Source organism: Mesorhizobium sp. ISC15, assembly GCF_037162615.1.
Taxonomy (GTDB): domain Bacteria; phylum Pseudomonadota; class Alphaproteobacteria; order Rhizobiales; family Rhizobiaceae; genus Mesorhizobium; species Mesorhizobium mediterraneum.
On record NZ_JAVSPX010000001.1, the window covers coordinates 2,288,294 to 2,516,933 of the forward strand.

At 62.5% G+C, this 228,640-nt stretch carries 207 protein-coding genes, 3 pseudogenes and 1 riboswitch (1 of these 211 only partly in view); of the genes and pseudogenes, 89 read left to right on the forward strand and 121 right to left on the reverse strand.

Annotation, left to right across the window (positions count from 1 at the left end):
- Positions 1-23: 23 nt before the first annotated feature.
- From RPG13_RS11085 to RPG13_RS11115, 7 genes are all read right to left on the reverse strand, one after another.
- Complete coding sequence (locus RPG13_RS11085) at positions 24-1,205, reverse strand: ABC transporter permease (protein ID WP_292622180.1); 1,182 nt, start codon at positions 1,203-1,205, stop codon at positions 24-26.
- Positions 1,202-2,200, reverse strand: coding sequence for an ABC transporter permease (locus tag RPG13_RS11090; protein ID WP_337125026.1), 999 nt, complete (start codon positions 2,198-2,200; stop codon positions 1,202-1,204). The genes RPG13_RS11085 and RPG13_RS11090 overlap by 4 nt, the downstream gene beginning before the upstream one ends.
- Before the next feature lie 2 nt (positions 2,201-2,202).
- Complete coding sequence (locus RPG13_RS11095; protein WP_292713288.1) at positions 2,203-4,101, reverse strand: ABC transporter substrate-binding protein; 1,899 nt, start codon at positions 4,099-4,101, stop codon at positions 2,203-2,205.
- Positions 4,098-5,993, reverse strand: coding sequence for an ABC transporter ATP-binding protein (locus tag RPG13_RS11100; RefSeq protein ID WP_127289326.1), 1,896 nt, complete (start codon positions 5,991-5,993; stop codon positions 4,098-4,100). Before RPG13_RS11100 ends, RPG13_RS11095 begins: the two co-directional genes overlap by 4 nt.
- 163 nt (positions 5,994-6,156) lie before the next feature.
- On the reverse strand, positions 6,157-7,497 hold the full coding sequence (locus tag RPG13_RS11105) for an adenylate/guanylate cyclase domain-containing protein (RefSeq protein ID WP_095483620.1): 1,341 nt from the start codon (positions 7,495-7,497) through the stop codon (positions 6,157-6,159).
- Between the two features lie 97 nt (positions 7,498-7,594).
- Positions 7,595-8,938 carry a nucleotide sugar dehydrogenase gene (locus RPG13_RS11110; RefSeq protein WP_292501966.1) on the reverse strand — a complete coding sequence of 448 codons (1,344 nt, stop codon included), beginning with the start codon at positions 8,936-8,938 and terminating at the stop codon, positions 7,595-7,597.
- Positions 8,939-9,052: 114 nt separating this feature from the next.
- Positions 9,053-10,213 (reverse strand): DUF3095 domain-containing protein, encoded by a 1,161-nt coding sequence (locus RPG13_RS11115; protein ID WP_127289797.1) that lies wholly within the window; start codon positions 10,211-10,213, stop codon positions 9,053-9,055.
- A gap of 92 nt (positions 10,214-10,305) precedes the next feature.
- On the opposite strand from RPG13_RS11115, the gene RPG13_RS11120 reads away from it, so the two are divergent.
- Both RPG13_RS11120 and RPG13_RS11125 read left to right on the forward strand, forming a co-directional pair.
- Positions 10,306-11,394 (forward strand): glycosyltransferase family 4 protein, encoded by a 1,089-nt coding sequence (locus RPG13_RS11120; protein ID WP_127289330.1) that lies wholly within the window; start codon positions 10,306-10,308, stop codon positions 11,392-11,394.
- Positions 11,391-12,167, forward strand: coding sequence for a polysaccharide deacetylase family protein (locus RPG13_RS11125; protein ID WP_127289332.1), 777 nt, complete (start codon positions 11,391-11,393; stop codon positions 12,165-12,167). Before RPG13_RS11120 ends, RPG13_RS11125 begins: the two co-directional genes overlap by 4 nt.
- 114 nt (positions 12,168-12,281) lie before the next feature.
- Here the strand turns inward: RPG13_RS11125 and RPG13_RS11130 are convergent, their stop codons facing one another.
- From RPG13_RS11130 to RPG13_RS11145, 4 genes are all read right to left on the reverse strand, one after another.
- Positions 12,282-13,136: an MBL fold metallo-hydrolase gene (locus tag RPG13_RS11130; RefSeq protein ID WP_095483623.1), complete on the reverse strand. Its 855-nt coding sequence runs from the start codon at positions 13,134-13,136 to the stop codon at positions 12,282-12,284.
- Positions 13,137-13,257: 121 nt separating this feature from the next.
- On the reverse strand, positions 13,258-13,707 hold the full coding sequence (locus RPG13_RS11135) for a cyclic nucleotide-binding domain-containing protein (protein WP_095483624.1): 450 nt from the start codon (positions 13,705-13,707) through the stop codon (positions 13,258-13,260).
- A gap of 191 nt (positions 13,708-13,898) precedes the next feature.
- Entirely contained in the window at positions 13,899-16,613 is a 2,715-nt protein-coding gene (locus tag RPG13_RS11140) for an ABC transporter transmembrane domain-containing protein (RefSeq protein WP_095483625.1), read from the reverse strand.
- Between the two features lie 17 nt (positions 16,614-16,630).
- On the reverse strand, positions 16,631-16,996 hold the full coding sequence (locus RPG13_RS11145) for a hypothetical protein (RefSeq protein ID WP_126103587.1): 366 nt from the start codon (positions 16,994-16,996) through the stop codon (positions 16,631-16,633).
- Between the two features lie 82 nt (positions 16,997-17,078).
- On the opposite strand from RPG13_RS11145, the gene RPG13_RS11150 reads away from it, so the two are divergent.
- The gene (locus RPG13_RS11150; protein WP_292713293.1) at positions 17,079-17,750 is read left to right on the forward strand and encodes a class I SAM-dependent methyltransferase; all 672 of its coding nucleotides are present in this window, start codon (positions 17,079-17,081) and stop codon (positions 17,748-17,750) included.
- Positions 17,751-17,839: 89 nt separating this feature from the next.
- Here RPG13_RS11150 and RPG13_RS11155 read toward each other — a convergent pair whose 3' ends face one another.
- From RPG13_RS11155 to RPG13_RS11180, 6 genes are all read right to left on the reverse strand, one after another.
- On the reverse strand, positions 17,840-19,036 hold the full coding sequence (locus RPG13_RS11155; RefSeq protein WP_095483627.1) for a glycosyltransferase family protein: 1,197 nt from the start codon (positions 19,034-19,036) through the stop codon (positions 17,840-17,842).
- Positions 19,033-20,277 (reverse strand): glycosyltransferase, encoded by a 1,245-nt coding sequence (locus tag RPG13_RS11160; protein WP_337125027.1) that lies wholly within the window; start codon positions 20,275-20,277, stop codon positions 19,033-19,035. Before RPG13_RS11160 ends, RPG13_RS11155 begins: the two co-directional genes overlap by 4 nt.
- A gap of 1 nt (position 20,278) precedes the next feature.
- A complete protein-coding gene (locus RPG13_RS11165) occupies positions 20,279-21,493 on the reverse strand; it encodes a glycosyltransferase family protein (RefSeq protein ID WP_095483629.1) in 1,215 nt (404 codons plus the stop codon).
- Between the two features lie 1,209 nt (positions 21,494-22,702).
- On the reverse strand, positions 22,703-23,236 hold the full coding sequence (locus RPG13_RS11170; protein WP_245458102.1) for a DUF2147 domain-containing protein: 534 nt from the start codon (positions 23,234-23,236) through the stop codon (positions 22,703-22,705).
- On the reverse strand, positions 23,233-24,327 hold the full coding sequence (locus RPG13_RS11175) for an alkene reductase (RefSeq protein ID WP_127289342.1): 1,095 nt from the start codon (positions 24,325-24,327) through the stop codon (positions 23,233-23,235). Before RPG13_RS11175 ends, RPG13_RS11170 begins: the two co-directional genes overlap by 4 nt.
- Before the next feature lie 62 nt (positions 24,328-24,389).
- The gene (locus tag RPG13_RS11180; RefSeq protein ID WP_126103585.1) at positions 24,390-25,178 is read right to left on the reverse strand and encodes an SDR family NAD(P)-dependent oxidoreductase; all 789 of its coding nucleotides are present in this window, start codon (positions 25,176-25,178) and stop codon (positions 24,390-24,392) included.
- A 111-nt stretch (positions 25,179-25,289) separates the two neighbouring features.
- Here RPG13_RS11180 and RPG13_RS11185 point away from each other — a divergent pair, with 111 nt between their 5' ends.
- The gene (locus RPG13_RS11185; protein ID WP_126103584.1) at positions 25,290-25,856 is read left to right on the forward strand and encodes a TetR/AcrR family transcriptional regulator; all 567 of its coding nucleotides are present in this window, start codon (positions 25,290-25,292) and stop codon (positions 25,854-25,856) included.
- A gap of 59 nt (positions 25,857-25,915) precedes the next feature.
- Here RPG13_RS11185 and RPG13_RS11190 read toward each other — a convergent pair whose 3' ends face one another.
- Positions 25,916-26,569 carry an iron-containing alcohol dehydrogenase gene (locus RPG13_RS11190; protein WP_126103583.1) on the reverse strand — a complete coding sequence of 218 codons (654 nt, stop codon included), beginning with the start codon at positions 26,567-26,569 and terminating at the stop codon, positions 25,916-25,918.
- Positions 26,570-26,649: 80 nt separating this feature from the next.
- Entirely contained in the window at positions 26,650-27,891 is a 1,242-nt protein-coding gene (locus RPG13_RS11195; protein WP_095483635.1) for an ROK family transcriptional regulator, read from the reverse strand.
- A 223-nt stretch (positions 27,892-28,114) separates the two neighbouring features.
- Between RPG13_RS11195 and RPG13_RS11200 the strand changes: the two genes are divergently transcribed.
- The 5 genes from RPG13_RS11200 to RPG13_RS11220 all read left to right on the forward strand — a co-directional run bounded on the left by RPG13_RS11200 (position 28,115) and on the right by RPG13_RS11220 (position 33,039).
- Positions 28,115-28,291: a hypothetical protein gene (locus RPG13_RS11200; protein ID WP_206437535.1), complete on the forward strand. Its 177-nt coding sequence runs from the start codon at positions 28,115-28,117 to the stop codon at positions 28,289-28,291.
- Positions 28,288-29,883: an FGGY-family carbohydrate kinase gene (locus tag RPG13_RS11205; protein ID WP_337125028.1), complete on the forward strand. Its 1,596-nt coding sequence runs from the start codon at positions 28,288-28,290 to the stop codon at positions 29,881-29,883. The genes RPG13_RS11200 and RPG13_RS11205 overlap by 4 nt, the downstream gene beginning before the upstream one ends.
- 198 nt (positions 29,884-30,081) lie before the next feature.
- Positions 30,082-31,098, forward strand: a complete 1,017-nt coding sequence (locus tag RPG13_RS11210; RefSeq protein ID WP_292622211.1) for a substrate-binding domain-containing protein — start codon at positions 30,082-30,084, stop codon at positions 31,096-31,098.
- A 133-nt stretch (positions 31,099-31,231) separates the two neighbouring features.
- Positions 31,232-32,218, forward strand: a complete 987-nt coding sequence (locus RPG13_RS11215; RefSeq protein ID WP_095483639.1) for an ABC transporter permease — start codon at positions 31,232-31,234, stop codon at positions 32,216-32,218.
- Entirely contained in the window at positions 32,218-33,039 is an 822-nt protein-coding gene (locus RPG13_RS11220; RefSeq protein ID WP_095483640.1) for an ATP-binding cassette domain-containing protein, read from the forward strand. The genes RPG13_RS11215 and RPG13_RS11220 overlap by 1 nt, the downstream gene beginning before the upstream one ends.
- Before the next feature lie 17 nt (positions 33,040-33,056).
- On the opposite strand, the gene RPG13_RS11225 is transcribed toward RPG13_RS11220, so the two are convergent.
- The 6 genes from RPG13_RS11225 to RPG13_RS11250 form a co-directional block, all read right to left on the reverse strand.
- Entirely contained in the window at positions 33,057-33,785 is a 729-nt protein-coding gene (locus tag RPG13_RS11225) for an SDR family oxidoreductase (protein WP_337125029.1), read from the reverse strand.
- Between the two features lie 53 nt (positions 33,786-33,838).
- On the reverse strand, positions 33,839-34,969 hold the full coding sequence (locus RPG13_RS11230) for an ABC transporter ATP-binding protein (RefSeq protein WP_127289350.1): 1,131 nt from the start codon (positions 34,967-34,969) through the stop codon (positions 33,839-33,841).
- Between the two features lie 4 nt (positions 34,970-34,973).
- The gene (locus RPG13_RS11235) at positions 34,974-35,774 is read right to left on the reverse strand and encodes a carbohydrate ABC transporter permease (protein ID WP_292685704.1); all 801 of its coding nucleotides are present in this window, start codon (positions 35,772-35,774) and stop codon (positions 34,974-34,976) included.
- A 32-nt stretch (positions 35,775-35,806) separates the two neighbouring features.
- Positions 35,807-36,745 carry a carbohydrate ABC transporter permease gene (locus RPG13_RS11240; protein ID WP_095483991.1) on the reverse strand — a complete coding sequence of 313 codons (939 nt, stop codon included), beginning with the start codon at positions 36,743-36,745 and terminating at the stop codon, positions 35,807-35,809.
- 62 nt (positions 36,746-36,807) lie between these two features.
- Positions 36,808-38,091 carry an ABC transporter substrate-binding protein gene (locus RPG13_RS11245; RefSeq protein WP_128241291.1) on the reverse strand — a complete coding sequence of 428 codons (1,284 nt, stop codon included), beginning with the start codon at positions 38,089-38,091 and terminating at the stop codon, positions 36,808-36,810.
- 126 nt (positions 38,092-38,217) lie between these two features.
- Positions 38,218-39,234 carry a hypothetical protein gene (locus RPG13_RS11250; protein ID WP_337125030.1) on the reverse strand — a complete coding sequence of 339 codons (1,017 nt, stop codon included), beginning with the start codon at positions 39,232-39,234 and terminating at the stop codon, positions 38,218-38,220.
- A gap of 399 nt (positions 39,235-39,633) precedes the next feature.
- Between RPG13_RS11250 and RPG13_RS11255 the strand changes: the two genes are divergently transcribed.
- The 3 genes from RPG13_RS11255 to RPG13_RS11265 all read left to right on the forward strand — a co-directional run bounded on the left by RPG13_RS11255 (position 39,634) and on the right by RPG13_RS11265 (position 42,583).
- Positions 39,634-40,902, forward strand: a complete 1,269-nt coding sequence (locus tag RPG13_RS11255) for an ADP-dependent glucokinase/phosphofructokinase (RefSeq protein WP_337125031.1) — start codon at positions 39,634-39,636, stop codon at positions 40,900-40,902.
- 12 nt (positions 40,903-40,914) lie between these two features.
- Complete coding sequence (locus tag RPG13_RS11260; protein WP_095483647.1) at positions 40,915-41,688, forward strand: SDR family NAD(P)-dependent oxidoreductase; 774 nt, start codon at positions 40,915-40,917, stop codon at positions 41,686-41,688.
- 61 nt (positions 41,689-41,749) lie between these two features.
- Positions 41,750-42,583, forward strand: a complete 834-nt coding sequence (locus tag RPG13_RS11265) for a DeoR/GlpR family DNA-binding transcription regulator (protein ID WP_095483648.1) — start codon at positions 41,750-41,752, stop codon at positions 42,581-42,583.
- 341 nt (positions 42,584-42,924) lie between these two features.
- Here RPG13_RS11265 and RPG13_RS11270 read toward each other — a convergent pair whose 3' ends face one another.
- From RPG13_RS11270 to RPG13_RS11285, 4 genes are all read right to left on the reverse strand, one after another.
- Complete coding sequence (locus RPG13_RS11270; RefSeq protein ID WP_126103572.1) at positions 42,925-43,983, reverse strand: thioesterase domain-containing protein; 1,059 nt, start codon at positions 43,981-43,983, stop codon at positions 42,925-42,927.
- Between the two features lie 185 nt (positions 43,984-44,168).
- Positions 44,169-45,863 (reverse strand): AMP-binding protein, encoded by a 1,695-nt coding sequence (locus tag RPG13_RS11275; protein WP_337125032.1) that lies wholly within the window; start codon positions 45,861-45,863, stop codon positions 44,169-44,171.
- Positions 45,856-52,179: an amino acid adenylation domain-containing protein gene (locus RPG13_RS11280; protein ID WP_337125033.1), complete on the reverse strand. Its 6,324-nt coding sequence runs from the start codon at positions 52,177-52,179 to the stop codon at positions 45,856-45,858. Before RPG13_RS11280 ends, RPG13_RS11275 begins: the two co-directional genes overlap by 8 nt.
- Before the next feature lie 80 nt (positions 52,180-52,259).
- Complete coding sequence (locus RPG13_RS11285; RefSeq protein ID WP_337125034.1) at positions 52,260-52,961, reverse strand: 4'-phosphopantetheinyl transferase family protein; 702 nt, start codon at positions 52,959-52,961, stop codon at positions 52,260-52,262.
- Between the two features lie 391 nt (positions 52,962-53,352).
- Between RPG13_RS11285 and RPG13_RS11295 the strand changes: the two genes are divergently transcribed.
- The 9 genes from RPG13_RS11295 (at position 53,353) to RPG13_RS11335 (ending at position 65,165) form a co-directional block, all read left to right on the forward strand.
- A complete protein-coding gene (locus tag RPG13_RS11295) occupies positions 53,353-54,333 on the forward strand; it encodes a helix-turn-helix domain-containing protein (protein ID WP_337125035.1) in 981 nt (326 codons plus the stop codon).
- A 103-nt stretch (positions 54,334-54,436) separates the two neighbouring features.
- Positions 54,437-56,464 (forward strand): hydantoinase/oxoprolinase family protein, encoded by a 2,028-nt coding sequence (locus RPG13_RS11300; protein WP_095483654.1) that lies wholly within the window; start codon positions 54,437-54,439, stop codon positions 56,462-56,464.
- 3 nt (positions 56,465-56,467) lie between these two features.
- Complete coding sequence (locus RPG13_RS11305; protein WP_337125036.1) at positions 56,468-58,435, forward strand: hydantoinase B/oxoprolinase family protein; 1,968 nt, start codon at positions 56,468-56,470, stop codon at positions 58,433-58,435.
- Positions 58,436-58,591: 156 nt separating this feature from the next.
- Positions 58,592-59,443, forward strand: coding sequence for an FAD binding domain-containing protein (locus RPG13_RS11310; protein WP_126103567.1), 852 nt, complete (start codon positions 58,592-58,594; stop codon positions 59,441-59,443).
- Entirely contained in the window at positions 59,440-59,937 is a 498-nt protein-coding gene (locus RPG13_RS11315) for a (2Fe-2S)-binding protein (protein ID WP_126103566.1), read from the forward strand. Before RPG13_RS11310 ends, RPG13_RS11315 begins: the two co-directional genes overlap by 4 nt.
- Positions 59,930-62,278, forward strand: a complete 2,349-nt coding sequence (locus RPG13_RS11320; RefSeq protein ID WP_337125037.1) for a xanthine dehydrogenase family protein molybdopterin-binding subunit — start codon at positions 59,930-59,932, stop codon at positions 62,276-62,278. The genes RPG13_RS11315 and RPG13_RS11320 overlap by 8 nt, the downstream gene beginning before the upstream one ends.
- A 12-nt stretch (positions 62,279-62,290) precedes the next feature.
- Entirely contained in the window at positions 62,291-63,022 is a 732-nt protein-coding gene (locus tag RPG13_RS11325) for a LamB/YcsF family protein (protein WP_128241279.1), read from the forward strand.
- A 95-nt stretch (positions 63,023-63,117) separates the two neighbouring features.
- The gene (locus tag RPG13_RS11330; protein WP_292501997.1) at positions 63,118-64,500 is read left to right on the forward strand and encodes an aspartate aminotransferase family protein; all 1,383 of its coding nucleotides are present in this window, start codon (positions 63,118-63,120) and stop codon (positions 64,498-64,500) included.
- Positions 64,497-65,165 (forward strand): nuclear transport factor 2 family protein, encoded by a 669-nt coding sequence (locus tag RPG13_RS11335; protein ID WP_128284594.1) that lies wholly within the window; start codon positions 64,497-64,499, stop codon positions 65,163-65,165. The genes RPG13_RS11330 and RPG13_RS11335 overlap by 4 nt, the downstream gene beginning before the upstream one ends.
- Positions 65,166-65,320: 155 nt before the next feature.
- Here the strand turns inward: RPG13_RS11335 and RPG13_RS11340 are convergent, their stop codons facing one another.
- From RPG13_RS11340 to pxpA, 10 genes are all read right to left on the reverse strand, one after another.
- Complete coding sequence (locus RPG13_RS11340; RefSeq protein WP_126103561.1) at positions 65,321-66,514, reverse strand: ABC transporter substrate-binding protein; 1,194 nt, start codon at positions 66,512-66,514, stop codon at positions 65,321-65,323.
- Between the two features lie 43 nt (positions 66,515-66,557).
- Complete coding sequence (locus RPG13_RS11345) at positions 66,558-67,649, reverse strand: branched-chain amino acid ABC transporter permease (protein WP_127203905.1); 1,092 nt, start codon at positions 67,647-67,649, stop codon at positions 66,558-66,560.
- Positions 67,650-67,653: 4 nt separating this feature from the next.
- Complete coding sequence (locus RPG13_RS11350; RefSeq protein WP_095483664.1) at positions 67,654-68,559, reverse strand: branched-chain amino acid ABC transporter permease; 906 nt, start codon at positions 68,557-68,559, stop codon at positions 67,654-67,656.
- 1 nt (position 68,560) lies between these two features.
- Positions 68,561-69,295, reverse strand: coding sequence for an ABC transporter ATP-binding protein (locus tag RPG13_RS11355; protein ID WP_027036290.1), 735 nt, complete (start codon positions 69,293-69,295; stop codon positions 68,561-68,563).
- Positions 69,292-70,044 carry an ABC transporter ATP-binding protein gene (locus RPG13_RS11360; protein ID WP_095483665.1) on the reverse strand — a complete coding sequence of 251 codons (753 nt, stop codon included), beginning with the start codon at positions 70,042-70,044 and terminating at the stop codon, positions 69,292-69,294. The genes RPG13_RS11355 and RPG13_RS11360 overlap by 4 nt, the downstream gene beginning before the upstream one ends.
- A 249-nt stretch (positions 70,045-70,293) precedes the next feature.
- Positions 70,294-71,265 carry a biotin-dependent carboxyltransferase family protein gene (locus tag RPG13_RS11365; RefSeq protein ID WP_128284592.1) on the reverse strand — a complete coding sequence of 324 codons (972 nt, stop codon included), beginning with the start codon at positions 71,263-71,265 and terminating at the stop codon, positions 70,294-70,296.
- Entirely contained in the window at positions 71,255-72,130 is an 876-nt protein-coding gene (locus RPG13_RS11370) for a 5-oxoprolinase subunit B family protein (protein WP_095483667.1), read from the reverse strand. The genes RPG13_RS11365 and RPG13_RS11370 overlap by 11 nt, the downstream gene beginning before the upstream one ends.
- A gap of 9 nt (positions 72,131-72,139) precedes the next feature.
- Positions 72,140-73,504, reverse strand: coding sequence for an acetyl-CoA carboxylase biotin carboxylase subunit (locus RPG13_RS11375; RefSeq protein WP_128284591.1), 1,365 nt, complete (start codon positions 73,502-73,504; stop codon positions 72,140-72,142).
- Positions 73,504-73,737, reverse strand: a complete 234-nt coding sequence (locus RPG13_RS11380) for an acetyl-CoA carboxylase (protein WP_013533152.1) — start codon at positions 73,735-73,737, stop codon at positions 73,504-73,506. The genes RPG13_RS11375 and RPG13_RS11380 overlap by 1 nt, the downstream gene beginning before the upstream one ends.
- 66 nt (positions 73,738-73,803) lie before the next feature.
- A complete protein-coding gene (gene pxpA, locus RPG13_RS11385; RefSeq protein ID WP_127203926.1) occupies positions 73,804-74,526 on the reverse strand; it encodes a 5-oxoprolinase subunit PxpA in 723 nt (240 codons plus the stop codon).
- Between the two features lie 135 nt (positions 74,527-74,661).
- Between pxpA and RPG13_RS11390 the strand changes: the two genes are divergently transcribed.
- Complete coding sequence (locus tag RPG13_RS11390; RefSeq protein ID WP_337125038.1) at positions 74,662-75,567, forward strand: LysR family transcriptional regulator; 906 nt, start codon at positions 74,662-74,664, stop codon at positions 75,565-75,567.
- A 152-nt stretch (positions 75,568-75,719) separates the two neighbouring features.
- Here the strand turns inward: RPG13_RS11390 and RPG13_RS11395 are convergent.
- Positions 75,720-76,079, reverse strand: a pseudogene (locus tag RPG13_RS11395) (type II toxin-antitoxin system VapC family toxin); the annotation flags it as partial.
- Between the two features lie 61 nt (positions 76,080-76,140).
- Entirely contained in the window at positions 76,141-76,902 is a 762-nt protein-coding gene (locus RPG13_RS11400) for an IclR family transcriptional regulator domain-containing protein (RefSeq protein WP_337125039.1), read from the reverse strand.
- A gap of 133 nt (positions 76,903-77,035) precedes the next feature.
- On the opposite strand from RPG13_RS11400, the gene RPG13_RS11405 reads away from it, so the two are divergent.
- Genes RPG13_RS11405 through RPG13_RS11415 form a run of 3 tightly spaced genes read left to right on the forward strand, consistent with a single transcriptional unit; the run spans position 77,036 to position 78,729 of the window.
- Positions 77,036-77,767, forward strand: a complete 732-nt coding sequence (locus tag RPG13_RS11405; RefSeq protein ID WP_337125040.1) for a 3-oxoacid CoA-transferase subunit A — start codon at positions 77,036-77,038, stop codon at positions 77,765-77,767.
- Position 77,768: 1 nt separating this feature from the next.
- Entirely contained in the window at positions 77,769-78,440 is a 672-nt protein-coding gene (locus RPG13_RS11410; protein WP_126103554.1) for a 3-oxoacid CoA-transferase subunit B, read from the forward strand.
- Position 78,441: 1 nt separating this feature from the next.
- A complete protein-coding gene (locus RPG13_RS11415; RefSeq protein ID WP_337125041.1) occupies positions 78,442-78,729 on the forward strand; it encodes a hypothetical protein in 288 nt (95 codons plus the stop codon).
- Between the two features lie 17 nt (positions 78,730-78,746).
- Here RPG13_RS11415 and RPG13_RS11420 read toward each other — a convergent pair whose 3' ends face one another.
- The 7 genes from RPG13_RS11420 to RPG13_RS11450 form a co-directional block, all read right to left on the reverse strand.
- A complete protein-coding gene (locus tag RPG13_RS11420; protein WP_337125042.1) occupies positions 78,747-79,796 on the reverse strand; it encodes a 3-carboxy-cis,cis-muconate cycloisomerase in 1,050 nt (349 codons plus the stop codon).
- Positions 79,793-80,407: a protocatechuate 3,4-dioxygenase subunit alpha gene (pcaG, locus tag RPG13_RS11425; protein ID WP_292219227.1), complete on the reverse strand. Its 615-nt coding sequence runs from the start codon at positions 80,405-80,407 to the stop codon at positions 79,793-79,795. The genes RPG13_RS11420 and pcaG overlap by 4 nt, the downstream gene beginning before the upstream one ends.
- Positions 80,407-81,165 carry a protocatechuate 3,4-dioxygenase subunit beta gene (pcaH, locus tag RPG13_RS11430; protein ID WP_292713631.1) on the reverse strand — a complete coding sequence of 253 codons (759 nt, stop codon included), beginning with the start codon at positions 81,163-81,165 and terminating at the stop codon, positions 80,407-80,409. Before pcaH ends, pcaG begins: the two co-directional genes overlap by 1 nt.
- A complete protein-coding gene (gene pcaC, locus RPG13_RS11435; RefSeq protein WP_128241269.1) occupies positions 81,162-81,566 on the reverse strand; it encodes a 4-carboxymuconolactone decarboxylase in 405 nt (134 codons plus the stop codon). Before pcaC ends, pcaH begins: the two co-directional genes overlap by 4 nt.
- Entirely contained in the window at positions 81,563-82,363 is an 801-nt protein-coding gene (gene pcaD, locus RPG13_RS11440) for a 3-oxoadipate enol-lactonase (RefSeq protein ID WP_128241326.1), read from the reverse strand. The genes pcaC and pcaD overlap by 4 nt, the downstream gene beginning before the upstream one ends.
- Before the next feature lie 5 nt (positions 82,364-82,368).
- On the reverse strand, positions 82,369-84,261 hold the full coding sequence (locus RPG13_RS11445) for a bifunctional sugar phosphate isomerase/epimerase/4-hydroxyphenylpyruvate dioxygenase family protein (protein ID WP_128241268.1): 1,893 nt from the start codon (positions 84,259-84,261) through the stop codon (positions 82,369-82,371).
- 84 nt (positions 84,262-84,345) lie between these two features.
- Entirely contained in the window at positions 84,346-85,032 is a 687-nt protein-coding gene (locus tag RPG13_RS11450) for a TetR/AcrR family transcriptional regulator (RefSeq protein WP_128241267.1), read from the reverse strand.
- A 177-nt stretch (positions 85,033-85,209) separates the two neighbouring features.
- On the opposite strand from RPG13_RS11450, the gene RPG13_RS11455 reads away from it, so the two are divergent.
- From RPG13_RS11455 to RPG13_RS11490, 8 genes are all read left to right on the forward strand, one after another.
- On the forward strand, positions 85,210-86,118 hold the full coding sequence (locus tag RPG13_RS11455) for a shikimate dehydrogenase (protein WP_128241266.1): 909 nt from the start codon (positions 85,210-85,212) through the stop codon (positions 86,116-86,118).
- 48 nt (positions 86,119-86,166) lie between these two features.
- Positions 86,167-87,153, forward strand: a complete 987-nt coding sequence (gene dctP / locus RPG13_RS11460; protein ID WP_128241265.1) for a TRAP transporter substrate-binding protein DctP — start codon at positions 86,167-86,169, stop codon at positions 87,151-87,153.
- Between the two features lie 79 nt (positions 87,154-87,232).
- Positions 87,233-87,751 (forward strand): TRAP transporter small permease, encoded by a 519-nt coding sequence (locus RPG13_RS11465; protein ID WP_128241264.1) that lies wholly within the window; start codon positions 87,233-87,235, stop codon positions 87,749-87,751.
- On the forward strand, positions 87,748-89,049 hold the full coding sequence (locus RPG13_RS11470; protein ID WP_337125043.1) for a TRAP transporter large permease: 1,302 nt from the start codon (positions 87,748-87,750) through the stop codon (positions 89,047-89,049). The genes RPG13_RS11465 and RPG13_RS11470 overlap by 4 nt, the downstream gene beginning before the upstream one ends.
- 4 nt (positions 89,050-89,053) lie before the next feature.
- Positions 89,054-89,488, forward strand: coding sequence for a type II 3-dehydroquinate dehydratase (locus RPG13_RS11475; protein ID WP_337125044.1), 435 nt, complete (start codon positions 89,054-89,056; stop codon positions 89,486-89,488).
- A 173-nt stretch (positions 89,489-89,661) separates the two neighbouring features.
- A complete protein-coding gene (locus tag RPG13_RS11480; protein ID WP_158302519.1) occupies positions 89,662-90,417 on the forward strand; it encodes a cyclase family protein in 756 nt (251 codons plus the stop codon).
- 72 nt (positions 90,418-90,489) lie between these two features.
- Positions 90,490-90,837, forward strand: a complete 348-nt coding sequence (locus tag RPG13_RS11485; protein WP_128241262.1) for a hypothetical protein — start codon at positions 90,490-90,492, stop codon at positions 90,835-90,837.
- 92 nt (positions 90,838-90,929) lie between these two features.
- Positions 90,930-92,276, forward strand: coding sequence for an NAD(P)/FAD-dependent oxidoreductase (locus tag RPG13_RS11490; RefSeq protein ID WP_337125045.1), 1,347 nt, complete (start codon positions 90,930-90,932; stop codon positions 92,274-92,276).
- 71 nt (positions 92,277-92,347) lie between these two features.
- Here the strand turns inward: RPG13_RS11490 and RPG13_RS11495 are convergent, their stop codons facing one another.
- From RPG13_RS11495 to RPG13_RS11530, 8 genes and pseudogenes are all read right to left on the reverse strand, one after another.
- Positions 92,348-93,859: an amidohydrolase family protein gene (locus RPG13_RS11495; protein WP_095483688.1), complete on the reverse strand. Its 1,512-nt coding sequence runs from the start codon at positions 93,857-93,859 to the stop codon at positions 92,348-92,350.
- Positions 93,860-94,121: 262 nt separating this feature from the next.
- Positions 94,122-94,808 (reverse strand): annotated as a pseudogene (locus RPG13_RS11500) (ABC transporter permease); the annotation flags it as partial.
- Positions 94,793-95,839 carry an ABC transporter permease gene (locus RPG13_RS11505; protein WP_337125046.1) on the reverse strand — a complete coding sequence of 349 codons (1,047 nt, stop codon included), beginning with the start codon at positions 95,837-95,839 and terminating at the stop codon, positions 94,793-94,795. The pseudogene RPG13_RS11500 and the gene RPG13_RS11505, both read right to left, overlap by 16 nt.
- Positions 95,836-97,398: an ABC transporter ATP-binding protein gene (locus tag RPG13_RS11510; protein WP_128241258.1), complete on the reverse strand. Its 1,563-nt coding sequence runs from the start codon at positions 97,396-97,398 to the stop codon at positions 95,836-95,838. The genes RPG13_RS11505 and RPG13_RS11510 overlap by 4 nt, the downstream gene beginning before the upstream one ends.
- Positions 97,399-97,420: 22 nt before the next feature.
- A complete protein-coding gene (locus tag RPG13_RS11515) occupies positions 97,421-98,491 on the reverse strand; it encodes a BMP family ABC transporter substrate-binding protein (RefSeq protein WP_095483692.1) in 1,071 nt (356 codons plus the stop codon).
- A gap of 106 nt (positions 98,492-98,597) precedes the next feature.
- Positions 98,598-98,918 (reverse strand): NIPSNAP family protein, encoded by a 321-nt coding sequence (locus RPG13_RS11520; protein ID WP_128241257.1) that lies wholly within the window; start codon positions 98,916-98,918, stop codon positions 98,598-98,600.
- Positions 98,915-100,546, reverse strand: a complete 1,632-nt coding sequence (locus RPG13_RS11525; RefSeq protein WP_337125047.1) for a GMC family oxidoreductase — start codon at positions 100,544-100,546, stop codon at positions 98,915-98,917. Before RPG13_RS11525 ends, RPG13_RS11520 begins: the two co-directional genes overlap by 4 nt.
- Before the next feature lie 2 nt (positions 100,547-100,548).
- Positions 100,549-101,400 carry a uracil-DNA glycosylase gene (locus RPG13_RS11530; protein ID WP_245493038.1) on the reverse strand — a complete coding sequence of 284 codons (852 nt, stop codon included), beginning with the start codon at positions 101,398-101,400 and terminating at the stop codon, positions 100,549-100,551.
- Between the two features lie 225 nt (positions 101,401-101,625).
- Between RPG13_RS11530 and RPG13_RS11535 the strand changes: the two genes are divergently transcribed.
- A complete protein-coding gene (locus RPG13_RS11535; RefSeq protein WP_095483696.1) occupies positions 101,626-102,303 on the forward strand; it encodes a TetR family transcriptional regulator C-terminal domain-containing protein in 678 nt (225 codons plus the stop codon).
- Positions 102,304-102,377: 74 nt separating this feature from the next.
- On the opposite strand, the gene RPG13_RS11540 is transcribed toward RPG13_RS11535, so the two are convergent.
- On the reverse strand, positions 102,378-103,274 hold the full coding sequence (locus RPG13_RS11540) for an arginase family protein (RefSeq protein WP_337125048.1): 897 nt from the start codon (positions 103,272-103,274) through the stop codon (positions 102,378-102,380).
- A 383-nt stretch (positions 103,275-103,657) separates the two neighbouring features.
- A complete protein-coding gene (locus RPG13_RS11545) occupies positions 103,658-104,596 on the reverse strand; it encodes a LysR family transcriptional regulator (protein WP_337125049.1) in 939 nt (312 codons plus the stop codon).
- 83 nt (positions 104,597-104,679) lie between these two features.
- On the opposite strand from RPG13_RS11545, the gene RPG13_RS11550 reads away from it, so the two are divergent.
- Positions 104,680-105,159, forward strand: coding sequence for a cupin domain-containing protein (locus tag RPG13_RS11550; RefSeq protein WP_164897808.1), 480 nt, complete (start codon positions 104,680-104,682; stop codon positions 105,157-105,159).
- Between the two features lie 29 nt (positions 105,160-105,188).
- On the opposite strand, the gene RPG13_RS11555 is transcribed toward RPG13_RS11550, so the two are convergent.
- The 8 genes from RPG13_RS11555 to RPG13_RS11590 form a co-directional block, all read right to left on the reverse strand.
- The gene (locus RPG13_RS11555; RefSeq protein ID WP_337125050.1) at positions 105,189-106,265 is read right to left on the reverse strand and encodes an ABC transporter ATP-binding protein; all 1,077 of its coding nucleotides are present in this window, start codon (positions 106,263-106,265) and stop codon (positions 105,189-105,191) included.
- Positions 106,262-107,062 (reverse strand): ABC transporter permease, encoded by an 801-nt coding sequence (locus RPG13_RS11560; RefSeq protein WP_095483699.1) that lies wholly within the window; start codon positions 107,060-107,062, stop codon positions 106,262-106,264. Before RPG13_RS11560 ends, RPG13_RS11555 begins: the two co-directional genes overlap by 4 nt.
- Before the next feature lies 1 nt (position 107,063).
- The gene (locus RPG13_RS11565; protein ID WP_095483700.1) at positions 107,064-107,924 is read right to left on the reverse strand and encodes an ABC transporter permease; all 861 of its coding nucleotides are present in this window, start codon (positions 107,922-107,924) and stop codon (positions 107,064-107,066) included.
- Positions 107,925-107,993: 69 nt separating this feature from the next.
- Positions 107,994-108,998 carry an ABC transporter substrate-binding protein gene (locus RPG13_RS11570; protein ID WP_095483701.1) on the reverse strand — a complete coding sequence of 335 codons (1,005 nt, stop codon included), beginning with the start codon at positions 108,996-108,998 and terminating at the stop codon, positions 107,994-107,996.
- Between the two features lie 68 nt (positions 108,999-109,066).
- Positions 109,067-110,542, reverse strand: coding sequence for an aldehyde dehydrogenase (locus RPG13_RS11575; RefSeq protein ID WP_095483702.1), 1,476 nt, complete (start codon positions 110,540-110,542; stop codon positions 109,067-109,069).
- A complete protein-coding gene (locus RPG13_RS11580; RefSeq protein WP_127289420.1) occupies positions 110,539-111,591 on the reverse strand; it encodes an LLM class flavin-dependent oxidoreductase in 1,053 nt (350 codons plus the stop codon). Before RPG13_RS11580 ends, RPG13_RS11575 begins: the two co-directional genes overlap by 4 nt.
- A complete protein-coding gene (locus RPG13_RS11585; RefSeq protein ID WP_337125051.1) occupies positions 111,588-113,396 on the reverse strand; it encodes an alpha/beta fold hydrolase in 1,809 nt (602 codons plus the stop codon). Before RPG13_RS11585 ends, RPG13_RS11580 begins: the two co-directional genes overlap by 4 nt.
- Positions 113,389-113,976, reverse strand: a complete 588-nt coding sequence (locus tag RPG13_RS11590; protein ID WP_337125052.1) for an amino acid synthesis family protein — start codon at positions 113,974-113,976, stop codon at positions 113,389-113,391. The genes RPG13_RS11585 and RPG13_RS11590 overlap by 8 nt, the downstream gene beginning before the upstream one ends.
- Before the next feature lie 147 nt (positions 113,977-114,123).
- Between RPG13_RS11590 and RPG13_RS11595 the strand changes: the two genes are divergently transcribed.
- The 7 genes from RPG13_RS11595 (at position 114,124) to RPG13_RS11625 (ending at position 121,167) form a co-directional block, all read left to right on the forward strand.
- Positions 114,124-114,795: a GntR family transcriptional regulator gene (locus RPG13_RS11595; protein ID WP_095483705.1), complete on the forward strand. Its 672-nt coding sequence runs from the start codon at positions 114,124-114,126 to the stop codon at positions 114,793-114,795.
- Between the two features lie 248 nt (positions 114,796-115,043).
- The gene (locus RPG13_RS11600) at positions 115,044-115,631 is read left to right on the forward strand and encodes a sulfocyanin-like copper-binding protein (protein WP_245461590.1); all 588 of its coding nucleotides are present in this window, start codon (positions 115,044-115,046) and stop codon (positions 115,629-115,631) included.
- A 264-nt stretch (positions 115,632-115,895) separates the two neighbouring features.
- Entirely contained in the window at positions 115,896-116,702 is an 807-nt protein-coding gene (locus RPG13_RS11605) for an SDR family oxidoreductase (protein ID WP_095483997.1), read from the forward strand.
- A gap of 10 nt (positions 116,703-116,712) precedes the next feature.
- The gene (locus tag RPG13_RS11610; protein WP_128241247.1) at positions 116,713-117,660 is read left to right on the forward strand and encodes a 3-hydroxyacyl-CoA dehydrogenase; all 948 of its coding nucleotides are present in this window, start codon (positions 116,713-116,715) and stop codon (positions 117,658-117,660) included.
- A complete protein-coding gene (locus RPG13_RS11615; RefSeq protein ID WP_292219307.1) occupies positions 117,657-118,619 on the forward strand; it encodes a 3-keto-5-aminohexanoate cleavage protein in 963 nt (320 codons plus the stop codon). Before RPG13_RS11610 ends, RPG13_RS11615 begins: the two co-directional genes overlap by 4 nt.
- A 267-nt stretch (positions 118,620-118,886) precedes the next feature.
- Positions 118,887-120,098 carry an acyl-CoA dehydrogenase family protein gene (locus RPG13_RS11620; RefSeq protein WP_337125053.1) on the forward strand — a complete coding sequence of 404 codons (1,212 nt, stop codon included), beginning with the start codon at positions 118,887-118,889 and terminating at the stop codon, positions 120,096-120,098.
- A gap of 31 nt (positions 120,099-120,129) precedes the next feature.
- A complete protein-coding gene (locus tag RPG13_RS11625) occupies positions 120,130-121,167 on the forward strand; it encodes a phosphotransferase family protein (RefSeq protein ID WP_337125054.1) in 1,038 nt (345 codons plus the stop codon).
- 27 nt (positions 121,168-121,194) lie between these two features.
- Here the strand turns inward: RPG13_RS11625 and RPG13_RS11630 are convergent, their stop codons facing one another.
- The 6 genes from RPG13_RS11630 to RPG13_RS11655 form a co-directional block, all read right to left on the reverse strand.
- Positions 121,195-121,692, reverse strand: a complete 498-nt coding sequence (locus tag RPG13_RS11630; RefSeq protein WP_337125055.1) for a sarcosine oxidase subunit gamma family protein — start codon at positions 121,690-121,692, stop codon at positions 121,195-121,197.
- Positions 121,685-124,639: a sarcosine oxidase subunit alpha family protein gene (locus tag RPG13_RS11635; protein ID WP_337125056.1), complete on the reverse strand. Its 2,955-nt coding sequence runs from the start codon at positions 124,637-124,639 to the stop codon at positions 121,685-121,687. The genes RPG13_RS11630 and RPG13_RS11635 overlap by 8 nt, the downstream gene beginning before the upstream one ends.
- Positions 124,636-124,947, reverse strand: a complete 312-nt coding sequence (locus RPG13_RS11640; protein WP_292713584.1) for a sarcosine oxidase subunit delta — start codon at positions 124,945-124,947, stop codon at positions 124,636-124,638. The genes RPG13_RS11635 and RPG13_RS11640 overlap by 4 nt, the downstream gene beginning before the upstream one ends.
- 13 nt (positions 124,948-124,960) lie before the next feature.
- Positions 124,961-126,217, reverse strand: coding sequence for a sarcosine oxidase subunit beta family protein (locus RPG13_RS11645; RefSeq protein WP_337125057.1), 1,257 nt, complete (start codon positions 126,215-126,217; stop codon positions 124,961-124,963).
- A gap of 10 nt (positions 126,218-126,227) precedes the next feature.
- On the reverse strand, positions 126,228-127,376 hold the full coding sequence (locus RPG13_RS11650; protein ID WP_337125058.1) for a M24 family metallopeptidase: 1,149 nt from the start codon (positions 127,374-127,376) through the stop codon (positions 126,228-126,230).
- 75 nt (positions 127,377-127,451) lie between these two features.
- A complete protein-coding gene (locus RPG13_RS11655; protein ID WP_337125059.1) occupies positions 127,452-128,684 on the reverse strand; it encodes a M24 family metallopeptidase in 1,233 nt (410 codons plus the stop codon).
- A 199-nt stretch (positions 128,685-128,883) separates the two neighbouring features.
- On the opposite strand from RPG13_RS11655, the gene ehuB reads away from it, so the two are divergent.
- From ehuB to RPG13_RS11680, 5 genes are read left to right on the forward strand one after another with little or no spacing between them, the layout of a single operon-like run.
- Positions 128,884-129,753 carry an ectoine/hydroxyectoine ABC transporter substrate-binding protein EhuB gene (gene ehuB, locus RPG13_RS11660; RefSeq protein WP_095483716.1) on the forward strand — a complete coding sequence of 290 codons (870 nt, stop codon included), beginning with the start codon at positions 128,884-128,886 and terminating at the stop codon, positions 129,751-129,753.
- Between the two features lie 53 nt (positions 129,754-129,806).
- Entirely contained in the window at positions 129,807-130,535 is a 729-nt protein-coding gene (gene ehuC, locus RPG13_RS11665) for an ectoine/hydroxyectoine ABC transporter permease subunit EhuC (RefSeq protein ID WP_095483717.1), read from the forward strand.
- Positions 130,532-131,191 (forward strand): ectoine/hydroxyectoine ABC transporter permease subunit EhuD, encoded by a 660-nt coding sequence (ehuD, locus tag RPG13_RS11670; protein ID WP_095483718.1) that lies wholly within the window; start codon positions 130,532-130,534, stop codon positions 131,189-131,191. The genes ehuC and ehuD overlap by 4 nt, the downstream gene beginning before the upstream one ends.
- A complete protein-coding gene (gene ehuA / locus RPG13_RS11675; protein ID WP_095483719.1) occupies positions 131,188-131,967 on the forward strand; it encodes an ectoine/hydroxyectoine ABC transporter ATP-binding protein EhuA in 780 nt (259 codons plus the stop codon). The genes ehuD and ehuA overlap by 4 nt, the downstream gene beginning before the upstream one ends.
- Positions 131,964-132,686: a GntR family transcriptional regulator gene (locus RPG13_RS11680; RefSeq protein WP_337125060.1), complete on the forward strand. Its 723-nt coding sequence runs from the start codon at positions 131,964-131,966 to the stop codon at positions 132,684-132,686. The genes ehuA and RPG13_RS11680 overlap by 4 nt, the downstream gene beginning before the upstream one ends.
- 152 nt (positions 132,687-132,838) lie before the next feature.
- Here RPG13_RS11680 and RPG13_RS11685 read toward each other — a convergent pair whose 3' ends face one another.
- Together RPG13_RS11685 and RPG13_RS11690 are read right to left on the reverse strand one after the other, a co-directional pair.
- Positions 132,839-133,144, reverse strand: a complete 306-nt coding sequence (locus tag RPG13_RS11685) for a hypothetical protein (protein ID WP_245458099.1) — start codon at positions 133,142-133,144, stop codon at positions 132,839-132,841.
- 7 nt (positions 133,145-133,151) lie between these two features.
- The gene (locus RPG13_RS11690; RefSeq protein WP_095483722.1) at positions 133,152-133,922 is read right to left on the reverse strand and encodes a DUF899 domain-containing protein; all 771 of its coding nucleotides are present in this window, start codon (positions 133,920-133,922) and stop codon (positions 133,152-133,154) included.
- A gap of 124 nt (positions 133,923-134,046) precedes the next feature.
- On the opposite strand from RPG13_RS11690, the gene RPG13_RS11695 reads away from it, so the two are divergent.
- From RPG13_RS11695 to RPG13_RS11745, 11 genes are all read left to right on the forward strand, one after another.
- Complete coding sequence (locus RPG13_RS11695; RefSeq protein WP_095483723.1) at positions 134,047-135,267, forward strand: helix-turn-helix domain-containing protein; 1,221 nt, start codon at positions 134,047-134,049, stop codon at positions 135,265-135,267.
- 9 nt (positions 135,268-135,276) lie between these two features.
- Positions 135,277-135,924 (forward strand): Vgb family protein, encoded by a 648-nt coding sequence (locus RPG13_RS11700; protein WP_292622319.1) that lies wholly within the window; start codon positions 135,277-135,279, stop codon positions 135,922-135,924.
- Positions 135,925-136,301: 377 nt separating this feature from the next.
- Complete coding sequence (locus RPG13_RS11705) at positions 136,302-137,018, forward strand: GntR family transcriptional regulator (RefSeq protein ID WP_185928186.1); 717 nt, start codon at positions 136,302-136,304, stop codon at positions 137,016-137,018.
- Positions 137,018-138,112: an LLM class flavin-dependent oxidoreductase gene (locus tag RPG13_RS11710; protein ID WP_029355082.1), complete on the forward strand. Its 1,095-nt coding sequence runs from the start codon at positions 137,018-137,020 to the stop codon at positions 138,110-138,112. Before RPG13_RS11705 ends, RPG13_RS11710 begins: the two co-directional genes overlap by 1 nt.
- Positions 138,112-138,657, forward strand: a complete 546-nt coding sequence (locus tag RPG13_RS11715) for a flavin reductase family protein (protein ID WP_337125061.1) — start codon at positions 138,112-138,114, stop codon at positions 138,655-138,657. The genes RPG13_RS11710 and RPG13_RS11715 overlap by 1 nt, the downstream gene beginning before the upstream one ends.
- A gap of 95 nt (positions 138,658-138,752) precedes the next feature.
- A complete protein-coding gene (dctP, locus tag RPG13_RS11720) occupies positions 138,753-139,730 on the forward strand; it encodes a TRAP transporter substrate-binding protein DctP (RefSeq protein WP_292647369.1) in 978 nt (325 codons plus the stop codon).
- A gap of 59 nt (positions 139,731-139,789) precedes the next feature.
- On the forward strand, positions 139,790-140,302 hold the full coding sequence (locus RPG13_RS11725; protein ID WP_095483728.1) for a TRAP transporter small permease: 513 nt from the start codon (positions 139,790-139,792) through the stop codon (positions 140,300-140,302).
- A 3-nt stretch (positions 140,303-140,305) separates the two neighbouring features.
- Complete coding sequence (locus tag RPG13_RS11730; protein ID WP_337125062.1) at positions 140,306-141,616, forward strand: TRAP transporter large permease; 1,311 nt, start codon at positions 140,306-140,308, stop codon at positions 141,614-141,616.
- A gap of 26 nt (positions 141,617-141,642) precedes the next feature.
- Positions 141,643-142,362, forward strand: coding sequence for a hypothetical protein (locus RPG13_RS11735; protein ID WP_164897433.1), 720 nt, complete (start codon positions 141,643-141,645; stop codon positions 142,360-142,362).
- Between the two features lie 44 nt (positions 142,363-142,406).
- Positions 142,407-143,162 carry an HpcH/HpaI aldolase family protein gene (locus RPG13_RS11740; protein ID WP_128284234.1) on the forward strand — a complete coding sequence of 252 codons (756 nt, stop codon included), beginning with the start codon at positions 142,407-142,409 and terminating at the stop codon, positions 143,160-143,162.
- A gap of 15 nt (positions 143,163-143,177) precedes the next feature.
- Positions 143,178-144,134: a C-terminal binding protein gene (locus RPG13_RS11745; protein ID WP_337125063.1), complete on the forward strand. Its 957-nt coding sequence runs from the start codon at positions 143,178-143,180 to the stop codon at positions 144,132-144,134.
- A 21-nt stretch (positions 144,135-144,155) separates the two neighbouring features.
- On the opposite strand, the gene RPG13_RS11750 is transcribed toward RPG13_RS11745, so the two are convergent.
- The 8 genes from RPG13_RS11750 to RPG13_RS11785 all read right to left on the reverse strand — a co-directional run bounded on the left by RPG13_RS11750 (position 144,156) and on the right by RPG13_RS11785 (position 151,464).
- Positions 144,156-144,614, reverse strand: coding sequence for a MaoC/PaaZ C-terminal domain-containing protein (locus RPG13_RS11750; RefSeq protein WP_128284236.1), 459 nt, complete (start codon positions 144,612-144,614; stop codon positions 144,156-144,158).
- Position 144,615: 1 nt separating this feature from the next.
- Complete coding sequence (locus RPG13_RS11755; protein ID WP_337125064.1) at positions 144,616-145,692, reverse strand: Gfo/Idh/MocA family protein; 1,077 nt, start codon at positions 145,690-145,692, stop codon at positions 144,616-144,618.
- A complete protein-coding gene (locus tag RPG13_RS11760; protein ID WP_337125065.1) occupies positions 145,685-146,014 on the reverse strand; it encodes an L-rhamnose mutarotase in 330 nt (109 codons plus the stop codon). The genes RPG13_RS11755 and RPG13_RS11760 overlap by 8 nt, the downstream gene beginning before the upstream one ends.
- A 10-nt stretch (positions 146,015-146,024) precedes the next feature.
- A complete protein-coding gene (locus tag RPG13_RS11765; RefSeq protein WP_337125066.1) occupies positions 146,025-147,137 on the reverse strand; it encodes a mandelate racemase/muconate lactonizing enzyme family protein in 1,113 nt (370 codons plus the stop codon).
- Positions 147,138-147,141: 4 nt separating this feature from the next.
- Positions 147,142-148,239, reverse strand: a complete 1,098-nt coding sequence (locus tag RPG13_RS11770) for an ABC transporter ATP-binding protein (RefSeq protein WP_337125067.1) — start codon at positions 148,237-148,239, stop codon at positions 147,142-147,144.
- Between the two features lies 1 nt (position 148,240).
- Entirely contained in the window at positions 148,241-149,107 is an 867-nt protein-coding gene (locus tag RPG13_RS11775; protein WP_337125068.1) for a carbohydrate ABC transporter permease, read from the reverse strand.
- A 2-nt stretch (positions 149,108-149,109) separates the two neighbouring features.
- Entirely contained in the window at positions 149,110-150,006 is an 897-nt protein-coding gene (locus tag RPG13_RS11780) for a carbohydrate ABC transporter permease (protein WP_126103503.1), read from the reverse strand.
- Positions 150,007-150,144: 138 nt separating this feature from the next.
- Complete coding sequence (locus tag RPG13_RS11785; protein WP_095483740.1) at positions 150,145-151,464, reverse strand: sugar ABC transporter substrate-binding protein; 1,320 nt, start codon at positions 151,462-151,464, stop codon at positions 150,145-150,147.
- 163 nt (positions 151,465-151,627) lie between these two features.
- On the opposite strand from RPG13_RS11785, the gene RPG13_RS11790 reads away from it, so the two are divergent.
- Complete coding sequence (locus RPG13_RS11790) at positions 151,628-152,413, forward strand: IclR family transcriptional regulator (RefSeq protein ID WP_127289479.1); 786 nt, start codon at positions 151,628-151,630, stop codon at positions 152,411-152,413.
- Positions 152,414-152,480: 67 nt separating this feature from the next.
- Positions 152,481-153,317 (forward strand): amidohydrolase family protein, encoded by an 837-nt coding sequence (locus RPG13_RS11795; RefSeq protein ID WP_292647343.1) that lies wholly within the window; start codon positions 152,481-152,483, stop codon positions 153,315-153,317.
- 21 nt (positions 153,318-153,338) lie between these two features.
- Here RPG13_RS11795 and RPG13_RS11800 read toward each other — a convergent pair whose 3' ends face one another.
- The 8 genes from RPG13_RS11800 to RPG13_RS11835 are packed head-to-tail and all read right to left on the reverse strand — an operon-like array spanning position 153,339 to position 160,863.
- Complete coding sequence (locus RPG13_RS11800) at positions 153,339-154,304, reverse strand: ABC transporter permease (RefSeq protein ID WP_127289483.1); 966 nt, start codon at positions 154,302-154,304, stop codon at positions 153,339-153,341.
- A 5-nt stretch (positions 154,305-154,309) separates the two neighbouring features.
- Positions 154,310-155,260, reverse strand: a complete 951-nt coding sequence (locus tag RPG13_RS11805; protein ID WP_337125069.1) for an ABC transporter permease — start codon at positions 155,258-155,260, stop codon at positions 154,310-154,312.
- Positions 155,257-155,988, reverse strand: coding sequence for an ATP-binding cassette domain-containing protein (locus RPG13_RS11810; protein WP_337125070.1), 732 nt, complete (start codon positions 155,986-155,988; stop codon positions 155,257-155,259). Before RPG13_RS11810 ends, RPG13_RS11805 begins: the two co-directional genes overlap by 4 nt.
- Positions 155,981-156,718: an ATP-binding cassette domain-containing protein gene (locus RPG13_RS11815; protein ID WP_095484000.1), complete on the reverse strand. Its 738-nt coding sequence runs from the start codon at positions 156,716-156,718 to the stop codon at positions 155,981-155,983. The genes RPG13_RS11810 and RPG13_RS11815 overlap by 8 nt, the downstream gene beginning before the upstream one ends.
- 58 nt (positions 156,719-156,776) lie before the next feature.
- On the reverse strand, positions 156,777-157,964 hold the full coding sequence (locus RPG13_RS11820) for an ABC transporter substrate-binding protein (protein WP_292219395.1): 1,188 nt from the start codon (positions 157,962-157,964) through the stop codon (positions 156,777-156,779).
- A 20-nt stretch (positions 157,965-157,984) separates the two neighbouring features.
- Positions 157,985-159,151 carry an extracellular solute-binding protein gene (locus RPG13_RS11825; protein ID WP_337125071.1) on the reverse strand — a complete coding sequence of 389 codons (1,167 nt, stop codon included), beginning with the start codon at positions 159,149-159,151 and terminating at the stop codon, positions 157,985-157,987.
- Positions 159,148-160,308: a CaiB/BaiF CoA transferase family protein gene (locus RPG13_RS11830; RefSeq protein WP_127289493.1), complete on the reverse strand. Its 1,161-nt coding sequence runs from the start codon at positions 160,306-160,308 to the stop codon at positions 159,148-159,150. The genes RPG13_RS11825 and RPG13_RS11830 overlap by 4 nt, the downstream gene beginning before the upstream one ends.
- A gap of 3 nt (positions 160,309-160,311) precedes the next feature.
- Entirely contained in the window at positions 160,312-160,863 is a 552-nt protein-coding gene (locus tag RPG13_RS11835; RefSeq protein ID WP_337125072.1) for a MaoC family dehydratase, read from the reverse strand.
- Between the two features lie 191 nt (positions 160,864-161,054).
- Here RPG13_RS11835 and RPG13_RS11840 point away from each other — a divergent pair, with 191 nt between their 5' ends.
- The 13 genes from RPG13_RS11840 to RPG13_RS11900 all read left to right on the forward strand — a co-directional run bounded on the left by RPG13_RS11840 (position 161,055) and on the right by RPG13_RS11900 (position 176,274).
- Entirely contained in the window at positions 161,055-162,152 is a 1,098-nt protein-coding gene (locus tag RPG13_RS11840; protein ID WP_337125073.1) for a lactonase family protein, read from the forward strand.
- Between the two features lie 101 nt (positions 162,153-162,253).
- A complete protein-coding gene (locus tag RPG13_RS11845; RefSeq protein ID WP_337125074.1) occupies positions 162,254-163,771 on the forward strand; it encodes a S10 family peptidase in 1,518 nt (505 codons plus the stop codon).
- Positions 163,772-164,093: 322 nt separating this feature from the next.
- Complete coding sequence (locus RPG13_RS11850) at positions 164,094-165,122, forward strand: proline racemase family protein (protein WP_095483750.1); 1,029 nt, start codon at positions 164,094-164,096, stop codon at positions 165,120-165,122.
- Between the two features lie 76 nt (positions 165,123-165,198).
- Positions 165,199-165,783 (forward strand): DUF1349 domain-containing protein, encoded by a 585-nt coding sequence (locus tag RPG13_RS11855; protein WP_337125075.1) that lies wholly within the window; start codon positions 165,199-165,201, stop codon positions 165,781-165,783.
- Positions 165,776-166,858, forward strand: a complete 1,083-nt coding sequence (locus tag RPG13_RS11860; RefSeq protein ID WP_126103492.1) for a Gfo/Idh/MocA family protein — start codon at positions 165,776-165,778, stop codon at positions 166,856-166,858. The genes RPG13_RS11855 and RPG13_RS11860 overlap by 8 nt, the downstream gene beginning before the upstream one ends.
- Before the next feature lie 109 nt (positions 166,859-166,967).
- Positions 166,968-167,879: a dihydrodipicolinate synthase family protein gene (locus RPG13_RS11865; protein WP_292713534.1), complete on the forward strand. Its 912-nt coding sequence runs from the start codon at positions 166,968-166,970 to the stop codon at positions 167,877-167,879.
- 93 nt (positions 167,880-167,972) lie between these two features.
- On the forward strand, positions 167,973-169,472 hold the full coding sequence (locus tag RPG13_RS11870; protein WP_292647326.1) for an aldehyde dehydrogenase family protein: 1,500 nt from the start codon (positions 167,973-167,975) through the stop codon (positions 169,470-169,472).
- 53 nt (positions 169,473-169,525) lie between these two features.
- On the forward strand, positions 169,526-171,163 hold the full coding sequence (locus RPG13_RS11875; protein ID WP_126103489.1) for a choline dehydrogenase: 1,638 nt from the start codon (positions 169,526-169,528) through the stop codon (positions 171,161-171,163).
- 78 nt (positions 171,164-171,241) lie between these two features.
- Positions 171,242-171,922 (forward strand): GntR family transcriptional regulator, encoded by a 681-nt coding sequence (locus RPG13_RS11880; protein WP_095483756.1) that lies wholly within the window; start codon positions 171,242-171,244, stop codon positions 171,920-171,922.
- A 243-nt stretch (positions 171,923-172,165) separates the two neighbouring features.
- Complete coding sequence (locus RPG13_RS11885) at positions 172,166-173,320, forward strand: ABC transporter substrate-binding protein (protein ID WP_127203617.1); 1,155 nt, start codon at positions 172,166-172,168, stop codon at positions 173,318-173,320.
- Positions 173,321-173,463: 143 nt separating this feature from the next.
- Positions 173,464-174,384, forward strand: a complete 921-nt coding sequence (locus RPG13_RS11890; protein WP_245465519.1) for an ABC transporter permease — start codon at positions 173,464-173,466, stop codon at positions 174,382-174,384.
- A 3-nt stretch (positions 174,385-174,387) separates the two neighbouring features.
- Positions 174,388-175,176 carry an ABC transporter permease gene (locus RPG13_RS11895; protein ID WP_292502101.1) on the forward strand — a complete coding sequence of 263 codons (789 nt, stop codon included), beginning with the start codon at positions 174,388-174,390 and terminating at the stop codon, positions 175,174-175,176.
- A 12-nt stretch (positions 175,177-175,188) separates the two neighbouring features.
- The gene (locus RPG13_RS11900) at positions 175,189-176,274 is read left to right on the forward strand and encodes an ABC transporter ATP-binding protein (protein WP_292713528.1); all 1,086 of its coding nucleotides are present in this window, start codon (positions 175,189-175,191) and stop codon (positions 176,272-176,274) included.
- Positions 176,275-176,372: 98 nt separating this feature from the next.
- Here RPG13_RS11900 and RPG13_RS11905 read toward each other — a convergent pair whose 3' ends face one another.
- The 7 genes from RPG13_RS11905 to RPG13_RS11935 form a co-directional block, all read right to left on the reverse strand.
- The gene (locus RPG13_RS11905; RefSeq protein ID WP_126103484.1) at positions 176,373-176,603 is read right to left on the reverse strand and encodes an AbrB/MazE/SpoVT family DNA-binding domain-containing protein; all 231 of its coding nucleotides are present in this window, start codon (positions 176,601-176,603) and stop codon (positions 176,373-176,375) included.
- Between the two features lie 69 nt (positions 176,604-176,672).
- On the reverse strand, positions 176,673-177,605 hold the full coding sequence (locus RPG13_RS11910) for a nucleoside hydrolase (RefSeq protein ID WP_292219448.1): 933 nt from the start codon (positions 177,603-177,605) through the stop codon (positions 176,673-176,675).
- 11 nt (positions 177,606-177,616) lie between these two features.
- The gene (locus RPG13_RS11915) at positions 177,617-178,630 is read right to left on the reverse strand and encodes a nucleoside hydrolase (RefSeq protein ID WP_126103482.1); all 1,014 of its coding nucleotides are present in this window, start codon (positions 178,628-178,630) and stop codon (positions 177,617-177,619) included.
- Between the two features lie 11 nt (positions 178,631-178,641).
- Complete coding sequence (locus RPG13_RS11920; RefSeq protein ID WP_292713527.1) at positions 178,642-179,628, reverse strand: ABC transporter permease; 987 nt, start codon at positions 179,626-179,628, stop codon at positions 178,642-178,644.
- Entirely contained in the window at positions 179,616-180,656 is a 1,041-nt protein-coding gene (locus RPG13_RS11925) for an ABC transporter permease (protein ID WP_126107229.1), read from the reverse strand. Before RPG13_RS11925 ends, RPG13_RS11920 begins: the two co-directional genes overlap by 13 nt.
- A 16-nt stretch (positions 180,657-180,672) precedes the next feature.
- A complete protein-coding gene (locus RPG13_RS11930) occupies positions 180,673-182,199 on the reverse strand; it encodes an ABC transporter ATP-binding protein (protein WP_337127008.1) in 1,527 nt (508 codons plus the stop codon).
- Between the two features lie 177 nt (positions 182,200-182,376).
- Positions 182,377-183,381, reverse strand: a complete 1,005-nt coding sequence (locus RPG13_RS11935) for a BMP family lipoprotein (RefSeq protein WP_126103479.1) — start codon at positions 183,379-183,381, stop codon at positions 182,377-182,379.
- Positions 183,382-183,634: 253 nt separating this feature from the next.
- On the opposite strand from RPG13_RS11935, the gene RPG13_RS11940 reads away from it, so the two are divergent.
- Complete coding sequence (locus tag RPG13_RS11940; protein WP_337125076.1) at positions 183,635-184,219, forward strand: amino acid synthesis family protein; 585 nt, start codon at positions 183,635-183,637, stop codon at positions 184,217-184,219.
- On the forward strand, positions 184,216-184,800 hold the full coding sequence (locus tag RPG13_RS11945) for an amino acid synthesis family protein (protein ID WP_337125077.1): 585 nt from the start codon (positions 184,216-184,218) through the stop codon (positions 184,798-184,800). Before RPG13_RS11940 ends, RPG13_RS11945 begins: the two co-directional genes overlap by 4 nt.
- A 6-nt stretch (positions 184,801-184,806) precedes the next feature.
- Here RPG13_RS11945 and RPG13_RS11950 read toward each other — a convergent pair whose 3' ends face one another.
- From RPG13_RS11950 to RPG13_RS11960, 3 genes are read right to left on the reverse strand one after another with little or no spacing between them, the layout of a single operon-like run.
- Positions 184,807-185,994 (reverse strand): amidohydrolase family protein, encoded by a 1,188-nt coding sequence (locus tag RPG13_RS11950; RefSeq protein WP_337127009.1) that lies wholly within the window; start codon positions 185,992-185,994, stop codon positions 184,807-184,809.
- A 41-nt stretch (positions 185,995-186,035) separates the two neighbouring features.
- Positions 186,036-186,587: a MarR family winged helix-turn-helix transcriptional regulator gene (locus tag RPG13_RS11955; protein WP_126103476.1), complete on the reverse strand. Its 552-nt coding sequence runs from the start codon at positions 186,585-186,587 to the stop codon at positions 186,036-186,038.
- A gap of 48 nt (positions 186,588-186,635) precedes the next feature.
- A complete protein-coding gene (locus RPG13_RS11960) occupies positions 186,636-187,280 on the reverse strand; it encodes a cysteine hydrolase family protein (protein WP_095484006.1) in 645 nt (214 codons plus the stop codon).
- Between the two features lie 233 nt (positions 187,281-187,513).
- Here RPG13_RS11960 and RPG13_RS11965 point away from each other — a divergent pair, with 233 nt between their 5' ends.
- Both RPG13_RS11965 and RPG13_RS11970 read left to right on the forward strand, forming a co-directional pair.
- On the forward strand, positions 187,514-188,368 hold the full coding sequence (locus RPG13_RS11965; protein WP_126103475.1) for an NAD-dependent epimerase/dehydratase family protein: 855 nt from the start codon (positions 187,514-187,516) through the stop codon (positions 188,366-188,368).
- On the forward strand, positions 188,365-189,171 hold the full coding sequence (locus RPG13_RS11970) for an SDR family NAD(P)-dependent oxidoreductase (protein WP_126103474.1): 807 nt from the start codon (positions 188,365-188,367) through the stop codon (positions 189,169-189,171). The genes RPG13_RS11965 and RPG13_RS11970 overlap by 4 nt, the downstream gene beginning before the upstream one ends.
- Here the strand turns inward: RPG13_RS11970 and RPG13_RS11975 are convergent.
- From RPG13_RS11975 to RPG13_RS11995, 5 genes are all read right to left on the reverse strand, one after another.
- Positions 189,164-190,252, reverse strand: coding sequence for a Gfo/Idh/MocA family protein (locus RPG13_RS11975; RefSeq protein WP_337125078.1), 1,089 nt, complete (start codon positions 190,250-190,252; stop codon positions 189,164-189,166). The two genes, RPG13_RS11970 and RPG13_RS11975, sit on opposite strands and share 8 nt — an antisense overlap.
- 1 nt (position 190,253) lies before the next feature.
- On the reverse strand, positions 190,254-191,153 hold the full coding sequence (locus tag RPG13_RS11980; RefSeq protein ID WP_095483770.1) for a carbohydrate ABC transporter permease: 900 nt from the start codon (positions 191,151-191,153) through the stop codon (positions 190,254-190,256).
- Positions 191,153-192,082: a carbohydrate ABC transporter permease gene (locus RPG13_RS11985; RefSeq protein WP_095483771.1), complete on the reverse strand. Its 930-nt coding sequence runs from the start codon at positions 192,080-192,082 to the stop codon at positions 191,153-191,155. Before RPG13_RS11985 ends, RPG13_RS11980 begins: the two co-directional genes overlap by 1 nt.
- Positions 192,079-193,017 (reverse strand): sugar phosphate isomerase/epimerase family protein, encoded by a 939-nt coding sequence (locus RPG13_RS11990; protein ID WP_337125079.1) that lies wholly within the window; start codon positions 193,015-193,017, stop codon positions 192,079-192,081. Before RPG13_RS11990 ends, RPG13_RS11985 begins: the two co-directional genes overlap by 4 nt.
- Before the next feature lie 97 nt (positions 193,018-193,114).
- The gene (locus RPG13_RS11995) at positions 193,115-194,461 is read right to left on the reverse strand and encodes an ABC transporter substrate-binding protein (RefSeq protein ID WP_337125080.1); all 1,347 of its coding nucleotides are present in this window, start codon (positions 194,459-194,461) and stop codon (positions 193,115-193,117) included.
- 503 nt (positions 194,462-194,964) lie between these two features.
- Between RPG13_RS11995 and RPG13_RS12000 the strand changes: the two genes are divergently transcribed.
- The gene (locus RPG13_RS12000) at positions 194,965-195,984 is read left to right on the forward strand and encodes an isopenicillin N synthase family dioxygenase (protein WP_337125081.1); all 1,020 of its coding nucleotides are present in this window, start codon (positions 194,965-194,967) and stop codon (positions 195,982-195,984) included.
- Between the two features lie 360 nt (positions 195,985-196,344).
- Positions 196,345-196,980 (forward strand): LysE/ArgO family amino acid transporter, encoded by a 636-nt coding sequence (locus RPG13_RS12005; RefSeq protein ID WP_337125082.1) that lies wholly within the window; start codon positions 196,345-196,347, stop codon positions 196,978-196,980.
- Positions 196,981-197,097: 117 nt separating this feature from the next.
- Here RPG13_RS12005 and RPG13_RS12010 read toward each other — a convergent pair whose 3' ends face one another.
- The 15 genes and pseudogenes from RPG13_RS12010 to RPG13_RS12080 all read right to left on the reverse strand — a co-directional run bounded on the left by RPG13_RS12010 (position 197,098) and on the right by RPG13_RS12080 (position 216,724).
- A complete protein-coding gene (locus RPG13_RS12010; RefSeq protein WP_337125083.1) occupies positions 197,098-200,334 on the reverse strand; it encodes a hypothetical protein in 3,237 nt (1,078 codons plus the stop codon).
- Between the two features lie 147 nt (positions 200,335-200,481).
- Entirely contained in the window at positions 200,482-203,712 is a 3,231-nt protein-coding gene (locus tag RPG13_RS12015) for a hypothetical protein (protein ID WP_337125084.1), read from the reverse strand.
- Positions 203,713-203,882: 170 nt separating this feature from the next.
- Complete coding sequence (locus RPG13_RS12020; protein WP_337125085.1) at positions 203,883-204,596, reverse strand: phosphoadenylyl-sulfate reductase; 714 nt, start codon at positions 204,594-204,596, stop codon at positions 203,883-203,885.
- Between the two features lie 45 nt (positions 204,597-204,641).
- Positions 204,642-204,998 carry a di-heme oxidoredictase family protein gene (locus tag RPG13_RS12025; RefSeq protein WP_337127010.1) on the reverse strand — a complete coding sequence of 119 codons (357 nt, stop codon included), beginning with the start codon at positions 204,996-204,998 and terminating at the stop codon, positions 204,642-204,644.
- Between the two features lie 179 nt (positions 204,999-205,177).
- Positions 205,178-206,065 (reverse strand): annotated as a pseudogene (locus RPG13_RS12030) (YeiH family protein); the annotation flags it as partial.
- Positions 206,062-206,532, reverse strand: a complete 471-nt coding sequence (locus tag RPG13_RS12035) for a di-heme oxidoredictase family protein (protein ID WP_337125086.1) — start codon at positions 206,530-206,532, stop codon at positions 206,062-206,064. The pseudogene RPG13_RS12030 and the gene RPG13_RS12035, both read right to left, overlap by 4 nt.
- 5 nt (positions 206,533-206,537) lie before the next feature.
- A complete protein-coding gene (locus tag RPG13_RS12040) occupies positions 206,538-208,220 on the reverse strand; it encodes a hypothetical protein (protein WP_337125087.1) in 1,683 nt (560 codons plus the stop codon).
- 185 nt (positions 208,221-208,405) lie between these two features.
- Positions 208,406-210,235: an allophanate hydrolase gene (atzF, locus tag RPG13_RS12045; RefSeq protein ID WP_337125088.1), complete on the reverse strand. Its 1,830-nt coding sequence runs from the start codon at positions 210,233-210,235 to the stop codon at positions 208,406-208,408.
- Positions 210,232-210,582, reverse strand: coding sequence for a cupin domain-containing protein (locus RPG13_RS12050; protein ID WP_127203632.1), 351 nt, complete (start codon positions 210,580-210,582; stop codon positions 210,232-210,234). Before RPG13_RS12050 ends, atzF begins: the two co-directional genes overlap by 4 nt.
- Positions 210,575-211,243, reverse strand: coding sequence for a cysteine hydrolase family protein (locus RPG13_RS12055; RefSeq protein ID WP_095483779.1), 669 nt, complete (start codon positions 211,241-211,243; stop codon positions 210,575-210,577). Before RPG13_RS12055 ends, RPG13_RS12050 begins: the two co-directional genes overlap by 8 nt.
- Positions 211,243-212,769, reverse strand: coding sequence for an ABC transporter ATP-binding protein (locus tag RPG13_RS12060; RefSeq protein ID WP_128241200.1), 1,527 nt, complete (start codon positions 212,767-212,769; stop codon positions 211,243-211,245). Before RPG13_RS12060 ends, RPG13_RS12055 begins: the two co-directional genes overlap by 1 nt.
- Positions 212,770-212,778: 9 nt before the next feature.
- Entirely contained in the window at positions 212,779-213,480 is a 702-nt protein-coding gene (gene biuH, locus RPG13_RS12065) for a biuret amidohydrolase (protein WP_095483781.1), read from the reverse strand.
- Between the two features lie 25 nt (positions 213,481-213,505).
- Positions 213,506-214,432 carry an ABC transporter permease gene (locus tag RPG13_RS12070; protein ID WP_095483782.1) on the reverse strand — a complete coding sequence of 309 codons (927 nt, stop codon included), beginning with the start codon at positions 214,430-214,432 and terminating at the stop codon, positions 213,506-213,508.
- Positions 214,432-215,538, reverse strand: a complete 1,107-nt coding sequence (locus RPG13_RS12075; RefSeq protein ID WP_337127011.1) for an ABC transporter permease — start codon at positions 215,536-215,538, stop codon at positions 214,432-214,434. The genes RPG13_RS12070 and RPG13_RS12075 overlap by 1 nt, the downstream gene beginning before the upstream one ends.
- A 58-nt stretch (positions 215,539-215,596) precedes the next feature.
- Positions 215,597-216,724, reverse strand: coding sequence for a BMP family ABC transporter substrate-binding protein (locus RPG13_RS12080; RefSeq protein ID WP_095483784.1), 1,128 nt, complete (start codon positions 216,722-216,724; stop codon positions 215,597-215,599).
- Between the two features lie 300 nt (positions 216,725-217,024).
- Here RPG13_RS12080 and RPG13_RS12085 point away from each other — a divergent pair, with 300 nt between their 5' ends.
- The 8 genes from RPG13_RS12085 to RPG13_RS12120 all read left to right on the forward strand — a co-directional run bounded on the left by RPG13_RS12085 (position 217,025) and on the right by RPG13_RS12120 (position 225,191).
- On the forward strand, positions 217,025-217,717 hold the full coding sequence (locus RPG13_RS12085; protein ID WP_185928188.1) for a GntR family transcriptional regulator: 693 nt from the start codon (positions 217,025-217,027) through the stop codon (positions 217,715-217,717).
- A 132-nt stretch (positions 217,718-217,849) separates the two neighbouring features.
- Positions 217,850-219,604, forward strand: coding sequence for an adenylate/guanylate cyclase domain-containing protein (locus RPG13_RS12090; protein WP_337125089.1), 1,755 nt, complete (start codon positions 217,850-217,852; stop codon positions 219,602-219,604).
- Positions 219,605-219,811: 207 nt separating this feature from the next.
- Positions 219,812-219,926, forward strand: a riboswitch (guanidine-I (ykkC/yxkD leader).
- A 100-nt stretch (positions 219,927-220,026) separates the two neighbouring features.
- Positions 220,027-221,091 (forward strand): putative urea ABC transporter substrate-binding protein, encoded by a 1,065-nt coding sequence (locus RPG13_RS12095; RefSeq protein WP_337125090.1) that lies wholly within the window; start codon positions 220,027-220,029, stop codon positions 221,089-221,091.
- Positions 221,092-221,154: 63 nt separating this feature from the next.
- Positions 221,155-222,006, forward strand: coding sequence for an ABC transporter permease (locus tag RPG13_RS12100; RefSeq protein ID WP_442921387.1), 852 nt, complete (start codon positions 221,155-221,157; stop codon positions 222,004-222,006).
- Entirely contained in the window at positions 222,003-222,812 is an 810-nt protein-coding gene (locus RPG13_RS12105) for an ATP-binding cassette domain-containing protein (RefSeq protein ID WP_292623244.1), read from the forward strand. The genes RPG13_RS12100 and RPG13_RS12105 overlap by 4 nt, the downstream gene beginning before the upstream one ends.
- 12 nt (positions 222,813-222,824) lie before the next feature.
- Positions 222,825-224,033, forward strand: a complete 1,209-nt coding sequence (locus RPG13_RS12110) for an agmatinase family protein (protein ID WP_127289529.1) — start codon at positions 222,825-222,827, stop codon at positions 224,031-224,033.
- A 2-nt stretch (positions 224,034-224,035) separates the two neighbouring features.
- On the forward strand, positions 224,036-224,551 hold the full coding sequence (locus RPG13_RS12115; RefSeq protein WP_337125092.1) for a hypothetical protein: 516 nt from the start codon (positions 224,036-224,038) through the stop codon (positions 224,549-224,551).
- A 37-nt stretch (positions 224,552-224,588) separates the two neighbouring features.
- Complete coding sequence (locus tag RPG13_RS12120; RefSeq protein ID WP_337125093.1) at positions 224,589-225,191, forward strand: HupE/UreJ family protein; 603 nt, start codon at positions 224,589-224,591, stop codon at positions 225,189-225,191.
- Between the two features lie 184 nt (positions 225,192-225,375).
- Here RPG13_RS12120 and RPG13_RS12125 read toward each other — a convergent pair whose 3' ends face one another.
- Entirely contained in the window at positions 225,376-226,089 is a 714-nt protein-coding gene (locus tag RPG13_RS12125) for a GntR family transcriptional regulator (RefSeq protein ID WP_292716770.1), read from the reverse strand.
- 261 nt (positions 226,090-226,350) lie between these two features.
- Here RPG13_RS12125 and RPG13_RS12130 point away from each other — a divergent pair, with 261 nt between their 5' ends.
- Both RPG13_RS12130 and RPG13_RS12135 read left to right on the forward strand, forming a co-directional pair.
- Positions 226,351-227,439, forward strand: a complete 1,089-nt coding sequence (locus RPG13_RS12130) for an ABC transporter ATP-binding protein (protein ID WP_337125094.1) — start codon at positions 226,351-226,353, stop codon at positions 227,437-227,439.
- Positions 227,440-227,472: 33 nt separating this feature from the next.
- Positions 227,473-228,640: the 5' portion of an ABC transporter substrate-binding protein gene (locus RPG13_RS12135; protein ID WP_126103449.1), read on the forward strand. 122 nt of this gene lie beyond the right edge of the window; the window shows 1,168 of its 1,290 coding nt (coding positions 1-1,168); it begins with the start codon at positions 227,473-227,475; the stop codon falls past the right edge of the window.

Genomic DNA, 228,640 nt, shown 5'->3' on the forward strand with positions numbered 1-228,640 from the left:
GGCCGCGCGGCGGAACAGCGATCTCACTTGTAGGGATCCGCGGCGTCCCGCAAGCCGTCGCCGAGGAAGTTGAACGCCATGATGACGAGAATGACGGGGAGCATCGGCAAAAGCAGCCATGGATAGAAAGCGATGACGCTGACGCTGCGCGCCTCGGTGAGCAGGATGCCCCAGCTGGTTATCGGGGCCCTCAGGCCGAGCCCGAGGAAGCTCAGCGCCGTCTCGCCCAGGATCATGCCGGGTATGGAGATCGTCGCCGTCGCGATCAGATGCGACATGAAGCCGGGAATGAGATGCCGCCCGATAATGCGGCTGCTCCTGGCGCCCATCAATTGGGCGGCCAGAACGTAATCCTCCTCGCGCAAGGCTAAGAGCTTTGAACGCACGGCCCGCGCCAGTCCGGTCCAGTCGAGCAGCCCGAGGATGACGGTGATGCCGAAATAGATCAGGATCGGACTCCAGGTTATCGGCATGATCGCCGCCAGAGCCAGCCATAGCGGAATGCTGGGGATCGATTGCAGAACTTCGATTATCCGTTGAACGATGAGGTCGAAGATACCGCCGTGATAGCCGGCCAGTCCGCCGATGACAATGCCGAGCAGGAAGCTGAAACTGATGCCGACGAGGCCGATTGTCAGTGAAATGCGTGCGCCATAGATGATGCGCGAGAGCACGTCGCGCCCCAGCCTGTCAGTGCCGGCCAGAAAGAGCTGGCCGTTTTCGGCAGGGCAGACAAAATGCCTGTCACCTTCGATCAAGCCCCAGAACTGATAACTGTCGCCCTTGCAGAAGAAACGGATCCGCTGAACATCATCCTTTTTCTCGATGTAGTTCCGCTTGAGCGTGTCCATATCCAGCGTCATCTGGCGGCCATAGACGAACGGACCGACGAACTGGCCGTCGTGGAACAGGTGCACCCGCTGCGGCGGCGAATAGATGTAGTCCATGTTGCGCGTGTGCAGATTGTAAGGCGCCAGGAATTCGCAAATCAGTATCCCGAAATAAAGCACGGCCAGGAATATGCCGGATATAACGGCAATCCGGTGCTCCCGGAATTTCCACCACATCAGCCGCAACTGCGACGCCTGAAAGACCTTCGACTGCTCCGGCGTCATCGCCTCGACCGACTGCAGGTCAAAGGGCGCGCTGGAAACGTAGTGTTGCAGCGGAGCACCCGGAGCGGGCAGGGGCGAATGCGTGCTCATTTGGTGCTACCGCCCTGCAAACGAATTCGTGGATCAAGCAGCGCCAGCGCCAGGTCGGAAATCAGGACACCGATGACCGTCAGGAAGGCGAGGAACATGAGGAACGACCCTGCCAGATACATGTCCTGGCTTTGCAGCGCCTTGATCAGCATCGGCCCGGTCGTTTCCAAAGACAGCACGATCGCCGTGATTTCGGCGCCGGAGATGATGGCCGGGAGGATAGAGCCGATGTCGGAAATGAAGAAATTGAGCGCCATGCGCAGCGGATATTTGACCAGCGCCTTGAACGGATGAAGTCCTTTGGCGCGCGCGGTCACGACATATTGCTTGTGTAGCTCGTCGAGAAGATTGGCGCGCAGCCGCCGGATCATGCTTGCCGTGCCTCCGGTGCCGATGATCAAGACCGGAATCCAGAGATGGGCGAGGATCGACTTCGCCTTGGCCCAGCTCATCGGCTCGCCGAGATATTGCTGGTCCATGAGATGGCCGATGGATGTGCCGAACCAGATGTTGGCGAAATACATCAGGATCAGCGCCAGCATGAAGTTCGGAATCGCAAGGCCGAGAAGGCCGAAGAAAGTCAGGCCGTAGTCGCCCCAGCTGTATTGATGCGTGGCGGAGTACATGCCGATCGGAAAGGCGATGAGCCAGGTGAAGATGATCGTGACGAAGGAAACCAGCACCGTGAGCCACATTCGGTCCCCGACGACATCGCGAACCGGCAGCTCATATTCGAAGGAATAGCCGAAATCGCCGTGTAGCATCCCGCCGACCCAGTAGAAGTAGCGAATGAGCGGTGGCTGGTCGAAACCATATTCCTCGCGCATCATCTCGATGCGGTCGGAATCCACCGCTTCGCCCTGAGCCCGAAGCTCGGCAACATAGCTGTCGAAATAGTCGCCTGGTGGAAGTTCGATGATCGTGAACACCAGTGCCGATATGACCAGCAGCGTTGGAACCATCACGGCGATGCGCCAGACAAAATATCGAAACACGCTCAGGAGTCTCCAAGCCAGAATGTATCCGGCATGTAGACACCGAAATAGGCGGTCGGGTCGTAGCCGTAGAGCGCCTTGTCAGGCAGATTGCGCAGCCGCGAGGACGCCAGAACCGGCTGATGCGTTCCGTTCACGGTGCCGATGGAAAACACCTGATCGGTGTAGATCGACAGCATCGAGTTCCAGATTTCGGCGCGCTCCGTGGCTTCGGTAGATGCGTTCCAGCGCTTGAGTAAAGCCATCAACTCGACCACAGGCGGAAGATCGGGCGCCTCACCGACCTTGCCATGAGACAAGTAGTGGGCACCCCAGAGCGGCCATTGCAGCTGGTCGTCGATGGTGGGGGCCAGCTGGTACGGGTTCATGTCGGCGGTCGGCACGCCATTGTCGATGCCCGACCACATCGACATCATGACCTGGCCGCCAAGCGCGCGGCTGCGGAAGATATCGCGCTGCGAAGTCCGGATGAACAGGGCGATGCCGATCTTGCGCCAGTGATCGGTGATGAGTTCGAGCGCGTCGGTTTCCAGCGTGCTTTCGCCGGCCGTTTCCACTATGATCTGCGCAGGGCGTCCATCGGGAAGTATCCGCAGGCCGTCATCGTCACGCGTCTGAAGCCCGACCTCGTCGAGCAGGGCGTTGGCCTGGTCTGGATCATGGGCGACCCAGGCTTTCGCGAATTCCGGCCGGTAGAGCGGGCTCTCCGGCAGGACCGTATCGGCACTTTCCTGTGCCAATCCGTAGAACACAGCCATATTGATCTCGCGCCTGTCCACAGCGAGCGAAAGGGCACGGCGCACGCGCACGTCACGAAAAAGGCCACGCCACACCTGGTCGGAACAATTCAGATTGGGCAGCAGCGCCAGCCGCGAACCCTGTGTGCGTTTCCAGAGATGCATCTTCACCGGGTAGCGCTTCTCCGCGTCCTTCAGGAAGGAGTAATCGCTGAAGTCAATTCCCATGCATTGCAGGTCGCTCTCGCCCGCACCGGTCTTGGCCGAGATGATCGCCGACGAGCTGACATTCATGACGATCCGGTCAACATAGGGCAGTTGCCGGCCATTCTCGTCCATTCGATGAAAGAACGGGTTGCGCTCGAAGACGAATTGCTCGGCCGGCGGTTTGGTCCGGTTCTGCCAGGGATCGAGCGTCGGCAGTTCCGGGTTCTCCGGGCGATACTGCCGCGACATGCGGATATGCAGGAGCGTCCATTTCTTGGCCCGGTTCTCCTTCATCAGGCCGGCGAGCCGGAATGGATCCTGGTATTTCTTGTGGAACTGCTTGAGATAGGCGGCCGGCAGAACAAGCGATAGCGGCGAAGCAGCAGCGAGCTTGGGCAGGAAGTCGGGATTGGGCGCATCCCAACTATAGCGGACCGTCAACGGATCGACGATCTCGAAGCGTGGCGGCCTGCCGTCCGCCAGGAGGGTCGGGGCAAGCCCGCCCTGCGAAAGCTCATCGTTCAGCCAGACATCTTCCCAGCAATAACGAAAATCCTCCGGCGTCAGCAGGCTACCGTCAGACCATTTATGCCCTTCCCGAATCTTGAAAGTGAAGACGCGATCATCCGCTACGTCGAAACTTTCGAGAATGTCGGGTTGCAAGTTAAGCTTTTCGTCATAGCCGACCAGGCGAGCATATCCGTAGATCGTCATCATCCGAATATCTTTCTGGCTGCCGATGATCGTGCGCAGCGTGCCGCCATACTGGCCGGGCTGCCGGCCCATCGCGGCGAGGTTCAACGCGCGCGGGCTCTTGGGCAAGCGTTCGGCGAGTGCCGGCAGCGCCTTGGCCTTCAGCCGCGGCTGAAGAAATTCCGGCTCCAGATCGCCGGCGTGCGACGTGCCCGGCAGAAATGCCGAAGCCATGAGTCCAAGGACGGTGCGCCGGCTGATCAATGGCGTAACTCGCTGACATCGGCCGTACGCCGGGCCAGCACGAGGTGGCCGCCGCCAAGGTCGAGCGGCGACAGCATACCCTCGTCGCCTTCGTCGCGGAATTGCGGTCCCCATGCGCTGGTGTCGGAAGCGCCGCCGAGCTGCAGCGTCTTGAAATCCATCGGCCTGTCGAGATCGGGGAAAGGTACTGCAGCTACTAGTGAGCGCGTGTAGGGGTGGACCGGTTTCCTAAGCAGAATTTCGCGCGGCGCGAGCTCGACGATACGCCCGCCGCACATCACCGCGATGCGGTCTGCCATGTAGTCCACCACCGCCAGGTTGTGGGATATGAACAGGTAGGTCAGGCCCAGTTCCGTCTGCAGGTCCTTCAGAAGGTTCAGGATTTGCGCCTGGACAGAGACATCGAGTGCCGAAACCGGCTCGTCGCAGATCAGGAGTTCAGGCCCCAGCGCCAACGCGCGCGCGATGCCGATACGCTGACGCTGCCCGCCGGAGAAACTGTGCGGATAACGCTTGATGAAGCGCGGATCGAGCCCGATTGCCTGCATCAGGCTCTTGACCGTGGCGAGTCGGGACGCGGCATTGCCACGTTGATGGATTTCCAGCGGCTCGCTCAAGATGTTCTCCACCGTCATGCGAGGTGAAAGCGACGAAACCGGATCCTGGAAGACCATCTGGATTTTCGCGCGCAGCATGCGCAGGGCGTCTCCCTCGGCTTCCAAGACGTCGATCGGACCATCGCGGCCGTTGAAGATCACAGAGCCGCCGCTAGGGGTGACAGCCCGCATGAGGATCTTGCTGACGGTGGTTTTGCCGCAGCCGCTTTCGCCGACAAGACCCAGGCACTCACCCCGCCTGATATCGAAGCTCACGCCGTCCACGGCGCGAACAGAGGCTTGATGATCTCCGCCGAACCATCCGGACTTGCGGATGGTGAAGGTCTTTGTCAGATCCCTGACCGACAGCAGGATGTCGTCCGGCCCCTTCGATGCCGGCGCCGTCTGCTTGCCGAGCAGGTTCCCGACATTCACCGGCACCTCGCGGAGCGCCTTTAGCCTTTCGCCAGGCTTCAGGTCGAAATGCGGAACGGCTGCCATCAGGCCCTTCAGGTAAGGGTGGCCTGGCCGGCGGAATATCGCCTCCACAGGTCCCGCTTCCATGATCTCGCCATGGTACATGACCACCACCTCGTCGGCGACATTGGCGACCACGCCAAGGTCGTGCGTGATCAGCAGCATCGCCATGTTCAGCTTCGTCTGAAGCTCGCGCAGCAATTGCAGGATTTGCGCCTGGATGGTGACGTCCAACGCCGTCGTCGGCTCGTCGGCGATCAACAGGGCGGGCCGGCAGATAAGCGCCATGGCGATCATGGCGCGTTGACGCAATCCTCCCGAAAGTTCAAAGGGATACATGTCATAGGCGCGCTTGGGGTTGGGAAAACCGACAAGGCCGAGCATTTTCTCGGTCCGCGCCTTGCGCTCCACCCGAGCCATGGGCGTATGAATCTGCAGGGATTCGCTGACCTGATTGCCGATCGTGTGCAGCGGCGACAGTGATGTCATCGGCTCCTGAAAGATCTTGCCGATGCGGCTGCCTCTCAACGCCCGGATTTCGGGTCCGTCACGCGGCATCTGCAGGATATCCTGCGTCGTGCCGGGCTTTTCAGGATCGGAAAACAGGATACGGCCGCGAACATGGGCTGTGTTCGGCAAAATGCCCATCACTGCCTGGCTGAGAACCGATTTTCCGGAACCGGACTCGCCCACAAGCGCGGTAACCTTGCCGGGCAGGACGCGAAGATTTGCACGCCTGACGGCATGCAAGGGTCCCCCGATAATGGCAAAAGAGATGCCAACATCCTCGATCCGCAGCAGATCAACACCCGAATTCATTCTCACACCAGCCCCACTCTGGCGGCCTGCCAGGCGGCAGGCCCAAAAAGCGAGACTAGCGTATTGCCAGCCTAGAGCAACTTGGATTCGAAACGGTCGCCAGTTCCCTGGCGGAACCGGCGACCGGACTGCATACCAAGGCGTTCGGATCAGATCGTGGCGGTTACTGGAGCTTCCTCGGGTCGGCCGCCGACAGCCGCGCGGCATCGCGATGAAGCAGCATGACCTGCTCGGCGTCCGATATTCGGTCGTAAATCGGCTCCAGCGCACCGTCTTCATCGAGCGCGAGAGCACCCGACAAATCGGGTGAAAGCACCGTCAGCTTCTGCTTGATGCCCGCCAGTTCCTCCTTGCCGAGCGTCAGCCAGCTGTTGGCGCCGCAATAGCTGGCGAAGTCTTTGCTGGCGAGAACGCTGTGCGGATGTTTCTTGGTCAGGGTCTGGAGGCGCTGGACCTCGTTTACAGCCGAGCCGAAGACAGAGAATGTGAGCCGGTCTGTAAGCCCGACGTTGCCGAACATCACATTGCCGACATGCAGGCCGATACCAAACTTTATGTCGCCTAACCCCTGCTCCTTTCTGCGCAGATTGAGATCCATTATGCGCGCGCTGGCCTTGTGCGCTGCCGCAAGAGCAGCCTGGCAAGCGATCTCGGACTGCGAGCGATGCCTTTCGCAAGGGTAGACGGCAATGAAGCCATCACCTATGAAACTCATGATCTGCCCTCCGCTGCGATTGAAAGGTGCGGCAACGGCGTCGAAAAACTGGTTCAGCGTATCGATATAGATCTCGCGGCCGGAGGTTTCGGCAAGCCTTGACGACCCGCGCATATCGGCCATGACCAGTGCGGCCCGGATGGTATCGCCCTCGCCGCGCTTGATCTGGCCGTCCAGCACGCGCCTGCCGGCGTCGCCGCCGAGATAAGTGGTCATCATGTTGTCGGCGAGCTTGGTGAGCACCGCCATCTTGGTTGCGATGGCGAGATGGTTCTGGATGCGCAGCAGCGCCGAAATCATGCTGTCGCTGAAGCCTGCAGCACTGTCGGTGGACCAAGACCCCAGCATGCCCTGACTGGTATTGCCGCTGAAGGGATGCACGAAAGCCATGTAATCGGTGACGCCCATAAGCCTGAGGTCATCGAAAACAGGAAATTCCGACGACACTGACGGGTCGAGCCGGCGCCGCAGATGGTCGAGCTTGTTGCTGAGCAGATGATAGTATGGGCTGGTCAGGAATCTGTCAGAATGAACGCCGTCCTCCTTGCGGAAGCCTTCCACTTCCAGGCCCTGGCCGCGGAGCCAGGTGAAGCCAAGCGCGTCATAAAGCGGATGAAGCATCGAAAAGCTCAAATGCACCCGCTTCAAAGGCAGGCCGGCAGCAGCCAGCCGTTCACAAAAGCCCTTTACCAATGTTTCCAGGTCGTCGCCCGCCAGCGCCGATTGGGTCAGCCAATCGGCAACCTTATCCATGAGAATGGCAGAAATTTCTGCTTGCGCTGTGCTCATGCTATCTCCGAACTCTTGGGCCTCATGTGGCGAGGCTGCCGGCGGGATGCAATCACGATCCTGACAGCGGGCAAAAAATTCGCCGGCTCGGACGCCATCAGGCCTTCACCACCGTCTCTCGGGCTAGCCCGAGGCGGCCAAAAACATTGCGTGTGTCGATGATCAGAGGAGCGTGATCAGCGATCGCCTGATAGTCGATCGCGTCGTGGTCGGTTGCAACGACGACAGCGTCGAAATCCTTCAAGGCCACCTCGGTCAAGTCGACCGAGCGACGCCCCTTGATCGCCATATGCTCCCGTGTGGTCGGGATTTCGGTAACATGCGGATCGTGGAATTCCGCCTTGCCGCCCCATTCCTCGATGAGTTCAATGAGCCGCAATGAGGGGCTTTCGCGGATGTCGGGCACATTCTTCTTATAGGCGAGCCCGATGATGAGAATGCGCGAGCGGCTGAGCGCCTTGCCGTGGCGCCGGTCCAGCGCCTTCGCCAGTTCATCGACGACATGACGCGGCATAGCCGTGTTGATCTCTGCGGCCAGCTCGATGAAGCGGGTCGGCAGTTCGTATTCGCGCGCCTTCCACGTCAGGTAGAAGGGATCGATCGGAACGCAGTGCCCGCCAAGTCCAGGGCCAGGATAGAAAGGCATGTAGCCGAAGGGCTTGGTCTTTGCCGCCTCGATCACCTCCCAGATGTCGATGCCCATCGCACCGAGCACGACCTTCAACTCGTTGACGAGGGCTATGTTGACCGAGCGGAAGATGTTTTCCGTCAGCTTGACCGCCTCGGCGGTCGCCGTGGTGGAAACCGGAACGACGGTCTTGACCACGCCCTGGTAGAAAGCCTGCACGAGCGTCGCCGCTTCAATGCCGTCACCTGCCACGACCTTGGGGATCGTCGCGACTTCAAAGCTGCGGTTGCCGGGATCCTCGCGCTCGGGCGAGAAGCCGAGGAAGAAGTCTATCTTCGACTGCAAGCCGGTCTTTTCCAGTATGGGCTTGATCACGTCGTCGGTGGTGCCAGGATAGGTGGTCGATTCCAGCACGATCAGCTGGCCGAGACGTAAATGCTTCGCGATGGTGCCTGCCGTGTTCCGGACAAAGGAGAGGTCCGGCTCTCGGTGTTTCGTCAGCGGTGTCGGAACGCAGATGATGATGACATCGCAGACGGCCAGTTCGGCAAAATCCGCAGTGGCGCGGAACCGTCCGATCGCCACCTCGCTGGCAAGGGCTGTGGACGTCACCGCCTCAATATAGGACTGGCCGTTGTTCAGGCTCTCGACCTTCTGGGCTTCGACGTCGAAGCCGGAAACCGGGAATCCGGCGCGTGCGATCGCAACCGCCAGCGGCAACCCGACATAGCCCAGTCCGATCACGCCGACTTGCGCGGCACGCGTCGAAATCCGGTTCAGAAGACGGTCATATGTCGATCGTGAGGCGTCCAAAAATCTGCTTCCCGTCAATTCGGACAGGCTGTCCGCGCCCATGGCGAGGCGCACCATGGTCCCAAGAACCATTGCCGAGGCATATTGCGGAAAATCGGTTTCCGCAAGCCGTCATCAGACCGGCACCTTCGCCTTCAGGCTTGCGGCAGCAATCGCATAGCCGCCGGCGGCGCCATCGATGAAATGAACGTGATCGCGCTGCAGCGGCGATGCGACGAGGCATGTCATCAAGGCCGATTTCTGGCGGTGCAGGCCATAGTTGCAGATGCCCGCCTCTTCCGCCTGTTTAAGCCGGTTCTCGATCCGTTGCATCACATCCGCGTCAACGTCGATGGTCATCTTCAAGCCGTCGTCGAACTTCCGGAAATCCGAATTGCTGGCCACGTCGCGTTTGTAGATCTTCGGATCGAAACTGCCGATCGTCCAGCCATATCTATCCGTAACAGCCGTAAGCGTCATCAGGAACACTACCCACAGCTTCGATAGCCACCGCCATCCTGCGGGTGCCATGGCCCGCGCCTCGATATCGAGGCCGGCGGGCAGAAAACTGTAGCTCGGCCCGTTCACCGGCACCGGGTGGCCATCGCGTTCCTGCCTGCCGGCAAGGGCGATGATGTCGGAAGCCAGAAACTGAAAACCGCGCAGGTCGCGCAACGCCCCCGGTACGGCTATGATCGAGACGATTTCGCCATGCCGGGCTTCGATCGGGTTCCAGCGGCAGGAGAGGCCGGTCAGATCCGGCCGCGCGCCGGCCGGCGCAGGATCGATGCGGTAGCGCCCGGCTTTCATCTCGGCTTCCGCCCAACTGCCGCCACCTCCGGCGAACATGGCATAGAAGACCGCTTCGGAGGCCTGGAACCTCGCCACGCGAACGTCGAGGCCTTGCGCTCTTATATCCTTTATCGGCACGATTGCGGCACGCAAGGTCAGATCCAGTTCGTCCGCCACCCATCTCTGGACAGCCGCCAGCGCGTTGCGGACGATCTCCAGCGCCGAGCCAGGAAACGCCACGAGCGCGCCGTCGCCGCCGAAGACAAAGGGAAGATCTTGCCTACCCAGCGCATTGAGCAGCGCCGAAATGACGCTGGCACCGGCCATATTGACGGTTTTATAGCGCCCCGCCTCGATCGCCTTGGTCGAGCCGACGATGTCTGCGGTGGCCAGCGCCCAGCCATCGGGGAGAGGCCGATAGTTATCGATATCGGCAACGCTTTCGAACCTTGCGAAGACCGGCAAAGAAGCGACAAACGGGTCGGACGCGGCAGCTGTTTCCATGAGCATCAGATAGCACATTCCAGTGCTTGAAGGTGAAGTCGATCATGGTTCGAAATTGACTTGCGCAGGCTTTCCGATGATAGGGTCCGGCGATGCGAATTGCTTTCTACGCGCCGCTGAAGTCACCCAATCATCCCGTTGCCTCCGGCGACCGCCAGATGGCACGGATGCTGGTCAAGGCGCTGGAGCATGGTGGGCATAGCGTCGAACTGGCATCCGAATTGCGCTTGTATCTACGCGAACCGGAGTCGAAGAGTTTCGATGCGCTCAAGACCGAGGCCCGAGAGGAGACCGCGCGGCTGACCAAGCTTTGGGATCGTGACGGCAAGCCCGATCTCTGGTTCTCCTATCATCTCTATTACAAGGCGCCCGACCTGATCGGGCCCGAGCTGGCGTCGGCCTTTGCTATCCCCTATGTGACAGCGGAAGCCTCCTATTCGAGGCGGCGCAACACCGGCTTGTGGGCCGATACGCAAGCGTTGGTGGCGCGAGCCGTCGAACAGGCAGCGCTGAACATTTGCTTCACGCAAAGGGATCGTCAGGGACTGACAGATGCGATTCCCGACGCCGCTCTCGGCATGCTTTCGCCCTTCATCGACACATCGGTATTCCGGGAACTGCAGGCACGGGGTTGTCCGACGCGCCTCGTTACCGTCGCCATGATGCGCCCGGGCGACAAAGTCGAAAGCTATCGCATGCTGGCGCAGGCGCTCGGTCCGATCGGCCACCTGCCCTGGACCATGTCGGTCGTCGGGGATGGCCCTGCCCGTGACGAGGTCAAAGCGCAATTCGCCGGCTTGCCCGCCGACCGTATCGAATGGCTTGGCGCGATTGAGCCAGCCGCCGTGCCGGATGTCCTCTACCGTGGGGGAGTTTACGTCTGGCCGGGTTATGGCGAGGCCTATGGCGTTGCCTATCTTGAAGCGCAGGCCGCCGGCCTTCCGGTGGTGGCTCAGGACATCGCCGGCGTGCCGGAGGTCGTGCGGGATGGCCAGACCGGGTTTCTCACCCCGCCGGGCGATGTGGCGGCGTTCGCTTCTGCCATTGAAAGGCTTCTGGCCGGCAACGACGAAAGAACCATCATGGCCGCGGAAGCCAGGCGTTTCATCCTCGAAGAACGTTCCCTCGGTGTTGCAGCGGCGCGCCTGGCCAAACTTCTTGCGAAGATCCCGGTTTCATGACATCCGATCAGGTCTGGCAGCCCTTGGTGGAAGAACTGGCGTGCCTGCAACGGGCGGACCGTAAGGCAGAGTTCTGGCTGCGCGACGACGACGCCGTGGATCCGACGCCTGCGCTTGATCGGCTGCTCGACCTTACCGGTAAATTCGCGGTTCCGGTCACTCTGGCCGTCATTCCGGCCCTGACTGATGAGAAGCTTGTCGTCCGGCTTGGCGAGGCGCCGCATGCCACGGTCGCCATCCATGGCTGGGCGCACCGAAATCATGCGCCCGAGCACCAGAAAAAGCAGGAACTCGGCGCGCATCGGCCACGCGAGGCGGTGCTCGATGATCTGGCTCGCGGGCTGACGCACGTAACCGAACTGCACCGCGCACGTGCCGTTCCGATGCTGGTGCCACCTTGGAACAGGATCGACGCCGGCTTGGTATCCGACCTTGGATCGATAGGATTTTCGGCATTGTCGGTCTATGGGCCGCCGAGGCCGGCTTCACTTGCAGTCATCAACAGCAATGTCGACATCATGGATTGGCATGGCACGCGCGGCTGCCGCGATCATGGCCTATTGGTTCAGGCTATCATCGCGCAATTGCAGCATGCAATCGACGGCGGCGAACCGGTCGGCCTGCTCACCCACCATCTCGTGCATGATGAATCGGCCTGGCTCTTCCTCGAACGGCTGTTCACAGTCACCGCACAGACTGAAGCCTGCGCATGGCTTCCGATCAGGACATTGATCGGGCGCAGCGCTGCTAGAGCAATTCCAGGAAAAGTGTGAGCGGTTTTCCCGGGAAAAGCGCGTAGCGCTTTCCCTTGGGAATTGCGTCAAAACAAAGAGATAGAGCGGTTCGCCGTTTCTGTGAAACGGTGAACCGCTCTAGAGGAAAATAGCTCAGCGCTTTTTGCGCAATGAGACTGGAAATTTGAGCGTCTGGCCATCCCGCGCGGCAAAAGCGCCGGTAAACCTGTCTTTGGCCAGTTTCTCGATCTCGTCCAGGTCCTCGTCGGTTCGCGTCGGATCGTGGTGAAACAGCGCAAGCCCCCGCGCACCGGCCGCCTCACAGAGCTTGACGCCCTGTTGCCATGTCGAGTGCCCGTAACCGCGGCGGCGTTCCATTTCCTCCTCGGTGTAGGTGCAATCGTAAATGACGAGGTCGGCATCTTCGATCAGGGCGAGCACCGCCTGATCGAGCTTGTCCGGCTCGTGCTCAGTGTCTGTGATCACCGCCACGACGCGGCCGCCCCATTCGACCCGGTAGCCTATGCAGCCGCCCGGATGGATAAGACTGCCGGTTCGGACCACCACCCCTTCGCGCGGCCGAAGCACGTCTCCGGATACGAAATCGCGATAGTCGAGGCTTGCCTTGCAGATCTCCAGTTTCACCGGAAACCACGGCGGCCGCATGAACTCATCGACCATCTGCCGGGTCGTCATGTGTCCTGCAAGATGCCCGGACCAAAGCGTAACCTTGGCGCTCCGGTCATAGATCGGCGCAAAAGACGGCAACCCGATGATGTGATCGTAATGGCAATGGGTGAAAAGCAGGTCGAAATCGGTCACGGCCGACGCCTGAAGCGCCCCGCCGGCAGGCCGTAGGCCAGAGCCCGCGTCGAACAGAAGCGTATGCTTACCGCATCGCATCTCAATGCAGATTGTGTTGCCGCCATAGCGAGAGAATTCTGGCCCTGATACCGAAATGCTGCCGCGCACACCCCAAAACCTGACCAGGAAAACGTCGTCGTCCATGCTACCCCTTCGCCCATCTTAGCCAAACAACTGCTGCTATGCGAGACAGGCTTTCTCCGGGCGACCCTCTCAGCAAGAGGACAATGCCATCACGACGGCGAGGATCGAGCGCACGTCTTGGTTATTTGGCGCTTCGTGCGTCGATCAGATCCGCGGTCGTATGGCTTAGGCGATCGGCAAGAACCCGCAATATCTCGATGGTCATTTCCGGGAACTCCCTCATAAGCCTCAGGAAATGATCCTTACGGATTCTCAAGACTTCCAGCGGACTTGCCGCTCTGACGGTGGCAGTGCGGGAGCTGTTGCACAATATGGCGATCTCGCCAACAATCGAATTTGACTCCAGTTCGGCAACTTTTATCGGTCCGCTGTCGGAATCGACCAGAATATCCGCCCTGCCTGAAAGGATGACATAGGCGGCGTCTCCCTCGTCGCCCTGCCGGAAAAGGATCTGGCCGGCGCTGTAGCTCACACGATCGGATGTGAACGCAAGCAGCTTGAGCTTTGTCGGCTCGATGGCAGCGAACAAGGGAACGCGTTGCAGCATTCCAACTTCATCCTTGAGCAGCATTGTCGCAAACCTTCCCAATTCGCGTTTGCCAGACTAGACCAACGGACGCCCAGATGGAATCAATTCTGTTTCCGGGATGGCGAGACGAACCACGCGAATGGTAGCGAGCCCGGATCAGGTGCAAACCTCAATCCCTTGACCTTGCAACAAGTTCCCACCGGCAGAATGATCCCATCGGAATGTCCAAAGCTCTATGACAGCAGTTCCTTGAAGATACCGTTCCCTGCCAAAAGTGTCTCGTGTGTTCCGTCTTCCACCAAACGACCCGAGTCGAAGACGACAACGCGATCGAACATCATCGCCATTGCCGGATTCGTCACGACCCACACAATTGCCGGCGAATGGCCGTCGCGTCTGGCTTCCTCGAGCACGTTTCGCAGCACCTTATCCTGCATGCGCTGGTCGAGCGCCGACAGCGGCCGGTTGAGAATGAGAAAATCGGGACGCTTGATCAGGGCCCGGGCAACATCGAGCTTCTGTCGCTGTCCACCGGTCAGCCGCCTGCCACCGGAGCCGACGTTGAAGTCCAGGCCGACATCCAGAAGTTCGTCATAAAGCCCCAGTTCGTCAAGGATGTCATAGACGATAGACCGTATACGGTCCGGCGCGTCGGGATGGTTGGTGCCCACACGCCCGAACAGGACATTGTCCATGACGGTAGCCGCGGCAATGTATTTGGCAGGATCATATCGTTCGACTGCATTTTGCAGCTCGGGCGGCAGGTTTTCATAGAACTGGTTGCGTGCAGCGACGATCTTGCTCATGAGCTCGTCGCTCAGCAGGCCGAAGCGGTGCCGGGGCTCGATATAGTTAAAGCTCAAGGTGATGATCATGGCGCGGTCGTTCTCCGAAACCGCCTCGTAGGGACGGTTTTTGAGCCGTTGCAGCAAGCTTTCGTAGGCGGGTATCTCCTCGGCGCTCATGAAGGCGAGCTGCTGGAAGAACTGGTGATCGGGCGGCAGGTCGGCGAACAGCTCGATCGCCTGTTCGGCGATCTCCATGCCCATTTCGTAGAACGTGCGGTCGAGGCCGGCTTGCTTCAGCACAGAAGCAAAATAGGGATTGGCCGCCAGAGCCCTGTCGGCCAGTTCGGGGCCGGCGGCAGCGCCGAAGAGCAGGTTTTGGCCGATCGTTGCTTCCTTGTTGTACGCGCCCGGTTCGAAAGGAGCCACCAGTCCGCTCAGCCCTTCGTGTTCCAGCCGGGTTCGCAGCGCCGCACGCAGTTCGACGATCCGCCTGGCAAGCTCCGTGTGACGCGTGAGGTCGGCCGAAGAGCGCAAGCCAAGATCCAGAATGTCGCGCGACAGAACAACCGCGTCGAGCACCCGGCGCACGGCTTCAAAGAGGTCGTGCGGGCCGGTAGCGCCAGCGGAAGCATAGTTGATCCAGTCGCTGTGGATATCAAGCTCCGGATTGCCCGACCGACGCGCCTCGTCGATGTTCCAGCGGCGCTGGTCTGCCGCAGCACCCTCATAAGTCACCGATGTCAGCGGCGCGTGCTTCAACCCGTAGAGCAGGTTATCGCGGAGGCTTGCCTGGAACAGGAAAACATCCGACGAGGCATAGGACATGCGCCGGCCGGTCACTGCTTCGGGGAGTTCAAGCAGGTCGTCGGCGCCCGAAGCGACCCTTCCGCTGTCCGGCCGATTCAGCCGCGCGAAGGCTTCTGCAAGCGCCTCCGCTCCACCTGTTGTGGTGCTGACCAGCGCCACCGTCTCACCCGGCCTGACCTGGAGGGAGATACGATCGAGGAGCATTGCACCGCCATCGTCTGCCATGGACAGATTGATGGCCGACAGGGGGTTGGTCATCGGAGCGGGATCGTCGATCGCCAATGCCCCGATTGTCGGCGCAATGAGACCCTCGGCGGTAAACTGTTCAACGACCTGCTGATATTTGACCTGGACATCCTGCCGCGCCTGATCCCAATCGATCAGTTCCTTCATCGGTCCGGGCAGGTCCTTGTAGGCGCCGATCACGGCCACGAGCTGGCCGACGTCCAACCGCCCCTGGATGACCAGGTACCCGCCGATCATGTAGAACAAAAAGGGCGTGACCTGCGCGAGAAAATTGTTGAGGAACTTCACCATGAATTTCCATTGGTAAAGATCGAAGCGGATCTTAAAGATGAGCCCGAGCCGGGCAGCTATGTCGGCGCGCTCGTAGTTTGATGTATCGTGGACGTGAACCGCGCCGATGCCGTCGACGATTTCGCCAACCCGGCCCGAAAGCGCGCGCGCCGTCAACTGCCGCTCGCGCCCGAGCACGATCAGCCGCCGCCGCATTCGCGGGATAAGCACGATCTGGATCCCCACGATCACAGCCGCTATCATTCCGAGCCAGACGTTCTGAACCATGATGAACAGCATGGCCGTCAGCGCCTGGCCGCCGAGCAGCACCGGCTGCACGAAGGCATCGCCGATGAAGCCGCCCAGCGGCTCCACCTCGTCCTTCACCATGGTCGCCACTTCGGCGGATTTCACCCGCTTGAAGTAAACCGGCGGAAACCGCAGCACACGATCGACCAGATCGAAACGGATACGCCGCAGCATGCGTTCGCCGAGGCGGCCCTTGTAGGTGTTGATGTAGAGTTTGAACAGGCCGTTGATGATGACTAGCAAGAGAAACACAACGCTCAGGGCAAACAGCGTCTCCTTGCGGTCGAGCTGAAAACCGGAGAAGAACTGGACCTCTCCAATGAACGGCAAGTTATAGTGTAGCCTCATGAATGGCTGGGTCGCGCCCGGTTGCTCGAAGCCGCCACCTTGGATCGGGCCGTTGACGATCAGTTTCGGCAGGTCGAAGGACATGAAATACGGGATCATCGAAAGCACGACGATCATCAATATCCAGAGTTGCTGCTTCTTGGTGTGCGTCCAGATATAGCGGGCTAGGCTGGGTTCCATATGCGGCTGTGGACCCTTCAGTTGGAAAGATGCAGGATGTAAAAGCACCTGCTGGCGAATAGCATATCGGCGATTTCTTCGTCGCCAGCGGCAAGCTCGAAGCTGCAGTGCACGGAGATTGTCCTGCGCTCAACGATGGACGGAACCTGCGAGGCGGCGCGATCCAGTTCCGGCGCATGGTCGATGACAACGACGTGGGAATTGGCGATCAGCGAAGACTGCAGCTGGCCGAACGGTTCGCGGCTTCCGTAGGGTTTTGGCGAATAGCCGAGCGGCACGAGGCCCCGGCTGCGCGGCTGGTGCTGCCAGATGGACGCCGCTGCTCCGGACAGATGCAACAGGCTCTCTCCGGCACCGGGCAATGGCGAAGCAGCTTGCAGCATAATCACATCCGCGAATCAACAGCCTTGCGCGAGGCAAGATTGCGTTGTGTCGCCCGAAATCCCAACATACAAGGCGAATATGATGGATGTCACGCAACCACGCAATGCCGGCTTGGACTGGCACGAGCAAGCCTTGGACCTCACGCGCGGAATTGCCGCCTATGTCAACTGCCCTCTCGTGGCAGGGCTGGCGCGCGTCGTGACCAAGCATCCGAAGGCCGATATCGCCAACGCCTTCAACCACAAGCAGGTCGCCTGCAAGATGTGGGCGCTCGATAGGCTGTTCGAAAGCTGCGGCGGGCGGTTCGAGCGCATATGGGTTCTGGGTGGATGGTACGGCATATTGCCGGCAATGCTTTTCAACGACGCCCGCTTCGACATCGCGGCGGTCGATAGCATCGACATCGATCCCGAAGTCGCGCCGGTCGCCCGGACCCTCAACCGGGAAGCCGGCGACCGGTTCCGGGCGCTGACGGCAGATATGTACGCACTCGACTATGCGGCCGGGCGGCCCGACCTGACGGTCAATACGAGCTGCGAACACATAGCCGATCTGCGCGCCTGGCTTGCTCTGCTTCCGCGGGGCATGAATGTACTGCTACAATCGAACGATTATTTCAGCGAGCCAACGCACATCAACTGCGTGGCCTCACTTGCAGCCTTCGAAGCAATGGCGGCGCTACGGGAGGTGCGGTTCTCCGGCGAACTACCGACAAAAAATTATACGCGCTTCATGCTGATTGGAACTGTTTAATGCATTTCGCCCGCGTAGCGGTTTTGGGACAACGACGTGGATAAAAACAAGGACTTGAAGCGCGTCGCACGAACCTCGCCAGACGCGCGTTAGAATCCATCGTCTGTTTGATCATATACTTTTCCGAAACCGGGCCTCACTTTAAGGGACCAGGTTCGATACCGCTCACGCAGGATTTGCGCCGAGTGACGCGCGCCTTCCAGATCGAGACGATGCGCGGATGGCGTCGGTCCCACAAGCGCCTGTTCGATCGCTTGCGCCAAACCTTCAGGCGTCAGGTCATTTTCCATCAGCACCGTTGCAAGACCGAGTTCTTCGAGCATCAGGGCGCGAACCGTCTGTTCGGTTTCCCCGCCGGCTGCAAATGGAACGAGCAGGGAGCGACAACCCGCGCGCAGGACATCGCAGACCGTGTTGTAACCCGCCTGCGAGGCTGACAGGCGGGCGCCGGTCAGCAGGCTGGCGAAATCCTCGCGGAACCGGAAGATGGACAGGCCCGGCGTGGCATCGTGTGCGATCGCGTCAAACTCGTCTTTCGGCAGGTTTGGGCCGGTGATCAAACACCATTTCCAACCGTTGTTAGCATTCCGCGCCGCTGCGATGGTGGAGCTGACAAGGCTCTTTCCGGCAGCCCCGCCGCCAACCGACACCAGAACGTCGAAGCGCTCGGAGGTCGCGGGCGCTGGCGGCGCGGCAACGAGCCCTGTGTAGGTGACCTCGGTCCTGATCGCCCCAGCCAGTGGAAATGTCTTGTCGATGGTTGCGAAAGCCGGATCGCCGTGGACCATGACAAGGTCGAAATGCCTGTTGATGAGATCGACCGTTTCCTCGTTTCGGCCCGGCTTGACGCGCTCCTGAAGGATATCACGGACGGACGTCGCCAGCAGCGGTCTGGGCGATGTCGCGTCGATGGCCTCGATCAGCGGCAAGAGTTCGAAACGCATCTGCCGGCGTCCAAATGGAAACGCCTCGACAATGACAATATCAGGCCTGCAATCCCGGAATGCCTGCAGCAGCAGCTCCGAACGCCATTTCTTGAAATCATCATCGATGGGTTTGCCCTGCAGGTCGACGAGTCCGGAAAATCCTTCATCACCGGAGGTGACAGGTGGCAGGGTTACAGATTTTACACCCCGTCCCGGAAACCCCGCGATCGGCGCCCCGCCGGTCACGACGGTTACGTCAAACCCGTCATCGACCAGAGCCGCCGCAATGCGGCTGGCGCGCGCGAGATGGCCGATGCCGAGCAGGTGCTGGACATAGAAGAAAGCGCGCAGCCGCTTCATTCGGCGGCCCGCCACTCCCGCTCGAACAGTTCCTTGAGCTGTCCAATGCTTGCCATATGATCGAAATTGCCGCGCACGCGCCGCTCCGCGGCCTCGCCGAGGCGGGCGCGCAGCACGGGATCACGGATCAGGCGCTCCAGCGCCTGTGCCAGGGCAATTGGGTTTTCCGTCGGAACCAGCAGCCCGGTTTCATCCGGCGATAAGAGCTCCGGCACGCCGGAAATATCGGTCGACACGCAGGCAAGCCTCTGGCTGGCCGCCTCCACCAGAACATTCGGCAGACCGTCCCGGTCGCCATTTGCGGTGATCCTGCAGGCCAGGGCGAAGATGTCGGCGCCTCGGTAGTGCTCAAGCACCTCCTCCTGCGCAAGCGCGCCTTTCCAAGAGACGCGACCATCCAGTCCGAGCTTTTGCGCCAGCGCCTTGAGCCGTTCCAGTTCCTCGCCACCGCCGATATGCTCGAAACGCCACGCCAAATCACCAGACAAGAGGGCGAGGGCCTCCAGCAAGGTATCGTAACCTTTCTTTTCAACGGCGCGCCCGACACTCAAAACGATAACCGGTTCGTCCGGCGCCGAGCCATCATGCTGTTTTCGCGCCTCGCCGAAACTGCCGAAGCGATCAAGGTCGAGCCCATGATAGCTCAGATGCACAGAGGAGCTGCCGTTAGCGAGTTTTTTCAGACGGTCGAAGCCGGTTTTCGTGCAAGTGACTGTCCAGCGCGCCGAGGAAAGCTTGCCGGCCAGATCCCAGTCCGCCGAAGTCCAGATGTCCTTGGCATGGGCCGAGCAGCTCCAGGGCAGTCCACGAAGCTGGCTGGCATAGCGCGTCACCGATGCCGGCGTATGCGCGAAATGTGCATGCAGCCAGCCCGCGCCTTCCGGCCATTCGGCCGCCAGCACGAGCGCTTGCCCGAAGCGGCGCGCGCGATTGCGCGTAAAGTCGCGGGGGATATCGCTAGCCAGCGATCCGAGCGCGCGCCAGAAGCCCGGCCACAGCATACAGGCAAACAGCGAGCGAACCACGCGCAGCGGCTCTTCATGCAGATATTCCGGCAGATAGTGGACGAGCGCTTTGATCTCGTCATGCACGGGGTGGCGTTTTGAGTCGGTCGGCCGCCTGAGCGCGACGAGTATCAGGTCGAACCCCGCACGCTCCAGACCGAGCAGTTCCTGCGCGATGAAGGTTTCCGACAGCCGTGGATAGCCCTTCAGAACCACGACGATCTTGCGATGTTGCAACTCAGTTCATGCCTTCAATGACCGAAAGGTGATGGCCGGCCCGCCGGTCGAGCAGTTCCGCGACGATTTCGGAAATATGAGGCAGCCCTTCCAGCGTCAGATGCGGATTGCTCTGCGATGGGCGGGGCCGCTCCGGCAGCACCTTCAGTGCATTGGCAAACCGCTGGGAATCCTCGGCTTCTTCCGGCAAAAGCATCTCGATAAGGCCGAGTTCGGCTGCGCGCCGTGCGCGGATCAGTTGTTCCTCGCGGGGCGTGACGCGCGGCACGATCAGCGCCGGCTTGTCGAAAGATAGTATCTCGCAATAGGTGTTGTAACCGCCCATCGCCACTACCGCCTTGGCGCCGGCAATCAGGTCTTCCATGCGGTTGTCGAACTCGATCATCTTGATGTAGGGGATCTTGCACCCCTTCTTGAGCAGCTTGTTGCGCTTGCGCGCCGGCATGTAAGGCCCAAGCACGATCAGCGCCCTATGCTGCAATTGCGGATCCTGGTGATAGGCATCGATGACGTCGTGGATCAGGTCGGCGCCGTCACCGCCGCCACCGGTGGTAACGAGGATATAGTCGCCCTCGGGCCGGTGGCCGGGCAACTCGTTCCGCTGCAGGCTCCGTTGCAGGAACCCGACGAACCTCATCTTTGCCCTGATAGCCGGCGGCACATCCAAGCCAGTCAACGGATCGTAGAAATCCGGCGGACCATAGGCCCAGACCTTGTCGTAGAACAGGCCTATCTTGCGCATCACATCTTTGCGTGCCCACTCCGCTTCGAGCAGATGCGGCGCGTCCATCACCTCGCGCAGGCCAAGCACGAGCGTGGTGCCCCGCGTCTTGAGGTAGGACAGAGTGTCCTCAATCTCACCGCGCAGGCCGAGCGGTTCCTTGTCGACGATGAAGATATCCGGCCGGAAGGTCTCGGCGGTGTGGCGGATGATCGACTGGCGCATCCTTAGCGTCTCATGCAGATCGATATCCTTTTCCAGCGAGGTGTATTCGCCGTTGCGCAACTTGATGACGCTGGGGATCTTCACGAAGTCGACACGGGCGCGGTAGTCGAAGGCGCCAGCGATAGTCGCACCCGAAATGATAAGCACCTGAAGTCCGCGGAAATCCTCGACCAGCGAATGCGCGATTGTCCGGCAGCGCTGCAAGTGGCCGAGCCCGAACGTGTCGTGGCTGTACATGAGAATTCGAGCGTTTTGTACGTGATGGGTCATTGCTGAACGTCTTCTAGAATTCTCGCCTTGAGGACCGTAGGCGACCCCGCTTCGAAACCATCCTCGCGGGTCATCCACCGACCTGTTTGAAACATGAGGCCGCAATTTTCAATTTGTACTACCCAGGAGGTCCAAGGATGCCGCTCTTTTTGATCGTGTCTTCAAGCTGATCGTCGTCCGCTATACGACGTTCGACAATGTCGTCCAAGCTCATTAATCACCTCAAAGTTCGGGCTATTCAAGCCGCCGCGTGACAGCGCCTCGCGGCCGAAAGTGGCGCAAGCTATCACCAACTCGAAGGTATTCTGTGGAATGCCTGTTGGATAGGCTTTCTGATTGCCTGAGCCCGAAACTAGATGGAATGGCGAATATCGCCTCGGCAGGAGCGGGCCTAGATTCCGTATTATTGTCTTGGGGATGGATCGAAGGGAAACCCGGTGTCCCAAAGTTCGGCAGAAGCCATCCCTCTTGATTCCAATAAGCCCCGGTCTCTCCGAACTCCATTGGTTTCGGAGCGGTGAAGACGAATTCCGCTATCCTGCCAATATACCTAATTGCTTGATCGGCATACGAAACGACAAGGTCGCCGGGCGTCGCACGGCGCATATTGTTGTAGAACTCACTTCGCGCGCCATTGCTCTCGGTCTTGGGGGACCAAAGGTGCTGCCCATCAATCTCTTGATGGGCGGTCTGATTATGAATCACCCACCAGAACTGAGCCATCTATCACCCAGGCTAGCCGGAAATTCGGCAGGAATCGAGTGGATGCCAGCGCTCACAGCACACCGCCTGCAGTAGGATCTGTGCAACACCGGTTGCTTGTCGATCGCGATGGCTTCTGGCTAATGCCTTAGCTGGGGCGGTGACGGTGCTTTTCGAGACGGCTTGGGCGCTGCGTCGAACGCCGAAAGGTGCAAAAAAATCGGCCGATTGGCCCCGATAGTTGGCGAAATCTCAAAATATCTTTTTGTGGCGATTTTCCCTTTAAAATCAAGAGCGTAATTTTTTGTCAATGAGTTATATGCTGTTTGAACAATCGAATGGGAATGAGGGAGCGCGAATCTGGAATCCAGAAGATTGAGCTGGCCGCGTCGATCTCGATCAGTACATTGTCAGTCCGCACTGCTGGCTCCGGCATCTCGCTAAGCCGTTTTTCCTTTCTAAGAGGTTTTCTCTGGATCGAGCACTTTCCCTGTCGATCTCGGCCGCTTATTCCTGGCGCTGCCAAATCTGCGAACGACCCAGCAATGACACGCCTATGTAGCCGCGCACGTTTAGCTTCTTGCCGCCATCGGTCACGTAGATCTTGCTGCTATAGGTTTTGCCATTATCCGGATCGAGGATTTGGCCGCCGGTAAATCCGGCGCCATCCTTTTTCAGGCCGGACAGGATCACCAGGCCGACGACGGGCGCATTCTTGAGCGCGCCTTCGCACTTCGTACAGGTCGGGCTTTCGTTCGGGGCTAGGAAGACTTTCTCGATCTTGCCCTGCAAGCTCACATTCGCTTCCGTGATGCGGATCAGCGCCCTTGGTTTGCCGCTGACGTCGTCGACGTTCCTCCACAAACCGACTGGCGAGGCATTGTCCGCCCTCGCTGCCGAGGACGCGAGCGCGGCGACCACGGTGAGCGCGATAACGGCAGATTGTTTCAGAATACGCATTGCGATGTTCTCCGAGAGGATAAGGTGCTGCCGTCGAGTTGGGATGGCTGCCGCGCAGGCGCGGCGCTCCGATGGGCTCATGGGTGGCTTGAGGCGGCGATCGCGGGATAGTCGGTATAGCCGGCGGAGCCGCCGCCATAGAGCGTCGCCGGGTTGAACTCCGCCAGCGGCGCGCGCGTCCTCAGCCGTTCCACAAGGTCAGGATTGGCGATGAACGGGCGCCCGAAGGCGAACAGGTCCGCCTTGCCGTCGGCGAGCTGCGACGCAGCGAGGTCAAGGTCATAGCCGTTGTTGGCGATATAGGTGTTGTTGAAGCGCCGGCGGAGCGACCCGAAGTCGAACGGCGCGACATCGCGCGGTCCGCCCGTGGCGCCCTCGACGACATGGATGTAGACGATGCCCAAGGCGTCGAGTTGATCGACGATATAGTCGAACTGCGCCTGGGGGGCGCCGCTCGAGACGCCGTTGGCGGGCGAGATGGGCGAAATCCGGATGCCGGTACGCTCAGCGCCGATCTCCTCGACCACCGCAGCCGTAACGTCCAGCATCAGCCGGGCGCGGTTCTCGACCGATCCGCCATAAGCATCCGTGCGGACATTGGCGCCGTCCTTGGCGAATTGGTCCAGCAGATAGCCGTTGGCGCCGTGAATCTCGACGCCATCGAAGCCGGCCTCAATGGCGTTCGCGGCTGCTTGCCGGAAATCGTTGACGATCCCCGCAAGCTCGTCGAGCGCCAGCGCTCGGGGCTCCGAAACCTCGACGAAGCCGTTGTTCACGAACGTCTTGGTCGCGGCCCGGATCGCCGAGGGCGCGACGGGCGCGGCGCCATGCTCCTGAAGGTCGACGTGCGAGACGCGGCCGACATGCCAGAGCTGCAGGAAGATCCGGCCACCCTTGGTGTGCACGGCGTCGGTGACCTTGCGCCAGCCGTCGATCTGCGCCTGGGAGTAGATGCCGGGCGTGTCCTGGTAGCCCTGTCCCTGCTGCGAGATCTGCGTAGCCTCGGAAATCAGCAGGCCGGCCGACGCGCGCTGGCCGTAATACTCCGCGGCGAGATCGCCTGGAACGAAGCCTGGGCCAGCGCGATTGCGCGTCAGGGGCGCCATGACGATACGATTGGAGAGGGTCAGCGAGCCGAGAGTATAGGGCTCAAACAGCGTTTTGCTTGTCATAGGTCACCTTTGTTTTGTCCCCGCCGCGGCGGGGTCGTTTATCGAAGTGGCTGCGTTGGTGCTCAGGCGACCGTGCGGTACCGCTCGGCGGGATGTTCGTTCCGATAGTTCGGAAGCATGGCCTGGCGCGCGGCCTGAAGCGCGTCCCACTGCCCGGCATCGGGAAGCGGCGGAATAGTCACCGGTTCGCGGCGGTCGAAGCCGACCAGCGCCGCATCAACCAGATCGCCCACCTCCATCACGTTGGAAAGCGTGTTGATGTCGGCGCCGACGTGGTCCCAGATCTCCGTTCGCGTCGTGGCGGGAAGCACGGCTTGGACGTAGACACCCTTCGGCGCGAGCTCGAGGCTGAGCCCCTGCGACAGAAACAGCACGAAGGCTTTGGTTGCGCCGTAGACCGTCATGCCGAACTCCGGCGCCAGGCCGACCACGGAGCCGATGTTGACGATCGCTCCTTCGCCGGCCTTCGCAAGACGCGGGGCCATGGCGCTGGCAAGTCGCAAAAGTGCGGTCGTGTTGAGCGCAACGAGCCGCGCGACGTCGTCGGTGCCCTGCTCGATGAAGCTTCCGCCGATGGCCGTTCCGGCATTGTTGACGAGGATCCCGATGCGGGCGTCATCGCGCAGCCTCGTCTCCACCGTTGCAAGCTCGGTAGGCAGCGTAAGATCAGCCTGGATGATGTCGATCGCCACGCCATTTTCCTGACGCAGACGGGTCCCCAGAGCCTCCATTCGTGCCATGTCACGGGCAACCAGCACGAGGTCGTGCCCGCGGCGCGCGAAGCGCTCGGCATAGGCGGCTCCGATGCCGGTGGAGGCGCCGGTAATGAGGACTGACGGGATGGTGGTCATGGCATTGCTCTTTTCTCTGATGGAACCTATATTCATGACGATCATCATGATTGAAGTTAAATATGATAGCCATCATGTAAATGTCAACAGGGGTCCGGCGGAGAATTTGAAATGAAGGTCAGTCGAGAACAGATGGCGGAGAACCGTCGCCGAATTCTGGATGTCGCCAGCCGGCTGTTTCGCGACAAGGGGTTCGATGCAGTCAGCGTGGCGGAGGTGATGAAAGCCGCCGGGCTCACCCATGGCGGCTTCTATGGCCATTTCAGTTCGAAGGACGACCTGATCGCGCAGACCCTTGCCCATGTCCTCGCCCTGGACGCAGGTGGAGAGGGCGATCTTCGCGCATATGTCGATGCCTATCTTTCGCCCCGTCATCGCGATAATGCCGCCGGTGGTTGCCCAACGGCGGGCCTTGTTGCGGCCATCCGCCATCAGACCCCGGCTGCACGCTCGGCCATGACCGAAGGCCTTCGCTCGCAGATCGACCGTATCGGCAAGGCGCTCCCGGAGTTTGATGCGGCAGACAGACGCCGCGTGGCGATCGGAAGCTGGGCGGCGATGGTAGGAGCAGTGATTATCGCTCGGGCGATCGACGATCCCACGCTTTCGGATGAGGTGCTGGAACAGACACGTGCCTGGATCAATGCCGGGCTTGGTCAACAGTTTGCCTCTGCATGAAGCCGGGAGCCCTTAGTGTCGCCGCCACGGCCTGGCAGGCATAGCGAGCGACACGGACCTCACGAATGGGGCCTTCCATCCGCACTCCAAAAGACAGCGCTGGTTCTACGCGCCGCAGCCGGCAAGGCCGGCACCGACGCGCCGAGCAGGCCCACAGGTCGATCAGAGCGCGCTTCGAGAGATCGACAGAATGTCCTGGCTCCCGAGCGGCCGGGGTTGTTGTCGATCAGGCGCTTTATGGCAAAGGCCTCCTCGGCCCAGATCGGCAAATCTTGCCCCTGTGCGCCATGGCGCGACAGACGCATTTCGATGCCGAGCGCCTGGCAATAGTCCATGGCGCTCGTCAGAATGTCGTTGGCACGCGCACCGGCGCCGAGGCCCAGCATAGAGGCGACGCCAGCAGTCTTGTCTGGGCAGGCAGACGCGTTGAAGGCCAGCACGTGCGGGAAGATGATGGCGTTGGCCAGCCCATGGGGAAGCTTGAGCCGCGTGCCCAGAGGATAGGCCAAAGCATGGCCACCGGCGGTATTGACCGGCCCAAGCACACCCCACCGTAGTAAGAGGTCAGCATCATCCCGGCCCGCGCTTCGGTATCCGCCCCGTCGGCGACGGCGCGCCAGGTAGCGGCCCACCAGGTCGATGCCGAGGCGGGCATAGCCGTCGATCAGCGGATGAGCCTTGATATTGGTGTAGGTGCTGTCGTCATGCGGCAAGAAATGTGGGCGAGATGACTGTGCGCCAAGGAGTTCAGAAGGATCTTGTCGCGATGATCATGGGTGTCACTGAAACAGCGTCATCCAGAAATCATGCTGCTTTGTGAAAGTGGATTGGCGCGGTCGATGGAAAGTCGATCGATGAGTTCCTCCACTTTCCCGAGGCTGAAGATATCCTCAAGCGCCAAATAAGCAGCGCCAAAAAGCGCACTGTCCTTCTGCGGATTGGCAAGTACGATCTGCAACTCGCGCGTGGCAAGTGGAAGGCATCGCTGGTAGACAAGCTCGCGGATACCCGACAGCAGAAACTCTCCACCCTTGGCGAGTGTGCCGCCCACCACGATCAGGCTTGGGTTGAGAATACTGACGACATCGGAGGCGACTTCCCCGATCACCCGCCCAGCGCTGCGCAGCAGCATCAGGGCTTCCGGCTTCTGCATTTCGACAAGCGATATGACATCACGGGCGTTCTCCGCCTGGAAGCCTTTGCTCGAGAGGTCCCGGGCAATCGCCCAGCCACCGGCGCGGGCTTCGACACAACCGAGCTTGCCACAGCGGCACAAAGGCGCGTTCTCGGAATTGAACTGGATATGGCCGATGTCGCCGGCCGCGCCCTGAGCGCCACGAAAGATCCTGCCGCCTGCGATAATGCCGCTGCCGATACCCGTTCCCGCTTTGATGAAGAACATGTCATCCACATGCGGGAAATTCTGGCGATGCTCGTGGATCGCCATCAGGTTAACGTCATTTTCGACATAGATTGGCACATCGAAGCGACGGCGCAGCCAGCCTATGATGTCGAATTCATCCCACCCGTGAAGGACCGAAGGACCGACGACGCGACCGCGTTTGAAATCGACCGGCGTGGGCATGCTGAGGCTGACTCCAAAAAGGGAGCCGTGGCTGGTTCGGGCCTTCGCTGCCAGGACGTCGAACCCATCGGCAATCTGCTCAAGGGAAGCCGCCGGTCCGTCCGACGCGTTGAACGGTATTGTACTTTGCGAGACAATCGCGGGTTCGAGGTCCATGGCGGCGAGATGGATGTAGGCTTCGCCAATATTGGCGACGAGAAAGAAACCCGCCCGTTCATTGATCCCAAGCACGCGCGTCGGCCTCCCGCCACTCGGCATGGTGCGCGCCGTCTCGCGGATCAGGCCCGAGTCAATCAGCGCATTCAGGCGCTGGGTGACAGTCACTCGCGACAATCCCGACGCGTCGAGCAACGCCGACCGAGACGTGGCAGCACCGGTAGCAATAAGCGAGAGAATTTCACCGCTGTTCGCAAGGGCGGGATGCTCCGCCGTACCATTTGTCCTGGCCATTCCGCTCTTCCCTGTTTGCCCGAGATTTAGCCACAAACCCAAGGGAGATAAAGGCTTGTCCGCAAGAAAGCCTTGTATATTTTGAATAAAAATATACAATACTACGTTGACTTATAGACATATCTATGGCTAAGAGGACGCCTTCTGGGAGAACCAACAAACTTGCGTGGCTGACCCGCGCTGTTCCGACGTTTCTACGTCACTCGATCAAACGGGCCCTCACATGTTGTCAGCGCAGAAGGACTTCGCCCACCCGGATCTCCTGGCGAACGCCATTCGCGCGCTGTCAGTGGATGCAGTCGAGAACGCCACCAATCCCGTCTGGCCTGACCGTGATCGCGTCGTGCTCAGCAATGGCCACGGCTCGATGCTGCTCCAGGCAGTCGAGCAGGCGAGATGACCGCAACCTACGTCATCGGACTGGACTACGGCACCGGGTCAGCCCGCGGCGTTCTGCTTGACGCCGCAACCGGCGAGCAGATCGGCAGCCACACGCATGCCTATCGCCATGACGTCATGACGCAAAGCCTTCTTGACGGCACGCCCTTGCAGCGGTCATGGGCGTTGCAGAACGCCGCCGACTATCTCGATGCGGCGGAAGAAATTCTAGGTGTGTTGGGGCGCGGACGGGTCATCGAGTCGATCGGGCTGGGCTTCTCGGCAAGCTCCCCGATGCCGACCACCACCGAGGGCACAGCCCTCTCCGAACTTCATCCTGGCGAGCCCCATGCCTATGTAAAACTGTGGAAGCATCGCGCCGGGCAGCCCTACGCGGACGCGATCAACCGTGTCGGCGGATCCTTCCTGCGCAATTTCGGCGGCAAGCTTTCCGGGGAATGGCTGCTTCCAAAGGCCGCCCAGATCGCGGGCGAAGCACCGCACATATGGAGCGCGGCCGGCCGGTTTATCGAGTCCGGCGATTGGCTTGTCTGGCAGCTGACCGGCCGCGAAGTGCGAAGTCTGGGATTTGCAGCCTACAAGGCCCAGTATTCCGAGACTGAAGGCTATCCGCAGGGCATCGTGCCCGGCCTGTCCGAAAAGCTCTCGGTGCCGCACCGTATTGGCACGCCGGCTGGAAGCCTGTCTGAGGCATGGCGGGCGCGCACCGGAGTCGGCGGTCGCGCGATCGTCGCGGTGGCGGTCATTGATTCACACGTCGTGCTGCCCGCGGTTGGGGCCGTGTCGTCCGGCTGTCTCGTCGGTGCGCTCGGGACTTCGGCTGTCTATCTCTTGTTGAACGAACAGTTCCGTCCTTTGCCGCCCGGCATTGAAGGCGTGGCCAAGGATGGATCGGTTCGTGATCTCTGGTGCTACGAGGCCGGGCAGGCCGGGTTCGGCGACACGCTCGCCTGGTTCGTGAAGGCCTTTCCGCGTGGTGCCGACGAAGCAGAAAGTTTCCGTGTCTACAATCGCGAGGCGGCCGGGCTCGAACCCGGCGCTAACCATCTCGTAGCGCTCGACTGGTGGAACGGCAACCGCGTGCCGCTCGCGGATTCAGACCTCAGCGGCATGCTTGTCGGCCTCACCACCGAGACCACGGGCGTCGGCATCTACCGCGCACTGATCGAGTCACTGTGTTTTGGCGCTCGCACGGTGGTCGACCTCTTCGAGGCCGGCGATTTTGCTATCAACCGCGTGATCCTGACGAGCGGGCTGGCTCAGAACAATCCATTGCTGGTGCAGATCATGGCCGACGTGCTGGGGCGTGTCGTAGAGGTTCCAAGCATTGCCCATGCAACGGCCGTCGGCGCGGCGGTCCATGGTGCGGTCGCGGCCGAACTGGTGAACGGTTTCGCCGAGGGCACGGCCCGGTTCGGCGCGCGCACCTTCACGCCCTATCGGCCCCGTCGCGAAAGCGCGGCCGCCTACCGGTCTCTCTACAAGAATTATCGGCAGCTCAGCGACAGCCAGGCCGTGCGCAAGGCCATGCACGATCTGAACAGGGCGGCGTCTCTCGACCGGCCGGCGGAAGAAACGAAATCGGTGGCCTGAAAGGACGATTGCCACCCGTCGATTTCTGTTGCGGAATCGCATCCTCGTCATGCAGAGCGCGCCCTGAGGCGCGGCTAACACCTACAATAATGTATAAAAACATACATAATTATGGATATAATGTTTGACGGTATGCAAAACGTATGCGTTACTCAGTGGGCCTTTGGGAGAAGGGTTCAACAACTCGGGAGGAGTTTCATGTCCACTTTGCCTATGTCGACCGGCACCAAATCCGGAACCGTCGTGAGATCAACCGTTGCGGGCCTTGTGTTCTTCGGGACTGCCTTTGCAGTGACCGCCCATGCCTCGGCCGAGGAAGTCATTGTTGGCCTCGTCACCAAGACGGAGGTCAACCCGTTCTTTGTAAAAATGCGTCAGGCTGCCGAAGAGGCGGCCAAGGCCAAGGGCGTCAAGTTGATCGCCCGCGCCGGCAAGTTCGACGGCGACAATGAAGGCCAGGTCACTGCGATCGAGGATCTGATCAGCGCGGGCGCCAAAGGCATATTGGTGACGCCGAACAATTCGACCGGCATGCTGGGTGTCATCAAGAAGGCGCGCGATGCAGGGGTCCTCGTGATCGCGCTCGATACCGCGACCGAGCCGGCCGATGCCGTCGACGCGACGTTTGCCACGGACAATTTCGAGGCCGGCGTGGAGCAGGGCGCCTATGCCCGCAAGGCGCTCGGCGACAAGAAGCCGGTGCTTGCCATGCTCGATGGAACGCCTGGCGGCACGGTCGATACGTTCCGGCACAATGGATATCTGAAGGGCTTCGGGCTCGCCGAAGGTGATCCGGCTATTGCCGGCTCGGCCATTACCAACGGTGCGCAGGACAAGGGCCAGGTCGGCATGGAAAACCTGCTCTCGAAGAATGGCGAGATCAATGCCGTCTACACCATCAACGAGCCAGCCGCCGCCGGCGCCTACGCGGCGTTGAAATCCTTCGGCAAAGAGGCCGATGTCATGCTGACCTCGATCGACGGCGGCTGTGCCGGCGTTCGCGACGTCAAAGCCGGCAAGATCGCCGCGACCGTCATGCAGTTCCCCTACAAGATGGCGGCCATGGGTGTCGATGCGGTCGTGGACTATGCGACCAACGGCAAGAAGCCGAGTGGGTTCGTCAATACGGGGTCGTTCCTGATCACCGACAAGCCGGTTGAAGGGATTGACTCCAAGGATACCGAATGGGGCCTCAAGAACTGCTGGGGCGACTGATTTCTGAATCCTCCCGGCGGGACCATGCTGGACAGGCCGTCGATAAGGCGGTGTATCTGTATCGGCATGGTCCCGTTCGTTTCCGGCCCAACCCTTGAGGTCGGGAAACGTGGCGACCGTTCCAGAGGGCACTATGAATTCGGCATCAGCACTCTCTTTCGGCAGGATGTCTAAGATTGCCGCGAGGTTCGTCGGCACGCCATCGGTTGGTCCACTGCTTGTACTGCTCGCTTTCGGCCTGATCTTTTCCCTGACCAATCCGCGTTTTCTCGCCACACAAAACCTGTCGATCATTCTCCAGCAGACGGTGATCATCGGTACCTTGGCCATTGGCCAAACCTTGATCATCCTGACGGCCGGCATCGACCTCGCAGTGGGGGCGATATGCGTATTGGGCACCATCCTTGCCGGAAAACTGGCCAACAGCGGCTATGATCCGATTGCGGCCATGGGCTTGGCCGTTCTCGCCTGCTCGGCGGCCGGTGTCGCGGCTGGAAGCCTGATCAGCGGTCTGCGCCTGCCGCCCTTCATCGTGACGCTCGGTATATTGGGCATCATCACCGCCGCGCTCAGGCTGATTTCGGCGGGCGGGGCATTTCCGGTCACCGACGAATTTCTCGGCTGGACGGGAAACACCGTCCGCCTGAACGGCTTCATCGTCACCTACGGCGTCATCATCATGCTCCTCCTCTATGGAATGGTCTGGTTCCTTCTCAACCAGACCCAATGGGGGCGACATGTCTACGCGGTCGGCAACAATCCGGAAGCCGCCAGGCTTGTCGGCATACCGGTCGGCCGACTTCTCCTCTCGGTCTACGTCCTTGCGGCGTTCATTTATGGGATCGCGGCCTGGCTGGCGCTCGGCCGGATCCCCAACGCCGACCCCAATGCATTGCAGACCGCCAATCTCGATTCCATCACCGCCGTCGTCATCGGCGGCACCAGCCTGTTCGGTGGCCGGGGCGGATTGATCGGCACACTGATAGGCGCGCTGATCGTCGGCGTCCTGCGCAACGGGCTGACGCTCGCCGGCATTGATCCGCTCTGGCAGGATCTGGTCACAGGCATTCTCGTGATCGTGGCGGTCGCGCTAGATCAATTGACCAGAGGGAGGCGGTGATGACGCCTGTCGAGCCGAGAGAGCCGGTGGCGACCGCTCCAGTTGGCGTCGTCCTCGAAGCGCGCAACGTGATCAAACGCTACGGGCACATCACCGCTCTCGACGGTGTCGATTTCGAACTGCGCTCCGGCGAAATCCTGGCGGTCGTCGGCGACAACGGCGCTGGAAAGAGCTCGCTGATCAAGGCGCTGACCGGAGCGATCGTCCCTGACAACGGCGACATCCTGCTGGACGGCCAACCCGTCCACTTCAAGGGTCCGCTGGACGCACGCAAGCTGGGCATCGAGACGGTCTACCAGGATCTCGCCGTTGCGGCCGCGCTCGATATCGCCAGCAATCTGTTTCTGGGTCGGGAACGCCGCCGCCCCGGATTCCTCGGCAATGTCCTGCGCATGCTCGACAAGAAGGGCATGCGAGCAGAGGCAGAACGCAGCATGGCGGAACTGAAATTCCGCCTGCCGTCGATCGGCAGCGCCGTGGAAGCGCTGTCAGGCGGTCAGCGTCAGGGCGTCGCTGTTGCCAGAGCGGCACTATTCGCCAAGAAGCTTGCGATCATGGATGAGCCCACAGCAGCACTCGGCGTGCGGGAAACTGGCCAGGTTCTCGACCTGATCCAGGCAATCCGGCAGCGTGGACTGCCGGTAGTCCTGATCAGCCACAACATGCCGAACGTCTTCGAAATCGCCGACCGCATCCACATCATGCGGCTCGGCAAACGTGCGGCCGTGGTCAGTCCGAAAACCCACACCATGGCCGATGTCGTCGCCATCATGACCGGCGCGGCGAAGTTCGAAGAACCGGCAGCATCAGCTTCTCGGTAGGACCGCCGTCATAGGCCTCATCGGCAGGTATAGCCGCCATCGATGGGTAGCGACACGCCGGTGATCATCGAGGCCGTATCGCTGAGCAGGAACACGATCGGGCCGGCGATTTCGTCCTCTGTTGCCCACCGGCCGAGCGGCATCTGCTTCAGGAACGGTTCGGCGACATGCGGCTGGCTCCAGTGGCCGGATGAGATTGGTGTCATGACGACCGTTGGATTAACGCTATTGACCCGAATTCCGTATTTGCCCAACTCCAAGGCCGAACAGCGCGTGATGTTTTCGAGCGCCGCCTTTGAAGAGCCGTAGGAAATGTGCCCCTCGAGCGCGATGAGCGCTGCCTGGCTGGAGACGTTGACGATCGCGCCGCCCTTGCCGATGCGCACCATTTGCTGCGTTGCATATTTGGTGACCAACAACGCGCCACGCGCATTGATGGTGATGGCCTTGTCGAAAATCGCGATGTCGGTGTCCATGGGCGTTGCGATCTCGCCGCCGAAGCCGCCGCAATTGACCACTCCCCAGAGTTCGAGGCCTTCCAGGGCAGTTCGGATATCGTCTTCCGAGGCAAGGTCGAAGGTCACAGTGCGGCAGCCCGTCTCCTTTGCGATCGCAACGAGCGCTTCGCGGGAGCGTCCGGCCGCGATGACGTTGGCGTTTGCACGCACCAGGTGCCGCACGGTGGCGCCACCGATACCGCCGCTGCCCCCCGTCACCAGAATCTTTCTACCCTGAAAATCCGTCATGATTTCCTCCTAGCCCCTGTTTGAAGTCTTGCGCTGGTGCCGCGGCAGCCCGATCAGTTGACACGCTCCTTGAGCAGGACGCGTTCCGCATGCGCGGCGGCCGCATTGGAAATTCTGTCTCCGGCCTCGTTGAAAAGGTGGCAGACGTCAGCCGGCAGCGTGATTGCGATGCGTTCGCCCGCCCGCACGATCCGGCCTCGGCTGTCACGAATGATCAGGCTTTCCTCGCGTTCATTGGCATGTATGAATGTGTCGCTGCCAAGCAGTTCGACCATGGAAGCCTGCACGACATGGGCATCGGCCTGTCCGTGGCCCGCAAGCACGACATGTTCCGGCCGAATGCCCAGCGTAACGCGATCGCCGGGCTCGACATGCCGCTCGACCGGAATGTCTAGTACCGATCCCCAGGAAAGAGCCACGGTCACGACCATCTCGCGAATGGCAGCAACCTTGCCGTTCAGGAAATTCATCGCCGGCGAACCAATGAATCCGGCAACGAACAAATTGGCTGGCCGATGGTAAAGCTCGAGCGGTGTGCCGACCTGTTCGATGCGCCCGCCATTCATCACCACGATGCGGTCGGCAAGCGTCATGGCTTCCACCTGGTCGTGCGTGACGTAGACCATGGTGGATGCCAGTTCAGCCTTCAGCCGCGCGATCTCCACCCGCATGCCGACACGCAATGCCGCGTCGAGATTGGAAAGTGGCTCGTCGAGCAGGAAGAGTTTCGGCTTGCGTGTCATGGCGCGGCCGATCGCGACACGCTGGCGCTGTCCGCCGGAAAGCTCTCGTGGCTTGCGCTTAAGATAGGAACCGAGCCGCAGTTTCTCGGCAGCACGCCTTACGCGTTCAACGATTTCGGCGGCGGGCGTCCGTGCGATCTTCAGGCCGAAACCGATGTTGCGGCCGACATCCATGTGCGGATAGAGCGCGTAGGACTGGAACACCATGGCCACGCCTCTTGCCGGTGGCTCGGCACCGCTCATATCCGCGCCATCGATCAGGATACGGCCGGAGCTGATCGGCTCCAGCCCGGCGATGATCCGAAGCAGTGTGGACTTGCCGCAGCCCGACGGTCCCACCAGGACGCAGAACTCGCCGTCCTCGATTGTCAGCGACAGTTCCGGAATGACGGTCGTATTGCCGAAGGCCTTGGTGACTTTGTCGATCGAAAGCGTTGCCATGGGTCTAGCCTTTGACCGCACCGGCGAGCAGGCCCCGCACGAAGGCGCGCTGCACCAGCACATAAAGGAGGATGAGGGGAAGTGCGATGAGCGTAAGGATTGCGAAGAGGGCGCCGGGATTGGCCATATAGAGGCCGGAGTACTGCATGGGCACGATGGTGAGCGTCTTCATCTCGCTCTTAGTGAGAACGATGAGGGCGAGGAAGAACTCGTTCCACGTCACGATGAACTGCCAGATCGTGACGAAGACCAGGGCCGGCCGCACCAGCGGCAAGGCCACGTGCCAATAGGTTTGCCAGGCGTTGCAGCCATCTACCCGCGCCGCCTCGAAGAGTTCACGCGGGGCATCTTCCATGAAGGACTTGAGGATGACCATGGCAAACGGCACGCCGAGCGCCGCGTAGGGCAGGATGAGTCCGATATAGGTGTTCACCCAGCCGAAATTCTGAAGGAGGATGGCGAGCGGCAGGACCATGGAGGCGAGCGGAACCATCAAGGTCGTGAGCAGCGTAGTGTAGAGGAAGATCGAGCCCTTCAGCCTCAGGATTGCGCAGGCGAAGGCGAACAGCGAGGAGACCGCGACCACGATCACCACTGTCGCAACCGTGATGATCAGGCTGTTCAGAAAAATGGCCCCCAGCGGATTGTCGCGAATGACGGTGACGAAGTTGTCGAAGGTCACCGGCCAGGTGAAGAGCTCTGCGTCGAAGGCCTGAGCCGGGGTGCGCAGCCCGATCGACAGCATGTAGATCTGGGGCACCATCCAGAAGCCGAGCACGATGAAGAGGACGGCATGGATGAGCATGCCGCGGATTCGGAGGCGGCTGAGGGGCATCATCACGGATGCTGCCTTGCCGCGGGCGTCAGGCGGGCGCCCAGCGCTGCGATCTGGATCAGCGAGAGGGTGAGCGCGATGACCAGCACGATGACGGAGAGCGCGGCCCCGCTGCCTGTGTCGCCCAGCACGAAGCTCTGCTTGAAGATGAATGTGCCGAAGACCTCGCTGGCCCGGTTCGGTCCGCCGCCGGTCATCAGGTGCACGATGGGGAAGGTCTGCAATGTGCCGATAACGCCCAGGAGCAGCAGGGATTTCGTTGCAGGGGCAAGCATCGGCACGATCACATGCACGGCAAGCCGCCAGCCCTTCGCTCCGTCTATGCGGGCGGCATCGAGCACTTCGCTGGGCAGGTTGGCGATGCCGGCGATGTACATGAGCATCGAGAAGCCGGTCCATTGCCAGATGTTGACGATGATCAGCGCATAGATCGCCGTCTCCGGGTCGCCGATCGGTGACGTCGCCATGACGATGCCGACGCGCTTCAAATACTCCTGGGCAATGCCATAGTAGGGCGCGTAAATTTGCACCCAAACCAGGCTGATGACCGAAACCGAGGTCACCACGGGCAGGAAGAACATGGTGCGAAAGAAGCCGCGAAGGGCGTGGGTATGGCGCTCGATGAAATAGGCGAGCAGCCCGCCAATCAGCATCTGCACCGGTATGGTGATGACGCCCCACAGAAACATGTTGCGCACCACGGTCCAGAAGGTCGGATCGCCGAGAACCGTCCTGTAGTTGGCAAGTCCGGCAAAGACCGCTCCGGCGCTTGTGCCGACATAGAGGCTCTGCCCGGCGACCCAGAGAATCGGATAGGCGATGAAGACGACAAACAGAAGCGTCGCCGGAAGCACGAAAAGATAGAGCCGCGAAGCTCTGGATGCCGATCGCCGCCCGACCTTCGCGATGGTGGATCCGGCTCGCATAGCTTCTGTGCTCATGATGCTTGCCATTTCAGAATGAAAGCGACCGGGCGCGTCTGCGCCCGGTCGTTCGTCCCAGGTTACTTTGCAGCAAGTGCCTTCTCGGTCGCCGCCTGCACGGTGGCGAGCGCTGCTTCCGGCTCGATGCTGCCAGCCGCGACGCCGGCAAGCGCATTGTCGAGCGCCTCGGCAACTGCCGGCGAGGCAAAGCGCTGGTTTTCCGCCTTGGGCAGGTCTGCCATGAAGCGGGCCGACATCTCCTTCACGTGATCGGTAATGTCGCCCTTCGGCGAATAGCCCTCGAACGCCGGGAGGTCGTTGAGGTCATTCAACGCCTCCTGAAGGCCAACGCCGTTGGTGAGTTCGGCAAGAAAAGTCCAGGCTTCGGGGTTCTTGCCACCATTCTTGGTCAGGCCGTAGCCGATGTCGATGCCGCCGACGGGCGGGCTCGCTGGATTGCCGTCCTTGACAGGAGGCAGATAAAAAAAGTCGAAGCCGTCCATGTTCTGGACAAACTCGGACAGTGGGGGAGGGAACTTGCTTTCCTGCATCCACCAGGAGCCGAGCGCCATCATGCCGACCCTGCCCTGTGCAAAGAGCTGAGCGCCCGTCGGATAGGCATGCGCCCCAAGCGCTCCCTGTTGGAAGATGCCGTCGTCGAAAAGGCCTTTCCAGACCTTCATCGCCTCGACGAGTTCCGGTGCTGTCCAGGGCGTTTCGCCCGCCTGGGCCTTGTCGACGATGCCCGGCGAGAACTGGTTGGCGAGCATGAGGAAAACGTTCTCATTCTGCCAGCCGTCGGCCGCGCCCTGGAACATCGGAATATAGCCGTTGTCGGTCAGCGCCTTGGCCGCAGCTTTCAACTCGTCATAGGTCTTTGGTGCCGAAAGATTGAGCTTTTCGAAGACCTTGCGGTTGTACCAGATGCACAGAACCTGGGATTCCTGGGGGATGATGTAATAATTTTCGTCGCCCTTCGGATTGCCCATCAGCATCTGCTTGCGGTTGACCGGGAAGATCTTTTCCGCCCACTTGTCGCCCCACTGCTTGGCGGCGCGCTCGTTCACCGCTTCAAGATTTTCGCGATATTGTTGGGTGAGCGATCCCGGCTGCAGGCCGATCACGTCAGGCAGGCTCCCGGACGCCGCCGCCGCCTTCAGGGCGGTGATGTATTCGGGCGAATAGTTGTAATAGGTATATTTCACCTTGACGTCCGGATGTGCCTTCTCGAAGGCGGCGATGGACTTGTTCATCGTGCTCTGCACGAACCAGGACCAGACAGTCACCTCTTTCTGCTCGGCATTCGCCGACGCAGAAAGAGCGGCGGCGAGGATCGTCGTCGCAAGAAACAGCATCTTCCTCATAGTATTCCTCCCTTTTTCTACCACGTAGTGAGCGTCGCGAGCCTCCTACTCGCGGGCGCAATGACCCATTGGAGGTCGCTTTCCTAACCGACAGCGTTTTGCATGCGCCGCTCACCAGTTCCGGCGTCAGGCGGCCTTGGCGGCTGCGACCGTCAACACGTCTTCCGTGATCACCCGGTCGTCCGCGAGCGGGCGGTTTGGCGTCAGGCCGAGCTTCTGCAGGTCGCCGTGATAGGCGCGCACGGCTTCCTCCGGGCCAATTGTGCCGTCAGCAACCGCCCGCATCAAAACGATGAGGTGAAGCGGCGCCTCTGCGAGGTTGATCTTGCGGCCGAAGAGCGCCAGGCGAGCGCCATAGCGCTGCGACTGGGCGACGAGCTCGAACGTGTCGCGGGTGGTGCCAGCCCCGCCGCCGAGCACGCCGACGATCAACTCGGAATCGAAATTGGCGAGTTCTTCCATCGCCTTCGGCCCGTTATACGGTGTCTTCAGGAACAGCGGACGCTCGGCCTTCGGCACGCTCGCCAATGACTTGATGATGTTGTCGTTGACGAATTCGCCGATTTGCTCGCTGCTGAGACCGATATCGACGCTTGGATTGAAGACCTCGTAGAAATATTTGAAGTTGGTCCGAGCCGCCTCGGCGCGGAACTCGGCAAAGGCATTCAACGTGCGGATGTCGAGTTCGACATCGTTGCTGAAGGAAACTGAATAGAGAGCAAGGTCCGTGCCGCGCGTCGGATAGTTGGCGATAGCGCGCGAAAGATTGGCATCGCGGAATGGCGCCGACGGCTTCTGGGTATAGACGCCGTGACGCACGGCGCCCCAGCACATCGTTTCCAGATTGCCGCGGATCGCCGGTTTCATCTCACTGCCGAAGAAAGCGCCACGCTCGTCGAGAAGATCAAGGTTGGACTGCGACACCAGCATGATGTCGACGATGTCCTGTTTGATGATCTCCTCGATCTGGGCGATGAACTCCTGGCGGCTACGGCGGCGCGGCGGCCTGACCGAATAGTCGAAGCCTGTAGCGGTCACGCCGGCGCCAACGTCGCTGTCCTTGGCATCGGCAATGACGAAATCGGTCGGCTTGTAGCGGCCGGCGCGAATGTTTGCCAGCTTCCTGTCGAGTCTCGTGACCATAGTTGTTCCTCGGTGGACATTTTGGGCGGCTCTGTTGCAGCGCTCTTGCTTCGCCGTTCCAACGTCATAGGCTGATATTTCTCACAATCTGTCAATAGCTACCTAAATCTTTCTAATTTGCGTGATGAGGGCACGTGGCGGCGCGCCAATCTCATTCATCTGCCATAAGTTAGGATTTGCCTAGAATTAACACATTGTTTTCATTATAAAATATTCAGGAGCCCCAACGAATGGCGCACTCTGAGCATTTGCACGAATTGCGTGCTGCGATGCCCCATGAGCCGGCTCCGCAACGCCATTTCTGCGCAATTCCGGCGCGAAACTACAGAATTGCATTGACGCTGTGGAAGATAATGATAGCAATTGGCAGTGTCGGCAGAGGTGAAGAGGAGCGCGGCCGTGAGTGATGGTTTCGTCGCATCGTGCGCAGAACGCTATCGCGCCCTGATCGATCCGCGGTCCGGTTCGCTTGGCGCGGATGCCCTTGCGTCGGCGGGCCTGTTCCTGTGCGGCATCAGCGCATGCATCGATGCGCGGGTCGAGATGCACGACATGCAGCCGCTTCTGGGCGCACCGAACGGCAGCCCTGCGGCGCAACTCGCCGATCTTCTTCTTTCGCGTGCCGCGCGCGGGGTGGGCGGCGAGGTGCGGTTCGACTGGCCGGAAGGCCCGGCGTGGCTGCGCGAGCGCTTGCCGCTGCGCTATGCACTGGGCGGAACCGGTCCTCAGGCGGCTTGGGTGCTAGGGCAACTTGGGGTCCGCTCCCTGGTCGCCATCGAGGATCGTCACGCGGCAATGCTGCGGTTGGTACCGGCCGGCGTTCTGCTGGCGGAAAGCGGGGCGCTCAAGACGGCGGCTGCTTTGTCGCCAACTGGTCCGCACATTCCGGAAATCTTCATCTTCGAATTCACCGCCGGCCGCGCGATCGGTGCCGTCGTGCCGACCCGCTCCTCACGTGTCATCGTCCGCTTCTGCGACCGCGGAATTCAGCATGACGAGGATTTCGAGACCATGTCGCGCCGGCTGGCACCGTCAGCCGCAGCCGGGCTCCTTTCCGGGCTGAACGATGAGGCGGTGGAGAATGTCGGCGCCGCCAGCCGGCACGTCTTCGCTCTCAGCCGCGACTGGAAGGCAGCCGGCCTCAAGACGATCCATTTCGAGCTGGCGGGCTATGCCACGCTGCAGGCAGTCGAGGAGCTTTTTTCCCATGCCCGCGGTGCGATCACCTCGCTCGGAATGAGCCATTCCGAACTGCTCGCCATGAGCCCGTCCGCCCACCATCCCATGGAGGCTCTTGTGGCGCTAGGCGAGCGTCTCGATCTCGAGCGGGTGTGCGTGCATGCCGATACATGGGCCGCCGCCGCAACCTTGAACGATCCAAAGGAAGAGGAACGCGCACTAATGGCAGGCTGCGCTATCGCCAGCGCCAGGGCGGCGAATGGAGAACCCGCACGAACCATCGCGATCGCACCGACGGCCGAATTCCATCCACTTCCTTTCGAAACGCCCGTCCGCAAGGGACGCTGGACCTTCGTTGCCTGCGCTTCTCCCTACTTGGAGAAGCCAGTGACGACGCTCGGCCTGGGTGACAGCTTCACCGCAGGCTGTCTGCTCATCCTCGGACAACACCGCCACGCCGACGCCGGTCCCGCACTCCAACGCGCCTGAAGGACAAATTCCATGTTTCTCGAACGGTTCCGACTTGACGGTAAAACTGCCTTCATCACCGGCGGCGGCCGCGGCATCGGTCTGTCGACGGCCGAAGCGCTCGCGGAGGCTGGCGCACGGGTTACCATATCGGACATGGATCCTCAGGTGTTGGAGGCGGGGCGTGACGAGCTAAAGCGGAAGGGCCACCAGGTCGAAGCGGTACAGCTCGACGTAACCGATTCCAAGGCCGTTGCCGCAGCCGCTCGATCTGCCAATGAGCGTCACGGCGCGGTCGATATCCTGATCGCCAATGCGGGGATCGCCTGGCCCGACACAGGCGGGGAGGATATGAGCGACGACGTATGGCTGAAGGTGATCGACGTCGACCTGAATGGCGCCTATTGGTCATGCCGGGAATTCGCAAGACCCATGCTCGAACGTGGCCGTGGCGCGATCGTCACGCTGGGTTCCATGTCCGGATTGATTTCCAACAAGCCGCAGCGTCAGGTGCACTACAACACCGCAAAGGCCGCCGTTCACCACATGACGCGCAGCCTTGCCGGAGAATGGGCCGAGCGCGGCGTGAGGATAAACTGTGTCGCGCCGACCTATGTCGATACTGTCATGTCGCGCGGCGGCTTCACTGACAACAAGCTGATGCCGGTGTGGATGGAGATGACGCCGATGAAGCGCGTTGCGCGCCCCGACGAGATTGCCGCTTCCATCCTCTTCCTTGCCTCGGATGCTGCGAGCGCTATGACCGGCGCGGTTGTGGTTGTGGATTGCGGCTATACGATTTGGTAGAGATTGAACGATCTGGCCTGAAATCCGTCGACCTCGCCGTCGGCTACCGAGCGGGTGAAGCATGGACTCTCCAAGCAGACGCGTCGAGATGCTTCCCGCCAAGCGGCGGGCTCTCATCCTGGAGCACCTGCGGGTCAGCGGGGCGGCCAGCATCCAGGAGCTCGCCGACACGATTGGCGGATCGCAATCAACGGTAAGGCGCGATCTCGAACACCTGGTGGAAAAGGGGTATCTCGAACGCACCCACGGTGGCGCACATTTGCTGCAGCCGATGCGCGCCACCTTCGAACGCGAGATGACCGTCAATGCGGAACTGCAGCACGCCGAGAAGGTAGCGATCGGGCGCGAGGCCGCGCAGCGGCTGAGTGCTCGCGACAGCGTCATCTTCGACAGTTCCTCGACCGTCATGGAGGTGGTGCGCGCCGCCGCCGAGCGGGATTTGCCGCTGACCGTGGTGACGAACAGTCTCCAGATCGCCGATTTCGCGGCCGACATCAAATCCTGGCGCATCATCCTGCCAGGCGGCACTGTCCGTCCTGGCTATCGGCACCTTGCCGGTGAGCCGGGCGAGAGTTTCATCAGAACGCTTCATGCCGACCTCTGCATGACCGGCGCTTCGGCCGTCACGGGCACGCTGCTGACGGAAACCTCGCTCGAGGTGGCGTCGCTCAAGCGCGCCATGATCTCTTCCGCCCGCAAGACGATCCTGCTCGTCGACAGCTCGAAGTTCACCGCACCTGGTTTCTGCACGCTTTCGGATATTTCCGAAATCGACGAGGTGATCACCGACGAGGGCATTTCCCAGGACGCACTTTCGTCCTTGCGCTCCGCTGAGCGAAAAGTGACGGTGGTTAGCGCCAGCTCTTTGCCGGCTTCAGGGCGTTCCAAATTGTGATGGCCTGACGACGGGACGCTCGGTTGATTCGAGTGCATCCGACGCGGCAAAGTGAGCGTTAGCGGTCGCGACCTGTTCGCTGCAGGCAGGAATTTCGTTGTCCCGTAGAGTGCGCCTCGCCGCGCGCAGGCGTAAGTTGCATGTCGATTGGCACATTGAAACGACGCGGGAAATTCGCCGCGCTTCTCCATCTCGTAGTTGTTGAGGCTTGAAATGGCGCTGGTCGGTTTCCACACCGTCGCCGGGCAGCTGCAGCCCGTCTCGCGGACCTTCGAATCCTTCCATCCTTTCATCGGGAAGGCTTGTCATCGGGAAGGCTTGGGCGCTGATCCCCCGCGATGCTATGGCGAGGCGGGTTCGCGCATCACGGCAACATCTCTGGCCGCCAGGAATGCGATGATCTCGTCGTCGATCGCCTGCATGTTGGCTTCGCGAAACTTGTCGTGCGTGCCCGGGACGACAACGGTTTTTATCCTGGTTTTTTCAGACGCCCAGCCCCTGTATTGCTCCACCGTTGCGGCGCTCCATTCCGAACTGGCGAGAACCAGGATATCGCAGGGGTAAGACGAAGGCGAGAATCCGGCAGCGGCGCGGACGAGGGCGCTCTTGAATGCTTTCTGCCGGGTGTGACGCCCGATGCGCGTTTGTCCCAGCCCAGCGGCATTCAAGCCGTCGCGAAGCAGGCGCCAATAGACGACCTTGCGCGTGATCTGGCGCCGCCTGCTGGCGGTCATGCGGTCGTCCGGTATCGGCTTCAGCCAGGCCGAGCCGAGCGGCGGCGGATCGATGAGCAGCAGCGCAGGCCGCTCGCCAGTCACTTCATAGGTGAGGCGCCCGACCTCGATCGCAAGCAAACCGCCAAGGCAGATGCCGCCGATTATATGTGGGTGTCGGCCTGTCACTGAGGTCAGGCCTTCAAAATAGTTGGCGCTTATCTCGTCCAGATTGGAATACGGTGTTTCGCCGGGCTCAAGACCCATGCCGCGCACGGCCATCACCGCGTATTTCTCCTTGAGGCGCTTTCCGAAGCGATTGGCAAACAGCGCCGATCCCGAAATGCCGTGGATCATTGCGATCGGCTCATGGCCGGAACCGCCGGATACCGGCACAATGAGTTGCCGTGCGGGGTGGGTTGGCGTCAAGGACGCGACCAGCCTGCCAAATTCACGCGGCGTCGGCGCCGCCAGCAGGACCGAAGTCTGGAGCTTGATGCCGAACCGGTTTTGGACGGCAAGAACGAGAGTTTCGGCGGTCAGCGAATCGCCCCCGAGATCGAAGAAACTATCGTCGATGTCCGCGGTCGGAATTTGCAGTTCCGTGGCGAAGATGCCGGCAATAACATGCGCGGGACCGTCGCTCGGTATCGCACGGATAGGCTGGATAATTGGCCGCACGTTCATCGGCAAGCCCCCCTTGATCGATGATCGTCCGCCTTTTGGGAAGCGTGGCGGTACATCGAATGCTTGCGTGCTTTTAACTCACAGCCTGTGCGGCTAACAAGGACTCATCGCAGCGACCAAGCGGGCGCTGTTCCTTTGATCGAGAGACGCAGCAGGTATGCCGATCCTGAATGGTCGCTCGCCTTTCACCGAATACCAGCCCAGGCAAAAAGCCCTTTCCATCTCTTGATCAGTTTTGCAGTTGGCCCGTTCACTTTCCTGTCGGACGATTGCGCGGTCTGGCCGTTGTTGGCGGGGCCACTAGGTGCCTGCAAATATTGCTGCAGAAGCAGCCTGTCTATCTTGCCGGTTGGCGTCAGCGGCAACGACTCGATCGCGTGGATTCGGCCCGGAATTTTCCACTGTGGGAGGATCGACCTCAAGCTGGCCCTTAATGCGTCAGTCTGAAACAAGGCTCCCTGTTTTATCACGACGAAGGCGGCAAGGGAGTGCGCATCCTGGCGAAGTTCGGTGATGACCGCGACTTCATTCACCACTGGAAGCAGCAGGAAAGCCTGCTCGATTTCCCGCGTTTCAACGCGATACCCGCGAATCTTGACCTGGTCGTCGCGCCGTCCGAGGAATTCAAGACCGTTGCTCGATAAACGCCCGATATCGCCGGTGTGAAACACACGCTGATCGGGAAAATTGAGGTCGGTGCCGAAATGCTTTGCCGTTTCGGACGCCTGCCGCCAATAACCGTCTGCCAGGAAAGCGCTGCGGACGACGAGTTCGCCGACGCCTCCCTGTTCGACCGGCTGGCCATCTTCATCGACGACCAGGAGAGACTTGTCCGCGACTGGTCGCGGCGCCGGTACCGTGCCTAGCGCGAGCAACTCGCCCGGAGCTACCGAAGCCACCGCGATGTGACCGGCTTCGGTGGAAGAGAAGCGATGGCGCAAGGCACAGGACGTCGCGAAGTGATGGCGCCATTGCTCGACGTCCGAGGCAACGACCGTTTGACCCGCCAGCGCCACCAAGCGTACCGATGGATGCAGGCCCGAGCCCGCGAGCATCGACAGATACTTGCGAAACAACATCACCGGAGGGTGCAGTAAGGTTACGCGACGCTTATCAATCCACGCCCCGAGACCACCGAGACCACCCGATGCAGCATCGTAGAGTTCCAGCGTGGCTCCGTTGAGAAGCGCGCCGAAGACGTCCGCCTCCGATGAGGCGAAACTGCAATATGTCAGGAGGGACTGCCGGTCTGTGGAGTTCACCCCGTCATACCGGGCACAAAGCCAGGCCCGATGCAGCACGGTGCGATGGCTTTTCACGACCCCCTTCGGCCGCCCGGTGCTTCCAGAGGTGTAGAAGATTGCGGCCGGGTCACCCGGGTCCATCGGAATATGCAACGCATCAGCCGAATAACGCGCGTCGATGTCCTCAAGCAGGAGAACCCGCCTGTGGTCATCGACAAGGTCATGCGCGGCAGGCGCGTGAGACGCATCGGTAAGCAGCAGATCCGGCGCCGCATCGCTGAGTATGTCGCGCTGTGCTGCAAGCGGCATACCAGGATGGACGCAAAGGAATGCCTTTGCCGCCTTGAGCGTCGCCAGCGCGCAGATCACCATGTCCGGCGAATGGTCGACAAGATAGGCGACGCATCCGCGCCCGGGCTGCGTGTGCTCGAGGATTGCCCAGGCCAGCTGATTGGAACGTCGTTCAACGTCGTCGTATGTCCATCGATGCCGGTCGCCGCCAATCGCCACGTGCGAGCCATACCTGCGGACCACTGTGCCGAAACGCGCCGGGATGGTCTGCTCCAGCTCGGCCCGGTCGAACGCCATCATGCGACCATTCAGATCGGGCGCGGGATCGTGCAAGTGTTCAGCCATGGCCCTCTGCAAGCTGGTTTTCGGTCACGGCACTCAGTTCGGCGTCGAGCTTTGCCTTCCGTCCATAGGCGACGAGAGCCCTGTAAGTTGATGAGCGCAACCGCACACCTTCCCTCAGGCTCTCCTCGCGGGCGCGCAATTCCATTTCGCCGGGGATCAGGATTTCGGTGGCGCCTTCGGCACGTTCGCCGTTCCTGGTCTGCTCGATCAGGCGGTCGACGCGCTCGGTGAATTCCGACGCCGGCATGAATCGCTGTGGATCCAGCGCCATGAAGAAATGGCCGTAGTCGGGCGCCTGGGCGCTCTCGCGCAATCTGTCCTGATGGTGATCGCTGCCAAAACCCGCGCCGCTGAGCACGCCCGCAAGCACCTCCATCACCAGGGCCAGGCCATATCCCTTGTGTCCGCCGATCGGCACGCCAAGCCCTGCGGCGAGATCGCCGAGGTCGGTCGAAGGACGCCCAGACCGGTCGAGAATCCAGCCCGGCGGCAACGGACTGCCTTCCGCCACGGACAGGCCGATCTTGCCGCGAGGCGCGACGCTCATGGCGACGTCGAGAAGGATAGGGAAATGTCGCCCTGCCGGAATGCCGACACCGAGCGGATTGTTGCCGAATGTCGGCGTGACCCCGCCCGTCGGTGCCAGGATCAGCGGTCCGTTGGTCGTGCAGAGCCCAATGAGACCGTTCTTCGCTGCCTGCCAGACATAGTGGCCGGCGGCGCCGAAATGGTTGGAGCGGCGGACGCCGACAATTCCAACGCCGTGCCTGCCCGCCTTTTGAATGGCGAGGTCCATCGCCACCGTGCTGACCCACTGGCCCGGGCCGTTGTCGCCATCGATCCGCGCGATGGTGGCGGTCTCGTGCTCGATCCGTATTTGAGGATCGGCGTTGATCTTGCCCGAGGCAATTTGCACGGCATAACGCGGAATGCTGACCATGTCGTGCGTCGGCTGTCCGCGCAGGCTCGCCTCGAGTTGGACTTCCGCGACGATTTCCGCACCCTTGAGGCTCAATCCAGCCCGTGTCAGCGCTTCGCGACCGTAGGCGCGAAGGCTTTCAATCGTCACCAGAATTTTCCCGCCATTTCCGCTCGATGCCGGTGCAGCCGCGACGGTTGGCCCGATGTCATGCCGCGCCCGGGCGACTGCGCGAGCCAGATCGGTGATCGTCTGATGCTGATAGAGCTGACGCAGATCGACGTGCAGACCGGCCCTGCTGGCTTCGACAACAACATTGATGCTCAGGATGGAATTGCCGCCTAGGTCGAAGAAGTTGTCGTGTAGCCCAACCTCATCGAGCCGCAACACCTTTTTCCAGACCCCCGTCAGGATCGTCTCGTCGTCGGTTGGCGCGACCACGCGCAGATCGACCCGGCTGGAGGGATGCGTCACGACAGTTGATCGAGCCGTCTGCGCCTCCTTGGTGAGCAGTGCCCGTCGGTCGACTTTTCCGTTCGACGTGCGAGGCAAGCGCTGCAGCATGACGATGCGTTGCGGCAGCATGTATTCCGGGAGCTGCTGCTTCAGAAATTCGCGCAGGCGCCCGGACAGAGCAGGCACTTGCGCATCATGCTGCTCATTGGCCGCAACGAAGGCCACCAGACATTTGCGATCGCCGATATTATCGTCTGTGGCAGCATCCTCCACCACGCCGACGACACATTCGCGCACGTCCGGGTGTGTGTGAATCGCAGCCTCGATCTCGCCCAGTTCGATACGGAAACCGCGAATCTTCACCTGTTCGTCGGCGCGGCCGAGAATTTCGATCGTCCCGTCAGGCCGGTATCGGGCCAGATCGCCGGTTCGATGGAGCCGCGCGCCGTCATGCGGGCTGAACGGATTTCGGACGAAGTTCTTCGCCGTATGCTCCGGATGATTGATGTAGCCGGCTCCTATACCGCCGCCGCCGACATACAAGTGACCGCCGATGCCAACCGGCACCGGGCGGCGGGACGTGTCCAGCACATAGGCCTGCGTATTGGCAATCGGCCGACCGATCGGGACGACCTTCGCCGCGCCGCCCTCGGCCGGGACGGGATAGATCATCACGATCCCTGTCGTCTCGGTCTGGCCGAACATATTGATGAATCTTGTCCCGGGTCTGCAGAGGTGCCGCCATTTTTCTATCAAGGCGCTGGGCAAGGGCTCGCTGGCTGAAAGCACGAGCCGTAGCTGATTGTCGAGCAAGCTTGCCCGCACGGGTTGATCGAGCGACATCAAGACCTGCAGGCAGCCGGCCGAGAATGATGGAACAAGGTCCAGCACTGATACGCGCTGGTGGCGTACCATCTCGAACAGCAAATGCGGATCGCGGAGTTCCTCGGCCGAAGCAACGGCCACGGCCGCACCGCAGGAGAGCGGAACGGCAAACTGCCGTATCGAGGAGGAGAACGAGAACGAAGCCGTGTGCAGGTAGATGTCGTCCGGACGGATTGCGACAGCGCGGACCATCGCCTGCGCGTAGTGGCCGACATTGGGCTGCGTGATCATCGCGCCCTTGGGTTCACCGGTCGAGCCAGACGTGTAGATCACATAGGCAAGTGCATTCGGCGCGGAGAGGACGCCGGGATTGCGCGGATTCTCCTGCGCCACGCCGGCTTGGCAGGCGTCCAGGCAGATCGTCCGGCCCGGCTCTGGATGATCGCTCGCCATCTGGAACGCGGCGGGGAACTTTGCCAGCAGCGATGTCTCGGTGATGAGCAAGTCCACGCAGGCATCACGCAGCATGAAGGCAATGCGTTCGGATGGATGTTCGGGATCGAGGGGCAGAAACGCACCGCCGGCCTTCCACACTCCTAGCAGCACCGCCAGCATCTCGGCGGATCTGGGCAGGCAGATCGCGGTCAGTGTCTCGCGGGCAACGCCGCGGCTGCGAAAATACCGCGCGAACCGGCTGGCTCGCTCGTTGAGCTCCCGATAAGTGAACTGCCGGTCCCCGCCCAGCACGGCTGTGGCATCAGGTGTTCGCTCGACCTGCGCCTCGAACAGCTGGACATAATCCTGCCCCAGCAATTCGCTGGCTTCGGTGTGGTTCCAGTCGATTTCGATCTGGCGGCGGTCGACCTCAGGTAACAGGGACAGTTCCGACAGTCTTTGCCCGGGATCGCTTCCTATGCTTTCGAGCAAGGTCTGGAAATGCCGAGCCAGCCGGTCGATCGTGGCCGGCTCGTACAGATCAGCGTTGAATTGCCAAGTCGCGGACATCCCTTCCGGGGTTTCCGACAGGTACAGAGTGAGGTCGAACTTCGCCGTCACCTTGTCGATACGCACAGGTTGCGCTGAGAGACCTTGCGCGAGATCGAAGCAAGGTCCCGCCACGTGATCAGTTGCCGACTGAGCGGGCAAGATCGAGCCTGGCAACCCTGGGATGTTCTGAAACGCGAACATGACTTGGAACAACGGCGCGTGGCCGGGATCGCGCGGGATATTCAACTGTTCAACGATGCGCTCGAGGGGGACATCCTGGTGGGCGTAGGCGTCAAGCGCCGTCGACCGGACGCGGCCGAGCAATTCCAGGAATGACGGGTCGCCCGCAAGCGGCGTTCGCAACACCAGCGTGTTGGCGAAGAACCCGATCAGCGGCTCCAACTCCTTGCTCGGGCGGTTTGCGATCGGCACGCCGACGGCGCAATCGTCTTGCCCGTTGTAGCGGTGGAGCAATGTCTTGAAGGCCGCCAGAAACGTCATGAACACGGTCGCGTTATGGTTTTGACCCAGCGCCTTAAGTTGATCCGTCGTTTGACGGTTGATCAGGGCCTGTATGGTGCCGCCGCGATAGGATTGAATGGCCGGGCGAGGGCGGTCCGTCGGAAGCGTGAAGGCCGGCGGCATCTCGTTGAGCTGCCGGATCCAGTAACCGGTCTGGCGCTCGAATTCGCCGGCCTCGACGCCGTGCTGCTGCCAGGCTGCGAAGTCGCCGTACTGAAGCGGCAAGTCGTCGAGCGGCGACGCCCTGTCGTCATGAAATGCTTCGTACAGTTGCCTCAACTCGGTGTAGAGGACGCCGATCGACCAGCCGTCGGAAACGATGTGGTGCATCGTCAGAAGCAGGACGTGCTCGTCGGATGTCAGCCGGATCAGCTTGGCGCGAAACAGGGGACCTTGCGCCAGGTCGAACGGTTCGCCAGCGTCCTGGCTGGCGAGGTGCTTTGCCTCGGCGGTTCGTGCGTCCGCCTTGTGGCCGGACAGATCAATCATCACCAGCCTGGTTTCCTGAAATTCGGAAACCACTTGCACTGGTCCGCCCTCGCGCATGTGAAAGGTCGTGCGCAGGATGTCGTGACGTCGGCGAATTTCGTCGAGGCACAGCGCCAATGCACGGTCGTCGAGCGGTCCTGTCAGCCGGAGCGAGGCCGACATATTGTAGGCGCCGCCGGCACCCATTCGATCGAGAAAATAGACGCGCTGTTGTGCGGAGGAGAGCCGTGCGAGCGTGCCCTCTTGGCGCCGGGGGATGTGTTTCGTGGCCTGCGTAGAAGTCGTCGATCCTTGCTCCAGTCGCGCTCTGCCATCCGCTACGAGATCGGCCATCTGCTCGCCGATGCGCTCCGAAAGTCGCGCAGTGGTCGGGCGTTCAAACATGCAATCGATCGGCAACGTAACCTGGAATATCTCCTGCAACCTGGCGAGAACCTGCATGGCGATAAGTGAATGACCGCCCAGGTCGAGGAAATCGTCATGAATGCCGGGCGGTTCGATTCCCAGAACTTCGGCAAAAACCGCCGCCACCCGGCGCTCAGTGGCGGTTCGGGCAATCACTTTGCCAGTCTGTGGCGGATCGCGTTGAGCGCCCTGTTGTTGCGGATCGAGCGTCAGGGCCAGATGTTTGCGATTGACCTTTCCGCTGGAATCGGCGTGGATCTCATCCACCACAACGATCCACTGCGGCACCTTCGAGCGTGCCAGCCGCTCGGCGACAAAGCCGCGGATCTGCTGAACCTGCGTAAATTGTTTCTGCCCCGCCTTGAGCACGACCGCTGCGGCGACCGTCTCGCCGAGCACCGGGTGGGGAACGCCGAAAACAACCGCCTGTCCGATCGCGGCATGCTGGAGCAGGATCTGCTCCACCAGCCGCGGCGAGATCTTTTCGCCGCCGTGATTGATGATATCCTTCAGGCGGCCGGTGACGAACAGATAACCTTCGGCATCGAGGTGGCCTATGTCGCCTGTCCGCAGCCAGCCATCGATGAAAGCGGCTTGGTTGTCAGTGCGATCATCATAATCGTGCATGACATTTGGGCCGCGAATGACCACCTCGCCACTCCCGCCGGGCGGCAACAGACGTCCGGCTTCATCCATAATGGCAATTTCTGGACCGGCAGCCTTGCCCACGGAGCCTGGCTTGCGTTCGAACGGCGGAAGGCGATTGCTCGCAATCTGCGGCGCCGCCTCGGTCATCCCGTAGGCTTCGACAAACGGTACGCCGAACGCGCTTTCGGTATCCGCGATCAGCTGTGGCGGCATTGGCGCCGAAGCCGAGCGAATGAAGCGCAATCCGCTCTGGCGCGGGTCTTCGCGGCAGAGACGGATCTGATCGAGGATCGTGCGATGCACGGCCGGGGAAGCCGTATACCAGGTCGGCTTGAGGTCGCTGAGACAGCTAAAGAAGCGGTCGGCGGAAAAGCCCTCCACGCTGATATAAGAGCCTCCGCATACCAGCGATGACAAAAGGCTGCTGATGCCATGGATATGAAACAGGGGCATCATGCCCAAGCACCGGTCGGTGTGCCGGAGATCCACCGCCGCGCAAATGTTGCGCGCCGAAACGCAAAGGTTTCGATGTGTCAGCGGTACCAGCTTGGGCCGCGCAGACGTGCCCGATGTGAACAAGAGCAGTGCGGCATCGCCAGGCGCAGCCAACGGCTGGTCACCGCGATGCCCTCGACCAGCAGCTGTCAGCGAGAAGGTCCCGGCCGCCGCATCGGGCTGCGAAACGAGTTGCAGGATCCGGATGTTCAGAGACGCCGCCAAGGCGAGCAACGGCGATTCCCAGCCGTGCGGCACGATCAGGACTTGGGCACCTAGCGCGCTGAGCTGCGCTTCAAGCTCAGACGCGGGCCATGCCGGGTTCAGCGGAGCGCATGCCGCATTGGCTGCCACCGCCACGATCGCAACCGCTGCTTCCGCTCCTTCGGGCAGGATGAGCGCGACGCGGCCCGTTGGCCCGACAGCCTCCAGCGCCAGCTTTTCGCCGACATAGTGGATATGGCGCCCCAGCCCTTCATAGGTGAGGGGCGGGCGTCCCGCGGCCAGAACGGCCACCGATTGCGGATTGTGTCCGGCATGCCGGTCCACGTGGCCACGTATAGTGTCCATCAGATACCGCTCCGGGATCGAGGTTGATTAGGAATAGAGCCCATGCCGGGTTCACTGAGTGCTGGCTGGCTGCGTGGCTGTCAATGCGCAGAGACGTCAAAACACGAGAACAAGGTTCCATCGCTGTTGCCGAAGCGGCCTTCAAAGCAGCCATTGTCGGCCGCCGCCAGGCGGCTTGGTCGAATGACCATGGCTTTGGCGTTCTCCACATCCAGTTCGACACGAACATCATGAAACGTCAAAAAGCGCCGGTTGAGCGGGAAATGCATTTTGTAGAAGGCTTCCTTTATCACGAACAGAAGCTTTGGCAGGTCGTAGCCTAGGCGCCCTTCGATCACGTCCCGCTCTTTCAATTCCGAAGCAAGCGACACCAGTTTTGTCAGTTCGTCGGAAAGCGGAGAATCTTCCTCGATGTCGATTCCGATGCCGAGGCAATCGGCGGACAATCCGACGGCGACAGCGCACAGGCTTCGGGTATGAGAGATTGAACCGACAATACCTGTCGGCCAGACCGGCGCCCGATCGTGTCCAATCGGGATGACGCTTTCAGGAATGCCCAGGCCCCGCAATGCCTGCCTTGCGTAAATGCGTCCGGCGCGAAACTCACGACGTCGCGCCGGCACGACATTGCCCAGAGACAGTTCTTCTTCGAGCAGCCAATCTCGATCTGCTGGTTTGAAATCGCCGCCCTCGATGACGATGCCATCCGCAACCAATTGTCGAATGGCTGCTATCAGGCGGGCTGGCGAAGAGTCGTCGCGGACTTTCGGTTCACCAGGCAATACCACTCCTTCACCGATCCAAACTGCTGCTGTCTTGCGTTGTAACAGAACGTCGACGAACCGGGCAACGCCAGGTTGCCCAGGGCACCCGTTTAGCGGGGCCCGCCAAGGTGCGCGTCATCGTAGTGGATCGGTTATGACGCAATCGGCCTGTCGATGCTTTTCATCGCCCACGATCTTCGCGTGGCGTCGGTAATCGCCAGCCGCGTTGTCGTCATGCAAGGTGGAAAGATCGTGGCCGGGATGCTGCTCTCCACGCGAACCTGCCGAAAGCGAACCAACTGCCAAACGACCACATAAGTTTATTCGTTTTTGACCAATACGCGCCGGCGAATTCCTGTAATCTTCAGAAAAACACCGGGACAACCGGGCCAAACAGAAAGGTCGGGGAATGAAATACGTCGTCGATACGATCGGCGGTCCCGCAGGCGGTGATGCCTGGCAAGCCGCTGTTACCGAAGCCTATTTTCCGCTCGACACCGAGTATCGGAACCGTCGTGAATTTTCAGGCACGCTGGAAACCTTCTCTCTCGGGCTCGTCAGCGTGTCTAAAATGCGCTGCGATGCTGTAAGCTATCGTCGCCATCGCCGCCACTTCCTCAACGAGCGTGACGCCAGCCTGCTCGTCACCATCCCGGAGATGTCGGAGGTGAATTTCTCGCAAGGATCGAGGACCGTCAATTGCGGTCCGGGGGGCTTCCTCCTTGAGAGGGGAGATGCGCCTTACGAATTCTGGCACGGCAAGCCAAACGCGCTGTGGGTCCTGAAGGTGCCGTCATCGAGCGTTCGGGCACGGATCGGATCTGCCGAACGGCTCAGTGCACTCAGTTTTGACGCTACCCAAGGCATCGCCGCGCTCTTTCTCGACACGGTGCGAACCACGATCGGCCATGTCGATGAGATCACTGAAGTCGCTCGTGAGATGATGGGCAGGCACATCCTGGAAATGCTGTGCCTGTCGATCGTGAGTGACGATCGCGTGCTGGACAGCAGCATCTCGTCGATCCGGGCCGGCCATTTGCATCGCGCCGAGCAGTATATTCGCGACAACCTGAAGAATTCCGGCCTCGGCCCGCAGGCTGTGGCTGATGCCTGCGGCATCTCCCTGCGTTACCTGCAGGTTCTGTTTCAAGACAGCAACCAGTCGATCAACGGCTTCATCCGCGACGCCCGGCTTGAGCTTTGCGCCGAGGAGCTGATGTCGGTGACCAACATCAGCAGCGTTGCCGAGATCGCTTACCGCTGGGGCTTCGCCGACCAGTCTCAGTTCTGCAAGCACTACCGGACGCGGTTCGGCTGCGCACCGACGGATACCCGTCGCGAAGCAGCGAGCCGGGCGGGTCGCGCTTCGACCTTGAGAGAGCGGCACTAGACCCGACGAAGTCCGGGCCAATTCCACCTTTTACTGCGACGTCACCCCGGCAAGGGGCGATGGGGCCGGGCTTTGCCCGCAAAGACCCTACGAAGGAACTGTCATGAGCCGAATAAGAGTTGCCGTCGATGTCGGAGGGACCTTCACCGACATCTGTATCATGGATGAAGACAGCGGCGCGATCCGCATCGAGAAGACCGCCTCCACGCCTGACGATCCCATGCAGGCCATCATGAATGGCGTGGAGCAGGGCCGCATCGATCTTTCCGAGGTGACGATGTTCTCTCATGGCACGACGGTTGCCACCAATGCGCTGATCACCCGCCGCCTGCCACGCACCGCAATGGTCTGCACCGAGGGTTTCCGTGACGTTGTCGAGATCCGTCGCGCCAACAAGGAAGACCTCTGGGACACCTACAAGGATGTCGCCAAGCCCTATATCCCGCGCCGCGACCGGCTGACAGTCCGGGAACGGGTCAGTGCCGAGGGCACGATCCTGGAAGCGCTGGACGAAGAGGCTGCGCGCCGCGTCGCGGAAATTCTCGTGAAACGGCAGGTCAAGTCCATAGCCGTCTGCTTCATGAACTCCTATGTCAACGGCGCCAATGAGCGCCGCATGCGTGAGATCCTGAAGGAGGCCATGCCGGATCTGCCGGTCTCGATCTCCTCGGAAGTGATGCCGGAAATCTTCGAGCACGAGCGTTTTTCCACCACCATGGCGAACGCCGTCTGCGCCCCGGTCGTCGTCGACTACGTGTCGCGTCTCGGAGAAAAGCTTGCCGCGGCCGGATACAAGCGAGATCTCCTGTTGCTGCACAGCGGTGGCGGGGTCATGACACCCGCAAGCGTCAGGGATTTCTCAGCTCGGCTCGCAGGATCGGGCATCGCTGCCGGCGCGATCGCAAGCCGCTTCATCGGAAATCTCTGTGGCTTCCCGAACTCGATCGGCTTCGACATGGGCGGCACCAGCACCGACGTCTCGCTCGCATGGAACGGGGAGTCGCGCATCACAAAAGACTGGTACATCGAATTCGGATATCCGATCCGCTTCCCCTCCATCGAGGTGCTGACCATCGGTGCAGGCGGCGGGTCGTTGGCATGGCAGGACGAAGGCGGCAGCTTGCGCAACGGACCGCAGTCTGCCGGCGCTTTTCCAGGTCCGGCCTGCTACAAGAATGGCAACCGCACTGCCACCAACACCGACGCCAATGTCGTGCTCGGCCGTCTCGGCACCAGCCTTGCGGGCGGCAAGATCACGCTCGACCCCGCCTTGGCCGCCCAGGCGGTGCAGGAGACGGTGGCGGCACCCTTCGGCATGGAAATCCACAAAGCGGCCGAGGCGATCATCGCCGTTGCCAACGCCAATATGGGCAATGCCGTCCGGCTTCTCTCCATCAGCCGAGGCTATGACCCGCGCGACTTTGCGCTCGTCGCATTCGGCGGTGCAGGCGCCTTGCACGGAGCGGCCGTGGCGAAGGAGCTTTCGATTCCAACCGTGATTGTGCCGCCCAATCCCGGCGTCACCTCCGCGCTCGGTTGCCTTCTCGTCGACGTGCAGCACGATTTCTCCGAAAGCTTCATGGCCGATGCTTCGACTGTCTCGCCTGCCGAGATGCAGACAGCCTTTGTTCTAATGGAAGAACAGGCCGTTGAGCGTCTGACCCATGAGGGCGTGGCGCGGGAAGACATGGCGCTGCAGCGCACGGTCGAGATGATGTACCAGGGACAGTGGCGCTCGCTTGCGGTGTCAGCGCCGGCGCGGATCGAGAGCATCTGCTCGCTGATCGAGGCATTCCACAACGAGCACGAACGCGAGTTCAACTACCGCCGCGAAGAGGCGCCGGTGTCGATCTTCCGCATCGCGGTCAAGGCGATCGGCATCGTCCCGAAAGCCGAGATACCGCGGCATGAAGTCTTGCCGCATAAGCCACAGCCGGTCGGCCGCCGCAGCGTCTGGTTCGACGGCGCATCTCATGACGCGGCCGTGTATGAGCGTGAGCAACTCAGCGCCGGCGCTGCCTTCACGGGGCCCGCCATTGTCGAACAGTTCGATTCCACCACCGTGGTTCCGCCGGGAATGAGCGCGACCGTCGATGGCTTCCTGAACATTCTCATCGTGACGAAAGGCTGAGACATGACAAAGCTGATTGAAACGAGCCCTGGCCTCGATCCGGTAACGTTCGAGGTGCTGAAGAACTCCTTCATCACCACTGTCGACCAGATGGCCGAACAGATGCTTCGCACCTGCTATTCCTTCGTCATCTACAACCGAGACTTTTCGAACGCCCTGCACGACGCCGATGGCAACTCTGTCGCCCAGGGCAACTACGACATCGCGGTCCATGTCGGCACGCTGCACAACACGTGCAAGGAGGTGATCCGAGTCTTCGAAGGCGATATGGCACCCGGCGACGTCTACGCAATCAACGATCCCTATGCCGGCGGTACGCATTTCAGCGATGTTCGGCTCGTCCGGCCGATCTTCGACGAAGACAAACTGATCGGCTTCTCCCAGTCGAACGGACACTGGTCGGATCTTGGAGGCTCGGTGCCGGGTTCCTTCGACGTCACCGCCCGAGACATGTTCCGCGAAGGCCTGCGGATCACGCCGTTGCGCCTTTTCCAGCGCGGCCGCTTCTGCTCCGACGTTGCCAACATGATTGCGGCCAACACGCGCGATCCGGCATCGATCATTGGCGACATCCATTCCCAGGCGCAGGCGACGCAGGCTGCCGAACGCGAGCTGTTGCGGCTGGTCAAGAAGTACGGGCGCGGCCAGGTCATGCGCGGTATGGAGGAGGTTCAGGACTACGTCGAACGTGCCGTGCGAAAGCGTCTCGCGGAGCTGCCCGACGGCACCTGGGAGACGGTCGACTACATCGACCGGGATCTCGGTGCCGGCGAAGGCATGATCCCGATCCGCATCAAGATGACGATCAAGGGCGACACGATCCACTACGATTTTACGGGAAGCCATTCGACCATTGCCTCGATGTACAATTCCGCGCCGGGCGCGACCTTCTCGGCCGTGGTCGCCGGTATGAAGACCTTCTTCCCGGATCTTCCACTCAACAGCGGGTTTTACCGGATGATCGAGGTGACCGCGCCGAAGAACAGCGTCGTCAGCGCGGAATGGCCGGTGGCAGTAACCGGGTTCCTGATGCCGTTCGAAAAGATCATGAACGCGATCTTCGAGATGTGGTCGAAGATCATGCCCGAACGCGCTATCGCCTGCGCCTTCAACCTCGAATATCTGCTGGCCGGGGGACGGGACGCGCGCAAACCCGAAAAGCCGATCTTCATGTTCTACGAATGGCTGCCCGGCGGCTGGGGCGGGCGCAACGGCAAGGATGGTGCAGATGTCACCACCGCCTGCTTCGGAACCGGGCTGATGTCGCAACCCAACGAAGGCAACGAGCGGGTGAACCCGACTCGGACGGTCGAGTTCCAGATCAAGCAGGATTCAGCCGGGCCTGGCAAATGGCGGGGCGGCGTCGGCGTGCAGAAGACCTCGTTGTTGCTTGAGGCTGAAAATGCCGTCATGTCCTATATTTGCGACCGCGAGCGCGCTGTCGTCTGGGGTGTCGAAGGAGGCCTGCCGTCGATGCCACACGGCTTGACCATGAAGCGCGCGGGAGAAGAGACCGAGATCTGGCTCGGCTCCGTGTTCTCCGATTACTCCGTCCACACAGGCGACCAGTTCGCTCGTCCGACGGCCGGCGGCGGCGGTTTCGGCGATCCACTGGAGCGCGAGCCCCGCAAGGTGATGGAGGACGTGATCGACGACTACGTTTCTCTGGAGCGCGCCAAGATTGACTACGGCGTGGTGATCCGCGAAATCGACCGCGACCTGTGCCAGTACGAAATCGACGATATGGCTACCGAAGCCTGCCGTGCCGACATCCGGGCGAAACGGAAGGACTGGGCACGCATGGATCCTGAGGAGGTCGCGCGCAAATACCGCTCCGGCGAGATCGATACGCTCGATGCGGTTCGGCACTATGCCGTGATCCTCGATTGGGAGACTGGCGAACTCCTTCCCAAAACCACCGCCCAGTTCCGTGAGAGCTTTGAGAAACGGACGGTCAGTCACTGGGCCTGAGCGCTAGAGAGCGCGCCCCAAACCTTGCGGGCGCTCGCAGGGAGTTATCTGTTTTTTAGATACCATTTCAAGGAATTACTATTTCACAGGAGCCTAAAGCTGGAGCAACAATGTTGCAACGCTGCGAAAGTCGGCTGCTTCCGAGGGGTATGACAGATGGCAACAAGCGTGGGACGATTGTTCACCGCAGCCAGCACTATTGAAGAGGCAATGGCCGCACGCCGGCAAGGTGCGGCGGTGCTTGCCGGCGGCACCTGGATGATGCGTGATCCACGGCGTGGGGTCGACCTTCCCGAGGCGGTGGTCGCACTCCACCGAATACCGGCCTTGTCCAAGGTCGAAATCGGCTCGGACCATGTCGTGATCGGTGCGGCTGTTACCCACGCAGTCCTTGGTCGCGAGTTGCACGGGGCAGCGGGTTTCGAAGGTTTGGTTGCCGCGGCGGAGGGTGCGGCCAATCCCGGCATCCGAAGGGTCGCCACCGTGGGCGGCAACCTTTGTGCCCTCGACTTTGCCGCCGCCGATCTCGCCCCTGCGCTTCTCGTCTGTGAGGCGACGGTGGAACTGGAGACGTTCGAAGGCCCAAAACTCCTCGGTATTTCGGATTTCCTCAAAGACAGGCATACGTTGCTGGCCGAAGCGATTGTGACGAAAATTCATCTGCGCCGCGACCTGGTCGCAAGTGCTCATATCCGCCTGCCGCTTCGGAAAGCTGGCGACTATCCGGTCGCCATCGTCTCCCTCGGGGTGGACAAGGACAAACGATGTCGCATCGCCGTCGGCTCGGTGGAGCCGGTAGCGCGGCGCTGGACGGCGCTCGAACAGGCCATGAGGGCAGGCCCGGCCTCCGCGCTCGATCCGGAACGCGCCGCCGAGCTTGCACTGGAGCACAATGATTTTCAGGGCCGCGACGGCAAGGAAGCGGAGGGTTGGTACCGGCGCCAGGTTCTTCCGTCGCTGGTCAAGCGCGGTGTTGCCGCACTTCTCAAGACCGGGGGCGTGGCATGACCGTGAGATTCCAGCTGAATGGCGAGGACTGCCGCTTTGATGGCGATCCGATGACGCCGCTCGTCGACATCTTGCGGCAGGAACGATTCCTGACGGGGACCAAGGCCGTGTGCCGCGAAGGCTTTTGCGGCGCGTGCACGGTGCATGTCGACGACGAAGCGGTGCCGTCCTGCCTGAAGCCGGTTGGACTCGTCCATGGATGCGCGGTGACGACCATCGAGGGAATGAGTTCTGGAAACCAGGCGCTGCACCCGCTCCAGGTCAATTTCGAGGCGGCCGATGCCGTGCAATGCGGCATGTGTTTTCCGGGAATGGTCATGAGCCTTTCGGCGTTCGTGCGTGACAATCCGCATGCGAGCCGTCCCGAAATCAAGGCGGCGATGGTCGGCAACATCTGCCGCTGCACAGGATATGAGCGGATCGTCGACGCCGTGGCCGAATGCCTCGACCAAGCGCGGAAGGCTGGCCAGTTGGTGGGAGGCACCCATGTCTGAGCTGTCCGCCACGGTGATGAATCTTCCCCGCCGCGATGCGCAGGACAAGCTGCGCGGGCGGACGAAATACACCAACGACCGGATTCGCCCCGACATGTTGCATGCCGTGCTGCTGCGGTCGACCGTTCCCGCGGGGCGTATCCGCAAGCTCGACGTTTCGGCGGCACTGCGCTGTCCTGGCGTGCGCGCGGTGGCGACCGGCGCCGATGCGCCGGGACTCTACGGCATCGGCATTGCCGATCATCCGCTCTTGGCGATCGACACGATCCGCTATCACGGCGAGCCAATCGCCGTCATCGCCGCCGAGACGGAGGAGCAGGCGCGGGCGGCACTTGCCGCCATCATGCTCGAGGTCGAGCCGCTGGCACCGGTGTTCACCATGGCCGAAGCGCTCCAGCCCGCCGCCCGCCTCGTCCACGAGGGCTGGCGCGGCTATGAGGTGATCACGGAGGGCGGTGCACGTGCCGGCAACATCGCATGGGAGGCAAAATCCAGCCGCGGTGACGTCGATGCGGCCTTCGCCCGTCCCGATATACGCATTGTCGAGAGCAGCTTCACCGTCGGTCGGCAGAGCCATGTGCCCTTCGAACCGCGCGTTGCCATCGGCTCCTGGGAGGACGGCCGTGCTCACATCCAGACCTCGACGCAGGTGCCTTGGACCGTGCGCAACGTCACCGGAAGGGTCATGCAGCTTTCACCCGGGCGTGTGCGGGTCACTGTACCCCCTGTCGGTGGCGGGTTCGGCCTGAAGTTCGATGCGTCCATCGAGCCTATCACGGCACTTCTGGCGCGGATGACCGGGCGCACGGTGGTCCTGGAAAACACCCGGCAGGAAGAGATGGCAACCTGCCTCTGCCGCGAGAATGCGGAAATCCGCATTCGGTCCGCTGTCACCGCCGAAGGATACATCGCCGGGCGCGAAGCGGTCGTGCTGATGGATTGCGGCGCGTATGGCGGTGAGCAGGTCTTCCTGACGACGATGACGGCGCACACGCTGGGCGGCAATTACAGGGTTGGCGCAACGCGGCTCGTCAGCCGCGCCGTATACACCAACACACCACCCAACGGTGCTTTCCGAGCTTGCAACGGCGTCTACAACACATTCGCGTTGGAGCGACACACCGACGAAATCTGCGGTGCGCTAGGCTTCGACCCAATGGAGTTCCGGAAGAAAAATGTCCTGGGAGATGGTGATCTCGGTGCCACGGGCCAGGTTTTCGAGGCCGACGTGCTGGGTCCGATGCTCGATCGTATGGAGGCGTTGCGTGCCAGTACCGGCACATCCGAAGCGAAGGCCGACGGCAGGCTCTATGGAATTGCGACCACGGTCGGCACATGGTTCGTGTTTGTCGGACCCTCGGCGGCAACGGTGAACTTGAACGCCGACGGCAGCGCAACGCTGGTCACGTCGGGTGTGGAGATCGGATCGGGCACGATGGTGCAATCCCTGCCGCAGATGGTGGCTGGGCAGCTTGGCCTCGCTCCCGACCAGGTGATCGTGCGCGAAGCCGATACAGATGCCGCCGGCCTCGATGTCGGCGTTGGCGGTGGGCGCACCACCGTGTCCATTGGTGCTGCGAGCATCGCCGCCTGTGCAGAGGTGCGGGAGAAGCTGCTGCGGACCGCCGGCGAGATGCTCCAGACCCGACCGGAAGACCTGGTGCTGCGGGACGGTCGTGTCGAGATCACCGGACGTTCCGGTTCCGGTATGTCGATCCCCGCCGTCGTCGCCCATGCGCAGGCCACCATCGGCCCGATCACAGGAAGTGGAGCCTTTACCGCCAGGAACACTCCGGCAATGTCCGGCTGCGCCATGGGGCATTTCATCGATGCGCTCGACATCCCCGTCTTCGTCGTTCACGAGGCCGAGGTGGCGGTTGATCCGGACACCGGTCATGTCGAGGTGCTGGCCTATCGCGTGGTTCAAGATGTCGGCCGCGCGCTCAACCCACGCGCCATCCTGGGCCAGATACAGGGCGGCGTGGTGCAGGGGCTGGGCTATGCGTTGCATGAGGAGGTGACGCTCACCGCCGACGGACGCATCGCACAGGACGATTTCGAGACCTATCGCCTGCCGCTGGTGCAGGACGTGGTTCCGGTCGCCGCCGACCTCTACGAGGGCGCGCCGTCGATGGGGCCTCTAGGCACCAAGGGCGCGGGCGAGGTCCCAATCCTGGCCGTGGGCGCGGCGATCGGCTGTGCGGTGGCGCGCGCCATCGGCAAGCCGGTGCAGCAACTGCCACTGACGCCGCCGCGCGTGCTTCGACTGCTGCACGAGCGCGAACCACCGCCGGAATTCCCGCACATCGCCCCCGGCTGGGCAGCAAACACTCTGGGCTGAGGCAAGCAAACCATGGTCACCCTGAACTGCGACATGGGGGAAAGTTACGGCAACTGGCGCTTCGGCGACGATGCCGGCATCATGCCTCATATCGATTGCGCCAACATCGCCTGCGGCTTCCACGCCTCCGATCCATGGACGATGCTGAAGACCGTGCGGCTCGCGCTTTCTCATGGAAAGCAGGTTGGCGCGCATCCTTCCCTTCCCGATCGCGAGGGGTTCGGTCGGCGCGAAATGAAACTTCAGCCGGAGGAACTGACAGCCGCCTTCCTCTACCAAATCGGTGCGCTGACAGGAATGCTGGCCGCCGAGGGCGGGCAACTCAGCCATGTCAAACCGCATGGCATCATCTACGGCATGGCCGCGCACGACATGGACACTGCCCGGGCGATTGCCGCGGCGGTCAAGCCGTTCGGCATCCCGCTCTTCGGCATGGCAGGAACCTGTCACGAGACGGCAGCAGTTGAACTCGGCGTTGCCTTCGTGGGCGAGTTCTTTCCCGATCTTGCCTACGCTCCCGGCGGCAGCCTGATCATCCCGCGCGTACAGTCGGCCATCGACCTGACGCTTGCCGAGCACCGCATGGTGGGGGCGCTTACCCGACGCGAACTCGTCACCACAGACGGCACGGTCCGCCCGGTCGACTTCGACACCGTCTGCATCCACTCCGATCCGCCGAATGCGCGCGACGTCGCCGCGCTGATGCGGCGGATCATCGACACCCATTCCAAAAGCCTCCCATGATTCATTTTTCCGAATCGTGAAAGCTCCACGCATGGGATCGAGGACTATCTCGAACTCACAGCCCAAACCATTTCCACAAGCCGCTGAGGACTTCCATGGAAGCGCTTTCCAACTCTCTCGCCGCCGCCGACATCGCTACCACCATGCATCCTTACACCAACCTGCGTCAGCACGAAAAAGCCGGGCCGCTGATCATCAGCCGCGGCGACGGCATCCGTGTGTATGACGAACGCGGCAAGGAATATATCGAAGGGCTCGCCGGGCTCTGGTCGGTGGCCGTCGGCTTTTCGGAAAAGCGGTTGGCCGACGCTGCCTATCAGCAAATGCTGAAGCTGCCTTACTACCACATCTTCTCCTCCAAGGCGCATGAGCCGTCCATCCGGCTCGCGGAGAAACTCGTGGAGATGACGCCGGAAAACCTGACGCGTGTTTTCTTCACGTCGTCGGGCTCGGAAGCCAACGACACCATCGTCAAGATGGTGTGGTTCATGAACAACGCGCTGGGCCGGCCCAAAAAGAAGAAATTCCTGGCACGGACCAAGGGCTATCACGGCATCACCGTCGCCTCCGGCAGCCTAACGGGCCTGCCGATCAATCATCGCGACTTCGATCTGCCGGCGATTCCCGTTCGCCACCTGACCTGCCCGCACTTCTATCGTTTCGGCTTGGAAGGCGAAGACGAAGCCGCCTTCACGGCGCGTCTGCTCGCCGAGCTGGAAGCTGTGATCGCGGAAGAAGGGGCTGACACTATCGCAGCCTTCATAGGAGAGCCGCTTATGGCAGCCGGCGGCGTTCTGCCACCGCCGGTCGGGTACTGGGAAGGCGTGGAGAAAATCTGCCGGGCAAATGATATCATTCTGATAGCAGACGAGGTGATCTGTGGTTTCGGGCGGCTCGGCACGCCCTTTGGCTGCCAGAAATTCAGCTTCACGCCCGATATCATGACGCTTTCCAAGCAAATTACCTCCTCCTACATGCCGCTGGCCGCGGTGATGTTCTCGGAGGCGATCTATCAGGCGATCGCCGACAACACCGCAACGATCGGCAATTTCGGCCACGGCTTCACGGCGTCAGGTCATCCGGTTGCCACGGCGGTGGGTCTCGAAAACCTCGCCATCTTCGAGGAGCGGGACCTGATCGGAAACGCGGCCCGCCTTGAGACGTCGTTCCAGGCCGGCATCCGCTCATTCGCCGATCACCCGCTTGTCGGCGAAGCGCGGGGCACCGGTCTTATCGGCGCCGTTGAGCTGGTGGCAGACAAGGCGACGAAACGCCCCTTCGCCAAGGTTGGGTGCGCAGGGACTATCGCAGGAGGGATCGGCCACGAGGAAGGCCTCATCTTCCGCGCCATCGGCGACCAGCTCGCGCTCTGTCCGCCGATGATCTCGACAGAAGACGATGTGAAGGAAATCATGACGCGCATGGGCCGGACGCTTGAGCGTCTGACCGGTGCGGTCGCCAAGGAGGGACTTGAATGACCCGTATGAAAGCCGAACCGGTCGTCCATATCGACGACGAACGCTTCCGGGTCACCGAATGGCGCTTTGCCGCCGGGGCCGAGACCGGCTGGCACATCCATGGCTATGACTACGTCATCGTGCCGCTTACGGACGGCAAGCTCGGTCTCGAAGGCCCGGACGGCGCGCAATCGCAAGCCGCTCTCACCCAAGGGGTGCCCTATTCGCGGCGGACAGGTGTGGCTCACAACGTCATCAATGCCGGCAATGCGCCGCTCGCATTCCTGGAGGTTGAGGTCGTGGAGGCTGGCGACCTCACAGCCAGGCGGCTCGCCGTGCTCGACCGGTTCCTCGCGGCCTGGAACGCCCGCGACGTGGGCGCGCTGATGGACTGCATGGCTGAGAATTGCGCTTTCCACGGCTCGGCCGGCCCCGATGCCGAAGGGCGCAAGCATATGGGGCGTGACGCCGTGCGCGTCGCCTATGCAGCGCTGTTCGATGCCTTCCCGAAAGCCGTGTGGACCAGGGGACGACACGTCGTGACGGGCGACAACGGACTTTCATCATGGCGCTTCGTCGGCACCACGGCAGCGGGGCAGCAAATCGAAGTCGACGGCTGCGATATCTTCGCTTTTTCGGGGGAGCTCATAGCGCTCAAGGATTCCTACCGCAAAGCGCGAGGGTAGCGAAAATCTGAATTCATCGGCAATGAGGGCGGTCCAAGCGGGCCGCCCTCCTTTTTTGTTCAAAGGCAAGATACTCAAAAGACGAAAGGCCCTGTCGTCCCAAAGCAACAGGGCCTTTCGCATATCAAGGGCGGGATTATCCGCCCCATCTTCTCCTACTTGAGCAAGGCTTCCATCGGTACCGGCTCGGAAATCGTCCAGTTGCCTACAACACCCGGCTTGCCGGCCTTGGTCTCGACGATCAGGTACCGCGTCTGGTTCTGGTGATGCAGTTCGGGCGTGAAGGTGCGAGGCCCGAACAGCGTCGGCTCATTCTTCATCTTTTCCAGTTCCGCGACGACCGCGTCGGCATCGGTCGTGCCTGCACGCTCGACCGCCTTGGCCCAGACGTCGACCATGACGTAACCCGGAAAAACATACTGGCTCGAGGGATCGGCGCCTGTCTTCTCCTTGTATGAGGCATTGAACTTCAACACGGCCGGATTGGGATCGTCGCCATAGATCGATCCCTGAACGGGGACGTAGAAGTTCGTCAGATCGGACACGGCCGAGAGCCAATAGCTACCGTCGACGCCCGAGCCGTTCAGGATCATGGAGTTGATACCCGCGGCGCGAAGCTGCTTGATGGCCGAGACAGCGCCCGGCATCATCGTGCAAAGCATGATCGCATCCGGCTCCTTCGGCAGAGACTTGATGCGGGTGATCTGCGCGGCGATGGAGGCGTCCTCGTTCTTGAAGGTGTCTTCACCGACAAGCTTGGCGCCCTGGGCTTCGAGCTTCGGCATCATCCAGTCGAAGCCGTCGCAGATGCCCTTGTTGTAGGCCGTCCAGGTATCGAGCAAACGGTAGAAGTCCTTTGCGCCCTTTTCCTTGAATGCCCACTCGGCCATGGTCGCTCCCTGCACGGCCGCCAGCACCGACGCAGAGAAGCTGTGCGGGCCGACACCCTGGATACCGGCCTTGACCGATTCCGCGCACAGGAAGAAAGAGATATGGCCGGCGTCCTCGGCCGCGAGCGCAGCCGGCGATCCGAAGTCGTAGTCGCAGGAGACGACCACGAGATCGGCGTCCTGGTCGAGCACGGAGAGGCCCGCCTTGGCGCCTTCGGCCCGGTCGGACTTGGTGTCGGCCTTGACAACCTTGATCTGCTTTCCAAGCAGACCGCCAGCCGCATTGATCTCGTCGATGCGAATCAAGGCCGCCTCCTGGGCAGGCTTGTCATAGGCTTCCATGAAGCCCGACTCCGCAGTGGCGAAGCCGATGACGATAGTCTCGTCATCCGCCAGGGCCGGGTATGCGATGGACATCGAGGCCAGAGCGGTTGCGACAATTCTCATTTTGTATGTCATGCACGTCTCCTTTTTTGTTTTCCGGTCGGGCTTGTGCCGCCGGTCACTTGTTGCGACTGCTGCGGGGTAAGGTGAGCTCGCGGTTGCCCATGAGTCCGGACGGGCGAAGCGCGAGGATCACGATCATGATGACGCCGAGGGCTATTTCCTGAACCCCTTTCGGGAGGGCGAAAGTGGACTCGCCGAGCGATACGCCTGCCTCCAGCCAGCGCAGCGCCTGGATGAGGGCGGACAGCAGGACGACACCCACTACACCCCCCGACAGGCTGCCCATGCCGCCGACGACGAGCATGGAAAGGGTGATGAAGGTGAGACCGAGATAGAATGTATCGGGTGTGACCACGCCGATGGAATGAGCCATGAGCGCACCGCCCAGTCCCATCACCGCGCCTGATACGACGAACGCCACCAGTCTTTCCCTGGGAATGTCGACTCCGGAAGCCGCGGCGGCGGTGGGCTCATCGCGGGCAGCACGAAGGGCCAGGCCGGACCGGGAGATCGCGTGCGCCCAGGCGATGAAGATTGCGACCACGGCGCCGATGAGATACGGCCAGATCACGCGCACGATCGGAATGCCGACGACCGATGAGGTCGCTCCGGTCACGCTCTCCCAGTTGGAATAAATTGTGTTGATCATGGCGAGCATCGCGAAGGTCGCGATCGATGCTGCGATGCCCGATAGCCGCATCAGCACCCGCCCGAAAATGAGAGCGGCGAGGGCGGCGAACAACGCCGCCAGCACAGCCGATTGCCAGTACGGCAAACGGGTCGCCAGCAGCCATTCGGGCAGTCCCGGCAACGAACCGCGTTTCATCATCGGATTGATGGTGAGCCACGCGGCCGCGTAGGCGCCAAGGCAGGTGAAGCCGATATGCCCGAAGCTGAGAACGCCCGAATTTCCGATAAAGATGTACAGGCCCACGACGAGGATGACACGGACGAACACGTCGATCACCGTCTGGTTGAAGGGCCGCGATCCGGTCATCACCGTGATCAGCGCGATGGCCAGCAGCAGCAGAGAAAGCAGGACCGGCGTCAGGATTGTGCGGCGGGCAAGCGCGAAGCGGGCGGGCTTTCGCTCGGCAGCCGCGGCACCGGCAGCGGTAGAGTTGGCAAGGGAGGCGGCGACAGCCATGAAATCAGACCCTTTCCTTGGTGCCGCGCGCGGCAATGAGCCCTTGCGGGCGGAAGAGGAGAACGAGGATGACCGCTCCATAGACAAAGGCATCGCGGAATGGCCGGGCGTCGATGGGCAGCATGACCTGCATGATCACCGAGGCGGCACCCAGCAGGAAGCCGGCGAGCACGGCCCCCCCGAGGCTGCCGAGGCCGCCAATGACGGTGGCGATGAAGGCCATCAACATGATCGAGGCGCCCATCTGGATGTCCAGCGTGCCTGTCTGGGCGCCAAAGATCAGCGCAATGGCGGCGGCCAACGCGCCGGAGAGGGCGAACGCGCCCATGATAACCCGGTTCGCACGCACACCCAGCATGCGGGCCATCGAGAAGTTCTCGGCCGCCGCCCGCATCTCCAGGCCGAAGCGGGTTTGACGCAGGAACAGCGTCAGGCCGATCAGGATGACCATCGTAGTGACGATCGTTATGAGCTGGAGGAGGGGAAGCCGGGCACCAAGGATCTCCACCGGTTGGGACAGTTCGGGCAGCAGCGAGATCGATTTCGGCCGACTGGAGAAAAGCATGAGCAGGAAGTAGCGAATTACGAAACCGAGCGCGAAGGAGGCGATCATCATCGTTGCCGGATTTGCCTGGCGGAAACGCCTGAAGACGACGATTTCGCACAGCACTGACAGCCCGGCGCCGCAGAGGAGAACGAAGGGCACCAGCAGGTACCACGGCAATTGGCCAGCGAAGACGATGGCCATTGCGTCCGTAGATGGCCACAGCAGTGCGAAGACGCAGAAGGCGATGACGTCGCCATGCGCGAAGTTCACGAGCCGCATGACGCCGAAGATGAGGGCAATGCCGAGCGCTCCGAGCGCGTAGAGCGAACCAAGCGAGAGTGCGTCAAACAGGATCTGGAGCATCTCAATGGTCCTCGTAACCGAAATAAGCAGCCTGGATCGCCTCGCCGTTGCCGAGCGTCCGGGCGTCGCCATCGAGCACGATCTGTCCGCCACGCATCAGGATCATCCGCCCGCCCACCATCATCGCCCGGGCCGAGCTCTGCTCAACGATCAGGAGCGTGAGCTGGCGCTGCGCACGCAGCGCGATCAGCCGCTCGTAGACCTGGTCGTTGATGTTGGGGGCGAGGCCCAGCGAAGGCTCGTCGATGGCTACAAGCCGCGGATTGGTCATCAGCGCGCGTCCGATGACCAGCATTTGCTGCTGCCCGCCGGACAGCAATCCCGCCTGCCCGTGCCGCCTCTCTTTCAGCATCGGGAAGGTTGCGTAGACGGCCTCGAGCTCGTCGGCAGCTCGGCTGCGCCAGCCGCGTTCGCGGGCATGCATGCCAGTTCCGACCAGGAGGTTCTCTTCGGTCGTCAGCGAGCCGAAGACATCGCGCCCCTCCGGCACCATGGAGAATCCGAGCCGGGCGATGTTCTCCGGCGCCTGGCCGGTGATCTCATGACCTGCAAGATCGATTCGGCCGCCCGCAACCGGCGTAACACCGGCGATCGCGCGCAGCAGTGAAGACTTCCCGGCTCCGTTCGGGCCGGTGATGAACAGGATTTCTCCCTCGTCCATGGAGAAGGAGACATTGCGGACCGCCGTGAGACGGCTGTAGCGGATGGTGATATCGGAAAGGGCGAGCAGGCTCATTCCATCGCCTCCAGCACAGGCAGGTCGGTGTTCGCGGCCGTGCCCATATAGGCGTGGCGCACCTTCTCGCTGTCGCGGATCGCGGCAGGCGGGCCTTCCTCGATGATCGCTCCGGAATCGAGCACGACGATATGCTCGCAAAGGCCGAGCACCAGCCCGACATTGTGCTCGATGAGCAGGACACCGCAGCCGAGATCGGCGGCGATGTGTCTTATCAGGGCCGAAAGCTCCCGCGCCTCCAACGCGCTCATGCCAGCCGCGGGTTCGTCGAGCAGGATGTATGCGGGCCGTCCCATCAGGGCGCGGCCAATGGCGACGCGGCGCTCGTCCGTATATGGCAACGTCCCGGCGATGCGGGTGCCCAGCGCACCGATGCCTATCCAGTCGAGCATCGCTTCCGCTTCGGCGATGGCAGCGCGCCGGCTCATTCCCAGACCAACGCCGGTTACCTCCAGGTTGTCCAGCACAGGCAGGTCGCGGAAGAGCCGCCCACCCTGGAAGGTGCGGGCAATGCCGCGCCGCCGGACCTGATGCGGCTTGAGACCCGTGAGTGCTGCCCCGTCGAGCTTGATGGTGCCTTCCGTCGGTGCCTGGAAGCCGGTCAGCACGTTGACGAGCGTGGTCTTGCCGGCGCCATTCGGGCCGATGAGGCCACTGATGCGGCCGGGCGTGATTTGGAGATCTACCGATGACAGGGCCTTCAGCCCCGCAAACGATACCGAGACGTTCTCCGCGCTCAGATGACTCATGTCCCTTTCCTTCTTTTTACCGACGGAAAGGCGCGAAGCATCCAGCCTTGCGGCCAGTCACGTTGCAAATGTCTTCCCCTGTCGGTTCCGGCGGTCTCTAGCGGACTGCTCGGATGCCAAATTCACGCCGTTGCCCGGCGTCGTCTTGTCGTTTCGCGCACCGGATTTTGTCTTCCGCCACGCGCGGTCGGTTTTGGCCGACCGATCTCCTCGCCTCCGGCTCCTCTGCCGGCATTTTCCCGGCTGATGTCAGCCGGCCAGATGCCCTTCAGCACGCGCCAGCGCGGCGCGCTGTTCGGTTCGCGCGGCAAGCGCGTCTTCCAGCGTCACCGGAACGAAGCGCGCCGGGGTGTGCGGCTGGAGCTGGGCGATCAGGTCCATGTCGGCCGATATTACCACGCCCAGCATCATGTACCCGCCACCCGAAACTGCGTCCCGGTGAAGAACGATCGGCTCTGTGCCACTCGGCACCTGGACGGATCCATAAGGATAGCAGGCATCGACGATGTTCGAGGGGTCGGAGCCTGCACCGAAAGGCTGCTCGCGCTCAACGAACTCCAGCGCCGTTCCGCCACGGAAGCGATAGCCGATGCGGTCAGCTTCGGGCGCGACCTTCCAGGTTTCCTCAAAGAACCGGTTGCCGGCAGCTTCAGTGATCCGATGCCAGTACATGCCGGGCAGCATTCTGAGTTCCGCCAAACTACTCCGCGCGCGGCGCAGATTTGCAGGCAGCGAAAGACCGGCTTTGCCGGAACCTTCGCCGACGGGAAGCTCATCGCCCGCCTTCAGCGTGCGGCCCTGATGGCCGCCGAGTGCGCCCAGAATGTAAGTTGAGCGCGAACCGAGAACCACCGGTACGTCGATGCCGCCGGAGACGGCCAGATAAGCGCGCGCGCCGCCCTTGAGGAAGCCAAAGGAAAGCCGGTCACCCGCCTTCACCGGAAAACTTTCCCAGGCCGGCCGTTCCTCGCCATTAAGTTTGGGTGGGAGGTCTCCTCCCGTGACGGCGATGATTGCGGATTGGGTGAATTCGAGTTCGGGGCCCATGAAGGTGGCTTCGAGCACTGCAGCATCCGGATCGTTGCCGACAAGCAGGTTTGCGATGCGTGTGGCAAAGCGGTCCATGCCGCCGCCTTCGGGAATGCCAACATGATAGTGGCCTGGTCGGCCAAGGTCCTGCACGGAAGTGGAGAGGCCGGGAGAGATTACCTTAACGGCCATTGATAAGCTCCATCAGCTTTGCATTGGTGCCGTAAATATCGCTGTTGAAGTCCTTTAGGCTGAAGGTGCAATCGCGAACCGTCGGCTGCCACCGATTGGCTTCGATTTCCTCCAGCGTGGCGTCGTAGTCATCGCGGCCAATGGCCTTGAACTTGACGATGTCGCCTGGCTTGAACAGGCACATGTCATCGGAGAGGTAGCGCACCTTCCTGGTCGGGTCGTAGATCGGGGCCGGGGTTATGCCATACATCTGGTAGCCGCCAGCGCCGCGCACCGAATAGATCGCTGCAAAGCAGCCGCCATGGCCAATGGTGAGCTTGGGAGTGTCGGTGCGTGGACGCAAGTATTTCGGCGCCTGAATCTGTTTCTTGCGCTCAACCATCTGGTACAGGAAGGGCAGTCCAGCGACGAAGCCGACCATGGATACGAACCAGGGCTGGCCGGAATAGGCAGCGATAAACTCTTCCACCGTGGCGTAGCCGTTGATGCGTGCCGAATATTCAAGATCGGTGGAGGACGGGTCCTGATGGCGCTCGCGGAAGCGCAAGCAGGTTTCACGCGTCCACGGATCCTGGAAATAAACCGGCAGTTCGATGATCCGGGTCTTCAGCACCGGGTCCGCCTTTGAGGCCGCCTCTTCCATCGACTTCAGTTCGCTGAGCAAATCCTGGGGCTTGACGATGTCGGGGTTGAAGCGAATCTGGAAGCTGGCGTTGGCTGGGCAGATCTCGGTGACACCTCGGATGCCTGCCGTACGCACCGCGTTGGTCATCGAAAGGCCGGTAAAGAAGGAGGTGAGCGACATTTCCTCGGACACCTCGCCGAAGATATGTTCGTCACCGCCGAAGTTGAATCGTATCGACATCGATCCTCCTTAACCCGCCAATGCTGCGGCGTTTTCGATGAGCCAGCCTTCCAGCCAGCGGGTATGCACGTCTCCCGCCCGCACCGCCGGATCGGCGGCCAGCGCAAGAAACAGCGGCTTGGTGGTATTGAGCCCGCCGATCTTCAACTCGTTGAGCGCGCGGATCAGGCGCACTATCGCCGCCTCGCGCGTCTCTGCATGCACGATCAGCTTGGCAAGCAGCGAGTCATAAAAGGGCGGCACCTGATAGCCTTGGTAGAGCATGGAATCGAAGCGTACGCCGGGACCGCCGGGAATGCGAAGCTCGGCCACCTGCCCGGGGAATGGAGCGAACTCCTTCGCCGGGTCTTCGGCATTGAGCCGGACTTCGATCGCATGCCCCTTGACGGAGACATCGCCTTGCCGAATCCGCAGCTTCTCGCCGCCGGCGATGCGAAGCATCTCCGCAACGAGGTCGATGCCGGTGATCGCCTCGGTGACCGGGTGCTCAACCTGGATACGGGTGTTCATCTCGATGAAGTAAAAGCGATCTGCTTCATCGTCATAAAGATACTCCACCGTGCCGGCACCAGAGTATTTGACCGTCTTGGCCAAAGCGACCGCCGAAGCGCAGAGCTCCTCGCGCAGCCTGTCGGAAAGTGCGCGCGACGGCGCCTCCTCCCAAACCTTCTGGCGTCGCCGCTGCAGCGAGCACTCCCGCTCGTAGCAGTGGATGGCGTCGCTTCCGTCTGCCAGTACCTGCACTTCGATATGGCGGGCCTTGCCGATCACCTTTTCCATGTAGAGACCACCGTCGCCAAAGGCGGCGAGAGCTTCTGCTTCGGCCTGAGGAAAGGCTTGTTCGAACTCTGCGAGCGAGTTCGCAATGCGGATGCCCCGCCCGCCGCCGCCCGCCGCAGCCTTGATCATCACCGGAAAACCGGTTTCGGTCAGCACCTCGTGGCCAGCCTTGAGGCCCTCGACTCGGCCAGCCGAGCCAGGCACCACAGGGACACCTGCAGCGGCAGCGGCCGATCGCGCCGAGACCTTGTCTCCCATCATCCGGATCGCATCTCCCGACGGGCCGACGAAGACCAATCCAGCGCCTGTGACCGCGTCGGAAAACGCGGCATTCTCGGCAAGGAAACCATAGCCAGGATGAACGCTGTCGCAACCGGTGTCGCGGGCAGCCTTCAGAATTGCTTCGACGTTGAGATAGGACTTCTTTGCTGCCGGTGGGCCGATGTTGACCGCTTCGTCTGCAAGCTGGACGTGGAGCGATCCCGCGTCTGCGGCCGAGTACACCGCCACGGTGGCGATGCCCAGATCTTGTGCGGCCCGGATGATCCTGACCGCTATCTCGCCCCGGTTGGCAACCAGAAGCTTTTTCAGCATCAGTCGAGATCCGCAATAGGTGCGCCGGCCATGATGGGGTCCTCATTGTCGGCAATGAAGCGGATGTTCGTACCGGCCGTCTCGGCCCTCACTTCGTGGAACGACTTCATCACTTCGATGAGACCGATTACGTCTCCGGCGGAAACCGCGTCGCCATCCGCCTTGTAGGGCGGCTGGTCTGGCGAAGCGCTCCGATAAAAAGTGCCGGGAAGAGGCGAAAGGATCTGGGCCATAAAAAGCTCCGGAAAACTGCTGACAGGCTAATTTGTAACCGCCTGCGCGGGCGGTTTCGGTCGACTTCAGTGCCAAGGGGCGATTGCAGTGCGCACGGCCCTGGCTATTTCGATGGCGTTCGGCGTATCGGAATGCACGCAGATGGTTTCGCAGCGCACAGGGAAGAAACTGCCGTCCTCTGCCGTGCCCTCACCCTCGCTGATGGCGCGCACGCAACGCTCGGCCATCTCTGCGGGGTCCTTGGCGTCATGAACGCGTGTCAGAATCAGCTTGCCGGAGGCATCGTAGTCGAGATCGGCATAGAACTCGGCGACGAATGGGATACCGCGCTCTTGATAGATCTTCTCGTGCAGGGTGCCCGTCATGCCGAAGAGGGGTACGCCGAAAACCTCTGCCGCGTCGCACACGCCATGGGCGACGGCCTCCTGCTGCATGGCCATGAAGTAGAGGCTGCCATGCGGCTTTATATGGTGGAGTTCCACACCCTCGGCCTTGAGGAAGCCGGCAAGCGCTCCCACCTGGTAAACGATGGTGTTCCTGACTTCGTCGCGGGTCATCCGCATCTCGCGCCGTCCGAAACCCTGAATGTCCGGCAAGCCTGGATGGGCGCCGATCTTTACGCCACTCGCCTTGGCGCTGCGGACGGCGGCGTGCATGTGATCTGGATCGGAAGCGTGAAAACCACAGGCGACATTGGCAACGTCGATGATCGGCATCATGCCCACATCATCACCAACCTTGTAGAGGCCAAAGCTTTCGCCCATGTCGCAGTTTAGCGTCACCGCCATCGCATTGTTACCCCTCGAAGCTGCCGTCTTTGCGGCGTTGCAGCATTTTTTGCGCATGCGCTGGCATTTGTGAAATAGTAGTTTATTGATTGTCATATCAAAAAAACAGATAATGGTTCTGGGCCGGAGCGCACCATGACCATCACCTTGAAACAGCTTGATTATTTTATCGCGACCGCCGAGAGCGGACAGGTCAGTCATGCCGCGGTGGAACTCAACATCTCACAATCGGCGGTCACTGCGGCGATAAAGACGCTTGAGGCTGACCTGGGCGTACGGCTTTTGGAGCGTAACCACGCTGGCGTAAGATTGACGATGGAGGGCGCGCGGTTTCTTGAACATGCGCGTGTTATCACCGGGGCGGTCGCAGCCGCCGTCCGAAGCCCGTTGCGCGATAGGAAAGGCCTGGCGGGCAAGCTGCGGCTGGGCATGACCTACACGGTCGTCGGCTACTACATGTCGCGCCACTACGCGCGGTTTCGAAAGACCTATCCCGAGATCGAGGTCGAGGTGCTGGAACTGCCCCGAGACGCTCTCGAAAGCGGCTTGATGTGCGGGGACATCGACATGGCCGTGATGCTGGTGTCCAACCTGGAGCACACCGAGGAATTGGCGCAGGAGGTCTTGATGCGGTCGAACCGCCGGCTCTGGCTTTCGGCTGATCATCATCTGCTCGCGCGGCAGGAAATCAGCCTCGCCGATGTGGCGGCGGAAGATTATGTCATGCTGACGGTGGATGAGGCACGCACGACGGCCGCCCGTTACTGGGATGCCGCGGGCCTCTCGCTCCGCGCCGTCCTTACCACCAGTTCGGTCGAGGCCGTGCGGTCGCTCGTGGCTGCCGGCATGGGGGTCACTGTCCTGTCCGACATGGTTTATCGCCCCTGGTCCTTGGAGGGGCAGCGCATCGAAGTGCGCGGGCTTGTCGAGCCGATCCCCACTATGGATGTCGGCTTGGCCTGGTCGCGTGACAGACTAATCGACCCGGCGGCGGCGGCCTTCCGGGCCTTCATGTCCGTGACCATGGGCGGCGGCGGCTAACCGCCGGCCCGTCAGACAGACGCTCTACCTCAGGCTCGCTGGTTGGACAGCGGATGGTCGTGAAATAGTCCGCGACGATCGCGTCCTTCTGCTCATCGGTCCAGTCACCAGCCACGGGCGCCCGGCATGGTCGGCGGGGCAGGAGGGCTGGATCATGCCAGCAGCTGCGTCGGCACGCCGAGCATCGGACCGGCCTCGGCAAGCCGCGGGTCGAGCGTGTGTACCGTGGCGCCATGCTCCGACGCTGTCGCTAGATGCAGAGCATCGCCGGCGCGAGGTCCGAGCGTATGCTGATCGGCGAACTTCGCCGCCGCCCGGAAATGCCCGCCCGTCACTGGCAGCACGTTGAAGCTCTCGGCGATCAGCTTGTTGAACATGGCGAGCGCCGCCGCGCGCTGCTCCAGGTTGACCTGCCCGGTCCGCAGCTTGATAGCCATCGCCGAGGACATCTCGGTGATGGTCCAGTCGCTGATCAGGAGCTGCGCCGGATCCTACTCCGCCAGCCAGCCCTGTCGCGAGTTGGTTCCGCGCCCGCCGGCGCGGTCGTCCGGGCTGAACCATTGCGCGACATGTTCAGCGTAGGATTTCCTGCATTCTCGAGCTGACGGTTTGAAGCGCCGGGAGATAGCGCGCTGCGAGCTCTTCGATCGGCTCGCTGCGGACCGGCAACCCGAGATTGACGGCAGCGACGATGACACGGCGTGCCGTCACCAGGGGAACCGCGATGGAGCGGAGGCCGATCTCGACCTCTTGGTCGATGACGGCATAGCCTTCTGCCCGAACGCGAGCCAGCTCGGCCATGACCGCCTCGGGCTCCGTAAGCGTATGCGGGGTGCGACGGGGCAGGGGGACGGAACCGAGCCGCTCCCGCGCCTGGGCCTCGGGCAGGGCGGCGAGCAGCACACGGCCCATCGAGGTGCAATAGGCCGGCAGGCGCGAGCCGGGCATCAACGTGATCGACATTACCTTTCGCTGCGCCGCGCGGGCGACATACACGATCTCGGCGCCATCGAGGATCGAGACCGAGGAGCTTTCCCCGATCTCGTCGGACAACTGGTCGAGCAGCGGCTGCACGAGTTGCGGCAGCGGCATGGTGGCGAGGCAAGCCGTGCCCAGCCGCAGCACGCGCGGGGTCAGCGTGAAGAACTTCCCGTCATGATCGGCGTAGCCGAGATGCACGAGCGTCAGCAGGCACCGCCGTGTCGTCGCCCGGTCCAGCCCGGCGGCCGCCGCGACCTTGGAGATCGACTGGCGCGGGTGGTTGGGGCTGAACGTCTCGATCACAGCCAGGCCCTTGGCGAGGCCGCCCATCAGGTCGCGTTCGGTGACGGTCATGCTGCTTCTTACCTCAATCTTGAGCGATATGCGAACAAATGCATCATATCGCACAAACTGAATGGACGGAAGCTCGAGCCGGGCCTATCCCTCGCTTTGCCGCGGGCGCGCCACGGAGCTGAGAGGAACTCGGATGGACAAGACAGTTGCAGACCCCGCCACGGCGGTTTCAGGGATCGGAGACGGCATGACCGTGATGATCGGAGGCTTCGGGGGGGCGGGTTCACCCATCGAGTTGATCCATGCGCTCATCGACCGTTTCCGCGCCACGGGGCACCCGAAGGACCTGACGATCATCAACAACAATGCGGGCAACGGCCATGTCGGCCTCGCCGCGCTGATCGGGGCCGGGATGGTGAAGAAGCTGATCTGCTCCTTCCCGCGCTCTGCTGATCCGGTGGTGTTCACCGATCTCTATCTGTCCGGGAAGATCGAGCTGGAGCTGGTGCCGCAGGGCACGCTTGCCGAGCGCATCCGCGCGGGTGGGGCAGGAATCCCGGCCTTCTATACGCCGACGTCCTACGGAACGGATCTCGCGAAGGGCAAGCCGGTCGCTGAATTCGACGGACGGTGCTATGTGCAGGAAAGCTGGCTGAAGTGCGATGTAGCGCTCGTGAAGGCGGAGATTGCAGACGCCCATGGCAATCTCACCTATCGGGCGGCCGCGAGGAACTTCAATCCGCTGATGTGCATGGCGGCGGCGGAGACCGTCGTGCAGGCGACGCGGATCGTGCCGGCGGGAGGGATCGACCCCGAAATCGTCATCACCCCCGGCATCTTCGTCCAGAAGGTGGTCGCGGTCGCCCATCCGCGGCAGGAAGAAGATCTGAACCGCGCGAACGCCGTCTATCCGGAAATTGCCTGAGATGATTGTGAAGCTGACCAACAACCAGATCGCCTGGCGCGCCGCGCAGGACATTCAGGACGGCGCCTATGTCAATCTCGGCATCGGCTTTCCCGAGAAGGTGGCGCAGTATCAGCCGCCCGGTCGGGAGGCGATCTTTCACACCGAAAACGGCATCCTGAACTTCGGCGAGCCTCCGCCGAAAGGCGAAGAGGACTGGGATCTAATCAATGCCGGCAAGAAGGCGGTGACGCTGAAGCCTGGCGCCGCGTTCTTCCACCACGCGGACAGCTTCGCCATGGTGCGGGGCGGCCATCTGGATGTGGCGATCCTCGGCGCCTATGAGGTAGCCGAGAGTGGCGACCTCGCCAACTGGTCGACAGGGCCAAATGGGGTGCCGGCGGTAGGCGGCGCGATGGACCTCGTCCATGGTGCCCGGCGCGTTGCGGTGATTACCGATCACGTGACGAAAGACGGCAAGCCGAAGCTTCTGAGGCGCTGCACCCTGCCTCTGACCGGCGTCGGCTGCGTGACGCGCGTCTATACCTCGCTTGCGGTGATCGACATCGAGGGCGGGCGCTTCGTCCTGCGCGAGAAGCTGCCCGCATTGTCCCTCGATGATCTGCAGGCCGTCACTGGCGCCGAATTGCTGGTGACCGGCACTGTTGCCGACCTGATCGTCCCGGAACTCTAGGATGACGGACGTTTTCATTGGCGACTATATCCGCACGCCGATCGGCCGCTTTGGCGGGGCACTCTCTTCGGTACGGGCCGACGTTCTCGGCGCCATTCCGCTCAAGGCGTTGCTAGCGCGCAACGGCGGCGTCGATTGGAAGGCCGTGGACGATGTAATCTTCGGCTGCGCCAATCAGGCGGGCGAAGACAATCGCAACGTGGCGCGAGCATTTTGCAGCCAAGTGGAATCAATTGGCGTCGCAGAAATGCAGCTAAAACAAATATATAGAGCGGGATGTCCAGTTTAATTTGAATGCATCCCGCTCTAGGCTCCGATCGCCGTAATGTTGCTCAGCAGCCTGTCCGCGACACAGGTCGATGCTCCAGCCGCCATGAGCATCTGCGGCAGGATCAACCATTCCAGCGTCCAGGCGGCGCCAGAGCGCTCCTGCTCGTGGACGAGCGCATGATGCGTCCCGGAGAGCTGGACGGCGTTGTAGCGGGCGAGCGTCACCAGCATCTCGGCATCGATGGGATTGCGCTTGTGCGCCATGGCCGACGATGAACCGCCGCCCGCCAGTTGCAGCTCGTCGCCTGCCTGCGCCATCAGCGCAATGTCCTGCCCGAACTTGCCGAGGCCGCCCGTCACAAGCGACAGCCAGTTGGCCAGCTCAGCGATGCGGTCGCGCTGGCTGTGCCATTGCGGCGCGTCGCCGAGGCTCAGCCGCTCGGCCACCGCGGCACGGACGGCGGCTCCCTTGTCTGCGAACTTCTCGAGTGTCCCGACGGCGCCGCCGAACTGGATGACGAGAACCGATCTTCGCATCGATTGAAGCCGCTCGTGGTGGCGCACGAGCGGTTCGCGCCAGCTTGTGACGCGGTCGGCTACGGAAATCGGGATCGCTGCCTGCATTCGGGTTCGGGCCATCAGCGGGCGATCGCCAAACCGATGACCGAGATCGGCAAAGGCGACCACCAGTGCCGAAAGCCGTTCTTCCAACAGGTCGATACAGGCGCGAATTCGCAGGATCATGGCCGTGTCGATCACGTCCTGGCTGGTCGCACCGAAATGCACATGCTCCGAATGCGGCTCTCCCACGGCATGCCTGATCTGCCGCACCAGCTCCGGCACCATGACGCCGTCGCGCGCTGTCGCGTCCCTCAGGGCCGGGATTTCCGGCTGGAAGTTGTCGAGGACGCGTCCGATTGCGCTTGCTGCAGCCGCGGGGACGATGTCGAGCGCACCCTCTGCGTCGGCGAGCGCTTTCTCGAATTGCAGCATCGTCGCAAGTTCGGCCTCGACGCCGAGCAGCGTCGCCATCTTCTCATCGCCGAGAAGCCCGGACAGGAGGGGACTGTCGAATGCTGCGATCATATGTCGAAGAAGACCGTCTCGTTCATGCCCTGGAGGTGAATGTCGAACTTATAGATGTCGCCAGCGCGCGGCGCGACCAGCGTCGACACGCGCTCTCTTTGCTCAATGCGCATCAGGACGGGATCCTCGGCGTTGGCCGTTTCCTCGTCGCTGAAATACATCCGGGTGTGAAGGCCAATGTTGATTCCACGCGCGACGATCCACACCGTCAAATGCGGCGCCATCTTGCGGCCGTCAAAAAAGGGCACGCGACCGGGTTTGATGGTCTCGAACATGCATTCGCCCGTCGTCATGTCGGTGGGCAGCCGGCCCCAGCCGGTAAAATTCGGGTCGGCGGAGCCGCGCAGATCCGAGGGCGAATTGTAGATGCCGGCGGCGTCCGCCTGCCAGATCTCCACAAGCGCGTCTTTCAGCGGCGAGCCGGCGCCGTCGATCACCCGGATGTTGACCCTGATGCGCTCGCCCTTGGTCTTGTCGTTGACCATCGCGGCGCCAAGGTCGCGTTCATAGATGCCCGAGATGCCGGCAAAGTTGGGCGTCAGCCCTATATGGACGTAAGGTCCCGCAGTCTGCGAGGCGCTTTCCTTCAGCCGGCTGAGACCCTGGACCATCAGCTGCCCTCAATGCGGTTTTCGAACAGCGTCGAGCGGCGGCCGCGCAGCACGATGTCGAATTTGTATGCCCGCGCATCCATCGGCATCGTTGCCTCCATGTCGAGCGCGGCGGTGAGGCCTTCAATAGCGCGGCGGTCGTTGATAGTCCGCACGATCGGGCACCTCCAGATCATCGGGTCGCCCTCGAAATACATCTGGGTGATCAAGCGCTGCGCGAAGCCGTGCCCGAAGATCGAGAAATGGATGTGGGCTGGACGCCAGTCGTTGGGTCCGTTGGGCCAGGGATATGGCCCCGGCTGGACTGTGCGGAAACAATAGGAGCCATCCTCGCCGGTGATGGTGCGGCCGCAGCCGCCGAAGTTCGGATCGAGCGGCGCGAGATAGGTTTCCTTCTTGTGTCGGTAGCGTCCGCCTGCGTTGGCCTGCCATATCTCCAGCAGCGCACCGGCGACGCCGATGCCGCGCTCATCGAGTACGCGGCCATAGACGAGGATGCGCGGCCCGATCGCGCTTTCGCCCGGCCCGGCAAAATTGTATATGAGGTCATTGTCCAGCTCACCGAGAATATTGTGGCCGAAGACCGGCCCCGTAAGCTCCGACAGGGTGTTGTCGAGGGAAAGAAGCGGCCGCTGCGGCGAGCGCAGCACCGAAGTCTTGTAGGCTGGCGTGAAAGCCGGCGGATGCCAGTTGCGGTCGCGCTGAAAGAAGGCGCCGATTTCCGGCGTGCGGTTGGCGGGAAAGCGCGACTTGGTCATGATTTGCCGGCTTGAGCGTCCATTTCGTCGAACGTCTTCCTGGCGATCTTCATCGCGTGATTTGCCGCCGGCACGCCGGCATAGATTGCCACATGCAGCAGCGCCTCGCGTATGTCGTCGCGCGTCGCTCCGGTATTGACGCTGGCGCGGATATGCATCGCGACTTCTTCATCCTGCTTCAGCGCGGCGAGCAGCGCGATGGTGATCATAGAACGCTCGCGCTTGGTGATGTTCGGCCGTGACCAGACGTGGCTCCATGCAGCCTCCGTGATCAGTTCCTGGAAAGGAATGTCAAATTCGGTCTTGGCCGCCTCTGCGCGGTCGACATGGGCGTCACCCAGCACCGAACGGCGCGTCGTCATCCCTTCGACGTATCGGGCGCCGTGTTGTGGCTTGTTCATTCGCGCTCCCTTCGCATGTCGTTCAGGAAGCCACGGATCAGCCCTGCGAGCCTTCCCGGCTGCTCGACGCATGGGATGTGGCCCGCACCGGCGATGACCTCGAACCGTGAGGCGGGGATTGAGAGGGCCAGCGATTCCACCAGTTCAGGCGGCGTCGATCCGTCTTGATCGCCGACAATGCAGAGTGTCGGCACATTAATCGCGGCGGTCGTAGCGGTCAAATCGGCGTCGCGGATAGCTGCGCAGGCAGCAGCGTAGCCGGCCGGATCCTGGCGCGTCAGCATCGTTTTATACCCTGCCAGTTCCTCGCCGCGATTCTTATGGAAATCCGGTGTGAACCATTTTCGCATCACGTCGTCGGCAAAGCTCGCGATGCCCTCCGACAGCGCCGCGTTGATGCGCCCGTTCCACATCTCGGCCGTGCCGATTTTCGCTGCCGTATCGCAAAGGATCAACCCCTCGATCAAATCCGGCCGCGTCTTGTAAAGGCATTGCGCAATGACGCCGCCGATCGAAAGCCCGCAGATCACAGCGCGTTTTACGCCAAGATGGTCGAGCAGCCCTGCAAGGTCCGTCGCATGGGTCTCGATTGTTTGCGGCGCGTCACCCAGCTCGCTCAGACCGTGTCCGCGCTTGTCAAATGCAACGAACGTGCAGTCGTTGGCGAGCCTTCGCTCGACCTCGTTCCAGATGCGCATATCCGTGCCGAGCGAGTTCGCGAAGACGACCGTCGGCCTGCCAGCTGCGGGACGATACCGATAGTGGATCGTCGCGTCGTTGATGCGAGCAAAGTTCATACCGGTCATATCTTTGGCATTCCTTTGGGCCGCATCAGCCGCTTTTGCGCGGCGATGCGGAATGGTGCGTTCGGCGCACCATATCCTGCATACGCGCCGCGCCGTTCAACAAACTCGATAATGAACCCCTCTCCGAATGTCGGCGCATAGAGCTGAAAAAATTCGCCGTTGTCGTCGCGGTCATAAAGAATATTGGCTGAGCGCAACCGATCGGCGACCTCCGGATCCAAACCGAAGCGCGCCTCTACGTCGTCGTAGTAGTTCATCGATATCTGAAGCGGTTCGAAGCCGTTGGCCTGCAGCTTCGCCGCCGTCGCAAAGATGTCATCGGTCGCGAGTGCGAAATGCTGGACGCCGGAACCAAAGGTTTCGGCGATGAAATGGCCAGCCAGGGTGCGGTGACTCTCGGCGCCGTTCAGCGTGAGGCGGAAGCGCTTGTCCAGACCTTCGATCACCTGGCTGCGCACGAGGCCGGCCGGATCGACGATGTCGACCATAGGGGTCTTGGTCGTCCTGAAGATCGAGACATAGAACAGCAGCCAGCTCGACATCTCCTCCTGTGCCATGGTCTGCCCGACATGATCGATGCGGGTGAGGCCGACGCCATTGCCGGAACTTGTCGGCATGACCGGCGTGAACTCTATGTCCCAGACCTTCGCCAGGTCGGTCTTGGCGTCGAGGAAGTAGATCAGTCCGCCACCGACGCCGCGGATCGCCGGGATCGACAGCTCGCCAGGGCCGACCCGCTGCTGAAAGATCTCCGCGCCCAGCGCCTCGGCGCGCGCAACCGTGGCGGCGGCGTCCTCGACCTTCAGGCCCATCGCATATGCCGATGTGCCATGGACAACAAAGGAAGAATGGGCGAAGCCCTGCCGCTCCGTATTGATGACAATATTGATCTCGCCCTGGCGGTAGAGCGTGACGTCCTTCGAGACGTGTCGACCGGCCTCGACAAAGCCGAGCATGCGCAACAGCGATCCAAGCTGTCCGGCGTCCTGGCGATCGGCCGCGAACTCGATGAACTCGACCCCTCCAACCCCGATGCGGTCGGGCATGGGCGGGATAGCCATGTCAAGTGCCGGTTCTTCACGCCGCACCTGGTCCATCAACCATATGAGCGAACGCCGTCCGTCGACGGAGATCGCCTTTGCCGACCCGCCACGGAACTGGTCGTTGAAAATCTCGAGCGACAGATAGCCGTCATAACCGGTTGCCGCGACCGCCTGCATGAACTGTCGCACCGGCAGATCGCCTTCGCCTGGCATGTTGCGGAAGTGCCGGCTCCAATAGAGCAAGTCCATTTCGATCAACGGCGCGTCGGCGAGTTGGACAATGAAGATCTTGTCGGCGGGTATCGAACGGATGGAGCCGAGCTCAATCCTGCGGGCTAGCGTGTGGAAAGAATCGAGAACCAGCCCGATGTTCGGATGCGCAGTCCTGCGCACGATTTCCCACGCATCGCGATGATCGTTGACGTGACGCCCCCAGGCCAATGCCTCGTAGCCGACGCGCAGGCCGCGCTTGGCGGCGCGCTCGCCAAGCTCGTGAAAGTCCATGGCCGCCCGGTCGATCCCGCCAAGCGAGACCGGCGACACCGACGAGCATACCAGCATCAGGTCGGTGCCGAGTTCCTGCATGACGTCGAACTTGCGCTCGGCACGGTCGAAAGCGCGGCTACGCTGGGGCTCCGGCAAACCCTCGAAGTCCCTGAACGGCTGGAAGAGCGTTATGGTCAAACCTGCGTCATCAGCCATTCGGCCGACGTCCCGCGGTGAGCCATCAAAGGCGAGGAAATCGTTCTCGAAGATTTCAACACCGTCGAAGCCCGCGGCGGAAATTGCCGCGAATTTCTCCGCCAGGTCACCGGCGATCGACACCGTCGCGATCGAAGTCTTCAAACGCGCCTCCTCCCTGGTTGTTATGAACGAACCAGTTCGTACATAATTAAGGCAACGCTGGCAGCACCGCAAGTTTTGGCGCGCTCAGCGTTCTGCGGGAGCTTCGTCCTTCGCGACAAAGCGCAACAGCATCTCCACGCTGTTGCGCTTGAGCCGCTCGAGTTGTGCCGGCGCGCCAAAGTCGCGTCCGAAGATCATCGAAAAGGTGGCGCGGTTGGAAACGTTGAAGAAGCACAGCGCGCTTACCTGCCAATGGAGTTCGACCGCGTCGAGCCCCGGCCGGAAGACCCCCTCTTCGACACCGCGTGAATAGATGCGAGAGATATGGTCGATCGCAGCCACGTTCAGTTCGCGGATCGCATCCGATTGTTCGAGGTATTGGCCGTGATGGATGTTCTCGATCATCACCATGCGGATGAATTCCTCGTGTCGGTGATGGTGGTCGAACGTGAACTCCACTAGGCGCGTCAGTGCCGCCACGGGGGGCAAACCTTCGATATCGAGTTGGGCCTCGCCCTCGCGCACCTGGCGATACGCGTTCTCGAGCGCGCGCAGGTAGAGGCCCTCTTTGTCGCCGAAGTAGTAGTAGATCATGCGCTTGCTGAAGCGTGTGCGCGCCGCAATCTCGTCTATGCGCGCGCCCGACAAGCCGTTCAGGGCAAACTCCTTGGAGGCGATCTCCAGGATGTTGCGGCGCGTGCCCTCAGGGTCCTGGATACGCGTCGTGCTCGCGTCCGGCTTCGGCTTTCGTTCCTTCTTGATAACGGCCATGCAGTTTGAGTTCCCGCCCCGGCGCCAGCCGGCAATTGACTAAACTAACCAGTTAGTACATCATTCGCAAATCGCGACGGACTTATTTACCGGCGCGTTTGACGTGAACACAAGGGCGATCCAAGAATTGCCGCATTTGGGCCAGGAGGCGGCCCGCACAGGGAGGAATCTCGGGAGATGGGCGACAGCCTTGTCGACCTCCTTTGCCGTCTTGCGGACGAGCACAAGAGCGCTGCTAGCGGCGACAGCGAAAAGGTCGTGATTGGCCTTGTCGGACGCGGCATTCAGTCCTCGCGCACTCCCGGCATGCATGAGCGTGAAGCCCGGCGCCTTGGCATCGGCTATTCGTACCTTTTGCTCGATTTCGATAGGCTCGGATTTCCGGACGCGGCGATCGGCGACTTGATCGCGGCGGCGCAAATTGCGGGCTTTCAGGGCCTCAACGTCACTCATCCGTTTAAACAGGCTGTTATTCCCGTCCTCGATGCGCTGTCACCCGAAGCGCGCGCGATAGGCGCGGTGAATACGATCGTGTTCGCTGGCGGACGCAAGGAAGGCCACAACACCGACGGCTGGGGTTTCGCGGAGAGTTTTCGCGAAGCGATGACAGGCGCATCGATGGGCAGTGTCGCCATGTTCGGCGCCGGCGGAGCGGGCGCCGCAGTCGCAAATGCGCTGATGGAGATGGGCGTTGGCCGGCTGTTCGTCGTCGACAGCCAACCCGATCGCGCCTCGGATCTTGCGTTGCGCATGGGCGCCTTGTTCGGCGGCCGCGTCGAGGCGTGGCCGGACCCGGCCGCAGCGGTGCGCATGGCAAACGGCATCGTCAACACGACCCCGGTGGGCATGGCGAAATACCCCGGAACACCGTTCGACACGGCTCTTCTGACGGCCGAAAAATGGGTCGCCGACATAGTCTATTTTCCGATGGAAACGGAGTTGTTGATCGCGGCCCGTAAGATCGGCTGCAGAACGCTGCCGGGCATCGGCATGGCGATCTATCAGGCCGTCCGCGCGTTCGAGCTCTTCACCGGGCGCAAGGCCGACCGCCGCGCCATGGCAGATCACTTCGAGGCCGCCGCATGAAGGCAATGACGCCTATAACCGCATGAAGACCACTGGGAGGAAATCGACATGAGCGCTAAAATGAACCGACGCATGTTTATGGTCGCTGCCGGCGCATTTGCCGCCGGAACCGCTGTCCCCGCCTTCGCGCAGGACAAACCAAAGCTGCGTTTCTCGGCCGTGTTCTCGGAACAGGACATCCGGGCCGAGATGATGAAAATGTTCGCCGACGACATCAAGAACGACTTTGCCTTCGAGGGCTACTACGGCGGCAACCTGTTCAAGCAGGGCACCGAGCTTGTCGCCATCCAGCGCGGCAACCTCGAAATGGGCAACATCGCCCCGCAGGACATCTCCAAGCAGATTCCGGCCTGGTCTATCGTCACCGCCGGCTACCTGTTCCGCGACGCCGCGCATCTCAAGGCCTTCTTTGCCAGCGACGCCGGCGCGGAGCTGAAGAAGATGACCGAGGACCAACTCGGCGTGAGGGTGCTCGGCCCCACCTATTTCGGCCTGCGTCAGGTCGGCCTGAAGCCCGATAAGGAAATCAAGACTCCCGCCGACTTGGCCGGCGTCAAGCTGCGCATGCCGGGTGGCGACGCCTGGCAATTCCTCGGCCAGGCGCTCGGCGCGAATCCTACGCCGATGGCCTACGCAGAGGTCTATACTGGCCTGCAGACAGGAGCGATCGATGGGCAGGACAACCCTCTGCCCAACGTCGAGAACATGAAGTTCTACGAGGTCATGTCGCAGATCGTGCTCACCTCGCACCTTGTCGGTTTCGACCTTCTCAGCATCTCGAAAAAATTGTGGGACGAGATGGGGGCCGAGAAGCAGGCAAAGATCCAGGCCGCGGCGGACAAGGCGATCGACTTCTCGACAGAAAAACACCTGACGCGCGAGAAGGAACTCGTTGAAACATTCAAGGGCAAAGGCCTGAAGATCTACGAGCCCGACGTCGCTGCATTCCGCAAGCACGTGCAGGAGCAATATCTTGCCTCTGACCTCGCCAAGGAATGGCCGGCCGGGATGATCGACAAGATCAACGCGCTTTGACGCGACAAAACTCGCCAGCCGGTCCGCTTGTGACCGGCTGGCCCAAACTCGTTTAGCCAGACGACGCCAGGGAGGCATGATGAACCCGGGATTGAAAAAGGTCGGCGGCTGGCTATACCGGCGCGCCGAGAACGCCATCGCCATCGCAATCGGCGCCATGTTCGCCGCGTTTCTTCTGCAGGTTGCTTTTCGTTACCTTCTCAACTGGCCGACCGGCTGGAGCAACGAGCTCACCGTCGTGCTCTGGATTTGGGTTGTGCTGTTCGGCGCAGCGTTCGTCGTTCGTGAGGAAGAGGAAATCCGTTTTGATCTCCTCTATGCCGCAGTCGGTCCGAACATAAGGCGAGCGATGACGCTCGCCTTCGCGATCGCTCTCGTCGCGCTCTATGGCTGGTCCTTTCCGGCCGTCTTCGACTATGTGACCTTCATGAAGGTCGAGAGCACCGCCTACCTCAAGATACGCTTCGACTGGCTGTTCTCGATCTACCTCGTCTTCGTGGTCGCCGTGATTGCCCGCTACCTATGGCTCGCGTGGCGTGCTCTCCGGGGCGAAGCGCCGGCGGAATTTGACCCGACGAAAGCGAGTTCCGGCGTATGAGCCTCGCGAGTCCCTTTTCGCTGTCGGTCGTTGCGATCACAGCGCTGGCCCTGCTTGGCCTGCCGATCGGTCACTCGATGATCGCCGGGTCGATCCTCTATCTCTGGCTAGCAGGGCTCGACATGGGCACGTCCGCCGAGCAGCTCCTCAACGGGCTCTACACGAGCTACATTCTGCTTGCCGTGCCGATGTTCATTCTCGCCGCGGAGTTGATGAACGCCGGAACAATGACCGACCGGCTGCTGCAATTCTGCAACGCTGTCGTCGGCCGTTTCCGCGGCGGCCTGGCGCAAGTCAACGTGCTGCAGTCGATCATCTTCGCCGGCATGTCCGGCTCGGCCATTGCCGACGCCGCGGGCACCGGCAAGATGATGCAGCAGCTCATGACCAAGGATGGCAAGTATCCGGCGAGCTATGCCGCAGCGCTGACAGCCGTCACCTCCGTCATCGGCCCCATCATTCCTCCGTCAATTCCGCTGGTCATCTATGCGCTGATCTCGGATGCATCCATCGGCTACCTCTTCATTGCGGGTATCGTGCCGGGCCTTCTTCTCGCCCTGTCGCAGATGATCATCGTCGCCATCGATGCGCGCCGGAAAAACTTTCCGGTCGAGAAGCCGGTGCCGCTCAGGGAATTTCCGGGGATCACCTTGCGAGCGTTTCCGGCGCTGATGCTGCCGGTCGTTCTGCTGGTCGGCATAAGGGGTGGCGTGATGACCCCTACCGAGGCCGCGGCGGTCGCCGCCGGGTACGCGCTGCTCATCTCGGTCGCGATCTATCGCAGCGTGACGCTGGGCCAGATCTACCATGCGCTTCTCAACAGCGCCCGCACCACGGCCTCCATCGGCATGCTCATCGCCGGCGCCCTGGTGTTCAACTACGTTGTCACGGTTGAGAACATTCCGCAGTCCCTGTCGGTGATCCTGCAGTCCTGGGATCTTTCGCCGATGGGTTTCCTGATCCTCGTCAACATCCTGCTGCTGCTCCTGGGCTGCGTGCTGGAGGGCACGACTATACTGCTGGTGATCGTGCCGGTGCTGATTCCGACGGCGAAGGCGCTCGGCGTCGACATGGTGCATTTCGGCGTGATGGTCGTCGTCAACATCATGCTCGGGCTTGTCACTCCACCATACGGGTTGCTGCTGTTCATCATGACCCGCATCGCAGAGGTGCCGCTGCGCGACCTGGTGCACGACGTAATGCCGTTTCTCTACGCCATGATTGCCGCCCTGATGCTGATCACCTTCTTCCCATCGCTGGTGCTGTGGCTGCCGCGCCTGCTGGGCTATCAAGGATAGGACCATGACCAAGCCAATCTTCGTTCTCAACGGCCCAAACCTCAATCGCTTGGGCAGCCGCGAGCCGGAAATCTACGGGACGACGACGCTTGCCGAGATCGAGACGATGTGCCGGAAGGCCGCAGACGGGCTTCCAGTCCGCTTTCACCAGTCGAATTTCGAGGGCGAGATCGTCGGCTGGATCCACGAGGCGATCGACGACGGCGCCGGCATCATCATCAACCCGGCCGGCTTCTCGTTCACCTCGATTGCCATCCTCGACGCGCTCAAGATGTTTCCTGAACCGATCGTTGAGCTCCACATTTCCAACATCCACCGACGCGAGGAAATCTATCACAAATCGCTCGTCTCGACGGTGGCGACGGCGGTCATCGCCGGTTTGGGGCCGCGAGGATACGCCACCGCGGTCAATTCGCTGAAGCAACTGATGGAAGGTTAGGTAAGGCCACAGGCAAGGCGTGAAATCCGCAGCGGGAATATACTAACTGGATAGTACGACAATCGTCTCGTCAAGATCGCCAATGGGAAGGAAAAAACATGTGCCCTCCGGGATGCCTGCATTCAATCTGTGAGAAAGCCACACGTAGAGGTCTTCTCAAAACCGGCTTCACTTTGGGCCTCGGCGCCGCCGCCGCGGCGTTTCCTGGCACGCCACAAGCCCAGGCCGCTCCAACGAGCTTCAGCGAGACGGTCGACCTTTCGCACGCGCTCTATGAAGGGTTTCCGACCTTTAGCGGCGAGAAATGGTTCACCGTCGAGCATTTGGTCACCTTCGCAAAGGACAAGGTGAACCTGAACCGCTGGACGATCGTCGAACACAGTGGCACCCATATGGACGCGCCCATCCATTTTTCTGCCGATGGCTTGACGGCCGATCTGATTCCCATCTCCGACCTGATCGTGCCTGTCGCAGTCATCAATATTGCTTCGCGGGCGGCCGAGAATGCGGACACATCTCTCACCCCCGACGATATCAAAGCGTGGGAGGCAAAAAACGGGCCTCTTCCGGAGGGATGCTGTGTGGTGATGAATTCCGGATGGCACAAGCTTCTGGACGATCCAAAGTTCACCGGCAATGACGGCGAGAAGAGAAATCATACCCCCGGCTTTCACGTCGAGACTGCGCAATTCCTGATAGGCGAGCGAAATGTTAAGGGCATTGGAGTCGACACCCTCTCCCTCGACACGGGGCTTAATTCGGGCGGGGCATTTCCCGTCCACTACGAATGGCTTGGAAGCGGTCGCTGGGGCGTCGAGTGCCTTGCAAATCTAGACGCGATTCCTGAAGTCGGGGCGCGTCTCTTCCTTGGGATTCCGAAGGTGAGAGGCGCGACCGGCGGGCCGACTCGGGTGATCGCGCTTCTCTAGATCCACCCGGTGGCGACTGCGGTAAAAAGACGATCTGCGGGCTTGAGAGCCGTTTGAAAAATCGAGGGCTGGATGGCCCAGATCGCCAAGAAGACCAAGCGCAATCACCACGGACTCCTCTGCGCGCACGAGTATGACGACGTCTTCGCCGCTTCCATCAACGAGCCCGAGGCGACGGCTATCTTCGCCAACGGATTGGAGCGTGCGGGTATTGGGCGGCGCGACCAGAAGTGCCGTCGGTCGGTTCGGAGGATCGGGCAGTTCGGGCTGAGCGGCGCAAAGGCCGCGATGCTCTTTCTCGGGTCCGGCCCCGACTGGCCACGGGTCCGTCCTCCTGAATATGACTTCCGCGACGAACTGATTCCGGTGGGTATCCGGATATTCTCGGAGACGCTGGCGGCCTGTCTGGATAACAGCTGAATGCGATCGTCTGCGATGTCCTGCCGACCGATGCCGCCGGCAGAAGTGTGCGGATAAGGTGTCGATGTGACCAAGAGAAAGACAGGCTGCCATTGACAACCTTCCCGTTCAGCGAAGCCACCCCGGTGCAGTTTCAGGCGCTGTTGCCGAAGACATCCGACGTCGTGATCGTTGGCGGAGGCATCATCGGCGTGATGACGGCACTGTTTCTGGCGCGACGGAACATCTCGGTCACGCTTGTCGAGAAGGGCCGCATCGCGGCCGAGCAGTCATCGCGCAACTGGGGTTGGATCCGGCAGCAAGGCCGCGACGCTGACGAACTGCCGATCATGATCGAAGCGCGCCAACTCTGGCAGCAACTTGCCGAAGAGTGCGACGAGGATATCGGTCTGAGGCAGACCGGGATCACATACCTTGCGCGGACCGACACGGAGATGGCCGCGTTTGCTGCGTTCGTGCGGATCGCCGGCGCACACGGTGTCGACACACGCCTCCTCGACCCGAATGAGGTCGTGGATCTGATCCCCGCCATGTCGCGGCGCTACAAGGGCGGAATGATAACCCCGTCGGACATGCGGGCCGAGCCTTGGGTTGCCGTGCCGGCGATCGCTCGCCTGGCCGCCCGGGAAGGCGTCACGATCATCGAGAATTGCGCGGCGCGGATGCTTGACCGATCCGGCGGTCGGATCAGCGGCGTCTGGACCGAGAAGGGCCGCATCGCTACCTCGAATGTTCTCGTCGCCAGCGGCGCGTGGACAGCGCTCTTCCTACGCGCGCATGGCATCTCGATCCCGCAGCTCAGCGTCAGGTCGACCGTCGCCGCGACCGAGCCGATGCCCGAGATCTATGCGGGGGCAGCCACCGACGAACACATCGCCTTCCGGCGGCGGCAGGATGGCGGCTATACGCTCGCGTCGGGCGGTGCCAGCCAGCTCTATGTCGGCCCGGACGCATTCCGGCATGCGATCAAATACGTTCCCGCCTTGAGGGCAAATCCCCTGGGCACGCGATACCTGCCGGCGGCGCCAATGGGATATCCGGATGCCTGGTCGACGCCGCGCAAGTGGGACGCGACCCAGGAAAGTCCGTTCGAGCGGATGCGCATCCTGAACCCCGCTCCCGAACCCTCCGGGCTCCTTTCGATCGAGCGCGGGTTCAGGGAGCTTTTCCCTCAGGTCAAGGACGTGCGGCTGAAGGCGAGCTGGGCGGGCATGATCGATGCGATGCCGGACGTGGTGCCCATCGTCGACCGCGTAGCCGAGATTCCAGGCCTCGTCGTTGCGACCGGGATGAGCGGCCACGGTTTCGGCATCGGGCCCGGCATGGGCCGCGTCGTGTCGGACCTGATCCAGGGTAATGAGGTTGGCCACAACCTCAATCGGTTCCGCATCTCGCGATTCAGCGACGGCAGCCCGATCCGATTGGGGCCAGCCTTGTAGCCCCCATGCCGACCATAATGACGGTGCTTGAGGCATGTCGCCGGCGGAATGATGGTGCCCGCTACGCAGGCTCATGCGCCATGATTTCCGGCATAGCGGTTCATCCCGATGTCCTTCGACGTGGCGCGCCGATGGATTTCCGCCATGGCGGAGTGGAACACCGCGTTCCGTGTCTCCAGTTCGGCGTGCGCGGCGAGGTGCGCCGGGACAAGCTCACGGATCTCGGCCAGTATGGCGGCTTCGTCGATCGTTTGCAGGCGGCCGTCATGGACGACGATCTGCCCCGCTATCATCACCGTTTCGATGGAAGAACCGTTCTCGGCATAGACGAGATGCTTGGCGATATCGTTGAGCGGGGTGAAGCTGAGGGTGGTGAGATCGAGGATCAGCAGATCAGCGGCCTTGCCGACTTCGAGCGAACCGGTGACATTCTCCAGCATGGCACTGCGTGCGCCGCCGATCGTCGCCATGGTCAGGATTTCCTCAGCACGGATCCACTGGTCATAATCCGGGCCGGAAACACTATGGATCAGCCCGGCCACCCGCATGACGTCGAAGATGCGCGCCGTGTCGTTCGACGACATGCCATCGGTCCCGAGACCAACGGTTATGCCTGCATTCATCAGGCGGCGAATGGGAGCAATGCCGGCGCCGAGCTTCTGGTTGGAAATGGCATTGTGGGCAACGGAGCACCCTGCCTCGCCCATCGTCGCGATGTCCTTGTCGCTCACCCAGACGGAATGGGCGATCGTCGTGTTGCGCGACAGCACGCCGAGATCGCTCATATAGCCGATCAGGCTCTTGCCGTAGACTTCATGGCCGGTCACGGCCTGTGTCTTGGTTTCCAGGATATGCGTGTGTAGCGGCACGCCCATGTCAACGGCGAGTGCATGGCAGGCTTGCAGCAAGTCCGGGGTACAGCGTTGCGGCGCTGACGGTGCGATCATGAAATTGAGCCGGCCGGCCCTGCCATGCAGCGACGCGAAGGCGGAACGGCAGTAGTCCATATAGGCGTCGGTCGACATCGGCGGCCCGAAATCGAGCTTCTGCTGCAGGTGGAGCGGCATCACCTCGCGGGCGTAGGGCAGGGCGTCCAGCGCATGCACGTTCATGGCCGCGCTCGACACATTGGCGCGGATGCCCGCGTCCTCATAGGCCCTGAAGACGGCTGACAGCCGTGAGAGGTCGTGCGCAGGCGGATCGAAGAAGTCGTCGCATATCGTCGTGACGCCGCTGCGCAGCGATTCCATCGCGAGGAGAAGGCTGCGCAGGTAGAGAAGTCGCTCGTCGACGACAGGGCCCATCAGCAGGGGGTAGGCGTAGAGAAGCCAGAGCTCTAGCGGCATGCCTTCATATCGGCCGCGAAAGAAGGTTTCGCCCGAATGGGCATGGGCGTTGACGAGGCCCGGCATTACCAGCCGGTTTTGGCCGTCGATGAGGGTGGCATCCGGCGCAGCCACGAGGTTCTGTCCGACGGCAGAGATGCGGCCGTCCTCGATAAGAATGTCGCCTTGGAACGGCTTGCTTCCGTTCCGGGCGCACATCGTCAAAAGGGTGGCGTTCTTGATCAGTGTCTGGGGCATGGGCATGTCCTGCTCGTGTCGCGCTGTACGCGCCCGGCTGCCGGTCCGGTGCGATGCCAGCCTGGTGTCTATTGGTCGCGCAGCTCACCGAAGCCGCTGGCGGCCTTGGTGCCGCCGCGCAGCTGCGTGCTGAGCCAGATGCCGAGAACGGTGGAGCGAGCAGCAGATCGTGCGGGACGCGGTCGCCGAAGGCGAGCTGCGCCCTGATGCCGAGCGCACCAACGACGGCGAAGAACACGGCTGCCAGAGTCGCGCCGATTGGATGACCCGCGCCGAATATGACGGCGGCAAATCCCATGAAGCCGCGGCCGGCTGTCATGTTCTGCGCAAAGATCTGAAGGCTCCCCGCAGCAAGCTCAGCGCCGGCGAGCGCGCAAAGCACGCCGCCGGTCATCAGCGCGACGAGGCGCATTGCCGCCGGATTGACACCCACACCGCGCGCGGCAAAGGGATGCTCGCCCGACGCCGCCAGACGCAGGCCGAAACGGGTTCGCCGCAAGACAACCCACATCGCGAAGACGATCACCGGCATCATGACGACGAGGATCGAAAGCGACCCGAACGCCCCGAAGGCGGGTCCTATGCGCGGCAGGCCGAAGGGTGCGCTGACTGCGGCCTGCGTTCCAAAAATCGACTGCACGGCAAGCGCGGTTCCTCCGAGGCCGAGCCCTGTAAGCCCGAGGCCGGCAATGATCTGGTTGGCCTTGAGCTTCTCCACCACGAACCAGAACAGGATTGAGCCGAGGACGCACGCCGTGATCGCACCGAGAAGCGCGATCCAGATCGATTGCGTAAGCACGATGCCGAGGATCGTTGCGCAAGCGCCGGTAATCATCAGGCCTTCGAGGCCGAGATGCCAGATGCCGGCTCGCTGGGCGATGACGCCGGCAAGGGTCACGTAGATCAGCGGAGTGCCCGACCGCAGGATGGCGATTACGAAGTCTTCCATATCCGTCCTCCGAGTTTCGCTATCCGGTCGACGGCGCTGGATTTCGCGGTGATGAACAGAGCAATGGCTGCGTTGATGATGTCGATTGCCGACGACGGCAGGCCGGCCATGATCGGCAGGTAGAGGGCGGCGGACGCTAGCCCGCCGAAGAACAGCGATACGAAAGCCGTGCCGACGACCGAGAAGTTGGCGACGAGTGCGATCAGGATTGCGGTGAAGCCGTGGCCCGGCAGGAAACCGCCGGTCAGCCGTCCGTTGGGCCCCATGAACTCTATCGTGCCGGCAAGACCGGCGAGCGCGCCGCTGAGCAGGAAACTTGCGAGCCCGATGCGCCATGTCTTCGCGCCCTGCCACTCGACCATCGTCGGATTGCGACCGGCAAGGCCGGAGAGCACGCCGAAGGCGGTTCTATTGACCAGAAACCACATTGCCAGGCCGACCAGAACGGCGATGGCGATGATCGTCGGAGACAATCCGAGCGAGTCGCTGATCCGGTAAGCGCTGTCGAGCGGGCGGCTCGACGCCTGCTGCCCGGTGCCCGATGGGTCTTTGAGCGGTCCGGCCGTCACATAAAGCAGCACCAGACCGGCAATGAAATTGCCCATAAGCGTGGTGATCACCTCATCCGCGCCGGATTTCAGCCGCAGGAGTCCGGGCCAGAAAGCCCACAACGCACCACCCGACATGCCGGCGAAGAAGCAGGCGGTCATGAGGGTCGGCGCCGGTGCGCCGTCAAGCCATTCGGCCATGAACGCGGCCGCGATGGCTCCCATGTAGAACTGGCCCTGGGCGCCGATGTTGAAGTAGCCCGCCCGGAAGGAGACGGCCACGCCGACAGCCGTGATGAACAGGGGAAGCCCCCAACGAAGTGCCTGTTGCAGGGCGCCGGGTCTGAGGAAAGCGCCATCGGCGATCGACTGGAACATCAGGGGCGCCGAATAGCCGGCGGCCTGAAAGATAACCCCGCAAAGTGCAAGGGCGATCAGGATGAAGATCAGCGCGCGGAAAACGGAGACGAACCGATCGATCATCCGAGCACTCCTGTCATGGCTGCGCCGACGGCTGTGATGTCATAGGGTGGACGGAACTCGGCGACGATGCGCCCGGACAGCATGACAACGACGCGGTCCGAGATATCGAAGATCTCGTCGAGATCCGAAGAGATGAACAGCAGACCGCACCCGCGCGCCCGCGCATCGAGCATCGATTGCCATACGAACGACGTTGCGCCGATATCGAGACCTCGCGTGGGCTGCGCCGCAAGAATAAGACGGGCGTTTTCGTCCATCTCACGCGACAGGATCACCTTTTGGGCGTTCCCGCCCGACAGCGAGCCGGCCCGCTGACCGACATCGGAATAGCGGACATCCCATTGCTTGAGGGCGGTATCGCATTGCTTGCGCAGAGCAGAGGGGCTGATGGCGGACAGGAGCGGTCTCTGAAGGAGACCGCGCGCCGACCAGTTTTCCCAAAGAGAGCTGGTCAGGCTAAGGCCTTCGACATTCCGTTCGAAGGGAATGACGCGCAGTCCGGCCGCCCGTCGTGCAGCGAGTGGTGCGCGGGTCACGTCCATCCTGTCGATGGAGATATCGCCGCTGACGATATCGGCCAGTGCCGAGATCGCGCGCACAAGCGTTCTCTGCCCGTTGCCCTCGACGCCGGCCACGCCGACGATTTCCCCGGGGCGAACCTCGAGGCTGACCTCGTCGAGCGCCGGGCCTTCGGGATCGCGTCGCGTGGAAATGGCGCGCATCTTGAGGACTGGGGCGGCACCGGTGTCCGCAACATGCTGTTCGGCATGGGTGATCACTGCTGCGCCTGTCAAAGCCGCCTTGTCGTCCGAGCTGAGATTGCGGGCGGCGGCTGGCCCGATGATGAGCTCGGCCAGCCGATCCGCATCAATCCCGTCGCAGGATAGTGGCCCGTCGACGAGCTTTCCACCGCGCAGAACCGTCACCGTATCCGCAATCGCCAGAACCTCCCGTATCTTGTGCAGGATGAGGATGACCGTGACGCCGCGCTCCTTGAGACGTCGGACCCGATCGAAAAGCTTCTCAGCGCCTTCGGGAGACAGGACCGCGGTCGGCTCATCCAGGATGAGGAGCTTCGCATCCGAGACGAGGGCTCTGGCGATTTCAACACTCTGCTGGGTTTCCACCGGCAGGTCGCGGATACGCTGCTTGGCCTTCACCTTCACATGGAGCGCATCGAGATGATGCTGCCACCGCTTTTCGAGGGCTGCCTTTGTGAATAGCCCTCCACCTTCCGCACCGAACTGCATGGCTTCGGCAACCGTGAAAGAGGGGGGAAGGGCAAAACTCTGGTGGACGAGTTCGACGCCCGAACGCCGGGCATCCCTCACGTTTCCACCCGCAAGCGGGCGGCCGTCGATTTTGAGCTCGCCCGATGCAGGGCGCACGAGACCGGCCAGGACTCGGGCAAAAGTCGTCTTGCCCGCGCCGTTTTGGCCGACCACGGCGTGGATCATGCCACGTTCGAAGACTGCTCCGACATCGGAGAGCGCGACAATGTGACCGTAGCGCACGGTCACATTGCGGCATTCAAATATGGGGGATCTGTCCTCGGTCACCGCAGCATGATCCAGTCGAAGGTCAGAGGCTCGTATTGAACGGCACCTTCAGCGACCCATCGAGGATCGCTGCGCGCGCCGCCGCTATTTCTGCCCCTGCCTCCTTGCCTTTGGCGATGATGTCAGCCGGTCCCTGCTGCGTGAAGAGGGGCGACGGAATGAAGTCGATGACGCCTGTTCCAAGGCCGGTATGCTCATGTGTGCCACCGGAAAAATCGCTGCCGAGTGCCTTCGTGACCTCGTTGTAAAGCGAGGTGCCGAAGTCGAGGCCGACGATCGAGATCACGGACTTTGGCCCCTGCGGGAACTGGGCCGGGTCGAGCACGCTCACCAGGCGGCCTTCCGCCTCGTTTGCGGCGGCGATGATGCCGAAGTCGGTTGCCGCGGCGTCGGTCTGGATGAAGTCGATACCGCTCGAGTACATCTGCGTGGCGATTTCCTGGCCCTTGGCCGGGTCCTGGAAAGAGCCCGCGAATGCAATGGCGACGGATACGTCTGGACGCACGGACTGGGCGCCTGCCTTGAACGCATTGTAGTCGGCATTGATCGGCGGAATGGAAACACCACCGATGAAGCCGAGCTTTCCTGCTTTGCTCACACGCGCGGCGAAAATGCCGGAGAGATAGCACCCCAGATAGTAATCATAGGAAACGGTGACGACATTCGGGATCGCCGGCTCGAAGGGATCTGCAAACAGCTGGATCCACTTGGTATTGGGATAGGAGGGAGCGAGCGCCTTGAAGGGTTCCGCGACCTCGTTGAAGGTCGAGACGATCACTGCCGCACCAGCATCGCCCAGCGTACGGAAAATGGTCTCGTAGGTCGCCGGGTCCTGAGCGTATACCGCGCGATACTGGAAGCCTTGCTCCTCGGAGAGCTGCTTGAGCTTGGCAATCATCGAGTCGACCGGACCGGCATCGCCTGCCGCCTGCGTGTGAACCAGCGCCACGAGGCCGCCCGAAGCGTGCGCGGCAGCTGTCAGCAGGCCGCCCGCCATTGTAAAGGCAGCCAATCCCGCCGAGGCCTTGAGGAGGCTGCGGCGGCCGACCGGCCGGTGCAGCACATTCATTTCATTTGAAGTCTTGTTGGTCATGTTCCCTTTTCCTTGCTCTAGAGGTTCGATATCTGCAACTTCTTATTGGGGTGGCTTCTTTCGCCGCCCGGTCGTCATTGGGGTGCAAGGTTTGCACCCTTCTTCCTCAGGCGCCGGGAGAAAACGGCGCCGGATTCATGATCATCACGTCCTGGCTCTGAATGGCGCCGAGGGACCAGACGCCGGAGATGAACGCCTGCCATTCCGGGTCGGCATACATGGCTGCCCGCCGCCTCTCGCGGTCGGCGAGGCTGTCATAACGCCACATCAGGACCGTCGTGTGCAGGCGGCCGATCTCGCTGACATAGAGCCCGAGGAAGGTGTTGAGATGCCGCTTCTGGATCGGCAGACCTTCGGTCTCGTATCTCTTCAGCCAGCCATCGACTGTTCCCGGTCGAAAGGTGTACGTGCGGTGTTCCACGATCATCTGGATGCCTCGTCGAGAATGAATTCGGCGGCTCGCTCCCCGATCATGATCGACGGCGCGTTCGTGTTGCCGCTGGAAATGATTGGCATGATCGAGGCGTCCGCTACGCGCAGGCCCTCGATGCCGTGAACTTTCAGTCGAGCGTCGACCACGGCCATCGGGTCGTTGCCCATCTTGCAGGTGCCGACCGGATGGAAGGTCGTCATGGCATTGCTACGCAGCCACTTGACCATTTCGGCATCGCTTTCGACGGCCGGACCCGGAGCGAGTTCCTTGCCGCGATATTTCTCGAAAGCCTTCTGCTTGATGATGTCGCGCGTCATGCGGATCGCGTTGATCATCGTGCGAACGTCAAACTCGGTTTGCAGGTAGTTCGCGTTGATGCTCGGCCGGTCCATCGGATCGGCCGAGCGCAGCCTGATCTCGCCGCGGCTCTCGGGATTGACCGGGCCGACGCGCAACGAGAAGCCATGGTTGGCCTCCACCCGCTCTTTCTTGAACGGGTTTGGAAAATGCAGGTTTGCCGTCTTTTCGAGCGCCGGCATGAAGTGAAGCTGGATGTCAGGTGCGGCCAGATCGGTGCGCGACTTGACGAAGGCCCCGGCTTCGTAGGGGAAAGTCGTGGCGATGCCTTCACCGAACAGCATGCCCTGGATCACCGACCAGGTGAGCTTGTCGGCGCGCAGGTCCGAATAGAGCGTGACCGGCTCCCGGCATTCATAGGCCATGACGCAATCGACATGATCCTGAAGGTTCTTGCCGACACCAGGAAGATCCTGGACGACCGGGATGTCATGCTGTGCGAGCTCGTCGGCAGCGCCGATCCCCGAAAGCATGAGGATCTGCGGCGAGTTGACGACGCCGGCCGACAGGATCACCTGGCGGTCTGCATAGGCTCTCGAAATGTTGCCTTTTTGGCTGAACTCGACGCCGACAGCCTGGCCGTTCTCGATGAGGATGCGCCTCGTATGGGCGCGGGTGATGATCGTCAGATTCGGGCGTTTCTTTGCCGGCCGCAGGAACGCATAGGCTGCCGAGCAGCGTTTGCCCTTCGCGATGGTGAAGTCATAACGGCCGAAGCCTTCCTGCTCTTCGCCGTTGAAATCGTCGTTGTGAGGATATCCCGCCTGTCCGCCTGCCTCGTGAAAGACATCGAGCAGGCTGTTCCAGCCGCGCGCCCGGCAGACGGTCAGTTCGCCTTCGGCGTTGTGATAGGCGCCATTGCGCTGCACATGGGTCTCCGAGCGGAGGAAAGCCGGCAACACCTCATCGTAGGACCATCCTGTGGCGCCCATCTGCGCCCAGCGATCGTAGTCGTGCCGGTTTCCGCGAACATAGATCATGCCGTTGATGGTGGATGTGCCGCCGAGCACCTTGCCACGAGGCCAGTAGAGCGACCGTCCGTTCAGATGCGGCTCGGGCTCTGTGTGATAGTGCCAGTTGTAGATGCCCGAATGGAAAAGCTTGCCCATCAGCATGGGCAGCCGGAACAGCGGGTTGAGGTCTCTGCCGCCGGCCTCGAGCAGAAGCACCTTGTTGGCGGGATCGGCGGACAGGCGGTTTGCCAGAACGCAGCCTGCCGAACCGGCGCCGATGATGATGAAATCGAATGTCTTCGTTGCCGCCATGGTCACCACGCGATGGGACGAGAGCCCATCTCCTCCAGGTAGCGGTTGCAAAGAATGAATGGATTGGGTCTGGAAAGGACGGCTTCGGCGCGGGCGGGATGATCGCGCAGAACGCAGCGAAGATGCCCGCCCGCGTTCTCGTCGATTCCCGCTTCTGCCAGTGCTTCCGCGGCGGCGTCGCCGAACCCGAGGAATACCAGCGGCTTTTCCCGCGAGGCAAGGGCGCGCAAGGTTTCCACGATCAGCGGACGCCAGAGCCGGAGATGGCCCTTGGACTGATGCGGATCCACATCCACCTTGAAGCGAGTGAGCGTCAGCGAGGCATTCAGTAGGAGAACGCCTTTCGAGACCCAGCGGTCCGCGATATCGGACGGCTGCTCGATGTCGGCTGCACCGCTCTTCATGGCTGCAAGTGTCTTCGGCCAATCATCGAAGCTGCGGGCATAGGACAGGTCACCGGTGCGCGCTGCCAGGATCATCTGCATGTAGGCACGGATGCTCTTTGAAAACATCTTGTCGAGCTCGTGCCATCCCGCCAGATTTCCAGCTTCAAATGCCCGTCCGGTGGCAAACCCGGGTTCGGGGTAGGGGTCCTGGCCCAGAACGACACAGTGAACCTCATCCGGGGCGATTCCGTCGAAAGCTCTCAGGCAATGCGCGCCCGCAGGCATTCCCGGAAAGTGCTTGCCGCGACGGACGGGAAAGATCGGTTCCCAGACCTCGAGCTCTAGTTCGGCCGCGATCCCGTCAATATCCGGCCCCGCATGCCTGATCAGTGCACGCCAGGGTCCGTTCAGATCGGCGGACCAATCTGAAAGGAATTCCTCCATGGCGGTCTTTAGCAACATTGCCATTCGCACCCTCTCCAAGGTGGTCGACTGCGGCAGCTCCTTCAGGAACCTGACCGTTTTGTCAGCTTTTCATGAAAAAACTTGACCAGATTGTCAACTTCTTTTTTAGTGGTGCTTCGATTCTCGAGGCCTCATACAATCCGGTTGAAAGGTCTCTGAGCAAAAACGAACTGTTGACCCGGGTGATCATCCAGGCGCAAAAAATCAATGAAAATAACGGAATAACCAATGGCAGAAGAACTGAACGCGCCCCGTGCTTCCGCTGAAAAAGGGCACCCGTCGCAAGCCGCGTCGGATGAGCCGATCAGAGCGAGGAACGTGCTCAAGATCCTGACAGCGGCTGTCGAGATCTTCTCGCGGAAGGGCCTTGATGGTGCCCGCATCGTTGAGATCGCGAAGGCCTCAGGGCTGCCGAAGGGCAATGTCTACTATTACTTCTCGTCGAAAGAGGAGATCTACAACGCCGCCATCGATCGCCTCATCCATAGTTGGGACGACGCGTTTCGGCATATATCGGCCGATCGTGAGCCCGGCGAGGCAATCGAGGCTTACATTCGAGCGAAGCTGGACCATGCCCGGGAGAATGCCGCAGAGACGCGCCTTTTCGCAAACGAGATACTGCAGGGAGCTGTACATCTCTCGACCGAGGCTCGCGATCACATGCGAACCGTCACGTCCGAGAAGGCCCGGGTGATCGATATTTGGGCCATGGCCGGAAAGATCGAGAAAGTCGACGCGCGCCATCTGTTTATTCTGTTGTGGTCCGCGACGCAGTTTTATGCCGAGTTCGAGGCTCTCGCCTGCGATGCGCTACATGTCAGCCAGCTAAAGGTGGCTGACTACAATTTGGCTGCGAAGACGATCACGGAGACGGTCTTGCGGGGGCTCCTTACCCGTCCATCGTGATGGACAATACGGCAGGGAGTCCGACCTCTGCGGCGACTGATGAGTTGGCAGCTCATCGGGGCAGCCCGGCCCCCTTAAGCGGGCGCGGAAGTGCCGAGAGCTACGGCCAGGACATCAACAAGGCCACGGCCGGCGCTGCCGTCGACGTCGAGGCGCGGATTGTAGATGGCGACCTCGAGCCCGACCGCCTTGCCGCTTGCCAGGATGATCCGGAGCGCTGCCGATAGCTCGTCCCACGACAGCCCGCCCGGTACGCGGAAATCGACCGCCGGCATGATCGCATCGTCGAGACAATCGGCGTCTAAATGGATGAAGAAGCCGTCGAGCTCAGGCCGCGTCAGGTGGCCAACGGCCGCCCGGGCGGCGGCTTCGACGCCCAGGTGGCGGATGGCATGGAGATCGTAGGCCATGAGCTCCGCCGGCAAAGGCTGGCTGCCGAATTCGGCCTGGTCCTCGTGGTCGCGAAAAGCGAAGGCGACAGCGTCCTCGGAGCGCACCAACGGGCGGCGACCCTCCAGGTCGGTCAGCAGCGCCGGCCCGTAGCCGGTGACGAAGGCCAGGTCCATGGACGCGCCTTCGCCGTTGGGCTCGGCCTCGGGCTGGAAGAAATCGGCGTGGCCGTCGATAAAGAGCAGGCCGCAGCGACCGCGCCGGCGCAGCGCGAGCATCGGGCCCAGCACGATCGTACAGTCGCCGCCCAGCACCACCGGGAATTCCCCTGCGTCCAGCACCTCCTCCACCGCGTTGGCGAGCTTGGGCGACCACGCCGCGATCGCGTTGGCATTGAGCGTCAGGGTGGCAGGGTCGGGCTTCGGGTCTTTCGGCGGGACGGCCAGCCGCCCGGCACGGCGCGCATGGATGCGGTCGGCGAGGCCCAGTTCCAGCAGCCGACCGGGCAAGTCCTCCACGCCGTCGGTCGCCAGACCCAGCGCGGACGGCGCTTCAAGAATGGCATAGGGGCGGGTAGGCATCAGATGCTCCCAGGTCTCGCAAGTGAGAACCGGCGCAGCGCCGGCGGTCTCTGCCACTGAACGCTGCGCGCCCAACGCAGCCTCGGTACGCAAGATCCCAAATTGCTCTTCAGGCCGCCACGCTCTTCGACCAGCACCGCTGACGGTATTTTTCTCGTCAATTCGATCGCGCTGTTTTTCGCCGGAAGTCGCACCACTCGGCGAATTGATACCGAAAGTGGGCAAAACCGAGGAAATTTCAACCCGCCCAAGTCCCTTTTGAAGTCAAGATCGCAAGTTTTCTGACCGGTATGGAGACTGTTCCTGACTGCGTTCTGAGAGAAAGTTGCGAGGCTGGATCAATGGGTGTCGTAGCTCAAAACGATCCAAAACGGGCGCTCTTCTCAAAGGCCTTCATCCCAATACGGCATGCGCCCAATGCATCGCGCAAGGTGGTCGACGAAGGCGCGGACCTTCATCGACATGAGCCTGTTGCTGGGATAGACGGCATAAATCGTGCTGGCTGGAGGCTCCCAGGCGTCAAGCACGCGTCGCAGCGCGCCAGTACGCAGCGGCTCCGCTACCGCCCAAGTGGGCAGTAGGGCGATGCCGATGCCACCGAGCGCCGCAACGCGCAGCATCTCCGCATTATTGCTGCGAAAGCCGCCGCCCACAGCCACCCGCACCTCGCCTCGTTTGCCGGCAAGGCGCCATTCATCGCCCCAAGGCAGGAGGCTGGTGCAGAGGCAGTTGTGCTTGGCAAGGTCGCCCGGCTCGCGCGGCGCTCCACGCTCCGTGAGATAAGCGGGCGCAGCACAGGCGACGAGCCGGGATGGCGCGAGCTTGCGCACGACAAGCGGCGAATCCTCGATCACGCCGATGCGGATCGCCAGATCGAGCCCCTCATCGACCAGACTCACATGCGTCGGGCTCAAAGCAATATCGACGGAAAGTTCCGGATAGCGCCTCAGGAACTCGGGGACGGCCGGCGCCACATGCATCCAGCCGAAGCTGTCGGGCGCCGAAATGCGAAGGGTGCCGCGCGGCTCGCGCTGCAGCGCGCTCGCCGCCTGTTCCGCAGCTTCAGCTTCGGCGAGAATCCGCGCACAGTGGCGGTAATAGGCTGCGCCCGCTTCGGTCATCGAGAGTCGACGCGTGGTGCGGTTGAGCAGGCGAATGCCCAGGCGCTCCTCAAGCCGCTGCACATGGGCGCTAACAGCGGATTTGGAGATTTTGAGATGCCGTGCCGCCGCTGAGAAGCTGCCGCTATCAACGACACGAGCGAACGCAGCGATTCCATCGAGCGGATCCATCGTCGGATTGTCCTGAAATCCGGACAGCATGTCCATACAATTCCGGCTAATCGACGGGCGAGAACGGACCTATGTCTCTTGGTGAGCCACCTGAGCCACAAAGGAGATCGACGATGGATGCCAAAGTTACAGCAGCCGAACCGTTCGTTCGCGAACCGGCGGCCGGATCGACGCTCAACGTTCTGGGCATCACCCATATCTACAAAGCCACCGGCGCTGAGACTGCGGGGTCCTTCTCGCTCTGGGAGTCCGTGGTTCCACCGGGCGCGGGAACGCCACCGCACACCCATGCCCGTGAGGATGAAGCCTTCTACGCGCTGAGCGGCGAACTCGTCATCGAATTCGAGGGCGAATCCGCGCCCCATCGCATTGTGCCCGGCGGCTTCTTCTTCGGCCCACGCGGCCGGCGCCATGCCATCCGCAATGTCGGCGACAAGCCGGCTCGCGTGCTCGTCCTTTGCGCGCCGAGTTGCGGCCTTGATCAGATGTTTGGCGAATTGGACGCCGCGACCGCCGCCGGCATGCCGGAAATGGCAAAGCTCATGGCCATCGCCGCCAAATACGGCGTCACCATCGAGCCGCCGGCTGCCTGAGATCTCGTTCCAGACCGCCAGCGCGCCCGTCAGGCGGGAAACAGAAATGCGGCGGCGGGATCGAAAAAAATCTGTCTGCTCGAGGCGAAGCCTTCATGTGCTTCTGCCATGTCGGATGTCGGCCTGACGTCGATCTCCTGGCCGGCGGCCGTGCGCGCGATGACGCGCCGCCGCTCGCCGAAGAAGGCGGTGTCGATGAATTCGACCGCAAGCCCGGCAGTGGCCGGGCCGGGCCTCAGCCGAAACGCTTCCGGCCGCACCATCAGCCGGGTCTTCTGGCCATGGCTGAAGTCCTGATCGATCCTGACGCCGGAGACGACCGAGCCATCGGCCAGGCGGATCGTGGCGGAGCCGTTGACGGTTTCAAGATGCTCAGCCGGCAGGAAATTGGAATTTCCGATGAAGCTGGCCACGAATTCGCTCGCAGGTCTCAGATAGAGGTCCTCACCGGTGCCGATCTGCTCGATGCGCCCGTCCCGAAACAGGGCGATGCGATCCGAAAGATGCAGGGCCTCGTCCTGATCGTGGGTGACGTAAAGGATCGTTACACCGGTTTCGCGGTGGATACGTCGTATCTCGGCCTGGATTTCCTCGCGCAGCTTCTTGTCGAGCGCCGAGAGCGGCTCGTCCATCAGAAGGATCGGCGGATCGTAGGCCAGCGCCCGGGCAAGCGCCACGCGCTGCTGCTGTCCGCCGGAAAGCGCGCCAGGATATCGGCCGCCGAAACTCTCGAGCCGGACCAACGACAGCATCTCGGCGACTTTTCGGTTCACCTCGGCGTCCGGCCGGCGGCGCACGCGCAACGGAAAGGCAACGTTCTCGGCGACGGTGAGATGCTGAAACAGCGTGTAGCGCTGGAACACCATGCCGATATTGCGCTTGTGCGACGGCACCGACAGCAGCGACCTGCCTTCGAGAAGAACGTCGCCGGATGTCGGCTGCTGAAAGCCGGCGACCGCGTAGAGCGTCGTCGATTTGCCGGAGCCGGAAGGGCCGAGGAAGGTCAGGAACTCGCCCTTGGGTATATCGATCGTGACATCGTGCACGGCGACGAAGCTGCCGAATGTCTTGCGCAGGTGGCGAATGGAGAGAAACGGTTCGGTCATTTCGACAGTTTCCGCCGAATGAGTGCGGTTACGATCATCAGGCTCAAGGTCAGAAGTACCAGAAGGCTGGAGGCGGCGGCGATGACCGGGCTGAGATCCTGGCGCAGGCTGCCCCAGATCTTGACCGGCAAGGTCTGCAAGGTGGGGCTGGCCATGAAGATCGCGACCACCACCTCGTCCCACGAGGCGAGGAAGGCAAAGATCGCCGCCGAAAAAATCCCGATCTTGATCGCCGGCAAGGTGACCCGGAGTTTTGCCTCGAATGGGCTTGCGCCGCAGACGATCGCCGCATCCTCGATGGATTTGTCAAAACCTTCGAGTGCCGCGGTGATGGGAATGATGGCGAAGGGGAGTGCCAGGACTGTGTGTGCGATGACGAAGCCTGCCGTGGTGCCGCCGAGCCCGATCCGCAGGAAGAATGCATAGATGGCGATGGCGAAGACCACGACCGGCAGCACCATTGGCGTCAGCAGCAGGCCGCGAAGCGTGTTGCGCCCGCGAAACTGTCCCCTGACCAGGGCGAAAGAAGCCAGGAGCCCGATGACGACGGCAAGAATCGCGACCATGGTGGCAATGCGCGCGCTGGTCAGCGCTGCTTCGAGCCAGGCCGGATCGGCGAACAGCTCCGCATACCATTTCAGCGTCCAGCCGGGCGGCGGAAAAGCCAGCCACCGCGACGATCCGAACGACAAAAGCACGATGAAGACCACCGGCAGCAGCAGAAACGCGGCAACCAGGCCGGTGAAACCCAGAAGTGCTGCGCGCAGCCAGCCCAGCCGGTCGTAGTCGAGCAGCATCTCAGATGCCTCCTGTCATGCGCTTGGCGCCGACGAGGCGCAGTTGCAGCGCGTAGAGGGCCATGGTCACCAAAAGCAGGATGAAAGCCGCCGCGCTTCCGAGCCCCCAGTTGAGCAAGGACTGGATCATCTGGGCGATCATTGCGGCGAGCATCATGTTGGAGGTGCCGCCGAGCAGCGTCGGCGTCACGAAATAGCCGAGCGACATGACGAAAACCATCAGGCCGCCTGCAGCGATTCCGGGAAGCGACAATGGCAGCAGGATGCGGCGGAAGGCGTTGAAGGGGCTCGCACCGCACAGGGCGGCGGCGCGCAGCGTCATCGGATCAATGGCGCGCAGGGTTCCGACCAGTGGCAGTATCATGAAGGGCAGCATGATGTAGACCATGCCGATGGTGACGCCGGTCAGGTTGTTGATCAGCGGCAGCGGCTCGCTGATCAGGCCAATATCCATCAGCGTCCGGTTGATGACGCCGGTGCGTTGAAGCAGCACCATCCAGGCATAGGTGCGGGTGAGCAGATTGGTCCACATCGACAGGATGATGATGCCGAAGACGATCGAGCCGAGGGCAGGCGGCATGATCGCCAGCATCCAGGCGACCGGAAACGCCACGATCACGGTGACGGCGGTGACGACGGTGGCGACCAGAAAGGTGTTGAAGAAGACCCGCGCATAAGTGCCGTCGCCAAACAGGATGGCGTAGTTCTGCAGGCCCGGTACGGGCTCGGTCACGCTGCGCAACAGCAACGCGACGACCGGCACCACGAAGAACAGGGTGATGAGGGTCAGCGCCGGCAAGGCGCCGCCGACGCCGTCTGGCCTTCGGAGGATTGGCTGTCGATGAAGCAAATTGCCCGACATGGCGATGATCCCGGCAGCTCAGGCGGGACGCCTAGCGGCGCCCCGCCGGTTCATGGGTGAGGGCGGCGGCTATTTGGCCTGCCAGGCGTACCAACGCTCCGCGATCGCGTCGCGGTTTTCAGCCCAGTAGTTCATGTCGAGGTTGATCTGCCCGTCGACATAGGCGTCCGGCAACGACTTGACGACGTCGGCCGGCATTTCGGCCTTGGCTGCCGTGTTGATCGGCGCGTAGCCGCTTGCTTCAGCAAACATTGCCTGGCTTTTCGCGCTTGTCGCTGTGGCCAGGAATTTCATCGCGCTAGCCTTGTTCTTCGAGCCCTTGGGGATGACGAGCACGTCGGCGGCAGTCATGTTCTGTTTCCAGGATGCCCCTACATCGGCGCCGTCCTGCTGGAGGGCGAAGACACGCCCGTTCCAGAGTTGCCCGAAGGCTGCCTCACCGGAGGCGATCAGCTGTTGCGACTGCGCGCCGCTGTCCCACCAGACGATTTCCGACTTGATCGTATCGAGTTTCTTGAACGCCCGGTCGAGGTCGAGCGGATAGAGCTTGTCTGCCGGCACGCCGTCGGCCAGCAATGCGATCTCGATGACGCCTGGCGCCGACCATTTATAGAACGTGCGCTTGCCGGGAAATTTCGTCAGGTCGAACATGTCGGCCCAGCTGGTTGGCTCGCCCGACACCGCCCCTTTGTTCCAGGCAAGAACGAAGGAATAGTAGAAGCTGCCGACCGCATGCTCGGTGGTGAAGCGAGGATCGAGATCGGCTTTCGGCACGACATTGAAATCGATCGGCTCCAGCAGGCCATCCTTAGCCGCCTTGATGGCGAAATCCATTTCGACATCGACGACATCCCAGGCGACGCTGCCGCCTTCCACCATGGCCTTCAGCTTGCCGTAGTCCGTCGGGCCGTCCTGCAGGACCTTGATGCCGGAATTGGCTTCGAACGGAGCAGCCCAGGATTTGGTCTGCGCCTCCTGGGTGGTTCCGCCCCAGCTGGTGAACACCATTTCATCGGCCCGTGCGGCGGTGGTTGCCAAGAGTCCGGCCAAAATGCCGGTCAAAATCAGTTTCATGTCATTCTCCTCTGTTGGTTGTTTTTGGTTTCTTGTTGTTATGAAATTGCGCGATCGCGGCGCTGCCCTCATCGCATGACGAACGGATCCGGGATCGGCTCGTCGGATATCCGTATCCAGACGGATTTCGAGCGCGTGTAATCGCGGATGGCGTCGAGCCCGCCCTCACGGCCGAGCCCCGACTGACCGTATCCGCCGAACGGCACGAGCGGCGAAACGGCGCGGTATGTGTTGACCCAGACGACACCGGCATGGATGTCGCGCGCCATGCGGTGCGCCTTGGCGAGATTGGTGGTGAACACGCCCGAGGCCAGGCCGAACGGCGTATCGTTGGCAAGCGCCAGGGCTTCGGCTTCCGTGTCGAAGGTGAGAACGCTGAGCACCGGACCGAACAATTCCTCCCGCACGCAGGGCAGCGCTGTATCCTCGGTGTCGATCATGGTCGGTGCGTAGTAGAAGCCGCGCGGATGCTCGTCGGGCCGTTTTCCGCCGGTGATCAACGTCCCACCACTGGCGAGGCTCTCGGCAACGATCCTCTCGATCCATTCCCGCTGACGTAGTGTTGCCAGTGGTCCCATTTCGGTGGCCGGATCCTGCGGATCACCGATTTTGATGGCCTCGGCCTTGTGCTTCAGCCTGTCGAGGAACTCGGCCTTTATCGAACGCTCGACCAGCAGCCGCGAGCCGGCGACACAGCTTTGTCCAGACGCCGCGAAAATCCCGGCCACGACCGCGTTTGCCGCACTGTCCAGGTCTGCGTCGGCGAAAACGACAACCGGGCTTTTCCCGCCCAGCTCCAGCGTCGTGTAGGCGAGATTTTCCGCCGTGTTGCGGATAATCGCGCGAGCGGTCGAAGGTCCGCCGGTGAAGGCGACGCGTGAAACCAGCGGATGACTTGTCAGGCGCTGGCCGCAATCGTGCCCGAACCCGGCCAGTATGTTGACGCTTCCGGCGGGAAATCCGGCCTCGTGAACGAGTTCGGCGAAGGCCAGCAACGGCGCTGGGCCGTCTTCCGAGGCTTTCAAGACGACCGTGCAGCCGGCCGCCAGTGCCGGACCGAGCTTGACGGCCGAAAGGAAGAGCTGCGAATTCCACGGCACGACGGCAGCGACGACGCCGATCGGCTCGCGCCTGATGGTGACGTCCATATCGGCCTTGTCGATAGGCAGATGCGAGCCTTCATGCTTGTCGGCAAGCCCGCCATAGTAGCGGTAATAGTCGCCGACATAGGCGATCTGGGCGCGGGTCTCGCGGATGATCTTGCCGGTGTCGCGCGTTTCCAGTTCAGCCAGGCGGCCGGCATTGGCGACGACCAGGTCGCCGAGGCGCACCAGCAGCTTGCCTCGCGCCGTCGCCGTCAGCGATGCCCACGCGGCGGAGTGCAAAGTCCGGTGCGCCGCTTCGACGGCGCGGTCGACATCGGCTTCGGTTGCAGCGGGCATCGTCGCCCAGGGCGCTCCGGTGGACGGATCGATGCTTTCGAAGGTGGCCGTCGGCGTATCGAACGCTCCATCTATGAAGTTGCTGAATGCCACGAGGGTCATTGCGGCCTCCCATGCCCGAACGCCGGCATCACCTTGTCGACAAACAGCTGCAGCGACTTCTTCTTGCGTTCGTGCGGTAGGCCGCTGTCGATCCAGATCGAATATTGGTCGTAGCCGAGCGCCTCGTATGCCTTCAGCCGGGCGATCACCTCTTCGGCTTCGCCGATAACCAGGTTCTGTCGCATTTTGTCGGGCGCGTATTGCGGCATGGCCGCGATCTCGTCGCCGGTGAGCGCTTCCAATATGCCTTGGCGAACAGGCTTCTTGTTCTGGAACCACGCGCCGAACTGGCAGTAGAACAGCGACAGGTCCTTCGTCAGCTGCTCTGCATCGGCGGCGTCTTCGGCAACGAATGTGTGCATCAGCAGCATGATCTCGGGGCGGGCGATGTCTGGATGCGCCGCGCACGCCGCGTTGAAGCGCTCCATCAGGCTGGTTACCTCATCATCGCCCGAGGCGAGCGGCGTCACCTGGACGTTGCAGCCGTTGGACACGGCGAAGTCGTGCGAGTTCGGATCGCGCGCCGCCACCCAGATCGGCGGGTGCGGTTTTTGCACCGGCTTGGGCGACGAGGTGGTCGAGGGAAACGACCAGAACTCCCCGGACATCTCGAAGTCGCCCTTCCAGAGGCCCTTGATAGCGGGGATGATCTCGCGCATGCGCTGGCCCGCGCCCCAGGCATCGAGCCCCGGGAACAGGCGCTGGTATTCGTAGCTGTAGGCGCCGCGCGCGATGCCGATGTCGAGCCGGCCAGCCGTGACGACATCGGTCATTGCTGCCTCGCCGGCGAGCTTGATCGGATGCCAGAACGGCGCGATGACCGTTCCTGTCCCGAGCCGGATGCGCTTCGTCCTGGCGCCAAGATAGGCGATGTTGATGAACGGGTTTGGCGAGATGGTGAACTCCATGCCGTGGTGCTCGCCGATCCAGGCCGTCTCGAAGCCTGCCGCCTCGGCCATCAGGACCAGTTCCTCAAGCTCGTCGATGAGCTCGGCATGCGGCTTTGCCGGGTCCGAGCGTTCCATATGGACGAAGAGCGAGAACTTCATACCTGTTGACCCGGATTAGAAGTGTTCATGGATACCGGCTTGGCGAGCGGACGGACTTCACCTTCGACCTCATTGCCGACATAGACTCCAAACGCATCCTCCCGACATTCAAGAACATAGCGGGCGAGCATAGAGCGCACAGCAGCGTCGGCGATGTTCAGTCCGGCAATCCTGTCGATGTCGACGAGCCGGACCTGGCGATCGCTGGAGTGGGGCGCGTCCACCGTGCCGCGGTAGTAGACATGCGTTCGCGATGGGTTTGCGGCGTCGTCCCAGACCGCAAACAGGAATCCGAGATGAGCCTCGATGGCTTTCGCAGCGAGGCATCCCTTGAGGCTTCGCGTGTCGCCGGGCGTTCCGAGCCCTCGGCCCGCCGGCAGTTCGAAAAAGCCGTCGACGGTTTCGAAGAACAGCACGCGGCCTTCATCTTCGAGGATGGCGCCGACTTCCATGTCCGGAGGCGCGGCCGCCAGCGCTTCCTGGCTGAGACCGGGCGAGACATACGCCCCACGGCAATAGCCGAGGGGCTGCGATGAATTGTGGGAGAATTCGCGAACGCGGCCGATGAGGATCGAATGGTCGCCGGCGTCGACCAACTGCTCCATGTCACAGTCAAACGTAGCCACCGATCCAGCGAGCAGCGGGCTGCCGGTCGGGCCGAAGCGCCACTCGACAGCCGAGAACTTGTCCTGCGATTTAGAAGCGAAGACGCCGGACGCGGCTCGCTGTTCCTCCGAGAGCACGTTGACGGCAAAGCACTTCGAGGTCGAAAACACCGGATGGCCCAGCGCTTTCTTGGCGATGCAGACCAGCACAAGCGGCGGATCGAGCGAAACGGATGTAAACGAATTGGCGGTGAAGCCTCGAGGCTCTCCTTCCGGCCCGATCGCGGTGACGATGGTAACGCCGGTCAGGAAGGAACCGAGCGCCCGCCTGAATTCGCCCGCGTCGAAGGCTGTGTCCATCGCCGGTCGCGCCGGTGTGCTTGCGCCGTCGTTGCTCTCGAGAAAATCGACAATGCGCCGTGTGACCATGTCAGGCGAGGCTACGGCCATCATATGTCTTTCGCCCTCCAGAACGGCGCAGCGACCGCGCGGCGCGAGGCGGGCCATCGCCGCCGACATCGCAGGCGAGGAATTCCTGTCCTGCGAGCCGGTCATGAACAGAGTCGGCATCGCTAGACCGGAAAGACGATCGCCATGCGCCGCATCCGCATGGGCGAAAAGTCGATATGTGCGCGCATAGCCTTCCGGGTTGACGCTCTGCAGTGCCGCGCGCGTTGTCCTCGCCGCCTCGGCCAGGCTGTCGGGGACGGGGTTGCCGAACCAGCGCGCGATCGTTGCGTCCGTCCCTGACGGGTTTTCCGCGCCATTCAATTCGGCGGCGCGCTCGCGCACTGCCTGCGCAAGGTCCGCCGGGCGGCGAAAGACCGCGTTGAGCGACACCATGCGGCGGACCCGTTCTGGTGCGTTGAGAGCGATTTCCTGCCCGACCAGCGCCCCCATTGAATGGCCAACGATCGAGACGGCATCCAGGCCAAGGTGATCAAGAAGCCGGATTGCCTGTCCTGCATAGTCGGCAAGGCTGGCGTCCTCGGGCGGTAGCGGCGACCGGCCATGCCCCAGCATGTCGATCGCGATCACATCCCATCTGTCCCGCATCAGCTCGATCTGGGGCCCCCAGATCGCCGCGTTCATACCGACGCCGTGGATGAGGAGGACCGGCGCGCCGGATCCGGCCCGGATGAAGCCGGTGCCGTCAGGCGCCGTTTCGCGATGCCAGGCAGGCTCCGTCAGCTCAGCCATGCAGGTCGCCGACCTCCTTGAGATCCTGGTAGCGGTCGCCGATGCGATGATGCGGTCGTCCGCCGATCGAGGCGCCAAGCGCTACCACCAGCTCGTCCGGCGCCGGCGCGTCGCCGATCTGGAAATGCACAGTCAGGTAGTGCGAACGTCGGCCTTCATCGTGCTTGTCCATGAGTGGGATCATGATCGGCGTGTTCGGCCCGCCACGCAGGTTGGTGAAGGCGAGATAGGTCTTGGCGCCGACGGCACGCCGATAGTAGTTGCCGAAATGCAGCGTGTGGATGAGCGCCGAGGCATGCTCGATCTCGCCCGACGTGCCGCAGATTGCGGCCTTGCCGTAGCCTTCGATTGCTTCGCCAGATGCCGCAACTGCGAGGATTTCATGGGTGAGCATCTCTCCCAAAACCGGCGCATAGGCGCGGATCTCGGGAGAAAGGTCCTCAGTGAAACCGCGCCCGGCCCAAGGATTGTCGAGCACCGCCGCCACGCCGATCAGGCGCAGCGGCCGGGGGGCCACCTTGCCGCCTTCAATCAGCGTGTTCTCGACATAGGTGACGATCTTTCGGATGGCCGGCTTCATCGAATCCTCGGTGGTCGTTCGGCCGAGGCATCCGGAAAAGCTCCCTTCCGCCACGGTCATCTTATGGTATACCATACTATTGAAGACCAAATCCCTTGTCAACGGATCGTCGAATCTGTTTGTTTGCAGATGCTGGGAGTAGATGAATTGGCCGACGACACACTGAGGATCGAACGATCTACCAAGACGCTGAGAACGCTGGCGCTGGAGCGCATGCGCGACGCGATCATGGGGTTTCACTTCCAGCCCGGCGAACGGCTGGTCGAGCGGCCGCTTTGCGACCAGCTCGGCGTCAGTCGCTCGGTGGTGCGCGAAGTTCTGCGGCAGTTGGAGACTGAGGGCCTTGTTCAGATGATACCAGGCCACGGACCCGCGGTGGCCAGGCCGGATCTCAGCCGCACCGATGAGATTTATGAACTCCGCGCTTTGATGGAGGGCATCGCGGCGCGCGCCTGCGCGCTGACGGCGACTGAGGACCAGATCGCCGCGCTTGAGCGCGCATTCGATGTGCTGCTCACGGCGTGGGCCTCAGCCAATCCGATCGAGGTGATGCGGGCGACGACAAAATTCTATGAAGTGCTTTTCGATGCCGCCGACAAGCGCATCGCCTGGGAGATCGTCCAGGGTCTGAACGTCCGCATCAACCAGCTGCGCTCCATGACAATCGCTTCGGTGGACCGCCGCGATGCCGCAATTGCCGAAATGACCGACATCATGAACGCCATCAAGTCGCGCAACGGCGATGACGCCGAAGCCGCGGCCCGGCGACATGTGGAGCAGGCGTGGCGAATTGCGCAACAGACCCTTCGCAACAGCTGAAGCAGAAACTTCACATTACGGAATCGCCCGTCGCTCTCGCACTGACGCACTGCAGGCAATTCCAACGCGCATCCCGATGATATAGCAGCAATGGCGTTGTTTCTGACGGCTGACGATAGCGCACTCTGGGTTTGCTGGTGTGGATGCCATTTCAAGCGTATTCTCTTCCTTAGGGAACAAGCCAGGTCGACTTCGATTGGCGGTCGCTTGCGCTCGGCCGCCCCGCTCGGGAGGAGCCTCTGATTGCGATGGCGCGCTTTGCTCACCTCGCCCTTCTCGCCGTTGCCTTGGGATTTTTGCCTGGAATTGCACTGGCTGGGGAGCCTTTCGTCCCGAGCTGGATCAAGAACGATCCTGCAGCCGAGACAGTGGCCATAGAGATTGTTGCCGATTGGAACCAAGTCGAGCGGTATCGCAGGGACAACATCCGGACCGACATTATCGACTTCAACGGTTACTGGGGCGGCAATCTTACCATCGTCGTGCCAGCAGAATGGTCGGTAAAGATCGAGTTCATCAATGGCTCCTCGTCTTTCCGGCACAGCCTGATGCTGACCAGGGTCTACGCTCAGTCAGAGATGCCCGTGAAGTTGACGGCCGAGGATGCGATCTGGGGGGTGTACACCGATCCGCCAGAGGGGATTAAAATCAATGAGAGGAGGCAACTCAACTTTGTTGCGCAGCAGGCCGGGAGCTATTTCCTCGCCTGCGGGAGGCAAACGCATCTGATGGACGGACATTGGATCGGTTTCGAGGTGAGAGACAGCATCGAGCAGGCCGTGGCAATCATAGACGAAAACAAATTTCCGCAGGAGCAGCCCCCAGGACGGCCTTAGGGGCTACGCGAGCAAGCCAGCGCCATGGCTTGGTCGTGGAGATCAATGCAAACCCAGGGCGGCTTACCGGAAATTCGAAAGTCTGGCGTGCCCGAGCAGCTGCCTTTGCTCGCCTAGCCACCAGCGGGCAATGCTTTCGCCACTATTTCAGCTGCCCTATGCCACAAGGGCAATTCTGTACGGCTTGGTCGTTCTGGGCGCTGTCATGGCGCTGCGCGAACGGCGGCTGCAATGAGAAAGGACAACACGATGAGCGCGACGGCGATGAGTAAAGGGGCACCGTCATCGGCGGACGATTTTCTGACCGGGTTGAAGGGGCAGCGCGTGCTGGTGACGGCAGGCGCCGGCGGTATAGGCTTTGCCATTGCCGACACGTTGTCGCGGCTCGGCGCGCGCATCGTCGTTTGCGACGTCTCCGACGAGGCGCTGGCCGCTGCTCCGGACAGGATAGCGCTCGTCGCCGCGGTCAAGGCCGATGTCTCGCGCGAAGACGACGTCGACCGGCTGTTCGAGACCGTCAAGGAAAAGCTCGGCGGCCTCGACGCGCTGATCAACAATGCCGGCGTTGCCGGGCCGACCGGCGGCGTCGATGAGATCGATCCGGCGGAGTGGCGGCGCTGCATCGACATCTGCCTGACCGGCCAGTTCCTCTGCGCCCGACGTGCCGTGCCGCTGATCAAGGCGGCGGGCGGCGGCTCGATCGTCTCGATGTCGTCGGCGGCCGGCCGCTACGGCTACGCTTTCCGCACACCCTATTCGGCGGCCAAGTTTGGCGTCATCGGTTTCACGCAGAGCCTCGCCAAGGAACTCGGGCCGCACGGCATAAGGGTCAACGCCATCCTGCCCGGCATCATCGAGGGACCACGCATCGACAAGGTCATCGCCGACCGGGCCAAGCAGCTCGGTGTGTCGAATGAGGCGATGACGGAGCGCTATCTCCAGAACATCTCGCTGCGCCGCATGACCAGCCCTTATGACGTCGCCTCGATGGTCGCCTTCCTGCTGTCCAATGCGGGGATCAACATTTCCGGCCAGTCGCTCGGCGTCGACGGCAACGTCGAAACGCTTTGAGGAACCGATCATGACAAAGGTCGCAATTGTCGGCAGCGGGTTCATCGGACGGGCCTGGGCGATCAGCTTCGCCCGCGCCGGCCACGATGTGCGGATGTGGGATCAGTCGCCGGCCGCGGCGGGCGGTGCGCATGATTACGTCGCCGGCGTGCTGGGTGACCTCGCCGCGAACGATCTGCTGCGCGGACAGGCAATCGATGCCGTGCGTGGCCGCATCGCCGTCGTTGCGGAGCTGGAAGAGGCGCTGGCCGATGCGGTCCATATCCAGGAGAACACGCCCGAAAGCCTCGACGTGAAGCGCGAGGTGTTCTCTCTGATTGATGCGTTGGCCGGTCCGCAAGCGGTGATCGCCAGTTCCACCTCGGCGCTGCTGCCGTCGAAATTCACCGATCATCTGCAAGGGCGGCACCGCTGCCTGGTCGTGCATCCGATCAATCCGCCCTATCTCATTCCGGCTGCGGAAATCGTGCCGGCGCCATGGACCTCGCCCGAAACGGTCGAAAGGACCCGCGCCTTACTCGTCGCCGCAGGCCACGCGCCGCTGGTGATGAAGCACGAGCTCGACGGCTTCATCATGAACCGCCTGCAGGGCGCGCTGCTGGAGGAGGCTTTTCGCCTTGTCGCCGACGGCTATGCCAGCGTCGAGGACGTCGATATCGGCATTCGCGACGGGCTGGCGCTACGCTGGTCGTTCATGGGTCCGTTCGAGACGATCGACCTCAATGCACCGGGCGGCGTGCGCGACTATGTCGAGCGCTATCAGACGATCTATGCCAACATTTTTCCGCAGACGCTGCGCCGCGTCGACTGGGCCGGCGAGGTCATCGAGACAGTAGAGGCCGACCGCCGCAAGCGGCTGCCGCGGGAAGAGCTCGGCGAACGGCAGGTGTGGCGCGACCGCCGGCTGATGGCGCTGGCGGCGCACAAGAGAAAATCGGATCAGGAGTTCGGACGATGACGGAAACGAACCGCAAGCCCAGCGCTCAGCAGGCCAAGGGCAAGGTTATCATCACTTGTGCAGTGACGGGGGCGATCCACACGCCGACCATGTCGCCCTATCTGCCGATCACGCCGGACCAGATCGCGTCCGAGGCGATCGCGGCGGCAGAGGCGGGTGCCGCGATCCTGCACCTGCATGCCCGCGACCCTGAGACCGGCAAGCCCGACCAGACGCCGGAGGCGTTCGCGCGTTTCCTGCCGCGCGTCAAGCAAGGCACCAACGCCGCCATTAACATCACCACTGGCGGCAGCCCCTACATGAAGGTCGAGGAGCGCGTGCGCCCAGCCGCTGAGTTCAAGCCGGAAGTCGCGTCGCTCAACATGGGCTCGATCAATTTCGGGCTCTATCACCTCGCGGACAAATACGAGACCTTCAAGTTCGACTGGGAAAAGCCGCATCTGGAAGCGACGCGCGACCTGGTCTTCCGCAATTCGTTCAAAGACATCGAATACATTCTTGCGACCTGCTACGACAACGGCACGCGCTTCGAGTTCGAGTGCTACGACATTGCCCATCTCTACAATCTCTCGCACTTTGCCGACCGTGGGCTGGTGAAGCCACCGTTCTTCGTGCAGTCGGTATTCGGGCTGCTCGGCGGCATCGGCACGCATCCTGAAGACGTCGCCCATATGAAGCGCACCGCCGACCGGCTGTTCGGCGACCAGTTCCGCTGGTCGGTGCTCGGTGCCGGCGCCAGCCAGCTTCGCATTGCCGCGCAGTCGGCGGCCCTTGGCGGCAACATCAGGGTTGGCCTGGAGGACAGCCTATGGGCCGGCAAGGGTAAGCTTGCCAAATCGAACGTCGAACAGGTGGTGCTTGCCCGCAAGATCATCGAAGGCCTCGGCATGGAGGTGGCGACGCCCGACGAGGCGCGCGAGATCCTGTCATTGAAGGGCGGCGACAAGGTCGCGTTCTGAGGCGGATCGCGAGATCTGGGCTTATGACTATGACATCGCGACTGGTGCTGCCAGCAACCGGCGCACTTTCGCCCGCGTCGACACCGGCCGGGGTGGCGCTGCGGCAGCCTGTTCGCAATAACCGGCCTTGGCATCAAAGGCGTTGCGGAACCACGCTTCGCCGGATGACGGCGGCGGCAAAAGGGGATAGAGGCGAATAAGGAAACGAGCGCTTGCTCGATTCCTAGACCATGGCGGCCACCTCGTTTCATCGCTGAGAGTTTGCCCATGAATTTCGATATTCCCACTCGCACGGAAGATTACCGCGTCCGCATTGCCGACTTCGTCGAGCGTGAGATCCTGCCGCTCGAAGCCGACAAGACGTCCTATGACGCGCATGGAAATATCGCCTTGCCGCTGCTGGAGGGGCTTCGCGCCAAGGCGCGGATGGCGGGCCTGTGGTGCCTGCAACTCAAGCCCGAAACCGGCGGCGCCGGTCTCGGCAAGATGGACATGGCGGTCTGCTACGAGGAGATGAACCGGTCGATTTTCGGACCCGTGGTGTTCAATTCGGCAGCGCCCGACGATGGCAACATGATGGTTCTGGAGGCGCTCGGCACGCCAGCGCAAAAGGAAAAATGGCTGAAGCCGATTGTCGAGGGCAAGGTGCGCTCGGCCTTTGCCATGACCGAACCGCACCCCGGCGGCGGCTCGGATCCTTCGATGATCATGACGCGTGCGGAGCGGCGCGGCGACAAATATGTCGTGACCGGCCGCAAATGGTTCATCACCGGCGCTGAGGAGGCCAGCCATTTCATTTTGATCGCGCGAACCTCGGACGACCCGCGCCATGGTCTGTCGGCCCTGATGTTCCACAAGGACCAGCCAGGCTGGCGTATCATGCGCCGCATCGAGATCATGGGCCCGGAGGAGCATGGCGGGCATTGCGAGCTGGAGTTCGATGGGCTCGAAATCCCTGTCGACGACATGCTGGTCGGCGAGGGTAGGGGCATGAAGGTGACGCAGGTGCGGCTCGGCCCAGCGCGGCTTACCCACTGCATGCGATGGCTCGGACTGTCCAAGCGCTGCGTTGAGATCGCGCGCGCCTACGCCGCCGAGCGCTATGGTTTCGGCCAGCGCCTCGCCGACCGCGAAAGCGTCCAGCTGAAGCTCGGTGACCTCGCCATGCGCATCGAGATCGGCCGCATCCTGGTGATGAAGGCTGCGTGGGAGCTGGACCGCGGCGGCTTTGCCCGCAAGGAAGTATCGATGGCCAAGATCCAGGTCGCCAATGTGCTGCATGACGCAGCCGATGTGGCGATCCAGATCAATGGCGCGCGTGGCTATTCCAAGGACACGGTGCTCGAATGGATCTACCGCTATGCTCGCCAGGCGCGGCTGGTCGACGGTGCCGATGAGGTCCACAAGATGGTGCTGAACCGTTTCCTCAACGAGGAAGAGAGAGGCTTCTGGCGCTGGACGGTCGAAGGCGAGGCGTAAGCGACGCGCGGTGGCATCTCAGGAGGAAAAGATGGCGCAGCCGTCGAATGCGGATTTCGATCCTGCGGCATTGAAGGCTTTTCTCTCGAACCGCTTCGGCGACGCCGCCATGACGCTTGAGCGGATTGGCGGCGGACAGTCCAACCCAACCTACTTCGTCGACTATGGTGCGCATCGCATGGTGCTGCGCAAGAAGCCGGCCGGGCCGATCCTGCGCGGGGCGCATGCCGTCGACCGCGAATTCCGCGTGCTTGAAGCGCTTGCACCGACCGATGTGCCGGTGCCCGGGCCGGTGCTCTATCATGACGGTGTCGAGCCGCTCGGCACGCCCTTCTACCTGATGGAGCGGCTGGATGGTCGCGTCTTCCACGACTGTTCGTTGCCCGGCCTTTCGCCCGCGCAGCAACGCGGCATCTATTTCGGCATGGCCGAAGCGATGGCCAAATTGCATGCTGTCCGTCCCGACGAGGTCGGTCTCGGCGACTACGGCCGGCCCGGCAACTATTTCGAGCGCCAGATTGGCCGCTGGACCAAGCAGCTCAGGGAATCGCCGAGTGACAGAATTCCGGCACTCGAAGTGGTCGCCGACTGGCTGCCGCAGCACCTGCCCGCGGATGATGGACGCGTGTCGATCGCCCATGGCGACTTCCGCCTCGGAAATCTGCTGTTCCATCCCGACAAGCCGGAGGTGATCGGCATTCTCGATTGGGAGCTGTCGACGATCGGCCATCCGCTCGCCGATCTCGGCTTTTGCTCGATGACCTGGCATTCGACCCCGGACGAGTATGGCGGCATCCTCGGCCTCGATCATGCCGCGCTCGGCATCCCCAGCCAGCGCGAATTTCTCGACCATTATTTCGCGCATGCCGTGCCCACTGCGCCCCTGGAACGCTTCCATCTGGTTTTTTCGCTGTTCCGTTTCGCGGTGATCTTCGTCGGCATCGCCGACCGGGCGCGCGCAGGCAGCGCGGCGTCGGCCGATGCCGCCGGGAAGTGGCCTCTCGCCGGCCGCTTTGCCGTGCGTGCCCAAGAGATCATCCAAGGAGCGAGACCGTGGAGTGGCTCCTGAGGGGAGGGTTCGCGCCTGGTCCTTTCCCTACCCCGCGGCGTCAGCAATCCAGTCCGAGAGGCTTCGCGAAAAGCTTCGCGGCACCATGAGTTCGCACGCGGTCTCACCGGTGCGCAGGAAAAGCACGGGCACATGATGCAAGGACGTCAGCACGGCCCGGCCCGGGGCGGCCGCCGGCGCGCGCCAGTCGACGGCGATGCATTTGGAGAGAACCCGCGCGATGTCAGCCCCAGCCATTCTGAAACGCACGCGACCTTCGTCGAGAGAAACTGAACAGCCGAGATCCGGGTCGACGGCAAGCGAAGGTGCCTGCGCGCCGTCGTCAAGAGCCAGCCAGAAACGGCGAGGGGTAACGCGGATGACAAGGAAACCCTTGTGGCGAACAGTCTCTCCAACCGAGGCAGGAAGCTTGGTGCCGAGCGACGTCGAGAGGCTCGATTCGAATTGCCCCAGCGTGCCGTCCCAGCCCTCGACCTGGATGAGCGGGCAATCGGCCACGGACAGGCTGAAATCCGGGCTAGCCATGTAGCCGCTCTCCCTGCGGATCGAGAAATACCGGCGAGACGATGCGGGCGCGCACCGTTTCGGTCTTCATCGGATAGACGGCCACGATCTCGCTTCCTTCGCTAGCGACATCGCCAGCAAGCAAGGCCAGCCCGACATAGCGACCGCGTTCAGGGCTGAAGGTGACGGAGGTCACGCGGCCGCGCCCGTGGCCGTAAGGTTTCTCACCCGGCAGGAACAGGATGGCGCCACCGCGCAGGCGTTTCCCCGCCTCGATGCATTCCAGCCCGACCAGGCGCTGCCGGTCTGGCGCCTGGAAGGCGGGGCGTCGTCGCAACACGTCGCCGACGAAGCCGGTGCGCTTGCCGGCCATGCGGCCGAGGCCAAGATCGTCGAGCGTCGTGCGCCCATCGATTTCAGGTCCGGCGACATGGCCCTTTTCGACGCGCAGCGCACCGAGCGCCTCGACGCCGTAAGGCTTCAGGTCAAATGCTCTGCCCGCTTCGAGCAGGCGGCTCCAAAGCTGTTCACCGGCGGTTGCGCCGACATAGATTTCGTAGGCGCGCTCGCCGGAATAACTGAGACGCAGGATGCGGAGCGCACGGCCTTGCCATTCGCTTTCGAGCAACCCCATATGCGCAAGTGCCGCGTCGGAAACGTCGAGAGCGGGAAACGCCGCACTCAGAATTGCGCGGCTTTTCGGTCCGGCAACCGACATCGCCGCCCATTCGTCGCTCACCGAGGTCACGGCTACGCGCAAATCCGGCCAAGCCGTGTCGAGCAGGAATTCCAGACGCGACAGCACATCGGCGGCCTTGGCGGTCGAGGTGGTCATGAAGAACCGGTTCTCCGCCAGCCGCGTCGTGGTGCCGTCGTCGAAGACGATGCCGTCGTCGCGCAGCATGACGCCGTAGCGGGCGCGGCCGACCGGCAGTTTGGCAAAGCCGTTGGCGTAGACGCGATCCAGGAAAATCGCGGCATCCGGGCCCTGGACGTCGATCTTGCCGAGGGTGGAAATGTCCATCAGGCCCGCGGCCTGGCGCGCATTCCGCATTTCGGCGACGTAGGCTTCGTTCACGTCACGTCCGGACTGCTTATAGAAATAGGGCCGCATCCAGAGCCCGACCGCCAGCATCTCGGCGCCATTCGTCATGTGCCAGTCGTGCATCGGCGTGCGGCGGATCGGCTTGAAATGATGGCCGATGGCACGTCCGGCGAGCGCTCCGATGGCGACCGGCGTGTAGGGCGGTCGAAAGGTCGTGGCGCCGGTCTCGGGGATCGTTGCGTTGCGTAAGGCCGCCATCGCGGCAAGCGCCGGAAAATTGCTGGTCTTGCCCTGGTCGGTGCCCATGCCGAGGGTGGTGTAGCGCTTCAGGTGCTCGACCGATTCATAGCCCTCGCGATGGGCGAGCTCGATATCCCCGGTCGTCACGTCCATCTGGAAATCGACGAAGGCCTTTCCACGCCCAGCGGGCAGGACCTCGCGAAGCGGGGCTGCGGCGGTCTCGCCAAGATCGAGTTTCGATGGAGTGGGCGCCGGTCCCGACTTGCCGCAAAACGATGCCGCCTGGGTGCCGGCGCGGTGACCGTCCTCGATGGCACCGGCGGTCGAATAAGCTCCCATCATCGAGCCGGCGCCGAACCGGTCCGCCGCAAACGCGCCCGGCACGAAGCCGCCGATGTCGTCGCGGTAGGCAGGTTTGATGCCCAGATGCGAGGTGAGATGCACGGTCGGCGACCAGCCGCCGGACACGCAGACCAGGTCGCAGGCGGCCTCGGATTGGCCGTCCGGCCCGTTGAGCGTTGCACGCCTGACGGCATGGCCGCCGCGCAGGTCGACGATGTGCGTTGCGGCCCGCACAACCACGCCGAACTGTGCGGCCTCCGCGACAAGTGCTGCAGGAGGTGATGCGCGCAGATCGGCAACCGTCACCTCTGCGCCGGCTGCGGCAAGGTCGAAGGCGGTGCGCCAGGCGCCGTCATTGCTGGTGGCGACGATGATTTTTTTGCCGGGCAGGACGGCGAAACGGTTGAGATAGGTCCGGGCGGCCGAGGCAAGCATGACGCCGGGCCGGTCGTTGTTCGAGAATACCATTGGTCGCTCGATGGCGCCGGTGGCGAAAACGATCGAGCGGGCGCGAAGCATGGTGAACGTCTGCCGCGCCTCGCCGACCGGCTGGCGATTGGTTGGGTCGCGTTGCTCGACCAGTCCGATGACATTGCCGTCATAGATACCGAAAGCGGTCGTCCGCTTCATCAAGGCGACGGTTTCGGAGCTCTCCAGCTCGGCTTCGGTCTGTCTCAACCATGCGGCCGCCGCGCTGTCGGACGGTTCCGCCAGGAGTTGGCCGCCGAGCAGGAAATCCTGCTCGATCAGCGCGACCCGCGCGCCGGCGGCCGCGGCAGCACGCGCCGCCGACAATCCCGCCGGACCGCCGCCGATGATCGCGACATCGGCAAACGCATGACGAACCTCGTAACGGTCGGGGTCAGGGTCGGTGCCGGCTCTGCCCAGCCCGGCCGCCTTGCGGATAAAATGCTCGTAGAACATCCAGGCACGGCGCGTCGGGCCCATGAAGGTCTTGTAGTAGAAGCCGGCCGAAAGGAACGGCGCCAGCAGGCCGTTGGCGCTTTGCACGTCAAAGGCAAGCGAGGGCCAGCGGCTCTGGCTCTCCGCGACCATGCCGTTTGTAAGTTCCAGCGTCGTCGCTGGCAGGTTCGGCTCGCGCCTGCCTGCGATTCCCTGCGTAGCCAGCGCGTTCGGCTCCTCCGGCCCGGCGGAAAAAATGCCGCGTGGACGATGATATTTGAAGCTGCGCCCGACCAGGGTGACGCCGTTGGCGAGCAGCGCGGACGCCAGCGTGTCGCCGCGACATCCAGCCAGCTTGCGGCCGTCGAAGGTAAAATCGATCGGCTGCTCGCGGTCGATACGGCCACCCATCGACAGCCGCTTATGGTTCGAACTCATGCTGGTGATTTCCTGGCCGATGGTTTCCTGGCGGGTGATTTCCTGGCCGACAATTTCCGGGCGAAGTCGACGGATGCGATGACGTGGTTGCGCGTGTCGCGTTCGACCATCAGCCACTGGCGGCAGCCGGTCACGTGCTGCCAGAATTCGCGATGCAGGCCGGCCGGGTTTGCTCTGGTATAAACGTAACGGTACCAGGCCTCCGGATCGGGATCGTCATGGGCCGGACGTGTGACGGAAGCATCGCCGCCGTAGCGGAACTCGTCATGGTCGCGCAGACCGCAGCAGGGGCATTCGATGCGCAGCATTGTCTTGCGCCTCCTATTGCAGCCAAGCGGAAGGGCCGGCGCCAGCCTCATCGAGCGTGTGGCCGGTGCGGAAACGATCGAGCCCGTAGGCCGCGATCAAGGGGTGCGGCTTGCCGGTGGCGATCGTGTGCGCGAAGCACCAACCGGAAGCCGGCGTCGCCTTGAAGCCGCCATAGCACCAGCCGCCGTTGAGATAGAGACCCTCGATCGGCGTCGGGCAGATGATCGGGCTGGCATCGGGTGTCATGTCCATGACGCCGCCCCAATGGCGCAGCAGACGGACGCGCGAAATGCATGGCATCAGCGCAATCGCCGCCTCCGCCACTTCGCGCACGACGCCGAGATTGCCGCGCTGGGCGTAGGAATTGTAGCCGTCGAGATTGCCGCCGAAGACCAGCCCGCCCTTGTCCGACTGGCTGACGTAGAAATGGTCGGCGCCATAGGCGACGACTTGGTCTACCAACGGCTTCAGCGGTTCGGTGACAAAGGCCTGCAGGACGTGGCTTTCGATCGGCAGTTCCAGGCCGGCCTTGGCACCGAGCACGGATGTATGACCGGCAACAGCGAGGCCGACCTTGTTGGCGCCGATCCGGCCTTTCGTCGTTTCGACGCCGACGATCCTGTCGCCGTCGCGGAGGAAACCTGTCACCTCGCAGTTCTGGATGATGTCGACGCCATGGCCGTCGGCGGCGCGGGCATAGCCCCAGGCGACGGCGTCGTGGCGCGCCGTGCCCGCCCGGCCCTGGAAGATAGCGCCATGGATCGGAAAGCGGGCGGTGTCGGAAAAGTCGAGATAGGGCACCAGACGTCGCACCTCGTCGCGGTCGAGGATATCGGCATCGATGCCGTTCAGCCGCATGATGTTGGCGCGGTGGCTAAAGCTATCGAGCTGGTCGGCCGAATGCGCCGTGACGAGCTGGCCGCGCTGCGAGAACATGACGTTGAAATTCAGCGCCCGCGACATGTTCTCCCAGAGCTTCATCGAGAATTCGTAGAACTGGGTGTTGCCGTCGAGCAGGTAGTTGGAGCGGATGACGGTGGTGTTGCGGCCGACATTGCCGCCGCCGATATAGCCCTTTTCGAGAACAACGACATTGCGGATGCCGTGGTTCTCGGCGAGGTAGAACGCGGTAGCGAGGCCGTGACCACCGCCGCCGATGACGATCACGTCGTAGGACGGTTTTGGCTCCGCTGCCCGCCAGGCGCGCTGCCAGTTCTTCTGGCCTGACAGCGCGTTGCGGAAAATCGAGAATGCCGAGTAGCGCGCCATGCGTGCGGGCCTATCGAACGATCGGGCCGGCCGGCGTGCGGGTGAGCACTTCGGCGCCCGCATCGGTCAGAAGGACCGTGTTGGAGACGAAGTCATCGCCGCGACCGGTGCCCATCAGCCACGACAGGATGTGAAAGCTCATCCCCATCTCGATCTCGAGATCGGAATCGTGCCTCAAGCCGGTCACCGAATTGCCGCCGGTCCATGATGGCGGCTGTCCGGCGCCGACCAGGTAGCCGCAGTGATGGCGGCGATAGTGGGAAAGACCGGCATCGTCGGCGACGGCTTGCCAGGCGGCATAGACGTCGCGCGCTCTGGCGCCGGGCCGCAGCGCCTCGACGACCGCGTTGAAGGCCTTGGCGGTCACTTCCGCCATCGCGGCATCTTCGTCGCTGATGTGGCCGATGCGAACGAGCCGGCCGAGCGGTGCGTGATATCGCGAGATGCAGCCGGACAGTTCGACGAAGACCGGCTCGCCCTTGCGATAGATCCCGTCACCCCAGGTCGTATGCTCTTCGCCCAGGCGCGCGGCCGGGCGGATGAACGGGCCGAAGCCCGGAGCATGACCGCCGGCGCGGATCATCGCCGCAACGCATTGGGCCGCGACCTCTTGTTCGGAGGCGCCGTCCGAGATCGCCGCGATCGCGGCGCCGGCGGCAGCGTCAGTCACTTGTGCCGCCTGACGCATCAGCGCCTGTTCCTCGGCGCTCTTCACCCGCCGCATTTTGTCGACCAGACCGGAGACATCGCTCCATCTGGCATCAGCCTGCGTTTGGAGTGCGATGGCAAGCCCATGGCTTAGGCCAGCCGTCCAGTATTCGAGGCCGATCCGCTCGCCGGACAGGCCGAGTTCCGCAAGCACGCGCGCGGCAAGATCGGCCGCCGTTTCGCTGTCGGAATGGCCGCGGAATTCCGCTGCGGTCACCTGTTTCTCGATCGTCACCTTTTCCATCGAGCGGGTGACCAGAACAGGTTTTCCTTCGAGCGGGACGATCAGCAGGTGAGGGGCAAAATAACCCCAGTGATCGAGCCCGGTGAGGTAGAAGACGTTCTCCGGCGACGCAAAGACCGCCGCGTCGAACTCACGCTCGGCCAGCGCCGTGCGGACCTTGGCAAGGCGGCCGGCGATTTCGGCTTCGGAAAACGGATTACGGTCCATCAGGCGTCCTCGTGCTGGGTGCCGGTTTCGTTGCCGGCATGATCTTTCGTCAGTTCCGGGTTCCCGTCCTCATGGTCAGTCGATGACGATGAGTTCGCGCGCCACATCGCAGAGGCGTTCGCCGCCGCGATCCGTGACAACGAAGGATTCCGAGATGGCGATGCCGAAATCGTCGAGCCAAACGCCGGCCATGAAATGGAAGCACATCCCGGACTGCATCTGGGTGGTGTCGCCGGGACGGAGACTTGCGGTGCGCTCGCCCCAATCGGGCGGGTAGGCGAGCCCGACCGGATAGCCGACGCGGCTTTCCTTCTTCAGCCCATTCCTCCGCAGGACCGCCTGCCAGGCGGCTTCCACCTCTTCGGCGGTGGTGCCGGGGCGCGCCTTCTCAAGGCCGGCGTCGACGCCCTCGACGATCGCCTTAGCCATGTCGAGGATAGCTTGCGGCGGCTTGCCGAAATGCACGGTCCGCGTCAGCGCCGCATGATAGCGCCGCCGCACCCCGGCGATCTCCAGAATGGCGAGGCCGCTGTCCGGCAACGGCGCATCGGACCACGTCAGATGCGGCGTGCTGGTGCCCTCGCCGACGGGCATCAGCGGACAGATTGCAGCATAGTCGCCGCCCGCTCCGGGCACGCCCATGATCTGCGCGTGATAGATTTCCGCAATGACATGGTTCTGAGGCACGCCAGGTCGCATCTTTTCGATGGCGCGGTTCATGGCGTGCGTGCAGATCGCACCGGCCTCGCGGATCAGCACCAGCTCGGCTTCGGATTTGACCAGTCGCGCCCAGTTGACGAGATCATGGTTGTTGGCGAAGTGCGCGTCAGGCAGCCCGCTGACGAGATGGGCGTGGCAGCGCGCGGTGTAATAATGCGCGTCCATCTCGACGCCGATGCAGGCCTTTCCCCAGCCACGCGATCGGATCAGCTGGGCGAGTTCGTCATAGGGGTGTTCGACGGGCTGCTGCACCAGCCGTTCCGAGAACGGCACGATGTTTTTCTCCGGCAGGCCGGTGGTCAGGCGTGCGCTCCTGGCGTCCTGCGCCCTGCCGAACCAGATCGGCCGGTCCTCTTCCAGATGGACGAGGACGCACTGCGGAACGTAGAACGACCATCCGTCATAACCGGTCAGCCAGCACATATTGGCGGGATCCTGACAGACGATGAGGTCGAAGCCGGCTTTCTCCATGCGTCTCTTCACGCCAGTTAGGCGCTGCGTATAGTCCGCTTGCGTGAATGTCCCGAAACCGCTCGCGCTCGCCACCGAAATCCTGCCTTTACGGATGCGCTGTTTTGCCCTTTTCACACGGGCAACTTGCCTAAATTGTGCACAACTAGACAATAATTTGTCGTTTGACTGCAAATTATCGCCGAATTTCTAGCGTTTTTATATCTTCACTTGCGCAATGTCTAGGGCAGTTGTATACGTCTTATCAGGCGGGTGTCGACCTCGAAGAAGGCTGCGCCCTGGGAACCATTCATCAGTTGTTCAATGGGAGAAAAGCATGTTCAAATCATCGATATCGCGCCGGATGGTCGTCAAAGCCGCCGCCTGCCTCGCGCTCGCCGCCACGTCATTGGCGTCATTGCCCGCTCATGCGGAAACCACTCTCGAACGGGCCAAGAAGGACGGCTACATCCGCGTCGGCTTCGCCAACGAGGCGCCGTTTGGTTTCGCCACGCCTGACGGCAAGCTGACCGGCGAGGCGCCGGAAGTCGCCAAGGCGGTGCTCGCCAAGATGGGTATCGCGCAGGTCGACGGCGTGCTCACCGAATTCGGTTCGCTCATTCCGGGTCTCAAGGCCGGCCGCTTCGACATCATCGCCGCTGGCATGTTCATCAATCCGAAGCGCTGCGCCGAGATCAATTTCTCCGAGCCGTCCTACGGCATCGGTCAGGCCATGCTGGTGGCAAAAGGCAATCCGAAGGGCGTGAAGGATTATTCCAGCATCAAGGACAATCCGGATCTCAAGCTCGCCGTGATGGCCGGCGCCGTCGAGGGCGGCTATGCCAAGGACGCCGGCGTCGCCGCAGGGCAGATTGTCGCTTTGCCCGACCAGTCCAGCCTTGTGGCCGCTGTTCAGGCTGGCCGCGCGGACGCTGCCGCACTGACCGCCCTTTCGATCGCCGACATGGCCAAGAAGGCCGACGGCGTCGAATCGACCAAGCCGTTCGGCGAGGTTGCCGGCAAGTCGGTGAAAGGCCATGGCGGCTTCGGCTTCCGCAAGGAAGATACCGATCTGCAGGAGGCGTTCAACGCCGAGCTGAAGACGTTCCTCGGTTCACCGGAGCACATCGCGCTGGTCGAGCCGCTCGGCTTCGGCAAGGACTATCTCCCCAACAAGACCACCGCGCAGCTTTGCGCGGGCGAGTAGGTTCCCAACTGCTGGCGGCGCGAAAGCGCCGCCCTTTTTTCTAGGGGAATCGCATGGGAATCCGTACCCTTGTCACCCTGCTGATCGTCGCGCTTGGCGTGATCGCCGCCTTGGCTACGCAGGAAGCCTATAGCCTGTTTCTACCGGGGCTGCTGCAAGGCGCGGTCCTGACGATCGAGATCGCCATCCTCGGCAGCCTGCTGGCAATTGTCATGGGCGTGCTGGCAGCGCTGGCGCGGATGTACGGCCCGGCGCCGCTCAGATGGCTGGCCACGGTCTATGTTGAGATTTTCCGCGGCACGTCGGCGCTGGTGCAATTGTTCTGGTTGTTTTTCGTGCTGCCGCAATTCGGTGTCACCCTCAACGCATTTCTGGTTGCCGTTCTGGCGCTCGGCCTGAACGTTGGTGCTTACGGATCGGAAGTCGTGCGCGGCGCGATCCAGTCCGTCGCTCGCGGACAGTGGGAGGCGTGCACTGCGCTGAACATGAGCCGCCCCCAGATGCTGCGCCGGATCATACTGCCACAGGCTTTCGTCGCCATGATCCCACCTTGGGGCAATTTGTTCATCGAGCTTTTGAAATCGACAGCGCTGGTCTCGCTGATCACGCTCTCGGACCTCGCTTTCAAGGCGCAGCAGATGAACCAGAATACGTTCAAGACCATTCCGATCTTCACCCTCGTCCTGCTGATGTATTTGGCAATGTCGCTGGTTGTGACCATCGGCATGCGGCTTCTCGAAAGGCGAGCTTCGCTTGGGCTGGCGCGGGGGAAGGCAGCATGATCTGGGATTGGGCATTTGCTTTTGAAATCCTGCCGGTGCTCGCCCGCGCCGCCATCGTCTCCATCGAAGCGACGCTGATCGGCTTTGCGCTTGCCGCCTCGCTTGGCCTGGTGCTGGCGGTCGTCCGCATTGCCGTGCCTTGGACCGGCTGGACGATTTCGGTGCTGGTCGAGCTGATCCGTTCTACCCCGCTGCTGATCCAGATATTCTTTCTCTATTTCGTCTTTCCGAAATTCGGTGTCGTGCTCGATGCCTTCACCGCCGGGGTGCTTGCCATCGGCATCCACTACGCTGCCTATTGTTCCGAGGTTTATCGCGCCGGTTTCGACAACATCCATCGCGGTCAGTGGGAAGCCTCGATCGCGCTCAATCTGTCGTCCTGGACGACATTCCGCGACATCATCATCCCGCAGGCGATTCCGCCGATCGTTCCGGCGCTCGGCAACTATCTGGTCGCCTTGTTCAAGGAGACGCCATTGCTTTCCGCGATCGCCGTGATGGAACTGATGCAGACCGCCAAGATCATCGGCTCCGATACTTTCCGCTACACCGAGCCGATGACGCTGGTCGGCCTGTTCTTCCTTGCCATGAGCCTGGTTTCGGCCGTGCTCATCCGCTCCCTGGAACGCCTGCTCAACCGGAGGACCATGCGATGACAGAACAACCGATGGTCCGCTTCGACAATGTCTCGAAGCGCTACGGCGCGCTGACCGTTCTCGACGGACTCAACCTCGAAATAGCACGCGGCGAGAAGGTCTCCATCATCGGCCCGTCGGGTTCCGGCAAGACCACGGTGCTGCGCATGCTGATGACGCTGGAGACGATCAATGACGGGGTCATCTGGGTCGAAGGCCAGCCGCTCACCCACATGGAGAGGAACGGCAAGCTTGTTCCCGCCGATCTCGCACACATTCGCAAGATCCGCGCCAAGATCGGCATGGTGTTCCAGTCGTTCAATCTGTTCCCGCACATGACGGCGATGCAGAACTGCATCGAGGCCCCGATAACCGTGCTCGGCATGAAGCGGGCCGATGCCGAGGCGCGTGCGGCCGAACTGCTCGACATGGTCGGCTTGTCGGAGAAGAAGGACCACTATCCCTCGCAGCTTTCCGGCGGCCAGCAGCAGCGTGTCGCCATCGCCCGCGCTTGCGCCATGCGGCCCAAGATCATGCTGTTCGACGAAGTGACCTCGGCACTCGACCCCGAGCTCGTCGGCGAAGTGCTTGAAGTTATCCGAAAACTCGGTAGGGAACATGACCTCACCATGCTGATGGTCACCCACCAGATGGGATTTGCCAAGGAGTTCTCCGATCGCGTCTGCTTCTTCCATGCGGGCAAGATCTGCGAGCAGGGGCCGCCAGCCGAGTTGTTCGGCGCTCCCAAGAACGAGCGGACACGGCAGTTCCTGCACGCTGTCCTGGAGGCTGGATGACGCTTGAGACAGATGCCACGCCCATAGCCGTGACCGCCGCGCCGACGCGCCCGCTCTCGGCGCGGGAGCGGTTCGAGCGTATCTACCGGATACTGCGCGACCGCATCTGCCTGCTCGACTACGCGCCGGGTAGCCATCTCTCCGAGGAAGAACTTGCCCAGGAATTCCAGATCAGCCGCACGCCGGTTCGGCGTGTCCTGGCGCGCCTCGAATCCGAGGGGCTGGTTCAGTCAGTCCATGGCGTCGGCACGATCGTCACCGACGTCGACATCGAGGAATTGCAGCAGGTCTATCACTTGCGCCTGGAACTGGCGCTCCTCGTCGGCAAGCTTTCACCGATCCCGCGCACGGCGGACGACCTCGACCGGATCCGGGCGCTCATCGCGCGCTGCGATTCCGATGTGCTCAATCCCGACCAGCGCGCTTTCCTGCGCCTCAACATGGATTTTTTCTATGAGCTCACGGCGATGACCGGTAACCAGCCGCTGCGTGAGATCAGCGAGCGCCTGTATTTTCAAGTCGCGCGCGTCGTGCTGACGTTGATGCCGCAGTTGGGCCTTGTCGAGGAGTTCACTGCGTTCCGTCGCGAAATGGAAGAGGTCCTTGCCGCCGCCGAAATCGGCGACTGGGAGTCCATCGGGCACATAAGACGCGCTCATATCTCAATGAGCTTTCGCCGCATGATGCGTCATGCAGGCGAGGCCAACATCGCCACGTAGGGCTACGCGAGGTCGCGCGCTAGATCGGTTCATCGTTCCAGGGAAACGCCGAACCGCTCTATCTCTTTGTTTTTGCGCAATTCCGGACGGAAAACCGTTTCACACTTTTCCTGGAATTGCTCTAGTTGCCGTTTGATCCGGCGAACGCCGGATCACGGCCGGCGGACAGCGCTTCGTCGGCTGGCAACCAGCTTCAGCCAAGGCGCCGAATGGAAGGCGCTCATCAGCAAGTACATGATGACCATTCCGCTCAGCGGCGAGGCATCTTCCGCAGCCGTGCAGACCATGTCCGCATCACCGGTAACGGCCGTCAGCAGCGCCATGATTGCGAATGTTGGCGCGGCGGCCAGGGACAGCCAGTCGGCCGCGCCGCGGGCGGCGACGTTGTCGCTTGGGAAAGCGGCAGATCCGCTGCGTGCGGGCGGCGTCTTCAGCGCGTGGTCGGGGTGGAGTGTCATCGAGACGTCAGCCCTGGCCGTACTCGTCGTGGCGCCGCCACCAGACGCCCTTCTCGTTGCGCCCTCGAGGCGCGCGGTCGAGCCACTGATACATGCCCCAGAGGCCGTCCAATCCGCGCGCATAGGTGGAATAGGCGTGGTAGACGACGCCGTCCTCGAGCACGAACGTGCTCATGCCCGGCCTCTCGCGCGTGTAGGTGGCCGTGTCTGTCCCGCTCATCGCAGCGAACGTCGCGGAGCCGTCGGCAGTCGTGCGCGAGGGTATCTCGGCGAGAGGCGTCTCGCGCACATAGTTGTATTCGATGCCCTCCTCGCGCTGCTGCTCCTCGGTGAACGAAACGTCGAAGTCGAAATTGAAGTCGCTGCCGTGCGAGGACGCCCAAGGGAAAGTCCATCCCATCCGCCGCTTGTACGCCTGCAGCTTCGCGAGCGGTGCCCGCGATACCGCCGAAAGCGTGACATCGTGGTTGGCGAGGTGGACGACGAAGCCGTCGAACCCGTCCGTGATCGCCGAGCAGGCCGGACACCCCGCCGTGTAGTCGGGCCCGAACATGAAATGGTAGACGAGGAGCTGCGAGCGCCCCCTGAAAAGGTCCGCCAGTGAGGCGCTGCCTTCGTCGGTCTCAAATCGGTAGTCCTTGTCGATCCGAACCCAAGGCAGCTCTTGCCGCCGCTGCGCCAGCTCGTCACTTTGCCGCGTGAGCTCCTTCTCCGCATCGAGCAGATCAAGCCGCGCTGCCAGCCACTGCTCACGTGTTCCGGTCTTGTGTGTCGGCATCGTTCTTCTCCTCTATGTCCTGCGTCGTTCGCACCGTTTTCCATGCGGCGCGCTGGCTGTTGGTCTTGAGATAGATTAGGACCGGATATCGAATGGTGAGAGTTACAAGTGTGACGGGATTCCGATGGACTCGCTGATCACCGCTGCGGCGCGCGCCCTCGCGACGGGTGATCCCCTCGGCGCATTGAAGCGGGTCGCTCTGCGTGACGATGCGCCTGCGCTCGCGCTGCGCGGCATTGCGATGGCGCAGCTCGGCGATTTCGTTCGAGCAAAGGCTCTCCTCAAAAGTGCTGCGCGCGCCTTCGGTCCGAAAGAGGCCGTGGCCCGCGCGAGGTGCGTCGTCGCCGAAGCCGAGATCGCACTCGTCTCGCGCGACCTGGGCTGGCCCGCGAAGGCACTCGACGCCGCGCGGTCGACGCTTGAAAAGCACGGCGACCACGTTAATGCCGCGCATGCGCTCAATCTCGAGGTCCGGCGCCTGCTCCTGATAGGACGCCTCGACGAGGCCGAGCGCAGGCTCGCCGGGTTCGACCCCACACCGTTCCCACCCGCGTCGAGGGCCGCCCACGAGATGGTGGTTGCGGGAATCGCGATCCGACGCCTCCAGACCAGGGCGGCGCGCGCTGCGCTCGCTCGCGCCGAGCATGCCGCGCGCGAGGCGGATATCCCGGCACTAACGGCAGAGGTCGAAGGCACATCCCTCGTGATGAACACGCCCGCGGCGCGCCTGATCGCGCGTGGCGAGGAACGCCCGCTTCTGCTTGAAGAGGTCGAAGCGCTGCTGGCGTCGGAGGCGCTCGTCGTGGACGCGTGCCGCAATGTCGTGCGGGGCGCCGGCATGATCGTCTCGCTCGCGACGCGCCCGGTCTTGTTCGCGCTTGCGCGCACGCTGGGCGAAGCCTGGCCCGCAGACGTGCCGAGGAGCACGCTCGTCGCCCGCGCCTTCGGCGGCAAGCACGCCGATGAATCGCATCGCGCCCGGTTGCGAGTCGAAATCGGGCGGCTTCGCGTGGAACTGCGGTCGCTGGCGGATTTGAGCGCGACCAAGCGAGGCTTTGCGCTTAAGCCGCGCCGCGCGCCCGAGATCGTCGTGTTGGCGCCGCCCGTCGAAGAGCAGCATGCGGGGATGCTCGCCTTCCTTGCCGACGGCGAGTCGTGGTCGAGCTCGGCGCTCGCGATTGCGCTCGGAGCCAGCTCGCGCACCGTTCAGCGATCGCTCGAGCAGCTTGCGGCAGCAGGCAAGGTGCAGTCGTTCGGTCGGGGGCGAGCGCGCCGTTGGATGACCCCACCGGTGCCGGGATTCCCGACAATCTTGTTACTCCCCGGTTCACTGTCGGGCTACTAGGATAGAACCATGGAACGATCTGCAGCCGAAATCCTCCGCGAATATGGACCCTTCCCGGGTGTCGACCAGGTGGCTGGGGTTACGTTCGACGGTCAGCACGTCTGGTTTGCGTCGGGAGACAGGCTGAACGCCTTCGATCCCGCGAGCGGTGAGACGGTGCGCTCGATCGATGTCGCCGCCCACGCAGGAACGGCCTTCGACGGTCAGCACCTGTTCCAGATCGCCGAAGATCGCATCCAGAAGATCGATCCGAAGACCGGCCGCGTGCTCGCCACGATCCCGGCCCCTGGTGGCGGCGGCGACTCCGGGCTCGCCTGGGCCGAAGGGACACTTTGGGTGGGGCAGAATCGCGGTCGTAAAATCCACCAGATCGATCCCCAGACAGGGGCAATTCTTCGCACGATCGATTCCAACCGTATCGTCACAGGGGTCACCTGGGTCGACGGCGAACTCTGGCACGGCACCTGGGAAGGTGACGAGAGCGACATCAGGCGGATAGATCCTGAGACGGGAAAGGTTCTGGAGAAGCTTGATATGCCGCCTGGAACAGGCGTGTCAGGGCTCGAATCCGATGGCGGCGATCAGTTTTTCTGCGGCGGTGGAAACAGCGGCAAGGTGAGAGCCATCCGCCGGCCCGGGCGAGACTCCGGCTCCTAGATCCCGATCGACTCAACGAGCAGAGTAACCGAAGCGGCCTCGTGGGCGAGCTTCGACGAACCGTCTGCTGGGACCGCCAGCAGGTCGGTTGGCCATCGACATGGCGGACTGGATCGCGGGAGCCCTTGCCCCAGCCGATTGCCTGTCACCGCGCCATCGCGGCAGCGCCGTTCCGCCGCCGTCCACCGGTTAGCCAAATCAAAACAGTATACATTATAGACTTAAAATATCTTGCCAGACGATCCAGCCTATGCTCCACTTGTGCCGGAGACAGGGCTGATAGGTCGAATCCAGCCGAGACGGGCTGAATTTCAAAAGGTACGACCGGGGGAACACAGCCGTAACCATATACGAAATCTTCGCATGGGAAGGCGTGGATGGCGGAAGCGATAGAGTTCAAACGGGTTGGCGAGGGCAATCTGCGTGCCCAGGTCTATCAGCAGATCCGGCTGACCATACAGCGCGGCGAGCTGGCGCCTGGCCAGAAGCTCGTCGATGTCGATATTGCCGCCCAGCTCGGCATCTCCAGAATGCCTGTCCGCGACGCGTTGATGCAGTTGGTGCATGAAGGCTATCTCGTCGGCACGACGCGCGGCTTCACGCTGCCCACGCTTACTGCGACGGATATTGCCAACATTTTCGAGGTCCGCCGCCTGCTCGAACCGCGGGCGGCCGCGCACGCCACACGGACACTTGACGCCGCTGGCCTCAAGACGCTGGCAGCCGCGCTTCAGGAGGCAGAAGCAGCGGCCGCCGCCGGCGATGCCGCCCTCTTTTTCCAGGCCAATTCGGCATTCAGGAATTGTTGGCTCGGCGCCGTCGAGAACGACCGCCTTTCGCAAACGATTGCCCGTTTCGCCGATCACGTGCTCGTCGTCCGGTTGAAGACGCTGTCGCACCAGCCGACGCAGGCCGTCATCGTGGCCGGCATGCGCGCAATCTACGAGGCGTTCGCCAAGCGCGACGCCGTCGCGGCTTACGACCGCATGACCCACTTCATTCAGAACGCCGAGGAGCGTTTCATGAAGCTGAGCCCGCCGTTGCAACAGTTCGACGACGAAGCTGCGAGCATTCCGCGGCAGGGAAAATCATGATCAGAAAGCAGCATCCGCTGAAAGGGCCGAACAGATTCAAGCTCGGCGTCTTTTCGATGAACGCCGATGGCGGCCTGGCAATGACCACCGTTCCCGAGCGCTGGCGCGCCCGCTGGGAAGACAACCTCAATTCTGCCTGCATCGCCGATCGGGCCGGCCTGGAGTTTCTGCTGCCGATCGCGCGTTGGCGCGGCTTCGGCGGTCTGACGCATGTGCGGGAGTGGTCGTTCGAGACTTTCACCTGGGCGGCGGGTCTCGCCGTCGCCACGGAGAACATCGGTCTGTTCATGACCGTGCATGTGCCGCTGGTTCATCCGCTGCAGGCTGCAAAAGCGCTGGCGACGGTCGACCACATCTCTAACGGGCGTGCCGGCTTGAACATTGTCTGCGGCTGGAACCCGGACGAGTTCGCCATGTTCGGGCAGACGGTCGGCGACCGGACCTACGATCAGGCCGAAGAATGGATCAACATCATCGAGCGTGCCTACCAGTCCAGGGAGCCGTTCGACTTTGGCGGCGAATTCTATGATCTGAAGGGGGTCGTCAGCCGTCCGCCAAGCCTGCAGGCGCCGCGCCCGGTGACCATGAACGCCGCTTTCGGCGCGCCGGGGCGCAACTATGCGGCGCGCCACTGCGACTACCTCTTTTCTACTTTTTCCGAAATTGCAGATGGCCGCGCGCATGTCGTCGACATCACCAACCGGGCGGCTGAAGTCGGACGCGAAGTCGGCGTCTACACGGTTTGCCATGTCGTCTGCCGGGAGACCCAGCAGGAAGCCGAGGATTATTACCGGCACTACGCGCTTGAATGCGCGGACGAGGGCGCGGTCGACGAGCATATGCGCAAGAAGAAGGAATTCGCGAACTCGCATGACGCAAAAGCCTTCACCGAATATCGGCAAAGGTTCGCCGGCGGTGCTGGAACGTTCCCGCTCATCGGCACACCGGAAAAGATCGTCGACGATCTCACTGAGATCATGGACCAGGGCTATTCCGGCGCCGCCCTCACATTCGTCAACTACACCTACGAATTGCCCTTCTTCTGTGACCGCGTGCTGCCGCTGATGCGCCAGGCCGGGCTTCGCGTAAATTGATGCCGGCGGCCGCCATTCCGACGCCATGGGTGCATGGGCACGACGCCATCAATCCGCGAGCCTTCAAGCAGGCAATGCGGGCCGTGGCGGGCTCGGTCGCCATCCTCGCGGCGGAGCATGACGAGATCGGCTTTTGCGGCATCACGGCGACAGCCGTCTGCTCATTCAGCGCCGAGCCGCCTTCGCTGCTGGCCTGCGTCAACCGCAGCAGCACCTTTGCCTCGGCCATTCGCGAAGGCGTGCCCTTTTCCGTCAATCTTCCGGCCGGCGACCAGGAGAATGTTGCGCGCGCCTTTGGCGGCATGACCAAAGCCAAGGGCGTGGCGCGGTTCTCGTCCGGATCATGGGTGCGCGGCGGAACCGGCGCGCCCTTGCTTGTCGGCGCGCGGGCAATGTTCGAGTGCCGGGTAGCCGAAATCATCGTTCGGGCATCGCACATGATCGTCATCGGCATCGTCTCGGGGGTCGCGCTGGATCGCGCTGACCGATCGCCGGTCTTCTACGCGCATGGACGGTTCCTGACGGTAGGAGATGAGCCCAACTAGACGCCGTTCGCGCAGCAGCGCGGCGATTGCAATTTCAGATCGGCCCGATCGCTGGCCCAACATAAGCGAAGTGATCTATCAGAGGGAGTACGGCAATGCGCATTTGGAAGTCCCTTGTTCTGGCTGCACTCATGTCGGGTGTGGCGGGTCTCGCCACGGCCGAAGAAGTTGTCCTCAATGCCGTGCATTTTACGCCTGCGCAGAACGGCTACGCACAGAGTTTCCTAAAATTCGTTCAGAAGGTGAACGAAAAGGGCAAGGGCGTGGTTCAGATCAATGTGCGTGGCGGGCCGGAGGTCGTTCCGTCGATTCAGCAGGGTGCGGCGCTCAAGAGCGGCCTGATCGACGTGATCGACACGCCGGCAGGTCAGTTCCTGGAACTCGTTCCCGAAGGCGAGGTTTTCTCTGCATCGACGAAGACGCCCTGGGAGGTTCGCGAGAATGGCGGCTGGGATTTCATCAGCGGAATTTTCGAGAAGAAGGCCAATGCCCATCTGCTGGCCCACGTCGACGCGGGCTCGGGCTTCAACATCTTCACCATCGACGAGCCAAAGCTCAATGATGAAGGCAGCATCGACTGGAGCAGCTTGAAGATACGTTCGTCGCCGCTCTATCGTGATTTCCTCGAATCCCTGGGCGCAACCGTCATCGTGCAAGCGCCGGGAGACGTCTACACCTCGCTTGAGCGCGGCGTCGTCAATGCCAACGCCTATACCGTGTTTGGCTATTCATCGTTCGGCTGGGACAAGTTCACCAAATACCGCGTCGACCCGCAATTCTTCAAAACCGATGTGCTGGTCTCGATCAACAAGGCGAAATGGGATGCGCTGTCGCCCGAGGCGCAGAAGCTGCTTGCCGACACGGCCGTCGAATACGAGCGAGAGAGCTACGACGCCAATCTTGCCGAGTCTGAAAAGCAGGCACAGGCGATGATCGACGGCGGGCAGAAGGTGATCAGCCTGACGGGCGCTGGCCGCGACAAATTCCTGGCGGCTGCCACGCAGGCGAGCTGGGCAAGAATGACCAAACGCGATCCCAGCAACATCATGCAGTTGAAGAAATTCTTTCAATAGTCCGATAGGAGGGCGCCTTCGTGCGCCCTTTATCAAGGTGGGCATGAGGGCCGTCAGGAATGGACAAGTTGTTTGCAGCGATCGGGAAGCTGAGCCTTGCACTGGCGGCGGCGGCAAAGGTGGTGCTTGGCCTCATCATTGTCGCGGTGGTCGCCGATGTATGCGTCCGCAATCTGGGCCTGAGACCGCTTGCCTGGGCGGTGTCTGCGACGGAATATGGTCTGCTCTACGCGGCATTTCTGCCGATGCCCTGGCTGGTCCACAGCAAGGGCCATGTCTTCGTCGAGTTCCTGCGCAAGGCTCTGCCTGCACGGGCCCGGGCTGTGCTTGAAAAGCTGGTCTATCTCGCCTGCATCGGCGTCTGCCTCTACCTTGGCAGCGTCGCACTCTCTTCCCTGATAGGCGCCGTGTCGGGCGGCGAATATGAGACGCGCAGCTTCGACATGCCGAAATGGCTGGTCTTTCTGCCCATCACACTCGCCTTCTACCTCTCGGCGCTGGAATGGCTCAGATATCTGCTGGGCCATGACACGCTGTACACGCTCGATCCTCTGGAAATGGAAGGGCTCTGACCGGTGGCCTGGCTGTTTCCATTCGCCGTGCTCGTTGGCACCATCCTTGTGTTGATGGGCCTTGGGCTGCCGGTCGCCTTCGCGTTCTTCGTCAGCAATGTGATCGGGCTGTACCTGTTCTTTGGCGGTTCGATCGGCGTGACGCAGATGGTCGCCAACTTCTCCGACGCCGTCTCGACCTATGCGCTTGCGCCACTGCCGATGTTCCTTGTCATGGGCAGCCTGTTCTTCCGCTCCGGTCTCGGCGAGAAAGTCATCTACGCGCTCGACCTGTGCATCGGCAATCTGCGAGGACGTCTTGCCTACGTCGTGCTCGCCGCCGGCACGATCTTTTCTGCGCTGTCAGGGTCGAGCCTCGCCAATACCGGCATGATGGGCTCACTCATGGTGCCCGAGATGCTGAAGCGGGGCTACAAGCCGCACATGGCCTACGGGCCGGTGCTTGGAGCCGGAAGCCTTGCTGTCATCATCCCGCCATCCTCGCTGGCTGTCTTGCTCGGCTCGCTGGCCCAGATTGACGTTGGCGCGCTGCTCATAGCAGGTGCTCTGCCCGGACTGCTTCTCGTCGTCATGTACGCGATGCTGATCTTCGCACAGACGAAGATCGACCCTGACGCCGCTCCGCACTATCCGGTGCCCGCCGTTCCTGCGGCCGAGAAGGTGAGGGCGGTTGCCGTCAACATCATTCCGATGAGCGTCATCGTGTTCATGGTGGTCGGCACGATCATCCTTGGAATAGCGACGCCGACGGAGTCGGCAGGGCTCGGATGCGCCGCCGTCTTCGCGTTGTTGTTTGTCTACCGAAGGTTCAGCTGGTCGGTTGTCTGGAAGTCGCTGGACGATGCGATGAAGGTCACGGGCATGACCTTCCTGATCATCTCGGCTTCGACGACGTTCTCGCAGATATTCGCCTTCTCCGGCGCGTCGAACGGCTTTATCCAGTTCATCGTGGGCTACGATCTTGGGCCGTATTCCATGCTGCTCATGATGGTGCTCGTCATCCTGCTGCTCGGCATGTTCATGGATCAGGTCTCGATGATGCTGATCACGCTGCCGATCTTCCTGCCGATCGCCCAGCAATTCGGGTACGATCCTGTGTGGTTCGGGCTGATCCTGCTACTCGCCTACGAAGTCGGCTTCACCACGCCGCCGTTTGGTCTGCTGCTGTTCATCATGATCGGCGTTGCGCCAAAAGGCACATCGCTCAAAACGGTGGCCATGTCCGCGGCGCCCTACATCGCGCTGACGCTCCTGCTGATCCTGCTGATTGTCCTCTTCCCGCAGATCGCTCTCTTCCTTCCGAATTTGATCTAGCCGAACTCGATCCAGCAGGTGTCTGCATGCGCTTTGCCTATCTTGCTTTCTTCCACGATGACCGTCAGGCAAACCCGGCCATCGCCGATGAAGACGTCGACGCTGTGCGGCGTGTGATCGCGACAACGCCGGGTCTAGCGCTTGCAAACATCTATCTGCCCGAAGTGGCGACGGACATGTTCAACAAGGATGGGCCACCGCCGGTCTTTGGCTTCCAGCTCTATTTCGACGAGCTGGCGGACATGGAGGCGGCGCTCGCGCCGTCCGGCCATCTGCAGGCGCTCACCGCACCGGCAGTGCTGTCGAGCATCGCCGGTTCGAGGCCGACGCAGCAGGCTATGTGCGTGCGTCCGTTCCCCGTCGATGAAGCTGGCGTCAGGACGTCTGGACTGCCCTGCAGCTATCTTGTCCACTATCCCGGGCCGGCCGAAGACATGAATGCCTGGCTCTACCACTATGTGACGCATCATCCGCAATTGATGCGGGGCTTCCCCGGCATTCGCCACATCGAGGTTCTGTCGCGGCTGGATTGGTGCGGCTCGCTGCCCTGGCTGCGGGTCGACCATATGCAGCGCAATCGGGTCATGTTCGACAGTCCAGCAGCGCTGACGCACGCACTGCAATCGCCGGCGCGGCTGGAGATGCGCGCCGACTACAAGACCTTCCCGCCGTTTTCAGGCGGCAGCCTGCACTTTCCGATGTCGACGGAAGCGGTGCATCCTTTGCCGCGGATCACCGCCAAGTAACCGCGAACTGTTTTTCGCCGATGCCAAAAATCTCTGGAGATTTCATGTACGACTTTCGGAAAAAATGTGTCTCTCTCGATCGCCTCATCGGTACCTTCTGCGCCATCCCGCATCCGGTGGCGGTCGAAGTGGCGGCTGCAAGCGGGGTCGATTTCCTGTGCATCGACTGGGAGCACTCGCAGATCGGTCGCGAGCGGCTTGAAGATCTGATCCGCGCCGCCGACGTTCACAAGGTTCCCGCGATGGTGCGTGTGCCCGGCCACACGCCGGAGTGGATCGCGGCCGCGCTCGACGCCGGTGCGTCAGGCGTCCTGGTGCCGCGCGTCTCCACGGCCGAGCAAGCGCGCATGGCGGTCATGGCCTGCCGTTACCCGCCTGTCGGCGCACGCGGCGTCGGTCCGGGCCGGGCCGCCGGTTATGGGTACAGGATTCCGGACTACCTCCAGTCGGCCAACGATGTCCTGACGGTCGCGATCCAGGTCGAGACGGCCGAAGGCCTCGCCAACATCGACGACATTGTCCAGGTCGACGGTGTCGACGTGATCTTCATTGGCCCCGGCGACCTGTCGGTCTCGATCGACGCCATGGGGCCGGCCGGTCAGGACAAGCTCAATGCCGCGATTGTCAGGATCGCGGCTGCGGCGCGCGCGGCTCGCAAGGCCGTCGGCATCTTTCGCCCCTCGGCAGACGATATCGGCAAATGGTCGAAGCACGGCATCAGCTTCTACATGCTGGCCAGCGACACGATGTTTCTTGGCGCCGGCCTTGCCGCCGGTGCGGCCTCTGCGCGCAGCGCCTGATAGCAAGAGATTGGCATGAAGATAATCAAGACCGACGGCGTGTTGTCAGTCGAGGCAGAGCAGCTGCGCTATCTCGACGGCTTGAACGCCGAGTTTATCGAAAAGACGCTTCTCACAGAGGATGCCCTGATCGAGCAGTGCCGTGACGCCGATGCATTGATGATATTACGGGAGCCGATCACGGCTCGCGTGCTGGCCGAACTGAAGCACCTCAAGGTTGTCGGACGGTTCGGCGTAGGGCTCGACTCGATCGATATCGAGGCCGCCAGCCGTGCCGGTGTTCAGGTAACCTATGTGCCGGACGCCAACCTGGTGGAGGTCAGCACACATGCGATGGCGCTGATCCTGGCCCTGACGCGCAGGCTGAAACAGTTCGACAGCGCAGTCCGCGCCGGCCGCTGGGCCGCAATGACCGACGGCGCCGGCATCACGCGGCCGGACAGGCAGATCCTTGGCCTGATCGGCTTCGGCCAGATCGGACGTCTGACCGCCGAGCGGGCACGGGCCTTCGGCTACCATATCATCGCCTACGACCCATACATGCCGGCAGAGCGCATTACGGCCGGCGGTGCTGAACCGGTCGGTTTCGATGAGCTGCTCGCCAGGGCCGACATTGTCTCGCTGCACGTTCCAGCGACACCGGAAACCAGAAACATCATGTCGGCTGATGCCCTGTCGCGCATGAAGCAAGGGGCGATGCTCATCAACGTGTCCCGTGGCGGCCTGGTCGACGAGGTCGCGTTGGCGGATTTGATCCGGCGTCGCCATTTGGCAGGCGCCGGCATCGACACATTCGAGCACGAGCCGCCTTCGCCCGACAATCCGCTGCTGGCGCTGGACACCGTCCTGGTCAGTCCACACGCGGCGCACTACTCGACCCAGTCCTACGCCGAGGTCCGCAACAAGGTGTTTGCCGATGTCGCATCGGTCCTGCGCGGCGGCAAGCCGGTCTATCCGGTCAACCGGATATGACTCCTCGCGGCTGCAAATAGCTTAGCCCCGCTTGGGCTTGTCGCGGCGCTCGACGATGTAGATGTGGTCGGCCGCCAGGACCACATCGCCATGCTGGTTGATCACCTCGCAGCGCTCGATGATCCGGCCCGAATCCGGTCGTTTCGGGTCGTCTTCTTTGGCCGAGATGGTGGTGCGGGTCTTGATCGTATCGCCGATGAACACCGGCTTGATGAAGCGCAACCTGTCATAGCCGTAGGAGAAGGCGACCGGGTTGATGACGCTTGCCGTCAGCCCGACCCCGACCGAGAAGACCAGCGTGCCATGGGCGATGCGCTGGCCGAACGGCGTCGTCTTCATGAACTCGGCGTCCATGTGGTGAGGGAAGAAATCGCCGGTATGGCCGGCATGGACGACAAAGTCGGTCTCGGTGATGGTGCGTCCGCTGGTCATGCGCGACGAGCCGATCTGGTAGTCCTCGAAATAGATCGTCTGCTCCATATCAGGGCCTCTCCGCGATCGGTGTTGCCGGCGCCGCGCTCGATTGGTAGGCGGCTTCGACCAGCGCCATGGTGTTCCAGCCGTCCTCGACGGAACTGACAAGCTCGGCGTCCTCGCCTGATGCGTAGCGCTGAACATTGGCCATGCGGCCGACAAAGGCGTCCGGAAACCATTCGCCGACGAGCGGCACCGTGACCCAGTCGGAGCCGCCCTTCGGATAGATTTCAAGGATGTCAGGCTCGCCGCGCGGATAGTCGAGATTGAGTCCGAGTTTGAGATAAGCGGCGCCCTCGGTTCCGCAGATGCGGAACTCGCAGGCCTGGTGTTTTCGGCCAAATTTGTGGTCGTGATTGATCGACAGGGCACAGCGCACGGTATCGCCATAGTCGAGGATCGCGCTGGTGCGCGTTTGCGCGACCTTGTGGTTGGGATAGCCGAGCGTCTTGGCGTGAACCCCCTTGGGATCGCCGAGCAATTGCCGGATCAAGTCGAGATAATGGATCGAATGCATGGCGATCTCGACGCGCGGCGCCTTCAGCAGAAACTCCCAGAGTTGCCAAGGTGTGGCAAGCGCCAGCCAGGCGTCGAAATCGACCACGTCGCCCAGCCAGCCCTTGGCGATCGCATCCTTCAGCGCCAGCATCATCGGCGCGAAGCGGAGCTGGAAATTCATCGCGGCCTTCAGGTTTTTGGAGCGGCAGATTTCGAGGATCTCGCTCGCCTCGGTGAGATCGCTGCCCATCGGCTTCTGGATCAGCGCTACCGCACCGTCAGGCAACGCCCTGAGCACGCCGGCATGATGAGCCGGCGGCGTCGCCAGATCGAAGACGACGTCCTTGATCGCCGCGGCTTCCTCGACCGACCGGTAAGCGGTGACGCCCCATTTTGCGGCGAGCTTTTCTGCCTTGGCGCGGTCGGGATCGAAAACCCCGGCGACCGGAAAGCCGGCTTTCCCATAGGCCGGAAAATGCGCATCGCCGACGATCGAGCCGGCGCCGAAAATCACGATCGGCCTCGGCTTCGATGGCTGCGCCCAGGACTGGGAGAGCGAGGCAGGATCGAAGACGTCATCAGTCATGATGGAAGACTTCGTCCATCGATGCCCACCATTCGCCTTCCCCACGCGTCGGCAGCGGCTCCTGGCAAGGCATGCACAGCGCCCACCATTCCTGCGTCGTGGGATCGGCGGCCATTTTCGCCATGTCGGCGGCATAGTCGGTGCCGTGGTATTCGAAGGTGCTGAACAAAAGGTGCTCCGGCTCCTTGAGATAGATCGAATAATTCTTGATGTTGCAGGCGGAAATCATGGCCAGCACGTCAGGCCAGACGGCAGCGTGAAGCTGCACATACTCGGCGACCTTTTCCGGCTTGAGGCCGAGCACCATTCCCATCCGCTGCATGTCCGGCTCCCTATTTCGTTATGTCGGTCGTGAATTCCGCGATGCTCTTCGCTTTGACCGCGTCCCAATCCCAGTCGATGCCGATGCCGGGCTCGTCCGGCGCCAGTGCGTGCCCGTTCTCGATGCGCATTTTCTTGCCGGTCAGGTCGTCAAGCTGGGGAATATACTCGACATATCGGCCGTTCTGAATGGCGCAGGTCAGGCTGACATGCAGTTCCATCAGGAAATGCGGGCAGACCGGGATGTCGAACGCCTCGGCCGCATGCGCCACCTTCAGCCAGGGCGTGATGCCGCCGATGCGGCCGACATCGACCTGCACGATCGAACAGCCGCCTTTTTGCATATATTCGCGGAAATGGCGGATCGAATAGAGCGACTCGCCGATGGCGATCGGCGTCGACGTGGCATTGGACAGCCGCACATGGCCGTCTATGTCGTCGGCCGGCAGCGGCTCCTCGATCCAGGCGAGGTCGAGGTCGCGCAGCCGCTCGGCCCGGCGGATCGCCTCGTCGACCGAAAAGCCCTGATTGCAGTCGGTCATGATCTCGTAGGCATCGCCGACCGCCTGGCGCACCGCCGTCAGCCGGGCGAGATCCTCGGAGCCGTGCGGCTTGCCGATCTTGACCTTCGAACCGCGAAAACCTTTGGCCTTGGCGGCCAGCGCGTCCTCGACCAGCGCCTCGGTCTCGATATGCAGCCAGCCGCCTTCGGTCGTGTAGAGCGGGCAGCGGTCCTTGGCGCCGCCGGCGAGTTTCCACAGCGGTAGCCCCTGTTTCTTCGCCCGCAGGTCCCAAAGCGCGGTATCGATAGCCGCCAGCGCGATTGCCGTTATGGCGCCGATCGTCGTGGCGTGGGTGGCGAATTCGAGCTCGTGCCAGATCGCCTCGATCATGTCGGCGTCGCGGCCGATCAGCCGCGGCGCAAGGTGATCGGCCAGGAGCCGCATCACCGACGAGCCGCCGGTGCCGATCGTGTAGCTGTAGCCGGTGCCGACCGCACCGTCGGCGTCGGTGATTGTGACGATCGGCGTTTCCTGGCTGACGAAACTCTGGATCGCATCGGTGCGCTTGACCTTCGGCACCAGGTCGACCATGCGCAGTTCGACTTTCTCGATCTTGGCCATGACGTCAACCTCGCAATGTCTTGCCGGTATCGGCAGAAAACAGATGGGCCTGCGACAGGTCCAGGCTCATTTTCACCCGGTCGCCAGCCTTCAGCCGTTTTGGATTGAGCATGCGCGATACCCAGTCGCTGCCGTTGAATTCGGCGAACACCAACGTCTCGTTGCCGAGCGGCTCGGTGACGGTCACCGGCAGTTCCAGCTGGTGCACATCGGTATCTTCGCCGGAGCTGATGCCGTGTCCTGTTGGATAGATATCATCGGGCCTCAAGCCGAACACCACCTTGTCGCCGGTTTTGACATTGGGTTTGAACTGGCTGGGCAGAGGCAGCCTCTCGCCGCTGGCGAACAGCAATTGTCCGTCGTCGATCGACGCCTCGTGCAGATTCATCGGCGGCGAGCCGATAAAGCCGGCAACGAAGCGCGTCTGCGGCCGGCGAAACACCTCGTCTGGCGTGCCGACCTGCTCGATGAAGCCGTCGCGCATGATGACGATGCGGTCGGCGAGCGTCATCGCTTCGACCTGGTCATGGGTGACATAGATGACCGTCGACTTGACCTTGGCGTGAAGCTTCTTGATCTCGGTGCGCATCTGCGTCCGAAGCTTGGCATCGAGATTGGAAAGCGGCTCGTCGAACAGGAAGACGTCGGGATCGCGCACGATGGCGCGGCCCATGGCGACGCGCTGGCGCTGTCCGCCCGACAGCTGCGACGGCCGGCGGTCGAGCAGTTGGTCGAGACCAAGAATGCCTGATGCCTCGGCGACGCGGCGGTCCATTTCCTCTTTTGCCGCCCCAGCGATCTTCAGCGAGAAGCCGAGATTTTCGCGCACCGTCATGTGCGGATAGAGCGCATAGGACTGGAACACCATCGAGATGTTGCGCGAGCGCGGCGGCAGGTCGTTGACCATGCGGCCGCCGATCTCGATGACCCCGTCGCTGATGTCCTCGAGGCCGGCGATCATGCGTAGGGTTGTCGACTTGCCGCAGCCGGACGGACCGACCAGCGCGATGAACTCGCGGTCGGCGACCTCGAGATCGATGCCGTGCACCACGGCCACCGGGCCGTAGCTTTTGGTGAGTTTCTTCAGGGATACGGTTGCCATGTCAGCCTTTCACCGCGCCGGAGGTGAGACCGCCGACGAGGTGTTTCTGGACGATGAAAGTAAGCGTGAGCGCCGGTATGATCATGACCACGGCCAGGGCGCACATGCCGCGCCAGTCGATGGTGAACTCGGCCGTATAGTCGAGCAGGCCGACCGGCAGCGTCTTGGAGTTGATCGAGCGCGTCAGCTGCGAGGCCAGCGCGAACTCGTTCCACGAGGTGAGGAAGGCAAAGATGCCGGCTGAGGCGATGCCAGGCCCGGCAAGCGGAAACTCGACCTGCCAGAAGGCCTGCCAGCGCGTGCAGCCGTCGATCTGCGCCGCCTCGGCGAGGTCTTTCGGAACCTGGCGGAAAAAACCGTCGATCAGCCAGATGGTGAAGGGCACGTTGAGTGCTACATAGACCAGGACCAGGCCGAAATGCGTGTCGATTATGCCGAGCCGTGCAAAGACGAAGAACAGCGGCAGCGACAGCGCGATGCCGGGCACCGTGCGTGTCAGCATCAGGCCGAGGAACATTGCCGACTTGGCACGGAAGCGGTAACGGGCAAAGGCATAGCCGCCGGCCATGCCGATGGCGATCGCGATCACCGTCGAGGTCACCGAGATGATCAGCGAATTGCGGAAATAGTCGAGCACCGGGATGCCGCCCTTGCCGACGCCGCTGAACATGGCGACGTAGGCATCGAGTGAGAGTTCCTGCGGGATCCACACCGGCGGCTTGGCCATGATCTCGACGGTCGGCCGCAGCGATGACAGCACGATCCAGATGCCGGGCAGGCAGATGACCAGCATGGCCAGGAACAGCCCGATGCCATGAGCTATGCCGAGCGCCTTGTTGCGGACGCGATGCAGGCTGTTCTGGTCCATGCTCACCACTCCGCCGCGATCTGCGTGCGCGCCGCGGCAAGCTTGCGGTAGAAATAGACGGTGAACAGGATCGAAAGCAGGATCGAGAAATAGGCCATGGCGTTGGCCATGCCCATCCTGGCGTCGCTGTAGGCGGTGCGAGCGACGAGCGTCCAGACGAGCTCGGTGCGGCCGGCGGGACCGCCGTCGGTCATGATCTTGACGATGTCATAGGCGCGCGCCACGTCGAGCGAGCGGATGGTCATGGCGATGAAGGCAAACGGCATGATGAACGGCCAGGTGACATAGCGGAATGTCTGCCATGGCGTGCAGCCATCGACGCGGGCCGCCTCGACCGGCTCGCGCGGCATCGCCAGCAACCCGGCAAGGATCAGGATCGCGAACACCGAAGTCGACGACCAGATCTCGGCGGTGAGGATGGCGATGAAGGCGAGGTTGCCGTCGATCAGCCACGGGATGGCGCGGTCGGTCAGGCCGAGCGCCTGCAGGGCGTTGTTCACCAGGCCGATATTGTCGTTGAACATGAATTTGAACTGGAAGCCGACCAGGATCGGCGAAAACATCATCGGAAACATCATGATGGTGCGCAGGATACGTTGTCCGCGCGACGCCTTCTCCACCAGCAGCGCCAGCCCCAGCCCGATCAGCATTTCCAGGTTGAGCGCGACCGTCAGCAGCACCACGGTGCGGGCGAAGGCAATCCAGAAATCCCCGTTGCTCAGGATGTTGACATAGTTGCGCGCGCCGATGAAGACCCAGAGTGTCTCCGGCTTGGTCAGCCGGAACGGCGTGAAGCTGGAGTAGAGCGAAAGCAGCAGCGGCAAGACCACCACCGCCGCCAGCACGATGACCGCCGGCAGCAGGAGCAGCAATGGCGGTGAGGGTCTCCGGCCTTTCATGTCGATCCGGTTCTGGTTAATGCCCGGATGCCGAAGGCCGCCATCGGCGAGCTGGGATCAAGACAAAGCGTGTTGTGCATGGTTCAAAAAAAGTCGGGGCGCCGCTCTTCGATGAGCGCAGCGCCCCGTGGAAAGATGTCAAAGTTTGCCAGCGTCTTCGAGGATCTGGGTGGCCTTGGCGGCAGCGTCGTCCAGCGCCTGCTTGGAGGTCTTGTCGCCGAGGATGGCCGCCTGCAACTCGGGATAGACGGCGTTGGAAATTTCGATCCATTCAGGTGTCTGCGGTACGGCGAATGCGTGTTTCGCTTGTTCCTGGAAAGCCGCCAGCACTTCCGTCTTGTAAGGATCGCCGGCCGCTTGCTGGATGTCCCAGTCCCACACCGCCGTGCGGGTCGGCAGTGGTCCGCTTGCTGCTTCAAGCTTCTGACTGTCCTCGTTGGTCAGGAACCATACCAGCGATGCCGCGGCTTCCTTGCTGGCACAGTTTTCGGTGACCGAAAACCCGTGATGTCCCGACCAGCCGGTGCGAATACCGGCCGAGCCTTTCGGCGCCACCTTCACCCCGACATTGCCGGCAACCTTCGACGACTTCGGATCGTTGAAGAACCCTGCCCAGCCCGGCCAGTCGAGATTGATGGCGACGGTGCCCGAGGCAAAGCCCTGGCCAAGATCGTCCCAGAGATAATTGGTGGTGCCGGCCGGCACCGCCTTGGCCTTGTAGAGATTGACGAACCAGTCGAGCGCCTGCACGCCGGCCTCCGAGTTGAAGGCGGGCTTGCCGTCCTTGTCGAGATACTCGCCCCCCTCGGCGATGAGCATCTCGTAGAAGCGGCCGTTGATCGCCTCTTCCTTGCCAGCGAACTGGGTGCCGTAGAAATCCGGCGGGCTGGCGAAGAATTCCGCCTGCTGGGCGACTTCGTCCCAGGTGTCGGGCGGCACCAGTTCCGCGCCATACTTGGCCTTGTAGGCGGCCTTCTTGGCCTCGTCCTGATAAAGGCTTTTCTGGTAGTAGAGCGCGGAGACGTCGAACTGCGCACGCGGCAGCATCGCCAGCTTTCCGTCGAGCGTCGAGGCCTTGATCGTCGACGGCACGAAGGCGGCGACTTCCTCCTTGGGCAGCAGCGCGTTGAGATCGGTGTAGATGTCAGGATATTGCGGCGCGAAGGACGAATGGTTCGAGCCGACGCACCAGTTGATGCTGCCGGACGCGATGTCCGACTTGATTTCCTTGTCGAGTTCGAAGTGGTTCTTCTTCGAGATCACGTTGACCTTGGCGCCGGTCAGCTTTTCCCATTCGCCGATGCGCGCGTAGAGCCCTTCATATTGCTGGCCGCCAATCAGCTTGGCGTCGATGGTGACGCCGTCGAACTTGCCGGGCAGTTCGGCAGCAAAAGCAGCGCCCGCGCCAAGCGCAAGCAGCGCCACGCCGGCCGACAGGCCGTAAAACAATCTGGTCATTTGGTTCCTCCCAACGGCCTGCGTCGGCGAACTCGTATCGATCCGATCTGCAGCGCTTCATTCATATACAAACAAAACATTTATGTAGTCGTCAAGTTGAAAGTTCTTTCCGGATGCGGGCCATTGTGCGTATATGAAAGCCGAAATTCACTGGGGAGCGATTATGGCGGAGGACGAGGACGATGACCGATATCGTGCCCCGGCGCTGGACAAGGGGCTCGACATTCTCGAGCTTCTGGCCGGCGTCGACGGTGGCTTGACGCAAGCGGAAATCGCCAAGAAGCTCGACCGCAGCCCCAACGAGTTCTACCGCATGCTGGACCGGCTGGTGCGACGGGGCTACGTCACGCGGCCCGACGGCGATCGTTATTCGCTGACGCTCAAGCTGTTTGGCCTGGCGCAGTTGCACGCGCCGGTGCGACGGCTGGTTTCCTACGCGACGCCGCTGATGCGCGAGCTTGCCGAAACCTCGCAGCAGGCAAACCAGCTTGTCGTCTTCGACCGTGGTTCCGCCGTGGTGATCGCGCAGCAGGAGGCTCCTGACTACTGGGGCATCTCGATCCGCGTCGGCTCCCATATCAGCCTGTTCGACACCGGCTCCGGACATGTGCTGTTGGCCTTCCGCTCGCCGGAAGAGCGGCAGATGATGATCTCCGAATATCTGCGCAGCACCGACAGGCCGCCTCAGTCACCGGAGTTCTTTGCCCGCCTCGACCAAGTCCGCGAGCGCGGCTATGAGATGATGGCGTCGCTGCAGACCGCCGGCGTGTTCAATCTGACGGCACCCGTTCTTGGCTCTGACGGCAGGGCAATCGCGGCGCTGTCGATCCCTTATATAACGCTGGTCAATGCCCCCAAGGCGCCGGACATAACCCGGACAATCGAATTGCTGCGGGCGGCGAGCGAAAAACTCTCGCAACTGGCGGGGTCGGCCGTCAACTCGAAGTGAATTCTTATTTGAATGAAGAATTTCTCCGTGAGATGATCCTGGAACGCCAGAGGAGGAGCGCGCCGTCATGATCTTCGATACCCATCTGCACCTGATCGACCAGTCGGTGCTGCGCTATCCCTGGCTCTCCGGCGTGCCGGCGCTCAACCGCGATTTTTCCCACGACGAATATGCAGTCCAGGCTCGCCGTGCCGGCATAGAGGGTGCGTTGCATATGGAGGTCGATGTCGATCCCGCCGACATCGAGGCCGAGACCGGTCATGTGAAAGCGCTGTCACAACAGAGGGCTAGTCTGCTGCGCGGGGCAATCGCCTCCTGCCGACCGGAAGAGCCTGGCTTTGCCGCTTATCTCGAGCGCCAGCGCGCCAATCCCTTCGTCAAGGGTTTTCGCCGTATCCTCCACGTCATGCCGGATGAGCTTTCGGAGGCCGCGCTGTTTCGCGAGAACATCAAGCGGCTTGCCGGCACCGGCCTGACCTTCGATCTCGTCGTTCTGCCGCATCAAATCCCAAGAGCGATCGCACTCGCCGATCTCGCGCCGGATGTGCAGTTCGTGCTCGACCATTGCGGCGTGCCCGACATCAAAGGGGATGGTGAGCACCCGTGGCGCGAGCATATGACGGAGATCGCGCGGCGTCCGAACGTCGTCGGCAAGATCTCCGGCGTGGTCGCCTATGCGGATGCCGGTTCATGGACCGTCGATACCCTGCGCCCCTATGTCGAGCACACCATCAAATGCTTCGGCTGGGACCGCGTCGTGTGGGGCAGCGACTGGCCGGTCTGCACGCTTGGCGGCGGGCTGGCGACCTGGGTTGCAGCGACGCATGCGCTGCTTGGCGGCGCAAGCGCCGAGGAACGGCAAAAGCTGCTCTCCGCCAACACGAAGCGGCTGTGGAGTTTGTAAGAAGAGTTAGCGGGCTCTGCCTCAGATTGTCGCCGATACGTGCCGCTCGCGACCGTAAAGCGAAACCAGCAGCACGATGACCAGACCAAGTGCAGCCTGCACGGTTGAGGGCCGGAAGCCAAGGCCGATCAGCAGCGTGTTGATCTCCGTCAGCACCAGCACGCCGGCGATGGTGCCGAAATAATTGCCGCGGCCGCCGACAAGGGCCGCGCCGCCGACCACGACCGCCGCGATCGTCTGGAACAGATAGGGCTGGCCGACATCGCCATAGGCCGAACCGGTGAAGCCGAGCAGCAGCACGCCAGCCGCGGCAGCAAAGAAAGCGCTTGCCGCGTAGGTCACCGTCCACATGCGGACCGGATCGATCAGCGCCAGCGGGGCTGCACCGGGGTTGCTGCCAAGCGCGTAAAGGCGGCGGCCGTAGGCCGTGCGCGCCAGCACCAGCGCCACCAGCAAGGTCAGCACCGCGACGCAGGGCACCAGCGCCGGCACCGGCAGCGGTCCGACCGAACCGCCGATCGAGACGAAGGCGGAAACAGCTGCAGGCGCCGATCCGGATGGAAAGCCGCCGGTCCACAACAGCACGGCGCCTTGCACGATCATGCCAACGCCAAGCGTGACGATCAGCGGGTGGATGTCGAGCCCGCGCGAGATCAGGCCGTTCAGCGCCCCGATCAGCACGGCGAGCACGCCAACGATCACGCAGACAAGGGCAAAATTCCAGCCGGCGCCGTAGAGCTGTGCCGCAACGACATTTGCGAAGCCGATAATGAAGGGGATCGACAGGTCGATGCCGCCTAGAATGACGACGAGGGTCTGGCCGATCGATGCCACCGCCAGCAGCGAAGCGATGACCAGCAGCGCGCGGATGGCGAACGGCGCGGAATAGCCCGGGATGAGCAGCGTGCCGACAATCTGCAAGGCGGCAGCGACCGCAAAGGCGCCTGCGACGCGGGCATTGGTGGACTGAAACCAGGTCTGGCTCATGCTTCTCAGCCTTTCCGTCCGGAGAGCCGTTCCTGCAGCGCCGTCATGATGACCGCTACAACCAGAATGACGCCATAGGCGATCTGCAGCACATAGGTGGAGACGTTGAAGGCGGTCAGCACGCTCTGCAGCAGGAAGATATCGATGGCGCCAATCGCGGCGCCCAGAAGACCGCCGCGCCCGCCGGCAAGGCTGACGCCGCCGAGCGCCACCGCCGCGATCGCGATCAGCGTGTAGGTTGGTCCGATGTTGGGATCGGCCGAACCGATCAGCGCCGTCAGCATCAAGCCCGCGCAGGCGGCGAGAATGCCGGTCATGACATAGGCGATGAAACGGACTTTGGTGACCGGAACGCCGGCCGTGTAAGCGGCGCGGTCATCGCTGCCCACCGCCATCAGCTGGTCGTAGTAGGGGGTCTGCCGCACCAGCCACCAGAACAGGAAGATCAGCGCCAGCGGCAGTGCCGACCACGGGCCGGCCATCGCCTTCAGCCAGACTGGCGCCGGGCCGATCGGCGCCGGCAGGATGGTCAGCGTCATCCCGGTCAGGATCAGATAGGTGCCAAGCGTCGCGACGATCGGCTGGATGCGAACGACGGTCGCCAGAAAGCCGTTGGCCGCGCCGACGATCGCGCCGATCAAAAGCGCTGCCGGCACGATGACCAGCGGCGAAGATATGCCGAGCTTGAGAAACAGCAGCTGGATGACGGTCGCATTGACGAAGCCCATCAGCGGCCCGACGGAAATGTCGATGCCGCCACGCCCGGCCAGGATCACCGGAGCCGAGGCAAGTGCTGCGCCGATCAACGGTGCGGCGAGCCCGATCAGCGCGCCCCAGGCGGAAGGATGGAAGCGTGACGGATTGAGCAGCAGATTGACCGCGATAAGGATGACCAGCAGCACCGTCGCAAAACCCGCGCCGCGCCATCGCTCCGCCATGCGCCGAAACCCGCTCATGCCGCGCGTCCGAACATGGCGGCGATCACCGTATCGCTTTTCATCTCGTCTCCGGTGATTTCAGCCGCCACCCGCTGTTCGCGGAAAACCAGCACGCGATGGCAAAGCAGGAGGATCTCTTCGATCTCGCTCGACAGGATGACCAGAGCCATGCCGTCCGCCACCAGTCCCCGGAAGACATCGTAGAGGACATGGCGCGTCGCCACGTCGACACCGCGCGTCGGGTCGTTGAGCAGCAGGATCGCCGGCTCCAGCGCCAGTGCCCTAGCCAGCAGCACTTTCTGCTGGTTGCCGCCGGACAGCGTGGTGATCGAGGCATCCGGCCGCGGCGCGACGATGGAGAGCTTGTCCCGGTAACTCTCGTAGCGCCGCCGCCGTGCGGCGAAGCTGAGCAGGCCGAAACGCATGTCACGCGACAGTGTCGAGACGGCAAAATTGTCGAGCACCGATTGGGTCGGAAAGATGCCGGTAGCGCGCCGGTCGCGCGGCAAATAGGCGATGCCGCTGGCGACCGCCTTGCGGAAGCTGGTGATCGCGCGGGCTTCGATGGTCACATCGCCGGCGGCCGGCCGTTCCAGCCCGGCCAGCACTTTCAGGAACCGCTCTTGTCCATGGCCGTCGAGGCCGGCAAGACCGACAATCTCGCCCGGCGCAATGGCTTGTGTCACGGGGCTTGCGCCCGGCGCGATCACCAGGCTGCGCACCGAAAGGGTAGCGCGATCAGCCATGCGCCAGCTCCGCCGCCGTGCGTGGCGCCATCGCCTTGAGAAGCTCGGAGGCGGTGGACGTGCCGCGTTCCTCGGTCGTCACCACGCTGCCGCCGCGCAGGACGGAAATCCGATCGGAAAGCGTCATCACCTCGTCCATGCGATGGGTGATGAACAGGATCAGGCAACCTTCGGAGGCAAGCTTGCGCATCATGGCGAAAACCGCCTCGCGGTCGGCGAAGTCGAGCGCCGCCGTCACCTCGTCGAGAATGAGAATGCGCGGGTTGCGAACCACGGCGCGGGCAAGCACCACAAGCTGCTGAACGGCCAGCGGCAATTGCCCGGCCAACTGGTCGAGCGGGATCTCGGTAACCGCGAATTGTTTCAGCACCGCTTGCGCGCGCTGGTGCCGCTCGGCGCGCGGCACGGTGCGCGTCAGTAAGCCATCGAGGCCGAGCAGGATGTTGTCCGTCACTGAACGGTCAGGTGCGATCAGCACTTCCTGGAACACGGTGGCGAAACCGGCGGCCTGGAACGCCGCCGGTCCGAAGCCGGCAAAGGGCGACCCATTGAGCAGGATCGTGCCGCTGTCCGGCTGGACAATTCCCGACAGCAGCTTGACCAGGGTGCTCTTGCCCGAACCGTTCTCGCCCAGGATGGTGTGGATCGTGCCGGCGCGGAACGCGATGGAGGCATTCGCGAGAGCGACCGTTTCGCCATAGCGTTTCGAGACACCCTGGACTTCCAGCATGAGGGATTCCTGATAGGGAAAAGCCGGCTCTGCCTGAGCGGAGCCGGCGTTCGTGAGCTTACTTGGCGCAGGCGTCCGGCACCTTCGAATAATCCCAGCCCTTGGTCGGCGCGGGATTGGCGAAATAGGCATCGAGCCATTCTTCCGGCATCGGATCCTCCGGCGGAACCGGGAAGATCGAGACTGCGTCCGCCGTCATACAGTCCTTGTACCAGGTGCCCAGGTCGGCGTTGTGGACCGGCGGAATCGGGATCAGCAGCGTGTTGAGCTTCGGCTTTTGCCCGTCGAGCATACGCGCCCCAATGCGGAACAATGTCTCGGCGGTCCAGTGCGGCAGAACCGCATGGCCTTCGAAGCGATATTTGTCCGGATTCGCTTTCCAGTAGCCGAGCGCGTCGCCGGTGATCGAGCCGGTGATGAGCGGGGCAGGGCGGCCGGCCTCGGCAAAGGCCTCGGCGACGACGCGGCTTTCGCTGCCCGTCGTCCACACCGCATCGATCGGCGCCGGATTGGTGGCGATCGCCTGCAATACCGTCGTCTTGGTGACGTTGGCCGTCCAGTTGCCGTTGACGCTGCGCGAGACCTTGAGCTTGGGGTTCTCGGCCAGCGCCTTGTCGGCGCCCTGACGCTCCTGCACGACGATCGGATGACCTGCGATGCCTTCGACCAGAAGTATGCTGCCGCCGTCCGGCATTTCCTTGCCGATCGCCGTCATCATGTCGTAGCCCCAGCGGGCATAGTTGGAATCGACATTGATGGCATTCGGGCTGGTCACCGACCCAGCCGCCGTGATGAAGGGAATGCCGGCTTTGGCGGCGGCATCGATGGCATCATCCAGCGCCGTCGCCGAGCCGGGGATCGAGGTGATGATCGAACATTTCTTATCGATGAAGGCGCGGATCTGGTTGATCTGCTGGCTGGCATCGTTGTTGGAGTCCGACACTTCGAAGCTCGCCACCGTGCCGTCGGCGATCAGTCCGTCGACAAGCCGCTTCAACTCCTTGGTGACGGTGACCCGCCACGGATTGCCCTGGTAGGATTCCGAGTGGCACCATTTCCACGGCTTCGCCGGCGGCGTGAAATTGTCCCACGCCGATGGCAGGATCTTCTGCGGCGCGCCGTCATATTGCGCCTTCAGTTCAGTTGGCAGTCCAGCGATCACGCCCGAAACGTCCTGGGCGCAGGCAATTGTCGTGATCGATGCAAGGGCGGTCGCAGCCATAAGGCCGCGGATCAGGCTGTTCATAGTCTCCTCCATTCGTTGTTTCAGGCTCCTCCACCGGCAGTGCCGGACACCCGTGCCGGGAAACTCTCCAGAAACAGGCGATTAAGATCGGCGACGACGCGGCCGGCATCGTGCTTTTCGGTCAGGCCGAGATTGATGCGATCGGACGCCGCCTGCTGGAAGGCCATGTAGCCATCGTGGCGTGGCCTGACCCAGGCGCCTTCGAGTGTGGCGCGCGTATCCTTGTAGAAATTGCCGGCGGCTGCATTGACGGCGGCATCGTCCCAGGCTGCGGCGTGGCCAGGCTGGCCGCCGGCCAAAGCATAGGGGCCGCGCTGCACGTCACCGCTGGCGATCCAGTAAGCGAAGTCGATGGCCGCCTGCTTGGCCTTCGAAAAGGCCGACACGGCGATGCCGGTGCCGCCGAGCGCCGAGCCGACCGGACCGGCATTGCCCGCAGCCGGGATGTCCGCGAAGGCAAGGCGGTTGGTCCGGAATCCGGCAATGGCATAGGAGACATAGCCATAGATCAGCGGCGCGCAGGCGATCCGCGAGCCGGACCTGGCCATTTCCTCCAGGACGTCGATCGGGTCCATGCCGAGGCAGGCCGGGTCTACGAGAGCCGCGATCTCGCGCATCATCTCGAAAACGCGGCTGCCCACATCAGCGTTTACGTGAGCGCCAGGCTCCTCGACGGCGGGCCGGCCGAGATTGCCGGCAAGCGTGTAGAACACCATCAGCGAATGCGGCGGCCTGAGCGGCAACAGCATGTGGCCTTGCCGCGCCAGATCGAGCATTTCGCTCCAGCTCGCCGGCTGAGCGGAAAGCATATCAGGCCGCCACGCTTGCACCTGGCTCGCCGTATCGATCGGAAACGCCCACTGCCGGCCTTGCCAGTTGTAGCTCGGATAGGACCGGCCGACGCTGCCCGCCGCCAGCGTCGCACGTTCCGCTTCGCGGCCCGCGACGTCGAGCAGCGCCAGGCAATTCTCGGCGGTGATCTGGCCGACATGCGGATGATCGATGACGATCAAATCATAGGCACGGGCCAGTTCCTCGACCGAGAAGGATTCGAAATCCTGCAGCGAGCGCTTGTCCCATTCGATAGTAACGCCAGTCCGCTGCTTCCACAGTGCCGAACAGGCGACCATCGGGTCGTAGCCGCGCGGATGGCTCCAGGTCATGCCTTTGAGCCTCACGTCGCTCACAGCCCGAACTCCTTGCGGATCTTTGCGCTGTGCTCGCCGATGCGTGGCGCGGCGCGCTCGACCTTCGCACGCACACCATCGACCCGGAGCGGCGAGCGCGTGGTGAGGATCGAGACGTCATCCTCGCGCGTCACCGTCTGCAGCATGTCGAGAACCTGGAAGCCTTCGCTGGCCATCATCTCCGGCCAGGTCAGCACCCTGGCGCACCAGATGTCGGCAGGCTCGAGGATGGCAAGCCACTCGTCGACCGTCTTCGTCGCGATTTTTTGCGCGATGATCGCCTTGATCTCGTCGCGGGCGGTGAACCATGTCGACGGCTGGTCGCGGTAGGGCGCAAGCTCTTCGAGCCCCAGAAGATCGGCCAGCTTCGGGATCGGCGTCATGGCGATCGCCAGATAACCGTCCTTGGCCGGATAGACGCCGTAAGGCGCCGATAGATAGGCATGGGCGCTGCGGAAGGCCGATCGCCGCGGCAGGCGGCGCCCGTCATTGAGATGCGTGGTCAGCACCTCGAACTGGAAGTCGACCAGCGCTTCGAGCAGGCTGGTCTCGACATGGCTGCCCGTGCCGGTCACGCCGCGCCGCACCAGTGCGGCAAGAATTCCTTGCGCGGCGGCGGAGCCCGCCAGCATGTCGGCAATTGCCAGGCCGAAAGGCACCGGTCCCTGGTCCTCGTCGCCGTTGAGCCACATCACGCCCGAGCGTGCCTGCGCCAGCAGATCCTGTCCGGGCCGCTTGACCCAGGGACCTTCCTCGCCATAGCCGCTGATCGACGCATAGACTAGGCGCGGGTTGATCTTGCGCACCGCCTCAAAGTCGAGGCCCAGGCGCTCAATGACACCTGGCCGAAAATTCTGGATCAGCACGTCGGCCTTGGCCAGCAGGCCGCGTAGCGCCGCAAGGTCGGCCGCGTCCTTGAGGTCGATGGCAAGACTTTCCTTGGCCCGGTTGATGGCATGGAAGATGGTGGAATCGCCACCGATCTCGGTGTCGCTGAGATAAAGCCGGCGCGACAGGTCACCGCCATCCGGCCGCTCGATCTTGATGACACGGGCGCCGAGATCGAGCAGTCGCAGCGAGCAGTAAGGCCCGGACAGGAACTGGCTCATGTCGACGACGACTAGGCCGGTCAGCGGCAATTCGGCGGCGGCGGCCATCGCCTATTTCTCTGTCTTGCCGGCGAAATCGGCCGGATTGCGGTATTTCACCGTCTGCAGGTGCTCGCAATAAAGTACGAGCTCTCCTTCACCCTTGAAGACTTCATAGCTGGCGCGGATCAGACCCATCTCTTTGTATTTGGGTTTCTTGTCGAGGTTGGAGCGGATCGAATAGATCGTGTCGCCGATGAACACCGGCTTGATGAAGCGCAGTTTGTCGTAGCCATAGGAGAAGGCGTTGACGCAATTGGTGGCGACGAGGCCGAGCCCGGCCGAGAACACGAAGGCGCCGGCGAGCAGGCGCTTGCCGAAAATGCCTTCCGTTTCGGCGAACATCTGGTCCTGCACGTAAGGGTGGATATCGAGCACCAGCGCGTTGAAGAGGTGGCTGTCGCCCTCGGCCATGGTCCTGCGCAGCGAGCGGATTTTCTGGCCGACAGGCCAGTCTTCATAGAACCAGTTCTCCGCGTTCCAGACGGGGAGATCGGCGTGTTCCTTCGGCATGTCTGCGGGGTGTGTCGAGGCCACCCCCACGGTCGGGGCGAAACCAGTCATGGCAGCATCCGTTGGAAGCACGGATCATCCGTCCGGGCGCGCCGCGGACCAGCGAATTGCATGATCGATCCTCCCGTCAATCTTCTTTTGTGAATAGTATTTTCACATATGGGGTTGTGTTGCAAGCGTGAACAGGCGAAATTTTGCCCCAATCCGCGGCGGACAACGCCGGCGGAACAAGGGAGGATTTGATGCAGAATGCCTGTCTGGTCTTCGTGGGTAGCCTCAACCGCGAGGCGCCTTATTTCCAGGGCGCGCGCGGCGTCGGGCTGGGTGTCTACAGCTTCGACGAGGAGACGCTGGAGACTACGAAATTGGCCGAAACAGGTGACGTCGACAATCCGACCTTCCTGTCGGTGACGCCTGACGGCTCCCACATCTATGCCAACTCCGAAGTGTTCGCCTGGCGCGAAGGCGTGGTCTCGGCCTATCGCTTCGACAGGCAAACCGCCACGCTTTCCTACGTCAACAAGCAGCCGACCCTTGGCAGCATCACGGCGCACAACACCGTCACGCGCGACGGCACGAAGCTGCTGGTCGCCAATTACGGAATGGGTGAAGGCGGTCCCGATCGCTCGGTCGTTGTCTACGGACTACGCGAGGATGGCGGCCTGACCGCGCCGTTGTCGAGCGTCGCCCATGCCGGAACTGGTCCCGATACAGTTCGTCAGGAACGCCCCCATGCTCACAGCGTCACCGAGACAATTGCCGGCGGCGTGGCGATCGTCGCCGATCTTGGCATCGATCGGCTTGTCTCGTACCGCATCGGGCCTGATGGCGGCCTGACCAGACTGGCGGAGTCGGTGCTTGCCTCAGGCGCCGGCCCACGTCACGTGGCGCTGCATCCTGGCGGGCGCTTCGTGTTCGTCATGAACGAACTGGATTCAACCGTCGTGTCGCTTGCGTTCGACGATGTGCCAGGAAGGCTCTCGGTCATCGACACGAAGCCGGCCGTGTCGGCGGAGGCGCGCGACGGCAATCATTGCGCCGACATCCAGATCTCGCCCGACGGCCGCTTCCTCTACGGATCCAACCGCGGCCATGACAGCGTTGCGGTGTTTTCCGTCGACCAGCAAACAGGCGCGCTTGCGCTGGTCGATTACACGCCCTGTGGGGGCGCCACACCGCGCAATCTGGCACTGACGCCTTCGGGCCGCCATCTCTTCTCGGCCAATCAGAACGCCGATCGCATCTCGATTTTCGCGCGCGACATGGCCACCGGCCGGCTGGCCGACACCGGACGGTCCATCGATGTCGGCACGCCGATGTGCGTGAAGATCGTGAGTTGAAGCCACAGGTCTCCTTCCAGCAGCGAAGGCCTGCACGATCCTGTGATTTCGGCTGAACCATCGGCGTGGTAGTTTCCAGTCGTTTCCGTTCCGGAGTCGTCATGCGTACCAAGCTGCTAGAAATCACCCTCGCTATGCTGCTGCTGGTTGGCGGCGTTCCAGCCGGCCATGCGCAAGTGGCCGAGCGGCCGTCGCCTTCGGGTGGAGTTCTGTCGCTGCTTCCGCCTCCCCAGGTCTCCGATCATTCGATCGTGATCGCGGGACGTACGCTGAACTACCAGGCGAAGGCAGGCACGCAGTCGTTGCTGTCCGGCAAGGGCGACGTCACCGCGGAAGTTTTTCATGTCGCCTACACGCTACGCCCCGAGCCAAGCCGCGAACCTGATCCCCAGCGCCCTATCACTTTCGTATTCAACGGTGGTCCCGGAGCGGCTTCCGCCTATCTGCATCTCGGCGCGCTCGGTCCACGCGTCATGGCGACGGCGGCTAATGGAAGTTTTCTTCCATCGCCGCAGAGGCTTTTGGACAACCCGAACACATGGCTCGACATGACCGACCTGGTCTTTGTCGACCCGGTCGGAACGGGTTACAGCCGCGAAGCACCCGGAACCGAGGCACGCAGCTTCTGGGGCGTCAACCAGGACGCTGCCGCGATGGGCGCCTTCATCCGACTCTATCTGGCACAGGCGGGCCGCACGGCGTCGCCGGTGTTTCTTGCCGGCGAAAGCTATGGCGGGTTTCGGGCGGCACTGCTTGCCAAGACGCTTCAGGATGACATCGGCATCAGTCCTCGCGGCATCGTGCTCATCTCGCCGGCGCTCGAATTCACACTCGTGCGGCCCGACGAGTTCCAGCCGCTTCACTGGGCGCTTGAGCTCCCGTCGCTGGCGGCGGTGCGCCTGCGCAGCGAAGGCGTCACCGGTTCCGAGTTGCAGGAGCGGTTGGCCGATGTCGAACGCTATGCGCTTGGCGACTATCTCGTCGCGCTTGCCAGCGGGCTCGAAGAGGGTGGGCGCCTGGCGAGCCCGCGCGTTGCCGAAATCACCGGCCTGCCGCTTGAACTCGTCAAACGAAACTTTGCACGCATTCCCACCGCACTCTTCGCCAGGGAGTTTGCACGGGCAAGGGGCAATGTTCTCAGCGCCTATGACGGCACGATCGAAACGGCGGACATCGCGCCGGAAAGCCTGAGATACAGCGGTCCTGATCCGGTCCTCGACCGAAGCGTGCCGGTGCTCACTTCCGCCTTTGTCAGCTATATGCGTGACGAATTGAAATTCCGCACCGATCTAAGTTACCGGCTCCTCAACCGTGAAGTCAGCGGCAATTGGGATTACGGGACGAGCCCGACGCGTCAGGGCTATGTCGGCGTGATGGATGACCTTCAGCAGGCGCGCGCGTTGAACCCTGGCCTCGGCGTTTTGATCGTCAATGGCTACACCGACCTGGTGACACCCTATTTGGTGTCACGCTATCTTGTCGGCCAGATTCCTTCGCTTCCTGGCGCGAAGCCCATCCGCGTCGACCTGCTGGAAGGCGGCCACATGATGTATTTCAGGCCAGACAGCCGGCGCGCGCTGAGAGAGGCCGCGACCGAGCTTTACCAAGCGCCGAAGTGAAACGGTTTTGTGAAGCAATTTTTGCTTTCCAAATGTGAAAGACGCTTTGGCTGCCTTCGAACGATGCGTGCGGCCATGAATGTGGCGATTGCGACCGGGTAGTCGATCAACACCTGATGGTCTTCGTCTAGGCGGATGGATCCAGCCGGCACTACGGCGCCGGCCTGAATGCCGGACGCCAACTCTTTTCGATGAGCGCATTGACAAAAAATCATCGCCGCAATAATCCAATATATTGGATGCAATACGCGGACCACTTGCGACAAAAGCACACCAGGTGCGTGATGATCGTCGACAAACCTGGACCTGAGGATACAAGCCAATGAACCTGGATCGCGTCATTACCGTCGTCGGAGCCCATGCCGAGGGCGAGGTGGGCCGGGTGATCACCGGCGGCGTCCTGCCGCCGCCGGGTGCTACGATGTTCGAGCGCATGGAGAATCTGGAACGCGAAAGCGCGTGGCTTCGCAACATGCTGCTGTTCGATCCGCGCGGCAGCGTCAATGCAGCCGTCAACCTGATCACGCCGCCGATACGCGCCGACGCCGATATCGGCATGATCGTCATGGAGTCGGACTACTTCGTGCCGATGTCGGGCTCGAACCTGATCTGCACGGTCACGGTCGCCCTCGAGGCGGGCATGATCCCGATGCGCGGCGCTGAGACTATCGTCAGGGTGGACACGCCGGCCGGCCTGGTCGAGGTGACGGCGGATTGCAGTGGCGGCAAGTGCCGTCGCATCACGTTCCGCAACGTCCCGTCGTTCGTCATGCATCGCGACCGGATGGTCGACGTGCCCGGGATCGGATCGCTACGGGTCGATGTCGCCTATGGCGGCATGATCTACTGCATTGTCGATGCCGAGGACGTCGGCGTCACCCTGGCGCGCGACGAGGCGCGCGACCTGATCGAGCTCGGCGAACGCATCAAGGCGGCAGCGGCCGAACAGCTTCCCTCGATCCATCCGGAGAACCCGTCGATCAACACCGTCAACCAAACCGAGTTCGCCGGTCCGCTGCGGGTCGTCGACGGCGTGAAGACCTCGAAGAATGCCGTGGTCGTCTCTCCCGGTCGGCTCGACCGTTGCCCCTGCGGCACGGGAACCTCAGCGCGGATGGCCTTGCTGCATGCGCGCGGCGATCTCGCTGTGGGCGAGCGCTTCCGGCATACTTCGATTCTCGACACCGTCTTCGATTGCCGCATCGTTGAAACGGCGATGGCGGGCAATGTGCCCGCGGTGGTGACTGAGATCTCCGGGCGCGCCTGGCTGACCGGAGTGAGCCACTACGGGGTTGATCCGGAGGATCCATTTCCCGAGGGCTACCGCCTGTCGGACACCTGGTTCAGGTAGCCGCCGACAAAACTTTGCCGGCTAATCAGACTGCGCAAAACCCATCACGCAACGCGAACCGAACAGGCAAAAGCCGATGACGAAATCTAAGAATACCGACCTGACCTGGCTCAACCCGCCACCACATCACGCGTTTTCCGGCAACACTTTGAATGTGCGCACCGGCAAGGAGACCGATTTCTGGCGCGAGACATTCTACGATTTCTGGCGCGACAGCGGTCATTTCCTCTATCGCCAGGTCGAGGGCGACTTCAGCGCCGAGGTCACGGTCAAGGGCGACTACAAGGTGCTCTACGACCAGGCCGGATTGATGGTCCGGCTGAGCGAGACGCATTGGATCAAGGCCGGCATCGAATTCACCGACGGGCTGATGTATTTCTCCGTCGTCGTTACCAACGATGCGTCCGACTGGTCGCTGGTCAGCATTCCGGCAAGTCCGGACGGCGTCAGGATCCGACTGACCCGCCACGCCGAAGCGATCCGCATCCAGTATCTGGATGCGTCCGACGGCCACTGGAAGCCGGTGCGGCTTGCCTATTTCCCACCCTCGAAAACGATCGATGTCGGCATGATGTGCTGCTCGCCGCAACGTGAAGGTTTCGAAGTCACATTCAGTGATTTTTCGGTCGGCCCGGCGATATCGAGGGAACTCCATGACTGACACGCCCCAAGCGGTGCCGGCCGCGAGCCGCGCGCGTCGAGATGCGGACAAGGTCCGCTGGGCGATCGTGGGGGCAAGCCAGATCGCCCGCTCCTGGGTCGCCAAGGCAATCCAGTCGGTGCCGGATGCGGAGTTGGTGGCCGTTGTCAGCAGGAGTGCGGAGCGCGGCCGTTCGTTCGCCAACGATCTCGGGATACCGGTATCCGCGACAAGCCTCAAATCGCTTCTTGCCGAAACCGCGATCGATGCAGTCTACGTCTCGACCAACAATGCTAGGCATCGCGACGACACGCTCGAAGCTGCGGCAGCGAGCCTGCACGTGCTCTGCGAAAAGCCGCTCGGGCTGACGCTGTATGATGCCGTCGAGATGGCCAGGGCCTGCGACCGCGCCGGCGTCGTCCTGGCGACGAACCATCATATGCGTGGCGCGGCGACGCACAGGGCGATCCGCGACCTGGTGCTGACAGGCCAAATCGGCCGGCCGCTCGCCGCGCGCGCGATGTATTGCGAATACTTGCCCAAGGAGTTGCAGACCTGGCGCACGAAGGACAAGGAACAGGGCGGGGTCATCTACGACCTGACCGTGCACAATGTCGACGTTCTGCGCTTCGTCCTCGCGGACGAACCGGTCGAGGTCATGTCGATGAAGGCGAGCAGCCTGATCGGCGAGAATGGTGTCGAGGACCAAGTGCAATCCATCGTCAACTTCGCTTCCGGGTTGATTGCCTACATGCATGAGGGCCAGGTGTTCGCCCATCACGAGACCGCCCTTGAGATCCATGGCACCGAAGGGTCGATCTATGGCCGGGGCATCCTGGATGAGGCGCCGTCCGGTCGGGTCTATCTTCGCCGCGGCACCGAGATGACGGAAATCCCGGTCGAGCCCGCCAACCTCTACGCCGCCACGATCGCCCAGTTCGACGCGGCAGTGCTTCATGGCGAACGTCCGGCGGCGACGGGTTGGGACGGCGTCGCCTCGCTGGCAACGGCACTGGCGGTCAGACGCTCGGCGCAAGAGGGGGTGCGTGTGTCCGTGCCGCGCTTCGAGGGAAATCCGCCCGTTCCGGTGGTGTGACATGGCCGTATCGGCGCTGCCGCAAGGTCGATTTCATAGTGGACTTTCAAATAGAATATTGTAGATTGGATACATTATTGTGAAAGCGAGTCCAAGGAGAGACCAGACGATGACGCATTGGCAGGGGGTGTTCCCGGCGGTTACCACCAAGCTCGACCAGGACGGTTCGATCAATCTCGAAGCGACGCAGGCGAGCATCAACCGCCTCATCGACAATGGCGTTTCAGGCATTATCGTGCTGCCGATGCTGGGCGAGAACGCCTCGCTGCTGCCGCAGGAGAAGGAAGCCGTCATCCGGGCAGCAAAGGAAGCCGTTGCCGGCCGCGTTCCGCTTCTCTCCGGCCTTGCCGAGATTTCGACCGCGGGCGCGGCCGCGAGCGCCCGCAAGTTCCAGGATTACGGCGCCGAAGGCCTGATGGTGTTCCCGAGCCTCGGCTACAAGACCGACCCGCGCGAGACGGCCGAATGGTACAAGGCGATCGCCGGCGCCAGCGACCTGCCGATCATGATCTACAACAACCCGATCGCCTATGGCGTCGACGTCACGCCCGCCATCCTCAAGGTGCTGGCGGATTGCCCGACCATCATGGCGGTCAAGGAAGAGACCGGTGACGTGCGCCGGGTCACCGACATGTTCATCGCGTTGGGCAATCGCTTCGATATCTTTTGCGGCGTTGACGACCAGATCGTCGAGAGCATGTCGCTCGGCGCTACGGGCTGGGTCTCGGGCATGACCAATGCCTGGCCGAAGGAATGCGTCGAGATTTTCACCCTGTGCGCATCCGGGAATTTTGCCGGGGCACGCGATCTCTATCGCATCATGACGCCGTCCTTCCATCTCGATACGCATGTGAAGCTCGTTCAATACATCAAAATGGCCGAACACCTCGTCTACGGCGCGCCGGAATGGACCCGGGCGCCGCGACTGCCACTGGCCGGCGAGGAGCGCGAGCGCGTCGTTGCCACGATCAAGGCGACAATCGAGCAGCTCAAGCAGATGCAGTCACGCCGGGCCGCCTGATCCCACGCGGACGTCTGGGTCGGCACGCAAAGCTCCGCGTCGTCGGTTGCGCTTCGAAAGCCGCAGCCGATGGATGTGTCAGGGATGGATTGCATGGATAAAGTTCCAATGTTCGGCGTGTCCGACCTGAGGCAGACGCGCGATACGGCGCGGCGACTGGACACGTCCTGGATTGGCGACGGGTTTTCCCGCGACGGCGGCTCCGACGTCAGAAACATCATATCTCCCTTCGATGGGGAGACGATCAGCGAGGTCGCCTTTGCCAGCGAGAGGCAGGTAGATCTCGCCGTGCAGGCCGCCCGCGCGGCGCTGAAGGCAGATTGGGGCACGATGGGGCACGAAGGACGCGCGGCGTTGATCCGTGCGCTGGCGGACGCCGTCGAAAAGAATCGGCTCGAATTGGCGCTTCTCGAAAGCCTCGACGTCGGCAAACCGATCCTGCATTCCTACAATGACGATGTGCCGACGACGATCGGTGTGCTGCGCTGGTATGCCAGCCTGACCGAAACCGCCTACGATCTCAGCCCTGCCCGTCGCAAGGGCGTGCTCAGCCAGATCGTGCGCGAGCCGCAAGGCGTGGTCGGCATCGTCCTGCCCTGGAATTACCCGCTAACCACGCTGGCGCTGAAGATCGGCCCGGCGCTGGCCGCCGGCAACACGGTCGTCTGCAAGCCGGCCGACGATACGCCGCTCACCACGCTGCGGCTGGCGGAATTGGCGATCGAAGCGGGTTTCCCGGCTGGCGTCATCAATGTCGTGCCCGGCACCGGCGCAATTGCCGGAAAGGCGCTGGGCCTGCATGGCGATGTGTCGGCGATCAACTTCACCGGCTCGACCGCTACCGGACGGCGCTTCCTGCACTATTCGGCCGATTCGAACCTGAAGGAAATTTCGCTGGAATGCGGCGGCAAGAATCCTGCCATCATCCTGCCCGATGTCAAATCGCTCGACCGCTTCGCCGACGAAATTTCGACCGGCTTCCTGATGAATTCCGGCCAGCTCTGTTCGTCGATATCGAGGGTTCTCGCGCCGCGCACGCTGGAAGCCGATCTTCGCGACATGCTTGCCGCGAAAATGAAGGAATGGCCGATCGGCGATCCGTTCGATCCGGCCACGCGGATCGGGCCATTGGTCAGCGACGCTCATGCGGCCAAGGTCAATCGCGCCATCGACACCGAGAAGCAGCGCAACAATGATTTCAGCGTGTCGGCAGCCGAAGTCACGGGCGCGTCGCCACGCCTGACAAAGCCGGTGGTGTTCTTCGACGTCGCCGAAAATGCCGATGCCTGGAGAGAGGAAATTTTCGGACCGGTTCTGTCAGTCAGGTTCTACGACGATCTCGACGGCGCGATCCGCAGCGCCAATGACACGCAATATGGCCTGAGTGCCTATGTCTTCGGCGAGGATCCAAACGCAATTCGCGAGGCATCGGCCACGCTCGACGCGGGGTTCGTGGCGATCAACGCCTTCTGCGAGGGCGACTTCACGACGCCGTTCGGCGGCTTCAAGACGTCCGGCTTCGGCGGCAAGGACAAAGGCATTCATTCGCTCGACCAGTATTCCCGGATCAAAAGCATCTGGTGGGCGACATAGGAACTCAGCCTGGCCGAAACATCCGGTCAGGTGCAAGTGAAGGTAAGTTCGACATGGCTTCCAAGGCGTATGACTATATCGTCGTCGGGGCAGGTGCCGCCGGTTCGATCGTCGCCGCCAGGCTAGGCGAGGACAAGAGCGTTCGAGTGCTGGTGCTGGAGGCCGGCCCGAGCGACAATTCCATCTACGTGCGCATGCCGGCGGCCATGTCCTACCCGCTGACCGACCAGCGCCGGACCTGGAGTTTCGAGACGGGACCGGAGGCCGCGCTCGGCGAGCGCATGATCACGCATGTCAGGGGCAAGATGCTGGGCGGGTCCGGGTCGCTCAACGGCATGGTCTACGTCCGCGGCAATCCGCGCGACTTCGACGGGTGGGCGCAGGACGGTCTGCCGGATTGGTCGTATGCCCATTGCCTGCCCTATTTCAAAAGGCTGGAGACCTATGACAACGGCGCCAATGCCTATCGAGGCGGCGATGGCCCCATCGCGATCACGACGCTCAAAGGCAATCTGCCGGTCTTCAAGGCGTTTCTCGAGGCTGGTCAACAGGCCGGTCATCCACTCAATCCCGACTACAATGCCTATCGCCAGGAAGGCGTCCATATCTACCAGGCGAATATCGACAGGGGTGTGCGGGCGAGCGGCGGCAGGGCCTATCTCAGGCCGGCAATCCGCAAGGGCAATGTCGAGCTGAAGCTGAATGCGCTGGTGCACCGGGTCAATTTCGACGGCAAGCGCGCGGTCGGCGTTACCTACGAGGCTGATGGTGCGACCCACACAGTTGAGGCAGGGCGCGAGGTGGTGCTGTGCGGCGGCGCCTTCAATTCGCCGCAGCTTTTGCTGCTGTCGGGCGTCGGTCGCCCAGACGAACTGGGCAGTCTGGGTATCAAGTCGGTCGCGGACGTGCCCGGTGTCGGCAAGGGGTTGGTCGACCATGTTGCCGTTTCGGTGCGTTACAGGGCATCGCGTCGCGGCGTCTCGCCCGCCATGGACCTGAACATGTTCAAGATGGGCCTGATCGGCGCGCAATGGCTGTTCATGCGCTCCGGGCTCGGCGTGACAAATCTTTGGGAGGTCGGCACGTTCTTCAGGAGCAGTGCGGCTGCCGACTATGCCAACATCCAGCATGAGTTTCTGCCGATGCTGGGCGAACTCATGCACGGCAAGGTCAACATCGAGGAGGGGTTCCAATACCAGACCTGTCTGATGCGGCCGGAGAGCCGAGGCGCTGTTACACTGAAATCGGCTGACCCGCGGATGCATCCGTCGATCATTTCCAACTACCTCGCGCATCCGCAGGACCAGCGGGATCTGATCGACGGCGTGCGTCACACCGACGAGATCATCCAGCAACGCGCCTGGGACGGCATGCGCGGGCAAGCCCTGACGCCAGGGCTCAGGACGATGCCCGATGCCGAAGTGCTTGCCTGGCTAAAGGAAAACCTCGGCACGCAGTACCACCCGTGCTCGACCTGCCGTATGGGCGTCGACGACATGTCGGTCGTCGACGCCGACGGCAAGGTGCACGAGACCGAGGGGTTGCGTGTCATCGATGCGTCGGTCATGCCGCGCATCACCAGCGGCAATTTGCACTGCCCGACCATGATGATTGCGGAAAAGCTTGTCGACCGCGTGCGTGGGCGCGCGCCGCTGCCGCCAGAGACGGTTGATTATGCGGATCAGCGTTGATGCAACGCCGACATTGGACCTCAATGAAATATTGGATACGATCCTGCGACAAGTAGAACGATTCTGAAAGCGCCTGCCATGCCGACACCGCCCAAGCCTCTGTTGCAGCGCCAGACCGTAACCGCGATGGTGGCCGAATATATAGCCGCCAAAATTATCGGTGGCGACTATCCTGGCGGCCACCAGATTCGCCAAGAGGCGATAGCGGCCGAGTTGGGCGTCAGCCGGATTCCGGTGCGCGAGGCGCTTCTGCAACTGGAAGCCGAAGGTCTTGTCGTCATCAGGACGCATCGCGGCGCAGTCGTCTCCGATCTATCGGCTGACGATGCGATCGACCTGTTCGATGCGCGGCTTCTGCTGGAACCCTTCCTCGTCAAAAAGGCCATAGCGCGCCTGTCCAATCAGGACATCGCCAATGTCGAGCGAGCGCTTCGTGACTATGAGGCTGCTATCGCCAGGGGCGATCCGAAGGAGCTCAGCCGTCTCAACTGGGCCTTTCATACGGCGCTGCTCGAGCCGTCGATGCGACCGCGTTCGATGGCGGTGCTACAAACGCTCTACAGTTCGGCGGATCGCTATCTGCGCCTGCAGATCGAGCCGTTGAAGGCGCAGACCAAAGCGCTGCAGGAGCATCGTGACATTTTTGAAGCCTATCGCCTGCGTGACGCCGTCGAGACATCGAGACTGCTCAAGAAGCATGTCGCCGACGCGGCCGAAGAAATCGTCAGCCAACTGAAGCGAGGCGAAGCCGCCGGCTGATCCTGCTTCAGCCGTATCGGCCTTTTCGTTTCGTCGAATCCGGGCGCACATCTGCCTGTCGTTCAAAATCGGCTGACGCGAGCGCAGCCGATCTGGATAGCCGTGACGCCTCCGCAAAATCTTCGCAAGACAATCAAAGCCGAGCGGTGGTAGGGCGAATTCGTTTGACTCTCAAGATTATTGTATCCAATATCCTGTAAAGCAAGATTGTCGTAAATTGCCACCAAAAAAGGGGAATTCGCAATGACACGCAAAGCAGGAGACGAGGTCAATTCGGGCTTGTTCACGTCAGCGATCAGCAGGAGAGCCGTACTCACCGGAATGGCCGGTTTGGGAGGCGGGGCATTCCTGTTGAGGCTGTCCACGCTGCCTGCGCAGGCCGCTGCGGGCGGCGAACTCCAGGTCATGGCCTGGGAAGGCTATGACCTGACCAACGAGCTTTCGGACTGGCGCAAGGCAAACGGCGTGACGGTCGAGGCCACGTCGATCGCCAACCAGGATGACGTGCAGGCAAAATTCGTGGCCGGCAATCCGCCGCCCATCGATTTGGCCGAATACAATCAGGCCTATGCCGATCTCTACGTCCGGGAAATGAAGATCGTAAATCCGATCGATATGTCGAAAGTGCCGAACTACAATCCCGACAACCTCTTCGGCCAGTTCTACGACCAGCCGACATGGTTCGCCGACGGGCAACATTGGGGATCGCCTTATATCTGGGGGTTCAACACGATCCTGTTCAATGCCGACAAGCTGGCCAAGCCGACATCCTACGCCGACCTGCTCAATCCTTCGCTCAAGGGCAAGATCGCCATCATGGACGACACGGTAAGCTCCTGGCCGGTCGCCGCGCGCGTTGCCGGCTTTGGTGAGAAATATCCGCTGCTGACCAAAGACGAGCTTGGCAAGACTTTCGCGGAATTCTCCAAATACCGCGCTCAGGCCCGCGTCATCGCCCTCAACCAGGGCGAGCTCGTCAATCTCATGGTTTCCGGCGAGGTCGTTGCAGCACTTTGCGCCGATCCCTCTATCATCACGCAGACCGACCAGCAGAACATGAAGATCGAGATGGCCATGCCGAAAGAAGGCCCGGTCCTGTGGGTGGATGCTTGGTTCATCCCGATTTCGGCGGACAATATCGAGGCCGCTCACGCCTTCATCAACCAGTCGCTCGATCCCGCCGTGCAGGCCAAGGTCGCCATGGCTGTGGTTCAGGCGCCGGTTTCCAAAAAGGCGGTCGCATTGCTCGATGAGAAGTCGCGCAGCCGCATCGATTATGATGCCATTGAGACGATGTTCGCAGCCGGCCTGCCCGGCATTCCGCCGCGGGCATCCGACACCCATGCCACCTATGACGACTGGGTCGCGGCATGGCAGGAATTCAAGGCGGGAATGTAGATATTCCCCGTTTCAACAGGTTGAATTGAGAATTGGCTATCGGCGTTGTTGCCGATAGCGCGTTCTTGCGTGGGATCGGTCCATGAAGGCATCAAGAATTACCGCATCGGCCCGAAAATCGCACTCGATTTTCGGAAAGCACGATGCGTAGATTTAAAGTGTTAGAGCGTCCTTTGCGCGTCCAAAAGGACGCGCGGCGCTCTAATATGGGCGGGCTGCTGGCAGCACCCGCCGTTCTGTACATGGTCGTGTTTTTCGTCGTGCCGAGCCTGATCCTGTTCGTCTACAGTTTCTGGACGGCGGCCTCGTACAGGATCGTGCCGGACTTCGTGTTTTCGAACTATCTGAATTCGCTGATGTCGCCACTATTCTGGACGGTGACGATCAACGCCATCCTGATCGGGCTTGTCACGGCCTCGATCACGTTGGTATTGGCGATCCCGGTCGGCTACTACCTCGTCTATGTCAGCCGCTCGCAGGTCATCCTCTATCTTATCCTGATCACCTGGTTCTCCAGCTATTTGGTCCGCATCTATGCCTGGCGCACCTTGCTTGGCACCAGCGGCGTCCTCAACACCATCCTGCTTCAGGCCGGCATCGTCGACACGCCGGTCGGGGTATTCCTTTTCAGCCGGTTTGCGGTCGCGATCACGCTGATCCACATTTACCTGCCATTCTGCATCCTGCTGGTGGTGTCGTCGCTCAGCGAGATCAAGAAGGACCTTGTCGACGCCGCGCGCGACCTTGGCGCTTCGCCGCTTGGAGCCTTCTTCCGCGTCATCGCGCCCAACGCAGCCAACGGGCTGGTCGGCGCCTTCATGCTGACCTTCGTCATGGTCGCGGGCGACTATGTCACGCCGCAGATGCTGGGCGGCTCGTCGGGCCAGACGACGGGGCTGCTGATCGCCGATCAGTTTCGCAAGACCGGAAACTGGCCCCTCGGTGCCGCCCAGGCCTTCCTGATGTTTCTGGTGTCGATCGCCATCTACTTCGCCGTGATGGGGCTTGGGCGTGCAACAGGTCTGATCGTGAAGCGCCGGCCTGCAAAGAAAGCGGGAGCGTAGCCAGTGGTCCTCAGAATTGTGGTCTGGTCGATCCTGGCGTTCTTGCTGATGCCGCTGGTGATTATCGTTCTGTTCTCGTTCCACGCGAGCCCGTCGCTGTCCTTTCCCTTTGCCGGGTTCAGTCTGCGCTGGTACGCCGATGTGCTTGGCAACGCCCAGCTAGGCTCGGCAATGGTCAAGAGCCTCGCCGTCGCCAGTTTCACCGCGTTGATCACGCTTGTCCTCGGTGCGGCTGCCTCGCTCGCCTGGCTTCGCCTGGGGCCGGGAGGTCGCGCCTTGCTGGAGGTGCTGTGCCTGACGCCGATCGCGCTTCCAGGCCTCTTCGTCGGCGTCTCGCTTCTGGTGCTGTTCGCCCAGGCACGCGTCCAGCTCTCGACGGTCACCATCGTCATCTCGCACGTGGTGCTGGCCCTGCCCATCTTGATCGTGGCGATGCGCGCCCGGCTGGCGTTGTTCGATCCGTCGCTGGAGGAAGCCTCACGCGATCTCGGCGCCAGCCAGATGCAGACCTTCGGCAAGGTGACGCTGCCTTTGATCGCGCCGACCCTGATCGCCTCGGCCATACTGGCGTTTGCGGTGTCTTTCGACGAGTTCGTCGTGACCTCCTTCGTCGCCGGCACCGAGACGACCTTGCCCATGTATATCTGGTCAATGATGCGCCGCACCGTCACCCCGCTCATCAACGCCATCTCCACGCTGGCGCTGGCGTTCTCCATCGCCATCCTCTTCATGGCCTGGCTCATCGGCCATCTGCGCAGAAGATCGGCCATCGCCGGCCGCACCGTGTCATAAGGATCGACAGGCATGACTATCCGTCCGCCGGTGATAGAGATCACTGCTGCCCAAAAAATGTTCGGCTCGTTTCAGGCGCTGAGCGACATAAGCCTGTCCATCGAACAGGGTGAGATCGTCACCTTGCTTGGCCCCAGCGGCTGCGGCAAGACGACCCTCATGCGGCTCATAGCAGGCTTCGAGACAGTGACTGCCGGCATCGTCAAGATCGATGGCAAGGATTGTGCCGACCAGCCGCCCGAGCGGCGGCCTGTGAACATGGTCTTCCAGCGCTATGCACTTTTTCCGCATCTCGACGTGTTCGAGAACGTCGCCTTCGGCCTGAAGGTCAAGGGCACGCCCAAGGCGGAAATCCGCGAGCGGGTCCAGCGCATGCTCCATATCGTTCAGCTCGACAGCTTCGCCAACCGCTATATCAACGAGTTGAGCGGCGGCCAGAGCCAGCGCGTGGCGCTCGCCCGGGCGCTGGTCAACGGTCCGAAAGTCCTGCTGCTCGATGAGCCGCTCGCCGCCCTCGATCTGAAGATCCGCCAGCACATGCTGGTCGAGATGAAGCGCATTCACGCCGAGACCGGCGCCACCTTCGTCTACGTTACGCATGATCAGGACGAAGCGATGATCCTCTCGGACCGTGTCGTTCTCATGGAGAGGGGCCGTATCGTTCAGATCGACCGGCCCGAAATCATGTACGCGGCACCAAAGTCGCTGTTCGCCGCCAAGTTCCTCGGAGAGACCAATTTGTTCGAGGCGACGATGGCAAGCGACGTTGCTTCCGGCATGACTGGCGTCACCGCATCGGGGCTCCGCTTTCACAGCTCCATCGTTCCCGCCGCTGAATTGCGCGACAAGGTGATCGTCTCAATCCGACCGGAGTCCTTCCGCTTCGCCAGGGACAATGACACCACGCAATCGGCGACCGGACAGGTCGAGGATGTCATCTTCATCGGCAGCAGATCGTTTTATACCATCTGCCTGGCTGACGGCGTTCGCGTTCGTATCCAAGTTCAGCGGAGCACCCGCACCAGTCTGCCGAAACCAGGTGAGAAGGCAGAAATTTTCTGGGACTCCGAAAATGTCGTCATCCTTCCGGTGTCCTGATTGCCGGCTGTCGGTCAGATCTTCGGAAAAGGAAGCCTGCACAGGATATGTGCCGCTAAGACCTAACTGACCGGCTGATAAACATTCCGCGGCTCGTTCTACCGGGCATTCGCTTCTTCCCGGTCGAACTTGAAATCGGCGGGAAGGCGACCGTGGAAGGCGCGAAGCCGTTTCAGCAATTCCTCGGGCGCAGCTTTGCGCGCGACGCCAAGCCGTCCGGCATCGGTCACATGGATTTCAATCTCATCGCCTTCCCTGAGTTCGAGCGCCTCGACGACAACGGCGGGAAGACGGATGGCGAGACTGTCGCCCCACTTCGAGACCCGCATCACGCTCTCCCATGGATATACGTCCGGCGAGATGTATATCCGCAGGAGGCTAGGACCGAAAGACCCAGTCTAATCCCGGAGCAGATCGAACATCAATTTGAAGAAGCGGTTTGCATCGACTTCGTGCGCGATCCGGGCGTTGTCCTGTTCGCCACGCTCGCCCCAGAAATCGGCAACGGTCGCGCCGAATGCGTAAGTGCCCGACAGATTGACGCCGATATGGGCGGGACGCGTGCGCACCAGCGTCGGGTCGATGGCCAGCGCCAGCACCAGAGGATCGTGCATCGCCCCACCGACGCCCATCGAGTTGCGATGCAGCTTCTCGTAGAACAGCAGCCAGTCGTTGACGAGCCGGCCGAGCGGCGTGTCGATGGTTGCGAGCTCGGCATATTGTGGCGCCTCGATCAGCACCTGCATGGTGACATCGAGGCCGACCATCAGGATCGGCACACTACTGTCCAGGACGATCTTCAGCGCTTCCGGGTCGCAGAAGGCATTGAACTCGGTCGGCGTGATGATCTCGCTCCTGCGATAGAACACGCCGCCCATCCAGATCAATTCCTTGATCTTGGGCAGCACGTCGCGATGTTTCAGGATCAGCAGGCCGATATTGGTCAGCGGCCCGGTGGCGACAACCAGGATCGGCTCGGGCGAGGCGCGCAACGTGTCGGCGAGGAAATCGACCGCATGCTGCTTGACCGGCTTGATCGTTGCCTGCGGCAGGTAGGGGGAGCCTTCCAGGCCGCTTGGCCCGTCGGCGGTGCCGAGCACCAGAGGCCGTGCCAGCGGGCGATGGCAGCCCTGCGCCACCGGAACGTCGCCGGCGCCGATGAATTCGAGGATGCGCAGCGTATTGGCCGTCGTCTTCTCGACCTCTGCGTTGCCGCAGGTCGTGGTGACGCCGAGCAGTTTGATGGCCGGCGAGCGATGCGCCATGACCAGCGCAATGGCGTCGTCGTGACCAGGATCGCAATCGAACAATATGGGAGTTGCAGTGGTCATCGTATCGTTCCTCACGCCGCCCGCTCGTACTGCGCGACGGTCTGTTTGAACATGTTGAGGAAGCGCCGGCCGTCGAGGTCGGTGCAGATGCGCGTGGTCTTCGGTCCGCCGCCGGGCAGCAATTGCCGGCCGCGATAGGCGACGATCTGTCCGCGCGCTATACGCCCGTCCAGCACGACGTCGACGAACAGCGGCTCGGTCATCGTGGCAAGGCCCGGATCGAAAGCTAGCGCTACAGTGATCACGTCGTCCATCGGGAAGCCGACCAGATCGAAGAATTCGCGCCAGATGTCGATATAGATCGGAAAGCTGTCGGCGATCATCTCGAGAACGGGATTGTCCTTGGCGCCGGCCTGCATGTCCGCGAGGTCGTCGCGCGTCAGCATCGAGGCGGCGACACGGTTGTCCTCGCAGATGTCGAGCGGCACGAGGATCTTGTCGACATCGGCGTTCAGCACGATGCGCGAGGCCTCCGGGTCGGCCCAGATGTTGTATTCCGACAGCGGCGTGATGTTGCCGGGCGTCTGAAAGTTGCCGCCGAGCACCAGCAGGCGCTTGAGCGCCTCCGTCAGCCGGGGTTCCTGCAGCAGCGCCATCGCCGCGTTGGTCAGCGGGCCGGTCGTCACCAGCGTGATCTCGCCGGGATTGGCCATCACCGTCTCGATAATGAAGTCGACCGCGTGCCCCGGCGTTGCCTGGCGCGCCGGCGTCGGCGCCGGTGGATTGAATTTCTTCAGGCGGTCGCCGAAGCGCGCCACGAGCCGCTTTTCGAAATGAACCGGCGCTTCCATGTCGGCCTTGGCGTTGCCGACGATCGGCCGCCACGCACCGGCGTGAACCGGGATGTCGTCGCGCCCGGCAAGCGCCAGCGTGTTGAGGACGACATTGGTGACCTGCTCGATCGGGCCGGCCGCGCCGGTCACCGTGGTCACGCCTTCGAGCCGAAGATTTGGATTCGCCGCGGCAAACAGCACGGCGAGAATATCGTCGCCGGCAGAATCCACGTCGAGGATTATGCGTTCCATGGAGGTTTCCTTCATGAGGGATGTTTGCTGCCCGGCTCGGTGTTTTTGTCTGCCGACAGCAGTTTCTGCATCGAGGCCAGCGTCTCCGCGATGATCTTTGGCCGCGCGCGATAGGAGAGCGCGAACAGCGCCGTGAGCGCGACGACATAAGGAACCGTGAGAACCAGGTAGGACGGATAGCCGAACGTCTGCAGGCGCAGCGAGAAGGCATCGGCGAAGCCGAACAGCAGGCAGCCGGCCAGCACCTTGAGCGGATCACCATTGGAGAAGATCAGGATCGCCACGGCCATGAACCCACGGCCCGACGACATGTTTTCGGTGAACATGGTTATGTAGCCGAGCGACAGATGCGCGCCGGCCAGCCCCGCCAGAAATCCGCACAGCAGCGACGCGATGTAACGGACACGCGTGATCGAGATGCCGAGCGCCTCGGCAGCCTCGGGTTTCTCGCCGACGACGCGGATGTAAAGCCCGAGGCGGGTGCGGTTGTAGAACAGGACCAGCAGCGGCACCGCGATGAAGGCGACATAGACGATCGGCGTGAAGCCGGAGATCAGCGATGCCCATGAGCCGAGAAGGTCGCGGGCGCCGGGCAGCTGGACTTTCGGCAGGCCGACGATGCCTTGACCGACAATGGAGCCTCGCGTGCCGAAGATCGCCTTCATCAGCGAGATCGTCATGCCGCCGGCCAGGATGTTGAGCGCCAGCCCGACAACCACTTCATTGGCGCGGAAACTCACCACCAGAACCGCAAAAACCAAGGCGAAGGCGAGCGCTGCCGCGACGCCGCAGGCGACCCCCAGCAGCGCGGAACCTGTCCAGATCGAGCCGAGGACGGCGAAGAAGGCGCCTGCCAGCATCTGCCCTTCGAGGCCGATGTTGAAGATGCCGGCCTTGGTGGTGAACGAGCCGCCGAGCGCGACCAGAAGAATGGGCGCGGTGGTGCGAAGCGTCGCGGCGATCAGCGCGACGTTGACGAGCTTGTCTAGAATTTCCATCGCCGCTCCCCTGCCTGGCTGTCGCCGCGGCGCCTGACCAGAACCTGCGCCGACACGCTGAGGATGATGAGCGCCTGTATCACGGTGATGATCTCGCGCGACGCGCCGGTATCGACCTCGAGCAGCAGCGACCCGTTGCGCAGGGCGCCGAAGAACAGCGCGGTGAAGATGGTGGCGACCGGCGAGCCATTGGCGAGCAGGGCGGCGATAAGCCCATCGAAGCCGAAACCGGGAGCAAACCCTTCCATGAACCGGTGATGGACGCCGAGCGTCTCGACGCCACCGGCCAGTCCGCCAACGGCGCCTGAAAGGAGCAGGACCAAAAAGCCCTGCCGTTTGACGTTGACGCCACCATATTCGGCGAATTTCGGCGCCGAGCCGACCATCGTCACGCCATAGCCCCAACTGGTGTAGCGAAAGACAAGTGCCGCGCCGATCGCCAGCACCAGACCGATGACCAGGCCCCAGTTCAACCGCGAGAAGTCGAAGATCCCGGGCAGATAGGACGTCGGCAGGATCGGCGGAGTCTCCGACCAGCCGCCCGGCCGCTTGAATAGAAAGATCGTGAAATAGGAGGTCAGCAGCACCGCGACGTAGTTCGACAGGATCGTCGAGACGACTTCGTTGGTGTTGTAGCGGGCGCGGAAATAGGCAGGGATCGCAACCCAGGCGGCACCCGCGACGACCGCGAGCGCCAGTGCCGCCAGCATGTGAATGCCCGCGGGGAGCGGAAAGGCGAAGCCGACCCAGGCGGCAGCGAAGCCGCCGAGGAAAAGCTGACCCTCGATGCCGACGTTGAACATGCCGCCGCGCAGGCCGACGCAGGCCGCGACGCCGCAGATCAGGATCGGCGTCGTCTGCAGCAAAGTACCGGCAATCTTTGCCTGGTCGCCGAAGGCGCCGCGCAACAGCGTCATGAAGACACGTACCGGGCTCTCACCGACCATGAGGATGATGATCGCGCCCATGAGCAGCGCCACTGCGACGGCGATGATCTGGCCGGAAACGGCACGCAAGCGGTCGTTCATCTTGGAGACTCCGGCATCATGCAGGCTCCGCGGCGAATTCCGGCACGGCCACGCCTGCCATCATCATGCCGATGCGGTCCTCGTCGGCATCATCGCCGGCGACCTCGCCCATGATCCGTCCGTTGAACATCACGAGGATGCGATCGGCAAGGGCGGCAAGTTCGTCGAGCTGCACGGAAATCAGCAGGATTGCGCGGCCGGCCGCGCGCTGGCGCATGATCTCGTCATGAATGGCTTCCTGCGCGCCGATGTCGACGCCGCGCGTCGGCTGATCGATCAGCAGGAAGTCGGCGCGGTTGGTGAACTCGCGCGCCAGCACGACCTTCTGGATATTGCCGCCCGAAAGCCGCTTGACGGCATCGCCCGATCCTTGCGCGCGAATATCGAAATCCTTGATCAGCTTGGAGGCGTTTTGGCCGATGGCGTTCCAGTTGAGCAGGCCACTGCTGCTCCATGGCGCACGGCGCTGGCGGCCCATCAGCATGTTTGCCGCAATCGATGCATTGCGGTCGACCCCGCGGACCATCCGATCGCCTGGCACATGCGCAAGGCCGGCCTCGCGGATTTCGGCGGGGGAGAGGGTGGCAAGGTTGCGGCCCTTCAGCCGGGCTACGCCATGGCTTGCCGGACGCAGGCCCGAAAGCACCTCCGCCAGTTCCGTCTGGCCATTGCCGGCCACGCCGGCAATTCCCACCACCTCGCCGGAGCGGACGGTGAAGTTAACGTCGCGTAGCGCCGGCAATCGGCGGTCGTCGCGCGCCCACAGTTGCTCGACTTCGAGGATCACCTCGCCGTGCAGCGGTTCGCGCGGGCGGCGATCGAAGCTGACCTCGCGGCCGACCATCATGCGCACCAATTCGTCCTTGCTGAGCTCGGCCGTCGGGCGCGTCGCCACCCTCCTGCCGTTGCGCAGCACCGTCACGGTGTCCGAGACTTCCATCACTTCTTCCAGGTGATGCGAAATGAAGATCACCGTCATACCCTCCGCCACGAAACTGCGCAGCGTCTGGAACAGCTCACGGCTCTCCTGTGGCGTCAGGACCGCCGTCGGCTCGTCGAGGATGATGGTGCGCGCGCCGCGCACCAGCACCTTCAGGATTTCGATGCGTTGCTCTATGCCGACCGAGAGCAGTCCGACGCGCTCGGTCGGGTCGACCCGCAGCCCGAAACGCTCCGACAGTTCGCGCGTGCGCGCGATCTGCGTGGCGTGGTCGATCAGCCCATGGCGGCGGATCTCCATGCCGAGAAAAACATTGTCGGCGACCGAGAGCGACGGAACCAGCTTGAAATGCTGATGCACCATGCCGAGACCGGCCTTGATGGCGACGGCGGGATCGGCGACCACCGTCTCCTCGTCGTTAAGCCGGATTGAGCCTTCGTCGGGCTGCAGGAGGCCGAACAGGATGTTCATCAACGTCGTCTTGCCGGCGCCGTTCTCGCCGATGATGGCGTGAATTTCGCCCCGGCGCACGGCAAGGTCGATGCCATCATTGGCAACGAAGGCGCCAAAACGCTTGGTGATGCCCGTCAACGCGACGGCCATCCCAGCAAGATTGGGGCTGGCAACATTGGCGCCGGCAGCATTGTTGCTGGCATTGTGGAGGGTCGGAAACCCCGGCACGTTCGACACCTTGCTTCTCGCAAATTGGACGCTGATCCGTCGCGGCAAGCCGCAGCGGATCAGCGTAGCGCTTTCCTGGGAGGATGCGCGGTTGTTGTCTTACTTCGCCTTGGCGATCTCGATCTTGCCATCGAGAATGGCCTTCTTGATCTCGTCCAGCTTGGCCGTCACATCGGCCGGGATCGTCGGGGCGATATCATCGCAGACCTTGACCTCGACGCCACCCGAAGCGAGGTCGAAGGTGCGGGTGCCAGCGGTCACCTTACGGCCCTCGACTTCGTCCTTGATCAGCGTGTAGACGGCGATGTCGCCGCGCTTCAGCATGCTTGCGAGCACATTTCCGGGGGCCGTGCCGCACATGTCGATGTCGACGCCGATCGAGTATTTGTCGACCGCAGCACTTGCCTGCATCACGCCTTCGCCCGTCGGGCCGGCGACGTTGTAGACGATGTCGGCGCCCTGGCCGTAAAGCGCCTGGGCAAGCTCGCTGCCCTTGGCCGGGTCATCGAAGGTTCCGGCGAAGACGGAGTTCACCTTCACGTCGGGCGCGGCATATTTCGCGCCTTGCTCGTAGCCGCCGAGGAAGTTGCGGATCACGGGGATATCACGGCCGCCGACGAAGCCGATCGCCATGCCGTCGCCGATCTTGGGGAATTCGCTGCCCTTGGCCTCGATCATGCCGGCGAGCGCGCCGGCGACGAAGGATCCCTGCTCCTCCGCGAAATTGGCATAGATCATGTTGGGATTGTCGAGCACGCCGTCGATGAACACGAAGCGCTGGTCGGGATAGGCTTTGCTGACCTTCTGCAGCGAGTCCACCAGTTCCCAGCCCATCACAAAGATCAGGTCGTACTGCTTGGCCTTGGCAAGGTTCTCGAACTGCTCCTCGTAGTCGAGCGCGCGATTGCCGGTGTCGACCAGCTTCAGGTCGATGCCGAATTCGTCCTTGGCCTTGTTGAGGCCGTTGACGATGGAAACACCGAAGCCCTGTGCAAAGTATCCCGAGATGGCGGCCACGGACACTTTGTCCTGTGCCGCGGCAGATCCGAACGACACGGCAAGCATCGTGCCGGCCAGACATAGATTTTTGAGCGCCCTTTTCATGTCATTCCCCTTCAGCTTTTTTCAGCTTTTGAAGCCACGCCTTGACCATCCGCGCTATCGCCGAGACAGCGGCTATTTTCGTTGATGGTCATATGAGTTTATGAGCGGCCCCGCAGGCTGTCAATCGTCATCCGATGCAGTTTCCTCACGCTCTTTTCTCGCTTCCTCAACGTCGAAGCTTGACAAATATCGGCCAGGGATAATTGTTGGTACTCTAATGAGTTTGTGCGAACGCGAGATGAGGGAGCGGACAATGCCGGCTGTGGTGGTCAGGAAATTTCTGGTTCAGGTCGAGGAGATATTCCACGAGGGCGGCCCACCTGCGGCACGTCCGCCCAAACGCGGCGCGATCGTCGCCGTCATCGCCAACCCCTTTGCCGGGCGCTATGTCCAGGAAATCACCGGCTTCATGGACGATCTGAAGCCGCTCGGCCTCGATATGGCGCGACGTCTGATCGATGCCATCGGCGAGGGCGTCTCGGCGATCGAAGGCTATGGCAAGGGCGCCATCGTCGGTGCTGCCGGCGAGCTCGAACACGGCGCGCTCTGGCACAATCCAGGCGGTTACGCGATGCGCGAGCTACTCGGAAACGCTAGGGCAATCGTGCCTTCGACCAAGAAGGTCGGCGGCCCCGGAACGCGGATCGACACTCCGATCACGCACATAAACGCTTCTTACGTGCGCAGTCATTTCGACGCGATCGAGGTCGGCGTCACTGACGCGCCGCGCGCAGACGAGATGGCGGTCATCCTGGCGATGACGACAGGCGCGCGCGTTCACGCGCGGGTGGGCGGCCTTGCCGCCGCGGATATCAAAGGCGAGGACGGATTGAGATGAGCGTAGAAATCCGCCGGATCATCACCATCGTCGAGGAAACCCTGATCGAGGGCGGCCGTCCCGTCGATCCGCCGACCCGCCGCGCGGCGGCCATTGCCGTGATCCGCAACCCGTACGCAGGCACTTACGTCGAAGACCTGTCAGCGTTGAGCGACATTGGTGAGGAATTGGGCAACATTTTGCCGAAGCGCGCGGTCGCAGCACTTGGCTTTCCCGGCAATAAAGTCGAAAGCTTCGGCAAGGCAGCCGCCGTCGGCGCCGACGGCGAACTCGAGCACGCCGCCGCCATCCTTCACCCCAAGCTCGGCGCCCCGTTCCGCGATGTGCTTGGCAAGGGTGCGGCGCTCATTCCCTCGTCGAAGAAGCGTGGCGGCCTCGGCGTGCCGCTGGACATCCCGCTCGGCCACAAGGACGCGGCGCGGGTGCGTAGCCATTTCGACGGCATGGAGGTTCGCGTTCCCGACGCGCCGCGTGCCGACGAGATCGTCGTCGCCATCGCAGTGACCGATTCCGGCAGGCCGCACCCGCGCGTCGGCGGGCTGACCAAGGACAAGATCGTCGGCAAGGACGGTGTCAGCTAAACGTCGCTATCCCTGAATAACTTCAGGCACCCGCATTGCCGGCGGGGTGTTGCGGCTTCGACGGGTCTGTACCACGCCGTCGATGACGACCATTCCGATTCCCGGAAGGTTGCCCTGCGCCACGCTGTCGAGCAGCCCGTCTCCGGCGCCGCCGATCGCCTGGTCCATGAAGATCAGGTCGGCGGCGCGGCCGACTTCGATCATGCCGCGATCATGCAGCTTGCGTACGCGCGCCGTGTTGCCGCTGGCAAAGCAGAATGCCACTTCCGGCGCGATGCCGCCCAGCGAGGCCAGCATGGTCAGCGTCCGCAGTATGCCGAGCGGCTGCACGCCGGACCCGGCCGGGCTGTCGGTGCCGACGATGATGCGGGAAAGTTCGCCGCGCTGCCTGGCGAGGTCGAGCACGAACAGTCCGGTGCGCAGATTGCCGTTGTGGACGATTTCGAGCGCCCGCGAGCCCTTCTCGCAGATCTGCCGGATTTCCGCTTCGGGCAGTGCCGTCGGGCCGCCATTGACATGGGCGACAATGTCGGCGTCGACCTCCAGCACGACATCCGCGCCGATGCGGCCGGAGCCGGGCAGCGACGGCCCGCCTGTATGGGTCATTGAGGTCATGCCGTATTCGCGCGCCCAGGCGATCATCTGCCGTCCGGTCGGCCCGTCCTTGACGCCGCCTAGGCCAACTTCTCCGACAAGCGTGACGCCGGCTTCGGCAAGATAGCGGAAATCCTCTTCGGTCAGGCCGGGTTCCAGGATCGGCGCGCCGGCCAGTATCTTCATGCCGCTCGGGCGGAAGTTGGAGAAGGTCCGTTGCGCCGCGATTGCCAGCGCCTTCAATCCGACCAGATCGCGCGGACGACCCGGCGTGTGGACCTCTCCCGCCGAGACGATGGTGGTGACCCCGCCATGCACGGTCGAATCCATCCAGCCGATCTGGTTCTGCCGCGGCGTCCAGTCGCCGGCTACCGGATGGACGTGATTGTCGATCAGCCCCGGCGCGACCGCACAGCCCATTGCATCGATCACGGTGCCGGCGGCACTGGTATCAAGCGCGCCGGCTTTGCCGATGGCGGTGATCTTGCCGTCGACCGCGACGATCGTGTCGGCGTCGAGGATCGGTTGGGCGAGATCGCCGGAAAGCATCAGGCCGATGTTGCGCACGACAAGCGTGTTGGGTTTCGGGTCGGGCGACATCGGCACCTCGTCTGTTATTTCCATGAATTTTGGGACGCGAGTTATTTCCCGCTATCGCCATTCGATGGATCGTCGTCATTGATGCGGTTGAGCAGGCGAAGCAGCGTCGCCTGTTCCGCGGGCGAAAGCGGCGACAGAAATCGCCGCCCGACTTCGACGCTGCGTTCGAGCCGGTCGAGCGTGTATTTGGTTCCCTTGTCGGTCAGCGCGATCATCGACAGGCGCTGGTCGGTATCGGAAGCGCTGCGGGTGATCAGCCCGTTCTTGAGAAGTTTGCGAACGACGATGCTGATGGTCGACGGATCCATCGCGGTCAGCCGTCCCAGATGGTTCTGCGAGACCTCGCCTTGCTTGAGAATGGTGGCGAGGGCGGCGAATTGCGTTGGCGAAAGATCTTCGCCGGCCATGACCTGTTGGAAGCGCAGCGTCGCGCGCTGATGTGCCCGGCGGATCACGTGCGCCGGATGGCGGTCCAGTTCGTAGCCGGTCTTGGCGTATCGCTGCAGCACCTGTTCGCGGCTCAGCGGCTTGGCACTGTCGCCCGGCCCTTTGGGTGCCGCACTTTCGGGTTGCGATTCGATATCAGTCGTCACGCCGGGCTCCTCTTGCCGCTGTCTCGGATGCCGCAGGCTCGAAAAAGCTCAAGCCGCGACTTCAGCCGGTTGAAGCGACGTTCCGTCGCGAAGGGCCGCGACGACGCTTGCCGAATCGCTGACCACGCCGAAATGCGTCGCTATGTCGTAGAGCGAGCTTTCCTGCTCGCGTGGTCCCGTCGCCGCGCAGCAATCGCTTGGCACTACCACTTCATAACCCTGAAAAAAGGCGTCATGGACGGTCGAGCGCACGCAGATATTTGTGACCACGCCGAAGATGACCAGTTGATCGACCTGCATGTCTTTGAGCGTCAGGTCGAGGTCGGTTTGAAAAAACGCCGAGTAGCGCCGCTTTATCAGATGGATTTCATCGTCGCGGGCGCCAAGGTCCTCGATGATCTCCGGTCCCCAGCTACCCTCGAGACAATGCGGCGTGCGCTTCACCCATTCGCGCTCGCGGCGCATGCCGGCCCTATGGGTGTCGTGCACCCAGATAACCGGCACACCGTCGGCGCGCGCCGCTTCGATGATGGCCAATTGCGGCGCAACCAGCGTCTCATATCCCGGCAGCACCATCGCCCCGCCGGGCTTGCAAAATTCATTGACCATGTCGATGACGATAACCGCCGCGCGTTGCGGATCGAGGCGCATCGCGTCATCGTGCCGATGTGAGGAAAAACTGTCCACGGGCATGGCGAGCTCCTTTGGTCGATCGTTGATGCTCATACAAAAAACCGTCGCGGATGCCAAGTCAATCCCGTTCGGAGCAAAGCCTTGTCGCCTGGTGTGCGCGGGACGCGCCGGCAAAGGTCCGCGCCGTTCTCCGATGCGGAATGGCATTGACAAGGTTCGGCAATCGGGTGTTCGATTTGTATGACCATCAATGATATTCAATTGGCTGAATTCGCGGCGTCGAGGGCTGAGACATGAAGACGATCGTCACCGGATCCAGCGGTCTGCTTGGCCGCCATGTCGCCGCGGCGCTGGTCGCGGCCGGTCATGATGTGATGGGCATTGATGCCGCCGCCCCGGGTGACGTGGCATGGCGGCATGCAACCGCGGATCTGACGGATCTTGGCTCGACGCTGCAGCTGGTGCGCGATTGCGACGCTGTGGTTCATGTCGCGGCCATTCCGCGCCCGACCGGGCGGGCCGGCGGCGAAGTGTTCAAGACCAATGTAGCGACCGCCTACAATGTCGTCGAGGCGGCGGCCATGGCTGGCGCCGCGCGCTTCGTCTATGCCTCGTCCTTCAGCGTTTTCGGCTATCCGTTTTTCGAGAAGACGGTGCGCCCGCCCTATCTGCCGGTCGATATGAACCACCCAGTCGGCGCGCAGGATCCGTACGGCCTGTCGAAATGGCTCGGTGAGGAAATCGTCGCCGCGGCGGTGCGCCGCGGCGCGTTCTCTGCTGTCAGCATTCGTATGCCATGGATCCAGACCCCGGCCAGCTTTTTCGCGGGCGTCGGCCCGCGCCGCGCCACTGCCGACAGCGCCCGTGACCTGTGGGCCTATCTCGATGCGCGCGACGCGGGGCAGGGCTTCCTGCAGGCGTTGGAATGGAAAGGCGACGGCCATCTCCGCGTCCTGCTCAGCGCCGCCGACACGTTCATGGAAGAGGAAACCGAGCCGCTCGTGCGCCGTGTCTACCCGGATGTCCCGCTGTCGCGGCCGATCGCCGGCCATGGTGCCGTGCTCGACACAGTCCATGCGCGCGAAACCATCAGCTTTGAGCCGAGCCATTCGTGGCGCTCTTACCCGAAGCCGGAGCTTAGAAAATGAAGCGATTCGACGAAAGATGCGTCCTTGTCACCGGTGGCGCCGGCGCGATCGGCAGTGCGGCAGTCCGGCGCTTCCTCGAAGAAGGCGCACGCGTCGCCATTGTCGACCGCAACGGCGCGGCGGCGCAGACACTGGCCCAATCCCTTGGTGAGCACGCAATCGCCATCGAAACCGACGTCACCGATCAGGCAGACGTGCAGCGCGCCGTTGCAACGACCGTCGAGACCTTCGGCGGGCTCGATGCCGTGTTCAACAATGCCGGCATTTCCGGCGTCGTCGCTCCGGTTCACGAACTGCCTGTCGAGGACTGGGACACCATCATCCGCATCAATCTGCGTGGCATGTTCCTCGTCTTGCAGGCCTCGCTTCGGGCGATGATCGCGGCCGGCAATGGCGGCTCGATCGTCAATATGGGCTCGTCCATGGCCGGCTGGGATGTGCTCGCCGGCGGCGCCGGCTATGTCGCCTCCAAGCATGGTGTGGTCGGGTTGACGCGGGTCGCAGCACTCGATGCCGCGCCCTACGGCATACGCGTCAACGCCATCTGCCCCGGCGTGATCGAGACGACGCTCGGCGTGCCTGCGAGCGGCGACGGCGATTTCAAGAGCAGCGTGCAGCATTTCGCCGACCGCATCCCGCTGCGCCGCATCGGCCAGCCGGACGATGTCGCGGCCGCCGTGGCGTTCCTCGCCTCCGACGAGGCCAGGCACGTCACCGGCGCGGATTGGCTGATCGACGGCGGCCAGACCTTGCAGAGCTGGGCCAACGCGCCGGCCGGCGGCGTGTTTCCGAAATTCAGATAAGGGGCCTCGTCTCAAGCCGCTTTGGCGGCATTGCCTGGATGATCTGGACGGCGAGATCAAGGTCGGCGAGACCGCCCGAAAGCGGCGTGCGCGGTTTTGCGCCGGCCAGGATGCAATCGGCGAAATGCAGCCATTCGCGACGGAATGCGGTGTCGGGGATGCCCGGCAGCACGCGTTCGGATGCAGTCTCGCCGGCCGCTTCGCGCACCCGCACGATGGCCGAGGCATTGCGGAAATAGGGGTTCTGGAAATCGATCCGCACTTCCGCGTGCTCGCCATGCACGTGGATCCATTCGTCCCACCACTCATATTGGGCGAGCGCCACGTCAAGGAGGCAGGGGACGCCGTCATAGTCGAGCACCGCGAGAAGCTGGTTCGGGCCGGTCTGTCGCGCATGAACGACGCCGCTTGGGGCGCCGAAAGCGCCGCGCATGACGGCGAGATCGTGGCTGCCCAGGCTCAGCAACAGGTGATAGAGATCGCGATAGCCGGCATGGTCTGGGCCGAGTGCTGCCTCGATCCGCTTTGCAACGGCATTGCGTCCGGCCGCGAGCAGATCGGCCGATACGTCGGCGATGCGGGTCTGCGTATAGAGCTTGCCGTAGCGATCGAAGCGACCGGCGAAATCATGGACATGAATGGATTTCGGCCTGCCGATCGCGGCAATGCGCTCGAGGCCGATCTCATATCCCGGATCATAGAATTTCATGTAGCCGACAAGCGCGACGAGGCCGCTCCGTTCGGCCTGCTCGACCAGCGGACGCGCCTCCTGCGGTGTAAAGGCAAGCGGCTTCTCGACGATCAGATGCTTGCCGGCGCGGATGGCGTCAGCGACCATCCCGCCATGATCGTAGGTGCAGATCACCACGGCGTCGATATTTGGATCGGCAAGCAGCGCGCGATGGTCGCTATACCGTGCCGCGACGCTGTAATGCTCCCCGATTTTGTCGACAGTGCCGGGTGAGATGTCGCAGAGCGCGGCGATCCGAAACGCCGGCAATTCCTGGAGATAGGGCAAGTGCATCAGCTGGGCGATCTCGCCGCAACCGATAACGCCGACGCCGATAACGCGATCCTGCATGTCAACCCTTGACGGCGCCGGCCGTCAGGCCGGCGATGAACTGCCGTTGCATGGCGATGAAAACGATGATCACCGGCAGTGTCGTGATCGTCAACGCGGCGAAATACAGCGTCCAGAGCGAGTCGTATTGCTGGAAGAAGCTGACGAGCCCGAGCGGAATGGTCTGTACGGACGGGTCGCGCAGGAGCAGGAAGGCGAGGAAGAAATCGTTCCAGATCTCGATGAAGCCGAAGATCAGGATCAGCGCCACGCCCGGCCGGATCAGCGGCAGCATGATGTGGATCAGGATCGCCAGCCGGCTTGCGCCATCGACGCGCGCGGCGTCCTCCAGGTCGGCGGGCAGCGTGACGAAGAAGCTGCGCAGGATGAAGACCGAAAGCGGCAGCGAGGTCGCCGCGTAGACGAAGGCGATGCCGAGCCGGTTGTTGATCAGGCCGAGATCGCGCGCCACCATGAACAGCGGAATGGCCATGACCTGCGGCGGCACCAGCATGGCTGCCACCGCCACCGCGAGCACAAGGCCGCGCCCGGGAAAACGAAGGCGCGCGACCGCGTAGGCGCACGGCGTTGCCACGGCCACCAGGATGATCAATGCCGAACCGGTGACGAAGACGCTGCTGACGATGCGCGATCCCATGCCGGCGATCCGCCAGGCATCGACATAGTTCTGGAACACAAGGCTCGAGGGCGGCCCCCAGATGTTGCTCAGCATTTCCTGCTTGGTCTTGAGCGAGCCGAACAGCACCCAAAGCAGCGGATAGAGCGTCTCCAGCAGCACTAGGACGAGCGCGGCATAGATGCCGGCAAGTTCGAGAATGCCGCGCGCGCCGAGGCGATGAACGCTGAAGCGATGGGCGGCGCTGCCATCCCGGGAAAGCGGAGGGTTGGCTGCGGCGCTCATCAGACCTCAAGCCTTTGCCGCCGCATCAGGGCGAGCAGCGCGACACTGGCCAGTCCGACGATCAGAAAAAGTACGTAGCCGATGGCCGCTGCATAGCTCATCGCGCCGTCCTGGAAGGCCTTGCTCATCATGTAGGTGAGCACGACTTCGGTGGCGTGGTTCGGCCCACCCTTGGTCAGGACATAGACGATGTCGAAGTTGCGCACAAAGGCGCCGGACAGGCCGAGAATGGTGTTGATGAAGACGATCGGCATCATCATCGGCAGGGTGATATGCCAGAAGCGCTGGACCGGTCCGGCACCGTCCATCGTCGCCGATTCATAGAGTTCCGCCGGGATCGTCTGCAGCCCAGCGAGATAGATCACGGCGTGGAAGCCCAGCCATTTCCAGACGTCGACGACGATGATCGAATAGAGTGCGATATCGGCGTCACCAAGCCATGATCGTTTCAGCCCACCGAGGCCGAACAGATCGAGCGCGCCATTGAGCAGCCCGAAGACCGGATTGTAGATCCAGGACCAGAGCAGTCCGACGGCGACGAAGGACATGGTCACCGGGATGAAGGCGGCGGCGCGAAAGAAGGTGCGGCCGACGAGCGCCCGGTTGAGAAGCAGCGCCAGCCCGAGACCCAGCACGTTTTTCAAGACGACAACGGCAAGGACGAAGATCAAATTGTTGCGCAGCGCGGCGAGGAAGATGCGATCATGTGCGAGGCGCTGATAATTGGAGAAGCCCGCCCAGCTTGGGTCGGAAAACCCATCCCAATTGTGCAGGCTGAGCCAGAAACCGTTGACGAACGGCCAGAGGTAGAACAGACAAAAAAGGATCGCGGCCGGCAGGATCATGACGAAGGCGACCGCGCCGTCGCCTGAAACGAAGCGTCCGAAACGACTCGCGGAAGGAGCCGCCCCCTGCGGTCGCGTGCTCATGCGGCCTTCGCAGTTTTCGGCATCAGCACCAGCCCGAGCGTGTCGCTGATATAGGCGATGCTCTCCAGCGTGCTCTGCTCGGCCGTCTTCTTCGATGCGTCCAATTCTATGATGGCGAGGCCGTCATAATTTGCGTCGATCAGGACGTCGACGATGCCGGCAAGATCGACGACACCCGCGCCAAGCTCGCAAAAGGCGCCGTATCGGTCGTAGCCTTTCAGCGCAGGATCGACCCTGGTGTCCTTGAAATGCATGTAACGCACGGCCGAGATGTAGGTTCTGACCGCATCGACCGGATCGGAATTTGTATGGGCAAGATGCGCTGGATCGATACACAGGCCGGCAAAGTCCATGTCCAGCTCATCCATCATCCGGTCGAGTTGGTCGCGGCGCTCGATGAAGGTGTCGAGATGCGGATGGTAGACCGTCTCGATGCCGAGATCCTTGGTCCGTCTGCCGATATCTTCGAGCGCACGGCAAAAGGCGCGGTAGTCGTCGGCGGTGTGAGGCCCCGCAATGGCTTCCGACGGGCCGCCGCCCAGAACCAGCACCGGTGAGCCGAAGCCCTTCAGCATCCTGGTCAGCGCGACAAGCACATCGCGCTCATAAGGCCAGGCGACAGGGTTGGTGAAGATCGCATTCACGTAGAAGGAGGAGAGCTTGATGCCATACTCGCTCTGGCCTTCCGACAGCAGCGCGTAGCGCCTCAGGATGTCGGTATCGGTCGTCACCCCCATCGGCGCCTGGTTGCCGAGCTGCATGTATTTGCGGGCGTACTGGTCCGATAGGCTGGTGAAGGCGAGGATTTCAAACCAGCCGAAACCCTGATCGGCCAGGAATTTCATGGCAGGCCTGAGCGGAAGTCCTGTGAGGTCCCAGCTGTTCAGATGATAACCGATCGAGAAGCGCTGCCGCACGGCGCGATTTGTCGTCATGTCCCTGTCTCCGATGAGCGAGGCAGCCCGAGACGGGCGGCCCCTGTTTCGTACCTGGCGCTTCAGGTCAGCTGAGCGCGGGTTCGCTTATGCGAGCTCACTTGGGCGGCCAGTTGCCCTGCGCCTTGAGGTCGTCGAAGGTGGACTGGACGGAAGCCGCCGCCTCCTCGGGCGTCGTCGTGCCGCCGACGATGCCGGCGATCGCCGAGGCGGTGGCTGTCGCGATTTCCGACGGCCAGATCCAGTCGAGGAACTTGATGGTGCTCGGGAACGCTTCCTTGCGCAGTTCGACCGCATAGGCGTCGTCGACCTGCGGCACGCCCTTGATCGAGGCTGCGATCGGCTGCTCCGGCGCAAGGTAGAGCGTCGCAACCTCGGGCTGGGTCAGATATTCGATGAACTTGATCGCCGCATCGAGCTTCTCGGGTGGGATCGACGAGGCCACGCAGATCCCGTTGTCGGCGCCGCCGCCATGGCCTGGCGCGCCCGGCGTTCCGTCCATTTTCGGAAAGGCAAAGACGCCCCATTTGAAGTCCTTGACGCTCGACTGGAGCGACGGGATTTCCCAGGTGCCGCCATAGTACATGGCGCTCTTGCCGGCGGCGAAAGCTGCGCGCATGCCGTCCTGGTCGACGGAAAGCGAGTCCTTGGAAAGGATGCCGTCGTCGACCCACTGCTTGATCAGCTTGAAGCCTTCGACGTCAGGCGCATCGGTGAATTTCGCCGTGCCCTCGAGATTCTTCTGCGTCTTTCCGACCGGGTCGCCTGAGGCCTGCGAAAAAGTTTCGAAGAACCACATCGGCCACATCACGGTGTTGGAGCCCTGATGCAGGAGAGGGACGACGCCTGCGTCCTTGAACTTCGGCACGGCCGCCTTCAGGTCGCCATAGGTCGACGGAACGGGGATGGCGAGCTTCTGAAAGAGGTCGACATTGTAGAAGATCGTCGATGTCGACAGCGTCGAGATCGGGACACCATAGACCTGGCCGCTGACCGTGAAGGCGCCAAGCGCGGCGGCGTCGATCCTGTCTTGGAACGGCTTGATCTTGTCGGTGATCGGCATGACCAGCTTGCGCCTGACATAGGCGCCATTGGTGTAGAAGGCCGGGCAGGCGATCAGGTCCATTTCCTGGCTCGCCAGCTTGGCGGTCATCAGGCGCTGGATGGAATCGGTCTGCGGCCCCTGGGCATCCCACTCGACCGCCGAGACATCGGGGTTGGCCTTGAGGAAGCCGTCAATGACCTGCTGCTGGATCTTCCTCTGCTCGTCCGGCGCCTGACGCGGAGCGAGCTGGTCGAGGGCCGAACCGCCGAAGACCTTGAGCGTGATCCCCTCGGCATGGCCGATGCCGGGCGTCGTGATCAGGCTCAGGCTGAGCAGTGCGGTAGCAAGGATGGCGGGATGTTGTTTCGAACGATGGGTCACTCTCTGCTGAATGGGCATCTGGCTCTCCTTTACGCCAATGCCGAGGGGCAACCTCGGGACCAAAGATCGTTGATGGTCATATGATCTTGGTCGCCTGTTGCAAATTTTGTCAATCGGTAGGCATGCCTATTATTTCACCAATTTCATGGGCCCAGAGAGTTGGCGGGCGAGCGCGGCGTCGTCTGATGCGCCGCGCTTCCCCCGTTCCCGCACCTCCGCTCGGCGCCAACAAGACGATAACGGCGCCGGTCAGGTTCGGCGCACGGTGAACGTGCTCTCGCAGGAGGCGAATACGGGAAGCGTGTTTGAGCGTTTGGCGGCATCGGCCGGAAGCACCGCGGCTCCAGGGTTCCGTCGCGCCCTGGAGCATCCTTTCGGACGTTATTTGCCTGCCGGCCGCCAAACGCAGCGCTGACTTTCTTCCATTGGCGTCGAGATTGGATCGAGCATTGCTTTGATCGCAACGACCTGCGTGTCACCGTAGAGGCCTGATCCAAGCCTGAGGCAGAAGGAGGTTGACCATGGCCAGGATTGTACCCGTGCTCGATCTCAGCCGTCTCGGACAGGGCGCGTCGGAGCGTCGGACCTTTCTGTTCGACCTGCGCACGGCCGCCCGTGACGTCGGCTTCTTCTATCTCAGCGGCCACGGGATTTCGGCTGCGGAGATTGACGAGGTGCTCGACGCCTCGCGTCGGTTCTTTGCCTTGCCCGAAGCCGACAAGCTGGCCATCGAAATGGTCAAGTCACCGCAATTCCGCGGCTATACGCGCACCGGTGGCGAACTGACCAAGGGCAAGGCCGACTGGCGTGAACAGCTCGACATCGGCGTCGAGCGCCGACCCGTGCCACAGGGACCGGGCATTCCTGCCTGGACGCGGCTGCAAGGGCCGAACCAATGGCCTTCGGCCCTGCCGGAACTCGAGCCGGCGCTGCTGGCATGGCAGACCAGGGCGACGGCGGTGGCGATCCGCCTGCTGAAGGCTTTCGCGCTGTCGCTCGACCAGGCCGAGGATGCTTTCGATCCGATCTATAGCGGTGAGCCCAACCATCGCATGAAGATCGTGCGCTATCCCGGACGCGACGCAACCGGCGGCGACCAGGGCGTCGGCGCGCACAAGGACGGCGGCTTCCTGACGCTCCTGCTTCAGGACGAAAATAAGGGGCTGCAGGTCGAATATGACGAAAGCTGGGTGAATGTGGATCCAATCCCCGGAACGCTGGTGGTCAACATCGGCGAGCTCCTCGAACTGGCGTCGAACGGCTATCTCAGGGCGACGGTGCACCGTGTCGTCACGCCACCGGCCGGTGTCGAGCGGATTTCCGTTCCTTTCTTCTTCAGCGCCCGGCTCGATGCGACGATCCCGTTGCTCACTCTGCCTGAAGAACTGGCTGCCGAAGCGCGCGGACCCGCGAGCGACCCGGACAATCCGCTGTTTCGCGATGTCGGGACCAATGTGCTGAAAAGTCGCCTGCGCTCGCATCCTGACGTGGCGCGCCGGCACTATGCCGATCTTCTCGAAACGAGGGCGTCACCTGTCTGAAGGCGTCGGAGCAAATAGAACAGGAATTTTCGTCATCCCCGGCGGCTTTGGAATTTTATTCGTCGCCAACGCGCCCAAACAAGCTCAAACAGGTAAGACCGTTCGACGGTTTCCTCCCATTCCGCTGAACGGTGTTCCCCTCTGAAGGTTGTAACCTTCTTTTGGCCGGGCCGCATTCGAGCCCGGCCATTTTTTCGTGCGATTTCGGCAAATCAGCTGTGATCCCCGAACCGTGAATCTGGGAACGGGACTGCCGGCTTTGCCGTAAGCGATCCATATGCGCCTGCCTTCCACACTGCGTCGCGTAGGAGGCCGCAGATGCACAAAAACGCGCGATCGAAAAAAACCGGGTGACGTCGCATGACGGCCGACGCCCTGTTGTCGCCGGCAATGCTATCCGGCTTCGTGTTCGGCCTCGGGCTGATCTTTTCCCTCGGGCCCCAGAACCTAATGCTTATCCAGGCAGGATTGACGCGCAGCCATCCTTTCGCGGTCGCTTCCACAGGCTACGTCTCGGAGATCGCCCTGGTGACCATGGGAATCGGCGGATTTGGAACGCTGCTGACCCACAATCCTGCGATCTCCGGCATGCTGCAGGCCGCATGCGCCGGATTTCTCGCCTGGTTGGGCGCGCGCACCTTGCTCGCGGTCAACGGGACATCCCGCATGGAGACTGTTGCGTCAGGCCGCAAATCCCGATCCCGGGCGATCGGTTCGATGCTTGCCGTCACCTGGCTCAATCCTCTGGTCTGGCTCGAGGCGATGTTTCTCGTCGGCGTTCTCTCGTTCGGCTACGGCAGCGAGGAACAGGCGGGGTTCGCAGCCGGGTTCCTCACGGCTTCCGCGATCAAGTTCTATGGCTGGAGTCTGGCCGGGGTGAGCCTGTCGCACCGTTTCGACCATCCGATCTACCGCAAGCGGATGGACGCGATCGCAGGTCTCGTTCTGATCCTGGCAGCACTTCTCTTGGCTGCAAACATCCTGAGCGGAGCTTGAGTGATGGCCCCCAGACCGACGACAGCCTAAAGCAATTCCAGGAAAAGTGCGTAGCGGTTTTCCGTCCGGAATTGCGTAAAAACAAATACGTTCGCGAGACGGCACAACACATCGTCTTCAGCGCGTGAGCCGCGCGAGATAGGGTTCGACCAAAGCGCGTATTTCCACAGCGGGCGCCGCTTCGCCGGCAGCACGCAGCGCCCGTTCGTAGCGCGCATAGTCGTCGACTGCGGCTTCGAAATCACGGCGCGCCAGCCGCTCCTTGATCAGCGCCTTGCAGACAGGTCCGGCATCGGGATAAAGCTCCAACGTCCTCAGATAAATCGAGCGCGCTTCATGGGCGTTGCCGGTCGCCTCAAGCCGCTGGCCGACCCGCAATCCGAGATCGATCAGATCGCGACGCACTTTTTCAGCGGCAGCGAGCGACCAGAAGCTGGCGCGCTCGTGCAGAAACAGCGGACCTGGAAATGCGAGGAAGAGCGCTTCCGCTTCTGCGCGCAGCGCCTCGCCATTGGTTGTCATGACGGCCTTGAGCCGTGCATCCCAGTCGGCGAGGTCGACCCAGACCTTGTCCGATGCGAGGCGAAGCTTGCCTTCGCGCTGGACGATGAGATCGGTCCGCCCGAGCAGCTTGCGCAGCCGATGCAGCGCCTGCTCGCAGGCCGCCCGCGCCTGGTCCCCGTCGAGGTCGGGCCACAGCCAGTCCTGAAGGGTCTCCAGCGAGCAGGTGTTGTCTTTCGAGATCGCCAGCACCCGCAGGATGTCGAGGGCCTTCGTCGGCGGCTTGGCGCCGAGAGGAAGAGGGTTTCCGTCGAGTTCGAGCCGGAAGCCTCCGAGAACGTGGACCTTGAGCGGCCACGGCCAGGCCGCGGGTCGCCGCTGCGGCGCGTCGAGCCGGCGTTCCCCGATCAGCGACCGGCAAAGCTTGGGCTCGATGCCGCGCTCAAGCGCATCGCCGAGCAGTTCGGCGAGCAAGTCCGGAACGTTGAGGAGCACCATTGGCCAGCTGATGTCGCGGAGCGCCTCCAGGAAGATCTTCAGCCGATCGCCATAGTGCGAATCCCCGTCCCACAAGCTCTCCAGGGCGCCGGCCGCCAGGATGCATATCTCGCTCCGTCTGTGGGCGCCGCCGTCCAGCCGCGGCAGCAGGTCGCTGAGCAGCGCGGCGGCTTCACGAGGCTTCCTGTCGGCCAGCAGCACCTGGAACTTCGTGATGTAATGTGCCCAGCGCTCGACCATCGGCTCGTTGGCGGCCTCGCTCGCCGCCATGAAGCGCTCGCAATCCTGGTAGGCGGCCGCGAAATCGCCTTGCCTGGCATGAAGCGTGGCGTGGCAATTGGCGACGATGGCGACCTGCGTGCTGAAACGGCTGTCGGCGATCTCGGCCAGGCGCTCGACCACCTGGTGGAGTTCCGCAAAATCGTTGCGGAACTTCATCTGCATCTGAAGATGATAGAGGCCACCGAACTCCACGCCCTTGAGCGACTCGCGCTCGCCGATCGCGATCGCCTCCCGCAACGCCGCTTCGGCCGAAGGATAGGGAAAACCCCGTCTCTTGTAGGGAAAATACCGGCCGCTCTTGGCGCCAAACTCGACCAGCCACATGCCGAGGACCCAAGGCAACACCTCCTTGTCGCTCAAATCCTCGACAACGCTGTCGACGGCCTTCGTGAACAGATCGGCCCGCATGGTCGATACCGAATGCTCGATCAGCGTTTCGCTGGCAAGCAACCGCAATCCGCTCGGATCGTGCTCCGGATTCCGGGTCAACCGCTCCAGGAGTTCGGTTTCCAGCGCTTGTCCGGCCGGGCTGTTGCCATAATAGTCGTCGCCGAAGTTCAGCGCCCGCACCATGCCGATGCGCACCAGCATCGCTTCCTCTGAAGGCAGTTCCGGAAGGCCGCGCCCGATCAGCTCGAATGCCCGGCGGGTCCAGGTCGAAAGACCCTCGTAGGTGCGCCAGCTGTCGGTCTTGACCAGCACCGCGCGCGACACAGTGAGACACAGGCCGCGCTGATCGTCCGCCTCGCCAAAGGCATGCCACGCCTTCGATAGCCAGTGCTCCGTGGCGACGTCGTCCGGCATGTGAGCCACGCCCAGCCAATAGAAATGCCAGCCGTTCATGAATGCTTCCGGCAACCGGCCGACCCATTCGATGAAGGTTGTCCGATGTCCCTGCGCCAGCACGGCCTCCGCGCGGCTCAGCATGAGCTCGCTCGCCCGGTCCCAGTCTTCGGCCTGCAAGGCGAGGTGTATGGCTTCGTCATAACGATCGGCGTCCGCAAGGACCTTCGCCGCCCTTCGTTTGAGTGACTGCTGCTCTTCAATCGGCACACGCTGCGCGAAGTGTCGGTCGAGGAAGTCCCGCAAGAGGTCGTGCAGGTGGAAGATATCGCGGCTGTTTTCCGTTCGCGTGACCAGCAATTGGCGCTTGTAGAGCCTGTCGAGCAGCTTTCCCGCTTCGCCAGATCCTATCATCTCGTCGGCCAGTTCGGCGCTGATTTCGGGCAGCAGATTGAGCTTCAGCAGCATGTCCTGATCGGTGGCAGGAAGGGAAAGGAAGAAATGACGGCCGAGAACGTCCGACAGCGCGTTCTGCCCGCCGGGTGCTGTCCCGTTGGTGTCATCCGGTCCGACCGTCGAGCCGTGATCTGCGAGGAGAACCAGCCCGATTGCCCAGCCGCGCGCGGCTTCGACATCGACTGAAACGTTCTTCGAACGCAGCTTGATGAGATCACGTGCTTCCGATGTCGAGAATTCGAGCGCCCATCGGTCGATAACGGCCATTTGGCCCTTGAGAACGAGGTCGCCCAGCTCCTCCTGGGGCAGCGTGCGCGAGACGCAGATGCAACGCACCGTGTCAGGAAGCTCACGGAACATCACCGAAAGCACCGCCCGGAACTCGGGCGTGTCGGCGTCCTGCAAATCGTCGAGGACCAGAATGGTCCCGGGCTTCAATCGCGCGAAATAGGCTCTGAAGAAGCGCCTCGCGAACTCGTTCGGCTGCTCGGCATATTCGACGCCGAACACCGGCATGTCGCCAACCGCAGGTGAGGCGAGTGACTGCGCCAGATATTGAAAGAAGCGCGCAATATCCTGGTCGCCCTCGTCAATGCGGAACCACACATGCGGCGCCTCGACGCTTTCGAGATAGTCGATGACCGCCGTCGTCTTGCCGTAGCCGGCCGGCGCCGCCACCCAGCATATGGTTGATCGCGACTTCCGATCGATCGCTGCGAAAACGCGGTTCCGCCTCAATATCCTGGCGCTGCGCGGCGCCGCCAGCTTGGCGATCCGGCCTGTGCCCGAGAGCGGGCGCCTCGCATCGGCTTCGATGGCGTCTAGAGGGGTCATGGGGGCTCGCGCTCGACCAATCATCGAGCGCCGGTCGTGCCGCCGTGACCGTCCCGTCGCCCGCATCTTTCCCTAGCGTAACGCAATCATGCGACAATTCTAGTGGCTGGAGTTTAGCCGGATTGAGCCTTTCACGCCGCTTCGTCTTCAGCGCGTGAGCCGCACGAGATAGGGTTCGACCAAAGCGCGTATTTCCACAGCGGGCGCCGCTTCGCCGGCAGCACGCAGCGCCCGTTCGTAGCGCGCATAGTCATCGACCGCGGTTTCGAAATCACGGCGCGACAGCCGCTCCTTGATCAGCGCCTTGCAGACGGGCCCGGCGTCGGGATAGTGGTCCAACGTCCTCAGATAAATCGAGCGCGCTTCGTGAGCGTTGCCGGTCGTCTCGAGCCGCTGGCCGATCCGCAATCCGAGATCGATCAGATCGCGACGCACTTTTTCAGCGGCAGCGAGCGACCAGAAGCTGGCGCGCTCGTGCAGAAACAGCGGACCTGGAAATGCGAGGAAGAGCGCTTCCGCTTCCGGGCGCAGTCCGGCCGTCTCGCCATTGGTTGTCGTGAGGGATTTGAGCCGTGCATCGCAGTCGGCGAGGTCGACCCAGACCTTGTCCGACGCGAGGCGAAGCTTGCCTTCGCGCTGGACGATGAGATCGGTCCGCCCGAGCAGCTTGCGCAGCCGATGCAGCGCTTGCTCGCAGGCCGCCCGCGCCTGGTCGCCATCGAGGTCCGGCCACAGCCAGTCCTGAAGGGTCTCCAGCGAGCAGGTGTTGTCTTTCGAGATCGCCAGCACCCGCAGGATGTCGAGGGCCTTCGTCGGTGGCTTGGCGCCGAGAGGAAGAGGGTTTCCATCGAGTTCGAGCCGAAAGCCTCCGAGAACGTGGACCTTGAGCGGCCACGGCCAGGCCGCGGGCCGCCGCTGCGGCGCGTCCAACCGGCGTTCCCCAATCAGCGACCGGCAAAGCTTGGGCTCGATGCCGCGCTCAAGCGCATCGCCGAGCAGTTCGGCGAGCAAGTCCGGAACGTTGAGGAGCACCATTGGCCAGCTGATGTCGCGGAGCGCCTCCAGGAAGATCTTCAGCCGGTCGCCATAGTGCGAATCTCCGCCCCACAGGGTCTCCAGCGCCTCCGCCGCCAGAATGCATATCTCGGTTCGCTTGCGGGCGCCGCCGTCCAGCCGCGGCAGCAGGTCGCTGAGCAGCGCGGCGGCTTCGCGAGGCTTCCTGTCGGCCAGCAGCACCTGGAACTTCGTGATGTAGTGCGGCCAGCGCTCAACCATCGGCTCGTTGGCGGCCTCGATGGCCTCCATGAAGCGCTCGCAATCCCGGTAGGCGGCCGCGAAATCGCCTTGCCTGGCATGCAGCGCGGCGTGGCAGTCAGCGACGACGGCCACTTGCGTGGTGAAGCGGCTGTCGGCGATCTCGGCCAGGCGCTCGACCACCTGGTGGAACTCCGCAAAATCGTTGCGGACCTTCATCTGCATCTGGAGATGGTAAAGCCCGCCGAACTCCACGCTCTTGAGCGACTCGCGCTCGCCAATGGCGATCGCCTCCCGCAACGCCGCTTCGGACGAAGGATAGGGAAAATTTCTTCTTTTGTAGGGGAAGTAACGACCACTCTCCGCACCGAAGGCGACCAGCCACATGCCAAGGATCCAGGGCAGCACGTCCTTCTCGCCTAAATCGTCGATAACGCTGTCGACGGCCTTCGCGAACAGATCGGCCCGCATGGTCGACGCCGAAAGATCGATCAGCGTTTCGCTCGCAAGCAACCGAAATCCGCTCGGATCCTGGCCGGAGTTCTTGGTCAGTCGCTCCAGCAGTTCGGCTTCCAGCGCTTGTCCGGCCGGACTGCCGCGGTAGTAGTCGTCGCCGAAGTTTAGCGCCCGCATCATGCCAATGCGCACCAGCATCGCTTCCTCGCGAGGCAGTTCCGGAAGGCCGCGCTCGATCAGCTCGAATGCCCGGCGGGTCCACATGGAAAGGCCTTCGTAGGTGCGCCAGCTGGCGGTCTTGACCAAGACGGCGCGCGACACGGTGAGACACAGGCCGCGCTGATCGTCCGCCTCGCCAAAAGCCTGCCATGCCTTGGCCAGCCAGCGCTCCGCGGCGACGTCGTCCGGCACGTGGGCAACGCCCAGCCAATAAAAATGCCAGGCGCTCATCAGCGCTTCCGGCAATCGGCCGCACCAGTCGATGAAAGTCGCCCGGCCGCCTTGCGCCAGCACATCCTCCGCGCGGCTCAGTATGAGTTTGCTGGCAACCCCCCAGTCCTCCGCCTGCAAGGCAAGCGGGATGGCTTCATCTAGACGGCCTGCCTCGACGAGGATCGTCGCCGCTTTTCGTTTCAGCAATCTCTGCTCTTCTCGTGGCACGCGCTCAGCGAAACTTCGGTCGAGGAAATCCCGCAACAGATCATGCAGGTGGAAGATATCGCGGCTGTTTTCCGTACGCGTAACCAGCAATTGCCGCTTGTAGAGCCTGTCGAGCAGTTTTCCCGCCTCGCCAGATCCTATCATCTCGTCGGCCAGCTCGGCGCTGATTTCAGGCAGCAGATTGAGCTTCAGCAGCATATCCTGGTCGGTGGCGGGGAGGGAAAGGAAGAAATGACGGCCAAGAACATCCAACAGCGCGTTCTGCCCGCCGCTCGTGTCATCAGGTCCGACCGTCGAGCCGTGGTCCGCGAGCAGAACCAGTCCGATCGCCCAGCCGCGCGCGGCTTCGACATCGACTGAGGCGTTCTTCGAACGCAGTTGGACGAGATCGCGCGCTTCCGCGGTCGAGAATTCGAGCGCCGACCTGTCGACGACGGCCATCTGGCCTCTGAGGACTAGGTCGCTAAGTTCTTCCCGTGGCAGCGTTCGCGAGGCGCAAATGCACCGAACCGTGTCCGGAAGCTCACGGAACATCACCGAAAGCACGCCACGAAACTCTGGCGTGTCGGCATCGTGCAGATCGTCGAGAACCAGAATGGTGTCGGGTTTCAGCCGCGCGAAATAGGCCCTGAAGAAGCGCCTGGCGAACTCGTTCGGCTGCTCGGCATATTCGACGCCGAACACCGGCATGTCGCCAACCGCAGGTGGGGCGAGTGACTGCGTCAGATACTGAAAAAAGCGCGCAATGTCCTGATCGCCCTCGTCGACGCGGAACCACACATGCGGCGCCTCGACGCTTTCGAGATAGTCGATGACCGCGGTCGTCTTGCCGTAGCCGGCCGGCGCCGCCACCCAGCATACGCTCGATCGCGACTTCCGATCGATCGCTTCGAGAACGCGGTTCCGCCGCAATATCCTGGCGCTGCGCGGCGCCGCCAGCTTGGCGATCCGGCCTGTGCCCGAGAGCGGGCGCCTCGCATCGGCTTCGATGGCGTCTAGAGGGGTCATGGGGGCTCGCGCTCGACCAATCATCGAGCGTCGGTCGTGCCGCCGTGACCGTCCCGTCGCCCAGATTGACCCTAGGGTAGCGCAATCATGCAACAATTCGTAGTGGCTTCGCAGATGAAGCGGGAATGGCTGATTCTAGCCGTCGGCTGGATGCCTGCGCGATCGCGAAATCAGGACGCGGATGAGACCGAATTGTGTGAGGCAGCGCCGGCGGGTGACCGATGGATCCCGCACTCCATCTTCGACAGGCCGCTCCAGCGGCCCGCGCGCGGATTGTCCGCGCTGCCGCACTTGACCGTGCAGGGCGCGCAGCCGATCGAGAGGTAGCCCTTTTCGAGGAGCGGATGCTGGGGAAGATGATAACGGTCGAGATAGTCCTCAATCTGCTGGCGGGTGAAGCGGGCAAGCGGATCGATCTTCAGGCGTCCGTCAGTTTCCTCCAGTGTCGAAACATCCGCGCGAAGCCCGCCATGATATCGCTTGCGACCGGAAATCCAGGCTTTGAAACCGGTCAGCGCATCTTCGAGCGGCAGAACCTTGCGGATGTGGCAGCACCGGTCCGGATCGCGGCGGTGCAGCGCTCCAGCGCCGTCGAGCACGCGCAAGACGTCGGTCTGAGGCTTGACGACGCGCAGATCGGTGAGACCGAGCAGAGCCGTCAGCTGCGCGCGATAGGCGATCGTCTCCGCGAACAGCTTTCCGGTGTCGAGCGTGATGATGGGGAGCGAACGGTCGATCGAGGCTGCCATATGCAGCAGCACTGCGGATTCCGCGCCGAACGAGGACACGAGCGCTATGTTTCCACAAAACAGATCGGTGACGAGCGGCGCCAGCAGGTCGGGTCCGTCGAGATGGTTCAGCTCAGCGACGACAGCTTCATACATCGCGCTTCGGTCGGTCAAAGACGGTGGTGGCGTGACAAGGCCGCATCATAGCTTCGCCACGAAATCGAGGATCGCCTGGCGGTCGGTCTCGTCCAGGTCGAAGAAACGGTCGCGCACGATCTGCGCCGTGCCGCCATGGGCGAAGACGGTATCGCGCAGCGTGGTCGCGCGGCCGTCGTGCAGGTAGCGTTGGCGCAGGCGGATGCCGACGAGCGGCGTGGTCCGCCATTCGGCGCCGATGGCATCGCCCTGGACGATCTTGTCGTCGAGTGCCGGCCCCATGTCGTGCAGCAAAAGGTCGGAATAAAGCCGGACTTCGCCGTTGACACCTTCCAGCGCCGGCACATGGCATTTGGCGCAACCGACCGAGGCGAAAAGCCGTCCGCCATGGCTGCCGAGCATCGCGCTGTGGCTCGATGAAGGCGATGCGGTCCGGAAGGTCGCCGAGAATGGGAGCAATGCGCCATAGGCCAGCGCCGCCGACAGTACCAACCCGACGAGGCCCACGCCGACCAGGCGCCGCCGGCCTCTCCGAGCCGGCTGACCCGGGTGGTGATGCCGAGCGCGATCATCACCATGAGGAACAGGAACTGGTCGACATCGAGGATGACGCGGCGCAGTTGCGGATTGAGGGTGATCTCCGAATTGAGCATCACCACGCCGATGAACGCGACGATGAACCACGGGAACGGGATCGGCGCCGCCTCTTGCGCCTTGTTGCGGCTGCGAAAGACCAGGCTGGCGGCCAGCAGAAGCGGGACGAGCATCAGCACCTTGCTGAGCTTGACCAGCGTGGCGGTGTTCAGCGCGCCATCGGAAATGGCGAAGGAGGCGCCGTAGACCTGCGCCAGCTCGAAAATGCTCGCCCCGACGAACACGCCATAGAGGCGGTCGTCGAGATGCGGCAGCCATCCGCTCAGGAACATGACCGGATAGGCGAGCAACGCCACGGTGCCGCTCAGCGTGATCAGGGCGATGGCGATGCCGGCACTCTGGTTGCGCGCACGCACGAGCGCGGCCATGGAGAGGATCGCCGCGGCGCCGCAGACGGCGCTGCCGACCGCGACAAGCAGCGCGATCTCGGCGTCGAGCCTGAACAGCTTGCGCGCGATAGCGTAGAGCAGCGTCAGCACGAGGATCAGCTCGATGGCCGCCACCGCGAGCGGCATGAACCCCAGATCCAGGAACAGCCGCGTCGTGATACGGAAGCCGACCAGCACCACGGCGAGCCGCAGCAAATAGCGCTTGGTGAAGTCGAGCCCCGGCCGCAAGGCATCTGGACAGGCGAAGCTGCTGCCGATCATGAGCCCGAAGAGCATGGCGACGAGGACCGGGTTGCGCGACAGCGGCTCGCCCAGTCTGCCGACGATCCAGCCGGCCGCAAGGGCAAGTGCCGCAGCAACGATGACGCCAGGCAAGACCGGGCGCATTTTTTCGGGCGCATGGGAGAGCGTCAGGGCGAGGCTCATGGCTTTGCCCCGTCGGGCAGGCGGAGCGTTCGCAGATAGAAGGCGACCGCCTCGATCTGTGCGGAATCGTCTTCGATCGGCTGCGAGCCCGCCTGGCGGCTGACAGTCGCGCTGGTGATGCCGAGTTCGTTTGCGAAAGCGTTCGCCACCATGTCTTCGAGGGTGGCGATGTCAGCCTTCCAGCCGTATCGGCCGACCCGCGATGCGCCCTGACCATCGACGACATGATGCGCGCGGCCTTTGATGCCGTCGCCCTTGCTGACCGCCTGCGCTTCGATGACCCTGTCGGGTATCTCGTCGATCCCAGCGATACCGTAGAGTGCGAGCGGCATGCGCAGCGAGATCACATTGGCCTGGCTTGGCATCGCCGCCGACACGATCCTCATGCCATCGCGCAACGCATGGCGTCTGGAGACCGGGCTGTTGGGATGATCGATCGGAACCGTGCGCCCAGAGCCCGGATCCATATGGGCTATTCTGCGCGCAAAGTGGCTTTCATCGACGCTCGCACCGCCAGGGCCGGGATGGCAGGCCACGCAGGAGGTTGCGTTGAACAATGGGCCGAGCCCATGCGCGGCGTGAAATCGGTCTGGAACGACTTTTTTCCGCGCGCAGCAAGATTGGCGTCGGCGGCAGCGCTCTGCGTCCCCTGCGTCGCTGCCGCCGCGCCGTGCTCGTCGAAGGCCCCAACCTCGACGAGCGCCCCTTCGTGGCCCGGAAATCCCGGAACCTCGCCGCCAATCGTTATCCAGATATGCTGAGCGTCCGCCGAGGTCGCGATCGCGCGAAGGCGATCGGGGCCGAGGGGCCCGAGCCCTGGAATCTCGATCGTCGCCCGGGCGAGAAGCCGGCCGTCCTGGCTCAAGCGCAGCAGCGAGCCGTCGCCGCGATTGGCGACGAACAGATCAGAACCGCCAGCCAGCGTCGTGTGGCTCGAGAGCTGCGGATTGGCGATTTCGGGGATGGCGGCGGCGACGTCGACCGGACGGTCGAATTCCGGCAGCGAGATCGTGCGGCTCCTGGCCACCGTGAAATGCCGCCGGTCGTCTTTCAGTTCAAGCAGCACCAGCCGGTCACGGCCCGGATCGGCGATATAGAGAGTGCGGTCCGGGTTCCACTTGAAGGTGACGCCGATGACGCCGGGATCGTCGCCGATGCCGTGGCCGGTGCTTACCGTGCCCAGGCCGGTGCTTACCGTGCCGGGGCCGGCCAAGCCGTCGACGCCATCCTGGACGTGGATCTGAACCACGCTTCCATCCGCGGTGACGGCGGCGAACACGGCAAAGCCGCTGCCGTCCGGCGATGGACCGAGAAACGCCGTTCCGAGCGCGCCCGTCTGCATTCCGCCTGATGTTAGCTGGCCGCTTGCCTGATAATTCATGAGCTTGCCAAGCCAGCCGCTGGGCTGCGCTTTCGGCGTATTCTCGCGATCGGTATGCCGGCCGGCGAACACGCCGCCGGCCTCGCGGCTTGGCGCGTTGGCGAGTGGCGCACCGTCGGGGTCGACGACCGTGACGCTGCCCTCGCCATTGATCCCGCCAGGCGCGTTTGCGATCCAGGGCCTTCCGAACGCGTTGTTGATGGAAATGTATCGCGGTCCGGACGCAGCTGCGTGGCGCGCGGTTCGAGCCCCGGCATTGTACCGCCGGTTGAGAAACCGTTCGCTCTGCGCCGTGTAGAGCTGAACCCTCGCATCCGCGTCTTTGCCGGTGAGATCTTGCGGAACGATGATGGTGCCAGCAGACTTGCCCGCGCGCGGATCGATGGACAGGATCGTCCCGACCTCAAATACTGGATCGCCCGGCGGCGCGCCGAAATTGCTGCCTACGGCGACGAGAACCCTGAGCGGATCGAGCACCCGCCCTTCGCGCGTCGCCATGAGGAATTCCGGATTTCCTGGAATCGGCCCGCCGACATGAAAGCGGCCCACCTCGCGCACGCCGGCCACGTCGGGCAGCCCGACCGCGACAACACGCGCGTTCAGGCGCCAGTTGGGGGTCCGATCTCCCGCGAACGCCCAGGTCGGTAGCAGGCCGACAACTATCGCCGCCGTCGCCATGTTCCAGCGAGCAGAAAACCCCGACAGCGCGGACCATCGCCGAGTCTGATCAGTCCCGGCGAAATCCGTGGGGGCCACTGCACTGCCTGTTCGCATCGCGAGGTCTCCGGCGGTCGCAAGCGCTTGGTGACGCCTGCCACTCACGGTGCAACGTTTCGACCACGCGCGCTTACGGATCGCTTACGGCATTCGGCGTAACTGGCTCGCCGTATTAACTGCGAGCCGAGCATCGCTGCTATGCTTTGAGGTCGCGCAGACGTTGCGGCGCGAACGCCGATCGTTCAACCGGCCGGAGCGGTTCCCAGTCGATTTCCGCCGGCTTTTGCGATGAAGCTGCGCCAACCGCCATAGGCCGAAATGTCGATAGCCCGTGACAATCCGGCGGTTTCGACCAGGAAGCCTTTGGCCGATGTCCCGTCATCGAGCTCGATCGTGCCTATGCCGAGCGGCGGTGGGATCGCAGCCACGAAGCGTCCGAACGCATCTGCTGAAAGCAGCCAAACCTCGACATCGATCGCCGCCCCGTTGCCATCGGCAACACGCACGAGCCCCGGCTTCGGCACGGATTGGCCGGCAAGCGCATAGAGCTGATAGGAAGCAACTGTCTTGGCGATCCTGCTCATTCGGCCGCCCAGCGCGCAGAGTTGGCCGTTGAGCGGCATCCCCGACAAATGTGCGCCGACGACCACGAGCTCGATCATGCCGTCATCGAAATCAGGCGTTTTGGCGGATGAGGCAGGCATTGGCCAGCCGGTCGCACCAAGGCCGAGACCGCTGGCTGCATGGAGCTCGCTGGCCAGCGCCGCCGTCAAGGCGTCCTTGCCGGCAGCAGCAAGCAAGGTGACGCTCATCGGCAAGCCGTCGTCGCGCTTGCCTGTCGGCACGGCGATGCCGCACATGTCGAGCAGATTGACGAAATTGGTGTAGGTGCCGAGCCGGCTGTTGGTGACGATCGGATCGGCCAAAACAGCCGCCAGCGAATAGTGCGTCGGCGCCGTCGGCACGCAGAAGAGGTCGACCGAGGCGATGACAGGCGCCAGCCCGGCCTTGTAGGCCTGCAGCGCATAAAAGCCCTTGAAAGCATCCGCTGCCGAAAGTTTTCGCGCCCCGCCGATGATCGTGCGCGTCACCGGGTGCATGGCTGCTTCGTTCGCTTCCATGAAATCCGCGATCGCCGCATAGCGCTCGGCCACCCATGCGCCTTCGTAAAGCAGGTTGGCGGTGGCGTAGAAATCGCCGAAGGGGATTTCTACCAATCGGCAGCCGAGCTGTTCCAGCATCCGCAGCGCCGTTTCGAATCCCGCCTGCATGGCGGCGTCGCCAAAAAATTGCCGGTCCGTCGTTGCCGGAACGCCGACAGACAGCACCGGTGGACGCGGACCGAGCGACGGCGCCGCGATAACGCGCGAATAAGGATCGGCGTCATCCTTTGCCGCCGCGGCCCTGAAGACGCTGTAGGCGTCATCGACGGTGAGCGCGAAGACGGAGACGCAGTCGAGCGTGCGGCAGGCCGGCACGACGCCGGCGGCCGACAGCGCGCCGACCGTCGGCTTCAGCCCGACGATGTTGTTGAGGCCGGCGGGGATACGGCCGGAGCCGGCGGTGTCGGTGCCGAGCGCGAAAGAAACAATGCCGCGCGCCGTCGCCACGGCCGAGCCGCACGAGGAGCCGCCCGGCACCAGTTTCGGATCGATCGCGTTTCTCGGTATCGGATAGGGCGTGCGCACGCCGACGAGGCCGGTGGCGAACTGGTCGAGATTGGTTTTTCCGACGACCAGCGCGCCGGCAGCTCTCAGGCGCGCGACGACGGTGGCGTCTTTCGTCGGCAAGTAGGCATATTCGGCACAGCCGGCCGTGGTCGGAATGCCGGCAACATCGATGTTGTCCTTGACCGCGAACGGCACGCCCCAGAGCGGCTTTGCCACGGGATCGAATCCGCCGAGCACCTCGGCTTCGGCGAGCATCTCGGCCTTGCTTGCCAGATGGATGAAGATGCCGGGATCGTCCGCTTCCGCTATGCGCTGAAACACGGTTTCAACGACGGTCGCAACCGACATGCCGGAGGCATAGGCCGCGTGCAGGCTGCCGATATCGAAGCGGATTTCGCTCATTTCGTCTCGTCCAGAATGATCACCGGCAGATTCCACTGGATCAGCACGACGCAGCCGTCTTTCGTCCACACCGAATGCTCGGTCCCGGCCGGGTTCAGCACCACGCTTCCGGCAGGATAGTCGCCATTCCCGTCGCTCTGCATGCCCTCCAGCACGACGATGGTTTCCAGCCCGACATGGCGATGGCGCGGCACGCCGGCGCCGGGCCGATAGTTCAGGATCGCGACGGACGGTTCAGCCGGTCCGCCCTTGAGCAGCCAATGCACCGAGATGCCTTCGCGAAAATGCTCGAATGTCAGATCACGCCAGGCCCCATCGGTGAGAGCCGGATATGCAATGTTAGGCATCGGCAATTCCCTTGAGCACCTGGTCCGTCATCGCCGTCCAGCCGACGATCGCGCCCTGCGCCCTGATCATGGCCAGCGCGGCCGCCTTGAATTCCGGAAAATAGCTCTCCGTCGCATCCTCGGCCAGCAGGCATTCATAGCCGCGGTCGTTGGCCTCGCGCATCGTCGTCTGCACGCAGACTTCCGTCGTTACCCCGGCGAAGACGAGTTGCTGCACGCCGAGCCGCTTCAGGTCCTCGCCGAAGCTGGTGGCGTAGAACGCGCCCTTGCCAGGTTTTTCGATAACGATTTCGCCAGGCAGCGGGGCAAGCTCGTCGAGGATCGCCGTTCCCGGCTCGCCGACGATCAGCACGCGGCCCATTGGGCCGACATCGCCGATCCTGATCGACGGATTGCCGCGGTTGCGCTTGGCCGGTGGCAGGTCCGAGAGGTCTGATCTGTGGCACTCCATTGTGTGGATCACCGGCAGGCCGGCGGCGCGAAATCCCTCGATCAGTCTCTTCACCGTTGGAACGATCGCCACCACCCGGCTGACGTCGTTGCCGAGACTGGCGCCGAAGCCGCCCGGCTCGGCGAAATCGCGCTGCATGTCGATGACGACCAGCGCCACCGCCTCAGGCTTGAAAGCAAACGGAAACGGCAGCGCGTCGATCTCGGCCATCAATGATGTCCAGCCATGTGCTCGCCGATGGTCTGCACGCTCGCCTGCGCGATCGGCGTCTCGTAGACCAGCGCGCCGTCGGACATGACGAAGATGCGGTCGGAGAGTTCCAGCAATTCGTCGAGGTCCTCCGACATCAGCAGCACCGCAGCACCGGCGTTGCGTGCCTTCATGATGCGGGCGCGGATCTCGGCGACGGCGGAGAAATCGAGTCCGAAGCACGGATTCGAAACAATCAGCAGATCGACCTCGCCGGTCAGTTCGCGGGCGAGCACAGCGCGCTGGACGTTGCCGCCGGAGAGCGACGAAATCGGCGAGGCGAGCGAGGCGGTCTTGACCTTGAACTGCTCGACCAGGCGGGCCGCATAGTCCCTGATGGCGCTCATCTTGATCCAGTTGATCGGCTTGCCGGCCTCGTTCAGGTCGAAGGTTCGGAAAGCCATGTTTTCCGCCACCGTCATCCTTGGCGCGCAGGCATTGCGCAACGGTTCCTCCGGGATGAAGCGCACGTTGAGCGTGCGGGCCTCGGCACGGCTGGCACCATAGGGCGAGCCCTTCACCAGCACGTCGCCGGCATCGCGCGCACGTTGTCCGGCAAGGACTTCGAGAAATTCCTTCTGGCCGTTGCCGGAAATACCGGCGACGCCGACGATCTCGCCGGATTTCACATCAAGCGCGCCGATATGGATTGTCTTCAGCCCGGTTCGGTCGGGCGCCTTCAGTGCCTTCACCGTCAGGATTTGCCGGGCGCCGACAGGCACTGGAGCGCGGCTGTCGAGCGCGGCAATCGGCTGGTCGCCGATCATCATCGCCGCCATCCGCTTGTGAGAGAGTTCCGAGACTTTCCCTGTTCCTGTCAGTCTGCCCTTGCGCAACACGGTGATGTCGTCGGCGAATGCCGTCACCTCATGGAATTTGTGCGAGATCATCAATACGGTGAGGTCGCCCGCCTTGGTCATGCCGCGCACGAGGCCGAGCACTTCCTGCGCCTCGCCGGGGGTCAGCACCGACGTCGGCTCGTCCAGCACCAGGAAACTGCGGCCGAGATAAAGCTGTTTGATGATCTCGAGCTTCTGTTTCTCGCCGGCGGCAAGTTCGGCCACCTTGACGTCGAGCGGCAGCTTGAACGGCATCCGCTGCATGAATTGGGCAAGTGCGGCGCGCTCCTTGCGCCAGTCGATAATCCCCGGCACCTTTTCGCGGGCGATGACCAGGTTTTCCGCACCTGTCAGCGACGGGACCAGGGTAAAATGCTGGTAGACCATGCCAAGGCCGAGCGCCGAGGCATCCTTCGGGCTGGTGATCGCGACCTCGCGGCGGTCGACCAGAATGTCGCCGGCGGTCGGGTGATAAAAACCCATCATGCATTTGACCAGCGTCGACTTGCCGGCGCCGTTTTCGCCAAGCAGCGCATGGAACGATCCCGCCGGCACCTTGATCGACACGTCGTCCAGCGCGGTGAAGGCGCCGAAGCGCATTGTCATGCCGATCGTCTCGACGCCGACTGCTTTTTTGCGGTCACTCATGGTCGAGCCTCATGGTAACTGGGCAACGAAGGACGCCGAGTTCGACACCGCGCCAAACACGCCACCCTGCATCTTGATCATCTTGATCGCAGCCAGATGGTTGCCGTGGTCGGTCGCCCCGCAGCAATCCTCCAGCATCACGCATTCGAAGCCGCGGTCATTGGCCTCGCGCATCGTCGTGTGGACGCAGACATCAGTGGTGATGCCGGTGAGCACGATGTTTTCGATGCCGCGCTGGTTGAGGATCAGCTCCAGGTCGGTGGCGCAGAACGAGCCCTTTCCTGGCTTGTCGATGATCGGCTCGCCTTCGGCCGGATAGAGATCGGGGATGATGTCCCAGCCCGGCTCGCCGCGCACCAGGATGCGTCCGCAAGGTCCGGGATCGCCGATGCCGGCATTGATGCGGCGTGAGCGCCAGCGCTTGTTGGCCGGCAGGTCGGCGAGATCGGGCCGGTGGCCCTCGCGCGTATGAATGATGGTGTAGCCCTTCGCCCGCATGGCCGACAACACCGACTTGATCGGCTCGATCGGCGCACGCACCAGCGAAAGGTCGTAGCCCATATGGTCGACATAGCCGCCCGGCCCACAAAAGTCGGTCTGCATGTCGATGATGATCAGCGCCGTGTTGTCGGGCCGGAGCTCGCCATTGTAGGGCCATGGATAGGGATCGGCGTCGATGTAGCGCTGCGTGACCTCGGCTCTGGCGTTCATTGAGCAAAACTCCAGTCTGGAAACGTCATTTGGTGATCGACAGTTCGCCCGGCGCGCCGGCGAGCGAACGGCTCGGCGACGAGGTGGCGATCATGATGATGAGCGTGAGAATGTAGGGTGCGGCGTAGAATAGATAGTAGCCTTGCGTGACGCCGACCGATTGCAGCGCCGGCCCAAGCGCGCCGGCGCCGCCGAACAATAGCGCGGCGGCAAAGCAGCCAAGCGGGTTCCAGCGCGCGAAGATGACCAGCGCCACCGCCATCAGCCCCTGGCCCGACGAAATGCCTTCGGTCCAACTGCCGGGATAGTAGAGCGACAGGTAGGCGCCGCCGATTCCGGCCAGCGCGCCGCCGAGGCCGGTGGCGAGGAGGCGCACCGTGTTCGGGTTGAGGCCCATGGCGCGCGCGGCGTCGGAACTGTCGCCGACCACGCGCAGGATCAGACCGGCGCGGGTGTTGCGGAAAGCCCACCACAGGAACACGGCAAGTGCTGCGCCGATCAGGAACAGCACGTTGACGTTGAGCGCCGCCTGCACCTGCGGAACATCGGACCAGCCGCCAAAGGGGATCGCCGGCAGGTCGGGCGCCGAGGGCTGGATGAACGGCTTGCCGAAGAAGAAGGCGAGACCCGAGCCGAACAGCATCAGCGCAATGCCGATGGCGATGTCGTTGACCCCACGGAATTTGCAGATCCAGCCGTGGAACAGGCCGAAACAAAGACCGGCGGCTGCGGCGGCCAGCAGACCGAGCCATGGCGAGCCGGTCATCACCGCCACGGCATAGGCGGTCATCGCGCCGAAGACCAGCGTGCCTTCGAGGCCGAGGTTGATGCGCCCCGAACGCTCGGTGATGGCTTCGCCCAGCGACACGAAGATGAAGGGCGTCGACACGCGAATAGCGCCGCCGAGCATGGCGAGCGGAACGCCCCAGAGGCCGATCTCGGTCGAGTCCATCACGCAGTCCCCTTCAAAAGAACTGGCCTCTGCCAGAGGTCGGGATTGAAGGCCTTGAAGCGGCCGTAGAAGGTTTCGCTGAACAGGATGACGACGAAGAGCATGCCTTGCAGCACCAGCACGGTGGCGTCGGGCAGGTCCATGCGGCGCTGGATCAGCCCGCCGGAGGCGTCGATGCCGCCAAGCAGGAAGGCGACCGGGATGATGGCGAGCGGATTGTGGCGGGCGAGGAAGGCGACGAGGATACCGGTATACCCATAACCGGCGGCGAGCGAGGCGTTGGCGCTGCCTTGCACGGCGGCGACTTCCAGCATGCCGGCAAGGCCGGCGAAACCGCCGGCCAGCGCGGTGAAACCGACGATCAGCGGTCCGACCGCAAGTCCCTGCACCTGGGCCGCCCTAACATTGCCGCCGGCGATGCGGGCGGCGAACCCCCAGCGGGTCTTTTCGATCAGCAGCCAGGACAGAATGCAGGCGATGACGCCGACGACGAGGCCCCAATGCACGTCCATGCCCGGAATGTTGCCGATGCGGTAGGCCTCCGCCAGCGGCTCGGTCGAGGGCTTGTTGAGCGAGGCGGGATCGCGCAGCGGTCCTTCCACCAGATGGTTCATCAGCGCGATGGCGATATAGGCCATCAAAAGGCTCGATATGGTCTCGTTGACGGCACGGTAGTGGCGTAGCGCGCCGACGGCACCGATCCAGATGCCGCCGGCGGCCAGGCCCGCCACGCCCATGGCAAGAACAATGAAAAAGGCGGGCGCGCCGCTGGTGGCGACGCCCATGGCGGCCGCGGCAACGCCGCCCAGCACGATCGCGCCTTCGCCGCCGATGACGACGAGGCCGAGCCGGGCCGGCAGCGCCACGCAGAGCGCCGCAAGCAGCAGGGGTGCGGCCCGCGACAGCGAGTTCTGGATCGAGAACCACGAGCCGAAGCCGCCGCGCCACATCGTTTCATAGAGCTGCACGGGCGACTTGCCGACCAGCGCGATGAACAGGCTGAACAGGGCCATGCCGACGATCAGCGCCGCGAGCGGGATGACGAAGGCTTCCGCTCGCCGGGCGATCCATTCGAGCGCCGCCGGATAGCTTTTGGCGCCGAACATCGCTGGCGCGCCCGCGCTGCTCACCGTGTCTGCCATGGCCCCCGTCTCCGATGCATGATCAAGCGGTCGAGCCGACGACACCTTCGACGAGATAGTCCATGCTTTCCAGCTCGATCGCGGTCTCGACGAACGTCTGGCTTTCGGTTGCGACGACATCGCCCTTGTTGTTCTTCAGGGGACCCTTGATGACCGAAAAGCCGCCCTTCATCATCTCGGCGAGCGTGCCGTCGAACTGCGCGCGCGCCGCCTCGCTGACGGCGGGACCGAGCGGGCTCATCTTGACGAAGCCGTCGGCCAGTCCGCCGCGCGTGAAATTGGGCAGCGGCTTGCCGGCCATGAGGTCGTCGACGAACATCTTGTAGACTTTTGCCCAGTTCCATTCCGCGCCGGTCAGATATTTTTCGGGCGCCAGCGGGCTCTGGTTGGCGTGGTAGCCACAGATGAAGGCGCCGCGCCCCGCCGCCGTCTCGACCACCACTTTCGGGCTGTCGACATGGCAGGTGATGACGTCGGCGCCTTGATCGACCAGCGCATTGGTGGCTTCCGCCTCCTTGACCGCCAGCGACCATTCGCCGGTGAAGATCACCTGGCAGGTGATTGCCGGGTCGACCGAGCGTGCGCCAAGCAGGAAGGAATTGATGTTGAGCAGGACCTGCGGAATGGGTTTTGCCGCGACGAAGCCGATCTTCTTGGTCTTGGTGGCATGACCGGCGGCGACGCCGTTGAGATACTGGCCCATGCCGATATAGCCGAAATAGGAACCGGCATTCATCGGATGCTTGTCTTTGTTCCACATGCCGCCGCAATGGCGAAACTGAACGTCGGGGAATTTCGCGCACATGGCCAGCATGTGCGGATCGAAATAGCCGAACGAGGTTGGAAAGATCAGCGAGGCGCCGTCGAGGTTGATCATCGATTCCATCGTCTTCTGGACATCGACCGTCTCGGGGACGTTCTCCTCCTCGACAACGGAGATGCCCTCGATGGCCTTCAATGTCGCGGCACCTTCGGCATGCGCCTGGTTATAGCCGTAGTCGTCCTTCGGCCCGACATAGATGAAGCCGACAGTGGCGGCCGCGGCGAACGCCCTGCTGATCGGAAATGACGCCGAGGCCAGACCGAGCGCCGCTCCGGCGGCGGAGGTCTTGAGCAGATCGCGGCGGCTAAGCATGAATCTCTCGGTCATGTGAATGCTCCCTGTTGGACCCTTTTCCGGGTCGATTAATTCCCTTCTCTCAAAAGTGCATGCAATCTGTGTGCCAGTTTAAAAGATAAATTTTATTCAATGAAATCAGTGGATGTGCCGAACAACCCTGCCCAAGCGAAAGGCAATTGCATACACTTTTTGCCTTTCAAATAGCCAGTTTGACATGTAGATTAAAATGGAGGCATAGAGAGGCGCGCCCGAGTCGAAACTGGCCGGCGGGCCGCTTGCCGCATAGCCGTGAACAGACTGGACGGAGGAGAATTGTCGGGGAAGCGCAGCTTGATCAGGTCGGGCACGACCGTCGATCAGATGGTGAGGGCGATCGGCGACCGGATCGTCACCGGCTTCCTGCGCCCCGGCGAAAAGCTCGACGAGGCCTCGCTGGCTGCCCGCTTCGACGTGTCGCGCACCCCCGTCAGGGAGGCGCTTGGCCGGCTGAGCGCCATGGGGCTGGTCGAAAGGCGGCCCAACCGGGGCGCCACCGTCGCCGTGGTGACGCAGGAGCATCTCGCCTCGATGTTCGAGAGCATGGCCGAGCTTGAAGCGATCTGCGCGCGGTTCTCGGCCGAGCGCATGACCGCCGGCGAGCGCCGCGCGCTCGAGGTCGAGCATCAGGCATCGGCGCGCCTTGTGCAGTTGGCTGCGGAGGAGGATTACGAGTATTTCAACACCGAGTTCCACACCCGGCTCTATCGCGGCGCGCACAGCAAGCACATCTATGAACTGACCGTCATGACGCGCAGCCGGCTGGCGCCGTTCCGGCGCGCGCAATTCATGCTGCCGGGCCGCCTGGCCAAATCCTGGCAGGAACACGACGTCATCGTTACCGCGATCATGCGCGGTGACGGCGCCGCCGCGGGAAACGCAGCCAAGGATCATGTTTCGATCGTCAGCGAGGCGAGCGCCGTCTTTGCCGCGGTTGACCCGATGAAGTCGGAGACGGATTCGATCGGAGTGTCTTCCTACAAGTGAAAATCTGACGCTCGGTACCCGACGTGGAAGACGTTTTCCGACCCCCCCATCGCAGACTCTCGCCCAATGGACTCGCAGCGTGGCCCCCAATACAATCCCGGTCCCGTGGGCCTCCGAAGGCTGATGCATGACATGGCAGAAGAACGCGTCCAACGCCGCCTTGCTGCGATATTGGCAGCCGATGTGGTCGGCTACAGCCGCCTCATGGAGCGGGACGAGGCTGGGACCCTTGTTGCCATCAAGTCCCGTCGCAAAGACATCCTACAGCCGCTGCTCGCCAAGCATAATGGCCGCATCGTCAAGCTGATGGGTGACGGGGTGCTGGTGGAATTTGCCAGCGCCGTGAATGCTGTCCAATGCGCGGTCGAGCTCCAGAACGCGATGGCAGCTGCCAACGCCGACGTGCCCCAAGATTCCCGGATTGTGCTGCGCGTCGGAATCAACCTGGGCGACGTCATGGTCGAAGGCAGCGATCTCTATGGTGATGGAGTCAACATCGCGGCTCGGCTCGAGGCCTTGGCCGATGCTGGGAGCATCGTCGTCTCTCGCACTGTCTTCAACCACGTCCGGGGCAAGGTGAAGCTCGGATTCGATGATCTCGGCGAACAGCAACTCAAGAACATCGCCGAGCGGGTGCGGATCTACCGACTGCGGCCGGACCGCGAAGCGGCGATGGCGCTGCCTGCCTTGGCGCTTCCCGACAAGCCGTCGATTGCCGTTCTGCCGTTCACTAACATGAGCGGCGATCCGGAGCAGGAGTATTTTAGCGACGGCATGGTGGAGGACATCATAGCGGCGCTGTCCCGGGTGCGCAGCTTCTTCGTGATCGCGCGGAATTCGAGTTTCACCTACAAAGGCAAAGCGGTCAATGTGAAGCAGGTCGGGCTCGAACTCGGCGTGCGTTACGTGCTGGAAGGGAGTGTCCGCAAGGCGGGCAATCGGGTCAGGATCACGGGACAGCTCATCGAGGCGGAAAGCGGGAATCATGTCTGGGCTGATCGCTTCGATGGCAGTCTCGAAGACGTATTCGAACTGCAAGATGGGGTGGCCCAGAGCGTGGTCGGTGCGATCGCTCCGAAGCTTCAGCGAGCGGAAATCGATCGCACGTCGCGAAAGCGAACCGAAGATTTGACTGCTTACGACTTCGTTCTGCGTGCCCTGCCGCATGCCTGGTCAGGGTCGCCCGAAAGGAGTGCAATCGCCCACGATCTCCTTCAAAAAGCAACCGCCGTCGATCCTTCTTATGCGTATGCCTACGCGATGGCGGCCTGGTCTTTGATGTTCACCAAGAATTCGGGTTGGTACTCTTGGCGGCCCGACCAGCAGGAGTTGTGTGTTCGGTTTGCCAGGGAAGCGCTCAAGCTCGATATGGAAGATCCAGCCGTACTGTGGGCATCCGCTACGGCGCTCGCAAGTGTCGTACACGAACATGAACATGCTCTCGAGCTGATCGAGCGCTCGTTGGCAATCGACCATAATTCCGCACAGGCCTGGGCAGCAAAAGGTTGGGTGACTTCCTGGATCGGACTTGATGGGATCCCTTCGTTGGAAAGGGCAATGCGATTGAGCCCGTTCGACCCGCTGTTGTACCTTTTTCATGCCTCGATTGCTGAGTGCCACCTTGCGGCAAGAAGGCACGAGATGGCATTGGAATGGTCTCTCCGCGCCATGCGAGAACATCCAGAACCTCCTCCATTCGTGCGGCGGGTGCTCGCCGCCTCGTACGCTCGCCTCGGGCTAGTTGAAGAAGCGCGACGGGTGGTGGCAGGCATACTGGCGGAAAGCCCAAGCTTTACTGTGAGGTCCTGGCTAGAGATAACCGCCCAGCGTGGTCCGCACGTCCAATACCTCGCTGAGAGCCTCCGTCTCGCTGGCCTCCCCCAGTGAGTAGGCATCGAGTCGCACGCGTCAAAGAGAATCTCCCGTCGGACTCTTATGTCAAGCGGGACCACTAGCAATCAGGCAAACTGCCCAATCCGTCGGCGATGCGATGATTTTCGCGTCACTCGTGTGAATGCTCGAAGCCGCACAGCTCCCGCAAATGCCGGCCTTTGGCACAATTCGGCTTGGCATGCTCCTTGCTTCGTTGATGGTGTGCAGAGCGTCTAGGGTTCCGGCCGCGACAAAGCGGTGCTGGTCCAAGAGATGCGACCGCCAGGGGTGCACTGAGGCATCCGGCGGAACACGGCGGGCCAAAATCCCGGGAGAACCCTGCACGGGTTTGCTGGCGCGAACCTCTCCCGGATGCGCGCTCCGTAAACCCCAACATAAAGTCCGGACGCAATCCGGATCGCGAACAGGGGTACGCAATGCTTCGCAAGCTGGCCGCAATCATCCTAGCCGCATCACTCAGCCTTCCCATGATTTCCGCCGCCGACGCGGCGCCCAAGAAAGACTTCAAGATATGCTGGTCGATCTATGTCGGCTGGATGCCGTGGGGCTATCTCTCAGACAGCGGCATCATGAAGAAATGGGCCGACAAATACGGCATCAATGTCGAGATCACCCGCATCAACGACTATGTCGAAAGCATCAACCAGTACACCGCCGGCGGCTTCGACGGCTGTTCGATGACCAACATGGACGCGCTGTCGATCCCCGCTGGCGGCGGCGTCGACACGACCGCCGTGATCATCGGCGACTTCTCCAACGGCAATGATGCGGTGATCCTCAAGGACAAGTCCGCGCTCGCCGACATTGCCGGCCAGAAGGTCAATCTCGTCGAGCTCTCCGTCTCGCATTACCTGCTGGCGCGGGCGCTGGACACGGTCAAGCTCGCCGAGAAGGACATCACCGTCGTCAACACATCCGACGCCGACATGGTCGCCGCCTATGGCACCAGCGACGTCACCTCCGTCGTCACCTGGAACCCGCTGGTTTCCGAGATCGCCGCCATGCCGGGTGCTCGCAAAGTGTTCGATTCCTCACAAATTCCCGGCGAGATCATCGACATGATGGTCGTCAACACCGAGACGCTCAGGGACAACCCGGCGCTGGGCAAGGCGCTTGTCGGCGCATGGTACGAAGCGATGGACCTGATGACCTCCGACACGCCGGAAGGCAAGGCAGCCAAGGAGGAGATGGCCAAGGCGTCCGGCACGGACCTCGCCGGCTTCGACGCGCAGCTCGCCTCGACGGCGATGTTCTTCGACCCTGCCAAGGCGGTCGAGTTCACCAACGGCGCCGAATTGCCGAAGACGATGGATCTTGTCCGCAACTTCCTGTTCAGCCACGGCATTCTCGGCACCAACGCGGCGAGTGTCGACGTGATCGGCATGAGCTTTCCCGACGGATCCACGCTGGGCGACGCCAAAAACGTCAAGCTGCGTTTCGATCCAGCCTTCATGGCCGAGGCCGCAGCCGCAACGCCCTGACACGACATGTTGGCCAGGGGACCGAGCGACATGAATACAGTCTCCGAAACGGGCGGGGAGGGCATGCGTCCTTCCCGGCCAAGGCCGAAGGTGCGCCTTCGCATGATCAATGCGAAGGTCTCGCGCGGCAGCGCCTTGTTCCTCGGCGGCTTGCCGTTCTTGTTCGTGGCGATCGCCTATCTGATCGCCTCGGCGCAACGACTGGCGGTCAATCCCAGCGATAAGCTGCTGCCTTCGCCGGCACAGATGTGGTCGGCCTTTCTTGACCTTGCCACGGTTCCGGACAAACGCTCGGGCGATCTCATCCTGTGGGTCGACACCTATGCCAGTCTCCTCAGGCTGTTCGCTGGCGTGGGTGTTGCCACCTTCGCGGCGCTTTCGCTCGGCGTCGCCATCGGCTTCATTCCACGGGTGCGGGCCTTCCTGCTGCCGTTCGTCACCGTGGTCTGCGTCATCCCTCCGCTGGCGCTGCTGCCGATCCTGTTCATTGCGCTCGGCCTCGGCGAAACGGCCAAGATCACGCTGATCGCCGTCGGAGTCGCGCCGGTGATGGTGCGCGACATCGCCAACCGGGTGATGGAGTTGCCGTCCGAACTGGTGGCCAAGGCGCAGACGCTTGGCGGCAACAGCTGGACCATGATCTTGCGGCTGGTGCTGCCGCAAGTCATGCCGCGCCTCATCACTTGCGTGCGGCTGGCGCTCGGGCCGGCCTGGCTGTTCCTGATCGCCGCCGAAGCCATCGCCTCGACCGAAGGGCTGGGTTACCGCATCTTCCTCGTCCGCCGCTATCTCTCGATGGACGTCATCCTGCCCTATGTCGCCTGGATCACGCTGCTTGCCGTCATCACCGATTGGCTGCTGGTGCGGCTGTCGCGGGCGGTCTCCCCTTGGGCGCATCCGGTGGAGGCCAGATGAGCCGCATCGTCGTCCATGGGCTGGAAAAGAGCTACGGCGATGCCCGCGTGCTCGAGCGGGTCAACGTCACTGCCGAAGCCGGCGAATTCCTGTCGCTGGTCGGCGCCAGCGGCTGCGGAAAATCGACGTTCCTGCGCATCCTGCTCGGCCAGGAGCAGCAGAGCAGTGGCGTCGTCATCGTCGGCGATGGCCCGATCGTCCCAGAGCCGACGCCGCAGCGTGGCATCGTCTTTCAGCGCTATTCGGTGTTTCCCCATCTGACCGCCATCCAGAACCTGCAGCTGGTCGAAGACTTTCGCTCGGGCGGGCCGTTTGGCCGCGTCTTCGGCGCCAGGCGCGCAAACGCCAGGCAAGAGGCTGAGGCCATGCTGGCGCGCGTCGGGCTTGCTCATGCGCGCGACCTCTATCCAGCCTCACTGTCGGGCGGCATGCAGCAGCGGCTTGCGATTGCGCAGACCTTGCTTGGACGTCCGCAAATCCTGCTTCTCGACGAGCCGTTCGGTGCGCTCGATCCGGGCATCCGCGTCGAGATGCACGAACTGCTCACCGAGCTCTGGACCGAGCACGGCATGACGGTGGTGATGGTCACCCACGACATCGGCGAAGCCTTCAAGCTCGGCACCCGCGTGCTGGTCTTCGACAAGGTGCGCCACGATCCGCAGTTTCCGTCCGCTTATGGCGCGACGATCACCTACGACTTGAGGCTCGATCGCAAGACCCGGGCTTCTTCTCATCACTTGGCCAAGGTGGCCGCGATGGTCGGGACGACCCGGCCGGATACAGCAATGGCGACGACGGCGTCGTAACGGAGACCGTGAATGTCCAGAAATATCCCCGAACGCAGCCACCGCCGGGCAGGGCTCGTCGCCCGGGAGGCCAGGGAACGCTTCCACCACCCGGATTTCGATGCCCGCGGCACGCAGGGCTGGAAGTCCATCGAGGCCGAGGGAAAGCTGCCGGAAAGCGGCTGGCGCAAGGAGCAGCAATGGGCGCTCGACATGGGCCTGCCGGGATCGGAGTCGATCGTCGACAAGTCGATCCCGACATTCGCGCGCGGCGAGCTGCCGCATTTCGCCGGCATCAACACCTTTCTCAAGGCGCCCTATGTCGAGAACGTCCGCGATGTCGGCAAGTATGATGCGGCCGTCATCGGCATTCCCTTCGACAGCGGCACCACCTACCGGCCGGGAACCCGCTTCGGCCCGCAAGGCATTCGTCGCATCTCGGCGCTCTACACGCCATACAACTATGAGCTCGGTGTCGACCTGCGCGAGCAGATGACGCTGTGCGACGCCGGCGACGTCTTCACCATTCCCGCCAATCTCGAAAAGAGCTTCGACCAGATCACCAAGGGCGTCAGCCATGTCGCCTCGTCCGGCGCGCTGCCGATCATGCTGGGCGGCGACCATTCGATCGGCTTTCCCTGCGTGCGCGGCATCGCCGACGTGACCTCGAAGCGCATCGGCATCATCCATTTCGACCGCCATATCGACATCCAGGAAAAGGATCTCGACGAGCGCATGCACACCACGCCCTGGTATTGGGCGACCAACCTGCCAAATGTCTCGGCGACCAATCTCGTGCAGCTCGGCATCGGCGGCTGGCAGGTTCCCCGCTACGGCGTCGCCGAGGCGAGGAAGCGCGGCACCAACGTGCTGACCATTGCCGACATCGAGCAGATGGGTCTTGAGAAGGCGGCGGAAATCGCGCTCGAGCTCGCGTGGAAAGACACCGACGCCGTCTACATCTCCTTCGACGTCGACAGCCTCGATTGCGGCTTCGTGCCCGGCACGGGCTGGCCGGAGCCGGGCGGCTTCCTGCCGCGCGAGGCGCTCAAGCTGCTTGGGCTGGTGACGGCGCCGGGCATTTGCGGGCTGGAAGTGGTCGAGGTTTCGCCGCCCTACGACACGTCGGACATCACGGCGCTGTTCGGCGTGCGGGTCGTCGTCGAGGCGCTCGGCTCGATGGTCGCTCACGGCAATCTCGGCAAGCATAAATCGATCATCGACAAACCGGTGAGTTTTTGACCATGCACGACGATCACCACCACAGTCACGACCATGGCGACGGCCACCATCACCACGACCATCCGCACGCGCTCGGCCACAACGGGCCCGCGGGCAAGCCGCTGCAATGGCAGACGCCGCACCTGCCGGACCAGGCTCACGAGCCGCCGGCCGATCCAGCGACGGTCGACCTCGATCTTGTCGAATCCGCTTTCCTCGAAGGCTTTGCGCGGGCGCCGGACCCGTCCAGCTTTCTGCGGCTTGCCGGCATACCGTTTGTCGGCGAGACGGCGGACGGCGTGCGGCTTCATCTGCTCCGCGTCGAGACCGAGGATCTGGTCGATGTCGGCGCGGTCATGCCGCTCGTAGGCGGCACCGGCGTCGCCTATCACCCGTTGCCGGCGCGTCTGACATCGCACCGCCGCCGCCTCGCTTTCATCTATCACGATGGCAGTGAGCAAAAGCCTCTCGGCTTCGCCGCGGCGCGCGCTCTCGCGGACCGTTCCGCCGCTTCGCAATTCACCGTTCCCGGGCACTGAAACCAGAACCCGTCACTCTCATCGAACAGGTACAATCATGAAAACATTCGCAGGCATGAAAACACTAGCAAGACTGGGCACCCTTTCAGCTCTCGCCGCCCTCACACCGTCGCTGGCGTTTGCCCATAGCGGCGGCCCTCACGTCCACGGCCTTTTCGTCGGCCTCGAACATCCGCTCCTCGGCGTGGATCATCTGCTCGCCATGGTCGCGGTCGGCATGATTGGCGCCCGCGCCGGCGGCCGCAGCATTGTCCTTGTGCCGCTGTTCTTTGTCTCGGCGATGGTCGCCGGAGCCTTGCTCGGCATGGCCGGCATCGGCCTGCCGTCGCTTGAAACCGGCATCGCGCTGTCGCTTGTCGTCTTCGGCGCCATGGTCGGTCTTGCCAGGCCGCAGCCGCTGGCCGCCGCGGCGGCGCTGACGGCCCTGTTCGGCCTCTTCCACGGCAATGCCCACGGCCTCGAGATCCCCGAGAATGCCAGCGGCATCGCCTACGCTGCGGGCTTCGTGCTCGGCACATCGATGCTGCATGCGATCGGGGCCTTGTCCGTCCTCACGCTCGCCCGTTGGCCGACGACGGTCCGCACCGCGGGTGTCGCCACCTCGCTGGTTGGAATGGCCATGGCGGTCCAAGCTTTTTGAGTAAGGGACCTCTTCCGAGTGAAGCAACCGGCGCGCGGTGGGCAAACAGAACTGGAAAGCAGATGAGCCAGAGATGGTTGACGAGGCTGCGGCGCATTCGCGACATGCTGCACCAGATCCTGAAAACCCGTGCCGAACGGCTTTGAGGGGCGCGCCTTTCGCGTCCCTCCGGTCGGAATGAGCGTCAGAACTCGAGCGCCTGCCTGAGTGCCGGACCGCTCCTGACGCGCAGATCGAGGTCGGCCTCGATATGGTCGATGTGGTGCAGCATCAGTGCGCTGGCGCGTTCGGAATTGCCATTTTCCAGCGCCTCGAGGATGTTCATGTGCTCTCTGTGGCCACAGCTCGAGACGCCCGAGCGGCCGTAAAGCGCGATCACCAGCGATGAGCGCGCCACCAGCTCTTCCATGAAACGCTGGAGGATGACGTTTCCCGCGACCGACGCCAGCAGCAGGTGAAAATCGCCAGAAGCCTTGATCTCCGACCGTCTTGCATTTGGTCCGCGTTCGGCGATGAAGCGGCCCTCTTCATCGAGCTGGGCCTTGAACGCAACGACATGCGCCGGCGTCATGCGCCCGGCCGCGGCGATCGCGATGCCGGGCTCGATCAGCCGACGCGAAGCAAAAACCTGGCGCGCTTCCTCCGGCGACGGATTGGCGACGAAGGCGCCGCGGTTGCGCTCGGTCCGCACCAAACCTTCGAAGGAGAGCATTTGCAGGGCCGCGCGCGCCACGGTGCGGCTGACGTCGAACAAAGTGCCGACCTCGCCTTCGGACAGCTTGGTTCCGGGCGCCAGCCGGCGATCGACGATCGCGTCGCGCAACTGGTCGCGGATCGCTTGGGCGCGGTCCTCGTTGGCATTGTCGACAGCAGGGAAAGTCTGGTCGGCTATATTCATGATGGTAGTCCCTGCACCTTTCTACCCTGAATCGGGTCGCGTGCACGAGGGCCAAAGTGAATACGATCCCAAAAAAGATTGCATACGATTTTTGCGGGAATCGCCCGCTATCGCCTATAATTTGTGCATTGCACAAGCATGCCGTTTCGGCAGCCAGCCGGATGCAATCCTGATTTTCCTAAGCTTTCAATCGCTTGAGGCCGATGTGGGGCAATTGGCATGCATGATGCTTTGCTTAAGTTGATTTAGAGAGGAAGCCGGATGTCCAAAGCCGCCGAAATCGACATCGTGTCCGTTTCGAAAATCTATGGCGCGACGACTGCCGTCGAAGACATCAGCCTGAAAATTCCCGCGGGAACCTATTGCTGCCTGCTCGGCCCGTCCGGCTGCGGCAAGACCTCGACGCTGCGCATGATTGCCGGCCACGAGAGCATATCCAGCGGCGACGTGCGGCTCGGCAATATTGTGGTCACCGATCTGCCGCCGGCTAGGCGCGGCACCGCCATGATGTTCCAGTCCTACGCACTGTTTCCGCATCTCGACCTGATCGACAATGTTGCGTTCAGCCTCAAGATGAAGGGTGTCGGCAAGGAAGAGCGCCGCGCCAAGGCGCTCGTCATGCTGAAGCTGATGCAGATGGAAGCCTATGCCGGCCGCCGCCCGGCGCAGCTTTCGGGCGGACAGCAGCAGCGCGTCGCTCTGGCCCGCGCGCTCATCACCGACCCAGAGGCGCTGCTGCTCGACGAGCCGCTCTCGGCGCTCGACCCATTCCTGAAGATCCGGATGCGGGCCGAGCTGAAGAAGCTGCAAACGTCGCTCGGCATCACCTTCGTTCACGTCACCCATAGCCAGGAAGAGGCGATGGCGCTCGCCGACCTGATCGTGGTGATGAACGACGGCCGCATCGAGCAGGCGGCGCATCCGCGCATCGTCTTCGAGCGGCCGGCCACCGCCTTCGTCGCCCGTTTCATGGGCGATCACAACGTCGTCTCCGGCCGCGTCAGCGGCAGTCGCAACGGCATGGTTGTCTTCGATGTGCCGGGTGGCGCCTCGCTTGCGGCCAACGGGCAGGGCAGGGCGATCGGCGAGCCGATCGATATCGCCATTCGCACCGATCATGTGCGGATCGGCGAACCGCCGGCCACGGGGCTCGGTTTCACCGGCATCGTCGCCAACGTCGAATACCGCGGCTCGACCGTGAAGCTCTCGGTCAATGGCGCCGGCATCGAGGATTTCACGGTGATCGTCGACGACACCAGCTTCTTCGCCAAGCCGGTTGCCGTCGGCGACGCCGTGCCGATCGCCTGGGACGCCGAGGACGCGATCGTCCTTGGCCGTCTCGATTCCTGAACCAGAACAACCAATCAAAAAAGGGGAACTGACATGACCAACACCACCGACAAGAAGACAGGAATTTCCCGCCGCTCGCTGCTCAAGACAGGTGCCGCCGCCGTCGGTTTTGCAGCCGGCTCCGGCGTCATCACCGGCTTCCCGACGATCTGGGCGCAGAACCCGATCACGCTGCGCCAGTTTGGCACCGGCGTGTCCAACCTCAACGCCATCGCCGACAAGTGCAAGGCCGACCTCGGCATCACGCTGGAGATGACGGCGACCGATTCCGACGCGGCCGCCCAGCGCGCGGTGACCCAGCCGGACAGCTACGACATCGCCGACATCGAATACTGGATCGCCAAGAAGGTGTATCCCTCCGGCGTGATGCAGCCGATGGATGTCAAGAAACTGAAATATTACGACAAGATCGTGCCGCTTTTCATCACCGGCAAGCTGACGCCCGACAGCGTCATCGCGCAAGGCACCGCGCCGCACACCGTCGGCTTCGTCGAGGCACAGGACGCCAAGACCTTCGCCAAGGAACCGACCCAGTGGATGACGATGGTTCCGACCATCTACAATGCCGACACGCTCGGCATCCGCCCCGACCTTGTCGGTCGCGACATCACCACCTGGGCCGACATCATGGATCCGGCCTTCAAGGGCAAGGCCGCCATCCTCAACATCCCGTCGATCGGCATCATGGATGCGGCGATGATCATGGAAGCCATGGGCAACATCAAATATGCCGACAAGGGCAACATGACCAAGGAGGAGATCGATCAGACGATCGACTTCCTGATCAAGGCCAAGCAGGATGGCCAGTTCCGCGCGTTCTGGAAATCGTTCGACGAGAGCGTCAACCTTATGGCTTCAGGCGAAGTGGTCATCCAGTCGATGTGGTCGCCTGCGGTCGCTGCGGTCCGCTCCAAGGGCATCGCCTGCAAATACCAGCCGCTCAAGGAAGGCTACCGCTCATGGGGCGGCGGCCTTGGCCTGGCAGCGCATCTCGAGGGCGCCCAACTCGACGCCGCCTACGAATATATCAACTGGTACCTGTCCGGCTGGGTTGGCGCCTATCTCAACCGCCAAGGCTATTACTCGGCCGCCATGGACACGGCCAAGCAGTTCATGTCCGAGGACGAATGGGGCTACTGGGTCGACGGCAAGGCCGCCAAGGGCGATATCATGGCGCCGGACGGCAAGGTCATGGAAAAGG

What these genes read in the sequence shown, in the direction of transcription:
- RPG13_RS11085 (WP_292622180.1), bottom strand. Translation starts at nt 1,205, where the DNA reads ATGAGCACGCATTCGCCCCTGCCCGCTCCGGGTGCTCCGCTGCAACAC.
- RPG13_RS11100 (WP_127289326.1), bottom strand. Translation starts at nt 5,993, where the DNA reads ATGAATTCGGGTGTTGATCTGCTGCGGATCGAGGATGTTGGCATCTCT.
- RPG13_RS11105 (WP_095483620.1), bottom strand. Translation starts at nt 7,497, where the DNA reads ATGAGCACAGCGCAAGCAGAAATTTCTGCCATTCTCATGGATAAGGTT.
- RPG13_RS11115 (WP_127289797.1), bottom strand. Translation starts at nt 10,213, where the DNA reads ATGGAAACAGCTGCCGCGTCCGACCCGTTTGTCGCTTCTTTGCCGGTC.
- RPG13_RS11120 (WP_127289330.1), top strand. Translation starts at nt 10,306, where the DNA reads ATGCGAATTGCTTTCTACGCGCCGCTGAAGTCACCCAATCATCCCGTT.
- RPG13_RS11125 (WP_127289332.1), top strand. Translation starts at nt 11,391, where the DNA reads ATGACATCCGATCAGGTCTGGCAGCCCTTGGTGGAAGAACTGGCGTGC.
- RPG13_RS11130 (WP_095483623.1), bottom strand. Translation starts at nt 13,136, where the DNA reads ATGGACGACGACGTTTTCCTGGTCAGGTTTTGGGGTGTGCGCGGCAGC.
- RPG13_RS11135 (WP_095483624.1), bottom strand. Translation starts at nt 13,707, where the DNA reads ATGCTGCTCAAGGATGAAGTTGGAATGCTGCAACGCGTTCCCTTGTTC.
- RPG13_RS11140 (WP_095483625.1), bottom strand. Translation starts at nt 16,613, where the DNA reads ATGGAACCCAGCCTAGCCCGCTATATCTGGACGCACACCAAGAAGCAG.
- RPG13_RS11145 (WP_126103587.1), bottom strand. Translation starts at nt 16,996, where the DNA reads ATGCTGCAAGCTGCTTCGCCATTGCCCGGTGCCGGAGAGAGCCTGTTG.
- RPG13_RS11150 (WP_292713293.1), top strand. Translation starts at nt 17,079, where the DNA reads ATGGATGTCACGCAACCACGCAATGCCGGCTTGGACTGGCACGAGCAA.
- RPG13_RS11155 (WP_095483627.1), bottom strand. Translation starts at nt 19,036, where the DNA reads ATGAAGCGGCTGCGCGCTTTCTTCTATGTCCAGCACCTGCTCGGCATC.
- RPG13_RS11165 (WP_095483629.1), bottom strand. Translation starts at nt 21,493, where the DNA reads ATGACCCATCACGTACAAAACGCTCGAATTCTCATGTACAGCCACGAC.
- RPG13_RS11170 (WP_245458102.1), bottom strand. Translation starts at nt 23,236, where the DNA reads ATGAGCCCATCGGAGCGCCGCGCCTGCGCGGCAGCCATCCCAACTCGA.
- RPG13_RS11175 (WP_127289342.1), bottom strand. Translation starts at nt 24,327, where the DNA reads ATGACAAGCAAAACGCTGTTTGAGCCCTATACTCTCGGCTCGCTGACC.
- RPG13_RS11180 (WP_126103585.1), bottom strand. Translation starts at nt 25,178, where the DNA reads ATGACCACCATCCCGTCAGTCCTCATTACCGGCGCCTCCACCGGCATC.
- RPG13_RS11185 (WP_126103584.1), top strand. Translation starts at nt 25,290, where the DNA reads ATGAAGGTCAGTCGAGAACAGATGGCGGAGAACCGTCGCCGAATTCTG.
- RPG13_RS11195 (WP_095483635.1), bottom strand. Translation starts at nt 27,891, where the DNA reads ATGGCCAGGACAAATGGTACGGCGGAGCATCCCGCCCTTGCGAACAGC.
- RPG13_RS11200 (WP_206437535.1), top strand. Translation starts at nt 28,115, where the DNA reads ATGTTGTCAGCGCAGAAGGACTTCGCCCACCCGGATCTCCTGGCGAAC.
- RPG13_RS11205 (WP_337125028.1), top strand. Translation starts at nt 28,288, where the DNA reads ATGACCGCAACCTACGTCATCGGACTGGACTACGGCACCGGGTCAGCC.
- RPG13_RS11210 (WP_292622211.1), top strand. Translation starts at nt 30,082, where the DNA reads ATGTCCACTTTGCCTATGTCGACCGGCACCAAATCCGGAACCGTCGTG.
- RPG13_RS11215 (WP_095483639.1), top strand. Translation starts at nt 31,232, where the DNA reads ATGAATTCGGCATCAGCACTCTCTTTCGGCAGGATGTCTAAGATTGCC.
- RPG13_RS11220 (WP_095483640.1), top strand. Translation starts at nt 32,218, where the DNA reads ATGACGCCTGTCGAGCCGAGAGAGCCGGTGGCGACCGCTCCAGTTGGC.
- RPG13_RS11225 (WP_337125029.1), bottom strand. Translation starts at nt 33,785, where the DNA reads ATGACGGATTTTCAGGGTAGAAAGATTCTGGTGACGGGGGGCAGCGGC.
- RPG13_RS11230 (WP_127289350.1), bottom strand. Translation starts at nt 34,969, where the DNA reads ATGGCAACGCTTTCGATCGACAAAGTCACCAAGGCCTTCGGCAATACG.
- RPG13_RS11235 (WP_292685704.1), bottom strand. Translation starts at nt 35,774, where the DNA reads ATGCTCATCCATGCCGTCCTCTTCATCGTGCTCGGCTTCTGGATGGTG.
- RPG13_RS11240 (WP_095483991.1), bottom strand. Translation starts at nt 36,745, where the DNA reads ATGAGCACAGAAGCTATGCGAGCCGGATCCACCATCGCGAAGGTCGGG.
- RPG13_RS11245 (WP_128241291.1), bottom strand. Translation starts at nt 38,091, where the DNA reads ATGAGGAAGATGCTGTTTCTTGCGACGACGATCCTCGCCGCCGCTCTT.
- RPG13_RS11250 (WP_337125030.1), bottom strand. Translation starts at nt 39,234, where the DNA reads ATGGTCACGAGACTCGACAGGAAGCTGGCAAACATTCGCGCCGGCCGC.
- RPG13_RS11260 (WP_095483647.1), top strand. Translation starts at nt 40,915, where the DNA reads ATGTTTCTCGAACGGTTCCGACTTGACGGTAAAACTGCCTTCATCACC.
- RPG13_RS11265 (WP_095483648.1), top strand. Translation starts at nt 41,750, where the DNA reads ATGGACTCTCCAAGCAGACGCGTCGAGATGCTTCCCGCCAAGCGGCGG.
- RPG13_RS11270 (WP_126103572.1), bottom strand. Translation starts at nt 43,983, where the DNA reads ATGAACGTGCGGCCAATTATCCAGCCTATCCGTGCGATACCGAGCGAC.
- RPG13_RS11275 (WP_337125032.1), bottom strand. Translation starts at nt 45,863, where the DNA reads ATGGCTGAACACTTGCACGATCCCGCGCCCGATCTGAATGGTCGCATG.
- RPG13_RS11280 (WP_337125033.1), bottom strand. Translation starts at nt 52,179, where the DNA reads ATGGACACTATACGTGGCCACGTGGACCGGCATGCCGGACACAATCCG.
- RPG13_RS11295 (WP_337125035.1), top strand. Translation starts at nt 53,353, where the DNA reads ATGAAATACGTCGTCGATACGATCGGCGGTCCCGCAGGCGGTGATGCC.
- RPG13_RS11300 (WP_095483654.1), top strand. Translation starts at nt 54,437, where the DNA reads ATGAGCCGAATAAGAGTTGCCGTCGATGTCGGAGGGACCTTCACCGAC.
- RPG13_RS11305 (WP_337125036.1), top strand. Translation starts at nt 56,468, where the DNA reads ATGACAAAGCTGATTGAAACGAGCCCTGGCCTCGATCCGGTAACGTTC.
- RPG13_RS11310 (WP_126103567.1), top strand. Translation starts at nt 58,592, where the DNA reads ATGGCAACAAGCGTGGGACGATTGTTCACCGCAGCCAGCACTATTGAA.
- RPG13_RS11315 (WP_126103566.1), top strand. Translation starts at nt 59,440, where the DNA reads ATGACCGTGAGATTCCAGCTGAATGGCGAGGACTGCCGCTTTGATGGC.
- RPG13_RS11320 (WP_337125037.1), top strand. Translation starts at nt 59,930, where the DNA reads ATGTCTGAGCTGTCCGCCACGGTGATGAATCTTCCCCGCCGCGATGCG.
- RPG13_RS11325 (WP_128241279.1), top strand. Translation starts at nt 62,291, where the DNA reads ATGGTCACCCTGAACTGCGACATGGGGGAAAGTTACGGCAACTGGCGC.
- RPG13_RS11330 (WP_292501997.1), top strand. Translation starts at nt 63,118, where the DNA reads ATGGAAGCGCTTTCCAACTCTCTCGCCGCCGCCGACATCGCTACCACC.
- RPG13_RS11335 (WP_128284594.1), top strand. Translation starts at nt 64,497, where the DNA reads ATGACCCGTATGAAAGCCGAACCGGTCGTCCATATCGACGACGAACGC.
- RPG13_RS11340 (WP_126103561.1), bottom strand. Translation starts at nt 66,514, where the DNA reads ATGACATACAAAATGAGAATTGTCGCAACCGCTCTGGCCTCGATGTCC.
- RPG13_RS11345 (WP_127203905.1), bottom strand. Translation starts at nt 67,649, where the DNA reads ATGGCTGTCGCCGCCTCCCTTGCCAACTCTACCGCTGCCGGTGCCGCG.
- RPG13_RS11350 (WP_095483664.1), bottom strand. Translation starts at nt 68,559, where the DNA reads ATGCTCCAGATCCTGTTTGACGCACTCTCGCTTGGTTCGCTCTACGCG.
- RPG13_RS11355 (WP_027036290.1), bottom strand. Translation starts at nt 69,295, where the DNA reads ATGAGCCTGCTCGCCCTTTCCGATATCACCATCCGCTACAGCCGTCTC.
- RPG13_RS11360 (WP_095483665.1), bottom strand. Translation starts at nt 70,044, where the DNA reads ATGAGTCATCTGAGCGCGGAGAACGTCTCGGTATCGTTTGCGGGGCTG.
- RPG13_RS11365 (WP_128284592.1), bottom strand. Translation starts at nt 71,265, where the DNA reads ATGGCCGTTAAGGTAATCTCTCCCGGCCTCTCCACTTCCGTGCAGGAC.
- RPG13_RS11370 (WP_095483667.1), bottom strand. Translation starts at nt 72,130, where the DNA reads ATGTCGATACGATTCAACTTCGGCGGTGACGAACATATCTTCGGCGAG.
- RPG13_RS11375 (WP_128284591.1), bottom strand. Translation starts at nt 73,504, where the DNA reads ATGCTGAAAAAGCTTCTGGTTGCCAACCGGGGCGAGATAGCGGTCAGG.
- RPG13_RS11380 (WP_013533152.1), bottom strand. Translation starts at nt 73,737, where the DNA reads ATGGCCCAGATCCTTTCGCCTCTTCCCGGCACTTTTTATCGGAGCGCT.
- pxpA (WP_127203926.1), bottom strand. Translation starts at nt 74,526, where the DNA reads ATGGCGGTGACGCTAAACTGCGACATGGGCGAAAGCTTTGGCCTCTAC.
- RPG13_RS11390 (WP_337125038.1), top strand. Translation starts at nt 74,662, where the DNA reads ATGACCATCACCTTGAAACAGCTTGATTATTTTATCGCGACCGCCGAG.
- RPG13_RS11400 (WP_337125039.1), bottom strand. Translation starts at nt 76,902, where the DNA reads ATGACCGTCACCGAACGCGACCTGATGGGCGGCCTCGCCAAGGGCCTG.
- RPG13_RS11405 (WP_337125040.1), top strand. Translation starts at nt 77,036, where the DNA reads ATGGACAAGACAGTTGCAGACCCCGCCACGGCGGTTTCAGGGATCGGA.
- RPG13_RS11410 (WP_126103554.1), top strand. Translation starts at nt 77,769, where the DNA reads ATGATTGTGAAGCTGACCAACAACCAGATCGCCTGGCGCGCCGCGCAG.
- RPG13_RS11415 (WP_337125041.1), top strand. Translation starts at nt 78,442, where the DNA reads ATGACGGACGTTTTCATTGGCGACTATATCCGCACGCCGATCGGCCGC.
- RPG13_RS11420 (WP_337125042.1), bottom strand. Translation starts at nt 79,796, where the DNA reads ATGATCGCAGCATTCGACAGTCCCCTCCTGTCCGGGCTTCTCGGCGAT.
- pcaG (WP_292219227.1), bottom strand. Translation starts at nt 80,407, where the DNA reads ATGGTCCAGGGTCTCAGCCGGCTGAAGGAAAGCGCCTCGCAGACTGCG.
- pcaH (WP_292713631.1), bottom strand. Translation starts at nt 81,165, where the DNA reads ATGACCAAGTCGCGCTTTCCCGCCAACCGCACGCCGGAAATCGGCGCC.
- pcaC (WP_128241269.1), bottom strand. Translation starts at nt 81,566, where the DNA reads ATGAACAAGCCACAACACGGCGCCCGATACGTCGAAGGGATGACGACG.
- pcaD (WP_128241326.1), bottom strand. Translation starts at nt 82,363, where the DNA reads ATGAACTTTGCTCGCATCAACGACGCGACGATCCACTATCGGTATCGT.
- RPG13_RS11450 (WP_128241267.1), bottom strand. Translation starts at nt 85,032, where the DNA reads ATGGCCGTTATCAAGAAGGAACGAAAGCCGAAGCCGGACGCGAGCACG.
- RPG13_RS11455 (WP_128241266.1), top strand. Translation starts at nt 85,210, where the DNA reads ATGGGCGACAGCCTTGTCGACCTCCTTTGCCGTCTTGCGGACGAGCAC.
- dctP (WP_128241265.1), top strand. Translation starts at nt 86,167, where the DNA reads ATGAGCGCTAAAATGAACCGACGCATGTTTATGGTCGCTGCCGGCGCA.
- RPG13_RS11465 (WP_128241264.1), top strand. Translation starts at nt 87,233, where the DNA reads ATGAACCCGGGATTGAAAAAGGTCGGCGGCTGGCTATACCGGCGCGCC.
- RPG13_RS11470 (WP_337125043.1), top strand. Translation starts at nt 87,748, where the DNA reads ATGAGCCTCGCGAGTCCCTTTTCGCTGTCGGTCGTTGCGATCACAGCG.
- RPG13_RS11475 (WP_337125044.1), top strand. Translation starts at nt 89,054, where the DNA reads ATGACCAAGCCAATCTTCGTTCTCAACGGCCCAAACCTCAATCGCTTG.
- RPG13_RS11485 (WP_128241262.1), top strand. Translation starts at nt 90,490, where the DNA reads ATGGCCCAGATCGCCAAGAAGACCAAGCGCAATCACCACGGACTCCTC.
- RPG13_RS11495 (WP_095483688.1), bottom strand. Translation starts at nt 93,859, where the DNA reads ATGCCCCAGACACTGATCAAGAACGCCACCCTTTTGACGATGTGCGCC.
- RPG13_RS11505 (WP_337125046.1), bottom strand. Translation starts at nt 95,839, where the DNA reads ATGATCGATCGGTTCGTCTCCGTTTTCCGCGCGCTGATCTTCATCCTG.
- RPG13_RS11515 (WP_095483692.1), bottom strand. Translation starts at nt 98,491, where the DNA reads ATGACCAACAAGACTTCAAATGAAATGAATGTGCTGCACCGGCCGGTC.
- RPG13_RS11520 (WP_128241257.1), bottom strand. Translation starts at nt 98,918, where the DNA reads ATGATCGTGGAACACCGCACGTACACCTTTCGACCGGGAACAGTCGAT.
- RPG13_RS11525 (WP_337125047.1), bottom strand. Translation starts at nt 100,546, where the DNA reads ATGGCGGCAACGAAGACATTCGATTTCATCATCATCGGCGCCGGTTCG.
- RPG13_RS11530 (WP_245493038.1), bottom strand. Translation starts at nt 101,400, where the DNA reads ATGGCAATGTTGCTAAAGACCGCCATGGAGGAATTCCTTTCAGATTGG.
- RPG13_RS11535 (WP_095483696.1), top strand. Translation starts at nt 101,626, where the DNA reads ATGGCAGAAGAACTGAACGCGCCCCGTGCTTCCGCTGAAAAAGGGCAC.
- RPG13_RS11540 (WP_337125048.1), bottom strand. Translation starts at nt 103,274, where the DNA reads ATGCCTACCCGCCCCTATGCCATTCTTGAAGCGCCGTCCGCGCTGGGT.
- RPG13_RS11545 (WP_337125049.1), bottom strand. Translation starts at nt 104,596, where the DNA reads ATGCTGTCCGGATTTCAGGACAATCCGACGATGGATCCGCTCGATGGA.
- RPG13_RS11550 (WP_164897808.1), top strand. Translation starts at nt 104,680, where the DNA reads ATGGATGCCAAAGTTACAGCAGCCGAACCGTTCGTTCGCGAACCGGCG.
- RPG13_RS11555 (WP_337125050.1), bottom strand. Translation starts at nt 106,265, where the DNA reads ATGACCGAACCGTTTCTCTCCATTCGCCACCTGCGCAAGACATTCGGC.
- RPG13_RS11560 (WP_095483699.1), bottom strand. Translation starts at nt 107,062, where the DNA reads ATGCTGCTCGACTACGACCGGCTGGGCTGGCTGCGCGCAGCACTTCTG.
- RPG13_RS11565 (WP_095483700.1), bottom strand. Translation starts at nt 107,924, where the DNA reads ATGTCGGGCAATTTGCTTCATCGACAGCCAATCCTCCGAAGGCCAGAC.
- RPG13_RS11570 (WP_095483701.1), bottom strand. Translation starts at nt 108,998, where the DNA reads ATGAAACTGATTTTGACCGGCATTTTGGCCGGACTCTTGGCAACCACC.
- RPG13_RS11575 (WP_095483702.1), bottom strand. Translation starts at nt 110,542, where the DNA reads ATGACCCTCGTGGCATTCAGCAACTTCATAGATGGAGCGTTCGATACG.
- RPG13_RS11580 (WP_127289420.1), bottom strand. Translation starts at nt 111,591, where the DNA reads ATGAAGTTCTCGCTCTTCGTCCATATGGAACGCTCGGACCCGGCAAAG.
- RPG13_RS11585 (WP_337125051.1), bottom strand. Translation starts at nt 113,396, where the DNA reads ATGGCTGAGCTGACGGAGCCTGCCTGGCATCGCGAAACGGCGCCTGAC.
- RPG13_RS11590 (WP_337125052.1), bottom strand. Translation starts at nt 113,976, where the DNA reads ATGAAGCCGGCCATCCGAAAGATCGTCACCTATGTCGAGAACACGCTG.
- RPG13_RS11600 (WP_245461590.1), top strand. Translation starts at nt 115,044, where the DNA reads ATGGCGCGCTTTGCTCACCTCGCCCTTCTCGCCGTTGCCTTGGGATTT.
- RPG13_RS11605 (WP_095483997.1), top strand. Translation starts at nt 115,896, where the DNA reads ATGAGTAAAGGGGCACCGTCATCGGCGGACGATTTTCTGACCGGGTTG.
- RPG13_RS11610 (WP_128241247.1), top strand. Translation starts at nt 116,713, where the DNA reads ATGACAAAGGTCGCAATTGTCGGCAGCGGGTTCATCGGACGGGCCTGG.
- RPG13_RS11615 (WP_292219307.1), top strand. Translation starts at nt 117,657, where the DNA reads ATGACGGAAACGAACCGCAAGCCCAGCGCTCAGCAGGCCAAGGGCAAG.
- RPG13_RS11620 (WP_337125053.1), top strand. Translation starts at nt 118,887, where the DNA reads ATGAATTTCGATATTCCCACTCGCACGGAAGATTACCGCGTCCGCATT.
- RPG13_RS11625 (WP_337125054.1), top strand. Translation starts at nt 120,130, where the DNA reads ATGGCGCAGCCGTCGAATGCGGATTTCGATCCTGCGGCATTGAAGGCT.
- RPG13_RS11630 (WP_337125055.1), bottom strand. Translation starts at nt 121,692, where the DNA reads ATGGCTAGCCCGGATTTCAGCCTGTCCGTGGCCGATTGCCCGCTCATC.
- RPG13_RS11635 (WP_337125056.1), bottom strand. Translation starts at nt 124,639, where the DNA reads ATGAGTTCGAACCATAAGCGGCTGTCGATGGGTGGCCGTATCGACCGC.
- RPG13_RS11640 (WP_292713584.1), bottom strand. Translation starts at nt 124,947, where the DNA reads ATGCTGCGCATCGAATGCCCCTGCTGCGGTCTGCGCGACCATGACGAG.
- RPG13_RS11645 (WP_337125057.1), bottom strand. Translation starts at nt 126,217, where the DNA reads ATGGCGCGCTACTCGGCATTCTCGATTTTCCGCAACGCGCTGTCAGGC.
- RPG13_RS11650 (WP_337125058.1), bottom strand. Translation starts at nt 127,376, where the DNA reads ATGGACCGTAATCCGTTTTCCGAAGCCGAAATCGCCGGCCGCCTTGCC.
- ehuB (WP_095483716.1), top strand. Translation starts at nt 128,884, where the DNA reads ATGTTCAAATCATCGATATCGCGCCGGATGGTCGTCAAAGCCGCCGCC.
- ehuC (WP_095483717.1), top strand. Translation starts at nt 129,807, where the DNA reads ATGGGAATCCGTACCCTTGTCACCCTGCTGATCGTCGCGCTTGGCGTG.
- ehuD (WP_095483718.1), top strand. Translation starts at nt 130,532, where the DNA reads ATGATCTGGGATTGGGCATTTGCTTTTGAAATCCTGCCGGTGCTCGCC.
- ehuA (WP_095483719.1), top strand. Translation starts at nt 131,188, where the DNA reads ATGACAGAACAACCGATGGTCCGCTTCGACAATGTCTCGAAGCGCTAC.
- RPG13_RS11680 (WP_337125060.1), top strand. Translation starts at nt 131,964, where the DNA reads ATGACGCTTGAGACAGATGCCACGCCCATAGCCGTGACCGCCGCGCCG.
- RPG13_RS11685 (WP_245458099.1), bottom strand. Translation starts at nt 133,144, where the DNA reads ATGACACTCCACCCCGACCACGCGCTGAAGACGCCGCCCGCACGCAGC.
- RPG13_RS11690 (WP_095483722.1), bottom strand. Translation starts at nt 133,922, where the DNA reads ATGCCGACACACAAGACCGGAACACGTGAGCAGTGGCTGGCAGCGCGG.
- RPG13_RS11695 (WP_095483723.1), top strand. Translation starts at nt 134,047, where the DNA reads ATGGACTCGCTGATCACCGCTGCGGCGCGCGCCCTCGCGACGGGTGAT.
- RPG13_RS11700 (WP_292622319.1), top strand. Translation starts at nt 135,277, where the DNA reads ATGGAACGATCTGCAGCCGAAATCCTCCGCGAATATGGACCCTTCCCG.
- RPG13_RS11705 (WP_185928186.1), top strand. Translation starts at nt 136,302, where the DNA reads ATGGCGGAAGCGATAGAGTTCAAACGGGTTGGCGAGGGCAATCTGCGT.
- RPG13_RS11715 (WP_337125061.1), top strand. Translation starts at nt 138,112, where the DNA reads ATGCCGGCGGCCGCCATTCCGACGCCATGGGTGCATGGGCACGACGCC.
- dctP (WP_292647369.1), top strand. Translation starts at nt 138,753, where the DNA reads ATGCGCATTTGGAAGTCCCTTGTTCTGGCTGCACTCATGTCGGGTGTG.
- RPG13_RS11725 (WP_095483728.1), top strand. Translation starts at nt 139,790, where the DNA reads ATGGACAAGTTGTTTGCAGCGATCGGGAAGCTGAGCCTTGCACTGGCG.
- RPG13_RS11735 (WP_164897433.1), top strand. Translation starts at nt 141,643, where the DNA reads ATGCGCTTTGCCTATCTTGCTTTCTTCCACGATGACCGTCAGGCAAAC.
- RPG13_RS11740 (WP_128284234.1), top strand. Translation starts at nt 142,407, where the DNA reads ATGTACGACTTTCGGAAAAAATGTGTCTCTCTCGATCGCCTCATCGGT.
- RPG13_RS11745 (WP_337125063.1), top strand. Translation starts at nt 143,178, where the DNA reads ATGAAGATAATCAAGACCGACGGCGTGTTGTCAGTCGAGGCAGAGCAG.
- RPG13_RS11750 (WP_128284236.1), bottom strand. Translation starts at nt 144,614, where the DNA reads ATGGAGCAGACGATCTATTTCGAGGACTACCAGATCGGCTCGTCGCGC.
- RPG13_RS11755 (WP_337125064.1), bottom strand. Translation starts at nt 145,692, where the DNA reads ATGACTGATGACGTCTTCGATCCTGCCTCGCTCTCCCAGTCCTGGGCG.
- RPG13_RS11760 (WP_337125065.1), bottom strand. Translation starts at nt 146,014, where the DNA reads ATGCAGCGGATGGGAATGGTGCTCGGCCTCAAGCCGGAAAAGGTCGCC.
- RPG13_RS11765 (WP_337125066.1), bottom strand. Translation starts at nt 147,137, where the DNA reads ATGGCCAAGATCGAGAAAGTCGAACTGCGCATGGTCGACCTGGTGCCG.
- RPG13_RS11770 (WP_337125067.1), bottom strand. Translation starts at nt 148,239, where the DNA reads ATGGCAACCGTATCCCTGAAGAAACTCACCAAAAGCTACGGCCCGGTG.
- RPG13_RS11775 (WP_337125068.1), bottom strand. Translation starts at nt 149,107, where the DNA reads ATGGACCAGAACAGCCTGCATCGCGTCCGCAACAAGGCGCTCGGCATA.
- RPG13_RS11780 (WP_126103503.1), bottom strand. Translation starts at nt 150,006, where the DNA reads ATGAAAGGCCGGAGACCCTCACCGCCATTGCTGCTCCTGCTGCCGGCG.
- RPG13_RS11785 (WP_095483740.1), bottom strand. Translation starts at nt 151,464, where the DNA reads ATGACCAGATTGTTTTACGGCCTGTCGGCCGGCGTGGCGCTGCTTGCG.
- RPG13_RS11790 (WP_127289479.1), top strand. Translation starts at nt 151,628, where the DNA reads ATGGCGGAGGACGAGGACGATGACCGATATCGTGCCCCGGCGCTGGAC.
- RPG13_RS11795 (WP_292647343.1), top strand. Translation starts at nt 152,481, where the DNA reads ATGATCTTCGATACCCATCTGCACCTGATCGACCAGTCGGTGCTGCGC.
- RPG13_RS11800 (WP_127289483.1), bottom strand. Translation starts at nt 154,304, where the DNA reads ATGAGCCAGACCTGGTTTCAGTCCACCAATGCCCGCGTCGCAGGCGCC.
- RPG13_RS11805 (WP_337125069.1), bottom strand. Translation starts at nt 155,260, where the DNA reads ATGAGCGGGTTTCGGCGCATGGCGGAGCGATGGCGCGGCGCGGGTTTT.
- RPG13_RS11810 (WP_337125070.1), bottom strand. Translation starts at nt 155,988, where the DNA reads ATGGCTGATCGCGCTACCCTTTCGGTGCGCAGCCTGGTGATCGCGCCG.
- RPG13_RS11815 (WP_095484000.1), bottom strand. Translation starts at nt 156,718, where the DNA reads ATGCTGGAAGTCCAGGGTGTCTCGAAACGCTATGGCGAAACGGTCGCT.
- RPG13_RS11820 (WP_292219395.1), bottom strand. Translation starts at nt 157,964, where the DNA reads ATGAACAGCCTGATCCGCGGCCTTATGGCTGCGACCGCCCTTGCATCG.
- RPG13_RS11830 (WP_127289493.1), bottom strand. Translation starts at nt 160,308, where the DNA reads ATGGCCGCCGCCGCCGAATTGCCGCTGACCGGCCTAGTCGTCGTCGAC.
- RPG13_RS11835 (WP_337125072.1), bottom strand. Translation starts at nt 160,863, where the DNA reads ATGACTGGTTTCGCCCCGACCGTGGGGGTGGCCTCGACACACCCCGCA.
- RPG13_RS11840 (WP_337125073.1), top strand. Translation starts at nt 161,055, where the DNA reads ATGCAGAATGCCTGTCTGGTCTTCGTGGGTAGCCTCAACCGCGAGGCG.
- RPG13_RS11845 (WP_337125074.1), top strand. Translation starts at nt 162,254, where the DNA reads ATGCGTACCAAGCTGCTAGAAATCACCCTCGCTATGCTGCTGCTGGTT.
- RPG13_RS11850 (WP_095483750.1), top strand. Translation starts at nt 164,094, where the DNA reads ATGAACCTGGATCGCGTCATTACCGTCGTCGGAGCCCATGCCGAGGGC.
- RPG13_RS11855 (WP_337125075.1), top strand. Translation starts at nt 165,199, where the DNA reads ATGACGAAATCTAAGAATACCGACCTGACCTGGCTCAACCCGCCACCA.
- RPG13_RS11860 (WP_126103492.1), top strand. Translation starts at nt 165,776, where the DNA reads ATGACTGACACGCCCCAAGCGGTGCCGGCCGCGAGCCGCGCGCGTCGA.
- RPG13_RS11865 (WP_292713534.1), top strand. Translation starts at nt 166,968, where the DNA reads ATGACGCATTGGCAGGGGGTGTTCCCGGCGGTTACCACCAAGCTCGAC.
- RPG13_RS11870 (WP_292647326.1), top strand. Translation starts at nt 167,973, where the DNA reads ATGGATAAAGTTCCAATGTTCGGCGTGTCCGACCTGAGGCAGACGCGC.
- RPG13_RS11875 (WP_126103489.1), top strand. Translation starts at nt 169,526, where the DNA reads ATGGCTTCCAAGGCGTATGACTATATCGTCGTCGGGGCAGGTGCCGCC.
- RPG13_RS11880 (WP_095483756.1), top strand. Translation starts at nt 171,242, where the DNA reads ATGCCGACACCGCCCAAGCCTCTGTTGCAGCGCCAGACCGTAACCGCG.
- RPG13_RS11885 (WP_127203617.1), top strand. Translation starts at nt 172,166, where the DNA reads ATGACACGCAAAGCAGGAGACGAGGTCAATTCGGGCTTGTTCACGTCA.
- RPG13_RS11890 (WP_245465519.1), top strand. Translation starts at nt 173,464, where the DNA reads ATGCGTAGATTTAAAGTGTTAGAGCGTCCTTTGCGCGTCCAAAAGGAC.
- RPG13_RS11900 (WP_292713528.1), top strand. Translation starts at nt 175,189, where the DNA reads ATGACTATCCGTCCGCCGGTGATAGAGATCACTGCTGCCCAAAAAATG.
- RPG13_RS11905 (WP_126103484.1), bottom strand. Translation starts at nt 176,603, where the DNA reads ATGCGGGTCTCGAAGTGGGGCGACAGTCTCGCCATCCGTCTTCCCGCC.
- RPG13_RS11910 (WP_292219448.1), bottom strand. Translation starts at nt 177,605, where the DNA reads ATGACCACTGCAACTCCCATATTGTTCGATTGCGATCCTGGTCACGAC.
- RPG13_RS11915 (WP_126103482.1), bottom strand. Translation starts at nt 178,630, where the DNA reads ATGGAACGCATAATCCTCGACGTGGATTCTGCCGGCGACGATATTCTC.
- RPG13_RS11920 (WP_292713527.1), bottom strand. Translation starts at nt 179,628, where the DNA reads ATGGAAATTCTAGACAAGCTCGTCAACGTCGCGCTGATCGCCGCGACG.
- RPG13_RS11925 (WP_126107229.1), bottom strand. Translation starts at nt 180,656, where the DNA reads ATGAACGACCGCTTGCGTGCCGTTTCCGGCCAGATCATCGCCGTCGCA.
- RPG13_RS11930 (WP_337127008.1), bottom strand. Translation starts at nt 182,199, where the DNA reads ATGGCCGTCGCGTTGACGGGCATCACCAAGCGTTTTGGCGCCTTCGTT.
- RPG13_RS11935 (WP_126103479.1), bottom strand. Translation starts at nt 183,381, where the DNA reads ATGAAAAGGGCGCTCAAAAATCTATGTCTGGCCGGCACGATGCTTGCC.
- RPG13_RS11940 (WP_337125076.1), top strand. Translation starts at nt 183,635, where the DNA reads ATGCCGGCTGTGGTGGTCAGGAAATTTCTGGTTCAGGTCGAGGAGATA.
- RPG13_RS11945 (WP_337125077.1), top strand. Translation starts at nt 184,216, where the DNA reads ATGAGCGTAGAAATCCGCCGGATCATCACCATCGTCGAGGAAACCCTG.
- RPG13_RS11950 (WP_337127009.1), bottom strand. Translation starts at nt 185,994, where the DNA reads ATGTCGCCCGACCCGAAACCCAACACGCTTGTCGTGCGCAACATCGGC.
- RPG13_RS11960 (WP_095484006.1), bottom strand. Translation starts at nt 187,280, where the DNA reads ATGCCCGTGGACAGTTTTTCCTCACATCGGCACGATGACGCGATGCGC.
- RPG13_RS11965 (WP_126103475.1), top strand. Translation starts at nt 187,514, where the DNA reads ATGAAGACGATCGTCACCGGATCCAGCGGTCTGCTTGGCCGCCATGTC.
- RPG13_RS11970 (WP_126103474.1), top strand. Translation starts at nt 188,365, where the DNA reads ATGAAGCGATTCGACGAAAGATGCGTCCTTGTCACCGGTGGCGCCGGC.
- RPG13_RS11975 (WP_337125078.1), bottom strand. Translation starts at nt 190,252, where the DNA reads ATGCAGGATCGCGTTATCGGCGTCGGCGTTATCGGTTGCGGCGAGATC.
- RPG13_RS11980 (WP_095483770.1), bottom strand. Translation starts at nt 191,153, where the DNA reads ATGAGCGCCGCAGCCAACCCTCCGCTTTCCCGGGATGGCAGCGCCGCC.
- RPG13_RS11985 (WP_095483771.1), bottom strand. Translation starts at nt 192,082, where the DNA reads ATGAGCACGCGACCGCAGGGGGCGGCTCCTTCCGCGAGTCGTTTCGGA.
- RPG13_RS11990 (WP_337125079.1), bottom strand. Translation starts at nt 193,017, where the DNA reads ATGACGACAAATCGCGCCGTGCGGCAGCGCTTCTCGATCGGTTATCAT.
- RPG13_RS11995 (WP_337125080.1), bottom strand. Translation starts at nt 194,461, where the DNA reads ATGCCCATTCAGCAGAGAGTGACCCATCGTTCGAAACAACATCCCGCC.
- RPG13_RS12000 (WP_337125081.1), top strand. Translation starts at nt 194,965, where the DNA reads ATGGCCAGGATTGTACCCGTGCTCGATCTCAGCCGTCTCGGACAGGGC.
- RPG13_RS12005 (WP_337125082.1), top strand. Translation starts at nt 196,345, where the DNA reads ATGACGGCCGACGCCCTGTTGTCGCCGGCAATGCTATCCGGCTTCGTG.
- RPG13_RS12010 (WP_337125083.1), bottom strand. Translation starts at nt 200,334, where the DNA reads ATGACCCCTCTAGACGCCATCGAAGCCGATGCGAGGCGCCCGCTCTCG.
- RPG13_RS12015 (WP_337125084.1), bottom strand. Translation starts at nt 203,712, where the DNA reads ATGACCCCTCTAGACGCCATCGAAGCCGATGCGAGGCGCCCGCTCTCG.
- RPG13_RS12020 (WP_337125085.1), bottom strand. Translation starts at nt 204,596, where the DNA reads ATGTATGAAGCTGTCGTCGCTGAGCTGAACCATCTCGACGGACCCGAC.
- RPG13_RS12025 (WP_337127010.1), bottom strand. Translation starts at nt 204,998, where the DNA reads ATGCTCGGCAGCCATGGCGGACGGCTTTTCGCCTCGGTCGGTTGCGCC.
- RPG13_RS12035 (WP_337125086.1), bottom strand. Translation starts at nt 206,532, where the DNA reads ATGGATCCGGGCTCTGGGCGCACGGTTCCGATCGATCATCCCAACAGC.
- RPG13_RS12040 (WP_337125087.1), bottom strand. Translation starts at nt 208,220, where the DNA reads ATGCGAACAGGCAGTGCAGTGGCCCCCACGGATTTCGCCGGGACTGAT.
- atzF (WP_337125088.1), bottom strand. Translation starts at nt 210,235, where the DNA reads ATGAGCGAAATCCGCTTCGATATCGGCAGCCTGCACGCGGCCTATGCC.
- RPG13_RS12050 (WP_127203632.1), bottom strand. Translation starts at nt 210,582, where the DNA reads ATGCCTAACATTGCATATCCGGCTCTCACCGATGGGGCCTGGCGTGAT.
- RPG13_RS12055 (WP_095483779.1), bottom strand. Translation starts at nt 211,243, where the DNA reads ATGGCCGAGATCGACGCGCTGCCGTTTCCGTTTGCTTTCAAGCCTGAG.
- RPG13_RS12060 (WP_128241200.1), bottom strand. Translation starts at nt 212,769, where the DNA reads ATGAGTGACCGCAAAAAAGCAGTCGGCGTCGAGACGATCGGCATGACA.
- biuH (WP_095483781.1), bottom strand. Translation starts at nt 213,480, where the DNA reads ATGAACGCCAGAGCCGAGGTCACGCAGCGCTACATCGACGCCGATCCC.
- RPG13_RS12070 (WP_095483782.1), bottom strand. Translation starts at nt 214,432, where the DNA reads ATGGACTCGACCGAGATCGGCCTCTGGGGCGTTCCGCTCGCCATGCTC.
- RPG13_RS12075 (WP_337127011.1), bottom strand. Translation starts at nt 215,538, where the DNA reads ATGTTCGGCGCCAAAAGCTATCCGGCGGCGCTCGAATGGATCGCCCGG.
- RPG13_RS12080 (WP_095483784.1), bottom strand. Translation starts at nt 216,724, where the DNA reads ATGACCGAGAGATTCATGCTTAGCCGCCGCGATCTGCTCAAGACCTCC.
- RPG13_RS12090 (WP_337125089.1), top strand. Translation starts at nt 217,850, where the DNA reads ATGGCAGAAGAACGCGTCCAACGCCGCCTTGCTGCGATATTGGCAGCC.
- RPG13_RS12095 (WP_337125090.1), top strand. Translation starts at nt 220,027, where the DNA reads ATGCTTCGCAAGCTGGCCGCAATCATCCTAGCCGCATCACTCAGCCTT.
- RPG13_RS12100 (WP_442921387.1), top strand. Translation starts at nt 221,155, where the DNA reads ATGCGTCCTTCCCGGCCAAGGCCGAAGGTGCGCCTTCGCATGATCAAT.
- RPG13_RS12105 (WP_292623244.1), top strand. Translation starts at nt 222,003, where the DNA reads ATGAGCCGCATCGTCGTCCATGGGCTGGAAAAGAGCTACGGCGATGCC.
- RPG13_RS12110 (WP_127289529.1), top strand. Translation starts at nt 222,825, where the DNA reads ATGTCCAGAAATATCCCCGAACGCAGCCACCGCCGGGCAGGGCTCGTC.
- RPG13_RS12115 (WP_337125092.1), top strand. Translation starts at nt 224,036, where the DNA reads ATGCACGACGATCACCACCACAGTCACGACCATGGCGACGGCCACCAT.
- RPG13_RS12120 (WP_337125093.1), top strand. Translation starts at nt 224,589, where the DNA reads ATGAAAACATTCGCAGGCATGAAAACACTAGCAAGACTGGGCACCCTT.
- RPG13_RS12125 (WP_292716770.1), bottom strand. Translation starts at nt 226,089, where the DNA reads ATGAATATAGCCGACCAGACTTTCCCTGCTGTCGACAATGCCAACGAG.
- RPG13_RS12130 (WP_337125094.1), top strand. Translation starts at nt 226,351, where the DNA reads ATGTCCAAAGCCGCCGAAATCGACATCGTGTCCGTTTCGAAAATCTAT.